This is a genomic window from Bradyrhizobium sp. 62B, from assembly GCF_030272265.2.
Lineage (GTDB): Bacteria > Pseudomonadota > Alphaproteobacteria > Rhizobiales > Xanthobacteraceae > Bradyrhizobium.
The window spans coordinates 173,014-403,699 of the sequence record NZ_CP092842.1 but is presented as its reverse complement, the minus strand read 5'-3'; the positions used below and the strand labels follow the sequence as shown (position 1 = coordinate 403,699).

The following is a 230,686-nucleotide window of genomic DNA, read 5'->3' as shown; positions in this document are numbered from 1 at the left end:
AGGGCCTGTCGCGAACGTCTGCCTCGCGTTCGTCCGCGCTTACTTGAAGGATATAGCGCTTATTTGCAAAACTGGGTGCTGACGGGCTCGATTGATGTTGCATTGGTCAATGGCCTTCAGCCCGATAGCCCTCGCCTCGTCAGTGAGTGCCTTGCCGTCGAGCGGCTGTTCGCCATCGGGCCCCCAGGGATGTTCGCTGGCGATCCGGTCGGCCTTGCGAGCCTCCTTGAACATGCTCTGCTGCTTCCATCGGCTCAAAATCCGATCCGAAGTTTGCTGGATACGGGCGCCGCTGGCCTCAATCTGTCCGTATCCACGGTGCTGGAGATCGACTCCGTTACCCTTCTGAAGGACCTCGTGCGACAGGGCCTTGCTCCCGCTGTCCTGCCCTTCGGCGCTGTCAAATACGAGCTCGAGACTGGGGTCTTGAGCGCCAGCCCTATTGTCAGCCCCGAAATCAGAAGCGATCTGGATCTCATTTACCTTGCCGATCGTCCGCCAACGCGAGTGGCATCCGAGGTGATCGACATGCTGCTGGAAATCCTACGCCAGATCGTTTCCGAAAAGGAGCCGAATGGTTTCGTCGAGATCCGGCATCGTGCCAACGCCCGCCGCAAGGCAAAGACGTAGCTAAATTGCCAAAGGCCAGAAGCGCGTGCCCATATAGCTCGATAGTGTTCACTTAGCTCGTAAGGCCGGCCGAGTTGGTGCGCAACACTCGAAGTGAGGCGATGGTACCGAAGCCGAAGGGCCTCATGGTATTAAGCGCAGTCGGCCTCACCATAGGGGCGTCATCGCTTAGTCCGCCTACGTGTTCTGCGCGCTCGAGATGGGGCGTTTGATGAGGTTGACCTTCGCCAAACCGTCGAGCACGGTTTCCGGCCGAGCCGTGAACGGCAGCAAGTCCAGCCAAGGCTCCATTTCCCAGACCACTGGCCTTCGCGCGTCGGACTTGCGGGGCCTGCGGTGGGTCGATGTCGACTTCACCAAGCGCGAGATTCATGTTGTGAGCGCGCCGACGATACAATCAGCTCGGCCGCCCGATCAGGCTCGGGTGAGCAATCCATCCCATTGCCGCCGATCGCGTTCAATGCATTGCGTGAATGAAAGCTGCAATGTCCCAAGACCGATCTCGGATTGGTATTTCCTAATCCGGTGAAGGACGTCGAGATCGCCACCCGCGATCACGTCGTCAAACGGGTCTGTGGCCGGCGGAGATTAGGGGCATGGGACTCGAAGGTAGTCCAGGAGCGGCTTGGCCGACCATTGCGATGACCCTCGACATCTACGGTCACCTCCGCGTCATGACGACAGCAAGGAATTGGTCGTCGCGGAGCGGGCATTACTTGGTTAATGCCGGATTAAGCGGCTGTAGGCCGTTAAGAAGGTTAGATCCTGGTTCGGTAGATGTCGTCGATCGGCGACATTTCAAAATGTTAGCGAACGATGACATATGGTAATGTAAGCGAATCCTGACATTTGGATATTCCATGCTCACACGCACCGCAGCCGATCTTGGCGCCGTCATCCGCGACCGGCGCAAGCGCCTCAAGCTCGATCAGTCGACGCTGGCCAAACAGGTTGGTGTCAGTCGCCAATGGATCATCGAAGTCGAGCATTGACACCCGCGCGCAGAACTCGGGCTCATCCTTCGCGTCCTTGATGCTCTCGGCATCAAGCTCGATGCAGACAGCAATCTCTCCTCGGGCCACGCCGCCCCGAAGTCCGCCGTCGATCTGGATGCCATTGTGGCGAAAGCCAAGAAAGGCAAGCCATAATGGCCGAGCTCATTGCACTCCTTGAGTCGGTCGCGTCCGTAGTGGTGCACGCGGCCGGCTGACCTTTATCTATGACAACGCATGGCGTAACGCGGAGGGGGTCTATCCCCTGTCACTCTCGATGCCGCTTGCCGCCGAAGAGCATGGTCCAGCCGCCATTCACGCCTTCCTATGGGGGCTGCTTCCCGACAACGAGCAAGTGCTCGAGCGTTGGGCCAAGAAATTTCAGGTATCAGCGCGCAACGTATTTGCTCTCATCTCGAACGTCGGTGAGGACTGCGCAGGCGGCGTTCAGTTCGTCACACCCGATCGACTGGAGACTCTGAAAACGGGCTACAAGATCGAATGGCTTGACGAGCCAGAAATAGCAAACCGGCTTCAAGCCTTACGCGAGGATCACGCTGCCTGGCGTCTGCCCCGCGATACGGGTCAATTCAGCCTTGCGGGCGCCCAGCCGAAAACCGCTCTTCTGCTACAAGACAGTCGCTGGGGTATTCCATCGGGGCGAATCCCGACCCCCCATATCCTTAAGCCGCCAGGGGCGGAGGACTATTGCTCCCTTAAAGCTGGATTGCCCAAACGGTAATTCGGCTGTCCCCGCAAAGTCGCTAATCCTACCAAATCCTGAATTTGGAGGAGCGGATGCGTTTAGGCGCCGATATTGGGGGAACTTTCACAGATATCGTCCTCGTCGACGACGAGACCGGCTTATTTCGGCTCGGCAAGGTCCTGACAACTCCAGATCAGCCCGACAATGGCGTAATCAATGGAATTAAGCAGGTCATCAATGGTGATGCAGGCCAAGTTTCCCATGTTGTGCATGGGACAACGCTTTTCACCAACGCGCTGATCGAGAGAAAGGGGGCTCTGACCGCTCTCGTTACGACGCGCGGATTTCGCGATGCCGTCGAAATTGCCCGCGAGCACCGCTACGATATGTATGATCTCCGGCTGCGTCGTCCCGCCCCGATCGCCCGCCGGCGTCACCGGTTTGAGATTGCCGAGCGAATTCTGTCCGACGGAACAATCCGCCAGGCGCCCGACGAGGACGACATCACGCGCATCGCCGAGGAGATGCGCAGAATTGGCATCGAAGCAGTTGCCGTCAGTCTCATCAACGCCTACGTTTGCCCTGATCACGAGCGCGTCGTTGGCCGTATCCTACGGGAAAAGCTGCCCGGAGTTGCGATAACTCTCTCCAGCGACATCTCCCCCGAAATCAGGGAATTCGAGCGTTCGACGACGGCGCTCTGCAATGTCTACGTCAAGAGTATCGCCGAGAAATATCTGACGCGGCTCGAAGCGCGCACGCGCGAAGAGCTCAGCGATGCAGCCGGTCTTTACGTCATGCAGTCGAATGGCGGCCTGCTCACCGCCAGCCAAGCCATCGAAGCGCCGATCCGCCTTGTTGAGTCGGGACCTGCGGCCGGCGCGTTGGCGGCGGCACATTATGCCAAGTCACTCGGAATTTCAGACGTTCTCTCTTTTGACATGGGCGGCACCACCGCCAAGGCCTGCCTCATCGTCGATGGCGAGCCTCTGCTGGCCCCGGAATTCGAGGTCGATCGGCAATATCAGTTCAAGAAAGGCAGCGGCCTTCCGGTCAAGGTGCCCGTCATCGAAATGATCGAGATCGGCACGGGCGGCGGTTCGATCGCGCAGATCGATGCACTTGGCCGCCTCAAGGTCGGGCCTCATAGCGCGGGATCCGTGCCAGGACCTGCCTGCTACGGGGCGGGAGGGGAACGACCAACGGTCACTGACGCCGATCTGCTGCTCGGTTACCTCAATGCAGGCTTCTTCCTCGGCGGAGATATGAAGCTCGACAAGACCGCCGCAGAACGTGCCATTAACGACCAAGTCGGTGCCTCGCTTGATCTCGACACGATAGCCGCAGCCTGGGGAATCCATCAGCTGGCAAACGAAGCAATGGCTTCTGCTGCGCGCATTCACGCCATCGAGCGGGGGCGCACCATTTCCCAGTTTCCGATGTTTGCGTTCGGTGGCGCGGGGCCGGTTCACGCCTACGGCGTCGCGCGCGTCCTGAAGTTGCCGAAGATCATCTATCCGTTCGGTGCGGGCGTCATGTCAGCCGTCGGCTTCCTCACCGCGCCACTGGCATTTGACTTTGTGCGATCAAGCCCAGCACGGCTGGAACAACTGGATTGGGGCGCAGTCAATCGGTCTCTCAAAGAAATGGAAGAGGAGGGGCGAAGCCGTCTTGCTCATTCAATGGGTGATCGAGAGGTCTCGTTCCGCCGCTGGGCCGATATGCGCTACCGCAAGCAAGGCTTCGACATCCGTGTGCCGATTCCCGCCGGTAAACTCGGGCCAGACAGCATCGCGGAAATCACCGCTTCGTTCGAGCGGGTCTACACCGAACTCTACGGACATACCGTACCCAACACACCGATCGACGTGATGTCATGGCGAGTGGTCGCATCGGGGCCCAAGCCTGACTTCAAGCTGCCGGTCAATACGTCGAAGTCCGATGGTCCACTCAAGGGCTCCAGAAAGATCTACGTCCCTGACGCGGGTCTCATCGACGTGCCGGTCTACGACCGTTACCGCCTTGGAGCCGGTGATCGACTGCAGGGGCCAGCCATCATCGAAGAACGTGAATCGACCGTTGTTATCAACGGACCCGGCGAAATCAGCGTCGATCAAAACCGTAATCTCATTGTCGATCTCGAGGTGGCCCGATGAGCGCCAAGGAACTGGACCCCATCACGCTCGATATCATGTGGGGGCGGCTCATTGCCGCCGTGAACGAGCAGGCCGCGGCCCTGATGCGTTCGTCCTTTACGTCCATCGTCCGCGACGCCGAAGACCTTTCTGCGTGCGTGTTCGATCGCCGCGGCCGGATGGTGGCCCAATCGGTCACGGGCTCGCCGGGGCACATCAATTCCATGGCGACAGGCATGGAGCACATCCTGAAGACGTTTCCGGTGGATACGCTGCAACCCGGGGACGTCATCATCACGAATGATCCTTGGATTACGGTCTCTCAGCTTCACGACATCACGATTGCAACGCCCGTATTCCACAATGGGCGGGTCGTGGCGCTCTTTGCGAATTGCTGCCACGCACTCGACATCGGTGGCCGGGGGCTGTCATGTGATGCTCGCTCTGTCTATGAGGAGGGGCTCTTCATCCCGATCATGAAGCTGCACTCGCAGGGGAAACCGGTTGACGCCGTATATCGACTGATCGCTGCAAACGTACGCACCCCCGATGAAGTGATTGGAGACATTCACGCCCAGATCACCGCGAATGAAGTCGGAGCAAAGCAGCTCAAGTCCTTCCTTGAAGAGTTCGATCTCGCAGATATCGAAGCCGTGGCGGATGCCATCGTCGCGCGCACTGAGAGGGCGATGAGAGCCGCGATTGCGGCTCTGCCCAACGGCTCGCATCCGTTCAAGATCACCATCGACGGATTCGATAAGCCGATCGAGATTCATGCCAGGGTCACCATCAAGGACGATGAAGTCATCGTCGACTATGAAGGCTCTTCGTCAACGGTTGATCTCGGTATCAACGTCGGTTTCAACTATACTGTTGCTTACACCACCTATGGCGTAAAGTGCGCAATTGCGCCGGACGTACCCAATAACGCCGGTTCGTTCACGCCGATACGCACGATCGCCGCCGTCGGGTCGATCCTCAACGCTCAGCATCCTGCTGCCGTCGCCGGACGTCATACGGTCGGTCACTTCCTCCCTTCGGCCATCATGGGCGCGTTATCGGGTATCCTGCCGGATAAGGTGATGGCACCCGGTGCCGACAGCCTCTGGAACACGCATATCAGCGGCTTCGATAAGCGCGACAATCAATTCTTCTCATACACTTGGTTCTCGACCGGCGGAACTGGCGCCCTCAAGGGACTCGATGGCCTCTCGGCGACCTCCTATCCAAGCGGTGTCGCCGGTGTGCCCGTGGAAATCATCGAGGCTTTGACGCCTCTGGTCGTACGGCAAAGAGCGCTTCGACCTGATTCCGGCGGCGCCGGCGAACATCGTGGTGGCTTAGGCCAGACCATGGAAGTCGAAGTTCTAACCGAGAAGCCCTATCTCTTCTCGGGCATGTACGATCGATGTCACTATCCCGCGCCGGGCCTCTATGATGGTAAATCCGGCGCGACCGGTTCGATCGCCAGTTCGAATGGCGAGGAGGTCCGCCCCAAGCTGAGCCGCATGTTGCCGCCCGATACGGTTTTGACGCTCTCGCTACCCGGCGGCGGCGGGTTCGGCGACGTCACACGTCGAAGCCGAGAGGCCATCCTCGACGACGTGCTCGATGGTTACGTAACGCCCGAGGCGGCGAAGCGTGACTACGGTTTCGAATACACTCTTCCCCAGAAGTCGCAACGGAGCGTTTGATGCCAATCCAGTCCCGCTTTGTCCTGATTGCTTCAATGGACGTCGATCCCGCGCACGAAGATCTCTTCAACGAGGTCTACGATGGGGAGCACGTCCCGCATCTCCTGAAAGTACCAGGGGTTCGCAGCGTTACGCGCGTCAAGGGCGTTCCCTTCGCATTCGCCATTGCCAACGGCATCAAGGATATGCCGGCGCCCGAGCCAATATACACGGCGATTTATGAGATCGACCATCCGGACGTCCTGAAGAGCGCCGAATGGGCAAAGGCTGTCGAGGCGGGCCGATGGGCAAGTGAAGTGCGGCCGCATACGCAGAATAGGCACCACGCAGTCTATGAAAGGCAATCCACCAGCCCATAAAAGAGCGCGCGCCAACTAATCAAACGTCATGACGCTGTCGGGGTGTCAATGACGGCCACATCAAATGATAACCCGCAGGAGATAGGGATGACGACAAGCGTAGAGACGACATTGACGCCGCAGCTCGACACTTTCGGCCCGAGCAAGGCAGGAAAGATGCGGCGGCTTGCGCTCGCCAGCATGGTGGGGACGTCGCTGGAATGGTACGAGTTCGTGATCTACAACTCGATGGCAGCGCTGATCTTCAATAAACTCTTTTTTCCGTCGTTTGATCCGATTGTCGGTACAATTCTAGCGTTTTCGACTTATGCTGTAGGTTACGTCTCGCGTCCCATTGGCGGAATCATCTTCGGTCGTCTCGGCGACAAGGTCGGCCGTCGTGCCGTCCTCGTCTACACGCTCGCTTTGATGGGCATCGCGACCCTGACGATGGGCTTGCTGCCTACCTACGGGAGCATCGGAATCGCCGCGCCCCTGCTGCTCGTTGGTCTCAGGACCGTTCAAGGCATCGCGCTCGGTGGCGAGTGGGCTGGCGCCATCCTGCTTTCTGTGGAGCATGGCAAGCCACAGAATCGTGGGCTCAATGCGTCGTGGACACAGGTTGGGCCGTCTGCCGGTACTCTTCTCGCGGCAGGTGCCATCGCCATCACGACAACGCTGCTGAATGAGGCTGATTTCCTGTCCTGGGGCTGGCGTCTTCCGTTCCTGGCCAGCACCGTACTGGTGTTCTTCGGGTTCTGGATCCGCTGGAGCGTGGAGGAGACGCCTCATTTTCATCAACTGCAGGCCGGCCATGCGACCACAAAGGCGCCGATTGCCGAGGTGCTGAGGAACCATTGGCGCAACCTGTTGGTGGCCGGTAGCGTTCGAATCGGTTCGGACGTGGTGTATGGGCTGCTTGCCGTATTCACTTTGACTTATGTCACTCAGAAGCTTGGGTTGAGCCGCACATTGGCCCTGACCGCTGTTCTGATTGGCGCTGGCGTGCATGCCGTATCCGTTCCGCTGCTTGCGGCGCTCTCGGACCGGATTGGCCGACGTACTGTCTACGGGCTCGGTGCTTTGGCCTCGATCCTGGGCAGCTTCGTTCTGTTCGGGTTGTTCGACACAAAGTCCCCGGGCATCATCATTGCCGCAGTTTCAGTCGGCATGGTGTTTCAAGCCGCAATGTTCGGACCGCAAGGCGCCTTCGTGACTGAGCAATTTCCAACGCGTGTGCGATACACGGGCTCCTCGCTCGCCTATACCTTCGCCGGTGTCCTCGGCGGAGGTTTTGCGCCGCTGATCTTCGCGACCTTGTTGAGGGAGTATCCCGACACGTATGCGATTCCATTCTACGTGACGGGCGCGCTCGTTATCACGCTCATTGCCTTGTTGGCAGCAACGGAGAAGGCCGGTCGCGAGATCGATTAGCGACCTTGCGAGATGTGGTGCCGCACATCGGCGATGTGCGGCGCCAGATTGCCGAATTGACTGGATGTGAAACATGAACGTCATGACCGCGCTTGCCAGCGTGACAAAGCCACCGTCCGCCCTCATTGAAGCCTTCAAAGATGCCCCGACCTCGGTAATATCCGACAATCTCGACCGGTTGGCGGGTGCTGTTGGCTTGAGGCCGTTCCATCGTTCTGGACGAATGGTCGGGACGGCCTTTACCGTGCGGACGCGGCCCGGAGACAATCTCGCGATTCACAAGGCGCTTGAACTGGTCGGTCCCGGCGATGTCATCGTCGTGGACGGAGGCGGTGACGAGACGCGAGCGCTGGTCGGAGAGATTATGAAGAGCATTGCAGAGCAGAGGGGTGCTGCCGGCTATGTGATCGACGGCGCCATCCGAGACGTCGCGGCCTTCAGCGGGTCGGATTTCCCTTGCTTTGCCCGCGCGGTGATCCACCGCGGTCCCTACAAGAGCGGTCCAGGCTCCATCAATGTGCCCGTGTCGATCGGCGGATCGGTGATTGCGCCCGGAGATATCGTCGTTGGCGACGAGGATGGCGTTGTATCCTTTCCACTCGCGATTGCCGACTCGCTGATCGAGGCTGTTCGTGCCCAGATCTCGCGGGAAGGGGAGACCGTGAAGGCAATTCGCGAGGGGCAGTACGAGGGCTCTTACGGACGGTAGTGAACCAGACTAGAGGACGACATGACGGATCAGAAGAAGGAATTTCACAATCTTGATAAGCCGGATGACGGCTTGCTTCGCGAGCTGGCGCCCGGACTCACCACCCGAATCTTTTCGGGCGAACAGGCGATGCTCTCGGTGGTGAGCTTCGCACCGCACGCCGAAGGCGTGCTCCATCATCATCCTGAGGAGCAGTGGGGCGTGCTGCTGGAAGGCTCTGCTATCAGGGTTCAGGGCGGAGAGGAGATCCCTGTGCGCAAGGGCGACTTCTGGCGTACGCCCGGCAACGTCCCTCATACCATGCGGGCTGGCCCGGAGGGCGCCCGTGTGCTCGATATCTTCAGTCCGCCTCGGCCGGAGTACAAGAAACCCGGGTCCGGGTTCGGACAGTCGTAGGCCAACTGCTGGCTCTTGCTGAGAAGCGAGAGCCAGCGTACCCGCCGCCGCTTCAGAGGGAAGGCCGTGCAGGAAAACCGTGAACTGGCCCTAGTTCGGCTGCCGTCACAAGTGGAAGGGGTCGAATTGAGCGTGTCGGCGATTCATCGCACCGGCAAAGCTGCGCCGATCGTTTTCCTGCATGGCTTCGGATCTACCAAGGAAGACTACGCTGACATCGTCCGTCATGAAGCGCTCGCAGCGTATCCGTTTCTCGCGTACGATGCCCCGGGCTGCGGAGAGACGCATTGCGCGGATCTATCAGCGATTTCAATTCCTTTCTTGTTGAAGACTGCGCGGCGCGTGATCGAGCACTTCAAGCTCGACCGGTTTCATCTCGTTGGCCACTCGATGGGTGGACTCACGGCACTGATGTTCGCGCACCAATATCCCCAGCATGTGCTCAGTTTCGTCAATATCGAGGGAAACATTGCGCCGGAAGATTGCTTCCTCAGCAGGCAGATCGTGCAATTTCCGGAGCAGAATGTGGAGCGGTTCTTCGCCGATTTCATCGACCGGACCTGGCATATGCCAGCCTATGCCAGCGCCCTCTACGCTTCCAATCTTCATCACAAAGTGAGGGCGGCTGCGGTACCTGGAATATTCCGCTCGATGGTGGATCTGTCGGACACTGGAAAGTTGATGCAAACGTTCATCGGCCTTCGCTGCCCGAAGATGTTCATGTACGGCGAACAGAATGCGACGTTGTCCTATCTGGGCCTGCTTCGCGCAAATGGCGTACGGCTAGCCGAGATCCCGGCGTGCGGCCATTTTCCGATGTATTCCAATCCGATAGCAATGTGGACGCAGATTGCGGACTTCCTGGCCGGCGTTTAGAGGTTTCCGGCGATCGCTGAAGCGCTCATCGAGGCCGTGCTCGCCATGAGGCCCTCGGCGATTGAGGGCAAGCTGCTATTCGAGTGGACCCGCCAGCAAGAATGCTATGAGTAAAGGAAGCGTCACTGCCGACAAAAGTGTGCCTAAGGCAACCGCGGCAGACGTTGAGTTCGCCAGTAATTTGTACTGCGTGGCGAACAGGTAAGCATTGGCCCCTGCCGGCATGGCCGCAAATAGAACGATGACGTCGCCAACCAACGGCGGCAGACGGAGAATGGGAAAAGCCAGCGTCCAGGCAAAAAGAGGCATGATGATGAGTTTGAGAAGGCACATGACCGCGAGGCTCAGTGCTTCTCCGCGGAGTTCGAAACGCACAAGACCAATGCCCAGCGCGATCAGAGCTGCCGGAGACCCGGCTTGAGCGAGTTGCTCGCAAGTCCGATCTATCAGGGGATTCAGCCCCGCTCCGACCATTCGCCAAAAGAAACCAACTGCAATCGCGATTATGATGGGATTGCGCAAAAGATCGAACAATAGGCGAAGCACAAGCGTCCAGGTCGAGGTACCATCTTTCCGCTCGATCCAGGCGATCTGCAGCGTTCCACTGAGCCATAACAAGGGTGTGTTGATGGAAAGGATCAGCGCCATTGGCCCTGCTGCCTTCGGACCGAACGCCGTGAGCGCGAGCGGAATACCAAGCATCGCAATGTTGCCATAGACTGCGCTTGTGGCTGCGACAACGCCGGCCGCGGGCGCCACGCGGAGCAGGCGTGCCGACAGAGCGAGAGCAGCGATCCAGGTGAGGGCGACAGCGCCATAGTAGGCCCCCCATGCCAGCAAAGGATTTATGGCAGGGAATTGCGAGATGACGATGGTCCGGAAGAGAAGCGCTGGTATTGCAATCGAGAATGCGAACTCGGAAATGCCCTTCTGCGCACCTTCTGAAACAAGTCTGCTAACAGCTGCCGCGTAGCCCACAGCAATGAGCCCAAAGGTCGGAGCAACGATCGCAAGTACATTCATGCCGGGGTTGACGAGCAGACTAATTGTGATGCCGACGATTAGTCCAGACCGGCGCCGCGGTCCACCCGAAATTCAATAGGCCAGTCTGTTTGAATTTCGGTGAACCGCAGCGAGCGAAGAGGCGGTAAGGTGTGCACCTCGTTCTCGACCGCCTGGCATGCGGCTTCATCGGCACTGCCCAGCAGCGGACTAACTTCGATGTCGAGGCGCATGCGCATCAGCTCGCGTTGAGGCCAGTCGTGGCATCCTGGTGAACTTGGCGCGAGGATGAGCGCGCGTCAGCCACCTGGTTGCCAATGGCGAATGTCCTCTGCTTGTAAACGATCCAGTTAAGACTTGATCAAGAGTCTAAACGGGGCTGATCCGATTTAGCAGGCTGATCAAAGTGGATCGCTCCGTTTCATTGAGCGGAGCACGCATTCGGCGGTTATAGGGCGCCGTAAGCCGGACGGCGTCCCTCATCAATTTCCCGCCTTTCGACGTCAATGTGATCTCGATCGCGCGCCGGTCGATTTTGGACCGGCTTCGCTTCACCAGACCCGCGTCCTCGAGCTGGTGCAGGATTGTTGTCAGATTCGGGAGTTGAAGCCGCAACAGTGCTGCGATGCTACTCGGAACGACCCCCCGGTTGTCCCGCACGAGCATGAGGATTGCGTAGGTCGCAGGCGTCAGCCCGAGCTCGGCGAAGGTCTCATAAAAGCCGTCGAAGAACTTCAACTGGATCAATCGGATCACGAAGCCGGGGACGTTGCGAAGAGCGGCCAAATCGAGCTGCTTCTCTGCCGCTGTTGTTGTGATTGCCATAAGCTCCCCTGGGTCATCCACGTTCGCATCTATCGTTCCTGTTGCAGGCGCAGGCTTCCAGCGCCGACATCATCGGTATCGCCAACGCCGGTGACGATACGATCACTTCGATGAAGCAGGCCGCCGAGTTCGGCCTGACCAAAGATCACAAGCTGGTCGGTCTGATTCTGGGCATGAACGGCATTCCGTCTCTCGGGCTGCAAATCGCCCAAGGCGCCCAAATCATGAATCCCTTCTACTGGGACCTCAACGAGGCCACCCGGTCCTTCGCCAAGCGCTTCTCGGAGCGCATCCCATCCAAGGCCTATCCCAACGACATGCAGGCCGGGGTCTACGCTGGCGTCATTCACTACCTGAAGGCCGTCGACAAGGTCGGTAGCGCGAAAGACGGTAAGGCGGTCGTTGCCGCCATGAAGGAGCTTCCGACCGACGATCCCTTGTTCGGCAAAGGTTTCATCCGCAAGGACGGACGTAAGATCCATCCGCTCTATCTCCTCCAGGTCAAGTCGCCCGACCAGTCGAAATCCAAGTGGGACCTCCTGCAGGTCGTCGGGGTCATCAAGGGCGAAGATGCCTTCAGACCCGAGAACGAGGGCAATTGTCCTCTCAGCAAGCAATAAGTCGAGGCGGCCGCCATGAGCCAGTTTGCTTCCACCCAGATCGATCCGTTCGCTGATGAGGTGCTGATGGACCCGTATCCGGTCTACCAGGCCTTCCGCGAATTGGGGCCGTGTTCAGGATCGAACGGTACGACATCTGGGCGATGGCGCGGTATGAGCAGGTCGATTCCACGCTCAATGATTGGCAGACCTTCATCAGCGGGAGGGCGTCGGCCTGAAGGGTATGAACCCAACGCTGCCCCGGCCAATGACGCTGCAAATCGACCCGCCCGACCACGAGAAGGGACGCCGGGTACTCGCCCGGACCATGTCATCGGGCATCGCGAAGAAGCTGCGCGAGACCAGGGAGGCCGAGAGGAAAATTGGCGAGCTCGTCGAGCGCGGGACCTTCGACGCGATGACAGATCTCGCCATGGCCTATCCCCTGAAGGTTTTCCCCGACGCCATCGGCGTCTCAGAGGAGGGACGCGAGAACCTGCTCGCCTGGAGCACGTTCGTCTTCAACAACTTCGGGCCGGATAATCACATTCTCGCCAGGTCTCGTGCTCAAGGGCTGGCCGCGCAGAAGTGGATCATGGACCGTTGCGCGCGCAGCGAACTCAGGCCCAATGGCATTGGAACGATGATCTACGAAGCCGCTGATGCAGGTGAGATCACTGAACAGGAGGCCACGCATTTGGTCCGGCCGTTCCTAACTGCGGGAGTCGACACGACGATCAATGGTCTGGGGAATACCTTGCTTGCGCTCGCAAGCCATCCAGTGCAATTCGCCAAACTGCACGAGCGGCCGGCTCTCGCCCGCAATGCGTTTGAGGAAGGGCTACGCTATGATTCGCCTGCGCAGACCTTTCCTTCGCACCACCTCCCGTGAAGTGGAAATAGCCGGCGATATCATACCGTCAAGGACCAAAGTACTGATCTTCATGGCGTCCGCGAACCGTGATCCGGCTCATTGGCAAGAGCCCGAGCGCTTCGATGTGGAGCGACCCGCAACAGGGCATATGGGCTTCGGTTCCGGCATTCATGCTTGTGTGGGCCAGATGATCGCGCGCTTGGAAGGTGAGCTGGTTCTCACGGAGCTTGCGAAGCGCGTAAAAACAATTGAACCCATCGCCGAGCCCGAGCGCATGTTAAATAACACCCTTCGAGGCCTCAAACGTATGCCAGTCAGCGTGGCGCCTGCCTGAGCGAGCGATAGCCGCACTGTCTAATCTCGCGACCACTCTGGTCGACGGAGCAAATCACGTGCTGCCAAGGCAGCTCACCAGAATTTGAAGCGAGCCTTCTGACAACCCGCAGTTAGGTTGCTGCCCTGTTCGACCGCGTGAGCCCTCCGGCTTTGAAAGGTCACTACCGTTTGCAAGGAACGCCAGGTCAAGGGCCCATACCCGGCAGATTTAGAGCGCGGTGCCAAACGGCGATGAGGGAGACGGTCACGCGCTGGCCCCGATCGGGCTCGCGAATGAATGCGGCCTGAGCGGTCCAAAGGCGCAGTGTGACGTCGAAGATCGAGAGGGAGCTCCGCTATCAGACCGACTGTCTGCTGCTCCGCTGACTTGGCCGCCACAAGTTGTGGCGACCTCGTTTCAGGCAGTCGGGCTTGCGTTCGAGGAAGCCGTGCGGTTCGAAAGTCCGGTGGAGACCTTCTTCCCCACCACGACGCGCGAGGTCGAGATCGGTGGCGCGCGCGTGGGCGAAGGCGAGAAGGCCCTGATGTTCCTGGGCGCGGCGATCCGCGACCCGCGCCGTTGGGGCGAACCCGATCGCTACGACATCACCCGCAAAACCGCTGGCCATGTCGGCTTCGGATCCGGCATTCACATGAGCGTCGGTCAATTGGTGGCGCGGCGCGAAGGCGAGGTGGCGCTGTCCGCCATCGCGCGCAAGATCGCACCGATCGAGATCTCCGGTCCCGTCGAGCGCCGCTACAACAACACCCTGCGCGGGCTCGAGACCCCCCGTATCGATCACCCCAGCCTGACGAGGACCTCTGATGCCAGCCATTACTTTCGTCCATGCCAACGGCAACAGCGATCGCATAGATGCCAGCGACGGGGAGAGTGCGATGCAGGCGCCCACCCACTATGGCCTCGACGGCATTCTCGCCGAATGCGGCGGCGACGCCATGTGCGCAACCTGCCATGTCTACCTCGACGACGCCTGGCTCGCGTGGTTGCAGGCCGTCGGCGACGACGAGGACGCGCTGCTCGAGAGCACCGCCGCCGAGCGGCGACCCAACAGCCGCCTCTCCTGCCAAGTCCGGATCACGCCGGCACTCGACGGTCTCGTGCTGCGCCTGCCGGAGCGGCAGGTCTAGGTTTGCAAGAACGCTTTCGGCAATGACCGGCGGCGCGCAAACCGAGGAGGAGGACGAATGAAGCACCTGGGGTGGACGATTGCGCTTGCCGCAGGCGTTTCGGCCGGAGCGGCGAACGCGGAGATGTCGGACAATGTCGTGCGCATCGGCGTGCTCAACGACATCTCCGTCAACTTCCAGAACACCAACGGCAGGCTCTGTGGAACCGCGCGCATGGCAGCGGAAGATTTCGCCGGCGGCGGCAAGGACATGAAGGTCGACATCGTCTACGCCGATCATCAGAACAAGGCCGAAGTCGGCTCGGCCATTGCTCGAAAATGGCTCGATGTCGAGGTGTCGATGCCATCGTCGACGTGCGAAGACCTTCTGGGGCCACGACAAGCTGTTCGGCGACACACCCCTCCGCCAGGACGGTCGCGTGGTGCATCCGATGTACTTGTTCGAGGTGAACAAGCCGGAGGAGTCGAAATATCCGCACGACTATCACAAGCTGGTGTCGACCATCCCGGCGGATCAGACGTTTCGGCCCATGGTGGAGGGCGGGTGCGTGTTGGTGAAGAAGGGGCGCTGCTATCCTGCGGCCGGCCCGCGATCCAAACTATCCCATTTGACCGACCAAATAGGACATTTGCGCGTTTTCGCGATCAAGCTGAACGAGTCGGATCCGGTAATTCTCGTCGACACCGGCTCGACTTTTATGGCCGTCCAGCAGAACAAGGCGGTCGGAATGGTGGCCAGCACCACGACCGTCAGCTCACCAACGAATGAATCTAAGACCGCCGGCCAGCGGCTGAAGACGATCGAGGACCCCAAGGTGCTGCAGCCGATCGGCATCGGCATGAAGAAGGACGAGCCGACGCTGCTCGCCAAGGTCCACAAGACACTGCTCGCGCTCGATCAGGCGGGTGAGATCAACCAGCTCTGAGACAAGTGGCTCGGCCCGAACGCCGAGTTCAAGATGTCCCGCACCGACAAGGCCGTGCCGCCGGGATCGGCGCTTCCTTCCCAGCGACCTAACGATGAATACGAGGCTCGAGCGATCAAAGAGAACGGCTTCGTAATTGCCGATTTCACTCGCGATGGCATTTACTGCCCGATTTGCTTTTTGAGCAGGAAATGTCACGCGCGCTGAACAGTTCCGGTTTGGCCCGAACCTAGGGAGGTGGAGAGCAATCAACCGTTCTACCTGTGTGAGATTCCGGTCAGACAGTTGGATCTCAGTGCGATGAACCTCGGTTCTCAACGCCGAGTTGGGCCACGACCCAGTCTGCGAAAGCTCGTACCGCCGATCTCTGTCGGCTGGCCCGCGGATAGATCAGTCGGTGGCCGACGTAGCGGATGTCTGTTGCGCGGCCAGCCAACGGAGCAACCAGTCGTCCGCCGGCTAATTCGCGCTCGGCTAGAAGCGTTGATTCCAACGCCACTCCCAGTCCTTCGGCGGCGGTTGCAATCGCCAGGAAGCTACGATCGAACCTCATCCCGTGAAGCGCAGGAGCTTCCAATCCATTGGCGGCGAACCACTGATGCCATTGAACCTGCTTCACGTCTGAACGGATAAGCGTCTGATCGAGCAGATCGATTGGCTTCTTGATTGATTTTGCAAGCTTCGGGGAGCAGAGGGGAGTGACCGTTTCCTCGGACAGGCCAATAATCTCGACGCCCTCCGCCCTCGGCGGACCGTAAACGATGTCGACGTCGAAATCATCGTTGCTGAAACGCGCATAGTCTGTGCTGGCAGCCAAGCGAACTTCGAGCTTCGGATGGGCTGCAAGAAACTGCGCCAGTCGCGGCGCGAGCCATTGCGCTGCAAAGCTCGGAGCGGAATGGACCCGCACCAACTGCGGACCACGAGCGGCGACTTCCTCCAGGCCGCGGCGGAGCTGATCGAATGCAGCGCCGGTATGTCGCATCAGGTTCTCGCCGGCCGGCGTGAGCCGCACCGCACGCGCACTGCGCTCGAAGAGAACGGTTCGGAGCGTGTCCTCCAGTTTGCGGATCGCATGACTAACCGCACTTGGCGTCAGGTGAAGCTCATTCGCCGCATCGCGAAACGATCCGGTGCGGGCCGCCGCCTCAAAGGCACGAATTGCCGATATCGGGACGTTCGAGAGCATCGCATAAGTGAACCAGATTCATCGAACCATGACAACTGTGCGCTTGTCGGCGCGGTTAGCCAGGGTCATTCCTATCCTTGTCAAGGAAAAACAATTTGCGGGAGGAACTGATGCTGCTCAGCGGGAAGACGGCCATCATTTCGGGCGCGGCCTCGCCGCGGGGGATCGGGCTCGCCACCGCCCGGCGGTTCGCCTCCGAGGGCGCTCGAGTCGCCATCCTCGATATCGATGCCGGAGCCGCGGCAGGTGCAGCGGCCACTCTCGGCAAGGAACACCTCGGATTGCGCTGCGACGTCGCCGACAAGTCGTCCTGCGAGCGGGCGGTCGCAAGCGCCGTCGAAGCATTCGGTGGTATCGATATCCTGATCAACAATGCCGGCATTACCCAGCCGGTGAAGTTCCTTGAGATTTCGGCGGCCGATTGGGAACGCATTCAGGATGTCAATCTCAAGGGTGTCCTGTTCCTTTCGCAGGCCGTGATCCCGCATATGCGTGCACGGAAGTCCGGATCGATCGCATGCATGTCGTCGGTCTCGGCCCAGCGTGGCGGCGGAATCTTCGGCGGCCCGCACTATTCGGCGGCGAAAGCTGGCGTCCTTGGTCTCGCTAAGGCCATGGCTCGCGAATTCGGTCCCGACGGCATCCGCGTCAACTGTGTAACGCCCGGCCTGATCGGCACCGACATCACGGCGGGCAAGCTGACAGACGAGATGAGAGCGAAAATCCTTGAGGGCATTCCGCTCAATCGCCTTGGCACTGCGGAAGACGTCGCCGGCATCTATACCTTCCTGGCCTCCGATCTCTCCGCCTACGTCACTGGCGCTGTGATCGACGTCAATGGCGGCATGCTCATCCACTGAGCCAGAAAGATAAGGTCCAGATCGATGGAAACGCCGACCAAAACGTTGACCAATACGCCCAACCTGGCGGACCGCGCCGACAACATTCGCCGCAATGCGTTACGCATGGGCGAAGTCCAGAGCCAAGGCTATATCGCGCAGGCGCTGGATATCTCCGACGTTCTCGCCGTGGCTTACTTTCACGCAATGCGCTACCGGCCGGAAGATCCGTCCTGGGAGGGACGCGACCGCTTCCTTCTCTCCAACGGACACTACGCCATTGCACTCTATGCGGCTTTGATCGAGGCCGGAATTGTCCCTGAGGAAGAACTCGAAACCTATGGCAGCGACGAGAGCCGCCTGCCGATGTCGGGCATGGCCTCTTACACGCCCGGAATGGAAATGTCGGGCGGCTCGCTTGGCCTTGGGCTCAGCATCGCCGTGGGCATGGGCCTCGGGCTAAAACGGAAGAAATCCGAGGCGCGGGTATATACCCTCTTCTCCGATGGCGAGCTTGATGAAGGCTCTGTCTGGGAGGCAATCCAGTCGGCAGCCCACTACAAGCTCGACAATCTTATCGGCATCGTCGACGTCAACAACCAGCAGGCGGATGGTCCGACCACGCAGGTGATGGCTTTCGAGCCGCTGGTGGACAAGCTTCAGGCCTTCGGCTGGTTCGTGCAGCGTATCGACGGCAACGATCTCGAGGCCGTGCTCGCAGCATTCGATTCCGCAAAGTCGCATCCCGAGCCGAAGCCGCGGATGATTATCGCCGACACGTTAATGGGGAAGGGGGTGCCTTTCCTCGAGCAGCGCGAGAAGAACCATTTTATTCGCGTCGATCAGCACGAATGGCAACTCGCGCTTGCCGCGCTGGAAGCCGGGAGGCAGGCATGAAGACCGTCAGATCAGCACCACAGCCGGGCAAGCCGCGCCTGACCACGTCAGCAATGATCGCCTCGATCGCTGCGGAGGGCCAGAAGACGAAGCCAGCGCCTTTCGGACATGCACTCGTCCAACTCGCACGGAGCAGGCCGGAGGTGGTGGGCATGACCGCCGATCTCGGCAAATACACTGACCTGCACATCTTCGCCAACGAATTCCCCGATCGTTACTACCAGATGGGCATGGCCGAACAGTTGCTGTTTGGCGCCGCCTCCGGTCTCGCCGCAGAAGGCTTCATGCCCTACGCCACCACCTACGCCGTGTTCGCATCCCGGCGGGCTTACGACTTCATTCACCAGACCATCGCGGAGGAAGACCGCAACGTAAAGATTGTCTGCGCGCTGCCAGGCCTGACTTCGGGCTACGGGCCGAGCCATCAGGCCGCCGAGGATCTCGCGCTGTTTCGTGCGATGCCGAACATGACTGTCATCGATCCCTGCGATGCTCATGAAATCGAGCAGCTGGTGCCTGCGATCGCGGCGCATCACGGGCCGGTTTACATGCGCCTGCTGCGCGGCCAGGTGCCTGTCGTCCTGGATGAATACGACTATAAGTTCGAGCTCGGAAAGGCCAAGCTGATCCGTGACGGCAAGGACGTCCTGATCATCTCGTGCGGAATCATGACTATGCGGGCGCTCGAGGCCGTCCAAGCTTTGAAGGACGACCGCGTGGATGTAGCGGTGCTGCATGTTCCAACCATCAAGCCACTCGACGCCGAGACTATCCTGCGGGAGGCCAGCAAACCGGGACGGCTTGTCGTTGTTGCCGAAAACCACACGACCATTGGGGGCCTTGGCGAAGCAGTTGCCGCACTCCTAATGCGTTCTGGGGTGCATCCGCGTTTCCGCCAAATCGCATTGCCGGACGAATTTCTCGACGCCGGCGCGCTTCCAACACTGCACGATCGTTACGGGATTTCCACCGCAGAGGTCGCAAGGCAAATCAAACAGTGGCTTTAGCGCCCTTGGGCTGAGGCCCAACAAGCTGTACTCCGCCTGGCCCGCCGCACCTTGCGGCGGAGAACGCTGGCTTTTGCCCAAATGCCGGCGCTCAGCACCGCGGGCAAACGAATGAGCGGAACGGCTGCGTGGCCTGCACCGAGATTGCGGTCGCCAGGTAAATAACATGAGGAGGAAGACATGAGCGTATCGAAGCGCAGAAATATCAGCCGCCGTTCCCTGTTGAAAGCTGCAACGGTCATACCTCTCTGCGCAATTCTCACGCGGCCGGCATCTGCGGCCGAGTTCGTTTACAAATTCGCGACCGGCCAGGATCCGACGCATCCGGTGAACATCCGCGCGCAGGAAGCCATCAGTCGCATTCAAGAGGCTACCAGTGGCCGCCTGGAGATCAGGCTGTTTCCGGCAAACCAGCTCGGCTCCGACACCGAGCTCATGACCCAGGTTCGCAGCGGCGGCGTCGAGTTCTTCAACCAGTCCTCTTCTATCCTCGCCACTCTGGTCCCAAGTGCGGGCCTCGTGAACACCGGCTTCGCGTTTACGGACTACGATAACGTTTGGAAGGCCATGGACGGAGATCTCGGTGCCTACATCCGGGCACAAATTGCCAAAACGCCGATCATGGCGGTCTCCAAAGCATGGGACAACGGCTTTCGTCAGGTGACCTCGTCCGGCCGGGAGATCCGCACCCCGGACGACCTGAAGAATTTCCAGATCCGCGTTCCGCCCGCGCCGCTCTTGACCTCGCTTTTCAAGGCCCTCGGCGCCGGTCCGACGCCAATCAACTTCAACGAGGTTTATTCCGCGTTGCAGACCAAGGTCGTTGACGGGCAGGAGAATCCGTTGCCGATCATCGCGACCGCGCGTCTCTATGAGGTGCAGAGCACGTGCAGCCTGACCGGGCACGTCTGGGACGGCTATTGGATCCTCGGCAACAAGCGAGCCTTCGAGCGCCTGCCGAAGGATGTTCAGGAGATCGTGACCCGCGAACTAGATCGCTCCGCCGTCGACCAGCGGGCTGATATCGCAAAGCTCAGCCAGTCCTTGCGCACCGATCTGTCGGCCAAAGGTCTCAAATTTATTGAGGTTGATCGTGCCGCCTTCCGACAAGCTTTGTCCAAGACCAGCTTCTACTCCGACTGGAAGGGCAAATTCGGCGAGGAGGCGTGGTCGCAGCTCGAAAAAGCGGCGGGCCAGCTGTCATGAGCGGCGTGAGCCACGCTCCAAATGCTGATGACGGTCGGGCGACCGCCTCGACTGAACGGGGTCCTCGACATTGGGCGATAATAGCGAACACGATGTTGGGCCACCTTGTTGCGGTCCCAGCCGCGTTGCTAGTACTGGCCGAAGTCGCAATCCTGTCCGCAGGAATCGTGGGCAGGTACGTGTTCCGCTCCCCCATCGTCTGGTCCGACGAACTCGCCGGTATTCTCTTCCTCTGGCTTGCCATGCTTGGATCCGTGATTGCGTTCCAGCGTGGCGAGCACATGCGGATGACAGCCATCGTCGGCGTGCTTAGTGCGGGGGCTCGCGCGTTTTTTGATGTCGTGGCGGCCGCAGCCTCACTTGCGTTTCTCGTGCTCGTCGTTTGGCCGGCCTACGAATTTGCCGCCGACGAGGCCTTCGTCACCACGCCAGCGCTGGAGATCATCAACACTTGGCGTGCAGCGGCGCTGCCGATTGGAATTGGGCTGATGCTGGTCGCCGCGACCCTCCGGCTCTGCCGTATTGCCAGCCTGCGCAGCTTGCTCGCCTCCCTAGCGATCGTCGCCGGTCTCATTCTAGCGTTCGTTCTGCTCGCTCCGGTTTTGAAGCCGCTCGGCAATCTGAACCTTCTGATCTTCTTCGTCTTTGTTGTCGGTGCGATGGTCTTTGCGGCCGTTCCGATCGCCTTTGCATTCGGTCTCGCCACCGTGGGCTACCTCGCCCTGACGACGAGCACGCCCGACGTGGTGATGATCGGCCGGATGGATGAGGGGATGAGCCACTTGATCCTGCTCGCCGTGCCTCTCTTCGTCTTCCTCGGCCTGCTGATCGAGATGACGGGCATGGCCCGCGCAATGGTCGGCTTCCTGGCGAGCCTCCTAGGCCACGTCCGCGGCGGGCTGCACTACGTCCTGGTCGGGGCTATGTATCTAGTGTCCGGCATCTCGGGGTCCAAAGCGGCCGATATGGCGGCCGTGGCTCCCGTGCTGTTTCCCGAGATGCGGCAGCGCGGGGCGAAACCGGCGATCTCGTTGCGTTGCTGGCCGCGACGGGGGCGCAAACCGAAACGATCCCGCCGTCACTGGTCCTGATCACGATCGGCTCGGTGACCGGCGTGTCGATCTCGGCGCTGTTTACCGGCGGATTGCTACCGGGCGTGGTGCTCGCAGTCATGCTCGCGGCAGTCGTGTGGTGGCGGTATCGGCGCGAGGACCTATCTCACGTCAAAAGGGCGACGGGGCGCGAGATCGGCCGCGCCTTTGTCATTGCCATTCCTGCGATCGCCTTGCCTTTCGTGATCCGGACCGCCGTCGTCGAAGGCGTTGCAACGGCAACGGAGGTCTCGACCATCGGCATCCTGTACTCGGCCTGCGCCGGTCTCTTCATTTACCGCCAGTTCGACTGGCGACGCATCTATCCGATGCTGGTCGAGACAGCCTCCCTGTCGGGGGCGATTCTACTCATCATCGGCGCCGCGACAGGAATGGCCTGGGCGCTGACCCAGCGGGATTTTCAGCCTCGCTTGCAAAGTTCATGACTAACCTTCCCGGCGGGATCCCCGTCTTCCTGGCGGTGACGATCGTAACTTTCGTGATTCTGGGCAGCGTGCTGGAGGGGATCCCAGCCATCGTCTTGTTCGGTCCGCTCCTGTTCCCGATCGCGCGGCAGGTTGGGGTCCACGATGTCCACTATTCTCGCGATGGGCATCGGCTTGTTCGCGCCGCCGTTCGGGGTCGGCTACTACGCGGCCTGCGCCATCAGCCGCATCAACCCGGACGACGGCATGAGACCGATCGTGGGATACATGATTGCGCTGCTCATTGGTACGCTGATCGTTGCCGCCGTGCCCTGGCTATCGATCGGCTTCCTGAAATAAGACTATTCGGTTCCATGAGACGGACCGCGATGGCCTGCTGCCTTGGAAAAGACGCCTGCGGATAGAGCTTCCTGGCGTCCGCAGGAAGCTTATAGCGTTGGCGAAGCGAAACATCCCGCTCTGCGTGTGAACTGGTTCATATGCGCGTCGTGCAGCCTTGGATGACCAACACCGCAAGCAGGCTCCGGCTTGGCTCGCGCTTTGCAGGTGCCACGAGGGCTCTCCTTGTCGGAACTCGCGAGCTGGCCGCGCGAATTTGACGACAGCCGGGCACGGATCGCTGTGGTTAGGGCTGGCAATAGCTGGATAGCGTCGGCAACGATGCCCATTGCGGCAGCGCTGATGCGGCCTGACGGTTCTCCAGCTCAAGCGCGGCGAGTATCCGGGGTCGAAGAACGTGCAGGGTGCGATCCTCTATGCCGATATGCTGGAGCCGTTGATCCCCAACTTTCGTGACGACGCGCCGCTCGAGCGACATCTGATCGAACATCGCTTCTGGATGATGGACGACCATTCGCACACAGGCCTGCACTACGGCTCCAACGACTTCAACGAGGAGAAGCCTAACCGCTATACTATCATCCGCGCACAGTTCGCCAGATGGTTCTCGCAGAAGGTCCGCGAGGCCGGCGCCACCTTGCTATGCGAAACAACGGCTACCGAGCTTGTACAGGATGCCGAGGGCAAGGTGATCGGCGTGCGGACTGACCGCGCCGATGGTGAGGTCCATGCCGACGCCATTGTTCTTGCGGAAGGCGTCAAGGGCCTCCTTGGCACGCGAGCAGGCCTGCGCAAGCGGCCGGCGACGGAGACGGTCGCACTCGCTGTGAAGCAGATGCACTTTCTGCCACGCTAGACCATCGACGCCCTCTTCAACATTAAGGGCGATGAGGGCGTTGTTGTCGAAGCCGCGGGGACCATCTCCCGCGGCATGACCGACATGGGGCTTCATCTACGACAACAAGGAATGCATCTCGCTCGGCATCGGCTGTCTGGCCGCAGACTTCCAGCGCTCAGGCGAGACGCCGTATAGTCTGCTTGGTCGCTTCAAGCGGCATCCTTCCGTCGCACCGCTTATCGACGGTTCGGAGGTAAAAGAATATGCCGCTCATCTCAGCATCGCCCGCGTCAGCTCGTCGCCGCATTTGGAGATGCTGCCGATCCGGTCGGTCTGTCCAGACTGGTAGCGCCGCGGCGTCAGCCCAAAATGGGCGCCGACATTGGTCGACTTCCTGAATCGCTTTGGGTCGTCGACGGTGGCGCGGAATGTCAGCGCCACGAGCGAACCGACGCCGGCACGGTCATCATCCGCCGCACCGCGCTGTCGCTGCGCGCTGCCGTCAGGGCCAGGCGGTGCAGCTTTGCCAGCTGCAGCCGCATCGCATTGCGGGCGTCCAACAGCGGAACGACGATCGCTTCCAGTTCTCTCTTTCCGGTCAAGATCTCGCGTACCCGCGCATCAAAACGGCCGACCGAGATCTCGCCGACCTTGAGGCCGAACGGGCGCAACAGGCCCGCGGATCATGTTCTCCATGTCAACAGCTCGATCGCGTCCGGATCGGTCTCGAGCTTCGCTTCCCGGACCACCTTGCCGTCGCTATCCACCACGCAAATGTTGGTCGCCTCCAGCGACACGTCGAGCCCTGCATAGAAGTCCATCATGCGCCTCCACCGCCGACCGCCGGACCGCACCGCGCGCTCCGTTCGCGAATCGTTGTGAAGCCATTTTCGCAGCAGCACAGCCGGCGAGGGGGCACCGGTCAGTACCCCGGCTATTCATCGCGAGGGCTCCAACCTCGAAATGACATCAGGGCGGATCGCTGCCGAGGCGATTATCCGAATCAAGTGGCGCGGCGCGCCGATGACGGCGAGGAACCTATCGGTTTACGAGACGATGCTTGGCCTGTCGTTCGCCATCAAGAATCTAAGGAAGTACAAGGATATGTCTATTGCACACCCACTCGCAGAACTTCTTTCTGACTTATCCAGAGCTCGTCTCGAAATCCCTGCAAACTTTCTTGCGGGCCGACGGGATACCGAAAGCCGAGAAGGAAACGTCGTCATTAAGATCCTTCGTCAAGGCGCGCTCGTGGACTGGGCTGCTCGGCGACGCCGTCCGCCTCGCGCGCACTTGGCGCTAAGTAGTCTGTCACGTCACATTCGAGGCAAACAATGTCGACCGAGCCATCCATTCGTGTTGAGGACCGGTTAATTCACAACCCCTGCCCAATCGATCCCGGGCGGGCTCACATCAAGGTGCGGCCCCACACAACGCCATCCCTGGAACTCATGAGGATGCTGAGCGCCTGCCCGGCTCACTGCTACACGGCCAATGAGAAGCACCAGATCGAAATCACCGTCGACGGCTGCATCGAGTGCGGTACTTGCCGAGTGATCTGCGAGGCGAGTGATGACATTGAGTGGAACTATCCGCGAGGCGGCTACGGCGTGCTGTTCAAGTTCGGGTAGTCTGTTTGCTCAGCGCTAGCGGCGCGGTGCCCGTAGCAATAAGTTTGAACTGCACCTGCGAGTCATACCGTCAGCACTAACCAGAAGGCCGTCGGCGATCTTGCCCCGCAGAGTCGGTGACCGCCTTCCGGCCTATCGAGGTAATTGGGCGTCACCCGACGGGTGTGTTGGGTGCAGGCGTGTGGACGGCTCTGCCCTGCGGCAAGGCAGGATCACTACACAAGCCCCCGCCTGTACCTGCAAGCCTTGCAGGGGCATCAGCTGTTCGATCTAGTGCAGGCCACAATTGCCCCCTGGGCGAGCAGATCACCCCACACCCAGGGTGCACCATAGGGTGCCGTCGTTCGCCATGCAGCTGGCCTCTACCTCGCCGTCGAGGTCCTCGTCGCTGCGCGGCGCTGGGCGACCGAGTCAGCCAGGCACGGAAGCCCAACCGCGGTCCCCCCACGCATCGCATAGCGATGCCACCGGCCAGATCGTCCGGTGCCCCGCGATGAAGCCGAACTTCATGTCGCTCCCTTCGAGAAGTAGGCAGCGGCCTTCCTAAGAAACAGCCGGATCCCCCGAAATGGCCTGCAAGACGAAGCCTAGCGATGTGGACAGGCTATCGCCTACTTTCACTCTTCTTTGTCCAAAGCTGACCATCGCACCAGACGTTTTCAACACGCCCCCATTGGCAGGCTGCTGCAACATCTGGAAAAAAGCCGCGGCCGTGGTGGTTAGCACTCGTGTTGCAAAGCACTGGGATCCCAGTGAGCCTTTCGTATTGGATGAGAAGCTCGGCTATGGGGTGCTGAGATGACCTGGAGATGGTCTGTAAACGAGCCGATCCGTCGAGGTGGAGAACGGCTGGAATTCTGTCGCGCCATTCCGTCCGCGTCTGGTGATCAAACAGCATGTAAGCATCCGGCGTTCCGGGGCAGAATATTTCCGTCGCACGGTCCTCCAGGCATATCGGTGCCACTGGACGGAAGCGCTCGCGGAGCTTGATATCGTTCAGATGATCCTTCATTGAGGGTGATGTCGCGGCAGCGATAATGCTCCTGCCGCCCAATGCCCGTGGCCCGAGCTCAGCACGCCCAGAGAGAAAGACTACGGGCTTCTGGCGGGCAAGAATCATCGCAAGTTCGCCCGTGCTGCATGGCACGCGTTGCCAGTCTGGCGAGATCTCACCGAGCCGCAGAGCTGGCCCACTATATACCGACCACTCGAGCGCTCTAAACGCGTTTCGCTCTGCCATCGCACAGCAAGCGGCTCCAATCGCGGACCCGCTGTCGTTGGGAAACGGCGGCACCCACACAGCATCGAACAGATCAGTGGCTCGCAGTGCGCTATTCCACTTGATGTTCAGACCGCAGCCGCCGCCTATGCACAGGTTTCGAGCGCCTACGAGGTCCGAATATCGCTGCATGATGTTCGCCATTTCATCAACGAGCAACCGCTCCAAGAAGCAATGAAACGATGCAAGTACGTCCTCGGGCTCCTTAGCACTCAAGCGGAGCGCCATGATATCAAAGAAGTCATGAACAATCGCGCGCAAATTGAGGTGGTCTTGCAACGTGCCGCGGCCGGCGGCGGCCTTGTATAGGTTGGCGCGCTCGGTATCGGCTACAAACCAGTCAGCGTAACCCTCTTGAAACATTGCGACTATATCTTCCTCAACAGACCCTAGAGCGATGTAGGCCATCAGCTTACCAGCAATCCCTAGATCCCACTTGGTGCGATCCGCTCGCTTATACGGTCCAAAGTGATGGCCCGCAGATGCGTAAGCGTGTCCAGTGACCGGAAACAGGCATTCGAGGAACCGAGTACCTTCGTGCCCCACATAGTAGAGACGTGGAAAGGTGCTGCCATCCCACACCATACAGAGCGCGGGCTGCCCCGCTTCGGCAAACGGGCTGGTGCAATACGAGGAGGCCACGTGACTTGCGACGTGTGGATAGCTTGCATAGCTGTAAGTTGTGCCGTCGAGCATCAACTCAGCGCCTTCACGTCTGCTGAGTAGGCCCTCTGCATGGCGCTCCAGATACGACGCTCCTTTCAGCGTGATAGGAATTCCTCCGCTGAGGACATCGAACTGAGACTCTACGTCGCCGATCCAACCGTCAATGACGAATTGGTCAACGCTCTGCGGATCCACACCTTGCTCCACCAAAGCGGAGACGATCGCATCTAGATCGCTAATGTCTTTGTACCGCTTGTTGTTTCCGCGCTTCTCTTGCTCAATACAAAAGATGAGCCGTCCATCCTCGACAAGAGAGATCGCTCCGTCGTGCGTTAGTTTGATTCCGCAGATCCGCATACACACGACTCCTAATCTATCAGCCTCCTCAGCATCTGCATGTTTCAAGCCAGCGCAAACTTACGCTGCTATCTTGCCCCGAATTGTCACGCACCTGACCAAATGAAGGAGTGTCGACATCAGAGAGGAGTGATTTCAGACCGCAGCACCTCATAGGGTGGCGGCTATTCACCTCCACCCCTCCTAGTCTTACTGAGTCAGAGTGTCGCGGCCTTTGTCGACAGGAATCATATATTTGAGAAGACTCACTTTTCAGCAAGCGAGGGCTGAGATGAGTCTGACAAAATCGGGGGACGTCGCGTCGCGGTTTTCGGCATATGTCGAGGGCCTTGCGAGCGTGATTGGACATGCAGGACGCGCCAAACCGCTGCGCGATTACTGTACCGGGTTGATGATGCCATGCGATCGCAAGAGTGTCGAGCCGATGGCGGCGATGACGGCTCCTGAGCGGACAGCAGCGCAGCACCAGTCGTTGTTGCATTTTGTCGGTCAAGGCGACTGGTCGGACCAGCAAGTGTTGGCCAAGGTCCGTGAGTTCGTGCTGCCGAGGATCGAACGCCACGGAGCGATTGAAGCTTGGATCATCGATGATACGGGCTTTCCTAAGAAGGGACGGCATTCGGTCGGGGTTGCACGGCAATATTGCGGCCAACTGGGCAAGCAAGACAATTGTCAGGTCGCGGTGACTCTTTCGATTGCCAACCATCAGGCGAGCCTGCCGGTGGCGTATCGCCTTTATCTACCAAAGGAGTGGGCGACCGACCGTCCGCGTCGGCGCAAAACCGGTGTGCCCAAAGAGATCACCTTCAAAACCAAGCCAGCCATCGCGCTTGAGCAATTGCGCTGGGCCTGTGCGGCGGGCTTGCCGCGTGGCGTCGTGCTGATGGACGCCGGCTATGGCGCTGATACGGATCTGCGTACGAGCATCACAGATCTCGGCTTGAACTATGTGGCCGGCATCCAGCCACAAACGTCGGTATGGCGCCCCGGCACTGGGCCGCGGGTGCCGAAGAAGTGGTCCGGGAGCGGACGACCTCCGAAGTTGCTGCGACGTGATGGCAAGTATCAACCGATCTCAGTTAAGAAGCTTGCGGTCGGCCTGCCAATCGATGCTTGGCGCAAGATCACGTGGCGTGAGGGGACGGCAGAACGCTTATCCTCGCGCTTTGCTCGTGTGCGCATCCGTCCGGCACATCGAGATTACTGGCTCGCCGAAAGCCGGCCGGAGGAATGGCTGCTGATCGAGTGGCCGGAGGGCGAGGAAGCACCCACCAAATATTGGTTCTCGACGCTTCCGGCGAACATTGGATTCCGTCAGCTGGTCGACACCGCCAAGCTGCGCTGGCGCATCGAGCGCGACTACCACGAACTCAAACAGGAGATCGGCCTTGGCCACTTCGAGGGGCGAGGCTGGCGCGGCTTCCACCATCACGCAACGTTGTGCATCGCGGCCTACGGATTCCTGGTCTCCGAGCGGGAGACGATTTCCCCCTCAGCTACAGGTCCCGCCCGGCTTTTCAAAGAAACTACAATTCCCAAAACTTATCGCCCGAGGGGGTCCGCCATTGCGGCCTGAACGGCACGTTCCAAATTCGATCGCGACTGTTCGGCGAGGATTGAGCGTCGCTCTCGCGTCCACACTATCTCGATGCCCCTGTTGCGTCAGGGCAGTCTCAAGTCAAAGTAGTCATCGAAAGTTATGACGCAGTAAGACTAGCAGGCTGTTGAAGAACTCAGCCGCGTTCGCAAACGAAGCCTGACTCCTCGCCATTGTGGATGTAGAAGTGGCCGACGAGCCTGCCTGCAGTGCCGATCATGACCCATCCGCGACCGCAGACGGGATCATTCTCGTCGTGCCCTTCCCACGAGAACTCCGCGCAGGCCGATCCGTCGCGGGTGCCGTAGCGCACGTCCAGGAAGCCCTTGAGAACCCCAAAGGCGATTTCGCCATTGGATTTGCCCTGGAAGGTGAGATGCGCCTCTTCGACAAGATCAAGGAAGTCGCTGTCCCAGTTGTCCATTTCGACGATGCGCCAGCGGCCGACAAAGGCCTTGGCGAAGCCGGGCACCTTGGCCATCAGCCGGTCTCCGCGATCAGCTTGGGCAGCCGCACCAGATTGTAGGCGGTGGCAGCGAAGGTAAAGGCCCATGCGACGCGATCACGGCCACGGAAGCGGGTCTTCTCTTGCCCCGCGACCGTCTTGATCCAGCCGAAGGCCTCCTCGACCCGCTTGCGGATGCGCTGACTGACGGCATAGCGGCCGTGCCGAGTCGTTCGTCCGTCAATCGCAGAACTACGGCCGCTGGTGTTCTGTGCAACATGCGGCGTCACGTTCATCGAGCGCAGTTCGTTGACGAAGTCTTCTGCATCGTAGGCTTTGTCGGCGCCAAGCGTGATCGCTGTCGGCCGGTCGGCACGAGGTTCGATCATGTGCAGCGCGGCCACCCGCTCGGCATGCCCGTCGGCCTGCGTCAGGCAGGCGTCGACCAGCAGGCCGTGGCGGTTCTCCATCAGCCCGTGCCCGATGAAGCACAGTTTCGTCTCCTTGCCTTTCCCCTTGCGGTAGAGCCTGGCGTCCGGATCGGTGGTCGACCTATGGGTGTCGTTCGAGCGTTTCTGGCCATGGAAGTCCGCATCGGCATTGCGCCCGCCTTGCGCCGGCGGCTCGTCCGAGCCGTCCTTGGGCTTGACGCTCTTCATCGAGGCCCAGGCCTCGATCAGCGTGCCATCAACCGAGAAGTGATCGCTCGATAGAAGCTTCTTCACCTTGAGCTGTGCCAGCACCGCCGCCAGGAACTTGGCCGCGATGTCGCCTTCCAGCAGCCGGTCGCGGTTCTTCGAGAACACCGAATGATCCCAGGCGGCGTCGTCAACGCCGATTGAACGAACCCGCTACGCGGCAGTAGGGGGCAAACCTGCTGAACTGAGGTGTCCTGTCTGAGAGGATGTTGGTCTTCGCACCACCCCTCTCAAGACAGGAGACCCAGATGGCTACGATGAGCCCTCTTCGGCAGCGCATGATCGAGGACATGACGGTCCGCAATCTGTCGCCGTCGACTCAACAATCCTATATCTATGCGATCGCAAAGTTTAGCCGCCATTTCGGCTATGCCCCGGACCGGTTGAGTTTCGAGCAGGTCAGCGCCTACCAACTACATCTCATCGGCCAAAAGCGCTCGTGGTCCCACATCAATCAGGTGGCCTGCGCGCTGCGGTTCTTCTACGGCGTCACACTCGGGCAGACGGAGGCATTCGAGCGGATCATTGGTGGCCAGAAGCCCGACAAGCTCCCGCTCGTGCTTAGTGCCGAAGAGATCGAGCGCTTCCTGGACGCGGTTACAGGGGTGCGCAATCGCGTCGTGCTGGCGACGGCTTATGCGGCTGGCTTACGGGTTAGTGAAGTCGTCCGCCTGAAGGTGAGCTCGATCGACAGCAAGCGAATGTTGATCCACATCGAGAACGGCAAGGGCGGCAGGGATCGTTACGCGATGCTTTCTCCGCGACTGCTGGAGATTCTGCGTACGTACTGGATGCGAGCCCGACCGGGGCTGTGGCTATTTCCAGGCCAAGACCCAAGTGAACATGTCAGCGTCCGCTGCGTCCAGGCGGCCTGCCGCGCCGCCCGCCGCCGCGCTCGGCTTGCCAAGCCGATTACTGTCCATACGCTCCGGCACTCGTTTGCGACCCATCTCCTGGAAAGCGGGATCGACATTCGCATCATTCAAGTTCTGCTCGGACATGCCGACCTGGGATCGACCGCGCGCTACGCTCAGGTTGCGACCAACCTGCTCGCCCGCACGACCAGCCCATTCGATGGACTCTCCGTCAGGGTGATCCCACCCGACTGAGCTGCGCATATGCGCCCCGTGCTCGAGGTGGCGGACATCCTCCGCCGCCACGGCGGCGCCTTCCGTGCCGCGCAGGGTCCTCGGCTGTCCTCCGATCAGCGCCGTGTGATGGCGGCCATCGAGGCGTGTCGCACAGCGACGCTCGGCGGCCACGTCGAGCGGTGCGACGACTGCGGCCTGGTCCGCGTCGCCTATAACAGCTGTCGCGATCGGCACTGTCCAAAGTGCCAAGCGCTCGCGCGCGCCCAATGGCTCGCCGAGCGCCAGGCCGACCTGCTGCCGGTCCCCTATTTCCATGTCGTCTTCACCGTGCCGGCGCCGGTGGCCGCCATCGCGCTGCAGAACAAGACGGCGGTCTACGACATCCTGCTCAAGGCAGCAGCCGAGACGATCCGTCTCATCAGCGCCAACCCGAAGCATCTCGGTGCCTAGACCGGGATGATCGCCATTCTCCATACCTGGGGCCAGACCCTGACGCATCAGCCGCATGCCCATTGCCTCGTGCCAGGCGGCGGGATCGCCCCTGATGGAAGCTGGGTTCATTGTCGCCCCGGCTTCTTCCTTCCCGTTCGCGTCCTGTCACGATTGTATCGTCGGCTGTTCCTGGAGCGCCTGCAGGCGGCGTTCAATGGCACCAAGCTCCAGCTCTTCGGCCATCTCGCGCACCTCGTCGAGCCAGCGGCATTCGCCCGCCATCTAACCGCCCTCCGCAAGGTCGAGTGGGTCGTCTACGCCAAGCGTCCCTTCGGCGGACCAGAACAGGTTCTGGCCTATCTCGGGCGCTACACCCATCGCGTTGCAATCGCCAACGGCCGGCTCCTTACCTGTGACCAGGGCCACGTCCGCTTCCGGTGGAAGGATTATCGCGCTGGCAACAGATCCAAAGTGATGACGCTCGACACTGAGGAGTTCCTTCGTCGCTTTCTGCTCCACGTATTGCCGAAGGGGTTTCGCCGCATCCGTCATTTTGGCTTCCTGGCGAACGCCTGCCGCGTCGCCAAACTCGCGCGCATCCGAGCGGCGCTAAAGGCGCCAGAGCCGCCTCCGCCTGCCGAAGCTGTCGACTATCGTGAGCGCTGCGCCATCCTCATTGGTCACCGCCTCGACTTGTGCCCCATCTGCGGAGGCCGCATGGTCGAGATTGGGCCTGTGCCGCGTGCGCAAACGCCGCGACGCGCAGCACCTCGCTGCGATACATCATGACCGACTACCTCGACTTGTTCGCTCCCACTGCAGGCATCGCCATGCCGACGTTCTCCGTCGGAACGATCAAGCACGCTCACAACGCGCGGCGAACGGGCGATAGTCAGCCGCTTGGGCTTGACGCGCCGTTCGACGCTATCGACGCCGGCATCCTCTGCTGCCAATATCAACGGCAATCTGCGGCCACACTCGCTCGCGGGCCCGACATCGGGTCAATCGCGCCTACCGGCGCCTAGATCGAGCCCCCATAGGTCCTCGCTCACAAGACGCGGCTTCGTTCAATCCAGCTTCAAATAGGTCCCGCGCTGGACTTGCGGCGAGATCTGCGACGCGGGACCTATTTGAACCCTCCAGTATTCCGACGAACCAGCGGAACAGCAGGTCGTATTCCAGCCGCTCCATCAGAAGCCGCTCGGAGCGGATCGAATAAAACGCCTGCAACAGCATCGCCCGCAGCAGCTTCTCCGGCGGGATCGACGGCCGCCCAATCGGCGAATAGAGCGTGGCAAACTCCCGCTCCAGCGCCGACAGTGCCTCGTTCACCATCGCCCGGATCGTTCGCAGCGGATGATCACGACGCACCCGCGCCTCCAGGTCGACGTAGCTGAACAGCTCGCCCGTTCGATTGTCGCCGCCGCGCACGTACCACCTCCGAATCTCGTCGGAGCCAATGAATCACGGTCGCCGGTCGGCGGCGAGCGCCTTTTTCAACAGCCTGCTAGTCTTACTGCGTCATAACTTTCGATGACTACTTTGACTTGAGACTGCCCTGACGCAACAGGGGCATCGAGATAGTGTGGACGCGAGAGCGACGCTCAATCCTCGCCGAACAGTCGCGATCGAATTTGGAACGTGCCGTTCAGGCCGCAATGGCGGACCCCCTCGGGCGATAAGTTTTGGGAATTGTAGTTTCTTTGAAAAGCCGGGCGGGACCTGTAGCTGAGGGGGAAATCGTCTCCCGCTCGGAGACCAGGAATCCGTAGGCCGCGATGCACAACGTTGCGTGATGGTGGAAGCCGCGCCAGCCTCGCCCCTCGAAGTGGCCAAGGCCGATCTCCTGTTTGAGTTCGTGGTAGTCGCGCTCGATGCGCCAGCGCAGCTTGGCGGTGTCGACCAGCTGACGGAATCCAATGTTCGCCGGAAGCGTCGAGAACCAATATTTGGTGGGTGCTTCCTCGCCCTCCGGCCACTCGATCAGCAGCCATTCCTCCGGCCGGCTTTCGGCGAGCCAGTAATCTCGATGTGCCGGACGGATGCGCACACGAGCAAAGCGCGAGGATAAGCGTTCTGCCGTCCCCTCACGCCACGTGATCTTGCGCCAAGCATCGATTGGCAGGCCGACCGCAAGCTTCTTAACTGAGATCGGTTGATACTTGCCATCACGTCGCAGCAACTTCGGAGGTCGTCCGCTCCCGGACCACTTCTTCGGCACCCGCGGCCCAGTGCCGGGGCGCCATACCGACGTTTGTGGCTGGATGCCGGCCACATAGTTCAAGCCGAGATCTGTGATGCTCGTACGCAGATCCGTATCAGCGCCATAGCCGGCGTCCATCAGCACGACGCCACGCGGCAAGCCCGCCGCACAGGCCCAGCGCAATTGCTCAAGCGCGATGGCTGGCTTGGTTTTGAAGGTGATCTCTTTGGGCACACCGGTTTTGCGCCGACGCGGACGGTCGGTCGCCCACTCCTTTGGTAGATAAAGGCGATACGCCACCGGCAGGCTCGCCTGATGGTTGGCAATCGAAAGAGTCACCGCGACCTGACAATTGTCTTGCTTGCCCAGTTGGCCGCAATATTGCCGTGCAACCCCGACCGAATGCCGTCCCTTCTTAGGAAAGCCCGTATCATCGATGATCCAAGCTTCAATCGCTCCGTGGCGTTCGATCCTCGGCAGCACGAACTCACGGACCTTGGCCAACACTTGCTGGTCCGACCAGTCGCCTTGACCGACAAAATGCAACAACGACTGGTGCTGCGCTGCTGTCCGCTCAGGAGCCGTCATCGCCGCCATCGGCTCGACACTCTTGCGATCGCATGGCATCATCAACCCGGTACAGTAATCGCGCAGCGGTTTGGCGCGTCCTGCATGTCCAATCACGCTCGCAAGGCCCTCGACATATGCCGAAAACCGCGACGCGACGTCCCCCGATTTTGTCAGACTCATCTCAGCCCTCGCTTGCTGAAAAGTGAGTCTTCTCAAATATATGATTCCTGTCGACAAAGGCCGCGACACTCTGACTCAGTAAGACTAGAACAGTAATCGTGTAGGCGCCCCCACGTAGCGGATGATGCTCGATTGTCAGAGATGCTTGTGACTGGTTTGACGGGATCTCATGTGACCGAACATACCCGCGATACTAACGCCTTCGCAATTATAAGGGATCCTGTCCCCTAGCGTGGTGTAGGTGGCGGCGGGTCACCGCGTTCGCCGGCGAGAGCCGGGCTGGTCAGCTGGCGATAGCTGGAAGGCTGACGGTGGGATCATCGCTCAACGGCGCGATGGTTTCCAGCGTCATGTAGCGGGCACGCTGGACAGCCCATTCGTCGTTCTGCTCGAGCAGGATCGCTCCGATGAGGCGGACGATGGCGTCTTCATTGGGGAAGATGCCGACCACTTCGGTCCGCCGCTTGATTTCGCCGTTGAGGCGCTCGATCGGATTGGTAACCGGTATGAGATGTCTCGGTGCCAACGTTCCCGCTGCGGTGTTCTACATCGTGGCGTATGGTGCGACCATCGGGACAGAGGCACCGGGAGCACGAGGTGCGGGCAGGCCGATGTTATTCGATGAGCCGAGAGCTCGAGTTAGTAGCTGGCCGCGTCTGCGACTCGCCCGGTTGCGCTGGGAGCGCGAATCCGTAGTTGTCGTGTCGCCCGCAGCTCCCGTCATGGTCATGTATCTGGCAGGAGGTGCGAATGCGACGGGTGATTGGCATTGACGTCCACCGAACTTTCGGCGAGGTGGTTTTTTGGGAGGATGGCAGGCTCCGACTACGGGCCGCATCGATATGACGCGGACTGCGCTGGAGGGATTTGGCAAGACCCTGCTGCCCAGCGATGAGGTAGTGGTCGAAGCGACCGCCAACAGCATGGCGGTGTCGCGAGTTCTGGCGCCGTTCGTGGCACAGTGATTATCGTCAATCCGCTGCAGGTAAAGGAAAGGCGATCGCCCAGGCTCACGTTAAGACCGACAAGATCGATGCCGGCACGCTCGCCAGTCTGCAGGCGGCCGGGTACCTGCCGCAGATCTGGACGCCTGATGCGGAGACCGAACGCAAGCGTCGGCTGGTGGCGCGGCGCTACCAGGTCGTGCGGCATCGCACGCGGCTCAAGAACGAGGTGCATTCGATCCTGCACGCCCACCTGATCCCGAAGTGCCCGCATGCCGATCTTTTCAACGCCCGCGGCCGAACTTGGTTGGCCGCCCAACAACTGCCGGACGATGAGCGCGCGGCCATCGATCGGCACGTCCGTGAGCTTGACCGGCCGGCCGAAGATCTAGCTCAGCTCGATCGCGAGATCGCGCAGGACGCCATCGACGATCTCGCGGTCAACAGATTGATGACGATCACTGGCGTCAATCTGGCGGTCGCCGCCGGCATCGTGGCGGCGATCGGCGACATTAGCCGGTTCGACAGCCCGCAGAAGCTGGTGAGCTATTTCGGGCTGAACCCCGCGGGTGCGGCAGTCGGGACTGGGAGCCGCCCATCACGGTCGCATCAGCAAGATCGGCCGCAGTCACGCGCGCGCCATGCTGGTCGAGGCGGCCTGGGCCGCGGCCAAGGCGCCCGATCCACTGCATGCGTTTTTCGTGCGGATCCGCGCTCGGCGCGGCCATCAGGTCGCCGCGGCGGCCGTGGCTCGCAAGCTCACGGTGCTCTGCTGGCATTTGCTGACGAAGGGCGAGGATTACCTGTGGGCACGCCCGGCGCTGGTCGCCAGCAAGACCCGCGCGATGCAACTTCAAGCCGGACATCCGCAACAGAGAGGTAGCGGACGTGGACTAGCCTATGCCTACAACATCAAGGCGCTGCGCAACCGCGAGATGTTGATCGCCGCGCAGGCGGAGCGAAGCTACGAACGATTGGTTTCGCAATGGAAACCGCGGCGGCCAAAACCCGGCGCGCGGGCGCCTCAGCTCGGCAGGACAAAATAGGCGGTCCGGTGACGCTTGCAGCCGACGCGTCACGCTTCGCCACGAGGTCGCCCGCGCCCGAGAACCATAACCGCCGCTGACGGCAAGTGCCAGCCAGGAATGCAGTCCCGTTCCACGCCAGCATGCCGCCGTGCTCGGGCCGGTCAAGGCCAAGCCTCGCGGTGGCCGCCAAACGCGGCCAGCCTTGACCGACCCTGCGCGCGGCGGCTGCGAGATTGGTGGCCGGGACGGAAGAATGGCCCGCGGCCGAACAAAAGAATGGACGCACGCGATCTCCGCAATCGTCATCGCGGCGGTCACAAAAAATCACTTGTCCATCTCATCCGTGGAGTGCAGCTTGGCGCGGTGCGGAGCCGGGAAGCTCATATAGGCGAGCACGTCGGGCTCGGCTTCATCCATGAAGGCGGCGAGCCTGGGCAGCTTGGGACGGAGCTGGTCGGCGACCTTGCGCCACTGCATCCTGGCCGCTTCGGCATCGTCCTGGGCGAAGGCGGTGGCGATGAAGGCCGAGACGACGCGCCGTCCGCTTTTGCCGGCATGCGCCAGGACGTTGCGCATGAAGTGGACGCGGGGGTCGTTGAAGAAGTGGCCCATAGATTCGCGCGATGCAGCGACCGGCCTATCATGGCCCTCGCGTCAAAGCCCGCGCTACGGCGCTATCTGAAGCCGCAAACGCATTATGAGGGACAATCCAAGACAGAATAAGCGCAAGGAGAGCGGTTGCCAGCCGCTTGAGGTTGATGGCGGCGGCCGTCAGGTAGGCCTGGATCTTCATATTCGGTAGACCGCGCCGTACGGCGCGCGCCAGCCCATGCCAAGTTTTGGCTTCGCCGTGGAAGCCCTCTGAGCGCCAGCGATGGCGTTGATAGAGATGTCGATCCTGCTTACTCCATCGCTCGCGACGGCGGCGGGCGCGCAGCAGTGCCGGATAATGGTCACCGACAACGACCGCTTTGTTAACCCGCCCTTTGGATAGGCAATCCCCCTTGAGCGGACACCGGGTGCAATCCTTCGACTTCGAGTAAAAGAAACGGCCGTGCTTGATGGGCCGCGCGGGGCGCAAGATACGTCCTCGCGGGCACTTCAAGATGTCGTTCTTGGCATCGTACCGGAAGCGTCTGAGCGGTACGCGACTCTTGATTGGTTCGGCTTTAGCTGGGATGAGGGCATCAATGCCGCGCCGCTCGAGCGCGCCGTAGACTTTAGCGTAGGCATAGCCCGCATCGGCGGTGACGACCTTGATGTCGATGCCCGTAATCGCTTCGACCTCATCGACTTGCGGCTCGATCATCTCTCCTTCGTTCGTTTGTCCAGTCGTGACCGCGACATCCAGAATGACACCGACCTTGTCATCGACGGCAGTGTGCTGCTTGTAAGCGGGCTCCAGCCGCCGGTTTCGGGCATTCGTAGCCATTGTCGCATCGGGATCAGTCGTGCAGACCTTTTTGTACTTCCCGCTTTGCCGGCCCTTTCTCTCATCCTCGCTTTCATCTTCGCTTTGATTTTCGCTCAGCACATCCACCACATGCTGCTCGGTGAGGCTATCCCAACTCACGTTGGCGCGGATTAGCGACGCATCGATGTGAACCACTTCGGCTGTTGCGATCTTGGCCTTCAGACAGGCCTGGACCGTGCGTTTAAAGATCCTACGGAATCGCTCTTCGCCCCAGCGCTGGCGGATGCGCGTCAGGCTGGAATGGTGCGGTAGCTGCTCATGCAGGCCATAACCAGCAAACCAGCGAATGGCGATGTTAACCTGAGCCTCTCGGATCAGCTTGCGATCGTGCACGATGCCGGTGAGCAGACCCGCGAGCATCAGGCGGACCGCGGCCTCCGGATCGATGCCTGGCCGACCGTCGTTCGCGCTATAGCAGTCGGAGACCTCTTCCCTTAGCCAAGATAGGTCGAGCACACGATCGACCCGTGCCAGCACGTGCTCATCTGGGACGAGCTGTCTGAGCGAGCCAGTGATGAAGAGCTCCAACTGATCCCGCTCCTTGCGCCCCAGCATCTCGTTTGCTCCGCCAATCGCGAATCGCCGACGAGAACGGAATCAGCCAATTGCAGCTTTTTCAACGACCCCACGCGACAGCGCTGCCAGGTGGCATTGAGCACCTTGGCGACGGTAGCCTTGATGCCTTCGTGGGCATCCGAGATCACCAGCTTGACGCCACGCAGCCCGCGGCGGGCGAGCTGGCGCAAGAACGCGGTCCAGAACGTCTCGGCCTCGGACGGGCCGATGTCCATGCCGAGAATCTCGCGCCGGCCGTCACTGTTGACGCCGACCGCGATGATCACCGCGACTGAGACGATGCGGCCATTCTGGCGCACCTTCCGTAGGTGGCATCGATCCACAAATACGGCCAGTCGCCCTCGATCGGACGGGCGAGGAAGGCCTTCACCTTGTCGTCGATCTCACCGCAGAGCCGGCTCACCTGGCTCTTGGAGATTCCGCTCATGCCCATCGCCTGCACGAGGTCGTCCACCGAACGGGTCGAGACGGCCTGCACATAGGCTTCCTGAACCACGGCGGTCAGCGCCTTCTCGGCCATCCGGCGTGGCTCCTGGAGAGCCGGGAAAGTAACTTCCCTTGTGCAGCTTGGGAATGCGCAGCTCGACCGCGCCGGTGCGCGTCTCCCAGGTCCGGTCACGGTAGCCATTGCGCTGCGCCAGACGCTCGGGGTTCTTCTCGCCGCAGGCCGCGCCGGTCAGCCCGCCGACCTCCAGCTCCATCAATCGCTGGGCGGCAAAGCCGATCATCTCGCGCAGCAGGTCGGCGTCAGGGGCCTTCTCCACGAGCGCGCGAAGGTTCATCATCTCGTCGGTCATCGGTGGTTCCTCGAATCAGGTTGGTGGTCAGCAATCCGACCCTACCGGCGAACTGCCGGTGACCACCGCAAAGCCGTCCGCCCGCTACGGCGCTATCTGTAAGCGCGCGTGCGGACGGCTTTGCTCTACCGAGCTACACCATCAATGGGGACACGACCCGGCATCAGTCCACCGATGGTCGGCTATAGCTTCGAGGGCGGTCGCGGCGATGATTGCGTCGATCGGCATCTGGCAGGCTTTACGGGCATCCTGCAGGCCAACGGCTATCCCGCTATAATCGGGCCGCCAGGTTAGCGGGTCCCAAGAGCGCGTGATGCTGGCAGCGTGCTTTGTCCACGTCGGGAGACGGATATACAATATACGAGCTTCACGTCGACGAGAGCTCCTGCCGACCCAGACCGTCACCGGCAAGCCAGGCTGTAGAGATCATACGCAGCCAGTATTTTGGGACGCGGATGAAAGCGCGCCAAACGGGTCCGCAGCTATCGTACGTGCGCTCTTCGATCTATGGACCACGGAGCTGCCGGGTCCGTCGGGCAACTCCGCACTAGCCGAGGCGATCCGCTATGCCACATCCAGACGCACCGCCATCGAGCGCTTTCTAAGCGACGACGTATCGAGATCGGCTCCAACACCGTCCAGCCATGACGGCGGCCGCACCTGGGCAATCCATCGTGTCGCTCACGCAGGCCGCGAAGATGCACGATGTCGCTTTCCGCTCACCTGGCTGACGCAAACTCTCCAGTAGTACGCGCAGGGAAGGCCGATATCGCAAATCGATGCGCTCATGCCTGGCCCTTCAAAGCCGGAATGGCCTCAGTTTGGCGCTTACGCAGAACCCGCACGACGCAGACCTAAGAGAGATGGTCGTGTTTGGCCTTCTGGTTGTCCCTCCCAGCCCGACCAGTCCTGGGGTCGCTGGAAGGTATTGCCCGCGAACTGACTCCAGTGGTCAGGCGATCACCGAGTCGAGTGGTTTTGAATGTCAATTTATAAGCCGCCGTGCCAGGACTTCCACTACTTGCAGCGGAGGCGGGCGACACTGCCGTTCAACCAGACAGACTTTATAGGTAGGACAAATGGGGCAGTGTCAGCTCGCCCTTACCAGCAGCGGCCGAGACGCTCAACTTGTGCGCAGCAGCCGCCAAGACAGGCACCGAAACGGCGTTCTTGTCGGCCAGGCGCACTGCGCACTCAATATCCTTTGCCGAATTGGCAATAGAGACAGCCAGGACATCCGGTTTCTCTCCCAACAGAAAGGCCACGAAAGCTTGGAATATTCCGCTATTGGTGGAGCCGCGACTGACCAGAGAGCGAAGTGTTACCAGATCGATATTAAGAGCGTCCGCGAATTGGCAGACCTCCGCAGCGACGGCCGCTGTGCCCATTGTCATACTGTTATAAACAAGCTTCAGCGTATGACCTTGTCCGACATCTCCCACATGAAGAACCGTCTCGCAAAACGCAGCAAGAATGCGCTCAGCCGCGGGAAAGAGGGCTTCGTTCGACCCAACAATCGCGTTGAGAAGACCAAGCTCTGCTTGTTCGGGACTTCGTGTTACTGGGGCATCTACAAAACCTAAGCCACGTTTTTGGGCCCGCTCAGCCAGCGCAACTGTCGAAGCAGGATAAGACGTAGTGCAGTCAATTATCAACCCTCCACAAGGCATATGAAGAAACAGCCCATCCGGCCCAAGGCACACCGCCTCAACCTCGCGGCTTGAGGGCAGCGATAGTACCACGGTAGTTACGTGCTGCGACAACTCGGCGACGGACGGATGTTCATATGCACCTGCAGCAGCCAATCGGTCCGCACCGTGGCGATGAATGTTGGCTTTGATATGCAGCTCGAACTGGCGACGCAACAGGCTGATACCCATTCCGCTCCCCATCCGCCCGACGCCGATCAGGCCTATCCTCTGCTTCGCTGTATTTCGACCTGCGCCGGCCACCGACTTCTCGTCTGTCATGGTCTATACTTCCAAGAAAAATCCATGCCTTCTTAGGATGGGCAACAGCTCGTTATGATTGTGAATCGTGTAGTCAGGTTTCGCCGCCCGTAAGCGGGACTCTGAAACAAACCCTCCCGTAATTGATACGCTTGTCAATCCCAGCTTGCGGGCAATCTCCGTCTCGACAGGCATATCCCCGATGATGAACATTGACGCTGGGTCTAGCTTGTTCGTCTGCATGTACAAACCAAGTCGATCTCCTTTGCTCATCGACTTGTACTGAGTGAAGCGGTTTTCGAAGGCGAGAACGTCCTTGACGTAGTTATGGATTCCAAGCCTCCGTAATTGAGATCGAAGGGGGCCGACCACGTGATTGCTCATGATGATGGACAACGCTGCGTGTCGGTGTGCCAGTTCGAGCACTCTGCGCGCGCCATCGCGCAGATCCGCTTGATCCGCCAAAGGTTCATAGGTGTCGTGGAAGACCGCACCGCCGTCTCGATCCACAACTGCAATCTCGTCCTGCGACATTCCGAGACTGCGATAAAGACGGGATAGTGGGACCTCGCAATGTTCTCGAAACGTCTTCATATCGATCCTTGGGCGGCCAAAGTGGTTAAGAATGCTATTGGTCGTTTGGAGCAGCGCTTGCGCATCATCGAGCAGCGTTCCATTCCAATCAAAGACAAGCACTGGTTTCATGAGCGAACCTCACCGTCGATCGATCGCGCATGAAACTGGTCGCCCAGCAACCTGCGCAAGTTCCTGTCCGCGCGCCTCTGTCCCGCGGCGGTTGGCATCTCGAATGTAAAAGGCGACAAATCAAAGCTCTCCGCTCCAGGGGGCAGCAACGGCCTTAAGAGCGAAAAGGGCAGATATGTTATCGTGGCGGCACCGACGGATGCCGCAATATTGCTCTCGATGCATTTCAGAGCAGCGAGTGGCATCTTGTGAAAGCGAAGGCTCTGCGCGCGCGGCTCGGAAGGCAATCGTTCCCAACTCTGCCAGAATGCTAGTTCATCCAGGCTTTCAATGCGCATACCGTAATAATTCGGAGCCACAATCGGCGGCGACCCGATTGCCCAATGTACAGCTTTGGCGCCAGCGGCCAGGAGCATGCTCGTGACAGCTTGACTGGTATCGCCGCGAATGAGAGCCTCGTCCACAACTACTATGCTAGTGTTTGCAAGGTCGGTATCGTGCACGCAGTACTTCTGAGCGATGCGGGATTTCCGCGCGCCGGGCGTGCACAGGAGGGTGCGCTGAAGGAACGCCGTTTTGACAATCTCGCGACGCTCAACAGGCAAGCCGTGTTCCCTGAGGGCTGCATGCAGGCCATCGGCGTATGGCCCACCAGTATGCGGCATGGAGGTCACGATTGTACGTGTCGATTCTGCTTCAGCTTGAAGTCGGCGTGCAACTAGCCCCCCCACGCCGACCCCGATATTGTAGCGGGTCCTAAATAGTGACTGACCACCGATCACCGTGTTTGGATTTCCTAAATAGATCACTTCGTAGGAACAGAGGCCAGCCTTATGCCGCTTGTCGGTCACTGATTGATCAACGCTGCGCCCTGTTGTTCCGTCCACATACTTGATGTGGCCCGGCAATATTTGCCGCGTCTTACCCTCTAGATCGGCAAACGCACAATTCTCGGAAGCGAAGAGCAATAACCCATCATCTGTTTGCATATTCTCCAACGGTCGCAAGCCGCTTCGATTGCGAAACGCAACCAGATTCCCGTTGGCGTCCAAGAGGACGGCGCTAATAGCACCGTCAATGCGATCATCAATCTCGCGAAATACGCTCTCGTAGTTGACCGCCAGACCATGGCGCCAAAAGTCTCTCTCGCAACAGTGCTCGATGCACTTGACCAAGAGCTCCGCGTCTGTCTTAACACTCTCGCGCTGTTCCTGGGTAAGATATTCATCTCTGATTGCACGAGCGTTGACCATGGCTCCATCCAGAGCCAGAGCCAAACGCCGTCCAGCGGTCGCTTTGCTAACGATCGGCAGAACGTCACCACCATTACTGAGCTCGCCGCATCCGCAACGGATATGCGCAATTGCAACGTGGGGCTGAAAACGCGGGTTTTGTTCATTGTGTTCAATGCGTACTGACTCGCTTGATGACCAACGTGCTTCCCCATATGCCATTCCTTGCTTGCGCATGAAGGCCGCAACGCTGATCCCCGCCTGGCCACGACCCGCAAGTCGCGGGATCATGTGCTTAAGCCGCTCATAGACCGTCACCGGTGAGCTGCTTAAAGGGCGCACGAACGCAGCGGCTATGCCGGACATGTATTACCTTCCTTCGTGTAGACCCGCGTCTCGGCCCGCGACGAGGGGCGATCATGTTCAACCGCCGCCGTGAAGGTCGGGCTCGACCCGTTTAAGCAAGCGCCATACCACTGCTCAGACCGCTGACGCGACGACGAAACAGGGAATGGTCGCCAAGGGCCTGTGGTGGGATTCGTGCACGACTCCCGACGTTCTGTCCAAAGTACGACGAATTGGTCCGAAGTCCGTCAAACGCTGGGGCCTCTTCGCGTCTCTCGGTGTCAATCGGCCCTTTAATTGCGGGTTGTTGTCAAGCTGCCATTCATTCTCTCCGGTGGCACGCCGGTAGCGATTGCTCCGTCGGAGCTGGTCGGGGTTGCGGAGACGGAGCGATCGCGGATGGTGCGACGATCGCCCAGAGGGATTAGATAATCGATGTCGTTGGCGGCTTCGGCGTAGTTGGGTTGATGTCGTAGCTGGGGTCATGGTCCTTTCCGAGGTCGCGGGACGCGCCTCATGATGATGTCCGGATCGGGCGCCTCAACGTTTGCAGCGGAGTGCGGACGAACCGCCACCAGCCGATTGACCGAGGTCGCCACGACCACCGTCCCAGCGGGACATCGCCAGTCCGGCAGGCCGGACCAGGAACTTAAAAAATAGGGTTAGGCCTCCTTCGCCTGGCCCCAGTCGAACGATGTGCCGTCGACCCAGATACAGTGCGGATTACGGCGATCTTTCGGGCAACGGCTACCTTTGCCTTCCTCATGCCAATCCGCTTTGTGAGCTTCATGCCCCAGGCCTTGAGGCAAGACCATTTCTTTGCTCGGTACAGCAGAACGGTTGCGGCCTCGAATAGGTAAGAGCTCGACAATAGCGAGAGTACCTCCCTCCCGAACGTCGACCGCAATTACGTCATCGTGTTCAAATTTGGCTCTGACTTCACTTTTGATGCAGTTTGGGGGATGTCTGGCGCCTTGATTGGGGAAGAATCAGCGTCATGCAGCAAGCGCTCCACCGCTCCAGTCTGGTGCCGCGTGGGTTTGTTGTAGAGAGGGCGTACTATGACGGTGATAAGGCTATTGTTGTGGTCCGGGCGTCCGGAAGCATTGGTCTATGTCCCTCGTGCGGAGCGGTTTCTCGACGTGTCCATAGCCACTATCGAAGACGCGTGACCGATTTGCCGCTTTCAGGGCGGATCGTCCAGCTCCTGGTGATCGCTCGCCGTTTCCGCTGCGACGCCGTTCTGTGCGGGCGTCAAATCTTCACTGAGCGCTTCGCCGAAGAGGTTCTGGCATCCTCGGCGCGACGCACGGCTAGGCTGGATTCTATCGTTCATCACCTCGGCCTGGCGCTTGGCGGTCGACCGGCAGCAGACTTCGCGAGGCGACTGATGCTGCCGGTGAGTAAGGATACCTTCCTGCGCGTGGTCCGACGCCGTCACCGTTCCCCAGCTGACGCGCTCAAGGTTATCGGCATTGATGATTGGGCATGGCGGCGCAATCACCGATACGCCAGCATCATCTGCAACCTGGAAAGGCGACGGGTCGTTACATTGCTGCCGGATCGCGAGCCCGCGACCGCCCAAGCCTGGCTGGCTGCGCATCCCACGATCGCGATCGTCGCTCGCGACCGCGGCGGGGGATATGGAGAAGCTGCGGCAAAGGCCTTGCCGCACGCGGTTCAGGTCGCAGACGGTTGGCAGTTGATGGAGAACGCCAGTCGAGCCTTCCTTGATGCCGTCCGCAAGTCGATGCGCCAGATCCGCAGCGCAATCGGGGCGACAACCATCAATCCCAAACTGCTCAGCGCGGCCGAGCGCCTGCAGTATGAAGGATATCTTCGCCGCGAAGAGACCAATGCGACGATCTTGGCGCTGTCGAAAGGCGGAACGCCGATCAAGCAGATCGTGCGCCAGACAGGCCATAGCAGGAAGCTGGTTCGTCAAGTAATCCGTGGCGAACGCCACGATGTCTTCCGAACCCGGCAGAGTTCGCTCGATCAGCACCTGCCGTGGCTCGATGACCAGTGGGCTGCTGGCTGCCGAAACGGAGCTGAACTTTGGCGGCGCTTAAAGGCGCGCGGCTTCCGGGGCTCTCTTCGTGTCGTCGCAGAATGGGCAACACGCAGGCGGCAGGCCGAAAAGGCCGATGCACAAAGCCTTCACCGGATCCCCTCGGCCAGAACGATCGCTCGTCTCGTGACGATTGGACGTGATACGCTCTCGAAGGCAGAGACGGTCACTGTCGCGGCGATCGAAGCCGGCGTACCGACCTTCGTCGAGGCACGCGAGATCGTCGCCGAATTCCACTTGCTGATCCGGCGCAGAGCCGCCGCCGAGCTGTCACCGTGGATCGAGCGCGCTCGCGCCAGTCTCGTTGCCTCATTCGCCCGTGGCGTTACGAATGACGAAGCGGCGGTCCGATCGGCGATCACCTTACCTTGGTCCAACGGACAGACGGAGGGGCAGATCACCCGCCGCAAATTCATCAGGCGGCAAATGTACGGCCGCGGAAAATCGATCTGCTCCAAGCCAGGCTAATCGGCGCTGAATAGAATGGAGCTGCACCAAGATCGCGTCAGAGCCAATATTGCAGACGTTGACGTTATTGCGGTCGGCGCTTGCGGCTCGAAAGGTTCGCTATCTTCAAGCCTTCCCGCAATCTCGCGAATCGGAGGGGGCTATGAAGCAATATGTTGGGCTGGATGTCTCGCAAAAAGAAACGTCGGTATGTGTGGTCGACGAAGTGGGTCAGGTCTTGTTCGAGGGAAAGGCCAAGTCCGACCCGGGGGCGCTCACGGCACTGCTTCGCAAGCGGGCGCCACAGGCGGAGCGCATCGGATTTGAGAACGGGGCGATGGCGAGTTGGCTATGGCATGAACTTCGTAGGGTTGATCTTCCGGTGGTCTGTATCGACGCGCGGCATGCCCACGCGGCCTTGTCCGTACGCATGAACAAGAGCGATCAGAATGATGCCCGAGGTCTGGCCGAACTGGTGCGGGTTGGCTGGTATCGAGAAGTCAAAGTCAAGAGCGAGGAAAGTCAGAAGATCCGCGCGATACTCGTCGCGAGATCCCGGCTCGTGGCCATTCGTCGAGATATCGAGAACCAGGTCCGCAGTCTAATCAAAGAATACGGCTTGCTGTTCCCACGCGCGATCGGACTGCAGTTTCGCAATCAGGTTTGCGAGCTATTGGGCGAAGATCATCTGCTCTTCAGTGTGATCGCGCCGCTTCTGTCGATGCATGAGCAGATCTGCAAGCAGCAAAGCACGTTCGACGACGAAGTCCGCCAGTTGGCGAAGTCGGATGAGACGACGCGCCGCCTGATGACGGTTCCTGGTGTCGGCGTGGTGACCGCCTTGACCTTCCGCCATACCATCGACGACCCATCGCGCTTCCGATCGGCATCAAGCGTCGGCGCCTATCTGGGTCTTACGCCTCGACGCAACCAGTCTGGCGAAACTGACATCAATGGCAAGATATCACGATGGGGCGACCGTCTTCTCCGAACTTACCTGTACGAGGCGGCGACCGTCCTCCTTTATCGAACGAAGAAATGGTCCTCTCTCAAGGCTTGGGGCATGAAGCTCGCCAAGCGGATTGGCATGCGAAAGGCAAAGGTCGCCATCGCGCGCAAAATCGCCATCGTTCTTCACTGTATCTGGGTCGACGGCACATCGTTCGACTGGGTCCAGGCGAAGGAAGCCTGATCCGATTTGTAAAGTTCCTGGTCCGGTCTGCCGGACTGGCGATGTCCCGCTGGGACGGTGTTGTGGCGACCTCGTTCATTCGGCTGGTGGCAGCTTGACTGTACTCCGCTGCAGACGTTGAGGCGCCCGACCCGGACATCATCATGAGGCGCTGCGCGACCTCGGAAAGGACCATGACCCCAGCGAAGACATCAACCAGCCCGGGCGATCCAATGCCTGGCCGGCAAAGCACGTATCAGCCGCGCTCGCGCCGTCTCCGCAACCCAGACCAGCTCCGACGGCGCGAGCACTACCACGGTGCAGCGAGGAGTTCAGAAATGTAAGCTTGACAACAAACTGCAATTGAAGGGCCGAATGACAGGCGTCACGGTGAATTCCTCTGCCGCGCGCTTTAGAGGCGAACTGCTCGGCTCGACCTGATCGCGATGAACCGCTGAACCATCACAAAGGCGCCAATCGAGCGCAAAGGCCATTGCGACGAGAAGGGAGAGCAGAAGACCTGCTCCATAAAACAATACCAAGGATCTTGAGAGTATCACCGTCCTCTGCAGCGAGACCGAACTTTGGACCACCCGGAACTAGAGTTTTGCGCCTCTGATCACGTTGGCGGGCTGGTGTCGCCGACGTGATTTTGCAGCAAAATCGGCGGCCGATTGCCGATCGCCCCGTGGGGCCGTTCTTCGTTATAGTATCTTCGCCAAGTCTCCACCTTTTGCCGGGCATCCGCAAGGGACAGGAACCAATGGGTGTTGAGGCATTCGGCCCGGAAGCGGCCGTTGAAGGCTTCGATGAAGGCGTTGTCGGTCGGCTTGCCGGGTCGTGAGAAGTCCAGCGTGACGCCGCGCTGGTAGGCCCAGAGGTCAAGATCGCGCGACACGAACTCGCTGCCTTGATCGACCCGGATCGTCGCCGGGAGTCCCACTTCATTGCAAACCCTTTCCAGTACCTCCACGACATCGGTGCCGCGGAAGGTGAGCCGCGGCTCCAGTGCGGGCGAGAAGCGGGAGAAGATATCGACGATCGTGAGCACCCGGAGCTTGCCGCCGGTGGCCAGCTGGTCATGAACGAAGTCCATCGCCCAGATCTCGTTGACCCGCGTCGCCGGCCGCCGGTCGTCGCGCAACTTGGCCTTGACCCGGCGCTTGGGCGATTTGTTGCGCAATTGCAGGCCCAATTCGCGATAGATGCGACGGGTCTTGTTCTGGCCGTGACGCCATCCCTCGCGGCGCAACAGCACATGGACGCGGCGATAGCCGTAGCGGATGCGAACATGGCAGATCTCCTTGATCCGAGCTTCGAGGGCCGCCTGGCCGGAGCGACGAGATTTGTAGTGATAGGTCGATCGATCGAACTCGAGGGCCGCACAGGCCTTGCGGATCGAGACCTGCCACTCCCCGCAAACCTCATCGACGAGCTTGCGCTTCCGACCAGGCTTCACAGCTTTCGGCGGATCACGTCCTGCAGCATCTCCTTGTCGAGCGATAGGTCCGCCACCAGCTTCTTCAGCTTGGCGTTCTCGTCCTCGAGCTGCTTCAACCGGCGCATCTCGGTCGGCAGCAGTCCGTCGTACTTTTTCTTCCAGTTGAAATAGGTCGCCTGGCTGATCCCGGCCTTGCGGCAAATGTCTGCAACCGGGACCCCGTCGTTGCCCTGCTTCAGGATAAACGCCTTCTGGGCGTCCGAAAACTTCGAGGCCTTCATCGTCGTCCGCTCCTTCCAGCCGAGGGGATTCGGCAGCGCAAGACTCTAGCCAAAATTGGTCCAGTTTGCCGGCCTCAGATCACCTCAGCTGGTGTTCTGACCGTGCTGGAAACGACTCTTGCAATTTGTGTGATCATCCTGCGACCCCAACAGGCAATGCCAGACCGAAGCAATTGATTCTGAGGACAGCGCAATCCCGCCAGCATTGCAAGCACATGAGAGGCTACTCTGCCTAGACCAGATGTCCGGCGGTGGTCATTTTTCAGGTCGTTTTTCGGCTGCCTGCAAAAGTGTTATTGAAGCGATACGTCCGCTGTCGCTTCGCATTTAGGGTCCGCAACAGACTACGCCCAGCTTCCGTTGCCCATTGGCATTTCGAGCTTTGCCTTAGCTGCACTTTGGCCTCGCGCGAAGTCAGAGCGCGCAAGAGAGTGGCTCCTGGCGCCGGCGCAGGATGAGGCAGCCTCCGGTGGACGTATTCTGATCATCGCCTGCAAACCCGCTAGTTTCGAGCGATCTCATGGTCCTGGCCGAAGAGCTTTGATCAATTTGCGAGTTGGGCTCAGTCGCGAGGGACAAAATTTGACTAACCCGATCATTATTCTTATTCCCTATGCTGTGCCGATAGCAGAAGACGTGGAGCAAGTTGATGTTTCCCAAGTTGAAGTTGCGGATCGGCCGCCGCCCCGCAGCCGGCTTTATTGCTGTTTGCGCGAACGTCGCAGTTTTCGTGGGACATACTGTGATCGCCGTGCGCGGCGTCTCCCGCACCGTGGACGAGGCGGTGGCTGTGCGTACGTCCGTTGCGATCGCCAGCACCGAGCTGGTGGGACATGTCCATGCGACGCTGTCGGCACTGCGCGGTTACATTCTCAGCGGCAATTCACAAGGCAAGCTCGACCGCGCCGCCCTTTGGACGGAAAGCGAGACCACCTTGCTGCCATCGACGAGATGGCTGCCCACTTCTCAAGCGCCGACCAGCGAAGCTGGGCTGAAGCCAAGGCATTGCTCGTCGAATTCCGCGATCGCGTTTACACCTGAAGCTTATCCGGCCACCAAAGTGATGGTGAGTGAAGTCGTGACCGGCCGCCGATACAATTTTTGCCGAAGCGACCCGCATGATCGACGAAGGAGGAGGGCCTTGAGGCGACCAGCGGAACGCAAAAGTTGCTCAAGACAATGGCAGACAGAAGGGGACACTTTGCGGCCGCCACCTCGCTCCTGCGCATGCACCTGATATCGGGCAAGAAAGCCGACAAGATGAAGTGTTTCAAGCCCCTGGGAGCTGTTCGAAAGAGGGCTGGCTGACGTGACTTCTCAGGCACAACTTCTCATCCCTTCCCAACAGGGCTCTCTTGCCAAGATCGGAAAGGCTCACAGCATCATCCAGCCCCTTTACGAGAAGATCTTCTCTCTTCGCGATTCCCCAGGATGGAATGTACCGGCCGATATTCTTGCCACGGAAGCCGCCCCTTGTGCCTTAAGGGTGCTCGATCTGATCGAAGGTCCCAAAGGGGACACGGCCGCCCATCGCATTCAGGCGGATTTGTCGCGCCTCGCCTTGGTCCTTTGATCCTGCTCGCGACTGGCCTCGGGCTGCGCGGCAATTGCGCTGCTCACAGGCCGGGCGATCGCCCGCCCAATCCGCGGCATGACAGCGGGCATGAGAAGGCTCGCCGGCCGCGACACCTCGATCACGGTGCCTGGGCTTGGAAAGAAAGATGAGATCGGGGAAATGGCCGAAGTGTCCGGGTGTTCAAGGACAACATGCTGGAGACGGCTCGCCTGCGCACCGAACAAGCGCAGACGGAGGCGCGCGCCGCAGCTCAACACCAGGCCGAACTGCACCAGCTCGCAAGCCACTTCGAAAAAGCCGTCGGAGAGATTCGTCCTTCTCAACAGAGTTGGAGGCAGCCGCAAGCACGCTGAGCCGAACCGCAGAAAGCACCCAGGAGCGATCCACGGTGGTTTCCTTGACCGCAGGGGAAGCCTCCAGTGAACGTGCAGTCAATTGCATCTGCAACAGAGGAGATGGGTGCCTCGATGTCGGAGATCGCGCGGCAAGTTCAGGATGCCACGCGCATTGCAGGCAGCGCCGTTCAGCAGGCCCACGACACCAATCATGGCGTGAACCGGCTGTCAAATGCCGCAACACGGATCGGCGACATCGTTGCTCTCATCTACGGTACCGCAGGTCAGACCAACCTGTTGGCCCTCGCCACATTGAAGCTGCGCGTGCCGGTGAGGCCGGGCGCGGATTTGCAGTCGTCGCAGCCGAAGTCAAGGCTTTGGCCCCAACAGACCGCAAAGGCGACCGGCGAGATCACGCACCAGGTCGGCGGCATTCAGGCCGTGACCCAGGAGCTCGTGCTCGCCATGCAGAGCATTAGCGGCACCATCAGCCGCATCTCGGAATCCTCTTCGGTCATCGCGTCTGCCGTCGAACAACAGGGCGCCGCAACGCAGGAGATTTCCCAGAATATTCAGAAGGCGGCCCAAGGAACGCATCCCATCGCATCGAGCATCACAGACGTTAAGCAGGATGCATCAGAGCCCGGCTCGGCTTCGAACCAGTTGCTGGCCTCCGCGCAAACGCGGTCAGCCGATAGCGCCCGCCTCAAGAGCGAGGCGGCAAAGTTCCTGATGACCGTTCGTGCGACCTGAGAACGTGGAAGGTGCTTTGATGAACAATCCCTTCAAACCTGCGCGAGGTGAGTATTTCTGCGCCAATGTGATCGCATTCCCGCTCCATACAGCGATGCATCCAGTCGCCGAGGCACGACGCCACAGTGGGACCTTGCGGCAAAGCACCGAAGTTTTGAATGGGCATCTGAGGACATTCCAACAAGTGGTGCTCGTTCTCGAGGATCCACAGGAGCGGCAAAGGCTGAAGTGCAGGATCGATTCCCAAGCCGCTTCTGCTCTCGCAAAGGCTCGATCAATTGGCGCGTTCGACCGCCTTTTACAGATCTGTTGCGCTCAACGACGCAGATGCGCGTGAATGCCGCACGCGCCTTCGGTCTCGGACGTTACGTGCCTTTCGCTTCTTCCCCGCGCCTTAGGGCGAGGCTCGGCTGGCTCGATGCGCGCCTGCAGCGGCTCGAGATCGTTCGCTTGCCGGCACTGAGCCGTTCAGCTACTCCCCGCACCAAGCCGTAGCCTCGTAAGCGGCCAGTCGATTTTTTTAAAGAACCCGATTTCTGGCCCTTACCCAACCTTACCCAAACTCGGTTTCAAAAACCGCTTAGCCCGTTAGAATGGCGCATAGCCTTCGCGTACTGCGGCCTCTGCTAGAGGAGGGGGCGCGTGGTTTGCGGGCCAAAGAGCCCCATCGGAGGGAATCATGCCAAGGACACTAGCCGCTGTTTGCGGTCATTCGGCTCATTTTATCGAAAAAGCTCTCATTTGCTCCACCGTGCTGGCCGGGGCGGCACTGGCTGGCAGCCAGGCCAACGCAGACGACATCAACTGGCGGCAATTCGAAGGCACGTCGATCGTCTGGGCCTACGATATTCACCCCTATGCTGACGCTGTTGCGGCCCAGTTGCCGGAGTTCGAGAAACTCACCGGCATCAAGGTGACGCCGGAGCTTTATCCGGACGATGCCTATTGGAATAAGCTGACGATCCAGCTCAGCACGAAATCGCCAAGCTGGGATGTTGTCGGCACGGGCATCCAGCCCGCCTGGGACCTTGCCCCGGGCCAACTGCTCGAGCCGCTCGATCGATATCTGAACGATCCAAAACTCACCACTGCAGCCTACGACTACAAGGACTTCTTCCCGGCCTTGCGCGACGCGCTGACATGGAAGGTCAAGGAGGGCCAGATCGAGGCCGGAAGCGGGCAGGTCTGGGCGATCCCCCATGGCTTCGAGAACATCCAGTTGTTCTACCGCAAGGATGTCCTGGACAAGCATGGCATCAAAGTCCCGAGCACCCCGCCGGAGATGTCGGCCGCTTGCGAGAAGCTCAAAGCTGTCGATCCCACCATCACGCCTCTCGGCGTTCGCGGCGTAAGGTTCTGGAGCAGCATCCACACGGCTGCGATCTCGATTGCGAGGTCCTATGGCGTGCACGATTTCGTCGTCAAGGACGGCAAGCTCGACACGGGCCTGGATTCGTCCGAGTCGATCGCCTTCCACAAAGACTATGCCGACATGATCAAGAAATGCGCCGCTCCCTCCTTTGCCAATGACAATTGGTACCAGGTGGTCGAAGGGATCAATTCAGGGCGGACCGCCATGGCGATCGATTCCAACATGTTCGGTTTCTGGAACGACGTCGCCGGCAAGCCCGCCTCCGGCAAGATCGCCTTTGCGCCCCCGTTGCGCGCACCGAACGGCAAGAACTTCGAATCCAACATCTGGATCTGGTCTCTGGCCATGAATGCCGCCTCCCAGAAGAAGGGCGCAGCTTGGCTCTTCATCCAGTGGGCCACCTCCAAACAAGTCGAGCTGAACGGTGCCGTTGCAGGCAAGCTCGTCAACTCTCCCCGCGCATCGACCTGGAGCGACAAGGCCTGGCTCGAATACGCCGCAAAGCCTGAATTCAACAACTTCGTCGAGACGTTCAAGACGGTGCAGGACCGGGCGCAACTCGCCTTTACGGCCCGCGTCGGCTTCGCCGAGGCGATGAATGCCTGGGCGGTGGCGATGCAGAAGATGGTCAATGGAGCGGATGTGAAGGCAACGCTGACTGACCTTGCCTCCGAGATCCGTTCGTCGATGTGAAGTCCCAAAGGGGTGGCAGGCCTGCCTGCCGCCCCCTTGGATTTCGATGTCACTTGAAATGCATTCTTCAGGATCAGACGCAATCGTGACGCTGCAGTCTTCAGTGAGCCAACTCGCTTCGGCGCAAGACGGCGCGGCCAAGAGCGCCAGCCGGCCGCGCCTTGACTGGTGGAGCATCGCCGCGATCGCGCCGGCGGTCTTGATCCTTCTTGGCTTTCTGTTCCTGTTCTTCTACGGCGTGTTTCAGTCCCTGACGGATCTCAAGTTCGGCCGGCCACTGGTCCACTTTATTGGCCTTGCCAATTACGCCGCGTTGATCAAGTCAGACGACTTCTGGAATAGCGTCCGAGCAACAATTGTCTACGCTGGATCAGCGGTCCTTGCGGAAGCCGTGCTCGGCCTTGCCCTCGCCAAGCTGTTTGCCACCGAAGTGTTCCTGGCACGCGTAATGCGGCCCGTCATTCTGTTGCCACTCGTGCTTCCGCCCATGAGCGTTGCCTTGATGTGGACGACGATGATGGATCCGCAGAGCGGCATCCTGAACTATCTGCTGTCACTTGCAGGAATTGGCCGGTTTGCATGGATTTCTGATCCCGCGACAGCGATGATTTCCCTCGTCCTGATCGACATATGGACCTATACCCCCTTTTTCACGCTGATCATCTTCGCCGGCCTTCAGGGCATCAATGAGGAGATCAGGGAGGCCGCGCGCGTCAATGGTGCAAAGGGCTGGTCAACCTTCCTCTATATTGAGCTGCCGTTGATCGCGCCCTACATCCTGATCGCTGCGGTCTTCCGTCTGATCGAATCTCTCAATCAATTCGACATCATCTTCGGAACGACGCAAGGCGGTCCCGGCAACAGCACCTCCGTTCTTTCCGTGCGCGCCTACATCACCGCATTCCAGAACCTCGCTTTCGGCCGCGGCGCGGCCCTCATGGTCGTCAATTGGATCATCGTCCTCGCCGGAGCAGTCCTCACGGTCAAGTTGTGGCGATACGTCCGCCAACGCGTTAGCTGACGAGACGCGACATGCGCCTAAATCGCTCAAGATCGACAAATATCGCCCTCAACCTGCTGGTCGGCATCTGCGCGCTCATTCTCGCTTTCCCGCTGATCTGGATCCTACTGATGTCGTTGAAGCAGCAGGGCGAGGTCATGGCCTGGCCGCCCAAGTTCATCTTCTCGCCGACGCTTGAGAATTTCCGGGTGCTGTTCGACGCCGCGCAGGCCGGCGCGACAAGCTATGGCACCATCAAGGTCGACTTCCTCACTCCGGTGACAAATAGCGTCGCCATCGCGCTCGGATCGGTTTTCGTCTCACTGCTCCTTGGCGTGCCCGCCGGCTACGTTCTGGCAAGGCGGGACATCCCGATGAAGGAGGACATCGCCTTTTTCATTCTTGGCTTCAGGTTCGCCCCGGCCTTGCTCGTCGTCATCCCGCTCTTCAGCGTGTTCCAGACCATCGGACTCTACGACACCTATCTCGGCATGATCTGGGTCTACCAGGTCGTCACGCTGCCTATGATCGTGTGGTTGAGCCGCTCCTACATCGAGGATATTCCAAAGGACATAGAGGAGGCCGCGGCGATGGACGGGGCAAAACCCGTCAGGGTCATCCTGCATATCGTGCTGCCGCTTCTCAAGCCCGGCCTGATCGGCGCCTCCTTGCTGATCTTTCTGCTGGCCTGGCACAACTTCGCGCTCGGCTTGATCCTCAGCTCCACCAAGGCGCCGGTGACCGTCGCGCTACTCAAGCTTCTCAATCCGGGGGTGCAGTTCTATCCCGTCATGGCTGCAGGACTGGTCGTTACCATGATCATTCCGGTGATCTTGATCGTGATCGGCCAGCGCCACCTCGAACGCGGCCTCACTTTCGGGGCAGTGAAATGAATCCCAGGCCCTTGATGTTCTTTGGAACGACCAATCTCGACCTCTGCTTCAATGTCGAGCGGCTGCCAACGCCGGGTGAAAGCCTGATGGGCAAATTGAACCGCAATCCCGGGGGGAAGGGTGCCAATCAGGCCGTGGCGGCCGCACGGCTTGGGCTGAAGCCCCTCTTCTACACCCGTCTTGGCGAGGACGAGGCTGGCCAGTCCCTCTTGCAGTCGCTGCGCGAAGCCGGAGTCCGTGCCGAGGCCATCACCATTTGCGCCGGTGAGGTCTCCGGCTCGGCCCTGGTCCTGGTGGGAGACGACGGTTCGAACATGATCGTGATCGATCCCGGCGCCAATCTGAATGTGACACCGGCCATGGTTGAGAGCGCGGCCGCATTCATCGCGCCAGGCGCTGTCGTTGTTGCCGAAATGGGCCTGCCCATCTCCGCCCTCAACCGGCTCTTTGAAATGAAAAGCGAGAAGGGCTTCGAGCTCATCTTCAATCCGGCGCCGGTCAGACCCGGGCTTTCGCCGGCGGCATGGCGACAAGTCGATTACGTTATCCCCAACCAGACCGAGGCCTTCGAGCTCACCGGGGTCGAGGTGACCGATTTCGACAGCGCCGCAGCGGCGGCTTCCAAGCTTCTGCACCTCGGACCCAAAGCCGCTCTGATCACGCTGGGGGCGCAGGGCGCCTTCTATGCCGACGCAGCGCACTCGTTTGCGCTGCGCGCCTTTCCCGTCAAAGTCGTCGATACCACGGCCGCCGGGGACGCCTTTAATGGCTCTTTTGCCGCCTCGCTCGCTCAAGGCCTGCCTCTGAGGGATTCGGTCAGACGAGCATTGGCCGTTGCTGCCCTGTGCGTAACGCGCCGCGGGGCGCAGGCTTCAATGCCGCTGGCAGGAGAGGTCGACGAATTCCTCAAATCACAAACGATCTTGGAGTTGGAATGACCGAACAGTTCTCAGTCTCAGACAGAACGGTGCTCGTGACAGGGGCAGGGGGCGGCATCGGATCTGCCATTGTGAATGCGTTTCGGGCAGGAGGGGCCAACGTCGTTGCGACGGACGCCAATCTCGAAAGCCTCAGGCAGATATTGGTGGGACTTCCCCATGGCAATGGCGTGTTGCCGATGGCCATGGACGTTTCCCGCGAAGAGGACGTGGCGCGCGTGCTCGAGGAGATCGGAACACGCTTCGGGCGGCTCGACGTGCTCGTCAACAATGCCGGCATCAAATCTGCCCAGCCGCTCCTGAGCGGGGCGGCCGACAAGATCGAACGCACCATCCAGATCAACTCGGTCGCAATCCTCCGCTGCTCGAAGCTGGCGATCGGGCGCTTCATGACAACCAAGGGCGGACGCATCGTCAATGTCGGCTCCTCATTGTCTTCGCAAGGCGCCGTATTCAACTATCAGGCCGGGGGGGCGGACTATTGCCTCTCCAAGGCAATCGTTCACGACATCACAAAGCTCCTTGCCTATGAATGCGCGCCGCTCAAGATCAATGTGAATGCAATCGCGCCGGGGATCATCGACACCCCCATGCATGGCCGTCCGCGTGAGGAGACGGAAGCTCGCCACAGCGGCCGGATCCCATTGGGACGGGTTGGATTGCCCGACGACATTGCCGGCCTTGCCGTGTTTCTGGCAAGCCCTGCGGCTTCCTACATGACCGGCCAGATCGTTCACGTGAACGGCGGGATGCTGATGAATGGCTAAGTCCGGCACTCAGCTTCAATGGCCCGAGATCGCCGGTGTCATCTCCGATCTGGATGGCGTGGTCTACCGGGGGAATGCCGCGATCGCGGACGCCATCGAGGCCTTCAAGAACTGGCAAGGGGCAGAAGTGCCCTTCTGCTTCGTCACCAACAATTCGACCCACACGTCGGAAGATGTTGTGCGCAAGCTCGAAGGTTTCGGGCTTTCGATCTCCCCGAGGCAGGTCGTGACGAGCGCCATCACGGCCGCGGAGCTCATTCGGGCCCAATACCCGAAACTGACACGGGCCTTCGTCATCGGCGCGCCATCACTTGTCAAAGCGATTGCCGAGGCGGGTCTCGAAGTCACCGATGCGAAGCCTGAAGTCGTTGTGATGGGGCTCGACCGCCAGATCACGCATGAGAAGCTGCGCATTGCGGTTGCGGCTATCCTGGGCGGCGCCGTGTTCATAGGCACAAACCCTGATCTTCTTTTGCCGACTGCAGACGGCTTCGAACCGGGGGCAGGTGCCATGATCACGGCAGTTGCAGCCGCAACTCAAGTCCAGCCTCTGATCGTCGGCAAACCGGAGACGCACATGATCGAAGCCGCGCTTTCGCGGCTTGGAACGCCACGCCAATCCACATTGATGATCGGCGACCAGATACAGACAGATATCCAGGCCGGCAAGCGGGCCGGCCTTCCTGCCGTGCTCGTCACGACAGGCGTGCCACTTCGCAAGGACGCGGCGCTGCTGCCCGCCGACTTTACCGTGTCCAGCCTTTCAGAAATCGCCGTAAGGCTGGTCAAGACGCCGTGCGGCAGAGGAGAGCGTGATGGCCAATGTTCGACTGGAAGGCCTCAATAAGGCCTATGGGACCATCCAGATCCTGCGCAATATCGACCTGAGCATCGATCACGGCGAATTCGTCGTCTTCGTCGGGCCTTCAGGATCGGGGAAGTCGACCTTGCTGCGCATGATCGGGGGGCTGGAGCCGATCAGCGGAGGACGGCTTTTCATCGACAATGTGCTCGTCAATGATTTGGACGCGGCCGACCGCAATCTCGGCATGGTGTTCCAGAGCTATGCCCTCTATCCGCACATGACCGTCCGGGAGAACCTGGCTTTTCCCTTGCGGATGGCCAAGGCCACAAAGGCCGAGATCGAGAAGCGGGTTGGTGAGGCCACATCCCTGTTGCAGATCGACCATCTGCTCGATCGCAAGCCGCGGCAGCTCTCCGGCGGACAGCGCCAGCGCGTGGCGATCGGGCGGGCCATCGTCCGCGAGCCCAAGGTGTTCTTGTTTGACGAGCCGCTGTCCAACCTCGACACCGAGTTGCGAGTCCAGATGCGGGTCCAGATTGCCAAGCTCCACGAGCAGCTCGGAAACACCATGATCTATGTCACTCACGATCAGATCGAAGCCATGACCATGGCCGACAAGATCGTCGTGCTCAAGGACGGCAATATCGAGCAGGTGGGAAGCCCCCACGAGCTCTATCATTACCCGGCATCGCGCTTTGTCGCCGGCTTCATCGGCTCGCCTAAGATGAATTTTTTGGGCGGTCATATCGAGGCCGCGCACGAGACAGGTATGGAGGTCAAACTTGATGCGGGCTCGACCGTCTCGGTCCCCGTGCGCCCGGATCAATTGCTGGTCGGCAAGCCAATCACGCTCGGGATTCGTCCCGATGATTTTTCGCAGCCGGAAGGAGACAAAGAGATTGCTCTCGAGCTGGACGTCGATTTCGTCGAGCACCTTGGCAGCGTCACCTACATCTATGGCAACGCAGGCAAGGAAGCTGTGGTCGCCAAAGCGCCAAGGATCGAGCCTTCCAGGCGATCTGGCAAGGTCCGGCTTGCGGCTTCACCAGCCGACTGCCACCTGTTCATGGCCAACGGAAAGGCCCTGCAGCGGTTGCACGCACCCGCAAATTGGAGCTAATTTTCAGACCTGCCGCACAGGAGGCGCGGCCGGTATGCACAACCGGGTAGAGCAGGTCAAGAACGCAGGGATCAGGCAGTTCTTCCGCAATTCCCGTTCCTTCGTGCTCGGGGCGGGCATCGGCTCGGGCATGACCGCAAGGGCCGCCGAGCGGGCCGGTGCCGATTTTGTGCTTGCGCTCAACGCTGGCCGTTTTCGCGCCATGGGCGGCTCCTCGCCAGCCTCGATCCTGCCCATCCGCAACAGCAACGAATTCGTCGCGGGTTTCGGCCGGACCGAAATCCTGCCCAGCACCAAACTGCCGGTCTTTTTCGGCGCATGCACCTTCGATCCGAGCCTCGATCTCGATCGCTTCCTCGATCGGATCATCCGATGGGGTTTCACCGGAGTTACAAATTTCCCTTCAGTCATCCACATCGATGATTTCCGAAGGTCCTTGCTCGAGAAGTCTGGCCTCGGCTACGAGCGAGAAATCGAACTTCTGATCAAAGCCCGGCAACGCGGTCTGATGACCATCGCCTATACCCGCTCCCAGACTGAAGCGCGGCGCATGGTCGAAGCAGGCATTGAGGCGATCTGCATCAACTTCAATCTCAATCGCAGCGTCGAAAGCGGATCTGATCCATCGATCAGCCAGTCCGAGCTCGCAGCGCGGACCAGCGCCGTGACGCGCGTGGCGCACTCCACCGACAAGAACGTCATCTGTCTTCTCGGCGGCGGCCCCATCACAAAGCCCGACGAACTCCTCGATATCTGCCGCGAAACGGGCGTTCAGGGTTTTATCGGCGGCTCTTCGCTGGACCGGGTCCCGCTGGAAATGTCGGTCCTCGAGGTCACATCCGGGTTCAAGACGATTCACCTCTTGCGCGAGAAAGTCGATCTGCTCGAGCGTCAGCTCCAATTGAGTGGCTTCAGACACGGTATCATCGCGCAATCCTCCGTCATGAAGCGGGTGCTGGAGGCCGCAAAGCGCCTGGCTGCCAATCCCAATCCCGTGCTCGTGTGGGGCGAAGCAGGCTCGGGAAAGCGCAGGATAGCGAACCTCGTTCACAGCTTTAGCGACCGCAAACACACAAAGGCCGCGCTCTTCCAATGCCGCGCCGGGGCTGCAGCGGACACCGTCGGTGCATTGTTTGGCGCGGAGCGCGATGAAACCAGGAAACGCCAACTCTCGCTTCTGGAAGCTGCAAATGGCACTGCAGTCCTGCTGCTGCATCTGGATCAACTGCCGCGGGATGGCCAGGACCGTCTTGCTGATTACCTCGAGACCGGCGGTTTCACATCCCTGAACGGGGTGTCGGTCGTGCGGTCCAACGCACGGATCATTGCAACGGCAACAGTTGCTCGCGGCGCCAGCCTTCAAACCGTGCTCTGCCCTCGGCTTCTTGCCCTGTTTGCCGGGCTTGACATAGCCCTGCCGGCCTTGCCGGACAGGCTCGAAGACCTTCCCCAGCTGGTCCAGCATTTCACGGTGGAGGCGAAAGGGGATTCAAACGCGCCAACACTGGGAATAGAGAATTCTGCCTTCCTGGCGCTCGCCGGGCATGATTGGCCGGGAAACCTGCGGGAACTGCGCCAAATAGTCAACCAGCTGGTGACGCTGCAACTGTCACACATTACGGCTGATGTTCTAAGACCCCTGCTGACCGCATCATCGGCCGTGAAGCGGACAAACGTGTTCTCCGAGCGTGAGTGGATCATCGAAGGCCTGAAACGAAACAAGCTCCACCGCGGAAAGACTGCCCAGTCCCTTGGACTTTCCAGAAAGACCCTCTACAACAAAATCAAGAAGCTGCGGATCCTGGAGTAGGCTCCGTTCCTCATTTCTTTCGCGCTTGCGGCTTCGTACCGCTCAGAAGTGCGAACTTCGCCACCGGCGCGCCTCGCTTCCCGGCGCTTACCAAATCAACTCGATCGCCAATCACGAACTTGAGAGCTTCTTCCGGCACCTGGACTATGCCGGTCAGATGCGAGCCGAGGCGCCGCTCGGCCGTTGCGGTCTCAGAGATGTCATCCGTCGCGAACAAGATTCTGAAGTCCAGACTCGCAAACCATTCCAGACGTCGAAGCTCGATCTCCTGTCCGCTCTCAATGGGCATCCCTGTCGTTGACCGCTCAATGAGAGATGCGGGCGGGAAATTGATGATCCCCATGATCCCGGCCTGTTTCAACACATCAGCAAGATCCTCCCAGCAAGCGAAGGGATCAATCATGACGATCGCGGCGTAGACACCCGCAGATCTCTCCTTTGGGAACGTGCGCAGGTCCCGTAACAGACAATCGTTCCAGTCAATGATGGGCAAGGTCGCCATGACCAGCATGGAGCCTTCCGGAAGGCTCCCTAAAGCCGGCGAATAGATTGCTAGGCGATCGCGCTCGCCCGTGTCTGACCTGGCTGAAATGAGCTTGCCGACTGCTCTTTCCTTCAACGCTTCTACCCAATCTTACCCATTTAAACATCGCACTGATCTTATACGGCGTTTCAGTTCGGTCTAGAGATCTGCACGACATCTACACATCGATCCGAAAGCTCAAACCGGCACGGCAGCTTCCGACGACGTCTCACTTATCCGCTGGCAGGCCGGGCTCGTCTGCTTCCTCCCTCGACTTACGCCGCTGTTGGAGAGCTCCAGCAGCGGTCTCTTTTTAGAATTCAGTTCACGGTCCCCCAGCTTGCATGAGGAGCGCTTCGCGATCGATTTTGCTCGCTCGGTCGGGCTTCGCGATCTTTTGACTGCAACTGAGTGGGGCCCATTGTGAACAACGAACACGCTACTCCGGACGTTCGCGCCTTCCTGGAGCTCTGGGAGCGCACCTTCAACTCACACAAATGGCAGGACCTCGTTGCCCTCTACGCGGATGATGCATTGCTTTTCGGCACATCCAGTCCAGCGCTCTACATCGGCGCCGAACAGCTGCGCACCTATTTCCGTGGCACCGCCAGTGTCCGATTTGACACATGGTCCAGCATGAGCCTGGCGGCTGAGGTTGCCCTGGTAGTCGGAGAATACGTCTTTTCCGAAGACCGCGAGGGAGAGCCCCTTGTGACCCCCGCCCGCTTCACCTTCGTGCTGCGCCGGCACCTCGGCGCATGGAAAATCCGACATCATCATTCCTCGGCCAGCCCCTCAGAAAAAGGCTCGCCAACCTAATCTGCCGCGCAAAGGCGGCCGGCAACAAGCCCAGTGTAAGCCTGTCCACCTCGCGCGAGAGCAGGCCACGGCGCAACCTTACACATACGTTGAGCCTAAGCGGACCCGCTCCTTTTCCCAAAATTACCCAATCCCGTTGTCATGAGCGCAGCTTCGCGGGCCCTGCGGTCCTTAGTCTCGCTCAATCAACCACCGTCGAGTGGGTCCCGTGTAGGAACGACAGGAGAGAGCCAAGTGTCAGTTGTCCCGCCCACGCCTGCACAGCTACAAGATGTAGCAACACAATGCGGCCTTTCCCTGACGGACGAGGACATTACTTCCTTTCGCGGTCTGATTGCCCAATCCCTCGAAGGCTACAGATATGTTGACGGCATCCCCGACGAGCTGCCTGCAGTAAAATACGCACGCACGCCTGGCTATCAGCCGCCACCTGAAGAAAATCTGCGCAACGCATGGTACCGCAAGACCAGTGTCAAGGGCGCCTCGAGCGGCAAGCTCAAGGGAAAGACTGTTGCGCTGAAAGACAACATCATGCTCGCCGGCGTGCCGATGATGAACGGTTCGGCGACCCTCGAAGGATTTATCCCTGACATCGATGCGACCATCGTCAGCCGCATGCTGGACGAGGGCGCCGAAATCGCCGGCAAGGTGCACTGCGAATGCTTCTGCACATCGGGGGGCAGCCATACCGGAGCGCTTGGCCCGGTGCACAATCCCTACAAGATGGGATACTCCGCTGGGGGATCCTCTTCAGGATCCGGTGTCGTCGTCGCGCTTGGCGAAGTCGACATGGCGATCGGCGGCGATCAGGGCGGCTCGATACGCATGCCCTCTTCATTTTGTGGCATTTACGGCATGAAGCCCACCTGGGGCCTCGTCCCTTATACCGGAATTATGCCCAATGAGCTGACCCTCGATCACACAGGTCCGATGACAGCTACAGTCGCCGACAACGCGCTGCTGTTGGAAGTCATTGCCGGAGACGATGGTTACGATCCCCGCATCAAAGCTCCCAAAGTCGAAGACTATACCAAGGCGCTCGGTCAAACCGTCAGCGGCCTCAGGATCGGCGTTCTCAAGGAAGGTTTTGAGCACCCCGGGGCAGAAGCTGCTGTCAATAGAGCAGTTCATGAAGCGGCCAAGCGCTTCAAGGACCTCGGGGCTTCGGTCGAAGCGGTTTCGGTACCCATGCACAACCAGGGCGCCTTGATCTGGACACCGATCGGCACGGAGGGCGCGACGCAAACAATGATGTTCGGCGACGGCTATGGGACCAGCCGATCCGATCTCTTTTCGCTGTCGCTCATGGACTTCCATCGCGGCTGGCGGCGCAAGGCGAACTTCCTGTCTGAACAGGCGAAGCTGTTCCTGTTACTCGGCACCTACATCAACAACACGTACGGGCCGCGCTTCTACGGCAAGGCCGTCAACGTCTCTCGTCGCTTGACGGCCGCTTACGAAAGCGCGCTCAAGACTTACGATCTGCTTCTTCTACCGACGACGCCCATGAAGGCGACGGAGCTTCCTCCACTGAACGTCAGCCGAGAGGACTATATCACGCGCGCAACGGAGATGTTTACCAACACCGCTCCTTTCAACATCACTCACCATCCGGCCATGTCATTGCCCTGCGGAATGGTGGATGGACTGCCCGTTGGCATGATGCTCGTTGGCCGCCATTTCGAGGAAACCACCATCTATCGTGCCGCACATGCGTTCGAGCAGAGTGGCGACTGGAAGAAGATGTAGAACCCGGTCAGGCAGGGCGACAGGCACTTGCCGCAGCTTATCAACATCACGGGCTTTGATGCGTCAATCAACGTCACGTAAGTCGCGCCAGACCGCAACACGACATTCACAGCATTTCCGTCGTCCTAGAACTCAACCGAGAACGGCGGCGGGAAGGCTCGACCACACTTTACCGAGAGACTGCAGTTTTCATTCGAGTAAGAGGAGGGAACTGATGCGAAAATTGTACACGTACTTTCTGGCGGCGACGACCCTGCTGGGATCGATTGCCGTTGCCAGGGCCGAAGATGTCCTGTCCGAAGTGTCCACGCTCGAAAACGAGTATTTCAACAACTGGTCCCAGGGCGCCGAGCAGGCGGCCAAAGCCCTGGGATTGAACTATCGCATCCTTTCGGGAAAAGGTGACGCCGCCAAGCAGATCGAGATCTATGAGGCGCAATTCGGCGCGGGCGTCAAGATTACGTTCGGCGAAAACCTGGTTGCCTCGAACATCAAGACGATCGTCGAGATGGCGAAGAAAGTGGGCGCCGTCCACGTTGCCGTCTGGGAGTCAGTACCCGGCTTCCATCCTCTGGATGCAGGGTCCGACAACTACGCTTTCGCGACGTTCTTCACGCCTGACGATGTCGATAACAGCTATCGGATCGCGAAAGTGCTCTTTGACAAGATTGGCGGCAAGGGCAACGTCGTGCACATTACGGGCTTCCCCGGCGTCGACGCAGACATTGCCAGGACCGCGGGCTTTGAAAAGGCTCTGGCGGAATATCCCAACATCAAGGTCGTTGCCCGCCAGCCGGGCAAGTGGAACCAGGTCGACTCCCGCAAGGTGATGGAAGACCTGGTGGTGGCCCACCCCAAGATTGATGCTGTCTTCGCGCAAAACGATTCCATCGCGTTGGGTGCGATGCAAGCTCTCGAAGATGCAGGCCTGCATATTCCGATCACCGGCCTTGATGGCAATCGCGAGACGCTCAAACTTGTGAAGGAAGGCCGGATCCTTGCGACGATGGGCTTTACCCCGCAGTGGCAGGCAGGCTTTGCCCTGGTGCGAGCTTACGACGTTGCGAAGGGGTTCAAGCCAAGCCCCTGCGAGCGCATGATGTACACCGGAGCTACCCTGATTACGGCGCAGAATGTCGACAAGTATCAGGCGTTTCTCGCCGGCGAAAAGCTTCCCTTTGACTGGAAGAAAATGTCACGGGTTCTCCATCCCACTGATTGGGACTCTCAGAACGTGGTTTGGCCAATCGACGTTAAGGCTTATTGGGGTAGCCGCACGCCGGCCGGATACAAGTTCCCGAAAGCCTACCAGGACGCCTTTGATGGTGGTTGCGTCAACCAACTCAAGGCCGAATATAACGACCACTACAAGCAGCGAATCCCTGACTGATCGTCTCTGGCGCCTCCCTCCGAAGGGAGGCACCATCATCCATTCGATTTTAATGGGACCGCCAGATGTTCGACGCTTCGCTGATGCGGCACAGAGATAGCGAGCTATCGCGGCGCGCCTTGACAATTGTAATATTCGCAATTGCTTGCGTCGTCTTTGGCGTCACGGCTCCCTCCTTTTTTACCGGCTCAAACCTGAGGGCAATTGAACTCTCCAGTTCGGTCCTCCTCATTGCCTCCATCGGGGCAACCTTCGTGATCCTGATGGGCTCCATCGATCTGTCGATCGGAGCAATTGCGAGCTTCTGCGGGATGCTGGTCGCCCGGACGGCGCCCGACCTTGGTCTCTGGTCGATCGCCATCGCCTGCCTTGTGGGGGTGGTATTCGGAGCGATCAACGGTGCTGTCTACGTCTACCTCAGGATCCCTTCCATCCTGGTCACTCTTGGAACCGCAACCGCTCTTTCAGGCGCAGCGCTCTTCATTTCAGACGGGCGGTCGCTGACCGTGTCAGATCCTGCTGTCATCGATTTTGCGCAAGGAGCTCCGGTTGTTCTGGTTCCCAACGCCGTCTTGATTTCTGTGGTCATCTTCGTGGCTGCAATCTTCCTGGGGGACCGAACTCGATTTGGACGGATGACGCTAGCGATCGGAAGCGACGAGCAAACGGCAGCTCTCATCGGCGTCAAGGTCCGTCTGATCAAGGTCCAGGCCTTCGCCTTGTCTGGCCTCCTTGCCGGATTTGCGGGAGCGCTGCTGGCGGCCCGTCTCGGATCGGCCACGGTAACAATGGGCGGCTATATGACCCTGGATACGATCACTGCAGTGGTCGTTGGAGGAACTGCCATCACGGGGGGCGTGGGCAACGTCAGTCTGACGATCATCGGAGTTCTTTTCATAACCACGCTTTCCAATGGCATGAACATACTCGCTCTGCCCCCCTATCTGCAAACGATCGTGCAAGGGACCATCATTCTGCTTGCCGTCCTTCTCAACACCAAACGTGCGAGTGCGGAGGACGTAAGGTGAAACACGCGCGCAATCCGATTTTTTCGATGCGCCAAGGATCGAAGCGCTTCAACGGCATATCTGTCATCGAAGGAATCGATCTGGACATTTTTCCGAGCGAGATCGTTGGAATTGCGGGCGAAAATGGCGCTGGCAAGTCGACGACGCTCAAGATCATCGCGGGCATTTACCCACCGAGCGCGGGCAGCATGATTCTGGCCGCGCAGGCCTATAGGCCGCTGAGCTATACAGAGGCGGTTGAGGCCGGAATCTCAATGGTGTTCCAGGAGCAGGCTCTTATTCCAAACCTGGCCGTCTACGAGAATATCTTCCTCTCCTTGGAAGCCAATTTCCGCAATCGGCTGGGTATCGTCGACAGAAAGGCGATGATCGCCTTCAGCGAAAGACACCTCAAGGACCTTGATCTCGGTTACATCGATCCACGCCGTCGCACGGGTGATCACGCGTTTCACGATCGGCAGATGATCGAGATTGCAAAGGCGTTTGCGCTGGCCGAGTACTTCCATATCGATCACCCCATCATCCTGCTCGATGAACCGACGGCCGCAATCGGCGAACGAGAAGTCAAGATTCTCTTCGAATCGATTCGTCGATTCCGTCACCGGGCATCATTCGTGCTCGTTACGCACCGCCTTGCCGAATATGTCGAGCTCTGTGATCGGATTTACGTCTTCAAGGACGGCCGCAGCGTTGGCGAGTTCTCAGGAGAACAGATCTCCGAACAAAACCTTCATAAGGCGATGGTCGGACGGATCCGAGAAGACGAATACTACATGGAGAAACGTCAGCTGGGGCTCTTGGAGGCGCCGGTCGCAGTCTCGGCCAAAGGTCTGAGCGGTCAAAACATCAAGCATGTCAGCTTTGATATCCGCAAAGGCGAGATCCTTGGGATTGGCGGTCTGGTGGGATGCGGGAAGGAGGCGGTGGCCCGAGCCGTCGTCGGGTTCGATCCATTTCCCTCGACCGGTACCATCGAAGTGAACGGCGCCGTTCTGCCACTGCGTGGCCGCGCCAAAGCTGCCATTGAGCATGGGGTTGGATTCGTCCCCAAGGAACGAAAGACCGAAGGCATCGTGCCTTACATGTCGGTTGAAGCCAATATCTCATTGGCCTCGCTCCCCCTTGTCTCTCGACCGGCCGGCTTTATTTCCCGCGCCCAAGAACGAGCCCTTGCGGAACAGCACATCAATGCGTTGCGCATCCGATGCCATGCGCCAGCACAGCTCTGCCAATTTCTCTCCGGCGGCAATCAACAGAAGGTGGTGATAGCCAAATGGTTGGCGCGGGGAGTTCGGGTGCTTGTGCTCGACAATCCCACGCGCGGCGTTGACGTCGGCGCCAAGCAAGAAATCTACGCTCTGCTGAGGGACTTGATCGAACACGGCGTGTCCATTCTGCTCATAACGGACGATCTGCCTGAACTAATCGGAATGTCAAACCGCATCTTCATCATGCGGGATGGACAAGTCCAGTTCGAGTGCAATGCACCTGCTGACAACAAGCCGACGGAGCAGGAACTTGTCCAACACATGGTCTGAACCCCAAATCATTGCACCGAGATCACGTTTGAAAGCTAGATTGCGGGCCGCAGAAGTCTTCTACAGCCGACATCGCCCAATCATAAATGCGGCCGGGCCATTCTTGTTGCTGATCGCCATGGTTATCGTTTTTGCGCTCATCAATCCACGCTTTTTGAGCTGGGTGAACCTTTTCAACCTGATGCGGCAATCGTCGATCCTGCTGATCGTCTCAACAGGCATCACCTTCGTGATCCTCATGGGCTCGCTGGATCTTTCTGTTGGCGCGATCGTGACGCTTGTGGCAATTTCGTCGGCGGTTCTGATCCGCGATTTTGAGCTGGGCGCGGTCAATGTAACCTTGCTAGCAGCAGCCATCGGGTCTCTTTGTGGGTTGATCAACGCAACCCTCGTTCTCCGTCTGCGTCTGCCATCTTTTGTCGCCACGCTCGGTACGATGACGATTCTTGGCGGTGTTTCGACCTGGCTGAGTGGCGGGGTCAATGTGTTCTTTCGAAATCCCAACCTGACATGGGTTGCCTCAGGTTCAATCATCGGCCGCATTCCGAATGCGGGCATATTGGCACTCTTCATTTTTTCCCTTGCTTCATTTATCGGCGCGAGGAGCCACTTCGGAAGGTCCTTGTTTGCGATCGGCGCCGGAGGCGTCACCGCTCGGCTCTCCGGCATCAATGTCCTGCGTACCAAGGCGATCGCCTTTGTCGTATCTGGCATGCTTTGTGGAATTGCGGGCTTGCTTCTCGTTGCGCGGACCTCGACCGGAACTGCGCGCATGGGGGATGATCTGTTGCTTCAAGCCATCGCGGCTGTCGTGATGGGCGGCACGGCGCTGTCGGGCGGTTCAGGAGGTGTACACCGGACCTTGATTGGGGTGTTGGTGATCGCCGTCCTTCAGAACGGCCTCAACATCGCCGGTGTCCATACCTACGTCCAGATCATGGTGACCGGGCTCATTGTGATTTTGGCTGTCACAATCACCCTCGATCGATCGCGGCTCGCCTTCATCAAGTAGATTGAGCAATCGCGGCGACTTATCCGTGAGGAACGCCCCGAGAAGGCTGCTATTCGGGCTCGGCTAAGCAGGGGAGGTGCCCCGCGATGCCTGCGAGGACCTCTCCATCAGCTCGCCTGACTGGCGGCCATTTTGGCCTTTGCTGCGTCTGCCCAAGCTTTCCCGTGGGGTAATCGGTGCACGGCCTGGCGGAAGCCGTTTACCCGGTCACTAGCGCCGCTGGATCACTGCAGAAGGAGCTTCAAGCTCTGCGCGGGATTGGCGAGCGCTACTGCCTCGACCTGGAGTTCCCGCTTGATGATCATCTCGGCAATAGGGATTTCCTTTGCCACAGCGCCAGATCCCCAAACCCGCATGCAGCCACCAGGCGTCCGTCGCCAGCCACCCAGAATAGAAGCTGGCCCCTCGGGCCCAGACTTCTGCCGACCGGGATTTCTCCCCCCCAGCATAAGCCTGCCATTTGCAAGTCTCATCGTCCTGGCTTCGACCTCGGCATTGACCGCGCGAGCTGTCCACCCGCTCACCACTTGCTCACCACTTGGCACTTTGTGCAATGGGTAAAACAGCGTCCCAAGGGATGGCTCGCGAAGATGACCTTCGCCTGCTGCGCATCGCGCGCACCTCATGGGCCCGAAGGACGCCGGACAGAAGATGCCGGGAAGAGAGGGGAAGACACGGGCGCGGAGAGGCTATGCAACCTTGGCTAGAGCCGCTGGTGCGCTCCCGATCGCTTCGAGACATCTACCCAATATTACCCAACTCTCGCCGGCGCGGCACTTATTGAGCGTTTCGGCCGCGTTTAGACCGTTCGTATCAAGAACGATCGGAGAGGAAAGATCGTGTCGCACCATTTCACCGACGACGCGAAGTCGGCCAGGCTTGGGCGCTCGCCCAAGGTCGGAGTCGCCGGCGCCGTTGCAATCGTGGCGACGCTCGATACGAAAGGCACAGAAGCGTCTTATCTCCAAAGCATCGTCGAAGGCCTGGGCCGCACGACGGTGGTCATAGACGTCGGTACGTCGAAGGCAAGCTCGGGCAAAGAGGCGACAGATGGCGGCCGCGCCGTTTCTCCCGTCGAGCTCTTGAACGACATTGCCCAATCGGCGCGCGGAACGGTCGATGATCTCCGCCAATCAGGCGCGATCAGCGCAATTGTCGGAATTGCGGGTGGCAAGGGCAGCGCCGTCTTTGGCGAGGTCGTCCGCGATTTGCCATATGGATTCCCGAAGCTCCTTGTGAGTAGCGCCAGGCCCGCACTGCTCGCCGAACTGGCCGTCCATAACGACATCATCCTCTATCCGACCCTTGTCGACCTCTTCGGAATCAACGCCTTCACCGAACGCGTCCTGGACAATGCCGGCCGCGCCGTGGCCGCCATGCAATATGAGCCAGCCCGTCAGAGGAAAAGGAAGAAGATCGTCGCCATCACGGCCTTCGGAGTGACGACGCCGGCGGCAAATCAATGCTTGAGACGTCTTGGAGAGGCCGGCCTCGATGCGATCGTTTTCCCTGCAAACGGGGCCGGCGGGCGCAAGATGGAACAGCTGATCGCGGCCGGTGAGTTCGACGCTGTAATCGATCTGACGACAACCGAGCTTGCTGACGAAATCGTCGGGGGCACCGCCAGCGCCGGACCGGATCGGCTCAAGGCAGCGACGGATCGATCAATCCCGCAGGTCGTCGCGCCCGGCGCCGTCGACATGGTCAATTTTGGTCCACCGTCCAGCGTCCCCGATCAGTTTCGCGGCCGCCAGTTCTACTCCCATACCCGCTACACCACGCTCATGCGCACAACCCCGTCCGAGAACGCAAGCATCGGCCGGCTTACGGCCGAGCGGCTGTCGCGGGCAGAAGCGCCAGCCATCGTGCTCTGGCCGGCAAGAGGCGTCTCCGACTACGACCGCGACGGCGGCGTGTTCCGTGATTGCAACGCCGACCGCGCTTGGCTGGACGCGGTCAAGAAGAATCTGCCGCCCAAAATCGCGGTCCGCGAATTGAACTGTCACATCAACGATTCCGAATTTGCCGAGACGGCCGTGACTTGGATCCTCGAGCAATTGGCGCAGGAAGGCTGACGGCGATGCGAATGTTTGAGCGAAGCGAAATCCTTGCGAAGATCGCAAGCCAGGTGGCAGAGCGCAGAGCGGTTCTTGCCGCCGGCAGCAGCTGCGGCCTGGTGGCGAAATGCGCTGTCCTCGGGGGCGCGGACATGCTGGTGGTCTACTCTACCGGGCTGTCGCGCCTGATGGGGCTTCCGACCAGCCGGATCGGGGACTCCAACGCGCGCACGCTCGAGCTTGCCGCAGAAATCCGCAACGTTGTCTCTTCCATCCCCGTGATCGGCGGCGTTGAGGCCTGGGATCCCGTTCGGCTCGATCTCGATGCGTTGCTCGACAAGTTCTGGGCGGCCGGCTTCTCCGGCGTGATCAACTATCCCACCATCTCGACCATGGGCGACAAGTGGCGCGACCGCCGCAGCCGCGTCGGCCTCGGCTTCGAACGCGAAGTCGAGATGATCGCATCTGCGCGCAAGAAGAACATCTACTCGCTCGCCTATGTCGCAAGCCCGGACGATGCCAAGGCGATGGCAAGCGCCGGCGCCGACTGCATCATCCCTCATGTCGGCGCCACACGGGGCGGGCTCGTTGGCCATGAGGAGGGGCAGTCGGTCAAAGAGGCGATCAAGCGCATCAACGACATCAACGCCGCGGCCAGGAGCGCGCGCTCCGACGTGATCCTGCTCTGCCATGGCGGTGCGATCGCAGAGCCCGAGGATACGGCCGAGGTGTACCGGTCGACGCAATGCGTCGGATTTGTCGGCGCCTCCTCCATCGAACGAATTCCGATCGAACGGGCAGTGAAGGCGGCAGCCGAGGAGTTCAAAGCCGTTCCGCTTCCGCAACATCACTGACCTCAGTTCCAAGAAAATCGCAGAGAGGCTGGAATGGACACACCGATGGGCCAATCAGGCAAGGGCACGACCGTGGCGATCGCCCGAGGCGCAAGGCCGGATCACGAATGGGCAACCGACGTTCTCGTGGTCGGGAGTGGTGCAGCCGGGCTCTCAGCTGCGCTCTATGCGGCAAAAGCAGGACTGCGCGTCACTGTCTGCGAAAAATCCGCCCGGCTCGGCGGCACGACAGCTCTCTCCAATGGCATGATCTGGGTTCCTTGCTCACCCCAGGCGCGCTCAGCGAAGATCGACGACTCGCTTGCGAAGGCAAGGACCTACCTGCAGCATGAACTTGGCACCTATTACCAGGCAGGCTTCGTCGATGCTTATCTCGAGGACGGCCCAGCTGCACTCGCCGCCCTTGAGAACGGGACAGAGGTCAAGTTCACGCTGGCCTCGGCGCCCGATTATCATTCGAGCCAGATCGGCGGCGTCGACAAGGGCCGGGCACTGAGCCCGGCTCCCTATGATGGGCGGCTTCTCGGAGCCGATTTCGATCTGATCGGCGATCCAATCCGGGTCGTGCTTGGCGGAATGATGATCTCATCCAGCGAGGTCAGAAGCTTCCTCAATCCCTTCCAATCCTTTGCCGCCCTCAGGCACGTCTTGCGGCGTGTCGGTCGCTACGCGCGTGACCGGCTGGGCCACAGGCGCGGGACCGAGCTCAGCGGAGGGAACGCCCTGATCGCGCGCCTGCTCGTCAGTCTGCGCAAGCACGGCGTCGAGATATGGCCCGAATCCCCGCTCATAAAGCTGATCAGCGAAGATGGGCGCGTCACCGGAGCCGTGGTCAAGCGGAACGGTTCCGAGCTTCGCGTGCGCGCCTCGCATAGCGTCATCCTCGCAACGGGCGGATTTGCTCGCAGCGCAGAGTTAAGAGCCACGCTCAGTGGTCCCCACCAGCACGATGACACGCTGGCCCATCCGGACGTTGTGGGCGATGGCATTTCGCTTGCGACGAGGCTTGGAGCTGCGATCGACAACAATGTCGCCTCTGCCGGCTTCTGGACTCCCGTCTCAATTCTCAAGAGCGGCAGCTCCTCCCAAGTGGTCCCCTACGGCTGGCTCGATCGCGGCCGTCCCGGCGTCATTGCCGTGGGGCCGGATGCCAAGCGTTTCGTCAACGAATCCAATTCGTATCACGACATTTGCCTGGCGATGTTCACCAGCGGTTATCCGGCAGACAAGCGATTCTACTTCATCTGCGACCAGGAGTTCGTACGGTTGAGAGGCATGGGACATCTGCTGCCCTGGCCCTGGACCTTGAGCATCGGAAGATATGCGCGCCTTGGCTACATCAACGTCGGCCGGACGATTCCTGAACTTGCGAAACAGCTGGGACTGGATCCCGCTGCGCTTCAAAAGACCGTCGAAGAACACAACACGCATGCCGCTGAGGGGCGCGATCCGCTGTTCAAACGCGGTGAATCGGCCTTCAATCGCACGCTCGGCGATCCCGCCGTGAGCAAGAAAAACCCAAATCTCGGACCCATCAAGAAAGGCCCGTTTATCGCGCTTCCAATCGTTCCGGCAACGCTAGGCACGGCGACCGGCCTGGCAACCGATACTTGCGGCCAGGTCCTGGACGGGCAGGGAAGGTCGATTGCAGGCCTTTACGCTTGCGGCAACGACATGACATCCCCGATGCGCGGCATCTATCCGGGAGCCGGCATCACCATCGGGCCTGCGATCGTGTTCGCGTACCGGGCTGTCAACGCTATCCTCTCGGCGACGCAGCAAAAGACAAAGGCCGCCGCTTCCGGAGCTTGACATCGTTTGGATGGGCGGGCGCGTGATCGACAAAACATTGGCAGTCGCCAGGAGCGGCGTTCTCGAAGGCCGCTCATCCAAGGGGCTTGATTTTTGATGCGTCGCTCGCGCCATGCCAAGATCGTCGCAACCATCGGCCCGGCAACCGTCGAGCCAGACAAACTCCGTGCTCTCTATCTTGCAGGTGCCGATACATTCCGCCTGAACTTCAGCCATGGCACCAAAGACGATCACGCGCGCGCCTTTGCCGCCATCCGCGCGCTCGAGCGCGAATTCGGCCGAGCCATCGGCGTGCTACAGGATCTGCAAGGCCCGAAGCTGCGCATCGGCTCGCTTAAAGAGGGCGAGCTCACGCTGCAGGCCGGCGAAACGGTCCGCTTCGTTCTGGACGGAGCAAGAGGCGGAAAGCAGGCGATCCCTCTGCCACATCCGGAGATCTTTGCAGCCGCGCATCCAGGTCAAGATCTGCTCATCGACGACGGCCGTGTCCGCCTGAGCCTCGAAAAGCCAGGCGATGGCGAAATGATCGCGCGCGTCATTGTCGGCGGCGCGATCCGCGATCACAAGGGCGTAAACGTGCCGGGGGCGCTGCTTGATATCTCCCCCCTGACGAAGAAGGATCGCGCCGATCTTGTCTTCGGCCTGGAGCTGGGCGTCGACTGGGTTGCCTTGTCCTTTGTTCAGAAGCCTTCAGACCTGATTGAGGCGCGAGCTCTCATCGGTGAGGCAGCCGGCCTCGTCGCCAAAATCGAAACGCCAATGGCGCTTGATCGCATCGACGATATCATCCAATTGTCCGACGCCCTCATGGTCGCCCGCGGCGATCTTGGGGTCGAGATCCCCCCGGAAAACGTGCCTGGCCGTCAAAAAGAGCTCATCCGTGCTTGCCGCGTGGCCGCAAAGCCCGTGATCGTCGCAACCCAGATGCTTGATTCCATGGTGGCGGCGCCAACGCCGACGCGCGCGGAAGCTTCCGATGTTGCGACCGCCATCTATGATGGGGCCGATGCCGTGATGCTGTCAGCCGAAACGGCAAACGGCGCTTATCCGGCCGAAGCCGTCGCCATGATGGATCGTATCATCCGGAGTACGGAGCAACATCGTCTCTATCGCTCCTTGATCAGGGCTGCACAAGTCGACGAAGAGATTACCCCTCCACACGCCGTCGCAGCGGCAGGCGCAGATCTTGCCGCCACGATCGAGGCCAAAGCCATCATCGGCTTCACGGCGAGCGGGACGACCGCGGCCCGCATTTCGTGCAAGCGGCCACCGGTTCCCGTTCTTGCTCTGACGCCAGACGAAATCGTGGCGCGACGCATGTGCCTGTTGTGGGGCGTCCATAGTGTCGTGGCCAGCGATCCCTCCGGCCATGAAGAAATAACCCAGATCGCGGCCGTGGCAGCACAACGGGAAGGCTATGTGCAGTCGGGCGACCTGGCCGTGGTGGTCTTTGGCCTCCCATTCGGACAAATAGGCGCGACAAACAACGTCCGCGTGGCTGTCTGCTAGGACAAGGCCGTTAGCCGTGAACCGTCTGTCGAGCCGTCTTTATGTCGATCTGCACTTGAAGGTGAGTTTCGCATCATTCGTCCGAACGACACTTTGCGCTGGATCTACGGCCGGGCCCAACCGCTGCTCGATGGCGCCGGCAAGTCCAACTGCTTCTTGGGTTGGCGCTCGATGTTACCGAACGGCGCAATCTCTCAGACGCACGGAAAATAGAGACGGAGCGCTACAGCGCGCTGGCTCAGATCTGTCGAGGTTTACTATGGACAAGCATTGGCGATGGCCACCTCCCGGCAGCTGAGGCTTCCGAAACGCATGGATCTCCGGTCAACTGGATCAATCTCCTCCATGAAGACGCCCGCGAGGCAGTTCTGCGCGAATGGGCAGTGTCGGTCGAAACTGCGCAGCCTTTTAGCGTCGAATGCCGCTTGCAGCGAGCAGACGGGCTCTATCGCTGGCATGAGGGCGGCGGTGCCGCTCAAGACCGATGACGGGTGCGTTCTGGAATGGCTTGGCATGTGGAGGGAAGCGCACCATGATATACTGGCACGAGAGCGACGAGGGACCTCAAAGCTCACCGGCAGGCAACTGCGTGCCGCCCGTCGCATGCTGAACTGGTCGGTCAAGGAACTGGCCGAGCGGGGGTGCGTCTCCTCGGCGGTCATCCGGCGGCTCGAGGAGTACAACGACACGCCACCAATGTCCGATGCTCTGACGGAAAGCTTGCGAAAGACCTTTGTCGATGCAGGAATCGAATTTACCTTTCCGGTGGTAGCCAAGCCCGGTGTTCAGCCGCGATGACGCTCCGCCGGCAAAAGGAGATGGTTATCAATCGTTATCTTTTTTGCAGCGCCGGAGCGCGGCGCCGCTCTCAACAATTGAGCTTCCGGCAGCGTCTCCTCGTGTAAAAGTGCTACTCAGGTGCCCCCATGCTGGCAAGTCTCGGTCTTATCCTGCTCTGCCAATTGATCGGAGAAGCCATGACTCGCGGGTTCGCCCTGCTGCTGCCTGGTCCGATCGTCGGGCTCCTGCTGCTGTTGATTCTGCTGCTCGTCCGTGACCGTTTCGCAATCATCGCTCCGCTGCGAAACGGCTGCGTTGAGACTGCAAGCAGGGGGCTGCTCAACAATCTGTCCCTCCTGTTCGTCCCGGCCGGCGTAGGTATCGTGGACAACCTCGATCTCATTTACGCTCATGGGATGGCAATTGTGCTGATCCTTGCCCTTTCGGTCACAGTGACCCTTCTCGCGACCGTGCTGACGTTTCGCCTGGTCAGCCGTCTGTTCGGTCATGAGACGCCATGAAGGACCACGCATTCGCCCTCTGGGTCTATCTGTCGCACTCGCCTCTGCTTTGGCTGACGATCACCTTGCTGGTTTATACAGTCTCGGAGGCGCTGTCGCTTGCCCTCCACCGACATCCGCTCGCCAATCCTGTTCTCCACGCGGTCTGGATCGTTGGCGTGTTTCTGTTCGTGACCGGCACGCCATATCCGGTCTATTTTGGTGGAGCGCAGTTCGTACATTTCTTGCTCGGCCCAGCCACAGTCGCGCTCGCTATCCCGCTCTACGAGCACCGCAGGATTGTCCTCGCCTCGATCGTGCCAATGCTGGCAGCCCTCGTTGTGGGCTCGGTCACGGGGGTCGTGTCGTAAGCCTCCGAGGAGAGCCGCCTTGCCGCGGGCTGGCCTGATGGTTGAGAACTGTACGTATGGACAGCCATACGATCAGTACGCTGAATCGACTGGAAGTGGTTGATACAGGCCGGCGCCGCCGTTGGTCTGAGGAGGAGAAGGCGCGGATTGTTTTAGAGAGCCTGTCCGAGCCCCGCCTGGTTGCGGCGACAGCGCGGCGATACGGCTTGTCGCGTTCTCTGTTGGTGACTTGGCGAAGAGCCTTCGCGGCGACCCGGACTAAATCCGAGGCTGGCTTTGTCAGGGCAGTTGTGGCCGAGGGGGTGCCCGCGGCGTCGGTGGCGGTATCATCGGAGAGCGCGACCGCAGATTCGACGGAGCGTCGGATCGAGATCGAGCTGGCTGGCGGGCGGCGCGTCATTGTCGATGCGGGCGTCGACGTTGAGGCGCTTCGCCGGATCATCGAGATTTTGGATCCACGATGATTCCTGTTCCTACGGGAGTTCGGGTGTGGCTGGCGACGGGCCACACCGACATGCGCAAAGGCTTCGCTTCATTGTCGTTGCAGGTGCAAGAGGTGCTGCGCCGTGATCCGCTGAGTGGTCATTTGTTCTGCTTCCGTGGACGCAGGGGCGATCTATTGAAAGTGATCTGGCATGACGGCCGGGGAGCATGCCTATTTACGAAAAAACTCGAAAGAGGTCGTTTTGTCTGGCCGTCGCTGGCGGACGGCGTGGTGTCGATCTCGCAGGCGCAGATGAGCTACCTCCTTGAGGGCTGTTGTTGATGCCCCTACTTTTCACGGTGATCCTCCCTCAGATCAATCTGCGCGATACGATGATTTCTCAAGCTGCGAATGGCCTGCAACGCGTTTGTGTTGTCAGGAAAGAGGAAGCGGCCCGAAGCCTCTCGGGTGGTCAGGATGCTCCCTCGCTTGAGCTGAACATAAATCCATTTGACGGGTATCCTGAGGCGTTGTGCTAGTTGGGTTACTGACAAATGGTCGGCCACCGCTGACCACCGTGTTCGATGCCGCACCTTGAGGCGGTGTTTGAGACGAATGCGCCGGACCGTGATCGGCAGAACTTTGTCAGCCTCCCATGGCGAGTGATGTCCTTCCTGCGTCAGAATGCGCGCGATCTCATCGTCGTAGGCGCCATCCCGCGCCAATGCGCATATGCGTTCTATCATCTCCTTGTGACGCGGCAGCGCAGCCACAGCATTCACAGGTAGGGTGACTACAAGCTCAGTGGTCGCGCCGCCGCGCCACACAATGCGCACCTCAGCCTTGTCCCGAGCACAGCGGCGCATCACCACCTTCTCGATCAGACAGCGCAAGAGCGCCTTGCGGTGGTCCCTGCGGGTTGCGGGGTTGTCCCATAGCGCCGGAAGACGATTTCCAAGGGCGATTACCTTGGCACGCAGATCGTGAGGAACGCCCAAGGGTTCATTGGACTTGTGCATCGTGCGCTGGGCTAATGCCTCCTCGGCTCGGCGCAGCTCCGATAGAGCGGCTTCCCACCGTCGTTCCAGTTCGCCTGTCACGAGCCGGTTATCGGGATCGGCGCGATTGAACTGGCGCTCGGCGAGGGCTGCCTGATAGCGAAGCCTCTCAACCTGCTGCTCTTCAGCGTGCCGCAGGGCTCTTTCGGACTGCAGATGGGTCTTGCGCGCTTTGGACAACGCATCGATTTCCGCCGGTGCCACAGCTTCCAAGAATGCCGCCGCAACCTGTGCGTCGATCGGTGCGGCGCGCAGGTTCTGACATTCCGGTGCGCCACGCTGGATTTTCAGATGATTGCAGACATATTGACTGCCGCCCTTGTAGCGCACGGCCATCTTGTGTCCGCATTCGCCGCAATAGGTGATGCCGTGAAGCAGGGCTGCCCCGTCGCGCGGGATTCCGCGGCTCTTGATGTGCTGGTATTCCGCACGATTGTCGCGCAGCATCGCCTGGATCTTCTCGAAGGTTTCCCAGTCGATATAGGCCGGGTACTTTTCCCTCACCACGATCCTCCAGTCCGTTCCACGACGCGGAGACTTTTGTGGACGCTCTCCCGGTATTTTGGACGGCTTCTGCCAAGTCCTTCCATAGACAAAGGCGCCTGCATAGGCCGGATTCTTCAGGATCGCCGTCACGGCCGACACCGTCGCAGGCTGCCAGCGCAGATCGCCATGGCGGTCGAGGCGAGGCAGTGCCAAGCCGCGGCCAACAAAGGCCCGCATCGCTTGCGCGGCGGTCCGTACTTTCAGGAAGGTCTCGAAGAGCAGCGACAGGCGCCCCTGCACCTCGAGATTGGGATCCTTGGTGACCACCCCTGAAGGGTCGCGGACAAGGCCCGCCGGCAACTGCACGACCAAGTCACCGCGTTCGGCTTTTGCCATACGCCCAGTGGTCATCCGGCTTCTGATCGTGTGCAATTCCAGCTCTGAGATCGTACCTTTCAGGCCGAGCAGCAGGCGGCCATTGGGTGTCCCAGGATCATAAACGCCATCCCGGTCGGCGATCAAACAATGACGGTGCCCGCAGACATCAAGTAGCGGGTACCAATCCGAACAATTGCGCGCCAGGCGCGTCACGTCCATCGATAGGATAAGGCCAACCTCACCAAGAGTGACGCGGGCGACCAAGTCCTTGAAGCCTTTCCGGTGCGCTGCGCCAGCGCCGCTCTGCCCAAGATCGCTGTCAATCACATCGATGTCCGCCTCGTGCCATCCGAGTTCGCGAGCACGCTGCGAGAGGGCGTACTGAAGCTTTAGGCTTTCTTGATTGGTGATCACTTGGTGTGGCGTCGACTGCCGCACATACACCACTGCTTTGCGGTCCAGGTGATCCGGCTTGACGAGTTCCGAGCCCATCGCTCATCTCCCGCAGGACTTGGCCGAGATCCTCTGCGATCGCCTGCCGGAGCGCTTCCGGCAGACTGCGCCAGACCTCTCGAGGTTCGATGGGCATGTGCCCCCGCTCTCTTCGGCCAACGCGATTAAGTCCTGCAGCGCGTCGAGGCTCAGCTTGGTTGGCGCGGCGCGCGGCAAGCCGTTCCGCTCAAGATTCGTCGCCCCGAGCGGCAGAAGAAGCGTGAGACCGAATCGGTAATGTACACGCGCAAAGAGCTCCTTGCACGCTCCGCGTGTTGTCGTCTCCTTGCCGATCGAGATTAATCGATAGCGCCGGCCATAAAGCGGATGACGCGGATCAACGACTTCCACCTCTTCGGAGGTGGCCACGTCATCGTCACTCTTATGGGTATCTCCCGATGCCCTCGTTGTCCGGCATCGACTGGCGCAATCCCCAAGAGTCCTGGCGTCCGACCAGCGTAGGCTGAGACTTTGTCATTTGAGTTTGGCAGCGAATGTGATTCCATCTGGCCATGGACTCCAGCGCCGACCTGCCGCCCGATCTTGCCGCCGCGCATGCAATGATTTTGGCCGAACGCTCGGCCAGGCTTGCGGCGGAAGCCAGGCTTGCTGAAGCGGCCAATGCCCAGGCGAAGCAATCGAGCACCGAAGCGCTGATTGCCCATCTCAAGCTCGAGATCGAGAAGCTACGACGGACGATATATGGCACTCGCTCCGAGCGGTCGGCACGGCTGCTCGATCAGCTGGAGCTTGAGCTTGAGGAACTCGAGGCGGACGCGACCGAGGATGAGCTGGCTGCCGAGAAGACGGCCGGGAAGACGCAGACGGTGCGTTCGTTTGAGCGCAAGCGGCCGGTGCGTCAACCCTTCCCCGACGACATCGTGCGAGAACGCGTGGTCCTGCCGGCCCCGACGCAATGCCCCTGCTGCGGGTCGGCGCGGCTGTCGAAGCTCGGCGAAAGCGTGACCTCGACGCTGGAGGAGATCCCACGCCGGTTCAAGGTGATCGACACAGTCCGGGAGAAGTTCAGTTGTCGGGATTGCGAGGCGATCACGCAGCCGCCAGCGCCCTTCCATGCCACCCCCCGGGGCTATATCGGACCCCAGCTTCTGGCGACGATCCTGTTCGACAAATTTGGTCAGCATCAGCCGCTAAATCGACAGAGCCAGCGCTTCAAATGTGAGGGGATCGCCCTGTCGGTCTCGACGCTGGCGGACCAGGTGGGCGCCGGAGCCTTTGCGGTCAGACCCATCTTTGAATTGATCGAAGCCTATGTGCTCTCCGCCGATAGGCTCCATGGCGACGACACCAAGATCCCGATCCTCGCAAAAGGAAAAGCAGCTCCCGGCCGGATTTGGACCTATGTTCGCGACGATCGGCCATTCGGCGGGCGAGATCCACCGGCCGCGCTGTTCTACGCCTCACGTGATCGGCGCGGCGAGCATCCCGCGCGGCATCTTCAGAACTTCGCCGGCATCCTGCAGGCCGATGCCTATAGCGGGTTCAACGCTCTCTTCGATCCCGGACGCAAGGCGTTGCCGGCCACGCCCGCCTTCTGTTGGGCACATGGCCGGAGGGCGTTCTTCGAACTTGCCGACATCGCCCAGAACGCTCGCCGCGGAAGATCGGCGACGGCGATCTCGCCCGTTGCGCTGGAAGCGGTTCGTCGGATTGACCAATTGTTCGAGATCGAGCGCGACATCTATGGGCTGAGCGCTGAGGAGCGGCTGCAGATCCGCCGGGAAAGAAGCGCGCCACTGCTGACCGACCTTGAGACTTGGCTCCGGGCGGACTCTGCCCGGCTCTCGCGTTCGTCCAACGTGATCAAGCCGATCAACTATCTGCTCAACCGTTGGGAGGGCTTTGCCCGCCTTGTCCACGACGGAAGGATCTGCATGACGAACAATGCAGCAGAGCGGGCGTTGCGCGGTTTTGCTCTGGGAAGAAAGGCATGGTTGTTCGCCGGTTCTGATCGCGGCGCGGAGCGGGCTGCCGTGATGGCCACGCTTATCATGACGGCGAGTCTCAACGACATCGACCCGAAAGCCTGGCTTGCCGACGTCCTCGCGCGCATTGCCGACATGCCACAGAACCACCTGTACGAGTTGTTGCCCTGGAACTGGACGCCTCCTGCGTCGAGGTCCTCCGCCCAGGCGGCGTAGCCATGCACGTCAACAAGGTTCACGCCGTCTTCACCATCGCTCGCGTCGCAAAAGACCTCGGCGAAGACGAGGACTGGCTCTGGGACGTGGCGAACGGAATGGACACAGAGGATGGTGTCATCTGGGTTTACGGCATAGGTGACGACCAGGTCATGGCGTTCACCGACTTCGGCATCGAAAACCTGATGGAGCGTAAGCGTAGCGCCGAGGCCCTTTGGATTGTTTGTGCGGAGTCTTGAGAGCACCGTTAGAAGAGTCATCTTCTGGAAGGGTGCTCATAATGGACGACCATTCTGACGACATAAGACGACCGTTGTCACCGCGTATTGAAGTGTTCGCTGGCGCAGGTCGCAAGCGGTGGCCGGATGAATTGAAGGCACAGATTGCCGCGGAAAGCCTCGAGCTGGGGGCGGTTGTCACAGAGGTCGCCCGTCGCCATGGCTGCCGGCCCCAGCAGGTGCACGACTGGCGGCGCCGGGCACGTTTGGGCCAGTTGGTGCTGCCGACTTCGGAGACGCTGTCGTTCGTGCCGGTGGTATCGGAATCGGCGCTACCGGCGGCCGCAGAGCCGACCAGGTCGCCGGAAGCAGCCATTGTGACGGTTGAGCTCCAGGGAGCACGCGTGGAGGTGCGGGGGGCGCCTGGCCTTGCTGTGTTGAGCGACGTGTTCTTAGCGCTTCGACGGACACGTTCATGCTGACGCCGCCCGCGAGCCTCATGATTTACGTGGCGACGCAACCTGTAGACTTCAGAAAAGGTGCGGAGGGCTTGGCGCTGTTGGCGAAGGAGACGCTGGGCCATGACCCGATGAAGGGTGTGGCGGTGGTGTTCCGTGCGAAGCGCTCTGACCGGGTGAAGATCGTCGTCTGGGATGGCAGCGGCCTTGTGATGTACTGGAAGCGGCTCGATGGCAGCGGCTTCAAATGGCCTCCCATTGTGGCCGGCGTGATGCGGATGAATGCCGCCCAGCTGTCGGCGCTTCTGGCTGGCATGGATTGGACGCGCATGCATGCGCCTCGCGACGCATCGCCGAGCACTTGCGTAAAGATACAAATCTTCGCTGCATCGGGGCGCGAAGCATGGCAGACTCGGGGCAATGAGTGATTTGCCTGATGAACTGCCGAGCGATCCGGCCGAGTTGCGGGTCTTTGCCGCGGCTCTGCTGGATCGCTGCGCCAGGCTCGAGCGGTTGCTCAAGCTTGCAAAAGGTGCGCAGTTCGGTCGGTCCTCGGAAAAGCTGGACGCTGATCAGCTGCAGCTTGTTCTGGAGGATATCGATCAGGCCGTCGCGGCCCTCGAAGCAACTGAGGATCGCGCCAATCCCAGAGTTTGCGAGAAGAGAGCTGCCGCGCGCAGAGCCAACCGGGGTCAACTTCCGGAGCATTTGCCGCGCATCGTCGAAATCCTGATGCCAGCGGAGACCAGTTGCCCGTGTTGTAACGGCGACCTCTTCGAGATCGGTCACGATGAGAGTCAGAGGCTCGATGTCGTTCCGGCGCAGTATCGCGTTATCGTCACCCGCCGGCCCAAGCTGGCCTGCCGCGCCTGTCACGGCGTCGTCCTCCAGCAGGCTGCGCCCGAGCGACTGATCAGGGGAGGATTGCCCACCGAGCGGCTGGTCGCGCATGTGATCGACGCCAAGTATCATTGGCATTTGCCGCTTTACCGCCAGGCGCAGATGCTGGCGACCCACGGAATAGCGCTCGACCGTTCCACGCTCGCCTTCTGGGTCGGCTATGCCGCCCAGGAATTGAAGCCTTTGTGGCATCGTCTACGCCAGCTTCTGCTCGCCTCTTCGAAGCTCTGTGTCGATGAGACCCCCGCACCGGTGTTAGATCCGGGGCGCGGCAGGACCAAAACCGGCTACTTCTGGGCGCTGTCACGCGATGACAGGCCCTGGGCAGGACCTGACCCACCTGGCGTGGTTTACGCTTATGCACCGGGCCGGGGGGCCGTCCATGGCTTGAGGCTGCTCGAGGACTACCGCGGCATCATCCATTGCGACGGCTATCAGGCCTACAAGACCATGACCCGAGAGACGCGTGCGGATGCCCTGTCCGGAACGCTCGCCTTCTGCTGGTCGCATCTACGGCGCCAGTTTGTGAAGATCGAGCGCGAGGCTTCGCCGGCGCCAGCTCCGGTTGCCCGCGAGGCTCTCGAACGCATCGCCCAGCTTTACGCAGTCGAGAAGGCCCTCCGCGGCCGATCGGATGCGGAGCGCTGTGCCGGCAGGCAGGCGCATGCGCGGCCTCTCGCTACAGCCTTGAAGCAGTGGTTTGAGGCCAAGCTTGATCACCTTGCACCGAAGAGCGACACGGCGAAGGCCTTGCGTTACGCGCTCCGTCATTGGAGCGGCCTGACACTCTACCTTGATGACGGGCGCATCGAGATGGACACGAATGCTGTCGAGCGTGCGATGCGGCCGATCAAGCTCAACGCCAAGAACTCTCTTTTTGCCGGGTGCGACGAGGGCGCCGAGAATTGGGCAGTCCTGGCTTCGTTAATCGAGACTTGTAAGCTCAATGGCGTCAGTGCCGAGCACTGGCTCGCTGATGTTCTCGCGAAGCTCGTCAATGGTTGGCCTGCGGCGCGACTGGACGAACTGCTCCCTTGGGCATCGATCTACACGATGCTTGCACACGATCCGAGGCTGGCGGCATGAGCCTGAACACGACCGCGGTCCGGATCAAGGTGACCCTCAAGGACGTGAAACCGGAGGTGATGCGTCGCCTTGTCGTGCCGTTCACGCTGCGCCTTGATCGGCTGCATCTGACGCTGCAGGCGGCATTTGGCTGGACGAATAGCCACCTCTTCGAGTTCTTCGCTGGTGAGGTCCGTTGGGGCATTCCAGATCCTCACAACGATTACGGCCACCATCCCATGGATGCCAGCAAAGCGCGGCTTTGCGATGTCGTTCGCGAGACTGGCGCCAAGACGATCCATTATCTCTATGACTTCGGCGACAGCTGGGACCATGTGATCAAGCTCGAAAAATGGTTCGAGAACACCACGACGGAAGGACTTCCCTTCTTGCTCGAGGCCACCGGGCGTTGTCCTCCGGAAGACGTCGGCGGTGCGCCGGGTTATGCCGAATACCTCGAAGCCATCAGAGACCCCGCTCATCCGGACCACGAACATGTGCGCCTCTGGGGTCCGGAGCGGTTCGATTCCAACGTCATCGACCGGAAGGCGCTCGAAGCTGCCGTCAACGCGTTGTCCGACACATGGAAACCGCGGCGACGCGCGACGCGAACAAAATAGGCGTCAAGGGCCAGTCAAAAGGGCCGCAGAACTGCGCTTACGATGGAGCTCATCAGGATGCACAAGGAAGACCCCGAACTTCTCACGCGGTGGAATCGGTGAGCCCCTGTCCGCGGCCTAGCTCGGATGGATACGTCGTGTCGATCGTGCTACTTGCGAAAGCTGCTGGCTTGCCGCGCGAGGTTGTGCTGTCCCTTGCGCCTAAATCTGTGACAGCGGCGGTCGCAATGGGGATCAGCGAAACACTGCACGCCGATCCTTCTCTGACCGCCGGCGCGGTGATCCTCACCGGGGTCATGGGGGCGATCATTGTGACGCCATTGATGGATCGGAGTGGCATCACTGATTTTCGTGCGCGTGGCTTTGCCGCGGGCATCGCGGCGCACGGTATTGGCACTGCGCGAGCGTTTCAGGTGGACGAGGTTGCGGGCGTGTTCTCAGGGATTGCGATGAGCTTGAACGCGCTGGTTACGTCTTTGCTCGTACCTCTCGCTGTCACACAATTGTTGCGGTAAGCCACCGCGGATGGCCCGTTCTGACAAGGTCCATCCTCCCTTTTGCGGATAGACTTTTCAGCGGCCACCTCAGGGGTCCTTCCTTGTTTGCGAGAGCACTTGTTGATTGTCTCCCTTAGTTTGAAGATTTCATGCGAGAACATTTCCGATGAGGTCCCATGAGCGTCAAGGCCGTCATGGCGAAGGCCCTGCAGCACGAGCTCGCCTCTCGTGGCGTGAGCTCACTCACGCGTTCTGATTACGAGGCGGTTATTGAGCAACTGATCAAAAGACTGACAGAGCTCGAGTTTGATCTTCGCGAGCGATCAAGTAAGGGGACGCTATGAGTTCTGACCTAACCCGTCACTCAACTCGCGCCGTAACCGGCACGAGTAGTTTGCCTCACTTCCGTTCGCGGCGGCCCGCGAAATAGGACGTCCTGGTGGCGACGATCAGGGCACTTCAACTGGCGGCACCGCCATGCTGACCAAAACAAAACATAACATCACCTCGCGCCCTGCCGTTTACGTTAACCGCAGCCGAGATTTGCGGAGGAGCCGCCGCCGGGCTATCTCGTGCCTGTCAGCTATCGCTACTGCACCTGGGGCAGGGCAATTTCAAGTAGCTGACGCCGGGGCCGGTGGCCATAATCCTCGGCAAGCCAGCGGCCCCACTTGTCTTAGCTTCTGTTTTGAACTGTTCATGCTCGTATTTATCCGCCCCAGGCGCGTAATGCTAAGACCGCGAGCTGGCGCCAACTCGTCTGCGGCTTGCACCAGCTAGTTGCTCTGTGCCAAGTGCCGCGTGCCGACCGGAAACGAGTTTCCGACCTTAATCGAATTTAGGCAGATGTAGAGGCACCCCTTCGCAGGGCACATCGAGCTCTTCAACCTGACCCTTGCCGACCTCTGTCACGCGCAACTTCTTGCCTTCAATCGTGAAGGCGCAATTTGTCGGTTGCGGCCCATCCAACATGAGCCGATCCACGACGTTGCCGCCGCGGTCGAGCACAGTGACGTTCTTCTGATTATAGACTGTGCAATAGAGCCGGCCGTCGGTGCCAAAAGCCATCCCGTCGGGCCCCTTGAAGTCAGGATTGGGGTCGGGCTGCAGCACATTGCCGAAAACAACACGTTCAGGCATGGGCTTGCCGAGTACGTCATAGCGGTAGATTTCGCCCGTGAACGACGCGTTGGCATAGAGATGGTCGTCGGGCCCGAAAGCAATCCCGTTGGTGAAGCGGATCCCGCGATCGAGGACGCGAAGGACCTTCATGGCCGCGGGATCGATTTCGTAGACGCTGCCGTCCCAATCAAGGTCCATATAGCCCTCGACGAAGGCCTGCCCGTTGATGAAATCCTCAGCCGCCATGCCTGAATCAGTCATGTAGAGCAGTCCGTTGGGGCCGAAGCAGAGGTCATTCGGAAATAAAAAGCGATCGGCGCCTTCGCCCTGCATGCGCCGGATCTCGTTTCCGGCTTGGTCGATGCAAATCAGCACCCGCAGGCCGGCTTCTGCGATCCAGATGCGGCCGTGGCCGTCCGACGTCAGTCCGTTCGGGCGGCCGCCCGTCGCGCGAACCACTCTGCGATTGCCTCGCTGATCGAGCCGCGTGATGCACAGCGTCGATGCGGACATCTCCGTGACATACATCGATCCGTCGGGGAGGCAGATTGGCCCCTCGGGCGCTCCGATTCCGGTAGCAAAACGTCTCGATGCCATGCTTTTCCCCCTGCACCCCGTTGTTGGGTTTGCGAACTCTTGCGCTTAGGCGATGACCGAGCCGGTGGCCGGATCGATCAGCACCATCCGATTGAGGTCGATGGCGAGCTGGATTCGCTCCCCATGGCTCTGAACATCATGTGCTTGCAGCTCCGCGACTGCGTCTACTCCGCCGATCTTGATGGTCGTGAAGGTGCGAGTACCTGTAGGCTGGATGAGATCGGCAACCGCTGAATAGGGCACCACCCCATCGCGCAATGGTCCGTCGCCGGCTCGGCTGAAATGCTGGGGCCGAATGCCGACAATGAGCTCACGTCCCGCCACGCTAGAAAGGACGGTGGCCTTCGCAGGCGGCACAGTCAGGGATTCTCCGGAACCGAAAACGACAGAAAGCCCGCCATTCATCGCCGTCAGGGTTGCCGGTATGAGATTGATCGAAGGAGAGCCGAGGAAGCCCGCCACGAAGCCCGTTCGCGGCCGCTCGAACAGTTCGAGTGGAGCTCCCTGCTGCTCGATTTTTCCATCACGTAGCAGCACGATACGATCCGCCAGCGTCATCGCCTCGACCTGATCGTGTGTAACGTAGATCATCGTGGTGGTGATCTCGTGATGCAGACGCTTGATCTCGGTCCGCATCTCGTCGCGCAATTGAGCGTCCAGATTTGAGAGCGGCTCGTCAAACAAGAAAAGATCCGCCTTGCGAACGATGGCCCTTCCGATCGCGACGCGTTGACGCTGTCCACCGGAGAGCTGACGTGGATAACGCTGGAGGAGATTACCGATGCCGAGCATCTCGGCGGCTTCGCTGACCCGCTTCCTGATCTCGATTTCGGGCGTCTTGCGGGCGCGCAGACCGAACGCGATATTCTCATTGACGGTTAAATAGGGATAGAGTGCGTAGTTCTGAAATACCATCGCAATGTTGCGTTCGCGCGGGCGCAGATCGTTGACGATAGCGCCGCCAATCGCGATCGTGCCGTCGTCCGGATCTTCGAGACCGGCGATCGTCCGCAAAAGCGTGCTCTTGCCGCAGCCTGACGGACCCACGAGCACAGCGAATTCGCCATCGCTGATCGTTAAGTCTAGTCCCCGAACGGCATGCACGTTACCGTAGTATTTGTGCACTCCGGTCAACTTGACGTCGGCCACTCTAATCTCCCTAACCCTTGACTGCGCCGAGCGAGATGCCGCGCACGAGATAGCGCTGCATCACCGTAACTGCGACGAAGATCGGCAAAGTCCCCAGGGCGGACATCGCCGCGATTTTCGCCCAGAAATTTGACTGGCCACCGAAATAGTGCGTCAGCATGACCGGAAAAGTGATCACTTCGGTACGCGTGAGCACCAGCGCGAAGAGGAAGTCGTTCCAGGCGAACACAAAAGTAAAGACCGAAGTCGCCATGAGCCCCGGGCGCACCATCGGGAAGACGACCTTCCAGATGACCTGCCATCGGTTCAGTCCGTCGACGAGGGCGCTTTCCTCCAGCTCGATCGGAACATCAACGATGTAACCCCGCATCATCCAGATGACATAAGGCAGATTGAACGCGGTATAGAGCACGATCAGGCCGAAGTAGCCGTCAACCAAACCGAAATAGACGTAGATCAGGAAGATCGGGAAGACGACCGCAATCGGCGGGATCATGCGCTGGGAAATGATCCACATCGCAAGGTTCTCGCCGCCCGTGCCGAACCGGGCGAGGCTGTAGGCGCAGAGGGTACCAAGAATGATGGCAATGGCGGAGCTAACGCCGGCGACGATCAGGCTGTTCAGGATGGCCATGACGTCACCATCCTTGAATAGGACATAATAATTCGAGAACTGGATCTGCCCAGGCATCCACAATGGCGGCACGTGATAGATCTCGTCCGGCGTCTTGAACGAAATCATAAACAGCCAGTAGACCGGAAATAGAAACAGCAAAGTGACGACGCCGGCGCCGATATAGCGCAGCACCAGAACGCGTGCCTTCCTGGTGGGCAGCTTCATCAGCCTCATCGCGCAATCTCCATGCGCTTGAGGACAAGCGTGGTAACGGCAGTGAGCAGCGCAATCACCAGGAAGGAGATCGCGGCGGTGTAGCTGGTTTCGAATTGCGAGAAGCCCTGCACATAAGTGTAGAGTGAGATCGTCTCGGTCATCGAGCCCGGCCCGCCTTCGGTGAGGGCCCAGATGATGTCGAAGAGGCGCACGAGGTCGAGGCCGCGGATCAGGCATGCTACAGCTATCACAGGCGCGATCGCCGGCAGAATGATCGCCCGAAGCACGCGCAGGTACGGTGCTCCATCAATCTCAGCAGCCTCCAGTTGAGACTGATCGACATTGGACAACGCGGCAAGCAGCAGCAGAAACATGAACGGGGACCACTGCCACACTTCGCAGATGATGATCGCCGGATAGACGTAAGCAGGGTTGACGGTCCACAGGATCCGGACCGGCTCGCCGGCGAAAAAGCTGAGTATCTCACCGATGGGACCGAAGCGGACGTCGAACAGCAGGCGCCAGGTCGCACCAGCAACAATCGGAGAAATCACCGTCGGCAGCACCAGGAGCGCGACGAAGAGCTGGCGCCCGGGCATGCGGTCGATGAAGAGCTGCGCCATCAGGAAGCCGATCAGTAGCTCCAGGGGCAGGGCGATTGCTGTGATGATCGCGGTGTGGCCGAGCGATGCCCACAAACGGGTATCTCTGAACAACTCCGCATAGTTCAGCAAGCCCGCGAAAGACGTATCGTTGTCCGTCATCGTAATGCGCTGGAAGCTCACGATCAGCGAGTAGATGAGGGGAAAGAGGCCGACGAGGAGAAGGACCAATATTGCGGGCGCAACGATGAGATAGGGTAGGCGGTCCTCGAGCACGCGCCCGAGCCGGCTCGGGCGGCGATGTTCAGTGCCATTGAGGCTTGTAGAGAACGTCATCATCAATCCAGGAATCGCGCCGCACGGGAGGTGGTGCCTCCCGTTCGCCCTCCAAGCCAACTATTGCGGATAGGCGCCTGGTTTTGCTGCCCAGACCTTATAAACCGCCTTCTGGTTTTCGATGCCCACCTTCTCGGTGATGGCATCAAACTGCTGCGCCATGCGGTCGAGAATGGCCTTCGGATCTTCGCCGGCCCAGAGGCTCGAAATGGCCTTGGTCATCGCCTCGTCGTACTTGTCCTGCTGCAGCAGGGAGAGATCGAGCAGGCCCTTCTCGCCAGATGTCTTGATCGTGTCGAGATAGGCAGGAGCATCAGGCCAGAGCGCACGGTATTTCTCGCTCGCGTAGTGCGACAGGCGGAATGGATCGCGCAGCGTATAGGGGAGCTGCACGCGCTCAAGGCTGGTCTTCTTGCTGTTCAGCCATTGGATGAAGAGATAAGCGGCCTCCTTGTTCTTGCTCGTGGCCGAGACGGACAGGTCGAAACCGACGCCAAGCTCCGGGCGACCGAGGGGTGTAAGCGCATACCCGACCTTGCCGGCGACTTGCGATTTGGGCACCCACTTCAGCGCCTCCTCGCCCGAGCCGTAGCCGGCGGCCCAACGCCCATAAGGAGGCCAGGAGATCGTCATGGCGGTGGTGCCCTGGAGGAACGCGGCCAAGTTGTCGACAAAATTCCATTGCTCCACGCCTGGTGGCATGAACTTGTTCTCGGCCAACATCTGCTTGAAGACCTTCAGGCCGACCTCGCTATTCACCGTCGATTTCATAGTATCGGCATTGAAGAACTTGCCGCCCTCCATGCGGAAACGTTCCTGGAACATGTATTGCGGATAGGGCGCAGTTCGGAAGAAGCCGGCGCCGTAGACCTTGGGCGCCATCTTGTCAGTGATGAACTGTCCGATCTCGTCAAACTGCTTCCAGTCCTTGGGCGGAGCGAGCTCGTAGCCGAACTTGGCCTTGAACCCCTCCTTCATCTTCGGATCCTCGAAAATGTCTTTGCGGTAGTAGAGCAGCATCACATCGCCGTCATCCGGGAAGCCGAAGATCTTGCCGTCATACTGCATCTGGTTGTCGCGATAGGCCGCGGCAATGTCCTGCAACTCGTCGCGATAGCCGAATTTGTCGACATATTTGTCGAGAGGCTCGAGCGCTCCGGCCCGGGCCAGGTCGGGCATCCAGGATGGAATGACGTTCAGTGCGTCATAGGCCCCGGCGCCCGACTTGAAATCCTGCATGATCTTGGTGAACATCTGGTCGGTCGGCACCTCGACCACCTTCACCTTGATGCCAGTGAGCTTCTCCCATTTCGGACCCGAATAGTTGAGCGGGTCCAACGATTGAAGGCCCGCCTCCCAGACGATACTGATCGTCGTGCCTGCATATTTCTTTGCAGCTTCGACAGCAATGTCAGCGGCATCCTTATCAGCGGCAGGGGCCGATACACCTGTGAGCGCAAGGATAGCTGCCACGCCCAACAATGTCCTGAACTTCATCCCTTCCTCCTCCTCGTTTGAGCAATCCTAAGCCGCCAAGGTGGCCCCGGAGCCTTTGCCTCGGCGCGTCGAGCGGTTACCCATGCTGGACGTCGACTGCCGCACCGTCGGAGGGCTGTCGAACGAACAGATGAGTGTCTTTGGGGATGGCCATCCGAGCTCAGGCCGCGCATGCCCGATGGCCATGAATGCGATTTCGCCTTGGTAAAACACGCCTTCCCCCCAAAAACTCTCGATGTATTTGCTTTTGGCGTCAGTCTGCTGTGAGGCGGAAGCGGCCGGCAAATGAGAACTTTGCAACCACCGATGAGCCACATTCACCTGTCAGCAGTCTCTGCTTCGGCCCGCTCAAGCCTCATAGCCAAAGAAAAATCGGCCAGCGCACGGCGGAGCTTTGACCGAGCCAGTTGCGCCCTTGCCAGCCTTTGCTGAACAACGAATGCATGTCGCTCACTGTTCTGCGGGGATGAGAAGTACCTTGCCGAATATGGTTAGTTGGTTTCCGAGCGGCATCGCCTGTTTCCAGGCGCGACTCGCTATGGACAGGGATTCTTTTGCAAGCGCAAGCGTTTGGCACCCTTTTACGCCATGGTCCTACTTGGCCTGAATATTGCTGTGGGTGTGATAGTTCGACACAAAGATCATACCGGGGAGCGTCATTGGATGGGGCAGGTCACGCAAGGAGGCAGCCCACTAGGACGTCTTGAGGTGAGAACCGTCCTGCTGTTCGCAGGACTTGCGCTCGTTAACATCGCCGCCTGGAGCTGGGCCATTGCTCTGTTCGCCGGCCAGCCTTCGGTGATGGCAACGGCGTTACTCGCGTGGGTGTTCGGCCTACGCCACGCCGTAGATGCCGACCATATCGCGGCAATAGACAATGTCGTGCGCAAGCTGATGCATTCCGGCCGTGCCGCCGAAAGCGTAGGTCTCTACTTTGCGCTTGGCCATTCCACTGTCGTTCTCGCTGCAATGATCTTATTTGCCGCCGGCGTCGTGAGCCTGGGCGGAGAGGGTGTGCTCAAGAGCTTGGGCGGATTGATCGGAACGTCGGTTTCAGCTGTCTTCCTGCTCGGCCTGGCCGCGGTCAACCTTGCGATCTTTGCCAGCTTGTGGCGCACTATCCGTGTAGCGCGCGCCAGCGGCGTCTACGACACACAAGTGTCCGATCGGCTCATGGCCGGAAGTGGTCTGCTCTCGCGCTTGCTCGGCCCGATGTTCCGAATGGTGACGCAAAGCTGGCACATGTATCCACTCGGCTTCCTGTTCGGATTGAGTTTCGACACCGCAGCCGAAATTGGCCTGCTCTCCCTCTCTGCCTCTGAGACTGCGCGAGGCCTGTCGCTCTGGCAGGCCATAGTCTTTCCCGCTCTTTTCGCTGCCGGAATGTCCCTGGTTGATACCTTAGATTCAGCATTCATGGCCAGTGCTTATCGCTGGGCTTTCGTCGATCCGGCCCGAAAGCTTTGGTACAATCTGACAATCACAGGGGCCTCAGTCACGATTGCGCTGTTCATCGGTAGCGTGGAAACGCTTGGCTTGATCGGCGATCAGCTTGAACTCTCGGGTGCCCTTTGGAGGTTCGTCGATCGCATCAAGGGATCACAAGCCACCTTCGGCTTCGCCGTAATGTCATTGTTCGCTCTCGCCTGGCTAGTATCTCTCCTGCTTTATCGCGTTGCATGGAAAGGAAAAACCACTCGAACCGCCTTGCCCACATCGCGCGTGACCTAGCAGCTGCAGCTATGCGGCCAAGCCGCTCGAAGCCTGCTGGCATTGCTCGCTGGACTAGCCTTGCAGCATTAAGCATCTGCGCCCTGATGATCGACGCAGAACCCTGCTCTGGAGACGATATCCAGAGTAGCTACACATTGCCTGCAGTCATAGTCACTCGTGAGGAGATCCCACGGCGACCACGAAGAGCCCCAACGCCCCGCTCGGATCGAGTGCTCGGCATAGGGTCCAGTAGCCAGGTGGGTGGGCAAGCATCGGCAGTATCGGCCAAGAGCGGCGCAGCTTTGGCTGCGACGTCTAGCATGGCAAGCCAGATCACGGTGTCAGGCGAAGACCTCAACGCGAGGCCCGTGATGCGCCCGGGCGAAGTGCTCGAGGCCGTACCGGGGCTCATTGTGACGCAGCATTCCGGCGAGGGCAAAGCGAATCAGTACTTCTTGCGCGGCTATAATCTCGATCATGGCACGGATCTCGCGATCTATGTTGATGATGTGCCTGCCAACATGCGCACTCACGCCCACGGCCAGGGCTATGCCGACCTCAATTGGCTGATTCCTGAAACCATGGCCGCCATGGAGGTGAAGAAGGGGCCCTACTTCGCCGATGAAGGCGACTTTTCCTCGGTCGGCACCGTGCATATCGGCTTGATCGACCGCACGGTGAAGGGGTTGGCGCAGATGACGGCCGGCAGCTTTGGATATCGCCGCTTCCTCGGCATGGATTCGACGAGGCTCGGCGATGGGACATTGCTCCTCGCCGGCGAGGCGAGCACCTACAATGGCCCCTGGGACAACTCGGACAATCTCCGCAAGCTCAATGGGCTCTTGCGCTACAGCCAGGGCACGGCCACCGACGGCGTGTCCGTCACGGGCATGGCTTACGCCAACAGATGGAATGCAACCGATCAAGTGCCGCAGCGCGCCATGACGGACGGAATGATGGATCGGTTTGGATCTGAAGACCCGACTGACGGCGGCAACGCGAACCGTTTTGCCCTGACGGCGCGCGTGGCGCAGAGCGATAATTCCGGGGCCTGGAAAGCGAACGCCTATGTCGTGAAGAGCGAGCTCAATCTCTACAATAACTTCACTTATTTCCTTGCCAATCCCGTGACCGGCGACCAGTTTCACCAGCATGACGACCGCCTGATGGCCGGCGCCAATATCGCACGGACGCTGGATGGCTCGCTCGCTGGGCTGCCGATGCAGACGACCTTCGGCCTGCAGTCCCGTTACGACGCCATCGATCTCGCGCTCACCGACACGTACGGGCGCAGCTTCTTGTCCAATGTGCGCAACGACAAGGTCAGTGAAGGCAGCATCGGCGTTTACACCGAGAGTACGTTGCGCTTGACGGACTGGCTGAGGACCACGGTAGGTTGGCGCGGAGACTATTACGCGGCCGACGTGACGTCGCTATTCAATGCGAATAACTCCGGCCATGCCAACGCTGCAATCGGAAGCCCCAAGCTCCGCATCGGGGTCGGTCCCTTCAGCAAGACCGAGTTCTTTTTCGGCGCCGGCTATGGCATGCACTCGAACGACGCGCGCGGTGCGACGACGACGGAAGATCCGAGTGATCCAGGGACCAAGCTGCCGCGATCGCCGCTGCTGGTCCGCACCAGGGGCGCGGAGGTCGGCGTGCGCTCGAGGATCGTCCCGGATCTCGACACCTCGCTCAGCCTCTTCGTCCTCGACCAGGATTCCGAGATCCTGTTCTCAGGCGATGCCGGCGATACCACGACGGCGCGCGCAAGCCGCCGCTATGGATTCGAATGGACCAACCATTATCGCCCACGGTCTTGGATCGACGTCGACGCCGACCTCGCGATGACCCATGCGCGCTTTCGCGGTTACGACAGCGACCAGGCCGAGGTTTATGCCTCACTCGCCGGTTCTTCCGCCGCCCAGATCGGCAACGCGCCCGGCAACTATATCCCCAACGCACCGACGATGGTGGCGTCCGCCGGCATCTCGCTCGGCGCGAAGACGGGCTGGTTCGGCGCCCTTCGCTGGCGCTATCTCGCCTCCAGTCCGTTGACGGAAGACAACGCCTTCCGATCGCAACCTACCAGCATCTTCAACGCGCGGCTCGGCTACCGCACCGACAAGGGCTGGCGCCTCCAGCTCGATATGCTCAACCTCTTCAACAGCAAGGCGAACCAGATCACCTATGCCTATGGCTCCCTGCTGAAGACGGACAAGCTTTACAATCTCTGCGCCGCCAATGCCGCCCCTGCGCCAGTCTGTGCCATTGGTGTGATGGACTATGTGCTTCACCCGGTCGAACCCTTGACCGTCCGAGTGACCCTAGCGGGCACATTCTGATATCAGTCAGGTCGCGAGTCGCGAAACGTCCGTTCGCCCGTAATGATGGCGGATAGCATGCTCTGACGCGACATGATGTCCTCGCGCACGGCAGCATATACATGCAGGATGACGAAAGTCACAATGAACCAGAGGCCGAGATGGTGCACTGTGTGCACTTCTTGACTGTTTGGGAAGATCATGAACCACCAGCCGAACAACACATACCATAAGCTGTCGCGGCCCTCGCCCTCAGCGTAGAGCGCAAAACCGGTCAGCATCATCAGGATCATCGCAATCACGAACAGGAACATCGCAGTATTGGCCAACGGATTGTGGCCGACGTATTTTTTCGGGTAGCGCACTAGGAACAGGTACCATCGCAGCTCGTACAAAAGGCCCCAGCGCCAGATCCGGTTGTAGATCGGGAACGCGAACAACTGGCGCGAATACTGGTTGCCCACGAAGGCCCAGTAGACGCGATAAAGGAACGCGCAGGCGAGCACCTGTCCCGAAGCGAAGTGAACGAATCGGATGTAGCCCATCGTGTACCAGTTGCTAGCTTCGCCAGGCATCGAGGGCAGTGGCGAGGCGATTAGATAACCGGTTAAGGCCAGAAGAGTGATCGTTAGCGCATTCAACCAGTGCCAGATCCGTACCGGCGCCTCATAGACATAGATTGACTGTCGATCCGTGCCGACGGCGCCGACGGCGTCCAAAGTACCCGGGATCTCCGAGATCTCCGTCATCGCTTGCTCCTGCATTGAGAGTGATTCGACGCAGCGAACAAACGAATCAGCACATGCCATCGAGAATATCGCGCGCATGCCGGCGCGAAATCACCGCCCTGAATTTTTTTCTTCACGCTCCAGCGCCCCACATAACGAAGAATTGGAAACCTGCTTTATCCGCAGGCGAAAATCCTGCTTTCATATCCTGATTGAAAGTCTTTGCTATTTTTCGCTGCATCCACGTCCTTTCGCGACCTTAATCCCTGCTTGAGCAGCGAACCTCCTTACCCGGCGCACGACACTTGCTGCGCGGCAGCTCGCTGCAATTTACCGATGATTAGGAGAGACGGCACATCGTTTGCCCATTTCCAGCTCCAGCGAACCAGGTATTTGCGATATGGATTTGAGCTTCATTCGGCGCGCCGGCGCATCGGGCCGGGCAGGCATCTTCCAGACACAGGGCCGCATGAATGCAGCGGCCATGAGCCTGCCGAAAAGCGAGCCGGTCATCGCCAACCTGTCAATCCGCGTGAAGATCATGATGGGATTTGCCATCGTTCTGCTGCTGTCTGCGGGCACCATGGCGGGCGCTTGGTTAGGCTATGAGGCGATTCTCGACGGCTTCGACGTTTATCGCATCAGCATGTCGGAATCGGATTATGCACGCGAAATCGACAGCTCGCTCTCGGCATACCAGAGCAACGCGCGCTATTACGCCTTGACAGGCACGAAGGAGGCGGAAGCTGCCGCGGAAGAGGCGCGACGCTTGCTCGAGCGAACGATCACGGCAGCCAAAACCGAGACTGCAACTCTCAACTGGCAGCAGTCGATAAAGGAACTGTTCGAAGCCTACCGCGCCTATACCGATTCCTTCAACAAAGTGCTGGCGCTGCGCTCCGGGATCGATCGTTCGGCAGCCACGCTGGGCGAGCAGGCGCGCGTCATCCGGACCGCGCTTGATCAGGTGAAGGCGCCCGGCGCTCAAGCAGAAAGCATCATTGAACGTTTCGATACCATCGATCGCCTCGCAATGACAGAATTGAAGCGCCACGATGAAGTCCTCGCGAGGGACGTCTTACAGAGAATAGAACGATTTCAAAGTGCGATCGTGCGAGAGCTTCGCTCGCGGGACCTTGGCGGGCAGACGCTCGGCGAGCTCGTCGCGTCTTACCGGGATGGGTTCGCCCGAGTGGAGGCCGCAGGCCAAGAGATCGATCGTTTGATGGCGGACATGTGGAAGCTGCGTCACGGACTATCCGGGGCGGCCGCCTCTCTGAAGCGAGTGGCTTTGGCGGAGCAGGCTGATGCCGAGAAAAAGACCGCGGCGCAAATTATCAACGGTCAATCGGTAGTGGTTGCCCTTGCGCTCGCCTCGATTGCAATTGGCCTCGTGCTCTCCTTCGCGATCGGACGCGGTATCGCAAAGCCTGTCATCGCGATGTGCAGCTCGATGATCGAGCTGGCCAATGGCCGCTATGAGATCGTGCTGCCGGGGCTCGGTCGGCACGACGAGGTCGGCAAGATGGCTGGCGCGGTCGAGAGCTTCAAGCGGCAAGCCATTGAGCGCGCCGAACGCGAAGCTGCGGAGATCGAAGAGCGTAACAGGTCGGCGGCCGAGCTGCGGCGCGCTGAGCTCGCTAAATTCGCTGGCGGCTTTGAGGCCGCGGTGGGCGACATCGTCAACGGCATTTCGGATTCAGCTCAGCAGCTCGAAGCAGCAGCATCAACGCTGTCGCGCAATGCGGAGGCGACAGGGGGCCTGACCAACGCGGTGGTCGGCGCCGCGCGAGAATCGTCGAGCAGCATTGGTTTGGTCGCCTCGGCGGCCGAGGAGCTGTCGCTGTCGATCAATGATATTCGCACCCAGGTCCGCAACTCGAATGCGATCTCCGGTAATGCGGTAGCCCAGGCCAAGAGCACTGACGCCCGCATCGCGACGCTCGCGCGAGCCTCGCACCGGATTGGTGATGTCGTGAAGCTGATTACAGCGGTGGCAGAGCAGACCAATCTGCTCGCGCTGAATGCCACCATTGAGGCAGCCCGCGCCGGAGAGGCGGGCCGCGGCTTTGCAGTCGTCGCAGCCGAGGTGAAGTCGCTTGCAAGCCAAACCGCCCGTGCGACGGAGGAGATCGGCTCTCACGTCGAAGGCATGCAGCAAGCGACCGGAGATTCGATTGCCGCGATCAAGTCGATCGCCGGCATCATTGGCGATATCTCCGCCATCTCGGGTTCGATCGCGTCCGCCGTCGACCAGCAGACCGCGACGACACAGGCGATCGCACAGAGCGCGCAGCAGGCGGCCTCTGGCACCGCGCAGGTGTCATCCAATCTCGAGCAGGTCAATCGCGAAGCAAGCGAGACCGGCTCGGCGGCTTCCGCCGTGCTGCAATCAGCGCGCGGCCTAACCGAGGCGAGCCACCGCCTGCGCGCGGAGCTTGACCGTTTCATGGCCAACGTCGTCGCGGCGTAGCCGGGCTCGCGATGGCTAGGCCAACGCCACTACCATTGCGCAAGTGCCGGAGACCTGTGCTAGTCAACGGATCAGCCGGCGCGCCCGCGTCGGCAAACCGGTTTCCTAGGGATCGTCGATGGAGCATGGTCTGGATCTTGCCGGATTCACGTTGCACCCGCAACGCGGTGCGGTATTGGGGGAGGTGCATGCGCGTCCGTTCACGCGGCTCTCTGCGCCTCTCGCAGTGCTGCGGTTTGCTTTTTTGAGCCAAGGAGAAGCGGCGGCCGCCGACCGGCAGGCCTTTGTAGGCTTTTGCACCGCGCAGGGCTTGGTGGCGCCCGAGGCGTCGACTAAGCACCACCAGGTATCGATTGGAGCAGTTTCGCTACGCTGGGAACAGCATTCCGAATTCACGACATTCACCTGGATCTGGAGCAATGAGGCGTCCGCGCAGGCGTTCGCTCCCATCGGTGACGAGCTCACCGCATTGATCCGGGCACTGCCGCAAACGGGACAGCTGCTTGTGGCGGTGAGGCTCGAGGTGGAGCAGACCGAAGCGGCCGTCGCGCGCGCTGAGGAGCTGTTTGATAAGAGCAGCCTCGCAATGGCTACAGTCCGCAGCGGCCCTGCCGTCGTGGCTTCCGACTTTCGCGCGGATGCGCAGGGCTTTGTCCGCATTCTCATCTGCAACGGCAGCCTGTCGCCGGGCCGGCTCGGCGCTCTTGTGCAGCGCGTGCTGGAGATCGAGACCTATCGCACGCTGGCCCTGCTCGGCCTGCCGGCCGCGCTCGAGCTCGCGCCGTCGGTCGATCACATTGGGCGGCGGCTGGTCGAAGTGCTCGAGGAGATGCAGGGCGCCGAGGACCTCAAGCTCAATAATCACCTCCTCACGGAGCTGACCGCATTGGCCGCTTCATTGGAGCGCGGCGCAGCGGGTAGCCTGTTCCGCTTTGGCGCGAGCCGGGCTTATTACGACATCGTGCAGGCCCGCCTTGGCGTGATCGAAGGCGGCGAGATCGGAGGGCGACCGACCTGGTCGTCCTTCCTTGCGCGGCGTATGGCGCCGGCGATGCGCACCTGCGCTGCGATGAAGGATCGCCAGGCCAACTTATCGATCAAGCTAGCGCGCGCCGCCGATCTCCTGCGCACGCGAGTCGATGTGGAACTGGAGGAGCAGAACCGTGACCTGCTGCGCTCAATGAACGAGCGCACCAAGCTGCAATTGCGCCTGCAGAGCACCGTCGAAGGCCTCTCCGTGGCGGCGATCGGCTATTACGTCGTCAGCCTGTTCGGCTACCTCGCTAAGGGCGCACATGACGGCGGCCTGCATGTCGAGCCCTCACTCGCGACCGCATTGTTCGTACCATTTGCCGTTGGGCTAGTTTGGATCATCACGCACCGGATCCGCCAGCGGCACCTTAAGCATGAAGGCGCGCCGGGCGATCATGACTGAGTTCCTTCGCGCCGAGGGCTTGCCATTCGAGCCGGGGGGGCCGAAGCTGGTGGAGCGGGAGGGCAAGTGATGCGCCAATCGAACCGAATGACCAACCTGCTCTGGCTGCAAGGCGCGAGCTGCGGCGGCTGCACCATGTCGATCCTCGAAAGCGGCGCTTCCGGCTGGTTCGACGAACTGAGGCAGTTCGGCATCAACCTCCTGTGGCATCCCTCGGTCAGCGAGGAGACAGGCGAGGAAGCGGCCGAGGTGCTCAACTCCGTGCGCGAGGGCAGGGTGCCGCTCGACCTACTGCTCCTCGAAGGCTCCGTTGCGCGCGGCCCGAACGATAGCGGCCGCTTCAACATGCTCGCGGGCACGGGCCGCTCGATCTACCACTGGATGCTAGATCTCGCACCGCGGGCGGACTATGTCGTTGCGGTGGGAAGCTGTGCCGCCTATGGCGGGGTGCCAGCCGCCGGCGTCAATCCAACCGACGCGGTCGGGCTGCAATTTGAGGGCGCGGATGCGGGCGGCGCGCTCGGCGCAGGCTTCCGCTCCCGGCTCGGCTTGCCGGTGATCAATGTGGCTGGCTGTGCGCCGCATCCGGGCTGGATGATGGAAACCATTTTGGCACTGACGTCCAAGGACTTGTCAGCGACTGACCTCGACACCTATGGCCGACCGAAATTCGTTGCCAACCATCTTGCTCATCACGGCTGCTCCCGCAACGAGTTCTATGAGTTCAAAGCCAGCGCCGAAACCATGTCCGAGCGCGGCTGCCTCATGGAGCATCTCGGCTGCAAGGCGACTCAGGCTGTCGGCGATTGCAACCAGCGCTCCTGGAACGGCGGCGGTTCCTGCACCAAGGGCGGTTATGCCTGCATCGCCTGCACGTCACCTGGCTTCGAAGACGCGCAGAATTTCCTGGAGACCGCCAAGCTTGCCGGCATCCCAGTCGGCTTGCCGACCGACATGCCAAAAGCCTGGTTCGTCGCGCTCGCGGCGTTGTCGAAATCGGCGACGCCACGGCGCGTTCGCTTGAACGCGACTGCCGATCACGTCGTAGTGCCACCCAGTCGCTCCGCAACCAAGCGTACGCCATGACGAGGATTACGATCGGCCCGTTCAACCGCGTCGAGGGCGATCTTGAGGTCCGCCTCGACGTCGAAAGCGGCCGTGTCTTGCGCGCCGAGGTGACTGCACCGCTCTATCGCGGGTTCGAGCAGATTTTGGAGGGTCGGCCGCCGCTCGATGCACTCGTGCTGGCCCCGCGCATCTGCGGCATCTGCTCGGTCTCGCAGTCGGTCGCCGCCGCTGCCGCTCTTCGCCATGCGATGGGAATCGAGGCTGCCCCGAACGGGCTGCTCGCCACGAATATCGCACATGCGGCAGAGAATGCCGCTGATCATCTTACGCATTTCTACATATTCTTCATGCCTGACTTTGCGCGTGAAGCCTATGCCTCACACAATTGGTATGACGACACGCGCGAGCGCTTTGCGGCCACCCGGGGTAGTGCGGCGCGCGATGCGCTGCCGGCGCGGGCGCGGCTGCTCGAGACCATGGGAATCATTGCTGGCAAATGGCCACACAGCCTTGCCTTCCAGCCAGGCGGCACGACACGCGCGATCGAACTCGGCGAGCGCGTGCGGCTGTTGTCGATCGTGACCGCGTTTCGCGCGTTCCTTGAACGTACAGTGTTCGCCGATACTCTAGAGAGCGTGCTGTCGCTCTCGACCGCGGACGAGCTCGACCGCTGGCGCGCGGGGCGCAGCGGTGATTTCGCCCATTTCCTCAGGCTTGCCGACAGCCTCGCGCTGAGTGAGCTCGGCAAGGGGCCAGGCGTGTTGATGAGCTATGGCGCCTATCGGGGCACCGATCGAGAACTGTTTCCCCGGGGCGTTTTCAGTCCGGGCCGGGCCGTCGAGCCGCTGCCGCTGCCTCACATCAGCGAGGACGTTTCCCATGCCTGGATGCGGGATTCTTCCGCCGATCCCGCGCATAGCACCACCGTACCTGATCCAGACAAGGCAGGCGCCTATAGCTGGTGCAAGGCGCCGCGGCTTTCGGGCCGGCCGATCGAGGTTGGTGCGATGGCGCGCCAGACCGTGGCCGGGCAAGCGCTGATCGCCGATCTCGTCGCTTCAGGCGGCAGCAACGTCCGCAACCGTGTGATCGCGCGGCTAATCGAGACTGCGCGCATCGCACTTGCGATGGAGCAGTGGACCCGAGCGCTACGTCTTTCGGAACCGTTCTGTGCTCCGTCGCAGGAGATGCCCGACGGGGCATATATCGGCCTCGTCGAGGCCGCGCGCGGCAGCCTCGGGCATTGGGTGGCGGTACGCGGTGGAAAGATCGAGCGCTACCAGATCATCGCGCCGACCACCTGGAATTTTTCGCCGCGCGATTCCCTCGGCGTGGCAGGCCCTCTGGAACAGGCGCTGGTCGGGACCGATGTGGGCGAGGCTGGAGCACGTTCCGTTGCGGTTCAGCATGTCGTGCGCTCGTTCGATCCTTGCATGGTGTGCACCGCGCATTGAAAGGGATCGTCGGCGTAAACCTCGTTGCCGCCTGCAAATCGAATTGTTTCCGCTTCTTTCTTGCAGCGCCGCTCGATCTTCGCGTCTTGCACAATTCAGATCTCGCAACCTCTTGACATTCCTCTACTTTCATTTTGTGCCACGCAGTTGGCCTGCTTCTTGCTGTCCTAAGCATCATTGAAGGCCAAAGCTGACGGCGGGAGGATTCATGGGCACGGCGACGGAAACATTTTACAGCGTGATCAGGCGGCAAGGCATCACGCGTCGAAGCTTTCACAAATTCTGCAGCCTGACAGCGACTAGTCTCGGCCTTGGGCCGCTAGCTGCCAGCCGCATTGCCAATGCGCTCGAAACCAAGCCGCGCGTACCAGTGATTTGGATGCATGGTCTGGAGTGCACCTGCTGCTCCGAAAGTTTCATCCGCTCCGCGCATCCCCTGGTGAAGGATGCGGTGCTGTCGATGATCTCACTCGACTACGATGACACGATCATGGCGGCCGCGGGCCATCAGGCCGAAGCGATCCTCGAGGAGACCCGTGCCAAGCATAAAGGTCAGTACATTCTGGCCGTTGAAGGTAATCCGCCGCTCAACGAGGGCGGCATGTTCTGTATCGACGGCGGCAAACCATTCGTCGAAAAGCTGACGATGATGGCCGAGGACGCGACGGCGATCATCGCTTGGGGCGCTTGCGCGTCCTGGGGCTGCGTGCAGGCGGCAAAGCCCAACCCGACCCAGGCGACGCCGATCGACAAAGTGATCACCAACAAACCGATCATCAAGGTGCCGGGATGCCCCCCGATCGCCGAGGTGATGACCGGCGTCGTCACCTTCATCACGACGTTCGGCAAATTGCCCGAGCTCGACCGCCAGGGCCGGCCGAAGATGTTCTACTCGCAGCGCATCCACGACAAGTGCTACCGCCGCCCGCATTTCGACGCCGGTCAGTTCGTCGAGGAGTGGGACGACGAGGCGGCGCGCAAAGGCTATTGCCTCTACAAGATGGGCTGCAAGGGGCCGACTACCTATAACGCCTGCTCGACCGTGCGCTGGAACGGGGGCGTCTCATTCCCCATCCAATCGGGACACGGCTGCATCGGCTGCTCGGAGGACGGCTTCTGGGACAAGGGCTCGTTCTACGATCGCCTGACCAACATCAAGCAATTCGGCATCGAAAAGAACGCCGATCAGATCGGCATGGCGGCAGCCGGCGCCGTGGGTGCGGCGGTGGCCGCGCACGCCGCCGTCACTGCGGTGAAGCGGCTTGCCAGCAAACGCGAAGACGCCGACCACAACAGCTGATCAAAAGACACATTAGGGTAGAAACGACCATGGGTATCCAGACTCCCAACGGCTTCAATCTCGACAATTCCGGCAAACGCATCGTCGTCGATCCCGTGACCCGCATCGAGGGACACATGCGGGTCGAGGTCAATGTCGACGCCGACAACGTGATCCGCAATGCCGTATCGACCGGCACGATGTGGCGCGGGATCGAGGTAATCCTGAAGAACCGCGACCCACGCGATGCGTGGGCATTTACCGAGCGGATCTGCGGCGTCTGCACCGGCACGCACGCCCTGACCTCGGTGCGCGCGGTCGAGAACGCGCTTGGGATCACCATCCCCGAAAACGCAAACTCGATTCGCAACCTGATGCAGCTCGCACTTCAAGTGCACGACCATGTCGTCCACTTCTATCACCTGCACGCGCTCGATTGGGTCGACGTGGTCTCCGCGCTCTCAGCCGATCCGCGAGCGACTTCGACGCTAGCCCAGTCGATTTCGAGCTGGCCGCTGTCCTCCCCGGGATACTTCAAGGATTTGCAGACCCGGCTGAAGAAATTCGTCGAGTCCGGGCAGCTTGGTCCGTTCAAGAACGGCTATTGGGGCAGCAAGGCCTATAAACTGCCGCCAGAGGCCAATCTGATGGCGGTGGCCCACTATCTGGAGGCACTCGACTTCCAGAAGGAGATCGTCAAGATCCACACCATCTTCGGAGGCAAGAATCCGCATCCGAACTGGCTCGTCGGCGGCGTGCCCTGTCCGATCAATGTGGACGGCACTGGCGCGGTCGGCGCAATCAACATGGAGCGCTTGAACCTGATCTCCTCGATCATCGATCAGATCATTCAATTCAACGAGCAGGTTTATCTGCCGGACGTAGCGGCAATCGGGTCGTTCTACAAGGACTGGCTATATGGAGGCGGCCTGTCGGGCAAGAGCGTGCTCGCCTATGGCGATGTTCCTGAGCACGCCAACGACTATTCGACTAAGAGCCTGAAGCTACCGCGCGGCGCCATCATCAATGGCAATCTGTCCGAGGTGTTTCCGGTCGATCACGCCAATCCCGATGAGATCCAGGAATTCGTGGTCCATTCCTGGTACAAATATCCCGATGAAACCAAAGGTCTTCATCCCTGGGACGGCATCACCGAACCGAACTACGTGCTTGGTCCGAATGCGAAAGGCACAAAAACCGCCATCGAGCAGCTCGATGAGGGTGGTAAATATTCGTGGATCAAGGCGCCTCGGTGGAAAGGCCATGCCATGGAGGTCGGCCCGCTTGCGCGTTGGGTCGTCGGCTACGCACAGAACAAAGCGGAGTTCAAAGATCCGGTCGACAAGTTCCTGACCGACCTCAACCTGCCGCTCACCGCCTTGTTCTCGACTCTTGGACGCACCGCAGCGCGCGCATTGGAATCAGTCTGGGCCGGACGACAGATGCGCTATTTCCAGGACAAGCTCATCGCCAATATCAAAGCGGGCGACTCATCAACTGCGAACGTGGACAAGTGGAAGCCCGAGAGCTGGCCGAAGGAGGCAAAGGGCTTTGGTTTCACCGAAGCACCTCGAGGCGCGCTCGCGCATTGGATCAAGATCAAGGAGACCAAGATCGACAACTACCAATGCGTGGTGCCAACCACGTGGAATGGGTCGCCCCGTGATCCGAACGGAAATATTGGCGCATTCGAGGCATCTCTAATGAACACGCCAATGGTTAATCCGGAACAGCCGCTGGAAATCCTGCGAACGATCCATTCCTTCGACCCTTGCCTGGCCTGCTCGACCCACGTCATGAGCCCGGATGGTCAGGAGCTAGCTAAAGTCAAGGTCAGGTAGGAGGTCGCCATGATGGATGCAGTTGCACGTCCTACTGAAACAGAGGCCGACCTGACCAAGATCGCCGCCGATGGTGCCGGCGAACATGTGGTGGGGCGTCCTACCGTGTATGTCTACGAAGCGCCGGTCCGGATCTGCCATTGGGTTAACGCATTGTCGATCATCGTGCTGATGCTGACCGGCTATTTCATCGGCTCACCGCTGCCGACGGTCGCGGGCGAAGCGTCAGCGAACTTCGTAATGGGCTACATCCGCTTTGCCCATTTCGCTGCAGGGCAAGTGCTGGCGGTGTTCTTCCTCGCTCGCATTTTCTGGGCTTTCGTTGGCAATCACCATTCGCGACAGATCTTCTATCTTCCGCTGCATCGAAGGCAATTCTGGAGGGAGGTGCTCCACGAGATCCGCTGGTACGCATTCCTAGAGCGCGAGCCGAAGATGTATGTCGGACATAATCCCTTGGCGCAGACCGCGATGTTCACGGGCTTCACTTTGTTCGTCGCCTTCATGATCGTCACCGGCTTTGCGCTCTATTCGGAAGGGTTGGGCATCGACAGCTGGCAGCACAAACTGTTCGGCTGGCTGTTTGCGATTTGGCCGAACAGCCAAGACGTTCACACCTGGCACCATCTCGGCATGTGGGCGCTGGTGACGTTCATCATAGTGCATATCTATGCCGCCATCCGCGAAGACATTATGTCACGCCAGAGTATCATCTCCTCGATGATCTCGGGCGAACGGCAATTCCGTGACTGAAACTGGAACGATCTCGATGCTGGACGCCCCGAACGACGACCGCATCTTGGTGCTCGGCATCGGCAACATTCTGTGGGCCGACGAAGGCTTTGGCGTGCGCGCGGTGGAGAACTTCCACCGCCGCTACGCCGTGCCTGATAATGTCACGATCCTCGATGGCGGAACGCAGGGGCTTTATCTCGTCAATTATCTGGAGGACGCTGATCGCCTGATCGTGTTCGACGCCATCGATTATGGTCTGCCGCCAGGCAAGCTGAAGCTCGTGCGCGGCGACGAGGTGCCACGCTTCACCGGCGCGAAGAAGATGAGTCTGCATCAAACCGGCTTCCAGGAGGTGATCAGCGCAGCCGACCTGCTCGGCCGCTGCCCGAAGCACCTCGTCCTGATCGGTTGCCAACCGCTCGATCTCGAAGACTGGGGAGGTCCGTTGACGGCGCCCGTCCGCGATCAGATCGCACCGGCCATCGAGCTTGCCTGCAAAGTGCTGGCCGAGTGGGGCATCGAGGTGAAGCTACGCGATACGCCATTGGCAGACTCCGAGCGCCTGCTCGCCAACGACATCGACCATGCGAGTTACGAGATGCGGCCGGCCTGACCGCCGGAGCATGCCGGAGAAGACTGATGTGCCTTGGACTGCCAATGACTATCGTCGAGACCGACGGAATTTCGGCTTTGTGCGAGTTTCGCGGCGAGCAACGCCGCGTCTCCGTGCTTCTGCTCTCGCATCCTCCGGCCGGTGCCCACGTGCTGGTCTACATCGACACGGCGATCCGCCTACTTGAGGAAGAAGAAGCGCGCCTGATTGCGGCTGCCATCGACGGTCTCGGTGCAGCGCTCGACGGCAACGATTTCGACTGCTTCTTCGCCGATTTGATTGACCGCGAACCGCAATTGCCTGCGCACCTCCTGACTGATTAAGCGGGTTGTCATCCTGGAGTGACTTGGCCGGCTGACCTCGGCCGCTGGCCAAGGTGCTCGCCAGGTTTCTAGTCTGGAAAGAACGCTTTCGCTTTTAGTGGAAAGTCGCTTATCATTCGCATCCACTCGGCTTGAGAGCGCTGAAAATAGGGTAGTGAATTCAAGATCATACATCCTGACTGTCCCTGGCACACAGCTTGCTAACACTACCCCGATCAGAAAGATAAGTCTGTTTTGGGAGGTCTAATGGAATTCCAGGTAGGACGGCATGATCTCAGTCGGCATGGCCTGAATGAGGTCGATGCCGCGACGGTCGATCATTTTCTTAAACATGCCGACCAAGCCGGTGCTGTCGCCGTGCTGCTATCGGCGGGTAATCCCAACCGTTTTCCGGAGGCCATCGATGTCGCCGTGGTGCTGCCTGAGCTGGTTACGGCGTTCGGAGGCCGCCTGCGCGCCGCGATCATCGCACCCCATGCCGAACAGGCGCTGGGCGAACGTTTCGGGGTGCGCGTGCAGCCGACCCTTATCTTTGTGGCCAAGGGCGAGACGCTGGGGCTGATCGCCAAGATCCAGGATTGGTCGGTCTATGTCGACCGCATCAATAAGCTGATCGACCGCCCGCGCGGGCAAAGCGCACCCGTTGCCGTTACCATTATTCCCCAGCATCGCGCAAAAGGTGTCGAGCTATGAAGGTCGGATTCTGGGATGCGCCGGAAGGCGCCGAGCAACCCGTCAGCGTGTTCCCGATCGGGGAAGAGAGTCTCAATGCTTCAAGTGGCAGCCTGACGGCGGCCGGCGCACTAGCAAGACTCGCAACGTTAGACAGTGTCGAGCTCGCTAAGAACTGCCCCAAAGCCGTCACGCTGCTCTCCAACATTGCGGAGGCCATTGCAGATCAAAGGGCGGACGCACCCTCGCAACTCTTCCGGCTCGGCAATCTCAACGATCTCGAAAGCAAGCTTGTTGCCGATGTTCTCGGCGAGGGGGAGGTCGGCGGTGTCGTGGCGCTGCCGGACGGATCGCTGGCGCAGATTCAAGAATCGGTGCTCGCAGGAATCTGGCGTGTCAGGCTCGAAACTAACGCGGCTTCCGAATATATTGAAGTGGGCGCCGTTCCCGAGATCGTCAGACGCGCAGCAGCCGATTTGACGGCCGCCGATTTCGAAATCGGACAGGCCCCTGAAGGCGCCATGAACGTCCTACCGGTGCTCGCCGAGATCCGCGAGCGGGCGCTAGCCTGGCGTCCTGGCATCCGCTCGCAGATCATCAATTTCACTCTGTTGCCGATGAGCCCGGTGGATATGAGCTTTTTGCAGGAGACTATTCGGAACGGGCCGATCCAGCTTGTCTCGCGCGGCTATGGCACCTGTCGGGTGCTGTCGACTGGCATTCGCAATGTCTGGTCGGTGCAGTTTTTCAACGCCATGGACACCATCATCCTCGACACGCTGGAAGTCGGCGGGGTACCCACGGTTGCGCTTGCTGCAGACGAAGATTTCGAGGATTCCGCCGAACGGCTCCAAGAAATCATTGAGGCATATTTCAAATGAGCGCCTTTGAGAACTTTGGCGTGCGCCAAGACGTCACTGAGGCTGCGCGGCTTGAATGCGGCATCTGTTGGACCGTCTATGATCCGGCCGATGGTGATGCGGTGGCGCAGATTGCACCCGGCACACCGTTCTCACTTCTGCCGGAGGAGTGGCGATGTCCGAACTGCGACGCCCCGAAATCGAAGTTCATGGCGATCGAAACATGACTGCCAGCGCGCCGAGCTCTCCCAGCGACGCCGACGCGGTGACATGGGGCGAGCTATTGGCAGGAATGTATCGCCAGATCGGCGAGCGCGCGATGCGCGATTTGCCCATTTACAACGATGCCCTCGATGTTGAGGCCATTGGTTTCCGTCGCTTCGAGGGAACGTTTGTCGGCATCATGGTCACTCCTTGGTTCATGAACGTGGTGATGCCGGCGAGCGCCGCTGGGGATAGGTCGGGCGCGACCGTCCGTATTCGCTTTCCAGCCGGTGATATCGAATTTACCCTCAGCGAGGTGCAGATGGGCCGCATCGCAAGCTGCTCGCTGTTCTCGCCAATGTTCCAATTTGCGGACATGGCATCGGCGCGAGCAACAGCTGAAGCCGCTCTTGCCGAGCTGATGCTGCCGGCCGACAGCGAGGAGGCGGTCCGCCGGCGCGAACCACCGACGACTCCGATTGATCGCCGGAGCTTCCTGCGCGGTACCTTGACGGAGCGGCCGGGATGAGTCGCCCCTTTCGAAACGAGATTGACATAACGGTGTGGCTCACTGGTACCACAATTTCGGACGTTGCTATCCGGCCACGGAGCCGGCCTCCCCTAACGAGGTTGTTTGCCGGAAAGCCGGCAAGCGCGCTCATCCCTGTGCTGCCGCGCCTGTTCTCCTTATGCTCGGTCGCCCACCAAGTGGCCTTCCTCTCGGCAATCGAGGCGGCGCAGGGGCTGGAAATGACCAAGCCGATAGCGATGCATCGTCTCACGGCGGTTGTCGCCGAGCGCTTGACTGAATTGATACGCGGCCTGTTCGTCGCAGGCCTCGAACTCGATCAGGAGAGCGCGCCCGCAGTGCGAAGCATGATACAGGCGAGCACCACTCTCAGTGGTGCGGTTGAAACCGTGCCAGAAGCCGTGCGCCGCGATGTCATTGCACACGTCAAGGCTGCGCTCCGCGCGCTCGGAATTTCGGGTGAACACCAGCCTCCGGCGCCAGGCAGCGTACTTTCCGCCTATCTGACGCGCTGCGATCGTGAGGTGCTGTCATTGCCGGCGGCCGACCAATTCTTTCTGACCCCCGCTGACGATCTTGAGATCGTGACGCGCCTCATGGCTGAAGGGACGGCTTATTCCGAAGCGCCGGAACTCTGCGGGAGGGTTCCGGAAACGGGCGTCTGGGCGCGGCGGGCGCAGCGCGAGCAGATTTTGTCCGCAGGTGCTAGCGGCGCCGCGCGCGTGAGAGCGCGCATCGGCGAGATCGCCCGGCTCACCTGTTGGCTGGACGCCAGGCGGGACGCTCCCGATAATGGCGTCGTTGCGAGTTATCGGCTCGGCGAGCGCCGGGGCGCAGCGGCAGTGGAATGCGCCCGGGGCCGGCTCCATCACGCGGTTAAGCTCGATGAGGAGGGACGTATCGTCCGCTTCGAATATCTCGCTCCGACCGAGTGGAATTTTCACGGACGCGGACCGCTGGTGCGAAGCCTCAAGGGCGCGTTGCTCTCCGCCGGCCGGCAGGGCCAAGACGCGGTGCGGACACTTGTCGGCGCGTTCGACCCCTGCGTCGGATTCAGCCTCAGCTTCCGCGAGGCCAGCCATGCATGAGATGGCCTTGTGCGAGGGCATCATCGGTATCGTCGAGGAGGAGGCGCGCAAGCGCTCGTTCTTGCGGGTGAAGGCGGTGTGTTTGGAGATCGGTGCGCTCAGCCATGTCGCGCCGGACGCAATGAAATTCTGCTTCGAGGCCGTCGCGGCGCGGACTATCGCGCAAGGCGCAAGGCTTGAGATCATCGCGACGCCGGGCACGGCCTGGTGCATGGCCTGCTCGCAAAACGTCGAGATCAAGCAGCGCTACGAGCCGTGTCCATCCTGCGGCAGCTATCAATTGCAGGTCACCGGCGGCGAAGAGATGCGTGTGAAGGAACTGGAGGTCGACTGATGTGTACGGTCTGCGGCTGCAGCGACGGCAAAGCGTCCATCGAACATACGCATGATCATGATCATGGTCATAATCAGGATCACGACCACGCTCATGGCGGTCATCATCACCACCATGGCCCCGGTCACCATCACCACCACCATCACGACGGAAGCCACGATCATGGGCCTGGCGATACGGGCCTGCTCGACTGCAGTGCAAATGCCGCCGGCCAACAGATCGCGGGCATGAGCAGCGATCGCATCATCCAGATCGAACGCGATATTCTCGGCAAGAACGACAGGCTCGCCGCCGACAACCGCGCTCGCTTCCGTGCCGACGACGTGCTCGCCTTCAACTTGGTTTCGAGCCCCGGAGCCGGCAAAACCTCGCTGCTGGTCCGCACCGTCAGTGAGCTGAAGGACAGTTTCCCGATCGGCGTGATCGAGGGCGACCAGCAAACCTCCAACGATGCCGAGCGCATCCGCGCAACCGGCGTGCCGGCGATCCAGGTCAACACCGGAAAGGGCTGCCATCTCGACGCGGCCATGGTCGGGGAAGCCTATGACCGGCTGCCCTGGCTGAACGGTGGGGTCGTGTTCATCGAGAATGTCGGTAATCTCGTCTGTCCGGCGGCATTCGACCTCGGTGAAGCCTGCAAGATCGTGGTGTTCTCGACCACGGAAGGCGAGGACAAGCCGCTGAAATATCCGGACATGTTCGCAGCCTCCGCGCTTATGCTGATCAACAAGATCGATCTTGCGCCCGTGCTCGATTTCGACCTCGCCAGGACCATCGAATATGCGCGGCGGGTCAATCCCAGGATCGAGGTGCTGACGGTGTCGGCGCGCACCGGCGAAGGTTTCCCGGCCTTCTATGCCTGGCTCCGCAAGCGGGCTTCGAAGGCGAAGCCGGACGAGATCACGGTAGCGGAGTGAGGATGAGCGACCAGGCCACAGCGCGGGACGGACGGCGGCTGCGCCTGCATGTGCGTGGCGCCGTGCAGGGCGTCGGCTTTCGTCCCTACGTCTATGGTCTCGCCACCCGCTACCGCCTCGGCGGCTTCGTCGCCAACGATCCGAACGGCGTTCTTATCGAAGTCGAAGGCGAGCGGGCGTCCGATTTCGTCGCCGCGCTGCCACTGGAAAAGCCGCCGCTTGCCAGGATCGACGAGATCTCGGTTCAGCCGATCGGCGCCGCCGCCACCGAGGAGTTCTCGATTCGCGCCAGCGAGCAGGGTAGGGTGTCGACGCGCATCGTGGCGGACGCCGCGACTTGCCAGGAATGCCTGAGCGAGCTGTTCGATCCGGCAAGCCGATTCCACCGCTATCCCTTCATCAACTGCACGCATTGCGGTCCGCGCTACACCATCGCCGAGCGGCTGCCCTATGATCGTCCGGCCACCGCAATGAAGCCCTTTGCGATGTGCGTAGCCTGCGCCGCTGATTATGCTGACCCCGTCAGTCGCCGCTTCCATGCCGAGGCGATTGCGTGCCCGCGATGCGGGCCGCGGCTCAGCCATGGCATCGCCGAGATCGCTGCCGCCGTCGCGGGCGGCAAGATTGTCGCGATCAAGGGCCTCGGCGGTTATCAGCTCATCTGCGATGCCCGCAATGATGCGGCCGTGCGGCAACTGCGCCTGCGCAAGCAGCGCGATCAGAAACCCTTTGCTGTCATGGCCGGCACGCTGGAGGCAGCCGCGGAGTTCGCCGAGGCCGACGCTGCCGAACTTGCGCTGCTCGAGTCGCTGCCGCGGCCGATCGTGTTGCTGACATCGCGCGGTCGGCTTGCACCGTCAATCGCGCCGGAGCTGGCGCGGATAGGCGTCATGCTGCCGGTCGCACCGCTGCATCATCTGATCTTTGATGCGCTGAACTCGGCGCACCCGCAGGCAGGCGAGAGCTGGGCAATTGTCGCAACCAGCGCCAATTTCAGCGGCGAGCCGCTGCTGATCGACAATCGCGAAGCGGAGCAACGACTTGCCGGCATCGCCAATCTCATTGTCACGCATGACCGCGACATTCTCACCCGCGCCGATGATTCCGTGACGGCGGTGGTTGCCGGCCGGACCCAGTTCATTCGGCGTGCGCGAGGCTATGTCCCGGAGCCTATCCGGCTTACGCGCTCGGTGGCGCCCCTGCTCGCCGTCGGCGGAGCGCTGAAGTCGACCGTGACGGTGACGCGCGGCAACGAGGCCTTTGTCTCCCAGCACATCGGCGACCTCGACACCGCAGAAAGCGTCCGATTCTTCGAGGAAACTGTGGACCATCTGCTGTCTACCCTCGACGTCGAGCCTGTCGCCCTGATCCACGACTTGCATCCGAACATGGCCTCGACCCGTTTCGCCGAGGCACGCGGGAACAGGCTGATCGCTGTCCAGCACCATCACGCCCATGCGGCCTCGGTGATGGCGGAGCATGGCATCGCGGGTCCGGTGCTGGCCTTAGTGCTCGACGGGTTCGGCTACGGCAGCGACGGCGGCAATTGGGGAGGCGAACTGCTTGCCTGCGAAGGTGCGCGCTTCCGGCGGCTCGGGAATCTGGCGCCGCTGAAGATGCCGGGCGGCGATCGGGTCGCGCGCGAGCCGTGGCGGATGGCCGCCAGCGTGCTGCACGCGCTTCGGCGCGGCGACGCGATCGCGTCTCGCTTTGCGGCACAGCCGCCGGCCGTGCGCCTGTCGGCTCTGCTCGAGCAATCCGGTATGCCCACCACAACCAGCGCCGGCCGGCTGTTTGACGCGGCCGCAGGGCTGCTCGGGGTCTGCACCGTGCAAAGCTACGAAGGCGAGGCTGCCATGAAGCTCGAGGCGCGGGTCCGCAAGCCGCGCGTTGTGTCCGACGGCTGGGTGATCGAGAATGGCGCGCTGTCGCTGCTCCCATTGCTCGACCGTCTGGTGGTCGATGCGCCGGATCCCACCGACGGGGCCGAGCTGTTTCACGGCACCTTCGCTGCCGCTTGCGTCGATTGGATCGCCCAAGCGGCTCGTGAGACCGGACTTGCGACCGTCGCCTTGAGCGGCGGTTGCTTCCTCAACGCGAGCCTCAGCGCAGGGATATCGCGCGGGTGCATCGCTGCCGGGCTTACCCCGCTCTTGCCGCGCCAATTGCCGCCGAATGATGGCGGCCTGAGCCTGGGTCAGGCCTGGGTCGCGGCGCTGCAACTTCTCGAACACCAAGGCTTGGAAGGAACCGCCTGATGTGTCTTGCCATACCCGCCGAGGTGACAAAGCTCCTGCCTGACGACATGGCCATTGTGTCCATCGACGGCGTCAGCAAGGAGATCTCCGTCGCGCTCATCGAGGATCTCGCCATCGGCGACTACGTGATCATCCATGTTGGCTACGCGCTGACCAAGATCGATCCAGAGGAGGCGCAACGGACGGTGGAATTGCTGCGCGAGCTTAGCGCCGAGGCCTTGGGAGCCCTGCCATGAAATATGCCGACGAGTTCCGCGACAAGGAGATCGCGCTCGGGCTTGCGAAAGCGATCCAGTCCGAGGCGGACCCGCAGCGCGCCTATCGCTTCATGGAATTCTGCGGCGGCCACACGCATGCGATCTCGCGTTATGGCCTGGAGGACATGCTGCCCAAAAACGTGCGGATGATCCACGGTCCGGGTTGCCCGGTCTGCGTACTGCCGGCGGGGCGCATCGACATGGCGATCCGACTGGCCGAACGGCCCGAAATCATCTTCTGCGTCTATGGCGATCTGATGCGCGTGCCGGGCTCGCAAGGCGCGTCGTTGCTGAAGGCAAAGGCGCACGGCGCCGACATCCGCATGGTCTATTCCACCATCGATGCGCTCAGGATAGCCGAGGAGAATCCGGAGCGCCAGATCGTATTCTTCGCCATCGGCTTCGAAACGACGACGCCGCCCACCGCGGTCATGATCCGTTTGGCCGAAAAGAAGCAGCTCGCCAATTTCAGCGTCTTCTGCAACCACGTGCTGACGCCGCCGGCGATGCAGAACATCTTGGAGAGCCCGGATATTCGCAACATCGGCCGGGTCGAGATCGACGGCTTTGTCGGACCTGCGCATGTCTCGACCATTATCGGGACGGCACCTTACGAGTTCTTCGCGGAAGAATTCGGCAAGCCGGTGGTGATCTCGGGCTTCGAGCCCCTCGACATGATGCAGGCGATCCTGATGCTGGTGCGGCAGGTCAACGAGAACCGGCACGAGGTCGAGAACCAGTACAGCCGCGCAGTGAACCGCGACGGCAATCTGCGCGCCAAGGAGGAGGTCTCCGACATTTTCGAGCTGCGCAACCAGTTCGAATGGCGCGGGCTAGGGCAGGTACCCTATAGCGGCCTGAAGCAAGCGCGCTTTCGCGAAATACGATGCCGAAGCGCGCTTCGACATGAAGGAGCTCCGCGTTGCCGACAATCCGGCCTGCGAATGCGGCGCCATCCTGCGCGGGGTGAAGAAACCGGTCGATTGCAAGCTGTTCGGGACAGTCTGCACGCCGGAAACGCCGATGGGGTCTTGCATGGTCTCGTCCGAGGGCGCCTGCGCTGCGCACTGGACCTATGGCCGCTTCCGCGACCATCAGCAGAGGCGGGCATCATGAAGGCCCATCAACGCAAGCTCGACATCAAGAACGGCTGCGTAGACCTTTCCCACGGCTCCGGCGGCCGCGCGATGGCACAGCTGATCTCGGTTCTTTTCCACTCGGCCTTCGGCAACGAATGGCTGGCGCGCGGCAATGACCAATCGGCCTTCGATGTCGCAGCCGGGCGCATGGTCATGACGACCGATGGTTACGTGGTCTCGCCGCTGTTCTTCCCGGGCGGCAATATCGGCTCGCTCGCCGTGCACGGCACGGTCAACGACATCGCTATGGCCGGCGCGCGGCCGCTCTATCTCTCGGCGAGCTTCATCATCGAGGAGGGCTTTCGCTTCTCCGACCTGAAGATGATCGCGGAATCCATGGGCGAGGCGGCGCGCGCGGCCGGCGTCAATATCATCACGGGCGATACCAAGGTCGTCGAGCGTGGCAAGGCCGACGGTCTCTTCATCTCGACCGCCGGCGTCGGCGTCGTGCCCGATGGCCTCGATCTCTCTGCCGAGAAGGCCTGCGTCGGCGATCGGGTCCTGATCTCCGGCACGCTCGGCGATCACGGCGTCGCCATCATGTCGAAGCGGCAGAACCTCGCCTTCGAGACCGAGATCGTCTCGGACTCAGCCTCGCTGCATGATCTCGTGGCAAAGATGGTCGCGGCAGGCGGAAAGGGCATCCGCCTGATGCGCGATCCGACGCGCGGCGGGCTGGCCGCCGCGCTCAACGAGATCGCCCAGCAGTCTGGCCTCGGCTTCCGTGTGCAGGAGGAGGCGATCCCGGTGAAGCCGGGCGTGGCCGCGGCCTGCGAGTTGCTGGGCCTAGACCCGCTCTATGTCGCCAACGAAGGCAAGCTGGTTGCAATTGTGGCGCCCGAGGCGGCCGCTACCGTGCTCGCGACGATGCGCGCGCATCCGCTCGGCTGTGATGCGGCCGACATCGGCGAGGCCGTGGCCGACGATCACCATTTCGTGCAGATGGCGACGAGCTTTGGCGGTGGCCGGATCGTCGACTGGTTGTCGGGCGAACAACTGCCGAGGATCTGCTGAGGCCGGTCATGCGCATCCTGCTTCTCACGCACTCCTTCAACAGCCTAACGCAACGGCTTCATGTCGAGCTCAGGGAGGGTGGCCACGAGGTCTCGGTCGAGCTGGATATCCACGCCGACGTTACGCGCGAAAGCGTGGCGCTGTATCAGCCGGATCTGGTGATCGCGCCGTTCCTCAAGCGCGCAATCCCCGAGGATGTCTGGCGCAGCGTGCGCTGCCTGATCGTCCATCCCGGTCCGCCCGGCGACCACGGTCCGGCGGCGCTCGACTGGGCGATTCTGGAAGGTGTTCCCAAGTGGGGCTTGACTGTGCTTCAGGCCGACGGCGAGTTCGACGCTGGCCCGATCTGGGCTTTCAGAACCTTCCCGATGCGGCGCGCGGCAAAATCCAGCGTCTACCGCAACGAGGTGACGACGAGCGCGGTCGCGGCGGTGCTCGAAGCCATTGCAGCAATCGAAGCCGGACGGCCGACACCGTCGCCGATGCCCGCCGATGATCCCCGCATTCGCGTGCGCGGGCCCTGCCGGCAGGCCGACCGGGTAATCGACTGGCAGCACGACACGAGCGAGACCGTGCTGCGCAAGATCAACAGTGCGGACGGAATGCCGGGCCTGGTCGACAGCCTGTTCTTCAAAGATGTCAGGCTGTTCGACGCCCACGAGGCGCGCGGCATCTCCGGGGTGCCCGGCACCATTGTGGCGCATTGCGATGGAGCCTTGGCCCGGGCCACGGTCGATGGTGCCGTCTGGATCGGCCATGTGCGGCAGCTTACACCGAAAAGCCTGAAACGATCCGCAGCAAAGGTCTTTGCGGAGCAGGCGACGCGCCTGCCGTACCGACCCGATTGTGGCTATGCTCCCATACGATATCGAGAGCAAGGCGAGGTCGGCGAGTTGCAGTTTTCCTTCTACAACGGTGCCATGGCGACCTCTGACTGCGAAGCGTTGCTGAACGCCTACCGAGCCGCGCTGGCCCGCCCAACCAAGGTGCTTCTCCTGACCGGTGGGCGCGATTACTGGTCCAACGGCATTCACCTCGCCGAGATCGAGGCGGCCGACAGCGCTGCGGACGAGTCTTTGCGCAACATCAATGCGATCGACGATCTCGCGCACACGGTCATCGAGACCACTGATCGGCTCGTCGTTTCCGTCATTCGCGGCAACGCCGGCGCGGGCGGTGTATTCCTAAGTCTCGCTGCCGATGAGGTCTGGGCCAGCGATCAGGTCGTCCTGAATCCACATTATAAGGACATGGGCAATCTCTTCGGCTCGGAATACTGGACTTATCTTCTGCCGCGCCGCGCGGGTGCAGCGAACGCCACCCGGATCACGCAATGCCGCCTGCCGATGGGCGTGGCCGAGGCGGGGCGCCTTGGCATCATCGATCGTGCTCTGTCGGGCGGGGAGCTGGCGGAGGGCCGCCTCATGAGCCTTGCCGCGGCCATGGCGGCAGATGAACGCTTTGCGGCGCGTCTTGCTGACAAGCAGCGACGTCGCGCAGCGGACGACGCCTACAAGCCCTTGCAGGCCTATCGAGACGAGGAGCTGCGGCGGATGCGGCTTAATTTCTACGGATTCGATCCGAGCTACCACGTCGCCCGTTACAACTTCATCCACAAGGTGCCGAAGTCGCGCACGCCACTCACAATCGCACCCCATAGGTCGCCCCGCGCGCTCGACAAATCTACCCGCATGGGGGTGCGCACATGAGCTTCCAGGGTACCATTTTGGTAGTCGACGACGAGGTCAGGTCACAGGAGGCGCTGCGCCGCGTCCTCAACGAGGATTTTGAGGTACTCTGCGCCGGCAGCGCAGCAGACGCTGAAAAGCTGCTCGAAGGGGAGATCGTCCACGCCATCATCTGCGACCAGCGCATGCCGCACGAATCCGGCGTCAGTTTCCTCAAGCGGGTGCGCGAGCTCTGGCCGGATCCGGTGCGCATGATCATTTCCGGCTATTCGGAATCGGACGACATCATCGCAGGGCTCAATGAGGCGGGCATCTATCAATATATCACCAAGCCCTGGCAGCCGGACCGGCTGATCGACATCGTCAAGGAGGCGGTCCAGCTCTATCGGCTTCAGAAGGAGACAGAGACCGCAGGGGTCGACGTCAAAGCAACGCCCGAGCACATCAAGAGGGTCGTTTCGGTCAAGCGCGGTGCAGCCAAGCATCTCTATGACTTCAACCGAATTGTGCACGCCCCGGACAGCCCGATGCATGCGGTCATTGAACTCGGCCGGCGGGCGGCCGAATACGACATCTCCGTGCTGATCACGGGCGAGTCCGGAACCGGCAAAGAGCTGCTGGCACGCGCGATCCACTATGGCTCCGCCCGAGCCGGTAAGGCTTTCGTCGTTGAGAACTGTGGGGCGCTGCCTGACGAGCTTCTCGAAAGCGAGTTGTTCGGGTGTAAGAAGGGCGCTTTCACTGGCGCCTACCAGGATCGCATTGGTCTGTTCGAAGTTGCCGATGGCGGTACCATCTTCCTTGATGAAATCGGAGAGACCTCGCCGGCGTTTCAGGTGAAGCTGCTCCGTGTGCTGCAGGAGAGCGAGATCCGTCCGCTCGGCGCCCAACGTGTAAGGAAAGTCGACGTCCGTGTGGTGGCAGCCACCAATCGGGATCTTGAGGCCGAGGTGGAGGCGGGCCGCTTCCGCCGTGATCTCTATTATCGGTTGGCAGCGTTCCCGGTCCACATGCCAGCGCTTCGCGAGCGGCCGATGGATGTACCCTTGATCGCGGAAGGAGTACTGTCTCAAGTCAAGACTTCCTTCAACCGGCCCGGTCTGCGTTTTGCCTCGGCTGCTCTTGAGGGCTTCGTCAAATACCCCTGGCCAGGGAACGTGCGCGAACTGCAGAACGAGATCCAGCGTATGGCTGTGCTGGCTGACTCGGACGAATTGAGTGCTCCCACGCTGCTCGGCCGGCGCAACGGCAGGCGGACCGCCACGGAGGTCATTCAGAAGCTGAACGGCGCAGCGAGCCTGAAGGACAGGGTGGAGGACCTCGAGAAGTCGGTTATCATCAGCTCCCTGGAGAAATATGAGGGCAATATCAGCCGGGTTGCCAGCGAGCTCGGGCTGTCCCGGGTAGGCCTGCGGAACAAGCTGTCCAGGTATGATTTGAGAAAAAATGGCAAAGGCGACGCATTCTCCTGACGGATCCGACTCGCTGCTCAAGTTGATCAGCAACCGCGGCGCTATCGAGTTCGACCACGAGCGTGAGGGCGCTTGGATCGAGGTCATCCGCAAGATGGACGAGGTCTATTCCGACCTATTGCGTTACGAGGTCGATCTCGAACACAAGAATGCCGAGCTCGAGGAAGCTCAAGCGTTTGTCACCAACGTCATCGAATCTGTCTCTGATATCCTCATCGTTTGCGACGCGAAAGGCCAAGTCCAGCAGGTCAACTCCGCTTTACAGCGCACGCTTGACCGCGCCAATGACGAGATCGTCGGCTGGACAATGGCAGACATCATTGATGCTGCCGATGGCGCCAAGCTCATGTCGCTTCTCAAGCCTCGTAGCCCGTCCGAGGTTGTGGATGGCGAACTCCGTTTCTTGACCAAAGGCGGCAGCTCAGACCTGTTCGCAATCAACAGCTCGCCCCGACACGACCATCGGGGCCGCTTCATCGGCGTGGTTCTGACTGGAAGGCCGATCGGCGAGCTTCGCCGAGCCTATGAAGCATTACACACGGCTCATCAGGAGCTACAGCGGGTGCAGCGTCAATTGGTAGAACAGGAGAAGATGGCAAGTCTCGGCCGACTGGTGGCTGGTGTCGCTCACGAGCTTAACAATCCTATCAGCTTCGTCTATGGGAACGTGCACACCTTGATGCGCTATCGCACCGCGCTGACATCCTACCTTGATGCCGTCCACGGCGCATCGATGAGCTCCGAAGCTGCTGCCTTGAAGAAAAGCCTCCGCATTGACGCCATTCTAGAGGATCTCGGCCCGCTCCTGGACGGGACAATGGAAGGCGCGGTGCGCATTAGCGAAATTGTAAAGAACTTACGCCGGCTTTCCTTCAGCAAGCTCGGGGAGGTTGATCGCGTCAACATCGAGCCTCTGATCAACACCGCCGTGCTGTGGGCAGTCCGCACGAAGCAGGTCCGCCTCGACATTCACATGGACATCGACGCGGATCTTTGGACTTGCGGGAATGAAGGGCAGCTCCACCAGGTTATCGTAAATCTCGTCGAAAACGCAATTGACGCCACGCGCGGCACGCCGGAGCCGCGGCTAGAGATATCGGCTCGCCGCAATCAAAACGAGATCCTGATTCGTTTGTCCGATAACGGGCCGGGGATCGAACAGCAGAACATCGGTCGCATATTTGAGCCGTTCTTTACGACCAAGCGCGTTGGAGAGGGCACGGGGCTCGGCCTTTGGATCAGCTACGGAATCGTGCGCGAGCATGGTGGCGAGCTAACTGTTATCAATGCACCAGAGGGAGGGGCAACATTCTCTTTCGCTCTCCCGGCGGCCTAGAGTTGGCCTCGTAGGCCCAAATGATGTTCTCCCAATGCGGCCAGCCCTACACCCCAAGGCGCGCTTGCGCCTTCGCGAGAAGGGGTACCTCCCGGCCCCCCGGTGCCAGAGGTATTACCTCGGCGTCTGTGTGACTGGGCCTGCCTAATGGTGTTTCGCGCAGCCGAAATCGTGAGGCTTACCCCCCTGACGGCGATTGGCGAGTTCTGTGCGTCAAGTTCAGCAAAATTGATCATGGGGTCCGGCCGAGCCATCCCCTCGGAGCCGCCGTCGCTCGCTTGCCCAAAGCGGAGCGCTGGCGAGCGACGGCGGCGGAGAGGGGTGGCGTGCATCCCCTTGGTGGGCCTGAGCATCGTCAGGCCGCTTGGCGTAACGCCTCCTTCTTGTACTCCTTCAACAGATCCATGTTGAGATAGCGATGATCCTCGAGCCAGGCCTCGTGGCGCTCGACGGTCAGCGCCCGCACCAGCCTTAAACAGCTCTCGGCGTTGGGGAAGATTCGCACCACATAGGTGCGCCGCCGGATTTCCTCGTTGAGACGTTCGAGCATGTTGGTCGACTTCATGTGCTTGCGGTGCACCAGCGGCAGACGGAAGTAGGTGAGCGTCTCCTCGATGTTCTCCTCGACCCAGCCGGTGAGCTTGGGGTATTTGCCGCCCCATTTGCCGAGCCACGCCGCCAGATCGCGCCGCACCTCGCCAAGATCACGCCGGTCGTACATCCAGCGCAGCTCGAGCAGACAATCGTCGTCGACCCGGCGCGGCACGTAGTCGAGCGCATTTCTGAGGAAGTGCACGTAGGGGTCGTTGAAGAAGTGGCCCATAGATTCGCGCGATGCAGCGACCGGCCTATCATGGCCCTCGCGTCAAAGCCCGCGCTACGGCGCTATCTGAAGCCGCAAACGCATTATGAGGGACAATCCAAGACAGAATAAGCGCAAGGAGAGCGGTTGCCAGCCGCTTGAGGTTGATGGCGGCGGCCGTCAGGTAGGCCTGGATCTTCATATTCGGTAGACCGCGCCGTACGGCGCGCGCCAGCCCATGCCAAGTTTTGGCTTCGCCGTGGAGGCCCTCTGAGCGCCAGCGATGGCGTTGATAGAGATGTCGATCCTGCTTACTCCATCGCTCGCGACGGCGGCGGGGGCGCAGCAGTGCCGGATAATGGTCACCGACAACGACCGCTTTGTTAACCCGCCCTTTGGATAGGCAATCCCCCTTGAGCGGACACCGGGTGCAATCCTTCGCCTTCGAGTAAAAGAAACGGCCGTGCTTGATGGGCCGCGCGGGGCGCAAGATACGTCCTCGCGGGCACTTCAAGATGTCGTTCTTGGCATCGTACCGGAAGCGTCTGAGCGGTACGCGACTCTTGATTGGTTCGGCTTTAGCTGGGATGAGGGCATCAATGCCGCGCCGCTCGAGCGCGCCGTAGACTTTAGCGTAGGCATAGCCCGCATCGGCGGTGACGACCTTGATGTCGATGCCCGTAATCGCTTCGACCTCATCGACTTGCGGCTCGATCATCTCTCCTTCGTTCGTTTGTCCAGTCGTGACCGCGACATCCAGAATGACACCGACCTTGTCATCGACGGCAGTGTGCTGCTTGTAAGCGGGCTCCAGCCGCCGGTTTCGGGCATTCGTAGCCATTGTCGCATCGGGATCAGTCGTGCAGACCTTTTTGTACTTCCCGCTTTGCCGGCCCTTTCTCTCATCCTCGCTTTCATCTTCGCTTTGATTTTCGCTCAGCACATCCACCACATGCTGCTCGGTGAGGCTATCCCAACTCACGTTGGCGCGGATTAGCGACGCATCGATGTGAACCACTTCGGCTGTTGCGATCTTGGCCTTCAGACAGGCCTGGACCGTGCGTTTAAAGATCCTACGGAATCGCTCTTCGCCCCAGCGCTGGCGGATGCGCGTCAGGCTGGAATGGTGCGGTAGCTGCTCATGCAGGCCATAACCAGCAAACCAGCGAATGGCGATGTTAACCTGAGCCTCTCGGATCAGCTTGCGATCGTGCACGATGCCGGTGAGCAGACCCGCGAGCATCAGGCGGACCGCGGCCTCCGGATCGATGCCTGGCCGACCGTCGTTCGCGCTATAGCAGTCGGAGACCTCTTCCCTTAGCCAAGATAGGTCGAGCACACGATCGACCCGTGCCAGCACGTGCTCATCTGGGACGAGCTGTCTGAGCGAGCCAGTGATGAAGAGCTCCAACTGATCCCGCTCCTTGCGCCCCAGCATCTCGTTTGCTCCGCCAATCGCGAATCGCCGACGAGAACGGAATCAGCCAATTGCAGCTTTTTCAACGACCCCACGTAACAGCGCTGCCAGAACACGCCGGTGAGGACTTCGGCGATCGCCTTCTTCAGCCCCGGGTGATCGTCGGAGACGACGAACTCGACGCCGTGAAGGCCGCGGGCCTTCAACGCTTCCAAAAACTCCTTCCAGCTCGATCGGCTCTCCCGGTTGGCGAGCTCAACCGCACGCACCTGACGCCGACCTTCCCAGTAGACGCCGATCGCGATCAGCACCGCCTGGCTCGCGATAATCCCGTCGTCGCGCACCCGCTCATAGCGGGCGTCCAGGATCAGATAAGGGAACGGCTCTCTCAGCTTACGTTCGCAGAAGGCTTTCAGCGAGGCATCCAGCCGCTTGTTGATGGCGCTGATCGCCGAGGCCGAGAACGCATGGCCCCCCAGTTCCTCGGTGACCTGCTTCACCTTCCGGGTCGAGACGCCCTGCACGTACATCTCGGCCAGGGCCGCAACCAGCGCCTTCTCCGAGCGCTGGTAGCGCTCGAACAGCTCGGTCGAGAACCGCCCCTGGCGGTCCTGCGGCACCTTGAGCTCGATCTTGCCGACCCGGGTGATCAGCGAGCGCGTGTAGTAGCCGGAGCGATAGCCGAGCCGCGCTTCGGTGCGTTCCCCATTCTCCGCGCCCAGCGTCTCCGCCATCTCGGCTTCCCGCGTCTCCTGCACCGCGGCCTGGATCAGCGGCTTGAGGAACTCCTTGTCCGACGCCAAAAGCTGTTTGACGGCAGAGACATCCGTCTTAATCTTCGTCACGGTCATGGTGGTCCTTGCTCCTCTCCGAGCGGTGATTTTCGCAACCACCTGACTTACCATGACCGCTTCAGCCTCTCAGCTTTTGCAGAACCTCCCGCACACTACCGATTGGCGATCGATGCAGCACCCATGTCCGAAGTTCGTGGCCATGCGGCGCGCCAGCGGTGTGGTGAGGACGGGTAGGGCGGTAACAAGACGTCAACTTATCGAGCTTAGCTTTGGCATATCGCGGATCTAGTCACGCGTACCGCGAGATCATACCGGAAAGACATCGCACGCCGGATCCTGTCCGGCGGGCCAGTCCTAGCGTAGCGTCTTTCGGTCCCTGTGCTCATATTGCCGTCAGCCATCGAATTGATCGTTTCCGCTGACGTCTGATCCCGCAAAGGCCATTCAGCGGGTTGAAGAAGACATCGCGCTAGGGGCTGCACATGTCACAGAGATGACCCTAACGTTTCCGTCAGGAGGGGCTGGTTGTGCTCACGCCCTAAGTCCAGGGATCTTCCACGGAATGCGATACATCCCGGGCGCCTTATGCAACGATCTTTCCGGGACCGGGCTCCGGACGCGTACATCTTAGTGCGTACGCCTGCTCCTGGCCTCGTCTTGTTGTCACGCTCCTCTTCGATGAATCGCGGCGCCGAGTATCGATAAGCTCCAAAGGCTCGTTCTTCAGCGCATTGCCGATGAGTTTAAACTGAGGGCAGGTCTCTGACGAATTGCCGATTTGTCGAGCCAACTCGTGATCTGCTGCCACTCCGGAGCAGATGTAGCTCGGCGGCGGCGTGCTGAGATACCATCGGCTTGATCGCATCTTGCACACCGGAAGCTGGCGGCCGATCCAAGTCGGTCGATTCTTTGGCACTTGGCAAATAGGATTACTTCGGCAGATGGTCGGTTTTGCTGTGCTTTAATCGGCGATCCGATCCCACAAACTTCGGATCATGTCTTTCATCATTAATGCGTCTTTCCATCGATCAGAGAGTTCTTTACCGTCGGGTCCGGTGATCGCGTAGGGGGCCGGGCCGAGCTCGCATAGAAAGGTCAGCGTGGCGTCGGGACCGGCGCGCTTCTTCCATGAACGGATACCGTACTCCCACCATATCATGAACAGAGCGACCCAGTCCCGATGCTGGGGGAAGCCAAGCGATATCTGCACTTGCTCGCGACTCGCAATCCGTCCGTGGATGCCCCAGGCATTATCCAGAATGCGATGGATTAGCGCATGATTGGTGCCATCCACGGGCCAAGCGAACTCCCGGCCGACGAGGTAGTGTGAAAGATCGGCGGTGAGCCTCAGATCGGGAAAGCATTCGAGAAGCTTAAGCGTAAAGAATAGGTCGGTCGTCATTCGATCGCGATGGGTCTCGACATGCACCGAGACTCCAGCCTGATCGGCCAGGCGACGCCAGCCCTCCAAGACGGGAATGCAGGCTGAAAGCCGATCCGGGCGAACGTCCGGCTGTAAGTTGATGTGATCAGCGCCGAGACGCGCCACCAATTCGAGCACGGGCTTTAGATCATCGACCGTCTTCGGATAGCATTGCGCCTGCCAGATCAAATCGTGCGCGCGGAGGAAGTCTGTACATTCTGTAGCAAAAGCCGGATCGATGAAGCGGATACCGGCGCCGTCAAACCCGGCATCGCGGATCATTGCGAGCTGGGTTTGAAGCGGCCATTCCGGTTCGTCCACCAATCTTCGCTCCATCGCCCAGAGCGACTGTAGGATCTTAAACTTCTGCGTCATTCATCAGACTCGGAATGGGAGGCCAACCGGCGCAACTTCTTCGGTTGGCGTGTCGGCCGCGATGTCCTCGCGATAGGTCTCTGGACCGATCCAAATGGCGACCACCGTGCACAGAGCAAGCAGCATTGCGTAGCAGGCAACCGGCCACCAGCTTCCGTAGGCAGCGACCAGCGCGGTCGCGACGAACGGTGCTGGGCCTCCGGCCAGCAATGAGCCGAGCTCGCGCGCGAAAGCAAAGCCGGCAAATCGTCGCTGCGGCGGAAACAGCTCTGCAAAATAGGCCGCCTGCGGCCCAAACATCGCTGCAGTCACCACGGCGCGAGCCAAGATGAAAGCGAGCGCAATGAAGAGCCATTGCTTGGTGCCCACCATCCAGAAGAACGGGAAGGCGAGCGCAACGCCGGCAACAGCACCGAACATATAGACAGGCCGCCGCCCGATGCGGTCCGACAGAGCCGCAAAACCAAGGATCGCAAACAGCTCGATAGTGAAGGCGAGCATCAGGGCGCTGAGCGCGTCCGCCTTCGGCACGCCGACCGTGTTGATGACGTAGCTTAAGCCGAACACCGGGAAAAAGTAGCCAAGCCCGTTCTCGGCCATACGCGCGCCGAGCACCACAAAGAAGTTGCGCGGATGACGGCGCAGCGCTTCGAAAGCCGGGTTGCTCTCGACCTTACCTCGCGCCAGCACTGCTTCGGTGTAGACCGGGGTCTCGGTGATGCGCATGCGGACGAAAATTCCAACCAGGATCAGGACAAAGCTTGCGAGGAACGGCAGACGCCAGCCCCAGCTCAACAGATCTTCGCGCGGTAGTATCGTTACTAATGCGAAGGCACCGGCTGCGAGCAGATTGCCAACCGACACACCAAGCGGGGCAAAGCCTCCCCAGAACCCGCGATGCTTGGGGGGCGCATTCTCCACTAGATAGATCACTGCGCCACCATATTCGGCGCCCGCGCCAAGACCCTGGATGACGCGCATCGCAACCAGCAGAATCGGAGCCCAGATGCCGACCTGGGCATATGTTGGTAGAAATCCGATCGCCGTAGTGCCGATACCAATCATCAGCAGTGTTGCGACCAGCACTGGCTTACGCCCGTAGCGATCGCCGAGCACGCCGAACAAGAGGCCGCCGAGCGGGCGCACCACAAATCCAACGCCGAAGGTCAGAAAAGACAGCAGCGTGCCGACCACGGGGTCACTCTTCGGGAAGAAGAGATCGCCGAACACCAGAGCTGCGGCCGTGCCGTAGAGGAAGAAGTCGTACCATTCGAGCGCCGACCCGACGCTTGCGGCCAGGATCACACGTAGACGCGAATCGCCGGCGGCGCCGGCTTTGGCTGCTGTCATTGTTTCCGTCCCTGTTTTGTCGTTTAGGTGCGAAGCCCGCGTGCAATTGAGGCCTGCGGGCTTCCCCAGCCCTAGGCCACGCGCGTGAAGTAGGATTTCTTCGACGCAGACTGTGTTTCGTAGATCGATCCTTGCTTTTTCGCTGGCGGCAGCGGCATGCGCACTGGCACATTCGTCAGCCGTGGCGATATGACAGGGCCGCCGGCGAGCAAGCGGCTGTTGAACTCCTCAAAGTCCTTCACGCCCATCAGCGGCCACGCATCGCTGGCAGCAACTTCATAGAGCAAGAGGTTGCGCGGGCGGTTGGAGGTGTTGGTTGCCGAGCCGTGCAGCGCGCGAACGTGATGAAAAGACATGCTGCCCGCTCTACCGATGCACGCCACCGCACGCTTGATCTCATCCTGAATCAGGTCCGGATCGATTAGGCCGGCGAAATGACCATCATCGTCGTGGTGGTCCCACATCGTATCGCCGGTGTGCGAGCCGGGCGTGACGAGCATCGGCCCGTTTTCGATGTCGCAATCGTCCAGGAGAACGCCAATCGCCAGGATGTCGTCGTTGGTGTGCGGGTAAAACGCCCAGTCCTGATGCCATTCGACCGGCGAGCCGTACTGTGCGGACTTCATGTTGAGCTTAGAGCCGTGCAGGCGAAGGCCCGGACCGATCAGCTGGGTCAGGATCTCGATGACCGGCTGGCTGCGGACGATCTCGTCGAAGATTGGGTGCACTTTGTGGGGCGCCTTGATCCGGCGAACCCGCGGGCTCTCAGGGCTGTGACCAGGCTCAAGGTCATAGACGTCAGTGTGCTCCGTGACAGCTGCAGCGCCGACCACTAGGTCTGCAAGCACCGCACGAATTTGGTCCAGCATCTCCTTGTCGAGTACTTCGGGGACGACGATCACGCCGTCGCGCCGATAGGCCTGAACCAGATCATCCGAAATCATTGGCCTCTTCTCCCTTTTCGCATTGTTAGCGCTAACATAACAAATGACAGCGCTTTCATAGGAGGATGTTACCGCTAACATTTTGGTCGCGCAAGCGAGAATTGTGCGAAACTGAACCTATGAGTTCGATTCCAACTGAACCTGAGGCAAGCCCTTCTGGGCCACCGCCAACATTATCGGAAGTGGCCAAACGTGCTGGTGTTTCATCCATCACGGTCAGCCGCGTGCTCCGCACGCCTGATCTGGTGGCCCCCAAGACCCGCGTGCGCATCGAGCAGATCATGCGCGAACTCGGATATGTGCCGAACCTGGTCGCTGGAGCGCTTGCGAGCGCGCGCACCAATTCGATCGGCGTGCTGGTGCCAACCATCGCGAATTCGATCTTCGCGGATACGGTGCAGGGCCTGTCCGATGAGCTCGAACCACTCGGCTTCTCGGTTATTCTCGCTCAATCGCGCTACGATTCTGCGCGCGAGGATCGCATGCTGGCAGCACTTCTGTCGCGGCGTCCAGAGGCGATCATTATGGTCGGATCGCCCGCAACGGACGAGGGCGCTCGCCTGCTGCGGCATGCACGCATACCAGTCGTGGAAACATGGGAGTTGCCGGCGTCTCCGATCGATGCAGTGGCCGGTTTCGACAACTACCAGGCTGGTGAAACCGTCGCCAAGCACTTTGTCGCGCAAGGACGCAAGACCCTAGCATTCATCGGCGGCACTGATCCGCGCGCGACACGGCGCTGGCACGGCTTTCGCGACCATGCCCTGGCGAGCGGCCTTACTGAGCCACGTCGATTGATCCTTGAGCGCAATATCGCCAGCACGATGCTGGCGCATGCGCAGCTGCCTGGAGTAGACGCCGTGTTCACCGCCAACGATGCCTTCGCCATCGGTTACATGGCCAGCTTGCGCAAAGCCGGTCTGTTGCGCGAGGGACCTGCCGCGGGGCAGCCGGTCGCCGTGATCGGACTTGGCGACCTCGAAATTGGCCGGCTGTTCTCACCGACCTTAAGCACGATCAGCGTCCACGGTGATGCGATCGGACGGACCGCGGCAACGCTGACGCTCAAACGCGGCGGCCAACGCCGAATCGATCTCGGATTCGATCTCGTGCTCCGTGATAGCGGCTAGCATCATTCGCAGTTGACGCTCTCCAGCGAGAGAACGCTTGCGCCAAGCTCGACCACTTCACGGCAGATTTCCGGGCGGCATAACCGTCTACAGCTATTCGGCCACTACACGGGATCTTCCGTATAGCGCCTTCACTCGACATTGATGCCGGCAGATTTCGCCACAGTGGCCCACTTTTGGACTTCGGCCTGGACGAAGGTCTTGTATTCGTCCGGGCTGTTGCCGCTTGGGACGAGACCGGTCGCTTCGAGCTTGGCTTTGATCGGACCATTGATCGCCTTCGCGATCTCCTGATGCAGGCGATTGACCATCTCCTTTGGCATCCCGGGCGGGGCCGAGATGCCGCTCCATGAAACTGCAGAAAAATCAGGATACCCGCTTTCAGCGATAGTCGGGATATTGGGATAGATAGGATTGCGCTGCTCGCTCGTCACCGCAAGTATGCGTAGCAATCCCGACTGAACGTTCGACAATACCGCATCGGCGTTAGTGATCAGGATCGGCACTTGACCGCCGACCACGTCCTGCATCGCCGGCGCCCCTCCCTTATATGGAATATGTTCAATCTTGAGCCCAGTCTTCTGTTTAAACAACTCCATGGCCATATTGCCCGAGGAGCCGGTGCCCGAACTGGCATAGTTGTACTTCCCGGGATCCTTTTTCGCCATGGCCACGAGATCCTGCAGAGTTTTTGCCGGAAAATCGGGATGCACGACGATCGCGTTCGGCCCTGACGCGATCATGGTGATATGAGTGAAGTCCTTCACCGGATCATATGGCATATTCTTGTAGATGCCGGCGTTGATTGCATGTGATCCAACTCCCGACAAGAGTAGCGTGTAGCCATCCGGAGCCGCGCGCGCCACAGTCAGCGAACCAAGATTGCCGTTCGCACCGGGTCGGTTCTCCACAACCACCGGCTGGCCAAGCGACTTTGCGATCTCCTGGGCTACGAGGCGCGCATTGACATCACTCGTGCCACCCGCCGGGAATGGGACGACGACGGTGATCAATCTGCTGGGGTAGGTTTGGGCCAGAGCAGCGTCGGTTGCCGCAAGCATACAGATTGTGGCGCAAACGAAGCGCACAACGCGCGCGATGGCTTTGGCGACCATGATTTCCTCCTTTTCACTCCGCTCTGAGCTCGAGCATTTTGGTCGTTTTACCGACATCCCCTCTGTTGAAAAGCATCGCTTTGCCACCAGCAGCCAACCGTCTCATATCGTGAGACAGGCGGGCTTTGCTTCAAGGCTCGGAAGATCGGCGCCTTCGATCCGCAATTTATGGAGAGCAAGGAAGACGTTGCCACTTTTGCACGCGCGTGCGTGGATTGCTAAAGCATCAACGGCCGCGATGCCGCACCGTATCAGATAGCAAGAGCTGGTTTGAACGCACTTGACCGCTTCGCGGCCAAGCGCCAAGCGTGATCACGCTTGCTCGAATCAACGTTGGCGCTCCCATTCCTCCTGCCGCGATGAACGCCCCGCTGGTGGCAACCGAGCTCGTTGAGGTTCCGCTGGTCGAGCCGGTCCTCTATCACACAATTACGCTGGTTCGATGCCGGAATGAAACCATCGCTCCGGGAGGCCAACTCGCTCTACAGCACCATCAAGGCGCGGATCTCAACGACAAGGCGGTGCCCCTCGCCTCAAGATCCGGAAACGCGCGATCCGAGTTCGCCCGCAGCAGAAGTCGAACGCGAGGCCTCGTTTGTCGCGGGTGCAATCCTCGTCGCTATTGGCGGTAGTCGTTCGCCGATCCAATCGCGCAGTTTGATGCGAGCAAACCCAATTCACGCGTCGGGCTTCAACCGCACTCCCTCCTCGGTAGCCAACGCCTGGCATTGCTCACCGTGAGCGGCAGAGCCAGTGGCGAGGATATGACCTGAAGTGCTTGCGGTCGGACAGCCTTGTTTGCGCGTTAATGTAGTAGATTAGAGGATTGAGTTCTACCAACGCGAGGTGTGCGGGATCGTGAAGGGTTAGCGACACCATTGCAAATCGCACTATGTTAGCTTTGAGATCAGAAGACGCGGGAGGCCACACCCGTCGCTACTTGATGACTTCCCGTGCCACCATAAGCGATCAAGTGCGCCCTCATCGACCGCATAGTCCATCCCGTTGAGGTCGTGCAATCCATCTTCATACTCGTTATGTCTTCCCCCAAAGTAGCGCCGGCTGGAAGCAATGTTGTTGGCAGACGTGAAGTCGGCAAGCTGGCCAGTGAAATGTTTTGCACCCTACCGATTCCTAGCTCCGTCATTCCTCCGCACCGGCTCAATTTTGTATTGACGACGCGGCAGGCGCCCAAACCGATCGCCTTTCGGCTAGGTTCGAGCGACACTCCTCGAGGCATATCCGCGCGCCTCGGGTCTCTATCGTGGACCCGCAGTTCCGGCCGGCCGCTAGAGCATCGGCTCGAACTGGCAATGCACGAGCATTTCCGAGACCGAGGCATTGTTCGGAAGCATGAGCGCCGTTTCCACCAGGCGGGCGATGTCGCTCGGCTGGCTCATCTCTTGACGGGGAATTTCATCGTCGTTCAACGTCATGTCGGTGGCGACGTAGCCGGGGCAGATAACCGTCGCCCGAATGCCGGCTGCGCGACCTTCCCGGCGAATGCCGTGGGTGAGTGCGACCACGGCAAACTTAGTCATGGCGTATCCGACATTGCTTCCGACGCGCTTGCCTGCGAGAGATCCCAGATTGATGACCCGGCCGTGACCGCAGACCGCTAGATGGGGGAGGGTCGCCCGGACAAGGCGCAGAGGACCTTTGACGTTGACGCGCCACATCTCGTCGAGCGCGCTCTCGCCCTCGTCGGAGACGCGCACCTTAGGATTGATTCCGGCCGCGTTGACGATGGCGTCGACACCGCCCCACCGCGCCACGGTCGCGTTGACCCAGGCGATCGGGCTTGCAGCATCCTCAGCACTATAGCGATGCGTGATGAGCCCCTCCCTCTCCGGCAGCCGGCTCGGATCACGAAGTCCGGCGGAGACGCGAAAGCCCGATGCCAGCAGTCGATCCATGACGGCGCGTCCGATGCCGCGCGAAGCGCCCGAGACCATGACAATCCGATTGCCGACCTCCAACATCCGAGCCGCCTCCTTACCGCGGGCCAAGTTCATCACGAACTGTAAGAGAGCGCGGCGAAAGGCAAGTAAGAGAAATTTGCTCTACCGTCATCGGGTCCGCTTATGGCTCGCAAAACATGCGATTTCGAGCAGGATATAGCTTGTCCTTATGAGGGCAGAACAAATCCGCTGTATGCGCGCGTCGGCCTGCGCACGTAGCATTCTGCCGCTCCGGCCGACAGCAAGCGAGCCATGCGGATGGGATTTTCGGGCTACCGAACGACGTTGGTGACCGGCGCATCGTCAGGTATTGGGGCTGCGACGGTTCGGCGCCTCCGCGCCGAGGGGCTTGAGGTTTACGCGCTGGCGCGCGACGTTCGCCGGCTGGCGAGCTTGTCGGCCGAGACCGGATGCCGCACCTGCGCCGTCGACATAAGCGACCTTGACGCCTTGGAGCGCCTCGCGAGCTCGACCGAATTCGATGTTCTCGTCAACAATGCCGGTCAGTCACGGCGTGGCAACATCCTAGATACGGCGCCTGACGACGTCGACACGCTTGTCGACATCAATCTGCGCGCCGTCCTGCAGGTGACGCGGTTGATCGTGCCGGGCATGGCGAAGCGCAACCGCGGCCACGTGGTCAATGTCTCGTCGATCGCGGGGCACTACGCCTTTGGCGAGAACGCCACGACGTTCAATTCATCCGTAGCCTATCACGCGACCAAGGCCGGCGTTCATTCGCTGTCGCTGCAATTGCGCGTCGATCTCTACGGGACCTGCGTTCGCGTCACCGAGATCTCGCCCGGGCGTGTGGCTACGAGCATCTTCCAGAACCAGAATGCCGCCGATAACGCGGATGCCCGCTTCGTCGGGGCGTTCGAGACACTTCAGTCCGAGGACATCGCCGATGCCATTGCCTTTGCGCTGGGGTCTCCGGCACGAATGAACGTCGCGATGATTGAGGTCGTCCCCACGTTGCAGGTCGTCGGCGAATTGCGTTTCGCGAGCCGATCCGAGGCCGCGCAATCGAAAGACATGAGAACTGGAGCTGACAATGCCTGAACTCGCAAACCGCCTCAAGACCGTGAAGGTGTCGGCCTCCGCGGCGATGACGGACAAAGCGCGCGAACTCCGTGACGCTGGTGTCAAGATCGTGAGCCTATCCTCCGGCGAGCCGGATTTTCCAACGCCGCCGCATGCGATCGAGGCCGCGCATCGGGCGGCGCTCGCCGGCGATACCAAATATCCGGCGCAGCCGGGGACCGTCGCGCTGCGGAAAGCGGTGCAGCGCAAATTCAAGCGCGAAAACAATCTCGACTACGGCCTCGACGAGATCCTGATCGCCAATGGCGGCAAGCAGATCATCTTCAACGCGCTGTTCGCGACCTGCAATCCCGGCGACGAGGTCGTCATTCCAGCACCGGGCTGGATCACTTATGCCGATATCGTCCTCCTGGCGGAGGCGACACCCGTTGCGGTTCCGTGCCCGGAGAACAACCACTTCAAGCTGCGTCCGGCGGACCTGGCGGCCGCGATCACGCCGCGGACGAAATGGCTGATCCTGAATTTTCCGAACAATCCGACCGGCGCAGCCTGCACCCGCGCGGAGATGCGCGCGATTGCCGACGTCATGTTGAACCACCCCGACGTCTGGATCCTCACCGACGACATCTATGAACATCTAACCTATGATGGATTCGAGTTCTGCACCATCGCGGAGGTAGAGCCAAGGCTGAAGAATCGTGTCGTTACCGTCAACGGCGCGTCCAAGGCCTACGCCATGACGGGCTGGCGGGTCGGCTATTGCGGCGGTCCCAAGGACCTGATCGCGGCGATGAACAACGTCCACGGTCAGGCAACCGGCGGCATCTGCACCGTGAGCCAGGCGGCGGCCGTTGCGGTTCTGGACGGACCACAGGACTATTTGAAAAAGCGCGCCGATATCTACCGCGACCGGCGCGATCTGGTGGTCGGGCTGCTCAATCAGGTTCCGGGGATCACTTGTCACAAGCCGCAAGGGGCCTTCTACGTGTTTCCGAACATCGCCGGCTGCATCGGCAAGTCCACAAAAGGCGGACGGCGGCTTGATACCGATGCCGATTTCATCTCTGCGCTGCTGGAAGAGCAGCATGTCGCTGCCGTGCCGGGCGGCGCCTATGGAATGAGCCCATATTTCCGCATCTCGTACGCGACTGATATCGACTCGCTGCGGGAAGGCTGCCGGCGTATCGCGAGCTTCTGCGAAAGCCTGCGCTGACCGCCTTTCGCAGTGCAGCGGGACAGCTAGCGTGACGTGAAAGCCGCGGCCGTTGGCATTAGTCGATCAAGATCGGAGCACTCTGCCGAAACAGTTGTCATAATCGTTCCTGATGCCCCTAAACGAAGATGTTCTTGGTCCTGTAGAATGCCAACGCATAAGCTTCGTTCTAAAGAGGGGTGGGCTTTGGTATCGCGCAGTCGAGGACGGCCAGCGATGAGCACCAGCGACGATGCGGTGGCGGTTTTGACTGTTGAAGCGCCACCGGTCGCCCGGGAGAGATCGCGCTGGCGGCTGGCCTTGCCAGTCGGGGTTCTTGCCTTGCCGATGCTGGCCTTCCTAACCTATTTCTTCTTCTATCCGGCGCTGGGGCTGCTGCTCTCGAGCATCCAGACGCAAGACAGCCGCGGCATCATCGGCCGCCCGTTCACGCTCGCGCACTACGCCCGCCTAATCAACGTCGAGCTCTATGCGCGCGTGCTATGGACGACGTTACGGATCAGCGTCATCACCTCGGCACTGGCGACAGTACTCGCCTATCCGGTCGCGCTGGTAATGGTCAAGAGCCGGCCGACGGTCACCCGCATCATTACCCTGATCGTGATTGCGCCCCTGATCGTCAGTGTCGTCGTTCGCGGCTACGGCTGGCAGCTGGTGCTCCAGAACGGCCCGAAGGGCATGCTGAACTGGATCCTGATGACGCTGCACATCGTGGATGCCCCGATATCTGTCCTCTACACCGAGGCGGCCGTCGTGATCGGGTCGCTGCACGTGTTCTTCCCCATGATGGTTCTGCCGCTCGCATCTGCGCTCGGCAAGATCGATCCCAACCTCGAGGACGCAGCCCGCATGCTGGGGGCGCCGTGGTGGAAAGTGTTTCTCCGGGTCACGTTGCCGTTGAGCATGCCCGGCTTCGTGGCGGGTTTCACCCTGGTCTTCTCGCTCACCGCCGGCTCCTTCGTCATCCCCGCGATCCTGGGCGGGGCCTCGGCGGTTATGCTCGGCAATCTGATCGAGCAACAGATCTTCGTGGTCTACGACTGGCCGTTCGGCGCGGCAATCGCCGTTGTTCTCGTCGGTTTGGTTCTTGCCGTGAACGGCGTCTCGATGTGGCTCCTGGAAGGCCGGCGTCTCAGGAGGAGCGAGTGATGGACGAGCGCTTTTCCGGCTTCGGGGCCTGCATCCTCTACACTATCACCGCAGGCATGATGCTGTTCATTCTGGCGCCTCTCCTTCTGGTCATGGCGGCGTCGGTCTCCGATTCCTATTTCGTTACGTTTCCCCCGCAGGGCTTCACACTGAAATGGTATGCCAAGGTTCTCCAGGACCGCGACTTCCTGGAGGCGATGAGGCTGAGCATCCTGCTCGCGCTCGGCACCACGGCGGGTTCGCTCCTGCTCGGCGTGCCGGCGGCCTTTGCGCTGGTGCGCGGCAGGTTCTTCGGACTGGCGGCCATCAAGGGCTTCTTGCTCTCGCCGCTGATTTTCCCGGCGCTGGTCACCGGCCTCGCGCTGCTCCAGGTCCTGACCAAGCTCGGCTCGCAGGACGCGCGGCTCAATCTGTTGATCGGGCATGTGGTCGTGACCTCGCCCTACGTCATCCGCACGGTCGTCACCAGCCTCCAGCTCGTCGACGAGAACCTGGAGGATGCCGCGCGCACGCTCGGCGCCAACCGTCTGCGGACCTTCTGGCGCGTGACGCTGCCGCAAATTGCCTCCGGCGTCGCTGCCGGCGGGCTGTTCGCATTCATGGTGTCGTTCGACAATTATCCGGTCACGATGTGGCTCGCGAACTCCGAATATTCGCCCGTTCCGCTCGTCCTGATGCGGCAGCTGGTCAATGTCTTTGATCCTTCCGTGCCGGCGATGTCGACGATTATCATTCTGATGGCAATGGTCGGTGTGCTGGTGCTCGAGAAGCTGGTCGGACTGCGCCGCGCGCTGGCCGCCTGATGTGCATTGGTAGATGGAGATGGACTCATGAAGCTGACACGTAGGACTTTCGTAAAAGCCGGTGCATCCGCAATTGCCTTCCCGACGATCATCAGGCGGTCGTGGGCGCAGGACGCCAAGCAGCTGCATGTCGGTGTCTACAACTCCGCGCTGGGCAAGCTGATCCAGAAGGAGGTCATTCCGAAATTCGAGGCCGAGTACAAGTGCCGCGTTTTCACGATCGAGGGCGCCACGCTATCCAACATCGCAGCTCTCCGCGCGACCCGCGACACGCCGCGTTTCAGCATGATGATGATGGATGACGTCGGCATCCCCCAGGCCAAGCAGGAGGAGCTGATCGATAAGCTCGATCCGGCCAAGATTCCGAACCTCGAGAAGGTCTACAAGCGCTATCTGTTCGAGGACGGCTACGGCGTCGGCTTCTCGATCTCCAGTGCGGCCATGTTCATCAATCCACAGGTGACGAAGCCGCTCGAGAGCTACGAGCAGATTTTCGACGCGAAGTATCGCAAGCAGATCCTGCTGAACACGCCCAAAAACACCCAGAGCGTGCTGATGCTCATCGTCGCGACGGCACTGACGACGGGCAAGCCGCTGAAGGAGGCGCAATACCTGGTCGACAGTGGCTGGGACAAGCTCGCCTCTCTCAAGCCCAACGTGCTGACGATCTACGACAGCGAAGCGCAGGTGCTCCAGGTGGCGCAGGGCCAGGCGACGATCGGCGGCATCGAGTATTCGAAGGCGATCTATCCGCACACGGCTAAGGGCATGCCGATCGACATGACCTTCCCCAAAGAAGGCGCTTTCACCGGCATCAACAGCATGACGCTGGTCAAGAACGCGCCGGAGCCCGAGCTCGCCTGTGCGCTGATCAACCGCATTCTGGAGCCATCGGTCGCCAGGATGCTGTCGGAGCAGACCCTCAGCGCGCCCTCGGTGGCCGGCATCGCTTTCAAGCCGGAGACGGCCAAGTTCCTGGCCTATCCCGACACCAAGGCGACCGATCTCGGGCTGTTCACGCCGGACTGGAAGTTCATCGTTCCGCGCCGGGGTCCTTGGCTGGAACGCTATAATCAGGTGTTCACGAGCTAGGCAGGCTGCCATGAAATCTTCCGAAGTCAGGCTTGACCGCCTTAACAAGGAATACAACCGCGTCGTCGTGGTCGATGACGTGTCGCTCACGATCGAGCCGGGACACATGGTCGCGCTGCTCGGCCCGAGCGGATGCGGTAAGACCACCTGCCTGCGCATGATCGCAGGACTGATCCGCCCGACATCCGGCGACGTCTTCGTCAACGACAAGCGGATGACCGACGTTCCCGTGCACCGTCGCAACGTCGGCATGCTGTTCCAGAACTACGCGCTGTTTCCCCATCTGACGGTCGAGGAGAACATCGCATTCGGCCTGGAGATGCGTCGCATATCCAAGGTCGATGCCGCCAGGAAGGTGAGCGAAGCGCTCAGCCTCGTCCAGCTTTCCAGTTTCGGCAAGCGCTATCCGGCCCAGCTCTCCGGCGGCCAGCAGCAGCGCGTCGCATTGGGGCGCGCCCTGGTGATCGAGCCGGCCATGCTGCTGCTCGACGAGCCCCTCGGGGCGCTTGACAAGGGGCTTCGGGAGAGCATGCAGGTCGAATTGCGCGCGCTTCAGCGCCGGCTCGGCCTCACCACCATCATGGTGACGCATGATCAGGACGAAGCGCTGACCATGGCGGACAAGATCGTGGTGATGCGCGACGGCAAGCTCGAGCAGGTCGGCTCGGCGACTGAGATCTACCAGCGTCCGGCCTCGAAATTCGTCGCGCAGTTCATCGGCGCGTCCAATCTGTTCGCGGGCCCCGTCGAGCAGCGTAACGGAGCTGGAGCGGTCGTTCGCGTCGCCCCGGAGCTCAGTCTTCAGCTCGATCAGGTACCGCCGTCGGCGAGTGACGTGATGGTCTCGATCAGGCCCGAGGCGATCGTCGTCGAGCGGGTCGGCGAGAGCCCGGTGGCGCAGTGCGCAAACAGCGTGACCGCGCGGGTCGACCAAGCGATCTATCGCGGCTTCGTCAGCCACTACTATCTCAAGACGCCGAGCGGCGGGCAGATCATCGTATTCGAGCAGAACCAGTCGCACCAGGCGGGACTTCGCTACGCGGTCGGCGAGGAGGTCGTCGCGCGCTGGGACTCGCCAAGCAACCACGTCATTGCGCGTCACTGAGGTCGGGGACGAGCACATCATTGCGGGCAATCGACATCCCTTATACCCACAGACGAACATCCTCTTGGTTCGCCCATGGCTGCTTGGCTAGAGTTGGGGGTGATGGCGCCACGCGCGTGGACCAGCGAGGCCCTTTTGTCGATCAATCAGCTCAGCGCTCCCTTTGTCGGCACGATCGAGGAAAGCCCGAAGATCAGCCTGATCGGTACGCTTGCGATGCTGGTCGAGGCGCCGGGTGAGTTCGACCTGGTTCAGCAGGGACGTATCTGGGCACTTGCCGATGCAGTGTCATCCTGGCCGAACGTCCAGGAAGCCGTTGTCGGCGTCACCAACTTGATGCTCGTGTTCGACCAGCCGCCGGCAGATATCGGCATGCTCAGCGCTTCGATCGTCGAGCTGTGGCATCGCGTGCCCAGCCGCAAGGCCGACGGCAAGCTCATCGAGATTCCCGTGATCTATGGCGGCGAGCTCGGCTTCGACTTGCCGGCGGTTGCCAAGCGCGCTGGACTGTCCGAGCGCGAGGTCATCAGGATTCACAGCGAAGGCGAATACACCGTTTGCGCGGTCGCGAGCTCGCCGGGATTCGGCTATCTCTACGGTCTCGATCCGCGCATCCACATGCCGCGCAAGTCAGTTCCGTCACTGAACATGCGCGCAGGTTCGGTGACGATCGGCGGTATGCAGACCGGGGTGGCGGCGCTGACAAGCCCGAACGGATGGAACGCGATCGGATGGGCGCCAGTCGCCATGTTCGATCCGCATGGAGAGCAGCCTTCCCTGATGCTTCCGGGCGACCGTGTCAAATTTAGGATCGATAGGATCGAGCTATGATTGAGATCCTGACCAGCCCCCCCTTCAACTCCATCCAGGATCTCGGTCGCCAAGGCGCGCGTCGTTTCGGCGTGAGCACGTCGGGCGTCATGGATCCCGTCGCGCTCGCCGCCGGTAATGCGCTGCTCGGCAATGTCGAGGGCGCAGCGGGCATCGAGATCCAGACCTTTCCGTTCCGCCTGCGGTTTCGCACAGAGACTGCATTTGCGCTGACAGGTGCCGATCACGACTCGACATTGGCAGGATCAGCCATGCGGCCGTGGTGGTGCATGCAGGCCAAGGCGGGCGATGTTCTCGCGATCGCCGCGCCACGGCGAGGCGCCCGGGTCTACGCGACGTTCGGCGGCGGTATCGACGTTCCGCGCGTGCTGGGCTCCCGCAGCACGCATCTGCGCGGCGGCTTCGGCGGGCTCGAAGGTCGCACCTTGCAAGCCGGCGACGTCGTGCCCATCGGGACTCTACCACGCAGCGGCGCCGGCCGCTCCGACTTCGGCGTCGCGCCGCCGGATGTTGCGATCGCAGCCGCCGCTCCCGCGCCTGATCGTGTGCTGCGGATACGGGTCATGCGGGCCGGCGAGTATGACCTGTTCTCGAAGGTGATGCAGGCTACGTTCTGGTCGACGCGATGGAAGATCAGCGCCCAGAGCGACCGCGGTGGCTATCGTCTCACTGGCGGCAAGCTGACATTGGATGCGCCGGTCGAGATGCGTTCGCACGGCGTCGTGGCGGGCGTCGTGCAGGTGCCGCCCGGCGGCGAGCCGATCATCCAGATGAGCGACGCCAACACTGCCGGCGGCTACCCCAAGCTGGCGGCTGTGATCCAGGCCGACCTTTGGCGCCTCGGCCAGGCCACGCCGGGATCCTCCATCGCTTTCCAGGAGGTGAGCTACCAGGACGCGGTTGCGGCGATGGCGCCCATCAACGACTACCTGGCGAAATTGCGTGCGACCGCGGCTCTCTATCGGGCGCTTTGATTGAACGTGAACGTCAACGGGAACAGGAGCAGGGTGCGAATATGAAAATTGGCATCAATTCCGACATGGGTGAGGGGTTTGGCAATTATCGCATCTGCGACGACGAGGCGCTGATGGGGATCGTCTCGTCCGCCAACGTCGCGTGCGGCTTCCACGCCGGCGATCCCATCATCATGGATCGCATGGTCCGCCTAGCCAAGCAAAAGGGCGTCGAGGTCGGCGCCCATCCGGGCCTGCCCGACCTGCTCGGATTTGGCCGCCGCGTGATCCAGATGGACGCAGCCGAGTTGGAGAAGCACATGATTTACCAGATCGGCGCCTTGCAGGCGATTGCGGCTAATGCGGGCCATCGCGTCACCCATGTCAGCTTCCATGCCGCGATGGGCAACATGGTCGATGCCGACCCTGACATGGCGGATGTCGTTGCCCGGGCGATTGCGACCATCAATCGCGATTTCATCGTATTCTCGCAGCCCGACGCCGAGATCGTGCGTGCCGCCCGCAAGGTGGGCCTGCGCATCCTGACGCTGTTCTTGGCCGATCGCGCCTATGACGAGAAAGGCCATCTGGTGTCCCGCAAGCGTCCCAATTCGGTCATCACCTCGCGGCAAGCCGTCGCAGAGCGCGTCAAGCGCTTTCTGGACAGCGGCACTGTGGAGACGATCGAGGGCAAGTCGCTGAAGGTCGAGGCGCGCTCGATCCTAATCCACAGCGACACACCCGGATCGGTCGAGCTTGCCGGCACGGTGCGCCGCGTCATCGAACAGGGCGGCGGCGAGGTCGCGCCCGCAGCCGCATTAGTCAACTGAGCGGGCGGATGCGCGCGATCGGCGTGCCATAGCCGACCATGGCGCCAGTCTGCGCGACCACGGCCTCGACAGTGCCGGCGGCTGGTGCAACAACGGGCGCATACAAGAGCCCGATCCTGACCAGGCCGACGATTGCGCCGGCCTCGATGCGCTGACCGGGCGCGACGAACGGCTGGTCACGCCAGGGATGGGCTGCAAGGAACTGTCCGGCCACATCGGCTTTCGCCACGATGGACGTGTCTGTGGCCGGAACGGCCGCGGCGCCAGCGCCGGGAGGCGCAGCGACCCGCTCGCGCGTGTCCGCGACGAGCTTGAGAGACAGCCCCGGCTGCTCGATCTCGATCGCGTCGATGCCATGCCGTTCAAGGATCTGCGCGAGGCGCGCGATATCGTTCGTTTCTATCTGCAAATTCTGATCTCCTCGAGCAGGCGCAAATTGCCCCTCAGCCGGTCGAGATACGCGGACAGCTCGGCCTCGGCTGCAACTGCGTCGGTGTAGGCGGTTTGCTCGAACCGCAGCTTCTCGCCGAGCCGGGCCTGCCCGACCCGCCACAGGTCGGCCTGGATGACCGTCGCGATCTTCGGATAGCCGCCCGACGTCTGCGCGTCGCGCATCTGGATGATGGGCTGGCCGTTGGGCGGAATCTGGATGACGCCGGGGACGATGCCGTGCGAGCGTTTCTCGATCGGCGCTTTCGGCGTCACGGCGGGGCCTTGCAGGCGGTAGCCATACCGGTTGCTCTGCGGCGTGATCTTCCAGCTGCCGCACCAGAACAGCTCCTGCGTGCCGGCGTCGAATGCGTCATATTCGCCGGCGACCACGACCCTGACGATCGTCTCGCCCGCGACAGCATTCGGCCGCGCCAGCGTGATCTCGGCCGGCTCGATCCCGAGCTCACCGATAGCGGCGGCCGACGCGGCGCAGGGCAGGACGTCACCTACCTGCAGCGGCCGTCCGTGCCAGCCGCCGAATTCGCCGCGGAACTGCGTGCTGCGCGAGCCCAGCACCATGGGCACCTCGATGCCGCCGCCGACGGTCAGATAGCTTCGTGCGCCGCGGGACATCGACCTGAGGGTCAGCATATCTCCGGCGCGAGCTGGCAAGCGCCACCAGGGGGGAATGGCACGTCCTGCGATCTCCGCCTCGACGCCTGCGCCCGTGAGCGCAAAAGCCATGTCGCGGCCAAACCGTAGGCGAAATGGCAGCATCGGGATCTCGATGCCGGCTGCGTTCTCGTCGTTGCCGAGCAGCAGGTTGCCGGCGCGCAGCGCAACGTCATCCATCGCGCCCGAGGTACCGACCCCGAAGCGATATTGGTCGAACCGCCCGAGATCCTGGACGCTGGCGGGCCCCGTGACCGACAGGATCTCGATCACCGGATCACCCGCTCGATCTCGAAGCGGATGGTATCGCCCGGTGTGAGCGCGGCCGGCGTTGGCCAGGACGGATCGAAGAACGTCCAGCTCGTATGTCCGATAGCGTGCCAGCCGCTCGGCCCGGGTGAAGCGGACACGCCGGTCTGCGATCCGCCGATCGACACCGAGCCGCCCGCGGAGCGTTGCAGCGGCGTCTGCCGGCGCGGAATGCTGATGCGGGGATCCATGCCGCCGAGATAGCAATAACCGGGATGGCTGCCGAGCGCGAACACGGTGTAGAGCGGCGCAGCATGAATCGCGACCACGTCGTCGACGGACAAGCCGCAATGATCGGCGACGGATTGCAGCTGCGATCCGATCTCGCCGCCATAGGTGACCGGCAGCCTGATCTCGCGGCCGCCGATCGCAAGACCTTCCGCCGAGTCCCAGCCGTCATTGAGCGCGCCGATCAGGCTCTCTAGCTCGCGCGGCGGCGTCTCGAAGGTCAGCATCAGGTTAGTGATGCCGGGAATAGCCTCGCGGATTCCAGGCCATGTCGACGCGCTGGCGGCCAGCGCCCAGATCCGCCGCTGATGCGGCAGGTCGAACGCGCCGGGTGCCTCGAACAGCAGCGCCGACGTCCCGAGCGGGCTGATTCGCGGCCGGTCCGGCATCGTCATGGCGAGGCTCCCTTCGCGCGCATCCAGTGCTCGAGATGATGGATGTCGCAGCCGCCGCGACAGAAGGCGGGGTCGGCGAGGATCGCCTGATGCAGCGGCACATTGGTCCGGATGCCCTCGACGCGCAGTTCCGACAAGGCGACCCGCGCGCGCGCGAGCGCTTCCTCGCGGGTGCTGCCGTGGGCGATCAGCTTGCCGACCAGCGAGTCATAGTGACGGGGAATGCTGGCGCCCGCCACAATGTGGGAATCGACGCGGATGCCGATGCCGCCCGGTACGTCCCAGCGCGTCACAGTGCCGGGCGAGGGCGCAAAGGTTGCGGGATCTTCGGCATTGATGCGGAATTCGACGGCGTGGCCGACAGGCGCGATGTCGCCTTGCGCGATCCCGAGCAGCTCGCCCCGCGCGATGCGGATCTGCTCCTTGACGATGTCGATTCCCGTCGTCATCTCGGTGACGGGATGCTCGACCTGGACGCGCGTGTTCATCTCGATGAAGAAGAATCGTCCGTCCTCGTAGAGGAATTCGAACGTGCCGGCGCCGCGATAGCCGATCCGGCGGCAGGCTTCGACGCAGCTTGCGCCCACTTGTTCGATCAGCGCGCGATCGATGCCGGGCGCGGGGGCTTCCTCGACCACCTTCTGGTTCCTGCGCTGGAGCGAGCAGTCGCGGTCGCCGAGCCAGAGATGATTGTCGTGCTGGTCGCACAGCACCTGAATTTCGATATGGCGGGGCTTTTCCAGGAATTTCTCGATGTACACCGCAGCGTTCTTGAAGGCTTTGCTGGCTTCCGCGCGGGTCAGCGCCAGCGCCTCATCGAGCGCGCCTTCGCTGCGCACGATCCGCATGCCACGCCCGCCGCCGCCACCGGCCGCCTTGATGATGACGGGGTATCCGATGTCCCGGGCGATCGCGCGAACCTCGGCTGGATCATCCGGCAGGGCGCTGTCCGGCCCCGGCACGCACGGCACGCCCGCCAATCGCATCGCGCGCTTGGCGGCAACCTTGTCGCCCATGGTCCGGATACAATCCGCCGGAGGGCCGATGAAAGCGAGGCCGGCGCGTGCAACCCGATCGGCGAACTCTGCACTCTCCGAGAGGAATCCGTAGCCCGGATGAACCGCCTGGGCGCCGCTGACTTCGGCTGCAAGCAGGATTGCCGCAACGTTGAGATAGGTGCTGCTCGCCGGCGCCGGCCCGATACAGAGGGCCTCATCGGCGAGCACGACATAGCGTGCGTCGCGGTCCACTTCCGAGTGAATGACGACCGTCTTGAGACCCATCGCCCGGCAGGCGCGCTGGATACGAAGAGCGATCTCGCCGCGATTGGCGATCAGGACCTTGTCGAACATCAGGATGAACCCGCAGGACCGATCCGGAACAGGGCCTGGCCCGCTGCGATCTCGTCACCGTCCTGGGCGAGGACCGCAAGCACGACACCGGGCGCCTCGGCGGCGATGTCGATGAAGGTCTTCATCGCCTCGATGATGCATATCTTCTGCCCGGCCGCGATCCGCGCGCCGACCTCGACCAGTGGCGGCTCGTCCGGGGCCGCGGACCGGTAGAACACGCCATGCATCGGCGCGGGCACGACGACGTCGGCGGAGACGCCGGAAGGAGGGTTGTCCCGATGGTTGGGGGCAGCGGCAAGGGCCTGCGCGCCGCTTCCGTTTGCAGGCTGGGCCGGGGCCGCAGGCGCTCCAGACGCTCGCTTGAGGATGCGAATGCGGGTGCCGTCCTGCGTGAGGTCCAGCTCGGCGATGGCGGAGCGCGTAACGAGATCGACGAGTTGTTCGATTTTGGAGAGGTCCACGGTCACGCTCCGCGTTGACGGCCTTTCGAGTTCGGGGCGTTCATGCGTCACTCGGCCGGTGGCCGGCCCTTCTGTGCAAAATTGAGGCCGCCGACGACTTGCTGGGTCGGCAGGACTTCCATGAAGGCGACATTCATGCGCGCCGGCGATCCAAGGGCGAATGCGATCGAATTGGCGATGTCCTCGGGCTGAAGTGCATCGTAGTCGTCGAAGAAGCGACGCTTGGCTTCGGCCAGATCACCGAGCAGCCGGCCGAACACCTCCGTCTCGACCCGGGCCGGCGATATCTCGGTGACGCGAACCCTGGTCCCGTAGAGATCGACCCGCAACTGCTGGGACAGCGAATGAATGCCCGCTTTGGTGGCGTGATACACGGTGTTTCCGCCACCAAACGCGTAGTGGCCGGCGATGGAGGAGATGTTGACGACGTGGCCTCGATCACGATGCGCCATGCCAGGCACGATCAGTCGCGTCAGATGCAGGACTGCGCGCAGATTGACGTCGATCAGCGCGTCGACGTCTTCAGCTGTCGTGTCCAGGATGTTACCACGCCGGGACTGGCCGGCGTTGTTGACCAGGACGTCGAACTCGGCCGACTTCGTCAGTGCCGCGAGCGCGTCGAGGTCGCTGATGTCGACGGCACAGGGGCGGCACCCGGTTTCCGTGGACAGGGCGGTCAGGCGAGTGGCGTCGCGAGCCACGGCGTAGACTTCGAGCCCTTCCGCACGCAGGCGGCGAACCGTCGCAGCCCCAATTCCAGAAGATGCGCCGGTCACCAGGGCCGTCCGATAGTCCAAAAATCCCATCCGCGGGCTCCTCTGCTACCGTCCGACCCGCTGGTGGCGTCGGCTGCAACGCGAGCGGCGGACGAGTTCAGCACTAGCTATAGGCCCCCCAGGTTCCCAGTGGTAAGAACAATTCCTTCTGATCCCATAGCTTCAGCCTATTGCTGCTGCACAGCTCCCTGACTGGATATCCGGAGACGCCGTATTGGATACGAAACGTTTGGAGGCCTTCATCAAGGTCGTGGACCTCGGCAGCATGACGAGCGCGGCGAAGGTGCTGAATGTCGCGCAGCCGGCCCTGAGCCAGCACATTGCGAGCCTTGAGGCGGATTTCAAGTGCAAGCTGCTCGACCGTAGCGCCCGCGGGGTCAAGCCCACCGAGGCCGGACGAATCCTCTATCGTTATGCCAAGTCGATCCAGCGGCAGATCGAAGAGGCCAGGCGCACGATTCTGGACAACAAGCCGGAGCTCACCGGCAACGTCACGATCGGTCTGGCACCGCTCAGCTCGGCGGCATTGCTAGCGACACCGCTGCTGATTCAGGTACGCCAACGCTATCCCGGCATCGTTCCGCACATTTACGACAGCTCCGGGGTCATGCTCAGCGAGATGATGCTGAAGGGGAGCATGGATATGGCTGTCCTCTACGGCGAACGCCCGGTGACCGGTCTCGATTACAAGCCGCTGATGCGCGAGTACTTTTACCTTGTCTCGCCTCGCAGCATGTACCCGGATCAGATGCCTCCGGAGGAAGTCTCGGCGGCCGAGGTCGCGCAATTCGACCTATTGCTTCCCTATCGGGAATCCTTCCTGCGACAAACGGTCGAGCGGGTCTGCGCCGAGGTGGGACTTCGTCCGCGCATTGTCGCCGAGATCCATTCCCAATCGACCCTCTCTTTGGCGATTGCAGCCGGCGTGGGGGCGGCAGTGTTGCCCATCTCGATCGCAAAGGAGTTGCCGAACCTCGACGAACTCTGCATTCGGCGGATCAACGCGCCATCGGCTTCGCAGCAGATGTCGCTTTGCATTTCCGATAACGCTGCGTTGTCCGATGCGGCATTCGCTGTCTACAAGATCCTGCTCGAGATCATCGTCAAGACGTGGGGGCCGTTCGATCTCCCCCTCGGCTCGGCTGCCATCGTCACGGACGGCGCAACGTTGCCTCTGGATGGGCGCAAGGACGAGCCATAACGAAACACGATGCGGTAATCCTAAAATCTGAATTTGCCGCTCCAAGACGGTTGGTTATGGAGGTGTAACAGAAATCGCAACCGCAAGGAAGTTATCATGGTGCACGTGATCAGGACATTCGATCGGCCCGCCGCCGAGCTTGTCGAGCGCATCAAGAAGTTTCCTCCGTCCACCCTCCACGAAGCGCAGGGACGATTGGGCGCGCTGACGTCCCGTATCAAGCCGATCTATTCCGGGATGCGGGCCTGCGGACCGGCGCTGACGGTGAGCTGCCATCCAGCCGACAACATGATGCTGATCACGGCGATTTCGCTTGCCAAGCCCGGCGACGTGCTCGTGGTAAGCGCGGGCGATCATCCCGAGCAGGGCGGCTTCGGCGAGGTGCTGGCGACGGCCTGCGTTGCCAAGGGCATCGTCGGACTGGTCACGGATGCCGGCGTTCGCGACGGTCTTGCGGTACGTGACACAGGCTTCAACGTCTTCTCCTACGGCCTCTGCATGAAGGGCACCGTCAAGGAGACCCTCGGCTATATCAACCAGCCGATCGTCATCGGCGGCATCGCCGTCCGCCCCGGCGATATCGTCAGTGCCGATGACGACGGCGTCGTGATTGTGCCGAAGGAGAACATTGCCGACGTCTGCGTCAAGTCGGCGGCGCGTGAGGACAAGGAAGCCGGCGTGATGAAGGCGCTCAAGGCCGGCGGTGAGATCCTCGAACTCTCCGGCATAGGCAAGGTGCTGGAATCCAAGGGCTGCACGTTCGGCTAGGCCGTCCCGCGTCTCACACTTCCAATGATGGGGGATCAGGTGGCAGCCATTCTCGGCTCGGGCGAGCACCTTTACCGCGTCGTCGACAATTGGGCGAAGCTTCCGGACGGCTGGCAGCTCACCGACGTCGCATCCGTCGCGGTCGACAGCAGGGATCGCATCTACGTCTTCAACCGCGGCGCCCATCCGATGGTGGTGTTCGATCGCGACGGCAATTTCCTGCGCAGCTGGGGCGAGGGCCTATTCTCCCGTGCGCATGGCCTGCACATTGATGCCGACGACAATCTCTACTGCACCGACGACGGCGACCACACCGTGCGCAAGTGTACGACCGACGGCAAGGTGCTGCTGACAATCGGCGTGCCGGAAAAGCCCGCACCATTCATGAGCGGCGATCCCTTCCACCGCTGTACCCATACGGCGCAGTCCCCCAAGAGCGAGATCTACATCTCGGACGGCTACGGCAATGCCCGCATCCACAAATTTACGCCGGACGGCGGGCTGATCGCGAGCTGGGGCTCTCCGGGCACCGATCCGGGCCAGTTCAACATCGTGCACAATATCGTCACCGATGCTGAGGGCTGGGTCTATGTCGCCGACCGCGAGAACCATCGCGTGCAGGTATTTGACGGCAACGGCAAATACGAGACCCAGTGGAACAATTTGCACCGGCCGTGCGCACTGTGCTGTTGCGGTGGCGGAAAGAGCCCGACTTTCGTGATCGGCGAGCTCGGTCCGGCCATGCCGGTCAATCGCAAGGTGCCCAATCTCGGCCCGCGGCTGTCGATCGTGGACGCCAGCGGCAAGCGCGTTGCTCGGCTCGGCGGCGAGGACGGCCCCGGTCTTGCCAGCGGCAAATTCCTCGCGCCGCATGGGATCGCGCTGGATTCTAGGGGCGACATGTATGTCGGCGAGGTCGGCGTCACCGACTGGAAGACGAACTTTCCGGACGAGGACATGCCGGACGTGGTCCGCACCTCGCGTTGCCTGCAGAAGCTCGAGCGCGTGACGGACGTTCCCCGCTAGAGTCGACTTCCGGCGGCTGGCCGGCGGCTTCCTTACGCGCGCTTGCCATGTCGTGCTGCCCTGTGGCTATTATGGCGCATCGTCATGGCCAGGGCTTGGGGTGTGTCGGCGCGCCTTAATTTTCGTCAGATCGAGGCTTTTCGTGCGGTCATGCTCACGGGCACGACCATTGCGGCCGCTAACATGCTCAATACCACGCAGCCTTCGATCAGCCGCTCGCTCGCCCAGATCCAGGCGGCGGCGAAACTCAAGCTGTTCGAGCTCGATCGCGGCCGGCTGCGTCCGACGCCGGAAGCGGTAATGCTGTTCGAGGCGGTGCAGCGCAATTTTCTCGGACTGGAGACAATCGAAGAGACCGTTGCCCTGCTCCGGCGCTCCGGCGTCGGCCGGTTGCGTCTCGCCTGCACGCCCGCGCTGGGCATGAGCGTCATGCCCGCGGTCCTGGCGCGATTCAAGCAGCGTCACCCCGATGTGCATATCGCCTTGCGGACTATCAGCTCCTACGACGTTCGCGAAGGATTGATGAACGGGCTCTACGATCTCGGCATCACCACCAACTCACTCGATCTCGAGGGCTCGCAGCTCAAGACCAGGGTCGTCGACGAGGTCGCCGCGGTGTGCGTGATGAGCCATTCGCATCCTCTCACGGCGACCCCCCATGTCACCCCGCGTCATTTCCAGTCCGAGACGCTGCTGACGCTGGACCGGGAGGACGATCTTAGCGACGCGTGGCGACGGGCCCTTGCTCAGGCGAGGGTAACGCCGAGTTCGGTGATCGAGACGACCTATTCGGCCACCATTTGCCGGCTCGCCGAAGCCGGCGCCGGCATCGGCGTGGTGAATCCTTACGTTGCCTCGGTGTTCGCGGCGGCGCTCCGCGTGGTGCCCATCAAGCCGACGATCGGCGTCAAGGTGTTTGTCGCCTATCCCCGTCATGTGTCGATGTCCGCACTCGCCTCCGCGCTGATCACCGAGATCGGCAACCACTTCAAGCAGGACAAGGCGGCGCCCAAGGGCGGGAAGCGCTGAACCTTCGGCGTGCGGCGGGAAGCTCGTCTGCGGCCATCCTTCGATACGCCGGCCCGGGTGGGCCTACAGGATGAGGACGCGTTTCGCGGCGGGAATGTCAGAACCTCAGGGTGAGGAGCCCGCCCCCGGAGGGCGGCCTATACCAATCCTGCATAGCACGGCCAAACAAATCGATTGGTCGTCATAGCGATCCTCTGCCTAGTATCTGTCATGAGCCCGCAACAAAGCGCGGGCTTTGCCGGGATAGATGTCACTCTTGCAAGAGGAGCCTCAGCGGTGAGGTTGGTCGCGCTTCTTCTATCCTTCTCCATGGCAAATCTGTTCGTTCCATCCCTGGTTCACGCAAATCAGATGCGGATGATCGTTCCGTTCGCAGCGGGCGGCACCGCCGACGTACTCGGACGCATCGTTGCGCAGCAGCTCGCGACGCTCAACGGCAACTCGGTCATCGTCGAAAACCGCCCCGGCAGCGGCGGCAATATCGGCGCCGATGCGGTCGCGCACGGCCCCAGCGACGGCTCGGTCCTGCTGCTCGGAACGATCGGGATTCACGCCGCCAGCAAGATCTACAAGCGCCTGCCATTCGATGCCGACAAGGACCTCCAGCCCGTTACCATCCTGGCGGAAGTGCCGAACGTGCTGATCGTGCATCCCTCGGTCCCGGCAAATGACGTCAAGGAATTCCTCGCCCTGGCAAAGCAGAAGCCAGGAGCGCTCAACTTCGGATCCGCCGGCAATGGCTCGTCGACTCACATGACCGCCGAATTGTTCAAGCTGAAGGCCAATGCCGATCTAACGCACGTTCCCTACCGGGGCAGCGCGCCGGCCTTGAACGATCTCGTCGCGGGCCAGATCCAGGTGATGTTCGAGAACCTGCCGACGGCGCTGCCGTTCATCCAGAGCGGCACTGTTCGGGCACTGGGCGTGACCAGCGCGACCAGGTCTCCCAGCCTGCCGTCGCTGCCCACCATCGCCGAAGCCGGCGTACCCGGATACGAAGGCACCGCATGGTTTACCATTGCGGTTGCCGGCACTGTTCCGCCGGCGATGGTGGAAAAGCTCAACGCCGACATTTGCAAGGTTCTTGCCGAGCCCGACGTGGTCGAGCGTTTCAAGGGACTGGGTGCGGTTATCGTCGGCAACAGCGTGGCCGATGCGAAAGCGTACTTTGCCAGCGAAACTGCAAAGTGGAACAACGTCATCGAAAGCGCGCAGATCAAGATCGATTGATCGCGCGGCCAGCTCGCTGAAAGGATTTATTCGTGTCCATGCCCCTGTCGCGCCTGACCGTTCTGGATCTCACGCGGGTCCGTTCCGGCCCGCTTGCAGTCCGGCAGTTTGCCGACTGGGGCGCCAACGTCATCAAGATCGAGGCCCCGGAGGCTGTCGACGGCTCGAAGGGGACGGGGGGCGATCGCGACGGTTCCGACTTCCAGAACACGCACCGCAACAAGCGCGGCATCACGCTCAATCTCAAGCGGCCGGAAGGACGCGAGCTGTTCTACGCCATGGTCGCCAAGGCGGATGTGGTGGTCGAGAATTATCGTCCCGACGTGAAGACACGTCTCGGCATCGACTACGAAAGCCTCCGCGCCGTCAACAGGCGCATCGTGCTGGCTAGCATATCCGGCTTCGGCCAATCCGGACCCTATGCGGACCGTCCCGGCTTCGACCAGATCGCGCAGGGAATGGGCGGGCTGATGTCCGTGACCGGGTTGCAAGGGCAGGGGCCTGTGCGCGCCGGCATTCCGATCGCCGATTTGTCGACGGGTCTTTACGCCGCGATCGGCATTCTGATCGCGCTTATGGAGCGCGAGGAGTCCGGCGAAGGTCAATGGGTCCATACCTCGCTGCTAGAATCGCAGATCGCCATGATGGACTTCCAGGCCACGCGCTGGCTGATCGACGGGGAACGGCCGGGCCAGGCTGGCAACAACCATCCGACCAGCATCCCGACCGGGCTGTTTCGCGCCAGCGACGGGCTGCTCAATCTGGCCGGCGGCGGCGAGACCATGTGGCGCCGGATCTGCTCCGCGCTTGATCTCGGCGACGTGGTAAACCGCGCGGAATTTGCCTCGGAAGATCTGCGGTCGAAAAACCGCGACCCATTGAACGCAATCCTTCAGAAGCGCTTCATCGACAATACGGTCGGCCACTGGGTCGATCTGCTCAACGAGGCCGGCGTCCCCTGCGGCCCGGTCTACGGCGTCGACGCGATGTTTGCCGACCCGCATGTCGAGGCGCTCGCGATGCGACTGCCGGTTCAGCACAAGCGGCTCGGCCCGCTCGATCTGCTCCGCAGTCCCGTCTCGCTCAGCCGTGCCGCACAGCGCGCCGAGCCGACGCCCGAGCGCGGCGAGCACACCGATGCGGTGTTGCGGGAGTTCGGCGTGACGGCGGAGACAATCGCCTCCCTACGCGCCCGGAACGTGATCTAGGGGGATCCAAACGATGACCATGCAGTTCCTGCAGCTCACCACAAGCGACGGCGTATCGACGCTGACTCTGAACAATCCGGCCAAGCACAACGCAATGAATTTTGCGATGTGGCAGGCCCTGCCGGGCCTGCTGCAAGCCGTGGCCGCAGATACTGCCACGCGTGTGTTCGTGCTTGCCGGCGCCGGCGAGCGGGCGTTCTGCTCCGGCAACGACGTCTCCGAGTTCGACAAGGTGCGCAGCACGCCGGCGCAGATCGAGCACTACAACGAGCTGCAACGCACGGTCTGCACAAATCTTGCGAAGCTGGCGAAGCCGACCATCGCCATGATTGACGGCTATTGCCTCGGTGCCGGCTTCGAGTTCGCGCTGCTGTGCGATTTTCGCTACTGCACGCCCGCCTCCCGGTTCGCGGTGCCGGCCGTCAAGCTCGGATTGCCGTACCGCTATGAGGACATCGTCAAGCTGCTCGACGTGATCGGCCCGGCACGGACCAGGGAGATGGTGCTTGGCGGGCGCCAGGTCGACGGCGACAGTGCCGCCGGGATCGGCCTCGTGCATCGCCTCGCCGCCTCACGCGAGGCTCTTCATCGGGACGTCGCCGCACTTGCAGACGAGCTTGCGGCGGCCGCGCCGCTCAGCCTTGCCGCCGCGAAGATTACCATCAGCGAAGCAACGCGGCGCGACGCAGCCCCTGATCTCGCATTCTGCCAGAAGCTCGCTGACGAGGTCTATGCTAGCCGGGATTACGCTGAGGGCCGGGCCGCGTTTGCAGCCAAGCGCAAGCCGAGCTTCGAGGGACGCTAGAGAGAACACGGACGAACTCATGACCTACCGGATTGCGATCGACATCGGCGGCACATTCACCGACGGCGTCATTGAAAACGCCGCCACTGGCGAGGTGCGGCTGGCAAAGCGCCTGACGACCCAGAGCGATCCCGGCGAGGCGCTTGCTGATGTGGTCGACGATCTGCTGACGGCGGTCCGCCCGCTCAATGGCAGTGACAGCCCCGCAGGTGCGGTGTCCGAGGTCGTTCACGGCAGCACGCTCGTGACCAACGCGCTGATCGAACGCAAGGGCGCGAAGACGGCATTGATCGCCACCGAAGGCACCGCCGACGTCATCGATATCGCCCGCGAGGTCCGCTACGATCTCTATGATCTCGACATCCAGATGCCGAAGCCGCTAGTCGATCGCGAGCATCGGTTCGAGCTTCGCGAACGGATCGCTGCCGACGGTGTCGTCCTCGCTGCTCCAGATCAGGCCGACATCGACGCCGTGATCGCAAAGCTCAGCCAGTCGGGTGCTCAATCCGTAGCGGTAGCGTTCCTGCACGCCTGCGTCAATCCGGAGAACGAGATCCGCGTCGGTGAGGCGATCAAGGTCGCGCTGCCCGACATGGCGATCTCGCTGTCGTCCCGCGTTGCCCGCGAAATCCGCGAATACGAGCGGACGACGACGGCCACCGCCAATGCTTTCGTCCAGCCTATCGTCGAAAAATATCTCAACGAACTGTCGGCGCGCTTGCGTCAGGCCGGGATCGACGCGCCGCTCCGCATCATGGTGTCGAGCGGTGGCTCGACGTCGGCCGGCATCGCCGCCGAAGTTCCGATCACGACGCTGGAATCTGGGCCAGCAGGAGGCGTGCTGAGTGCTGCCAATGCCGGACGCGCGGCGGGATTCGATGACGTTCTCGCCTTCGACATGGGTGGCACCACCGCAAAGATCTGCACGGTGGTCTCGGGCGCGCCCTCGGTCGTGCACAGCTTCGAGGCCGCCCGCGTCCGCCGCTTCAAGAAGGGCAGCGGCTTGCCGCTTCTGATCGCCAGCATCGACCTGATCGAGATCGGCGCGGGCGGGGGCAGTATTGCGCGTATCAGCGATCTCGGCCTGTTGACGGTCGGACCCGACAGCGCCGCGGCCGACCCCGGACCCGCCTGCTATGGTCGCGGCGGCGAGAGTGCGACCGTGACCGATGCCGACTTGGCGCTCGGCTATCTCAATCCGGGCTTCTTCCTCGGCGGCCGCATGGCGCTCGACCTATCCGCCGCGCAAAACGCGTTGCAGCGCCTCGGCGACCGGCTGTCGTTGAGGCCGCTGGAGGTCGCAAAGGGCATTTTCAACGTCGTCAACGAGGCGATGGCGGCTGCCGCACGCGTCCATATCGCGGAGAAGGCACAGGACCCGCGGCGCTTCACCATGGTTGCGACGGGCGGAGCCGGCCCTGTTCACGCCGTGGAGATAGCACGCAAGCTGCGCGTGCCGCGCGTGCTGTTTCCGATTGCAGCCGGGACCGGCTCCTGTCTCGGTTTCCTTGCCGCCCCGCTTCGCGTGGATCGCTCCTGGTCCAAGCCGCAAAGCCTCGACATGATCAATTGGCAAGAGGTCGAAACGACGCTTGCGAAGTCGAAGCGTGAGGCCGAGAAGGAACTCCAGTCGGCGCTGACGCAGCCGGCGGACGTCGCCTGGCAGATCTCCGTCGAGATGCGCTATGTCGGACAGGGCGCCAACCTCACAGTCTCCTTTCCCTGGCAGAGCATCAGTGCGGCCTTCGCAGCCGAGCTCGATGCGTCCTTCCGCAAGGCCTATGAGATCAACTACGGCGGCGTGCTGCCCACGGGATCCCTGGAGGTCGTGACCTGGCGGATCGCCGGCGCGACGCAGCAGGATATCAAGCGCTTCGTCTGGCCCGCGGCGGGCAAACCGTTCGCGGCCAAGCCAAAGGCCCACCGCGAGATTTTCTGCACACAGGCCGACAGGATGGTGGAGGTGGCGGTCTACGACCGCTACGCGCTTGCCAGCGGGACGCGGTTGCGCGGTCCCCTCATTCTCGAAGAGTCTGAATCGACCATCGTGGTGCCGATCGCAGCCGAAGTCGAAGTGCTCGACGATCTCAGCGTTCTGATCCATCTCGGAGCCGACTCATGATTGACCCGATTTCGCTCGAGATCCTCTGGACCAGGCTGGTCAGTCTCGTCGACGAAGCCGCCGCGACCCTGGTGCGCACCTCGTTCTCGACCATTGTGCGTGAGTCCAACGACTACGCGGTGGTGCTGCTCGATCGCGACGCCCGGCTGCTGGCGCAATCGAGCCAGAGCATTCCCTCCTTCATCTGCACGCTGCCGGAGACGGTGCGGCATTTCCTCAAGGTGTTCCCGGGCGAGACGCTGAAGCCCGGCGACATCATGATCACCAATGATCCGTGGCTCGGCACGGGCCATTTGCCTGATATCAACATTGCGATGCCCGTGTTCCGCGACGGAATTCTGGTGGGCTTCGCCGGCAGTGTCGCGCATTCGCCTGATATCGGCGGTCGCCTTCGCTCGCCCGGCAATCGCGACCTCTATGAGGAAGGATTGCGGATTCCGCCGATGAAGCTGATCGCTGCTGGCACGATCAACGAGACGCTCGTCGAGATGATCAGGAACAACGTACGCATCCCCGACCAGGTCCTCGGAGATTTATGGGCGCAGGTTTCGGCAAACCGCACGCTGGCGCAACGCCTGCTCGAGATGCTCGACGAGACCGAATGCGATCTCGTCGAGGTCGGCAAGGAAATGCACACGCGATCAGAAGCCGCTATGCGCAGCGCCATCCAGGCCTTGCCGAACGGTGACTGCGAGTATGAGGCGCGGGTGGACGGCTTCATCGAGCCTGTCACAATCCGATGCCGGATCAGGGTCAGAGGCGATGCGCTGACCGTCGACTACGCCGGCTCGTCCCCGCAACTGCCGCGCGCCATCAATGTCGTGCCGATCTACACCTTTGCGTATACGGCCTATGCGCTCAAATGTGTGCTTGCACCCACGGTCCCGAACAATGACGGATCGTTCCGCCCCATCACCACCACGGCACCGTTGGGTTCGATCCTCAATCCGAAATTCCCTGCGGCGGTGAGCGCGCGTGCCATGACCGGCCATCTGCTGCCGACCGCCGTGATGGGTGCGCTTGCCAAGGTGGTTCCGGACCGTATCCGCGCCGCGGCGGGCTCTCCATTGTGGTGCGTGCAGCTCGCCGGTGCGCACGAAGGCCGGCGCTTTGCCTCGACGCTATTTCTCAATGGCGGCCAGGGCGCGGGCGCGAAGGGAGATGGACTGCCCGCCCTGAGCTTTCCCAGCAACCTCGCCAACACGCCGATCGAGGTCATCGAATCCCAGGCGCCGATCCGGGTCGTACGCCGTGCGTTGCGGCGTGGCACCGGCGGTGCAGGCAGGGCCTGCGGCGGCGACGGGCAGGTCTTCGAGCTCGATCTGCTGGCCGATGAGCCGGTGGCCATGTCATTCATGGCCGATCGCTTGCGTACCCCCGCGCCCGGCATGCTCGGCGGCGAGCCGGGTGCCGCCGGCCGCGTGTTGCTCGACGGTGTGCCGATCGACCCACGGGAGACGCTCGTGGCACAGCCCGGTTCGCGGCTGACGCTGGAAACGCCAGGCGGCGGCGGATTTGGATCTGCGATCGAACGGACCGGTTGATCCAGCGCTCGGCCGGGTTCGATTTCATGGGAGCTTCGAGCTCGGTCCTGCCGATTCCCCCAGGCCATTTGAGTGCGCGCGAACGGCGGCTTCGGGGCGTGGCTCTCACCGTTGGATTTCACGCTGTAAGCCGTTGATCTCCAATGCTTTGGTGGGGTTGGAGAAATTTCCCAGAAATTTAAACGTAGCCCTTGCCCTCCTGGTCTCCGCAAGACGGTTCGCACGGTCGATTCTTTCGGAGGACGCGACAATGTTTGGCGAACAAGCTCTGCCGCAACTGGTTGACGTTGCCATACGATCCGCATGACATCGGACTCCAGCTCCCCCAACTCCAACAGGCGATGATCCATTTCTGCTTACCTGCAGGATCGACAGGCCCGATTGGAGGCCTATCGGGCGAAGTTGGTCGCCTGAATCCGCCAGATCGGGGACGGACTGACTTTCGCGCATCTGAAATGCGCGATTGTCCTTGACAGTTCCCCCGGTTTTTGCGACTTTCGCGCATCTGAAATGCGGGCAAGTCTGTGACAATCCTCCTGGTCGGTGAAACCATTGACAGACGACGCGCCCATGCCCAGGCGGCAGCGGGCGAGCTCATTCAGCTCGTCCGTGGGGTCTACGCCCAGGCCAATGCCGACGTCGATGCGGCGGTCTTGGCCCACGCCGTGCGCATTGCACATTATCTCTACCCGACCGCTTATCTCTCGTCGGCGTCCGCCGCGCTCCTGCGACCAACTCCCGACGGCCGGCTTTTCCTAAGCGGACGACGCAACCAGCGAACCCGGATCCGCACGCTCGAGATCGTCCAAAACGAAGCGCCCGTTCATCCGTCGACGGCGCCGGCGGTCGTGGGCGACGATCAAGGAGAGATCAGGATCGAGGTGTCGTCACCGCGCCAGCGGTTCCTGGAAGCGTTCCGGCTCCGGAGCGAGCATGCCAGCGCTATTACCGACGAGCTTCGTGCCGATATGGCAGCACGGCTGATCGAGGAGTTTGGATCACCACAAGCGGCGGCGGACGCCGTCTGGGCGCTGGCTCGCGAGAATAGCTGGTATCGCGAGGGGGAAGGGGCCGAGCGCTACCTGACCACGCGTACCTCTGCCGGAAAGGCGGTGGCGAACAAGGCGGCTCTTGAGCGGATCGTCGCCTGGCATGGCGAGCCTCTCGGCCGTCTGACGCATGACGGCTTCGAATGGCGTTGGAAGGCGACGGCGAATACGGCACCGCCGCTCGTTCGCCAGACAGCGCCCGGCAAGCTCCCCGCATTTGTGGAGTCGCTGTTGCCGGAAGGCTGGCTCGCCCAGGTGCTTCACGAGCGGGACGATCGCGATGCCATTCGCCGCGGCAAGCGGTTCATGTCGAACGTCGCTGTTGTTACCAATAAGAAAGAGCTCGAAGCGCTCCCGCTCGACGTCCTGCAAGCGCCGCTTGCGAAGTTCGCGAAAGGCGGGGAATTCACTGGACGCTATGTCGGTCCATCGCGGGGTGAGCTGGAGCACAGCTTCGAGGAGAATCTCGCGCAGTTATTTGAGCGTGCGGAGACGCCCCGTCTGTCCGGCGTGCAAATCAAGGCACCGATGTGCCTGACGTCCGAGGGCGAGCTGATCCCGGCGATCGACGCGCCGTTCACCCACATCCTCAAGCCTGCGGGGCTCGCCGGCTTCGAGGCGCTGCCAGTCGTCGAATGGATCTGCCTGGAGCTCGGTCGAGCGGCGGGGTTCGTCGTGCCTGACGCCGCACTTGTCGGCATGCCCGACGGCATGGCGCCGGCACTCGTCGTCGAGCGGTTCGACATCAGGCGGGACGAGGCTGACGAGCGCCGCCTTGCGCTCGAGGATTTTTGCTCGGTGCTCGATCTGCCCGCGGCGGCAAAGTACGACGGCACTATCGAGCGCGTGGCGCGCGGGCTTCGACCGCTCTCCACCGATCCCGCCGACGATCTCGATATTCTATTCCGGCGCGCGCTCTTCGCCTGGCTGATCGCCGACGGCGACATGCACCTCAAGAACATGGCGTTGCTGAAGATCGCCGCGCCCGGCGCGCGGCAATTCGAGAGCGTCCGGTTCGCGCCGCTCTACGACGCGGTCACGACGCGGGTCTTTCCGGGCCTTGCCAGTGATCGGATGGCCCTTAAACTGAGTGGGAAGGACGAACGGCTCACGCCGCGTGATTTTCTCACGCTTGCCCGTACTATCGAGCTCCCCGTCGCGCGCGCGGAAGACGCGATGGCGACCGTAGCGGTGGCAACGCGCAAGGCCGCGGATGCCATATCGCAGCCCACAATTGCGCGTGACCGCGGAGGCGCCACGTCCGCCGAGGGGCGCGTCAAGGCGATCGTGGCTGAACGATGCGGTGCCTTCGCATGAGCTTGGAATCGGTCAAAATATATGTTCGCGTGACCGACCTCGACTGGTTCGAGTTTCTGTCCGCGCGAAGCGTCGACGAGGTCAATTTCTGACAACCAGGTGGCCGATCGCAGTTTCACGCGCTTCAGCCCGGCGAGCTGTTTCTGTTCAAGCTCCATAGCCCGAACAACTTCATCGTCGGCGGCGGTCTGTTCGGCCATGCCTCGATCGTTCCGATCTCGCTCGCATGGGAAGCGTTGGGGGACAAGAACGGTGCCGCCTCGCTCGACGAAATGCGCGGTCGGGTGGCTCGCTATCGGCGCGAGCCGGTCGACTTTCGAACTGACTATTCGATCGGTTGCCGCATCTTGGAGCAACCGTTCTTCTGGCCGCGGGATCTCTGGCTTCCAATTGCCGATCGCTGGGCGCCGAGCATTGTGGGAAAGGGGTTCGACACCGGCGAAGCGGACGGACGATTTCTATGGGACGCCGTTCGAGAGCGACTGACTGCCGCGCCTGTCGGTGCGTCGACTCCGCTTGCCGAGGTCGCGCGGTACGGCGATCCTAGGCTTGTACGGCCACGCCTTGGTCAAGGCACGTTCCGGGTTTTGCTGTCACTGACAGCTACGGTAGGCGCTGCGCAGTCACGGGCGAGCGCACGTTGCCGGTCCTCGATGCTGCACACATCCGTGCGTACGGGGCCGGCGGCCAGCATGAAGTTAGTAACACCGATATTCACAAACTGTTCGATCGCGGCTACGTGACGGTAGACGCTGATCACAGGTTTGTTGTGAGCCAACGCCTTCAAGAGGACTTCCAGAACAGTCGGCACTATTACGAGTTGGAGGGGCAACGGCTCGCATTGCCAATGCGCGTCGACGATAGGCCCGACATCGATGCGTTGCGGTGGCACCGCGAAGAAAGATACCTCGCGTGAAGACGAGCAAATCAGCGAGCACAAACGAGAGTGGAGCAGGTTCCGCTTCGCTTGCGGGCGATGAATGTCAGATCGAGGTCTCAATATGGCTGGCGCTCGATCTGGTCCTGATTCGCGCCTCACAGACGAGCTTGTCTTCGAACCCGGCTATGCCGAGATTCTGAAGCAGGTGCGTAACGCGGATTTCGCACAGCGACTCCATGAACGGCTGGAATTGGCCGAGCGCGACAAGCAGAGCGCTGTTGAATTGGCCAAGGCCGAGGTGAGCAACGATTTGCAGAAGATCGCGGCCGCTAAGGACGCAAAAATCCTGGAGTTGACGTCCAAGCTTGATGGGGGTGAGGTCGCTCAGAAGCTTGCGGTCAGCGAAGCGCTCAGTGCCGTGGAAAGGGAGCGTGACAGGCTCGCGAACGCGCTGGCCGAGTCAGAGCGCGAGAAGAAAGCGGCTTCGGAGCTTACCGAAGCGCTCCTTGCCAGCGAGCAGCACAAATTCGCTGCCGCCAAGGAAAAGGAAATCCAGGAGCTGAAGGCCAGGCTTGAGGCCGCTGAGCTTCAGAAGAAGCTAGCCGTGACCGAAGCGGTCGGCGCCATCGAGAAGGAGCGCGATGAGCTGAAGAACGGCATCAAGCAGGTTCAGCTTGAAAAGCAGCTCTCCGAGCAATCGCTCAAGGACAAGTACGAAACGCAAATTAAGGATCGCGATGACGCGATCGAGCGGCTGAAGGATATGAAAGCCCGTCTGTCGACCAAGATGGTCGGCGAAACCCTCGAACAGCACTGCGAGACCGAGTTCAACCGGGTGCGGTCGATGGCCTTTCCGCGGGCCTATTTTGAGAAGGACTACGACGCGCGGGCCGGCAGCAAGGGCGATTATATCTTCCGCGACGCGGACGAGGCAGGTACCGAGATCATCTCGATCATGTTCGAGATGAAGAACGAAAGCGACAAAAGCGCATCGAAGAGCAAGAACGAGGACTTTCTCAAGGAGCTTGACCGGGATCGGACCGAGAAGGGCTGCGAGTATGCCATCCTGGTCTCATTGCTTGAACCGGACAACGAACTCTACCATGCTGGGATTGTCGACGTCTTCCACCGCTACCCCAAAATGTATGTCATCCTGCCGCAATTCTTCCTGCCAATGATTACGCTTCTGCGGAATGCGGCGATCAACTCGCTCAAGTACAAGACCGAGCTGGCGCTCGTGAAGGCGCAGAATATCGACATCACCCAGTTTGAAAACCAGCTGGAGACCTTCAAGACCGCGTTCTCGAAGAACTTCGACCTGGCATCCAAGCACTTCCAGACCGCGATCAACGAGATCGACAAGTCCATCGATCATCTGCAGAAGACAAAGGATGCGCTGATCGGCGCGGACCGCAACTTGCGCCTCGCGAACGACAAGGCCCAGGATGTGACGATCGCGGCCCACAAATGTAGCTGCTCGTCTTCATCGATGATGCGACCAGTCGTTTGATGCACTTGCGCTTTGCAGGGACGGAATCGGCCTTTGATTATTTTGCCGCGACGCGCGCTTATTTGCAGCGCTATGGCAAGCCGATCGCATTCTACTCGGATAAGGACGCGACGTTCCGGGTGAACAAGGTCGGGGCAACCGGGGGCGATGGCATTACCCAGTTTGGCCGTGCGCTGCACGAGCTCAACATCGATATCATCTGTGCCAACGCTCCGCAGGCGGAGGGCCGCGTCGAACGTGCCAATGAAACGCTCCAAGATCGGCTGGTGAAGGAGATGCGGCTGGCCGGAATCTCGACCATCGAGGCCGGCCATGCATTTTTGCCGGCGTTTATGGAAGACTACAATCGGCGATTTGCGAAGACTCCTTTCAGTGACAAGGACGTTCATCGCCCACTGACCGAGCAGGACGTCGACGTCGATGATACCGCAGAAGTCGCCACTGACATGATCTTCGATCGGGTCATGTCGGCTCTCATCCGGATGATGTTCTCATTCACGCCGCAATATGATTTCCGGTCTTGGGTCCAAAAACCGAAATCACAAACACGACGATCAGCATCGCCGTCCTTATCGTGGCAAACACGCCGGAGACGCCCGGATTGCGGAGCACGAAGGCGACAATGAAACCCGAGAACATCGCGCCCACCCGGCTTGCCGAATAAACGAAGCCCGCCGCCTGGGCGCGATGCGCGCTGGAAAGACCTCGGTTTGGTAGGCATGGTACGCGAATGACAGCGTCGTGTTCGCGAAACGCGACCAAGGGCCGCACGAACTCGGAAAAACCGTAGCCGGCGCAGGCGATAACGAAAGCGGCGGCCACGATGATCCACTTGCGCTTCACTTTGTCCGCGTAGCTGATCGCGATGAGCGGCGCGAGCGGTACGGCAAACGCGATGATGAAGGAAAATTCGAGGCTCTTGGTGATCGTGATGCCCTTCTCGATCAGGAGCGTGGGTGCCCAACTCGAGAAGCCGTAGTAACCGAACGCTTGGCAGATGTTGAAGACGATCAGCGTCACGACGATCGAAAGGTAAGGAGTTCGCCAGAGGTCGGGCAGCGCCGCAGTGGTCGACGACCGGGGGAATGAACATCGGCTTTGCCGCCGCGAGCTTCCTGCCGATCTGCTTCTCGACCCGCGCCTCGATCGCCGAAAGGATCTGATCCGCCTCAGCCGCCCGTCCTCTTTGTGACAGCCAGAAGGGACTCTCTGGTACAGCGTGACGGATGAACCAGATGATGACCGCGCCGAATGCCGCAATGCAGATGACCCAGCGCCAACCGTCGAAACCAAGCGGCGATTGCGGTACCAGCCACCACGCCATCAACGCCATGAACGTCGCCTGCTGTGCCGGTGACCTTGCGCCTCGGTAAGACTTATCGCCGTTGAGCCTAATGGGCCTTGCGGTACCATGGGTTCTACGGAGCTGACGAACGAGAGTTCGAGGAGCCGCGCGCACTCGGGGCGACAAACCGAGATTCAGATTCCGCGATTGCCGAGCGCTCCGATCGCGCGCCGAAGATCAGGCTCTTCAACGTGGCGATCTCTGCGCGCAGATCGTCGTTCTCGCCTTCGAAAGCCAGCACCATCTCGGCGAGAGCCGCAGGGTCAGGGGGGAGATCTTCAGGGCGAATCGCAGAGCTACACGAACACACTCGCAATCGCCAGCAAAACAAGACGATTCAGGCAACTTTCGTCTTCGTCCCTCGGGACCACACGCGACCACTCCGCAAGACCTTCGATCAGTATCGCCAATTGTGCCCCCGTCACCGGCATCGTACCCTCGCGAACAGGTGGCCAGGCGAAGCCCCCATTCTCGAGCCACTTCGTCGCTAGAACCATTCCCGAGCCGTCAAACACCAAAAGCTTCAAACGATCCGATCGCTTCGATCGGAAGACATACACGTCGCCGCTATAGGGCTTGCCTACTCCCTCCGCTACCAGCGCGACCAGGCCATGAACGCCTTTGCGAAAGTCAATCGGCTGCGTCGCGACGAAGACACGGACCATTGGACCGAACGAGATCATCGCGTCGACCTCACCGCCGCCAGCACGCGCTCCAGCGTCGCGGCGTCGACGCCGACGGGCACGCGCACCGTCGCGCCCGCGATCATCACCTCGATCCGCTCGGCCGGACTCACCAGAACATGCGCCTTATCGATCGCGTTCGGCTGCGCCTCGATGGCGGCGTCGAGCCTGACTTGCACGAACTACGGCGCTTCGCTCGACGCGAGCCGCGCCTGGCGCCGCCACACACTGAGCAGTCCCCGGTTGACCCCGTTGCGTCGAGCCACCTCGGAAATGCTCGTCTCCGGATCGGCGCTCTCGGCCACGATCCGCGCTTTCTCCGCATCGCTCCAACTGCGCCGTCGCCTCTCCCCCGTGATCACCTCGATCCGCTGATAGGAGGCGGCATCATGCCTGTCTTGATGTCTGTCTTGATGCACGGAATGAGCGTCCCTCGCGTTGTCAAATCCACGCGCGAGTCTCGCTCATCCCGTCCACTTAAACGAGCTGGGGTCGTCGTACCGCTATCGTTCTACTAGGCGCCGGCGTCGTGGGTTGCGCAGCAGCCTATATGCTTGGGAGGAACGGACACGAGGTCACGGTCGTTGACCGTCGCGACAGGTCGGGAATGGAAACAAGTTTTAGCGCACTCGACTTACGAGTGGTGCAGGGCAAACATGATTGCCAACATAAAGATCGCGAGATTGAGCCTGGAGACCTTGCGCAGTATCCGCCAGTCCGCGCATCGGCCGCGGAGCGCTTTCTCGACCGCGTAAAGCTGGGCGATGCGCTCAAGAGCCTCGCGGCCAACCGGAGCTGGCGCCGGAGCGGCCTCGCGCTCGATCTTCAAAACTGGCGCCTCAGATGCGACCAGCAGAAGGCGAGCGTCTCGGACAGGGCGTCCGCACGCGTCTCTCGTGTCATGGTCTTGTAAGCCTGATAGCCGTCGCGGTGGATGATGCCGCGATAGCCCTCGAGCAAGAGCAAGCCATGAATGGCCCCACGGCCCGGTGTAGCTGGAGAAATGGCTCAACCATCAGGCTTCACATCATGCGAAACTCCGCGCGATGACCTCGGAATCGGCAGTTCATGCGCTTGACCACTGGTCCAAGGATACTTGATCTTGGTCAGCCGATGTTCGATGCCATCTTTTTGGCAGCGCATATCGAACATATGTGTCATGTATCGTGCTGTCGGGCCGTCCGCATAGCGCGGTGGGAAGGTGAACTGGATCCCATTGTCGGTGATAACCGTGTGGATCTTGTAGGGAACAGCCGCGATCAGAGCTTCGAGGCAAGCCGAGGTCGAGGTCCTTCCCGTCCTCCTGACCAGTTGCACGAAAGGCGAACTTGCTGGTGCGATCGATGGCGACGTAGAGGTAGAGCTTGCCTTCAGCGGTCCGGAGCTCCGGCAATGTCAATGTGGAAGTAGCCGATCGGGTAAGCTTTGAACGTCTTCTTCGGAGGCTTGCTGCCTTCGACCTCCGGCATTCGGCTGATGCCGTGGCGCTGGAGACAGCGATGCAGGGATGATCGCGTCAGATGCCGGATGGTCGGCTGGAGCGCATAGAGGCAATCATCGAGCGGCAATAGCGTATGCCGCCGGAAAGCGACGATGATCGCCTCCTCCTCGATGGAGAGCACTGTCGACTTGGCGTCCATGGGGCCGGTCGGGATATCGGCGACAGTCTTGCGCTCCTTCCACTTCGCGACAGTTTTCTGATTGATCCCGTAGCGCTTGGCGAGCGTCCTCAGGCTCTCTTGACTATTTTGTATTGCTCGACGGACTGCCTCCGTCGTGGTGGCGCAGCCGTGTAAAACTTGTCCCATAGCGCATCCTTCGAATCGTGCGACAAGAATGCACCATCAAAGCCTGGGACTAAACACCTAAGCTAACAGTCAGCAAAATTGACGAACTGGCCAGGACACCAATTCCGACTACGCTTCTTCTTCGTGCTCCTGGATCTCAAGATGTTTTTGCGGAATCGCACATAAGTCGCCATGACAAACCGTCTCACCCTTGTAGTTGGCCAGGGTCTGTAGCAAGGGCGAGAAGAACTCCTGGGTTACCGCCTGTTTCAGCTCGTCATCGAAATTCTCCAACCACTTTTCCAACGACGGTATTGTCAGCTCGACAAGCTTGATCGCGCGATCCCTCTCGCCGCTCTCATAATAATACTGAGCAACGGGCTTATAGCACAACTTGTCGCTCTCATCATCTTCCGGAGGATTCAGTGCTAGAATGCGGCCGGACAAGTCCTTACCGATCGCAAAGCGCTCGGCAGATGGGAAGTCGTCGTGGTCCTTCGCCGGATCGAAGAGTATGCCCAGAACGTTGGCCATCAGCACCGCGGACTTCTGCTCGATCACCTCCTGGACCAATCGGCGGATCACGGGCAAGCCAGTCTGCGTGTCGCGCACTTTATGAAGCAACAGATCCGCATGAAGCACGCGGAAGTAAAACTCGTTCGGCAGTGCTGCTATAGCCACTCTGATTGCCGAAAGTGCCGTTGCCCAATCCTCAGCCTTAATCGCTGCTTTGATCGGCTCCCTCAACGCTATTTCGCGTGCCTCTCGTTCGCTTTCGACGATCCGCTCCGCATCGGCAACTTTAGCTCCATCGCTGGTGCGCCAGATGCCCTTGAGGATCTTGGGCAACACCTCGCCGAGCTGCCGCGGAGCTCCGATAAAGGCTATGTGGCCGTCGCCGTCGACGACGAAGCAGGTGGGAATCGCGAAGGAATAGCTGGCTTTCATCCAAAACTTCTTCATGTCGCCTGTGTGGTCGAACGCGATCCGATAGTTCAAGTTCGGGAACCTTTCGATCAACCACGCTACCAGATTCGCTGCAGCCTCGACTGCTGATGAGCCTTGTTCGGAAGCCGCGACTCCGATGACTTCAACTCCGGTGGCTTTATATTTCTCTTGCAGCTCTATGAGATGGCGCATTGCCGCCACACATGGTGCGCACCAAGTTGCCCAGAATTCGACGATATACACTTTCCCCGGCTGAAATTGCGTGAGGGGTTGCCCGAGAAGCCAGCGCTCCACTTTTATTTGAGGGGCGGGCGATCCCATGCGTAGTGAATTGGTTTTTTCCGACATTGTTGTTCTCCAAACTGCCAACATTGCGCGAGTTTACGCGCGACCTTTTGCTCTGTCTTTCAAGCCGTGACACATGCGTCCAAAGTGAGAAGCGCCGTCAATACGCCTACTCACCCTCGTAGTCGACCAGGACGTAGACCAAGGGCCGCATGCGCTGCGTCTTGTAGTTCTTCGTGCATGGTTCGGATGGTGCGCCCTCAAGGCTATTGTCCTCATTCCCCTTGGCTGCAGCGAGACCCCTGCCTAGAATAGGTCGTTGCCATACTCGGATCGCAAATGACCTCTTGCACGGATCATTAGCTGTCGCGGCGCAATGTGAAAAATACTTTGTCACCATGAAGACATAGGCAGATATTATAGCGTGGGTCTCGGAGCGAGTGCGGTGGGGCCCGCTTCGGGTCCAGTCGGAGGAATGGAGTGTCCTGAGCCGTGCTTTGAGTGCTTGTGGATAACGTCCCCCTCACAAAAGCGTCCCGCGTTGCGTTGAACTGAACTCCTCCGAATGAGTCGAGATCGGTCGTAGGCTCAGAGGGCCGTAAAGGCATCGAATGTCAGAAGGTCAACGTCGATAGTTCACAGACGGCCACAAACACGGTTTAAGGGGCTGTGTCGCTTCGGCGGCTGCTTCTGGTCGGTGCGGGCTACCGATGTCCTCAGTAGGCTCATTGGCAGTCCGATGCCGCCGCAAACATCACGACATCCGCGCCGAACGGGTTGGTACGTTCCTTCAGATGGCCTAAAGTTTAGGAGTGTCGAAAAGAATGATGGGTACGAGGCCGGAAACGGGGGGGCCCGGGCAATAGGCAAGTCGGCCGCGAACGAAGCGCTCTCGCTTGCTGCCGCCTGGCTGCGCATGGGCCGCGAGTTACGCCGGCACCGGCAAGCTCATGCTTGCGAGCGTCCTGCCGAACATGCCAACGGCAAGGTCGCTTTCGCCGCGTATACCGGCAGGGCTGCCGGCGTCATGCGGCAAAAGGGCTGCAAGAACCTCCCGCACCATCCACTCACTATCTATTCCAGCGACATTGACCCTGTCACCGGTGACGTCGACAGCACGCTCCCACCCACTCGAAGCTCTTGAAAAGTACGTGCTTGATCGTCGTCGACGAGTGCACAATATGGAGGAGGCGATCGGCAACGATCTCCTCGCTTTCGGCAAGCCGATCATCATTTTCGGTGATCCCGGTCAGCGCCCACCGAGAGGATGTATCCCGCTGGAGGTACACTATATGTACGAGATCGACTATAGCATCCGTCTCTACGACAACGTCGGGCACTCGCCAGCTTGGCCGTTGACCCTCAACGCTCTCGCCGAGCTTCGCGATAAAGGGCTCGAGGCAGCTCCGCCCACATTACTGGACCCTGGAGCTCCGGTGTTGACGTACGAGCGCGACGGCAAGACCGTCGGTTTCCTTTCCTACCATTACGACGAAGAGAGGAACAGCGTGTGCGTCCTGCTCTCCTATGTGCTCCCTGAATACCGCCGGCAGCGAATCCACACCTTGCTGTTCAATGCGCTGGTTGAGCACGCCTGTAATCGCGGAGACATCCTCTCGATCGAGTCCTTCACCCACGTCGACAATAAGGTGGCGCAGGCCTCGTTCGAAGCGCAGGGGCGGCAGCCGATCGGGATCCATTACCGCTATAGCTTGCGCAATTGTGTGGACGGCAAGGACCACCTGGAATGATCGCTCTCATGAACTCCATCACTTGCCACTCACCTGGACGTGCCGGAGGCCGCCCTCGGGGCGTTGCGCCGACGAGGCGGGGAGGGGCAACGAAGAGCACTGGAGCTTGCACATCATCGCCCGAATCACCGGCTTCACGAACTCGGCGCCAGACACGGGCATGTGCCCGTCTATTCGGTGCACGTTGCACGCGAGCATTGATGAAACAAAAACTTGGCGATAAGGAATTTGCTGTCCGTTTCCGCTTGCCTCCGGTGTTAGCAGCGGCGCGTGGGCTCACGCGGATCAAGGCAACTACATCCACTGGCATGCCAGCCAGGATCGATTAAGCTACGAAAGAACAGTAGATGGCTCGGACAGCTTAGTAAGATCCTAGGTGAATGAGATAACCTGCGCTTGCCGTAGCTTCGGCAGCTTCTCGCCGGCTGAGCGCTGCTAAGTAGAAGATCAATACCCGATCAGTCAGCTGTTCGCCAGTCTGGCACTACAATTGCATTTTCTTGAGATGGGCTCTGCGCGCGTTGTCGTCGAAATTTGGACCGTTCCAATTGGAAGTTAGAGCGGCCATGCAGCGAACACCTGACGCGGTCAACGAGTCATCGTATTGCAGCGCACGTGGCGAACACTTAGCTCAGCGCCATCTGTTCTCTGAATTCGAAGTGCAGTGACCAAAGTGACGCCAATCCACCGACTGATGGACCTGATCAATAATACTGCGCCAAAACTCCACTTCATCCAGCTCTGTGAAAGCAGTTTAGCGGCGCGGCGGGCATGCACTACCCGGAAGTATCATCGATGGCTGGCTCGAGGTGCCGGAATCCTCAGTATCGGGTTGAGCTTATTGTGCCATGCCCAGTCGGCATTAGCGGAGAAGTCCGACTCCGTGTGCAACGTGCCGGAAGGATACAGCGTTCACGGCAATCTTCTCGGCGGCAACATCACTGGGCACAGCCAGCTCAATGGTCGTCTCAATGTGAATTCGCCTCTTGGCTTCGGCGACCGCCTCTCGGTCCACGGGTTGCTCTCAGAATACGCCAATTTGAAGAATGGGCGCATCGTCTATGCGGCCCCGATCGGCTATGCCGGACTGTGCGCCGAGGTCAGCGCCTCCCGCACCATCTATGTGCTGAGCGGCACCCATCAGGACCTTAACACCACCGGCACCGCCGACGACATCGCCGGCACGCTGACCTACGCGTTGCAGCGACAGCGCGACGAGAGCATCTCTTTGTCGGCCAATTACACCCACAAATCGGTCAACGCGCACCGGAGCCTCGACGAGGGCACTGCGGCGATAACTCGCGAGGCGACAGGCAATTTCGTCGGCATCCCATGGTTGACCAGCGCAATGCTGTCGATCACCGTGGGCAACATCGAGGTCAACCGTCTCGGCGTCAACACCCTCGGCGATTTCGCCAGAGTCAATCTGCAGGTGGACTCCAGGCTCGGTCTGTCCGATGTGCTCTCGCTCACCACAACCTTCCGGGGGCAAAAGTCGCTGTCAGGCAGTCTCAATTCCAGCCAGCAGTTTGGCCTCATCTCGGGCGTGCGCTCCTTCTATGAAGGTCTCGCTGACGACAACGGCTATCTGGTGACGTCCGAACTCAACTACGCGCTGCCCGGCTTCAATGGGTACAGCCATTCGGTCGGCGTGTTCACGGACATTGGCGCGATATGGAGCGCTGATCCGTCCCATACCAACACGCAGAAGCCCTGCATTCAACTTAGCGGCGTCGGCATAGGCTACGATGCCACTTACGAATACTCGCCGAATCGGAAGCTTGTGCTCAAGGCGCAACTCGCGCAGACCTATGGCAGCAGCGCGGGCGCGAGCTATGGCAAGGGGACCAAGGCATGGCTGCAGGTCGGCTTTACCTTCTGATGGCCGCGCTGCCGCCCTTAACACCCACGCTTCATAGGGCGGCGGGTGACATTGGGGGCCACAGGCGGCATGCGGTGAGGCCACTTCCTTGGGAGCTCTGGTGGCTATACTGGTCGGCGGTGCTGGCGGCACGAACAGGCGCAACAGGCGTCTCCGTACGGCTTCCTCAGGTGCCCAGCCAGGTCTTTCTCACAGCAAAAATTAAGTCTCGGGGTTGTGAGTGGGCCACGCAGGTCAATCGTGTCAAACGCCTCGATCAACGCCCAGGCATGATCCCCGAAGCCATCTATTGCACCGCGCACCGCGCAAAACGTCGTACCCGTAAGAGATGTGGGGCCATTGGCTTCGGACTCCACGATGCAACGGAGCGCAAGGACCGAGTTGCCAGCGGAAAACCCGTGTTTTATCTGACGGTACTGCGACCAAAGCAGCGACCGAACCACTTGAGGGTCGACATTCGTGAGTTCCATCGCGTCCAACAAATCCGCACGGCCTTGGCGGTGCGCGGGCAGTTCGGGACGTCGGGACCTTGGCCACGGAAGCGCGCCGCCCACTCACGGTCCGATGGGTCGAGGTTCTCGATTCGAGCCATCGGATGGGCATGCTAGCCCGTCGCCGCACATTGCGGCACGCGAAACGATGCGCCCGCGAGGAAAGTCCATTTGCTGTCGCCGCGCTTTGCAAACCCATTCGTGCCACACTCCAGTTGTTCTCCGGCGTGAACGCATGCGGGCGGTCAACCTTCATCAACGAGCTTCGGTACAGACACCTACTTCCATTGTCGAAGCTACCGCACGTACCCGACCCAGATCGACGCGTGACGTGTCGTAACATTCAAGCGTACAACCGGACGCAGCGTGCGAATCAAGCTGTTTCTTCCAGAGTGAATGTTGCAGAGCAGTTACAGCAATTTGCGTTGGCGCTGTTATGACACGCACGGCCGGGGCCACTGAAGGCAATGAAGCTCGAAATGAAGAACTTGTTGCTTATGACTGCGAGCATCGTCGCACTCACCGCTGCGGCGCCGGCATTCGCCGCGGATCTCGCTACACAGCCCGTCTACACGAAGGCGCCACCACCGGCGGTCGCGGTCGCGCTCTACGACGGGGGCGGCTTCCATGCCGGCTGGGGTTCGAGCCATAACTCGTGGGATTTTGCAGGCACGCCCCCTGAGGGCTCCCAGGACGCAAGCGGCGGTACGGTCGGTGGGCAGATCGGTTATCGCTGGCAGATCGGCCAGACAGTGCTTGGCGTCGAAGGCCAGGGCAACTGGGCCGATTTCAACGGCTCCAATGCCAGCACTGCCTTCCAACCGACAGGAACCAGACAAAGATCGACGCGTTTGGCTTGATCACCGGTCAGATCGGGTATGCCGTAAGCAACGTACTGCTTTACGCAAAAGCTGGCACGATCGTTGGCAGCAGCTATCAGGTTAACTCCGTTGCTTCAGGCACGCAGCTTGGGACCGCGGAAACGACACGTTGGGGCGGCGTCGTTGGCGGCGGATTCGAGGTCAACTTAACGCCGAACTGGTCAGCTGGCCTCGAGTACGACCATGTGTTCATGCCGACGAGCGACGTGAAGTTCACCGCTGCGGGTGGTGGCACGTTTGGGAACGATCGTATCCGCCAGGATTTTGATCTCGTGACGGCGCGTCTCAATTACAAGTCTAGCTGGTCGACCGTGAAGAACGCCGATTTCAACCTGGGACGAATTGAAGTCGGGCCGTGAGCTGGTCGAGGAATTGGCGCAACAAAGGCTCCAGCCAGCCGATGAGGCGTCGGAAGTTGTAGCCGGCTGCGGCGAGGACTGCATTGGCGGCATCGCCGTCGCGGTGCCACAGGTAGTTGCGTCCCATGCGATGCTCGGATTTGAGATGGCCGATGACCGGCTCGACGGCCGAACGGCGGCGCAGCTCGCGTTTGATCTTGGTCGTCACGCGCCGTTTCTGGCAAACACCCTGAACTTGTAATCGGGTGGCGCATTGTGGCCGCGATAGCCCTTGTCGGCGAGGATGCGCTCGATGGTGTTGCCGACCAGCATCTCCATGTCCGGGATCACGGTCTTGAAAGCTGACGGCTCAAAGATATCTCCTGTTCGTTCAGACGGGAGCCGCGCTCAGCATCCATTTTGCGCGCCAAATAGCTGTCGAACGCATTGCAAGCGCGGTCGAGTTCAGGTCGGATCAAGATGCAGCACGATCCTGGAAAGATCTTTCCATTCGGCGCCATCGGCGTCCGCATCGAGGAGTCGTCAATATGCGCTTTCTTGAAAGGGACCAGATACGCGGGCTCATTCAGGGCCCGCGGCCGCGTGCGCCGCTTTTGAGAGGCCGGACATATGGAATCACACGATCGAAACTGCATTTATCTTCCTTTTTCTTCTTCCCCCGGAGGGGCGTCCACATATGTCTCGCGAGGAATGAGGTAGCCAGGTAGCCCAGGGGAAGACAGTCTCAACCGACGGCGCGTTGCGGCTCAGACCATCGAGGCGCAGCCGGTTTTCGGCCAGATCAGTCCAACGAGGCGAGGTGCGTCCGAGCGCTGAACACAGACTTAAGCGGAAGAAGATGTCGGAGAGCTCGGTTTGCAAAACAAGAAAGCGGCCGCCTTTGAAGTAGAGGCTGCGATCGGCGCATCACCTTACGACGACTGGGTCGCATCCCGATGGCAGCCGTGGAAAAAGCGGTGCTGAACTACTAGAGTCTTTGATCTCCTTGCGGTGCCTGGCGAGTTTCCACCCTCCACGCGCTTGATGCGAAACATTCTCGCGAACGGCCCACGATAGATCACCGCTTCCAACTGCTCGCGAAGGTCAATCGAATGCTCTGCGTATTCAGCCCGAGTGTGATCGCACCATCGGCTCTCCAGCGTGCGCGTCCGCTACCTCGCCTGCTGAGAGCCCACCAGCCTCTGCTTTAGGGCGGGGGTGTTGCGCTCCGACTCCGCGGCCTGGTTGCAAAGCAGGACGCGTGTCTGCAGACCGGAAACCTCAACCCAAGGCATCTTCTATGGAATTGGAAGCCACGGTGATTCTGTTTTTCGTGATGAATCCGGGAGAATGCCGTTCGTCAGCTGATCGTCAGCCAAGCCGTCTATCTAATTAGGCTTTACGTTCTCGCCTGGATCGGAGTTAGAATATGACGGGTATTGGTCGACCTGGCAAATCGCACGTTGCGGCTCCCGGAACCGACAGCACTTGGGAATCGAGCAGTTTGCGCTCGGAATCAAGTCTCGCCGCTGGGGAAGGCGGCCAATCTTTCGATTCCGTCGTGGAGCGAATGCGCTCTGGGCCTCAAGATAGAGCGGCGTTCGTCGGCAGCCAGCCTCGAACTTCGGATATGGCAGTCCCCATTTCATCGACGGGTGACGAGATCAAGGCAACAAAGCGACAAATGGAAAGCCTGCTCTCGGAACTTTACGCTCGCCGTAACGCGGCCATGCAAGCGCGGAGCTCGTCAGAGGCACAAGAGCTGATCGACAAGGTCATCCAGGTCGGCTCAAAAGTTCTGGAGTACTACGCCAGCCTGCCCCAGCATGAGGCGCGCAGGATTCTATCTGACGATCAGGCCCGCGGTCTCCGCGACGAGGTGCTCCATGCGGCGGAGCAATGTAACGCTCTGGCCGTCCCGACCATCCACGCCTTGGAGCAGGGCAGGATAAGCGCGACCGTCGTGCTCGAACGGATGCTATCCAACACTCCCCCTGACCAACTGAACCGAGCGGTTTCCAGCGTAGCAAACCGCTATGCGGACTGCATGGAGTGGTGGGGAAAGAAGGCGTTGCGATCGGAACGGATGCAACGCGTCTGCGCCGCTACTGCTAACTTACCCAATGCAACGGCCGAAATGCGGCAGGCCGATGAGGCCGCACTGCGGCTGCACAGCGGTTGGGCACTGCACATGAAGTGCATGCATCTGCAATCGCAGGTCGCTCTCGCACAAATCATGATTGAGCCTCACGAAAGCACGTTCGACCCAGCCACGAGGGAACTCCTCATGGCCGAGAACGGACGGGCTCGCCTGCTCGGCACCTTCATCGCAGACGTTTTTCCGGCATTCGTATCGACAAAGGATGCAGTTCTACACAGCCAAGGACGCGCACTCGACGCAGCGCACTGCGCGGTCCTGGAAGGAGTTATGGAGCGGCTTTCTGAATTTGCGTTGGGCGTGCACAACCTCGTTTCAAAGCTAAGCGATCTCGGGGCAGGCGACGACCCGCCATTGAAACTGTTGCATCAGATCGTGGAAGGCGCGTGGGTCACTGCACACGACGTTATGCGGCTGCTGGATCTACAGCCCAAAACGTCGGCCATCATTTCACCGGCGGTCGAAGCTGGGGCTGCGAAGCCGGCCGACACTACGAGAGAGCCTGTAGCGGCCGCAGGCACGTCAGCGCGCAGGAAGGGTAAAGCCAAACGTACACCGAGCGCTCTCGCCGGGAGTTCGGCACGCGACCAGACGCAGCTGCAGATCTCGACGACCGACAAAGCCACGGCGGCAGCAGCCAAGGTTGTCGTGCTCTCGGATTTAGGTACGAAGAAGCTCGTGAGCGCGGAAGAGGCGCATGCGAGGGCGATATCCTCGGCGACGGCAGACTTGGCGATCTGGCAGGCCCCGCCATCAATGGAGGCGCTGACGCGCCTCCTCGAGCGCTTGGACGCACTTTTGCAGTTTGATCTGGCTGGTCAGCAAAGGGCCGTCTCGCAAGCCCGCCAAATGAAGCCCGAGGACGCCGACCACGTTGTGAATACTGTGATCGAGCGCCTGCAGACCCAGGCCGCCGAAATGCAGGCTTGTGAGGGGTCGCTGGAGGAGCCTCGTCAACGTATCCTACTCACGCCAACGCAAGTGCCCGAGGTGCACGACAAACTAGTCCGACTCAAGATGATGCGGGCCGAGGCGCAGGGGCTCGCCAAGACTTTGGATGAGCGAAGGGCGTCGACTAGGATTGAATGCCTGAAGACCTACGGCTTTCCATCGCAGAAGTACCTTGAACAGTTGCGCGCGGCCGAGGAGTTGGCGCCTGCCGATCTACCGCGCGCGTTAAAGGGCGAGCCAGGGGTGCTGTTTGAGGTTAAGCTGCAACCCAAGGCGCTGCGCAATGGTGCAATGCCGAGCCCTATGTGGGTTCACATCCATACGAAGCGACCGGTACATATGCGGCAGTTGGCGACGTTGGATGACGCCGACTTCGCCGCTTGCCACGTCAAGTCCAACGAACAACGCGGCTATAATCAGCAGTGGCAGAACGCCCGGGCGGCGACGGGCCGCGAAAACGTCGTGATTCACCGCGGCAAGCTCACGCCTGCATTCTGTAAGTCCTTGTTGGCCACAGTGCGTAGTGACGTCCCACGCTATCAGCTTGCCGAGGCGGAGCAACTGTCAACGCAGGCCGCTCGACTTGGGATCTAGTCTTACTGAGTCAGAGTGTCGCGGCCTTTGTCGACAGGAATCATATATTTGAGAAGACTCACTTTTCAGCAAGCGAGGGCTGAGATGAGTCTGACAAAATCGGGGGACGTCGCGTCGCGGTTTTCGGCATATGTCGAGGGCCTTGCGAGCGTGATTGGACATGCAGGACGCGCCAAACCGCTGCGCGATTACTGTACCGGGTTGATGATGCCATGCGATCGCAAGAGTGTCGAGCCGATGGCGGCGATGACGGCTCCTGAGCGGACAGCAGCGCAGCACCAGTCGTTGTTGCATTTTGTCGGTCAAGGCGACTGGTCGGACCAGCAAGTGTTGGCCAAGGTCCGTGAGTTCGTGCTGCCGAGGATCGAACGCCACGGAGCGATTGAAGCTTGGATCATCGATGATACGGGCTTTCCTAAGAAGGGACGGCATTCGGTCGGGGTTGCACGGCAATATTGCGGCCAACTGGGCAAGCAAGACAATTGTCAGGTCGCGGTGACTCTTTCGATTGCCAACCATCAGGCGAGCCTGCCGGTGGCGTATCGCCTTTATCTACCAAAGGAGTGGGCGACCGACCGTCCGCGTCGGCGCAAAACCGGTGTGCCCAAAGAGATCACCTTCAAAACCAAGCCAGCCATCGCGCTTGAGCAATTGCGCTGGGCCTGTGCGGCGGGCTTGCCGCGTGGCGTCGTGCTGATGGACGCCGGCTATGGCGCTGATACGGATCTGCGTACGAGCATCACAGATCTCGGCTTGAACTATGTGGCCGGCATCCAGCCACAAACGTCGGTATGGCGCCCCGGCACTGGGCCGCGGGTGCCGAAGAAGTGGTCCGGGAGCGGACGACCTCCGAAGTTGCTGCGACGTGATGGCAAGTATCAACCGATCTCAGTTAAGAAGCTTGCGGTCGGCCTGCCAATCGATGCTTGGCGCAAGATCACGTGGCGTGAGGGGACGGCAGAACGCTTATCCTCGCGCTTTGCTCGTGTGCGCATCCGTCCGGCACATCGAGATTACTGGCTCGCCGAAAGCCGGCCGGAGGAATGGCTGCTGATCGAGTGGCCGGAGGGCGAGGAAGCACCCACCAAATATTGGTTCTCGACGCTTCCGGCGAACATTGGATTCCGTCAGCTGGTCGACACCGCCAAGCTGCGCTGGCGCATCGAGCGCGACTACCACGAACTCAAACAGGAGATCGGCCTTGGCCACTTCGAGGGGCGAGGCTGGCGCGGCTTCCACCATCACGCAACGTTGTGCATCGCGGCCTACGGATTCCTGGTCTCCGAGCGGGAGACGATTTCCCCCTCAGCTACAGGTCCCGCCCGGCTTTTCAAAGAAACTACAATTCCCAAAACTTATCGCCCGAGGGGGTCCGCCATTGCGGCCTGAACGGCACGTTCCAAATTCGATCGCGACTGTTCGGCGAGGATTGAGCGTCGCTCTCGCGTCCACACTATCTCGATGCCCCTGTTGCGTCAGGGCAGTCTCAAGTCAAAGTAGTCATCGAAAGTTATGACGCAGTAAGACTAGGGGGCTTTAACGGTCGAGTACCGAGTGGCGACATCATTGGTCAGACCCGGATCCGAAGCCAGTGGGCCGTGATCAGGATCGTAGGCCTCCAGCAGCCCGTAGCTTGAAAGCGTCCGACACGAAGTACTTTCGCTCTTCGCCGATCGCTCTGATGTCCGTGCTTGTCGACGCCAGGTAAACACTAGGCTGGTCGCGACTCCGTTGCGGCGCGCAACCTCAGTCACCTTCGCGCCCGGCACCAACGTCTCCTCGACAATCCGCGCCTTGTCGTCTTGCGACCAGCGCCGCCGCCGCTCCAGCCCGCCCAAAACCTCGACCCGCATCGCCTGATGACCTTAAAGCTAGACTTAAGGTCACACGCTTCGCGAATTAACTCGCGTCACGCAAGACGGCGCCCGTCGGATGCGTACGGCTTTGCGAATGCGACCGCGCGCGCAGAGCGGGCACGGGCCAGCATGGAAGCTGCCTTTGAAGACGCGATGGTTGCGGATTTTGACAGTTTCTTGCCCGTTGCGGTGGATCTGCCCAATCCCAACGATCACCACGTTGTTGCTGCGGCGGCCAAGACGCAAGCCGCAATGATCGTAACGGAAAACCCCAAGGACTTTCCGGCGGCAGTTCTTTCCAACCTGAACATGAAGGCGAAATCCGCTGACGCTTTCATTGCGGATACTATCGCACTCGACGAAGCTCGTGCCGTTGCAGACGTATGCGCGAACGCTTCAAGAAACCGGAAATATTGAAACGGTTGACGTGCTCGGGCCACACATCGAGTCCCTCTAGCTCATGACGACGGCAACTAACTAGACTGGCTTCAGGCAGCACAATTTCGAAGCGGTTCCGATTCGGATATTCCATAATGAAGATTATGCGAATCTGCTAGACGAGAAATGAGACGCGGCTTCGTTACTGAGTTGTCATTAAGCAGAAAGATCAATCTTGCTTGGCCTTTCCTCGGCTGAGCGCAAGCGGAAGTGGCTCTTCAACTTGCCGCTTCCTTCCTCGACAATCCGTCTCCTTACCAGCTCTCGGCACGTCTCCAATACGTCCCAAGGAATTTCGCCTAGTTCATCGGCGACCTCGACGAAAGATCGCCAGGTCGATGCAGATAACCGGTTCGACACCGGACTGACGAGACTATCCAGACCAATATTCTGGCGTGCTACCTCATCATCACCAGATCCGAAAAGATAAATCCGACCTCGCCACACGATGTAGTGGCTTTGGCAGCCGCTATCGCGCCAAACCGAAGGAAACAGGCTCATTTGTCCTGTTTCAACATGGTAGATGCGCCAAGCAGGCCCGCTTCTTGGATCAAGATTTATAGGAAAGCGCTCGCCGCAACCGCATGGACACGACAAAACAAGCCATCGAGGGCCGCCTCTGCTTATCAGGGCCGCATCACCTGGCCGCGACACATACTCATCCGCTTCGCTACGTGTAGAAACGATTGCGCGGAGGTTGAGGACGCTGATACCCATTGATTTCTCTTACCGCTGGTCAAAATTACTTATCAGGACACGCTCCGCAAGTACGTAGGCGGCGATGCGGCGCTCATCCTCTGGCCCGTCTAATTTCGGATCTTTCGAGGCTTTGCTTAGAAGCGCCAGAGCCAGAGCCGCGGCATACTGGTCCGGTGACGCAACGCGCGAGGCGTAGTGGCGTACCTGACGCACCACCTCATGAAACCAACGATGAGTATCGCGGGGATCTCCATGCCCGAGGAGCATTTCGAGGGGTTTACCTCCATACAGCGGCTGCACCGAGCCCCACCATCGCTGGAAATTCCAAGCAGCGTCATTGTCAAATGCGTCGACCAGAAGGCTCGCTTCCAAAGTCGCGATGTCCCAAACCAAAGGCCCATCCTGGTTTGCGTAAAAGTCGATGATGAGTGCCTCGTGCCCCCGCACCTGAACATTTTCGACGTGCAGATCGCCGTGAATTCTTGCGAACAATACAGGCTGGCTCGAGCACCGGCCGAACAGTCGAGACAGCTGATCTCGGTTGCAACGCGCGCCCAAGGTTCGGGCCACTTGGAGGCGCCGCCGACTGAATATTTTAGGAAACCGCGAACTGATGCTTTGCGCGAGTGAAGTCTGTCGATACTCGATATTGCGATACCATGCGTGCAGCGTCCGATCGAACAAGCATGATATAGCCGGACCTGCGCGGCCTCCCCGTGCTGCAACCTTGAGGCTCTCGCACGCCTCTATGAGATCGCCGACAAGGATCCCTCGGGTGGCGCCGAGGCAACACAAATCGTAGTTCAGCCGCGGCCCCAAATTGAAGGGCACGTATTTCTCGACATTCAATTGATAATTCTGAAATTCGCGAAATATCTTGCTGCGATCGCCGAGCTTAACAAAGCGCGGCATGGTGTGGAAGGAGCCAAAAATTGGATATGCGCGGTAGACCGCCGCCCCAGACCTGCCCTCGGTCATAGGGATGAAGTGCACATCGCTATAGCCTTTAAAGGCACGCTTCAGCAGGACCCGAGCGACACCTGCATCATCGTTGTCAGGCTCGGAATTTGGAGCGAAGGTCAGCGTTACGGCTTCTTGCACTGCTTCTCCGGGACGGTGCCGTACCAGGAAATTTGCCGATTCAACCCAGTCAGCAAGTGGCGAAAGGATGGTGACATGTGGCAGCGGAGGAACAGGCATAGGATCCCCCAATGATTTTTGCCACGTGAATCGCTTTCGAAGGATGTCGTTGGGAAGATTGCTAGCGCATACCCGTATTTGCTCCAGGCATCTGTAGACCTGCCGCAAACCCGGAAGTCCAAATGGCAAAATGAAGACTCGACAATCGTAGTCGAGAAGCTGCCTCACGCAACTTCGAACGATCTTGTCGAAACGAGATGGGAAATTCTGCTCCTGAACGATGATAACAGCCGCGAGGCTAGCGAGGAGTGCAGGATCGAGAGGCTCAAAAGATGCGATCTGCCTCTCCCCGATCAAGAAGCCACGCTCCGCAAACGGGGGCCTGGCTGCGGCCGGCAGATCACCGCCGATCCACCCGACCGCCGAGCGACCTAAGGCAGTGACATCAAGGATTGCCATGTTCAGCGTATCGGCCATAGATCGGCAGACCGTCACCCCTTGCCAAGACGCCTGCCCGAGAACAGACGATGCAATCTTGAACGGGGTCGCCTTTTACTGCTCGAAGACGGCTTCTCAAACCATCGTAAAGAAGATGCCTTGCCGGCGATGGTACACCGACGATCGCTGACAAGAACATCGTAATTCCGAGTGAGGTTATCGTACTGTTGATCGACATCACGGCGGGCGCCGGCTCGCGAGCACCTATAAGATAAGGATCCTGCTTGCGCTCGGCCTCCGACATCATGTCTCGACGGACCTCATTTCCGTTCAAAAGACCGCCGCAAGTGAGACAAGCCAATCCCGGCGCAAGCATTTGAGCACGCCCAGCGATGTGACTGACCTTCCCCTCGTTGACGGCAATAACAGTCCCGATATCGATGCAGGGAATGAGATATTGATAAGCGACTTGTTGTAGAATGGCGCGACTGCCGTGCGAATCAGTGCAACAAAAGAGCACATCGACATCGCGCAGCTTCTTCGCCGTTTCGACTAAGATCACATCCTCTTTGATGGCGGTAACGATCGCGCGAGGCTGAACGGAACGAATATAGCGTTCCGCTACGGCGACTTTCGGCACTCCTACATCTGCGGCTGCGGCACCCGCCAAACGGTTCAAGTTGGTCGCCTCGATCAAATCGGGATCAACCAGCAGGAACTGGCCGACGCCGAGATGGACCAACTGTTGTGCAGCAAGCGATCCCGTGCCACCGAGACCCACAATCCCTACGCTCAACCCTTGCAGAAGGTTTTGTCCATCGCGTCCGAATGCCCGCACCTGACGGTCAAATACCTCTGATGGGTCCTCCCGTTGGCTCGGATCAAAGAGTATGTTGCGATCATCGCCCAACGAAATCAGACGGAGATACTGCCTAGCTCCGAGGTAGCGGCATGCGTAGCCTCCTTCGCTCACGACTAGAGCTAAGTGCAGCAGGCCGGGAGTTCGATGCCGAAAGAAGCGGGCAAGAATTTCCTCTCCTGTGTCGTCGATTCGAGAAAATTCAGGCGCAGCAGTACCCGGATGGCTATGCACGAAAACTAATGAACTCTGGGTCTGTGCAGCGATCTTTGCCAACTTAGCTACAAACGCGGGCCGCAGCTCAGCTTCAACCTCAGTACGTCGTGCGTAATCCTCATTTGCCGGTACAACGACTTCGCGGACCAACACTTTTGCGCGACCGTCGCCCCGCAAAGTCTGACTGCAAACCAATACGACACAAAGTTCGGTCGACTCGCCCAGCACTGATCGTCGAACGAGATCAAGGTCTGCAGAGGTGATGACGAGATCGTCCACTATCTTGCCGGGCTTAGACGTTGCGCAATGACGTTGAAGTACGTCAGGATATCGTCTCGATTTGGATTCCAGGACTGCAAATGCCAGGAAAACCAAGTCCCTCGAGGCCCCGCACCAGGGACCGGGTTAGCATCGTTCGCAGCATTTGGAACGCTACCGTCGGCCAATCGCACAGGCCCCGGCTCCAGCCAGAAGCAATCCGGTTGCGCCGATGGATACCCCGGCGGCAGCATAAAAATCACGGTGCCTCTCGCGATATTCCACCCTGCCGGTAGATCGAATTCCGGGATCTCGACCAGGATGGCACCATTCGACATCCGGGTCCGACGTGCCAAAGGGAAACGCCCTTGAAGCACTGCGAACTGCTTATCAATAAGTTCCATGTCCGAAAGTCGCCGGCGGGACTGCAAAAAAATGTTTGATCCGATCGTTCAACGGAACGGTGTCGGGATCCGCGATAGGACGGTCTGGGGTATTCCCCTGCTCCTCCAGGAAAAGCTGATAGTTTGCTTCGATGTTGGCTATCCGCTTAATGTCCGCCCCGGACAGGTAGGAATGCTCGGTCTCATATTTCGTACCATCGACAAAAAAGTGAAATTCCTTTTCCTTTTTCTCGTTCATCCATCCCTCATGCATTCCGACGCGAACCGCGGAACCCCCGCGTGAAGCAGCGATCGTTGACTAGAACAAATAAAGAACAATGTCAAGCCTTTAGCCTTGTTGCGCGCGTTCTCCTCAAATCGTGCTTCACGACGTTGACGACCGCGGCTCTCAAGTCTTCAGGGCCGCACTACCCCCGGGGGCGACGTGGTTCATGTTGTCATCGCTCCGTCGAGCTCGCGAACGATCGAGCGAAACGCCTCACCGCCTGCACCAGCGACCCTGGCGAAAACCCACCGTCACCCTTTTCCGACCGTCCGACCGTCACCGCCAAGATGGACGGTGCTGGTCCTGCCAGTTCATCAGCAATGAGATAAGCAGCAGCGCGGATTTACCACCTGGGGTAGCTACAACGACGGAAAACTGCGCCGTGACCTCGTTCGGAGCTAAGCGAGATCAGAATAGGCGATCCAGTTGGGGGCCTAGTTCAATTTCGCTTAGTATTGATTATGGAATACTTTTGCGATTCTTGGAATGTGGTCGAAAATGACTTCGAATTACTTTGATATACTTGAATTGAGATTTTGTCCAGATCAGCCCGCTTGCGGCGCGTCGCACGCCGGCTCCAAGCCCGGAAAGTGCCGCTGGACGTAACCACGACGGGTTTTGCGCTTGAGCCAGGACTCAAGCGACTCGACCGCCTGCACGTGCCCATCGAACAGATCGAGCCGCCGTCGACCGCGCCCTCCGAGACGGCCCCATTCACGCACCAACGCCGTATCGCCGAACAGCGTCGGCTCGATCGTGAGCACATAGAACCGCGCCATGTTGCGAGCTGGATCGCGACGCTCGAGCACTAGGTATTGCACGGTGAGTTCGGACATGCGCCAGAATCGCAATTACCGAATCGGCCGTCCAATTAAATAAATGAATCGATCCGAGCCCAAGATTCAGAAATTTCATTGTGGCAACAAACGCCGAGGCCAAGCTCGCGATAGATTTGATCCACGCGTATCCGCTTTCCGCCGATGACCCCGTCAAGCTCCGCCCGATAGAGCTTATGCCGTTGCGTCGACAACTGCGCCCAATCGATTGCGAGGCCTTTAGCGGTACAGCCCGGTCATGGATGCGCCCACACCCGCCGATCGCAAGATCGGGCGCGGCATCGTCGCCTAAAACCAGGCGTGCCTCTCCAGTTTGAACTCGGCGATGCCATTTGTCGGCTGGTCCGTAAAATATTCACCGCTTAAAGTCTTCGTCCCCGACATCCCAACACTCATTATAGCCACGCCTCGATAAATCGTAGGAAGCCCAGGCTTAGTGTACTCAGCCTTCCGTCGATTCTCGAAGACGTAGTACACATGGTATTGCGTGCCGGTAGGATCGCGTGTGGCTACAACCGCCAGCGTAGTCGAGGTCGATTCCCTGGTTTCGAGGACAAGAGACATCCCGCTCAAGTGATGTCGGATCGTCAGCGTGGCATCCCTGAGCTCCTGCCTGTCGGGTGGACCATAGCGCAGCACACCGGTCCACCGGCCACCCAAATAGGGGAATGTCATACGCTGAAGTATCGGGATAGCACGCCATGCCCCGTAGATGACGACAGCAAGAGCAGCAGGTATGCCAAAGACATACCTGGAGAATATCCAGACGTCTTCGTAGGTGTTGCCGGTGAACACATCGGCAAACTTCAACCCTGCGAATATCGCTATCGCCAGACAGACGACTATCGTAAACAGAAGCCGGGTCTGAAGAAAGTTGATCATGTCGAAGACCGAAGCCGCGATGACTGGAATAGACGAAATATTCAGGATTCTGGCTGGACGTCCAGCAGCTTTCGATCCGCTGATTTGCTGTCTCTACCATCAGAATAACCTACCACGTTTCGCCGAGCCAATGCCGCGCGATCCTTCCCCCGAGGTGGGCCAATTCCTCGACCAGAATTTTGCGGAGACCGTGCGAGCAGCAATCGCTTTTAACGAGGCGATTCACGATGGAGCGATCATGGCTGCCGTAGATCATCATTCGCGCTGTACCATCACGGGGTGGTCCTACCGCCTCTTCCCTCCCCCCTCAGAGATACCCCCACCTGTCAACAAAGGATCGGCGTTCAACAGTTGCGTGGCGATGTCCCTCGTTCCCGGGATCCTGGCTCTCTACCTGGTCTCCAAGGGCACGACGTGGAGATTCGAACGCGGCAGCGTCAATAGGCTTTAGCGGCCCGACGACTTAACTCGGTATCTCGATCGACTCGATGGCGCCTCGCGCCACCCCCCAGGGTATGCCCAGATCGAACGTCAGTTGCGGCTTCTGCTCCTTGGCGACGTTCTTCACGAGATCATCGATTTCATGTGAGAGCGCCTTCATGCCTTCGTACTTCTCCTGTGTGTCGAAAATGAACCGGGAGCTGTCCGGGACGCGCAACTTCTTTGCTTCTTCAGGGTTGTGATATAGGTAATCCAAATGTCGCTGCACCTCCGCGAGGACCCGTAACTCGTAGAGATATCCGATTTTCAAGGCCGTCTGATCCGCGTGATACATGGTAGCGGCAATGTCGAAGCTGGGGAAATTGATCTTCGTACCCTCCTCGACCGCATCGGCCTTGACGTTCTTGCAGAGCCGTATGGCCTTCCTCAGGCCGCCGAGACACGAACTGCAACGATCTTCGATCAGCTTTATGTGTTTGAATGGGAAGTTCTCGATTGTCTTCGGCACTTTGCGATCGAGAATAACAACTCCTCGGTCGTGAATCTGTCTAGACTGCTGGTAGACGACGGTATCGTACCAGTGGGACGGAACAACATCCACCGGTCGCGCCAGAGACCCTCCAGAAACGGCGACCGCCTTCCCACCGGACGTATCGACGTCGGCGGCTGGAAAGCTCAATGGCAGGATCTTCTCGATCGAGGAACGTAGTTCGCCTAGCACTCCAAGCGAGTTGCGCGCCGTGGGAACATAGGTGCCTGCCGCGGGCCCCGACGAGTGGAATATGAGGAAACCGGTCTCCAGCACGAGCAGATCGACGTCGCTGACTCCCCGGATATGGACGTTAAGGGGCACCGACCCCTGAAGCCGAAATTCGACCGAATCGATGGACTTCTGGATTTGGTTGCCCACGCGCTCGGCCGTTTCGACACTGATTCTGGTGTACTCAGGTCCCACCTCCTGCATCGCGCCAAGCGCATATCGCGTGTAAGCATGCGACGGAGCCCTATTCTGCCAGCTTTCCGCAGCCAAGCTCTTCGACAACACTTCCTTGCGGGAAGCCTCGTTGAGTTTTCCAAGACGGTCGACGCCCCTGCGACGCAGGCGCAGTTTGTTCAGTCGATTATTGATGTCCCTTACCATGGTCCCTCTTCAAACTAATCGTGCCAAATGTGAAGCGGCCGTGACCGTTGAAATACTCGCCCTCTGCTGATTCCAGATCTTTCGAGAAAATAAGCATGCAGGAACCGAGATGGCTTCTTAAGTCCACCTCTCCGATAGCCGGGTCGTTCCGATAGTTGTACAGAAGCCTATATCCCTCTGCGTCGTCGCAGATCAGGGCTGCCGCAATGCTGTCGGAGCCCGATTGATCCGTCTTCAGCCTCACTCGGATCTTGTCCCAGGTCTGAAAGATCGTGAGGGTCGCCTTCCATGCGTAGCCGAGGCTCCCGTCGGGCTTGAGGCTTCGTCCTTCGCAGGACCAGCTCCCGGCGAGATCCGGGACCTTCAGCGCCGCATTCAGGAAGGGCCATCGCCACGCGTACCGATCGAGCGTCCAATAGAGCGCCGCAAAGACCATGCCCGCACCGACGAGGGAAAGGACCGATGGTGGCAGGTTGACATTGAGCCCGAAGCGGTTCGCCACGTCGACCACGGAAAGCAGCGTGAAAACGATCGCAGCCGATACCGACGCGGCGATCAACGTTAGGTAGCGTCCGACCTTGGCTCGGTTCAGTCCACCGTGCAACGAATAGTCGTGTTGTTTCACTTCAACGTTCCATTTGGCAAATCTCGATTGCGACACATTGACCGAAACTTTAACCTCGATGATCCCGCACTAGCTTTCCGGCCCCACGAGTAGCTCGCGTCTCAACCTGCTCGCGGCCTTCAGGCAATCTGCCGATGTTACGCGTTGGATCCCTCTTGCGTAGTTCACACGTGATAGAACGTCGGCTTGGTAGGCCGATGTGCCAACATATCGATGACGCGCCTATCGTTGCACAGCGCTTGATAGCAACCGTCCGCCATCCCTAGCAGGGTCTTCCGCCGGCTCTCGGTCGCGAGGTCCATCCCGAGATCGGAAATCTGCTCGGCGGAGGGCTGCTCGTCGAACCTGATGTAGCGATCGCCGAGCTGATGCTTGAGCATGAAATCGACCAGCTGTTGCTGCGAGGAAATGATGGTCGATGGAAGCCGGTTGTTCTCGAGCCAGTCCCTTTGGCCGAAATTGCGTCCCGCCGACGTCGGCAGCGAGAATTTGCTGGTGGTCGTGCCAATGCTCATCACCGATACGTCCTCGATCTTTTGATCCAGGAACTGGACAGCTTCGTGCAGCGCACAAAGGTCAGGTGCGTTCGCGACCACGCCGCCGTCAATGAAATAGCTGTTCCCGATCTCGGCCATCGGGAAGTACAGCGGCGCGGCCGCCGTCGCCATGGCGATGTCCGCGGCCTTCACCTTGTAATCGGTCATGAACCTCGGATTATGCGCGGTCTTGAACATCTGGACGCTTCCCTTGGTCATGTTGACCGTCGGAACGAGCACGCGCGTCTTCGCGTCGCCGAGCTTGGCGTCGGCGCCGAGCACGCCCTCGATCTTGCTCCGGAGCACCGTACCGTCGTACTTGGGATGTCGCCACTCGAACCACCGGGCCTGCATTTGCGCCAGCCGGCTTTTCGGCGTCTCGCCGCGGGGGAATATCTCTTCCCCGTGCTCGAGAAACATCCCCTGAATCGTCTCGGCCTTCTTTCCCATCGCCAGACCGAGGGCGATAATGCCGCCTGCCGATGTCCCCGAGATCAGGTCAAAGCATTCGTGAAGGGGGCGCTTTGCCTGCTCCTCCAGGCGCGCCAGGACCGAACTTGTGAACAGGCCTCGAAAGCCACCGCCGCTGAGAGCAAGTATCTGAAAAGTCATTGCAATCTCTAGTTTCGGAGCACGCTGTGACATCGGAGATCCACCGAGGCTCGGGAATCCCGTATGAAATGTTCATTTTCTGTTCTACAATCTAATGGACTCTCAAGATAGAGTCTGATTCGCGCGGTTGTGCGACTGGAGGGCATTGTCCACCGTCTAGATCTCCCTCGCTTTTCCAGATGGAGATCGGCCATGGCCAACGTCTCGAAAGTGCTGCACGCGTCTGGCGACGCGGCGTGTTTCCTGAAGAACCTGAACATCGCCGATACCGACCGCGCGAGCCTCATGGAAGCGCGCGAGAAGGTTCGAGATTGCCTGCGCAAGACGTTCGCGGCTTTGACCAAGCAGGAGCTCGGCGTGACAGTCCATCCCCGGTTTTTCACGCAGGGCAGCTTCGCATATCGGACCATCAACGATCCGTGCTGGACCCCGCCGCAGCAGATGGACCTCGACGACGGCGCCTACCTCCCGATGACGTTTATCCAGGGCGTACAGCGGCCTTCCGTCGCCGCTACCGCCTTCTTCAAGGTGGTTGACGCCGCGCTCGAGAAGCTCGCGAAGGAAGAAGGCTGGCAGTTCGGGAAGAAGCCGACCTGCTCGCGGCTGGTGATCTCGTCGAACTCGCACATCGACGTGCCGCTGTACGCGATTCCAGATGCGGAATTCGAGAAGCTCGAGAAGCAGATGAAGTCGTTCGACGCTATGGCCCGCGATGCGCGCGTCGACAGCGATGATCGTTGGGACGCGCTGCCGTCGGACTGCGTCCTGCTCGCCCATCGCGAGCACGACTGGATCTCGTCGGATCCGCGCAAGATCCGGGACTGGTTCGTCGAGGCCATCAAGATCTACGGTCCGGTGCTTCGCCGCGTCTGCCGGTACCTGAAGGCCTGGCGCGACCACCACCGCCCCCATCTCGACGACGTATCGTCGATCCTTCTGATGGTGTGCGCCTTCGAAGCGTGCGAGGACCTCGGCCGTCCGAACGTTCCCGGCCGTGACGACCTGGCGCTGCTGCGGATCGCCGAACGTCTTCCGCGCCTGCTGGAGGGCCCGGTCTACAATCCCACCGACCGCGACGAGCGCGTCGACGGCAGACTGAGTGCGGCCAGCCGCCGTATCGCGATCGACATGGCCAAGAAGTTCGATGCGGAGCTCACAGAGATCGTCGAGAAGTGCTTCGATCCCGAAGAAGCCATTGAAAGGCTGACCGCATTGTTCGGTGACCGCATTCCGGATCAGATCGATCTCGTCGACGTCACCAAGGCCGCGCATGCCGAGATACGCTCGCATGCTCCGAGGATCGCCGCCGCCCCCACGGTCGGCAAATCGACCAGTGCCTGAGCGGGACGACGCTTCTGTCCGGCGCATTCACGACGCCTTCAGTCAGCGCAACTTCCGGCGCGACTTTTCGCGTCGTGGCCTTCACTACATCGGCCTTCTCGACGAGACCGGACTCAAGGTCCCGGCGGTCGTATCCGTCGACGACCTCGACTTCATCAGGCCTCCGGTCATTTGCCTGACCGACCCGGAAGCGGGATCGAAGGGGCAGGTCCCGCATGTGCTCCGCTCGGACGGCACGTTCTGCTATCTCGACCGCAAGAGCGTCGTGCTCGACCGCTACAAGCCCGCCGAGACCATCATCCAGTGCCTCGAGCGTGCGGACCAGGTGCTGCGTGACGCCGTAAGGGGCCGCCTGGTCGACGACCTCGCCGAGGAGTTCGGCGGCTACTGGTCGGACGGCGAGGTCTTGGTCGATCTGCCCCCTTCTTTCGAAGGCGACGCGAAGGTCCACATCCTCAGGCTGGACCGCGATCCGGAGCACAAAACCATCGTCGTCTCCCACGACAAAACAAGTTTCGCGAAGCTGCACCGGAGGAACACCGTGAAGGATCCTGGTCCAGGTATCCTTTGCCCGATAATTCTGGTCCCGCCGCTTTCGTTCGATCCGAAGCTGCCGTGGCCGCCCAAGGATCTGGCGCAGCTCAACGGCTGGCTGAAGAAAATGGCCCCCAATGCGCTCGGATCGATCGAAGCGGCGTTCGCCAGGACGAAAGATCTCCACATCCAATGGATCTGCCTGTCCGCGCCGAACGGAAGGGTCTTCGTATCGGCGGAGATCGCCAAACCCTATCGGACGCCGGAATTCCTGAAGAACAGGCGAGCCAGCATCGCGCGAACGCTCGATCGGATACCGGCCGCTGTCGAAATTTCGGGCTATGTGGGAGTCCCCGCCGATGAAGGCTATGTCTTTTCGAGGAATCTCGGTCACATGAAGAACCTCGCAGGAAAGCGCATCCTGCTGATCGGATGCGGAACGGTCGGCGGATTTCTTGCGCAGCACCTGGCTCAAAGCGGTGCCGGCGCCGGCGGCGGAAGATTGATGCTCGTCGACGACGACGAACTCCAGGGCGCAAATCTCGGCCGGCACCTCCTCGGCGCGCCGTATCTCACGTGGAACAAGGCCGAAGCCTGCGCCGATTTTCTGGGCCAGCAGCTGCCGCACCTGGACATCGGGTTCAGCTGCGATTCGATCATGAAGCAGCTGGCAATCATGCAGCAGTACGACCTGTGCATCGATGCCACAGGCGAAGAAGCGCTGTCGATCGCGCTGAACGACTACGCCGTAAGAAAGCGTCCTGACTTCCCGCCGATCCTCTATACTTGGCTCGAAGGAAACGGTGCCGCCGCCGTCGGCTTCATGTCGCACGATCCCGATCTCGCCTGCTTCAAGTGTCTGAAGGTTGAGCTCGCAGGCGAGAAGAGATTCCGGCTGCTACGCGAGGGAGTGGAAATCGAGACCGCCCGGAATCTCGCGTGCGGAGACGCCCACTACATCCCCTTCCCCGTGTCGCGGGCGGCTAGCGCGGCCGGCCTCGCGTGCGACATGGTTCTCGATTGGGCGAACAACGACGACCGTCATCGCTGGCGGTCTCTCACGATGGATCATCGGACCGCCAACGAGGTGAAGGACGGCAATCCCAAGCGGGTCGTCAAGTGTCCCGCCTGCGGCGGAAGCGCATGATCTTTCTCGCGAAGGGCCGTCTGGTGACCCTCGCCGACGCCGTCGCGCAAGAGCTCGCGCGCTTCGCGGCTCCGCCGGAGTCGGATCGCGAGGCCGGCGGCATACTTTTGGGACGCTACCGAGGCCCGCACGTCGAAGTATTGAAGTGCACGACTCCGATGCCGGAAGACCGCCGCACCCGCTTCGGATTCGTGCGGCAGGACAAGGGCCATCAGGAAATCGCGAGCAGAGAGTGGTTCGAAAGTGGAGGGGCCGTGAACTTCGTGGGCGAGTGGCACACCCATCCCGAGCGGCATCCAACGCCGTCCTGGGTCGACCGGCGGTCGTGGCGCAAGCAGTTGCGAAGGCACAAGTCCGACCCTTTGGTATTCATCATAGTCGGTACAGCCGCGACGTACTGTGAGATCGGCTCCGACGGGCACCTCGTCGCCATGGGCAAGATCGGTTGAGCCGGCGCAAGCGCTGATCTCCCGCAAATCACAAGCCGAAGTCCCAGGTAGGCGAGCCGAAATGAATTCGGATCAGCCTAGTGAGTGCGGAAACAGATTACGCGCTTCCTGCGATCAGCTTCAAAAGCCTCTTGCCGTCATCCATTTTATCGACTGCGAAGAGCGCCAATGCGCCCTTCATGACGGAATCGCAATCCTCGTTCGAGGCGACCGATCCAGCATATTCCACCTGATTGAAACCGATCGACAACCAGGCGCTGGCCATGTCGAGGAGCCGATTCCTTCCGCTGCCATCCGGTTGCATGTGTTTGTCCAAGGCGTGGACTCCCTGCGCCAGAACGTAGGACAAAAGCTTGCCTGACGTCGTCTGAGGCGAGGGGTCTGCGATTTTCTCGAAGCAATCCGGCTTGGTTCGACAGTAATTCTGGTGATGCCGGACGAAGTCCAATCCCGAGATGTCCGACAACGGAAAATCATCCGCAACCATAAACTCTGAACAGAAATCCGGATGCCACCGCCACTTCCCGTCGACACGCCTCAATGGGCCGTCATCCTTCTCCGGATCGTACTTCGTCACCAACGGCGAAGCGATATCCTCGAACGCCATGAGAAAACGGAAGGCCGGCGGGTGGTAGTTCGGCATCGCCTCGACCCAGTAGATCTTCTTGTGTTTGACGAGTTTCTCCCAATCGAACTGAAATTCGACGGTCCCATAGAGTGACCCCAGCGACCAATTATTGGCCGACAGCCAGGTGACGCTGATGCGTGATTTGTTGAGCCGGCTCTTGTCGAAGACAAGCCCGGACTTTATCCGTCCGTCCTCGATGATCCGGCGGGCGACAGGCAGGTGCACGATATGCCGCACGGTAGTGAGTTCGGCGTACTTGTCGGCAATCTTGTATCGCTCCCATTCTGGCTGGGGCATTTCAGTCCTCGGTTGTCTTCGAGCTCCAAGTGTCGGAACCTGCCCTATCTATCGAACGAGAGGGATCGTCCTTTTCTTCCGTCAGATCGCCAAGGAACGCGGCGCAACGCGGTCTATCGGAGCATAGAGCAGACCGTCTCCGCCGATCTGAACCGGTCCGTCGCTGCGGCGCGCCCTCGCGTCGAGACGTTGGCCTGCGAGAGCTCTCCGGATGACATCCGCATCGACCCCTACGAACCGGATCGAGTTCGGCATCGCTTGGGCGAGGGTCTGAGCTTGACCGAGGGGAAACGGCAGCACGCCAAGCGGCCCAACGGGTACGCCTAGATAGGTGGCGGAGTCCTCACCGTCAGACCCGAGGAACGCTCCCTCCAGAGGCCTGTTGCCGCCGGCAACGTGCTCCGCCAAGAGCTGCGATGCCATCTCGCTGAACCCCATGCCGGCCAGAAGGTAGCCGACATGAGCCCGGGCAATGTCCTGAACCATATCGTCCCGTTCGTGGGCCGACGGGGGTTCGCCGTGCGTGTCCGGATCCAGCACGTAGAGGAAAGCACCTCGTGGTGGGATTTCGACCCCCCAACGCGACATGACCGCCCAGCCCTTTGCGCGAACCGCGGTCCAGCTATCCTTCCCGGCCACGTTCCGCAATCTCTCGACCACGACTCCCTTGAGTTGGCCGTCGGCAGTTTTTATAGGACCAGGCAACCCGGTGCCGGTGCCTTCGATGCCTGACTGGTACCCTTTGCCTCGGCGACCGCAACTCGACCCGATCCGGAGCCGCAGATCCAATCCGGAAGCTCGGTCCCCTTTCCGGCTAGTCTGGTGACACGCAGACGCTTCGAGACGTTCGTTGGATCTCCGTCGATCGGTGTGAACCAATCGAAACCGTGGTATCGGGCGAGGTAAGCCCGGGCGAAAAATCGCCCGAACAACCCCGAAAACGCGCGCCGCATCTCCTTGCCGCGGCCAGGCCCCTTGCCCTTCCAAATGAGTCCGTCTCCGCCGGGGACGAGGAGCTCTTCGAACAGCAGGGCCAATGGCCTGCTCGATCCGCCACCGGTCTGAAGGAGCTCTCCGATGGCACATGCGGCCACGAAATCGGTATCCACCTCGCATTGGCCGCCGGGACTTATGCCGGAAAGCAACTCCTTTGGGCAGGCGCTGGGCGGCCGGACTACATAGCGAATCTTGTGAACGCTCATCTGTCCCCACGCCCCTCACAAATCTCCGTTAAAATCTAATACCATGCACGAATGTCGCAGCCTTTCCTCCCGCGCGACCATGGATTCACTTAGATTGCGCCGGACTTGTCCTGCAAGCGAAAATTGAGCAAAATTCTACCGTGCGGAGACAATCGACGTGGATGCATTCGTTTTTCTGAAGGGATTGCCAGCCGTTCTCGGCATCGTGGGCTTCTTCGTCTATCTCTGGGCCGGCCAGTACCGCATCGGCGGTGACCTCATGAAGGGCGTCGTCGATAAGCTGCGCGCCGCTCCAAATGTCGACATCAAGGATTACGCATCGCTCACGCCGACGCGCATCGGTCAATTGATCGAACGGGACACGGCCGTCCGCAGTGTGGTGAACGATCAGGACGTGAAACTGATCCGCCTCATCGTCATTCTCCATAACGTCTTGACCTTGATAGTGCTTCTAGTCTGCGCCGCACTCGTCGGCCTCGGCATTTGGCTCATCGCAAGGCCTGAGCCCCTGTCAATCGTGGCCAGACCGCCCGTTGCCGCACGTGCGAACGCCGACCTCGCGCTGACCGATCTCGATCTGGTGAAGGTCGAATGGGATGCGAAGGGGCTGACCGAAAGCGTCAGCGTTTTCCTAGAGAACGTCGACACGAATGCGAGAACGAGCAAGAAGGCGGTATTGGCGGACGTCCGGAGCGTGACTTTCAGTGCCGACGATCTCCAGGACGTCGCGAGCAACCGGAATTATCGCGGTAAGAACCGGGTACGCACGGTCATCGAATGGAGTGGACAAACCGTACATTCGGACATCGCGGATATCCTCGTTGGAATCAAATACAGGCTGATGATCGGTGGGAAGCTGATCACTCCGCAGGGAAGCCGGTCGATAAATACTCTTTTGGCTACAATCGACGACAGTACGGAGCAGATGCCACGAGAATATTGCTTTTCGGTCGACTTCGCCGGCTGGAGCCACTCGAACTCGGCCTTAGTGGCTCCCCTCAAAGCCTGCAACTCCAAGGCGGAGGTGAACCTGCCCTTCCTTCAGCAGGTCGAATGGGGCCGCCCACCCGGCCTTGTTCTCAACGATCCTCTGGCCGACAGACCTATTGCTCGGCTGTGCATTGCCGCGCCGCAGCATTCCGGCAACAATTGCTGACGGACCATGTCGATGGCGGCACCTGCGCTGCCTTTCCTTGGAGAGAGATCATGACGGAAGTGAATAGTGAAAACCTCAAGAAATGGGCCCTTGCTATCGTCGCCGAGGTCGAGCCTGACGACACGTTCGTCGTGGAAGACGGCTTCGATGCGCTGGTGGAAGAATGGCATCGCGCGGACGCACAGGATGAGGGCCGCTTCATCGGCGGGGCCGAAGTCGCGACTTTCGCCGCCATGGTCGCTCCGTTTCTTCTGGCGTTCTTCGGGGACGTCGCCAAGGACGTCGTGAAGGACAGAGTAAAGACGGCCATAGGGTCCCTGCTCGATCGGGTGCTGGATCGTCGTGCCACGAAGGACGACGTGGAGAAGCTTCGCAAGGAAGTGTCGTCGGCGATCAATAAGAGCCGCTTCTCCGCGGCCGAGAAGGCTAAACTCGAGGCCGGTTTCGCCAAGCTGTTTGCCAAGGTTGGCCCGAAGAAATGAAGGGGACCCATCCCAGGAGTTTGCTGCGCCGCCTCGGCATTTCCGACGGCCCCGCCGCGGCGGCGATCATCATCTCGGTTTGTCTGCAGTATCTTTTTCTCGCAAAATTATGGGAGGGCTACCCGATACGGTACATGGGCGACGTCATCCATCAGAACGTCGTGCTTTCGATGATCGGCCTGACCGTGCTTGGCGCGATCGTCATCGCAGCTGCATCGCTGTACCGATGGCGAAACGGAACGAATGCCGCGTCGAAACTAGAACGACTTGCCGTGAACCCGTCCTTCGATCCCATCCGATCAACGCTGGAGCAGATCGCGGCACGTTCGACCCTGCGTTCGCAGCCTCGCCTCCTGTACACTCCGAAGAACGGTGACGCTTTGGAAGCGAGAGAACGCGTGACGCCGTCCGGCGATGCGGTCGTCGTCGGTCTCAATCAGCGTGCTAGGCAACGCGATCAACCACGTGCCTTCGAAGCCATGATTGGGCATGAAGTATCGCACCTCGAACTTGGCGAAACCCGGCTTGAAATTTGGGCAAGACGCGGCATCCTCCTGCATTTTCGAACGCTCGGCTGGGCGGTCGCGATATTCTGCCTGGTGCTCGGTTTCATCGATCGCAGAGGCATCGGCAGCCATCCCCCTTTCGGAGGCTTCATTCCGGTCTTCGATGGCGCTATCTTTGCCGGCCTGTCCTCCCAGTTCGCGGTTCTGATCCTCTCGAGCGCGATCGTTTTCGTCTATTCATACTTCTTCGTCGTTCGCCGCGAGCACATCCACGATTTCCGCGGCTCCCAACTTGCCGGAACGGACGCCTTGGCCGACGTCTTCGCCGCCCAGCAGCCGCCGGCGTTCCGGCCGTTCGACGCCTTCAAAGATTTCTTCAATCTGCATCCTGATCCGGCCGCACGAACCCGCGTGATCAGAAATCGTGACCTGATCCTGATTTCGGTGATCCTGTATCCGTTGGTCATGTCGGGCTTGCAGCCGTTGACATTGTTGCTGACGGCGGGCTGGCGCGACTTTTTCGGCGTGGCGAGAGAGGCTTGGAATTTCGGCCTTACTGTCGCCTCCGGCCTCTTCCTGTATGCCGTTCTGCGCGCTGATCTTGCAAGGTTGGGTTTGGGTCTGCTTTTGGACCCACGTCGGTACGCCCTGTTCGTTCCGATCTACGCTCTGGTCGCGGGTCTAGCCACACAGATCCCGCGCATCGTGCTGGAAGTCCTATACGGCTGGCGTCATGAATTTTCGCTCGACCAGATCGCCGATCGGATTTGGAGTGGAACGCTGATCGGGGGTGCTCGCATCGCGCTCATGACGGCCGCCATCCTCGGCCTGCTCGCCTTCCTGAACGGCGTCCGCATCGCCGCAACCGGCGAAACAAGGCCGGGCAAATGGAGCGCTATAGGTGACGCGGTCGCCGCCATTCTGGTGGTCGGAGCGTTCACCATCGCAAGCCTATCGAGCCTTCAGTTCATTATCGGCGTGCTGGCATTCTGCGCGCCTCTGATCTTCGCTTATGCAATGTTGTTTGCATTAGTTTGTCGATGTCTGGACTGCGGTCGCAGGCGCACTTCTGCTCTGCGGCTGTCGACACGATGCAGTTGCGGGAGGGACCATTTGTCTCTGCCAAAGCTTTGGACTCGACATCCATTCGAGGTCCAGCTGTCGGTGCCGAACCAAGTGGACATCAAGGGTCGAGAGAAGCCGGCTTAAACTGGTCGGACTCGGCGAATGTGAATTCGCTTTCCTGGAGGGCCACTCCGAATTGCCAGGCGATCTTCTGCGGCAAAGCCTTCCGCCAGTACAAGCTCTGCTCGTGCAAGGAATGCGAGTCGCCTTCCAAGTGCTTCTTCGGACAGCCGCCCCAACAGACCGGAAGGAACGAGCAGCGGCTGCAATTGGGCTGCCGCGTTGGGTCGAAGCCGGTCCACCAGTCCGCATCGCGGCCGGGCACCATGTCGCCTCCGGCACGGCGGATGGCGACGGGGCGGTCCTTCTCGCCCACCTGAAGCCCGCACCGATAGTGATTGCCGTCCGCTCCGATCACGATCGAATCGTTGGCCAGCGCTGCACAAACGGAGGTCCTTGGCAAAGGATAGAGCGAGCGGGTTGTGGTTTCGTCGAGAGTTGCCTCGTTGGGGACCATCTGCCGGGACCGTTCGCGAAGTCTCTCAAACTCTTCCTCAGAAAGTTTCGTGCGGCTAAGAAATCCGGCGCGCTCGGAAAAGTCGGATATCCGTGCGAGTTGAAAAACGCACGGAAACGCTCTGTCGAACCAGCCGCGATCCTTGCAGAACGCGATGAAGCCGTCCAAATCGCATTGGTTTCCGTGATCGGCATTGAACCTTACGTCGACGCGTACGACCTCGAGCAATCCGTCGACCACCGCGGTCGCTATTGAACGAGGAGACAGACGGATCGGGCGCCCTGCCCCTCCTATATCGGCGTCTCTTGTCGTGGTTCGGTTTGAGGCCGTCAAAGGAAATCTGCACCTGCCGGAGGCGGTGTCGCCTCACGAAGCCGGCGATGTCGTCCGGCCAGCATGTCCCGTTCGAAATTACGGACGCGGAGTAACTTACCCCGATCTCCTCGCATAAGGATTGAAGCGCAGCGGACGCCGCATCGATGAAATCGACGTTGAGGAGCGGCTCTCCGCCGTACCAATCGACGTGAAGGCTGTCCTTACCCGACGCGACAAGGCGCTGTCGGGTCCAATCGACTATTGTCGGAACATCGCCTTCTGCGAGAGCATCGCGGGATCTCTCTTCGTAGCAGTAGTAGCAGCCCAGGTTGCAGTCCTGCGTCGTCGTGAGGGTGACGACCATAGGCGTCCGTCCACGCGCTTGCCAATAGCGCTCGCGGATCATGTCTAGCTCGTCGAATTCTTGGTCGACGAGAAAGCCTCCTCGCCGTAGTGTGGCGAGGATCGTGCGCGGGATCGTCTTGGCGGCGACCCTCCGCGGAGGACCGCAAAGCAGCTGAGCAAGCTCGCGCGCGTCATGGCCCGACAGCCGAACCGAAGCGCCCGTACCCGCGTTGTACAGGACGTTGTCGTCGCCTAGCGGGACGCAGAAGTTGTAGCGCGATGATCGCAGACGATGCCGCGCTGCGGTCACTTGTCGATATCGACGATGGCGAGGCAGATATTCGTGCCGTACCCGCAAAGCCGAGCACCGACGCGCCCGGCCTTCTTCAGATCCGGAGTGATGGTTTCGACCTGAACGACGTGCAGCTTGCCGGGTCGGACCTTCAACTTTACGTCCTTGTCGTCGGAGACGATCAAGCTCACCTTCGGCTTCTTGGTCGGTTTTCGCGCCATGGCTTCCTCCCGCCCGTTTTCGTGAACAACCTATGGTCGCATATTCTTCGCAATCGTCAAGTGCAAGCCTTTGCCCGGCTGGACTTAGGAATCCATGACGGCAGCATGCGCCTGGCATCGAAGCTATATCGAGGCTAAGCGTCCAGCGAACTCGTTTTCAATCACTCCGCCCGGCTTCGCCGATGATGTGGGCACACGACTTGGCGACGGCCGCCGACGGCAGGCCCGTCGGCAAGTCCTTCGGGAGGGTCGTAGCCGGTGGAGGACCGATTGAGACTTTGCTCAGGTGGCGTTCAAGGTCGCTTCGGCTGCTCTAATCTTGCCGAGGATATCTTCGAAAGAAGGGATTCCTCCGAAGATCATGCCGGCCATCTTCTCGTAGTCCGCCTTCAAAGGTTCGAGCATGCCGTCGACCGGTACGATACCGAACGTTCCGGGAGTCGCCTGGTCGAGATCGAGAGGCTTCCGGTTGAAGTAGAGGCGGGCATGGCGGACGCAGCTTTCCGCGAGTTCCAGATCTTTCAGTGCGGCTTCGCCGTGTTCGGAGGTCAGAAGCTGGAATACGTCGTAGTAGTGGCGCGACAATCGCTGCCCGTCCTTGTATAGCTCCCCTCTGTTCTGGAACCAGTGCCGTTGTCCGTGCAGTATGATGATCTTATCCCAGAACGTCCTCTCGGGCTTAATCGTCAGCACGTTTGGCACGGTGAGGTCGAGTCCGTCGGTGTCGGTGGCGGAATACGGAGTGATCGTTTTCGTCTCATGCGGATCGAGCGCCGACTTGGCACCGGATTCGATCTTCACGACGCGTCGGACGTACCGCTCGTCGGAATCCGCGAATGCGCTCGGATAGTGGAAGAGCTGGGACTGAGCGTCGGGGTCGTCCCGATCGGGCTCGATCTTGAAGTTCAGTCCTTCGAGCTCACCAGCGGCGAAGCTCGTCAGCGCGTTCTGGAATTCGCCGTTAATGAAACCGCTGCACCGCTCCTTTATTTCGTCGAGCTTCCGCTTGCGTTCGTTCGATCCCATGGCGCGGAGATCGTCGTCTGACGGGAAGCTTTCGCCGGGCAGATCGTCGCGGAATACGGTGATGTCGATGTCTTCCGAGAACCGCTGGATCAGATCGAAGGCCTTCGAGAGTGACGTGCCGCCTTTGAAAAGCAGACGCTGCTCGATGCCCGCCTTGTTGTAGAGCGCGTCGAGAATCCAGCAGACCCAGAAGTCTTTTTCGATGTTCTCCGGGGGCACGAGAGACGCTGTCCGGTTTGTTGGAACAGTCCGCGCCGGTCTTCAGCGCTTGCTCGAATGATCTGCGGCAGGTCGGACACGGTCGCATCTCATTGGCTGCGGGTCGGCGGGAGCGGATCTGGCGCCATTGCGCCGGGCTTGAGGATATCTTTTACGATAGGAACGAGCCAGTCGGGGAGATCACCCAAGTGGTCCTGCAAATCCTTTCGCATGCGGCGCCCGTCGTCGCCGTCGTTCAGGATGGACTTGAGGCGCTTTGCAATTTTGTCGCCATCCGAAGGAAGAACGTCGCGCAGCCAAATCAGAGCTTGCACCAACTGCGCGGCCGGGCGGTCAGCCCACAAAAGTCGACTTGGCGCGACTTTCTTGAAGTCGATGACCATTTGGTCGAGTTGTATCGGCTTCACGCGGGCGTCCGTCCACACGACCACCTTCGCCGGCACGGCGTTGGTAAGTCCCAAGTTGTTGGCGGCGGTTATTCCGTCGACCAGTACTTTGGCGCCGTCCCGCCTCGCGACCGCCTGAATGACCGACTTGTAGTCCGGTGGCGAAATCTTCTTCGTCAGTTGGTTGGTGCGAGGAAGATCGTAGAGACCTTGGTCGATGCGCCTGATACGGTTGTCACTCCGGAGGCGGTGGAGGGCGACGTCGACGGCCGATCGAGTGCCGGTGTCCGCAAAATCGCGTGCGGTCCATACCTTGCTCGGCTGAGGGTCATGGCTCATCCGATCGTATATCTGGTTCGCTGTGCTGGCCATTTTTACGGCTCCCTTGTAAGAAATATGCGTCTTAAATCTTACAAAGTCAAGCCGATCGTAAGAAATATGGATCAAATTCCTTACATCCGTCTCCGCACAACATATCGGAGCTGCGAAGAACAGTGCGAGGTCTTTCTAGAAGCCATTCGCGAGACTTTTCCTGGTTTATATTTCGATGTCTTTGCTTAGTCCGACTGCGTAAAATAGACGGTTTGAAAACCTTACGTTGGTTTGGGGTTCCATTCCGGCAATGGTCATTTTACCGTTCTCCTTCTGGAATTTCTTCAAATAAATCAATCAAATAGATCCTCAGGCCAAACGGCTTAACCGCTCTCGCTGGCATCCAAAATTGGCGCTTTGATCCTGTTTTGTTCTCACATAGAATACATTCCTAGTCAGAGCGGCTCGCCCTGAGGCGTGGCCGTACGTCGACATGTCGATGAACGCCTTCCGTGGAAAAGCCCGGGCAGGTCGATATCGGCGAGGCGGATGTGGACATCGAGAGCGGCGCCATCGCAATCGCGCGCGAATGCTGTTCAATCCTGCCCTACGATGACGGGGGAGTTCATGAGTTTCAAAGCAACCGCAGCCGGCGCTTCACACGAACCTACCCTGCATTGCCCCAACTGCAATCACGAGATCCGGTTGACGGAATCGCTGGCCGCCCCCCTCATTGCTGAAACCCGTCAGCGCTTTCAACAGCAGCTGGCCAGCAAAGATGCAGAGATGGAGCGTAAGACCGAGGCGCTGCGGCTGGAACGCAGATTGCCAAGGATCGCGAGCAAATCGAGGACCACGTTGCGAAGCGATTGACCGCCGAACGTGCCCAGCTGGTCGCGGCCGAAAGCAAGAAGGCGCGAGAGGCGGCCGCAGCCGAGCTGCAGGCGAAGGAAGCGGAAGCCGCGGAGCTGCGAGCCAACCTGCTTACCAACAACGCAAAGCTTGCCGAGGCCCAAAAGCAGCAGGCCGAACTGATGCGAAAGCAGCGAGCACTCGAAGAGGAAAAGCGCGAACTCGACCTGACGATAGAGAGGCGCGTGCAGGCTTCAATCAGTGAAATCCAGATCAAGGCCAGGCAGGAAGCCGACGAGGCTGCGCGCTTGCGCGTTGCAGAGAAAGACCAGACCATCGAGTCGATGACGCGCACGATCGAGGAACTTAAGCGAAAGGCCGAACAGGGATCACAGCAATCTCAAGGGGAAGTACTCGAGCTAGAGCTCGAAGAGCTTCTGCGCGGGCGTTTTCCAACCGATTCAATTGAGCCGGTTGGAAAAGGTGAGCTTGGGGCGGACGTTATTCAACAGGTGAATGGTGCTATTGGCCAATCTGCCGGCATCATCCTTTGGGAATGGGCCAAGCGGGAAACCCAAATCCTGGCCGTCATCGATTCGACCGTCGGCATGGTCGGCGACCTGCAGGCAATTGCCGGTAAGGCCATGCCGGATATTCCCAGCCTAGATATTCCGTTGTTGGAGAACGCTGTCGAGGTCGAACGGAAAGTTGGATGATCCCTCCCCAACTCTCTTTACAGTGCTCCCGAAGGTGCGCAAAATTTCGATCAAGATTCTCGATGTGATCATGCGAAAGGCGATTGAAAGATCATAGCCGGCGATTGGACAGGGCGGCGGCGCATCAATGTCGCTCGTTGGCACGCTTCTGCAAATCTGCGCAGCGCTTCATCAGACCGGCAAACGGCATGGCGTCGCCGAGAAGCAAACCGGCATCGACCATCTTCTGATAGTCGGCCTCAAGTTCTTTGCGCATTTCACCGTCAGGGACGAGCTGGAGTTTGCCGGAAACGGCGGCATGATACTCAATGACGTTGCCGTCCCGATCTTTCGTGCGAAAGAATTTGCTTTTCCAGTCGGCGACTTCGTTTGCGAGATCCTGATCGTCGAATGCAGCCTTGGCGTAGCCAGCATCATCAAGCTTCACAAGATCGTGCCAATGGCGGGAGATGCGATCGCCTTTGATGCCTTGGGCGCAAAGGACGTGGACGGCGGTGGCTTTCTCCCAGAAGGTGCGCTGAGGCAGCATGATCTTGGGCGCCGCTGCCGAAAGCGATAGTTCAGGCAGATGGGATGCTGCGTCGCATGTCACCTGGCGTATCTCGGCCGGCTCGCCGGTTGATCGCGCACCAAATTCGAGTTTGACGGACGGCGCTACATATTCGGAGCCTTCGGAGACTTGGTGATAGTCGATATAGATCACATCCGCATCGACGCGGAATTTTACATTCACACCCGTCGCCGCGGCATGTTGCTGTAGAACCGGCAGGGCTTCATCTTTGACCCACACGACTAACTTTTCGCGCGCAGCCTTCGTCCATTTGTCGGCTTGGGCGCGTGTCTCGGGTATCGGGTGATCGCCTTTGGCGAGTTCGGGAATGTCGTAGGTGAGATCGATATCTTCGGAGAAGCGCTGGATGATGCCATAACCTTTTGAGAGCGAGGTGCCGCCCTTGAAAACGAGATGTTCGCCAAGCTTCGATTCAAACAGGCCCTGCAAGGCCCATACGACCCAACTATCTTTTTCAAGCAAATGAATAGGTCGGCCTGAGGCGGTGGCAGCAACGCCAAGCGCCTCAAGCCGATCTTCGGCAGAAAGCGTCAGAAAGGATTCAGCCATAGCTTAGCAGCGATTGGCTGATCGATTTTGACATCCACGCAGGCAGAGCGGGTCGCACGGCGATGAGGTCTTGCAGAGTTTCCGCCGACAATTTTTGCTTAAGGGCCCGCAGCGCATCGTTCGCTTGCCGTTTGCCGAGCCATTCCAAGGCGCGAATGGCTTGCCCGGCAGCCGGCTTTGTCGGAAACAGCATCCATTCTGGCGCATGCTTCACCTCGACGGTTTGTGCGCCGAGCTTAAGCTCCCGGTCAGGACCAGACGTCAGATAGACGAGTTTCGTTGGCACCTGGGTCGTAAGACCAAGTGCGTTTGCAGCTGCTGCCCCGTGCGGGACGATTGTTTCGGCACGCGTGGCAGCGAGCGCTTGGACGACTTTCTCTGCTTGCGGTGCGCGTACACCGAACCGGGTTTTGACCGGCAGGACGTAGAACCCATGAGCGAGGCGCATCAGCTCGTTGCGCTCGGAAAGCCTTTTCAGGGCTTGATCGACCGCTGCACGGCTCCCCAAATGCAAAGCATCCTTAGCACCAATCAAGGCGCCTTCGGGCAATGTTCGGGCAATGTTCGGGCATATTCCAGAATGCGCTCAGCTACGGTCTGCATGACCCTCCTCCTATCTGTCAGAAATATATAGTGATTTCTGACAGCTTGCAATACTTAGCATGCTTGCTCAGCAGAATCATTAGGTTAGCGGCTAAATTCATCAAGCAGTCAGGTCGAAACACGCTGGATTTTGCTCCCGAGCGGGCTGAGGGATCCCGCGCCCGCATCCTATGATAGTGTCATGGGGAACCCGTCACGCAAGATAATCCACTGAGGCTCCGATGACCCGAATTGATCGTTACTCGCTGGCTGTCGTGCCGCTCGAACAGCTCTTCAATGAAGAGAGCCTGGGCATTGCCACGGGTTTTATTTGGAGCCGAAACGGACGTTTCTATTTGGTCACGAATTGGCACGTCATCACATGCCGGCGATTTCCGACTGGCGAAAACTTGCATAGCCAAGGCGCGCGGCCGAACAGGTGGCGTGTCTTGTTCAATCTGGGATTTCAGCAATTTGGAAAGCAGGAGCACCTGATAACGATACGTGACGACGGCTCTCGCCCTTGTTGGCTGATCCACCCGAACCGGAATGTCGATGTCGCCGTGTTACCGCTTCCCTATGACGGCAACGATCCCATTTTTGCGCTTAACCCGATCAATGGCAGCGAAGATCCGGACCTCTTCGTCGGCGTCGGGATGGATTGCTTTGTTTTAGGCTATCCGTTCGGTATCGAGCCTCCCGGATATCCCGTCTGGAAACGCGGAAGCATCGCAAGTGAACCTGATCGCACTCGAATGACGAGCGACCATATGCTGGTTGACACCGCATCGCGGCCGGGGATGTCGGGCGCGCCGGTGATCGTGCGAACGTGGGGCTATCATCTCTTCGACGATGGGCACACGGAAGTGGACGAATATGCACACAGCAAATTCGTCGGCATCTATTCCGGGCGGTTGGCCGCACAGCCGATGGAAGCTCAAATCGGGATGGTGTGGGGTGCCTATCTGATCGACGAGATCATCGCCGGGGGCCGCCACGACGAAGACTAAGCGGCCAACCCACTACGCAAAGACGCTCGGTGTCAGCGCTTTCTTCGGGTAGACCAAAATCAATACGTTGAATGTGGTGTCGAAGGCTTCGGCCAGACATTCATGCGCCTGCCCGTTCAGATCGGTCATCGAGACCGGCGTTGCCCTCGACATTTTGCGGCCAATAGGAAGCACGCGGCCGAGCGAATGCATCCGTGTGATAACCGTGTCTGCGGGCCTACCAAACCGCTGTCCGAAGGACGGCGAAACTTCAACGCGCCGCACCTCGGCGCGCGCTCCCGTCTCCGGATGGTAAGTGATCGGCTCCAGCACGTAGACGGCGCAGGCCCGGTGATTGGTGCGGGCGAACTCGCGGCATGAAGCGTAGATGGAAGCACCGAACTTGCTCGCCAGCTTCATCGGCGTTCTGATCGAGAGCGGGTGGTCGGCGGCCGTATCCCGGTAACCGTTGCCCTGAAACATCACGAAGCCGGCGAAATTGTTGGCCTCGCGCTCGAACAGATCGGAAATGTCGGGATCGAGCATCTTTTCGCAGTCTTGAAAGATACGAAAAATCTTTCGATGCGCCGGGAGCTCGAGATGGCCGGCTTCATGAAGCTTGAGAAAGTTCTGCTTCGATTCCCGAACGGTATGATCGATATGGATCGTGTTATCCAGGGTGTCGGCGACACCGAACATCTTGGAGATGGCCGACCGGATTGCGACCGCCGTGCTTTCGGCCTTGCCAATCAAAAATTCCATAATGCGACGCGGATCGAAGATGCTCGCGGTAGCCACCTTGATATTTGCGGCTGTCAGGACATCGCCGATCGGCGTCGGATAGACGCCCCACCCCGACGCGCGATCAAGAGCGCGCCTGCAACAAGCTGCACGGCGCGCAATTCGTGGGGGTCAAGACTGCTATCGTCAGCCTGCACCATCGGGTTTTTTCCTGCTTCGCAAGTAACCAAGAAATTCGACCATCTTGGCCTCTTCTTCATCGGTCAGATTGTAGTCCGCGAAAGTTGGAATACGGCCGTGCCGCTGCTCAGCGTTGCGACGCGAGCGCGTGGGCACGACAAAGCCGGCCCGTTCCATCAGGCCCTCATACGGAATGGCATAAAGCTCAGCGAGCGCATGTAGGATGTTCGGGCTCGGTCGTTTGATCTGGTCGGTCTCGATCTGACTCAAATACGCGTTAGACACGATCTTCTCAGTCGCCCTCTCCACTTCACGCAGCGACAGGCCGCGATCGGTGCGAATTGAGGCGAGATATTGACCGAGCGTGAGCTTTACCTCCGGCTCTTCGTCGGCGTTCTTCATGACCTCCTCCACAAAAACCATTGATTCATAAAGAAATTTAGTTCCGATCGCTAGGAAAGTCAAGCGCGCTTGCAAACTGCTTGTAATTCTTAGCGCGCCATCATATCTTAGCATAAGGTTTGGCACGGTGCCACGCCGTACGACGAGATGACGGAGATCAAGTCATGGAAAATGCAGTAACCGGCGGCGAAAGCCGCGATGCCGGCGGCGCGGGCCAGATCGAGGCGCGTACGGCCGGCCCGGATGGGCAATACTTCACTACGGTCAACGGCGAGACGGTGAAGCTCGCCAATCCTGACCCCAAGGGCGGCCACATCCTGGAGAAGGCCGGCTTCAACCCCTCCGGGGACTTCGCCCTGATCCAGTTGCTGGCGCACAGCAGCCGCTTGATCGGACTCGATGACGAGGTCGATCTGCGTACGGCCGGGACGGAAGTGTTCCGCGCCTTCAAGACCGACCGGGTCTACCGCTTCACGCTCAACGGCCACGGCTTCGAGTGGGGCGCGGCCAAGCTGGAGGAAAACGAGCTGCGCGTCATCGGCCACGTTGCCGGCGACGAAGTCATCGTCCTCGAGCGCGACGGCGAAGACCGGGTTCTGGAACCCGCCGATGTTGTCGACCTCGATCACGGCGGCACCGAGCACCTGTATACCGAGAAGCGTCTGATCACGGTGTATTACGAGAACGAGCCCCGCGAGATCCCGCGCGGCACCTACACCACCGAGGAGCTGAAGAACCTCTTCGGCGTGCAGGAAGGCTACATCCTCGAATTCATCAACCACGAGGGCCAGCTGACGCCGCTGAAGCCCGGCGCCAAGCTCCGCGTGAAGGAGGGGATGAAGTTCTTCGAGCAGGTCCCGTGCGGGGGCTCCTCGTGACCGAACCGGCCAACCAGTTCGTCGGCCTCAAGGCCATGCACAACAGCGCCGTCCTCCTGTCGGAGGGCGGCCAGCCGGTCGTGTTGCTGCCCGGCTTCGGCTTCACCGCGGGCGGGCAGGCTCAGACCATGGATCTGCTGCTCGTGCCATTCGAGCATTCCGGTTACGTCACCCGGCTGTTCTTCGCCCGGCAGATCACCGGACGGGGTTCGAACTGGAAGGAATTGCGCGTCATCGAACGTAACTGGTGGGCGCCGTCGTGGAACCACGTGCCGGCGACATTGCCGTGGACGAAGATGTTGCTGGCGCATTTGAGGGCCGTCGAATGAACATCCGCTTCAAGATCACGAGCACCTTATTGAAGACGATCCGCGACGACCTGAACCGCCGGCACCCGTTTGCGCATGAGCGCGTCGGCTTCATCAGCGCCGGTCTTGCCGCCGCGCATGATGAATTGCTGATCTTGGCGCGGAGCTACGAGCCGTTGCGCGACGACGAGTACCTGCGCGACGCCCGCGTTGGCGCGATGATGGGTGATCAGGCGATCCGCCGCGCCCGGCAGGCGGCGATGGATAGCCGCGCTGCCGTCTTTCACGTGCACAGCCACGGCGGATCCGGCATCCCCAGCTTCAGCGGTGTTGACAACCGCGAGAACGCCAAGTTCGTGCCAAACTTCGTCTCGGTGGCGCCGCACAGCGTGCATGGCGCGATCGTGCTGAGCGATACGGCGGCGTTCGGGCAGGTGTGGATTGGCCGCACCGGCCCGCGCCCATTCGTCAACCGGTTTGCCGAGATCGGAATGCCGATCAAGAATTGGAGGGCCGTATGAGCCGTCTCGACCGTCAGAGCTTCCTCGGTCCCAATAGCGACGCCATTCTCGATGCCGCCACCATCGGCATCGTGGGGCTTGGCGGCGGCGGTTCGCATCTAGCGCAACAGTCCGCCCATATGGGGATCGGCGGCTACGTCAACGCCGACCCCGACATCATCGAGGACACCAACACCAACCGGCTGATCGGCGGCACCTTAGCCGACGTCGTGGTCAAGCGCCGCAAGGTCGACATCGCCGAGCGGCTGATCCGGGGCCTCGTCCCTAACGCACGGATCATCTCGGCGCCCGACACATGGCTCACGGCCGCCGATGACCTCAAGCTTTGCGACGTCATCATCGGCGCCGTCGACGGCTTCCAGGAGCGCGAACAGCTGGAACGTTTCGCGCGCCGGCATCTGATCCCCTACATCGATATCGGCATGGATGTTCACGATCTCGGCAAGGGAGGATTTCTGGTCAGCGGCCAGGTGATCCTCTCGATGCCGGGCTGCCCCTGCATGCGCTGCTGCGGCTTCATCACCGACGAACGGCTGGCGCAGGAAGCCAAGAAGTACGGCGCGGCTGGGTCGCGGCCGCAGGTGGTCTGGTCCAACGGGGTGTTGGCCTCGACGGCGATGGGCTTGCTGACGCAGATCCTGACGCCCTGGTATCCCGACCCGCCGCGCTTCGTCTATCTCGACTATGACGGCAACAAGGGCACGATCATCCCCAACAAGCGCATGACGCTGCTGAAGGACCATGTCTGCCCGCATCACCCGCCAGCGGAAGCCGGCGATCCGTTGTTCGATGTGCGCACCCAGAGTTTTACGCCGCGACCGGTAACGCCGGCGGAGCGCGCGATGTGGTGGCGGCGGTTGTGGAATCGGCTGCTCTCCGCGTTCGCGTGAGGCACTAGCGCGGCATGTCAACAATCGTCCACCAATATCATACTGATCGACATGCATAATTTATGAAAGTGGACTATTTGTGAAACAGGCTTTGAAAACTAGTCCACCCGGCTTTAGGGTCGTCCGCCAGCGTTTCTTTGCTTTGAAAGTGGACATGACCCAGCCCAACAAGAAGACTTCAATCGAGGCTGATTATCTGCAGCTCGCCCGCATCGCCCTCACCGGCCGCACGCAAGATGTCCAGGTGATCTTGCGGCGTATCGCCAAACGTTACGCCCCGACGATTCCGGAATTTTCCTGCGACTTGACGAGACTACTGCAGGAGTCGCCGACATCGGCGGCGCCGTTGCGTCAACATGCCGACGTCCCGCTACCGGTCGACCTCGATACGCGGCTTCATCTCCTTCGCGTCGAAGCGCAACCGGAACTGGATCACGAACCGATCTTCGCACCGGCGGTCAAGACCGCGCTCGCACAGATCGTCGAAGAGCGACGCCATCCGCAGAAACTGGTCCGCGCCGGACTTGATCCGACCCGCGCGGCCCTTTTCCTCGGACCTCCCGGTGTCGGCAAGACGCTTGCTGCGCGCTGGCTAGCGCGTGAATTGGGCCGCCCGCTCCTGGTCCTCGATCTCGCCGCCGTCATGAGCAGCTTGCTCGGCCGCACCGGCACCAATCTGCGCCACGTCCTCGAATATGCAAAGACGATCGACTGCGTTCTGCTTCTCGACGAAGTTGATGCCATCGCCAAGCGCCGCGACGACCGCGGCGAAATCGGCGAACTGAAGCGCCTGGTCAACGTGCTGATCCAGCAGATCGATGACTGGTCGGCCTCGGGCGTGCTGCTGGCTGCGACCAACCATCCTGATCTGCTCGATCCAGCCATCTGGCGGCGGTTCGAGCTGCACATGGAGTTCCCGCTGCCGGATCAGGCCGCGATCACGCGCTTCATCGAGGGCATGATCGCGCCGCACTTCCCCGCCGTGCAAGCATGGAGCGAACTGCTCGCCCTCACCTTCACCGGTCGCTCGTTCAGCGATGTCGAACGCGATCTCTCGGTCTGCCGCCGTACCGCCGTTCTCGAAGACATCCCGCTGGAAGATCTGTTCGCGCGACTCCTGGCGACGGCGCCGGTTGCCAAACGCAGCCGTATCCGTCTTGCGACGGCGATTGTCGAGAAAGGTCTCGTCTCGCAGCGCTTGGCGAAGACGCTGACCGGCGTATCCCGTGACACCATACGCAAGCGGACGGCTCCGAAAACGACGAAAGTGAAGCCGCAGAAGAGGAAAGCTAAGGCGCGAAAGAGAAGGAATACGTCGTGACAAAACGGAATCCCTTGATCGGTAAGGGCGAACGCCTCATCGATGACGTCGTCGTTCCGCGCGGTGGCGGCACAAAATATCATCCCTATACGTTCACGCAGGCCCGCGAACGTCTCGCCCCCATGCTGGCGCGCGCGGTGCAAGGCATCGACCATCTACCGGACTACGCCTGTCCGGCCGATCGCGCCGTCGCTACAGTTACCCTGAACCCCGAATATATCGCGAAGTCCTACTTTCCCGACAAGCTGCTGGACACCATCGGTCTGCATGTTGTCGGCAGCCGTCCTCGCCGCATCAAGCCCGAGCAACGGTCCAAGGGGCGCGATCCGGAAGAGACCATCAGTACCGAACTCTTTGTCATGGGCCCGCGGTCGGCCTTCCGAGCCTGGCGCACTACGCTGCCGCAGTGGGACGAGGATCGGCGCGGTGCCGACGAGTTGGCCACGATTGAGCAGGTTGCGGCACCGACACCGCAAGACAAGATCAAGGGGCAACTGCCCAAGGCCGGAAAGACGGTGTTCGAGGCCGTGCTGCATGGCGACGCCGGCAGCGAGGAAGCCGGCGTTGTGTCGCTGTTCGAGGATTATCTGGAAGAAATTGGTGTTCCGCAAAAGCTTGAGCGTCGGTTTTCGGCAGGCGGATTGCGTTTCGTCGCATTCGAAGCGCCCGTCGGTCGGGCAGAGGATATCGCGACCTTCGCTCCGCTGCGCGCTTTGCGCCAGATGCCCGGTTTGCGGATGATGCGGCCAAGTTTTCGGTCGTCGAGATTTGCTGTTCCCGACGTCGTCCTGCCGAAGAAGGGCCCGATCGATTCAAAACTCCGCGTCGCGATTTTCGACGGCGGCATCCCGAAAGATCATCCCTTGACCAAATGGGTCAAGGTTATTGAGCCGCCGGGAATTGGGAATGCAATTCCGGCATTCCTGGAACATGGCGTTGGCGTCACGTCGGCCTTCTTGTTCGGCCACATTGATCCGTCCAAGGCGATCGGCCAGCCTTACGCGCCCGTCGACCACTATCGGGTGCTGGACACGGCGCCCAATCAGAACCCATTCGAACTCTACGAGGTCTTGGGCCGAATCGATCATGCCTTAGTCGAGAACGATTATGATCTGATCAATCTGAGTATCGGTCCTCGTCTGCCGATCGAGGACGATGACGTTCATCCATGGGCGGCCGTGATTGATGATCGGCTTTCAAAGGGAAAGACTCTGGCGACGATCTCGGTTGGCAACGGCGGCAAAGGCGCCGCTCGGGATCAGCTCAACCGCATCCAGACGCCGGCCGATTGCGTGAATGCCCTTGCGGTCGGCGCCTGTGATAGTCCGGGATCGCCGTGGCAGCGTTGCGATTACAGCTCGGTCGGTCCGGGCCGCAGTCCGGGCGTGGTCAAGCCGGACTTCGTGGAATTCGGTGGATGCTTGCAGAGACCTTTTATCGTCGTGAGCCGATCAGGCGGCCTGGAAGCGACCGACGGGACGTCGTTTTCCTCTCCTTCGGTCTTGCGTCTCGCAGCCGGTGTACGCGCGCACTTCGGCGAAAGCCTGAATATGCTGGCAATCCGCGCGTTGCTCGTTCACACGACCGAACCGAGCGGCTATCCCTGTGAGGATGTTGGAAGGGGACGCGTTGCTCGCTCCGTTCAGGATATTGTCTTCTGCGAAGACGATACCATCCGTGTCATCTATCAGAGCGATATTGCGCCGGCTCGTTATATTCGCGCGCCGATCCCGACGCCATCGGGCGTAATCCCTGGAAAAGTTACGATTACCGCAACCTTGTGTTACCCGACAGGTGTCGACCCTCATCATCCCGACAACTACACGCGGGCGGGTTTGGAGCCGATCTTTCGACCACACGACCAAAAGCGCAAAGATCCGGAGCAAATCCATGCCAACAGTAGGCCGTTCTTCGGCAAAGGTCAGAGTGGCCTTCTGGAGGATGAACTGAGACGCGATGCGTGGAAGTGGGAGAATTGCCTGCACACCAGCGTTACCTTCAATGGCAGCTCACTGCGCAATCCGGTTTTGGATATCCACTACAACGCGCGCCTCGGCGGGAAGAATTTCGCACCGACCGAAAAACTGCCTTACGCCCTGGTGATCAGCGTCCACGCCAAGAATCTCGGCGACCTTTACGATCAGATCATTCGCAAATACGCAGGTCAGCTTGAGGCGTTTCAGCCCGTGGTCGATATCCCGGTCATTGTGTAATTGGGCTGCGCTTTTAGCCCCCTCACAGGGAGGTATGGAAAAAACCCATGTCGCGCCATGTCGCGTCCATGTCGCGTGGAATTTCCGGCAACGTTTGGGAGCCCTTGAAAACACTTGGAAATTCTTGCGACAGGACGCGGCTCGGAATGGATGAGAATGCGCCGTAGATCGCGAGATAGCGTTTTAATTTCGCTTAAGGATTTTTCGAAACGAGAAGGGCCGCTGGTTCAGCACGAGGGAATCAAAATCCGTTGCCTTATTGTTTGGCTACCCCCAAAGCGTGATCGCGGGAAATCCAAAAAGATCAGCCTCCTTAGTGAATTATGCGCACAATCGCTACGCGACCGAATCGCAAATAGCGGAGAGTCTCGTCAACCAAGACAGCAGCACCAGGGCCTCACTGCCAAGATCATTTCCCACCAAGGGGTACCCCCTCCTCTTGCCGGCTCATCGCGTTCGACCGCCGTCGCCACCACGATCACGGACGCCGTTGCGATCGCGTGGCGACACAAGTGCATCTGACTTGCGTTTCGTGAGCTGGTTGCCGGATCCGACGTGACTCAAAGAATATCTGATGCTCCGGGTCCAATTATCTTGTCCGCTCATCGTCTCGTTTGTGACCACGCTGGGCATCGACCCCCCTGCTCCGAACTGCGGCTCTGGCTATTGGTGAGCTCCGAAAGCCCTTTCTTCAGCGCATGCCGTCGCGTTTCGACGTCAGGCATATCGCTGACGAATTGTCGAATCTGGCGCGCGAGCAGGTAATCGGCCGCCGGCCCAGAGCGCTCGAGTTCGGCGGCATAATCGAGATATCGCCGCCGGATCGCGCCCTGACGTGACTTAATCTGTTCGTCCCAAGGAGGTTTGGCTGCCCTACCACCCCTCACCTCCGAAAGCACCTCCTTACGGGCAAGCCGATCGACATCGGGCGTGATCTTTCGCTTGCGCAAAGCGAGAACCGCTGCCCGATCGCCCTTTCGAACTCGTCCGCGGGTTCGCCGCGGCGTTGCCTCGGCCGCGATCCCGCGAAGCCGGAGTTCGCCAGCAAACCGTTCCCGCCAAGCCTGGAGATCTGCCTTGCGGGGATTGAGGCGCTTCCCGTCATGCCCGAGGGACCGAACGGTCAAGTGCACGTGGGGATGCTTGTCGTCGAGGTGCTGGACGAAGACGTAGTCGTGATTGTAGCCGAACGTCTCGATGGCAAATGCCCGGGCTGAATCCTTGACTGCGATGGCATCAGTACCGGCCGGCATCGACAGAATGATGTTGATCGAAAGCGATCCATCACGGCGGCGCTTGCGGTCGAGACTGGCATCATCTTCCCAGCGTTGCTGCAGATCTTTCAATCCGGAACGACCCGCTAGCGTCGCGCCCTGCTCTGTTTCCGCATCGAGCTCGCCGTTTCGCGTGATGTATGCAAGGTGTGACTTGAGATGCGCCACGTCCTTGGTGCGACCGGTGATCTTGACCATCACCTCTGGTGCTCGGCGTACGATACGTTCGAGCTTTGCACGCATCGCCGGCGTAAGGCGGCCCGGAGCGGCCGGGTCGGGGATATCCCACTCGGCCCGCCGCGGGCGCCGATTAGGCGTTTCCCAGACATACGAGATCGGCGGTAGTTCTGAGGCCAGGTCGGTAGGCCGCGGCGAATTGCGCCGACTCATCGCCGCCCGTCCCAGTAGTCCATGTTGCCATTCAGCGCATTGCGTAGTTGTGCCAGCTCTTTTTCGATGACCAGCTTGGCCTCTTGAATTGCGGACAGATCGGGCTCAACCGCCCTGCCCTGCAGCACACTGACGTTCGCCGCGCGCGCGATCTGGTTGATGTTGCCGCCGATCCGATTGAGCTCGCGAACAATCGCGCGGAGCGCCTCGTGCTCACCTGGAGAAGGCTGCACAGGCGATGCCAACCGCGAGCGCACCAATGCGACGATCCAGCCGGTTCGGGTCATGCCGCGCTGATGTGACACTTCCGCGAGCTGCCGCATCTCGCTCTCGCGAAATCGCACCGTCACCTTCTCCGGTCGTCCAACAGGACACTCCAAGATGCGCGGGGCTGGTGCAGCTAGTGCCTCAGCAATGAGACGCCGCAACAACGCGGATTTGCCGCGCTGGGTAGCTGCTAAGGCCGAGAACTCCGCCGCGACTTCGTCGGAGACGCGAAGAGAGATCAGAGCCATGCACTCCAATCCCAAACGCGATGTAATACATCGCTGGCGCGACGCCTATCCTGCACTAGAAAGTGCGAATCTCTCCAACCCCTCGATGTTAGTTCAAACCAACGGGCTCGGCATTCAAAGCTGGGAATTGCGGCAGGTGAGATCCAACGCAGACGACGATCGATGCGGAGTATTCGTCCGAGAATGACGCAGACGTCCCCCGTAATGCTTGCACGCTACGAACGCCACGCGCGCAGATCGGCATCATTGGCAGCATGTGGGCCGCGGCTTTCCAGCAGCCTCCGGCTGCTGCGCTAACGCGCCATCCTTCGGATCGGAAATCCGCTCCGCCGGCGTGCCAAGCACAGCTGTCTTTCTGAGGGGACAGTCCAAGGCCGGCCTCATGCGAAAATGATCTCTTCGATCGTGATCGTCGATGCCGGGACCTCTTCCGCTTCTTCTGCGCCATCGACGAATAGCACGGCATGGAGTGATCCTTAAGACGCGAGTCGATCGACGAGAAGACAGCCAGCGCGACCTTGGTGGCGCACTCTGACCGTCACTGATGAACTTATTCGTCCATTTCGATGGACCGAAGACTTGGAGCGCTTCTCCGCGGCCGCTGCTGCACGGCCTCTCTCTATGGGTCGCAATGCTACTTGCGGTGCGATCGGACCTTGTGCCGATTGAGATCCAGCGCACCTTCGCCATCAGCATGGGAGCCGCCGACTTCGCTGCGAATTTTGCGAGCCTGCTGGCGGCGTGGGCGTCGGTGAAGCTCTCCTGTGCTGCACATATGGTCTCGACGGCGTTGGGCTGCTCACGCCAAGTCTGGTAGAGTTCATAAGCTTCGACCCAAGAAATTCCGGCATGCTTTGGACCGATGCGTAGCGAGACACCCAGTCCCTTGGCTTGCCGAGCTTGCGCGAGATGTCCGCTTGGCTATCACCTGCTCCAAGCGGTCCGCGATGAAGGCCGCAATTTCGGGGGCATCGAGGTCATCGCGCTGGATGTTCTCAATCATCTGAACATAACCGTAGCCAGCAATCCTGCGTCATAGGGTCCGGGAGGTTCTGCAAAACGTGAGCGGCTGTGGGCGCAGGCTAACCGGCGTTGGTCGGTTGCCCGTGCGAGAGATATGCAAGCCCGCTGAGGGGTGAGGGCGGAGAGCATGACCAGAAAATGAGCTGCATACTCGGTCCTATGCAGGTTGTTCGAATTGCGGCTGCCATCGCAGCAGGTAGGATTGCAGCGAGCGCACCGCGATGGCCAGCAGGATGCCGACGAACATCATCACGAAGATGGCCACCATCATCTCGCTGGCATTGGCCCGTGCCTCCGCTTCGATGATAAGCTTGCCGAGGCCGCGTTCGGCGCCGATGAACTCGCCGACGATGACGCCGATCAGCGCAAAGGACACGGCCGGCAGCAGTGAGGCGAACACCCAGGCGAGCGCGGAAGGGATCACGACGGTGCGCAGCACCGTGAATTCGCTGGCGCCGAGCAGGCGGGCGGCGGCGATCTGATCGCGGTCGACCGCACGCGTTCCCTCGAAGGTGTTGAAGAACACCACGAAGAACACGACGAGCCAGGCGGTCGCGATCTTGGAGAGGTCACCGAGGCCGAAGATCAGGATGACGAGCGGCACCAGCGCGATGCGCGGGATCGACTTGAGCGCCACGATGTAGAGTCCGAACACGCGGGCGAGGAAATCGAAACGGCCGAGAACGAGGCCAGCCGCGATCCCGCTCGCCGAGCCGAACAGAAAGCCCCAACAGGTGTTCTTCAACGTGACGAGCGTCGCGAGCCACAGATTGTTGTCGCTGCCCTTGATGCAGGCGGCAAAGCCGCCCGTGTCGGCAAAGCAGCCCAGCCGCAGGAAGCTCTGCCAGATCAGCGATGGCTTGGCGACGAAATAGGGATCGAGGATCTTCGGCACATAGGCCTTCGGCAGCAGCGCCTTGCTCCATTCGAAACCCCACTGCCAGACGACGAAAATGACTGCGAGGATGGCCAGTTGCCAGAACAGGATGACAGTGCGGCTGTTGGACATGGTCAATCGGCCCTGGTGCGGCGGAATTCTTCGCCGAGGGAATGCCAGATGTGGGAATAGAGCCGGCCGAACTCGGCGGTCTCGCGCACGGCCACGGGATCGCGCGGACGCGGAATGGCGACGTCGAAATCTTCCTTGAGACGACCGGGCCGCGCCGAGAGCAGGATGATGCGGCTCGCCAGCGTCAAGGCTTCGCCGAGATCGTGCGTCACGAACAGCACGGTCTGCCGCTCGCGTTCCCAGATCTCCAGCAGCGTCTTGTGCATCTCGAGCTTGGTGTGGGTGTCGAGCGCGCCGAACGGCTCGTCCATCAGCAGGATCTCGGGCTCCAGGATCAGCGTGCGCATCAAGGCGACACGCTGGCGCATGCCACCGGACAGCATGCGCGGAAAGCTCTGCGCAAAGCCCAAGAGCCCGGCCTTCTCGACCGCCGAAGCGACGCGCCCGGCGCGCTCGGTCTTCGGCACTCCCGCGATCTCCAGCCCATAGCCGATGTTCTGCTCCACCGTGCGCCAGGGGAACAGCGTATCGCGCTGGAAGACATAACCGACCCTGGGATTGACCTTGCCGGTCTCGACCGTGTCCCCGTCGATCAGGATGCGTCCGCTAGAGCGCGGCAACAGCCCCGCGACCATGTTGAGGATGGTGCTTTTGCCGCAGCCGGACGGACCGAGCAGCGCGACGAACTCGCCCTGCTTGACCTCGAAGGAAACGTCATCCACAGCCATGAACTCACGGCCGGACGCGTTGAAGCGCTTGGAGAGCCCCTGCACGGCAATGCGCGTGCGCGCAGCCGCTGTTTGCTCCTCGTCACGTGCGAACGCGAGGCCCTGGCTTGGCGCGGCGATCATTTGTATTTCGCCCTCGCCGCCTGGAGGAAGCTCATGTCAACGACATCCTCGTATCTGGTCTCGGGGATGTCGGTACCCTTGCGGTACCAGGGCTTGGCGCCGCGCTCGAACGCGGCCTTGTCGATGAAGCCGTCATAGGCCCAGGTCGATTTGTCGAAGCCGAGCTCGGCGCTGACCGCATCGGGATCTATCCCTGAAAAATATTTCGGCGTGACCAGCGCCTGCACCTCAGCGAGCGGCGTCGCCTTCACGAAGGCCATCGCGCGGTAGATCGCGTTGACATAGGCCTGCACCATCGCCTTGTCCTGCTCGACCGTGTCCTGGAGCGTGTAGATCACGAGCACGGGCAGCGTGCCGCCGAAATCCTTCTCGAACACGCCCGGCTTCGACGTGTCGTAGATCGTCAGGCCAAAGCCCTTCTTCTCGACCTCCACCATCCAGCTCGGCGGCGCCATGATGGCGTCGAACTGCTTGGTCTGCAGCGAAGGGAACATCGTGTTTGGCCCGCCGCCCGCAACCCAGTTCACCTTGCTGCCGAGCCCGCGCGCTTCGAACACATAGGTGCCGAACACCCAGGTGCCCGATCCGATCGCGGTCGCGGCGGCGATCGGCTTGGCGCCGTCGGGGCGCTTGTAGTCCGCGAGCTTCTCGACCGAATTGATGCCGCTGTCGTAGAGGTCCTGCCGGACCATGATGTTGGCATAGGAGCACACCATCTCGGTCGCGAGCAGGATCTTGCAGGGCTTGCCGCGCGCTCCGACAGCGGATGGCTGGCATCACCATGCGCGAACAGCACCTGCCCCGCCGCCAATGTCTGCCGACCGAACGTGCCGGCATTGCCAGTAACGAGCTTGGAATCGAGCCCTTCGTCCTTGAAGTACCCCTTCAGCTCCGCGATCATGCCGATGGCGTAGACCGGCGACACCGGCCCGAACGCGAGCGAAACCTGCTTGGCCTCCGCACGCAATTGCCCCGGCAGCAGCCATGCGCCAGCCCATGCGGAGCCCGCGATCAGCGCCTGGCGCCTGGAAATGCTCATGTGCTCCTCCCCTGGTTCTTGTTCAATCGCGCGGTCGCTCAGGATGGCGCGATCTTGATCGTCCCAGCTTGTCGCAGGTGTTCGATCTCATTCGGCGACATGCCGATCTCGCTCAGGATCTCGCCGCTATGCTGACCGATCCCGGGAGGATCGTAGCGATTGGGCAGACGCATTCCGTCCATGGAGATCGGCAACAGCGGCGTCTTGGCCTCGCGACCATCGGGCAGCCGGATGTCGGTCAGGCACCCGACCGGTTGAGATGCGGATCATCGAAGAGATCGCCGGGCTTGTTCACCGGCGCATAGGGCAGATCAAGCTGCTCGAGCCGCGCGGCGAGATCGGCTTTGTCCCACTGCTTGAATATCTCAGCGATTTGCGGGATCAGCCAGCTGCGATGATCGACCCGGTCGTTGCTGCTCGCAAAGCGGGGATCGGAGAGCCAGGCTTCGCGATCGAAGGCGCGGCAGAACGCCTGCCATTGTTCTTCGCCGACGATGGTGACGAACAGTTTTGAGCCGTCCCTGGTATCGAAGAGATCGTAGACCGGCCACGGGCTGTCCTTGATCGAATACGGGATCGAAGGCTGGCCGCTGACCACCTCGCACATCATGGCCTGCGCCATCAGGAACACGTTGTTCTCATAAAGCGCGCTCTGGATGTAGCGGCCCCGGCCGGTGCGCTGCCGCTCGGCGAGCGCGGCCTGGATCGCGATCACGCCGAACATGCCGCCCATGACATCGTTGACGGAAGCGCCCGCGCGCATCGGCCTGTCGGGCAAGCCGGTCATGTAGGCAAGGCCGCCCATCATCTGCACGACCTCGTCGAGCGCGAGGCGGTTCTCGTAAGGGCCAGGCAGATAGCCCTTGAGCGAGCAATAGATCAGGCGCGGTGCAAAGGCCGCGACGCTCTCGTAGTCGAGGCCGATCCGCTTCAACAGGCCCGGCCGGAAGTTCTCGATCAGGACGTCGCTGTGCTCGATCAGCCTGCGTGCGATGTCCTGGCCCTGTGCGGTCGACGTGTCCAGCGCGATGCTGCGCTTGTTGCGGCTGTAGGTCGCAAAGAAGCCGGCCGCAGGTCCCTTAAAGGTGCGGGTGCGGTCGCCCTTGAGCGGTTCGACCTTGATCACGTCGGCACCGAGATCGGCCAGGATCAGGCCGCAGCTCGGCCCCATCACCATCTGGCTGAACTCGATCACCCGAACGCCCGCCAACGGATGCAGCTCAGATGCCGTCTCGTGCGCGGCCATGGTCATGCCGCCTTCCGCAAGACCTTGGGGATTCCGGCCTCGTGCAGATGCCCGGTCAGATGGTTCGCCGGGATGTGGCGGGCGAGAATCTCGCGCGTCCGCATCAGGCGGTCGAGGTCGATGCCGGTGGAGAGCCCCATGCGCTCCAGCATGAACACCAGATCCTCGGTGACGATGTTGCCGCGCGCGCCGGGAGCGAACGGGCAGCCGCCGAGGCCGGACACTGCGGCATCGAAACGGCGGATGCCCGCTTCGAGGCCGGCGACGGCATTGGCCATGCCGGCGCCGAGCGTATCGTGCACATGCAGCCGCAGCGTGATTTGCGACCCAACCTCACGCTGCACAGCGGCGACGATCTGCCGATGTGGGCGTCGCATAACCGACCGTGTCGGCAAGCCCGATCTCGTCGGCCCGCGCTTCGGCAAAGGCGCGTGCGACCCGGCATACCGCCGCTTCGCTCACCTCGCCTTCCAGCGAGCAGCCGAACGAGGTGGAGATCGCGCCCATCAATTGCGGCCGCTGCCCCCACCGGCCGGGCGTCGATCGCGGCGCGGACCGCGCGGAACCCCTCGACCTGCTCGTCGACCGAGCGGCGCACATTGGCGCGGCGTCTCGCTCGCCGAGATGACGAAATAGACGGCGTTGACGCCTGCCGCGATGGCGCGCTCGGCGCCCTTCGGGTTCGGCACCAGCGCGCCGATGGTCGCAGACTTGTGTGTGAGCGCATGCGCGATCACCGCATCGACGTCGGCGAATTGCGGCACGACCTTTGGCGGGACGAACGATCCCGCATCGATCTCAGTTACGCCGGCGGCGGCGATCGTGTCGATCAGCGCGCATTTGGCTTCGGTCGGAACGAAGATGTCCAGATTCTGGAGACCATCGCGGGAGGCAACCTCGCAGATGTGGACGTCGGGCGCGCGCGCCATCGGGGCTCTCCCTGGATCGATTGTATATTGTTGCATAAAAGCACAATCCATGGGACAATCTGTCAAGCCCTAAAACTCGCGTGCACTGCAATGATCGCATCCGACAGTTCCCGACAGCGCAGCGTCAAAAACGGTTCCGAACGCGCCGAACATCTCGCCGGCCTGATCATGGCGCTGGCCCGACGCGAAGGCATGAAGGCCGGAGACCGCTTGATCGAACAAAGGCTTGCGGACGCACTGGACCTTTCCCGCGTGCCGATCCGGCTCGGTCTTAAGGCGCTGGAGGCGGCAGGGCTGGCGCGCGGCGAGCCACATCGAGGCTTTGTGCTGGCGAAGAATCCCACCAGCGGCGCGGTCCAGCCCGCGCTTGCGGCGGTTAAGCGCGGCGAACAGGTCTATGCGAGCGTCGCCGGTGATGTGCTTGCGGGCAGGCTATCGGTTGATGTGACCGAGGCCGAGTTGATGCGGCGTTATGATCTGAGCCGGGCGGAGCTGCAGCGTCTACTCGATCGCATCGCGGTGGAGGGCTGGGTCGCGCGCCTGCCGGGCTATGGCTGGCGTTTTACGGAGGCCCTGTCGAGCCCCGCCGCGCAGGCGCAGGCCACGGCATTCCGCCTGGTAATCGAACCAGCGGCGATGGTGCAGCCCGGCTATGAGTTATCGCAGGAGGTGATCGAAAGGTTGCAGGAACGGCAACAGCGCATCCTGGACGGAGAGTTTGAGAAGATGACAATCGGCGAGATATATCATTCCGGTTGTGAGTTTCATGAAGCGATCATTCGCGGGGCCGGAAATCCCTTTTTCGTGGAGGCGTTGAGGCGTGTGAACTCGATAAGACGCCTCTTTGCTTATCGCAGTTTCACCGATCGAGACGGCATGCGGCGGCACATGCGCGAACATTTACGTTTGCTAGAGGTCTTGAAGGCACGACGATATGGCGAAGCGGCCGAGTTGATGGCCAAGCACCTCAAGCGACCGCTAGTGCAGGGCCTATCGTAACGTTGGACGATGCGTTTCCCCGTTACGATTAGACAGATTGGCTGCCCACAGAGCACGCATTGGCGAACTTGGGCGTAGTGCGGTTGATCTGCGGATCGTAGAGGCAGGCAGTGACCACCGCGACCTTGGTGTGTCCGGCACCGGCAGCGCCGGCACGCCGTCGATCGCCTCGAAGGCGACGTGCCCGCTGATACAGTCGGCGAGGCTCTGCGTTCAGGTCGCCTGCGCGTGGGTGAAGCTCGATGCGCCGAGCACCGTGACGAATACCTGCGCGGGACGCCGTTCGCCGGCGAGTCGGTCGATCACCACCGGCACGCTGGCGCCGGCGCGGTCGACGAACAGCTTGTCGCTGAAACCAGGTGAGAAGCGCCCAACCCTTATTTGCTGCCAAGGCTACACCGGAATGAAGGATGTTTACCTGTTTCTCGTTCCTGAGCGCTTAGCAAAGCATGGATATGTGGCCCTTGCATACAAGTGGAAGATCCTCCGCGTGATCACCGATGCGAGGGGTCGGCTCGATGCTCGTATCGTGTGCTGACCGTGCTGAAGGCCTTGCTAACGTGTCTACGGTAGACGGCTCTCACCCTAGCAAACTCGGTGTGCTGATCCCGCTCGATGTCGCTCACCATTCCGAGACGATTTGCGGCCGCTCAGGGCGTGACAGTACGAGGAAACCGCAAGCTTTGCATCGTGGTCGGTCCGTTCAAAACAAGACCGAGTTCTTCTTCGATGGTGGCTATTGCATGCACGCAACCGGCCCCGGGTCGTGCGACGACGACGAAGGATTCGAGCGAACCGGCGAAGAAGCCGACGCTATCGCCGCCCCTACCAAGAGCGCGGAGGTCGGCATCGCCCGAAGACTGTCCCGATCTCGATACATCGCTCAGCTCTTCATCCTCGAGAAGGATTCCGAGACCCTTCTCAGGCGACGCCGGCAATACCACGGCGGACGCGCGTCATCAGCCGCTACGCTCGCGCGCCCCTCCGCCGACACGGAAATCGACTTTCTACCGTTGACGACCTCATGCAATCTGTGCTCAAATCCGTACATATGTACGCTGATCGTACGATAGGAGGCAGCATGATTACGCGGCGCTTTTTTCACGTCGGCGTTATTGGGACGGCGGTCATGGCCAATGCGCCTTTTGCCCGGTCTGCCAGTTATCCGACGAGAACGATAAGGCTAGTCTGTCCATTCCCTGCCGGCGGCGTTGTCGACGTCCTGACTCGGTCGCTAGGACAAACCCTTTCGACCGAGCTTGGCCAGACGGTGGTCGTGGATAACCGCGCGGGAGCGGGAGGCATGATCGGCTCTGTAGAGGTCGCGCGCGCTACCCCTGATGGCCACACCTTGCTCTTCAATTCGTCGAGCCTTGTACAGGCACCGGCCGTTGCCGCGCAGAAACTCTATGATGCGGCGAACGATTTCACGACGATCGGCTCGCTCGGCCGGACCGTGATGCCACTCGTGGTCCCCGCTCTGTCTCCCGCCAACACGATGGAAGAATTCGTCGCCTACGCTCGCGGTAAAAGTCTTGCATACGGCACTTTTGGCGCCGGCACCACGAGCCATGCCTTTCAGCAACTGTTTTCCGACTATAACAAGCTCGAGATGGTTCACGTGCCCTACAAGGGCGAAGCGCCGATGCTCAACGATCTGTTGAGTAACCAAGTGGCCTGCGCAATGGGCACGATGAGCACGCTGGCGCCTCAGATCGAAGCCAGGACGGTCAAAGCCTTGGCGATGCTGTCGCCAGATGAAGTCGACGGCTTTGCAAACATTCCGACATTTAAGAAGCTGGGCTATCCTGCCGAATTCGATTGGCGAGGGGGCTTCATTGGCCTGTTTGGTCCGACAAAGCTTCCCGCGGAGATAACGGATATTCTCGAGAAGGCTTTTACCAAGATCGTTTCAACCAGCGCGATGAAAGAAATCATGAAGCAGAATTTCGTCGTCGGCAAGCCAAGCGTTGGTCGTGATGCAGCCGCCGAAGTCGCCGCGACGCAAGAAGCATGGACAAGTCTGGTCGCGCGGCTTGGCCTGGCTATCAACTGAAACTCGACAACACGCCCGGTGCCAACTTCGTAATTTCGTAGCACGCAACGAGCGCACAATGGACTTTGGCTGGTTGTCAGGCGTCAGCATCGACCCTTGCAGGCATCTTACGAATCACTGCACGCCGCGGATCGTCGAAGTCGACGCGGCAGCCGACATCCGCGTCCGTCCAGCCGCGGAGAATGCAATATGACGAAGTTGCGAGCCGAAGATTCCGAAAGACGTCAGGCGGCGGGCCACGGGCCCGACTTCCTCGAAGTGCTGTCTCGCAGCCTGAGCGTTATCGAGACGCTCGGCGATCATCGTGAGCCTCCGACCATCAGCGATCTGGCACGTGCGACAGGTCTCCCCAAACCGAGCGTTCGCAGGATACTGCACACCCTGACCGCACTCGGCTATGCAGAGACCTCGGGCCGTACGTTCAGGCTGACGCCGAAGGTCGTCCGTTTTGCAACGTCCTACCTTGCCAGCGGCGGTCAGGCCCAGGTGCTGCAGCCTGCCTGCGAGGAGCTCTCAAGTATCACTGGGCAATCCTGCCTGGTCGGCGTTCTCGACGGCGCAGAGGTGCTCGTCGTCGCCTACACGATGCCACAGCAACTTATGTCGCGATCGCTCGGGGTGGGCACGCGGTTTCCTGCCTACTGCACCGCGGCCGGCCGCGTGCTGCTGGGTCAGAAGTCCGACATCGAACTGGAGTCCTACCTGGCGAAACTGAAGCCGGTCGCACAGACGGAAGCGACGCAGACCGATAAAACGGTCATCAAGTCCGAGATCATGGCCGCGCGCAAACGCGGCTACAGCGTGATGGAAGACGAGTTCGTCATGGGATGGCGCACGGTTGCGTTTCCTTTGCATCGGCACGACGGCTCGATCTTCGGAACGCTCAATCTTAACTGCAAGAAATCGCCGACGCTGACTGAGGCCGAATTCGACCGTTTCGTCGGATTATGCGGACGGAAAGCGGAATCATTAAAGTCACTCCTTATCTGAACAACGGACTCGTTGGAGACCTGCCTTGATCAAAAAGATCCAAACCCGCCTCGCCATCGACATCGGCGGTACGTTCACCGATGTCGTGCTCGACGGTCCCTTCGGCAGGGTCACCCGCAAGGTCCTCACGACGGTGGCGCAGCCCGAGCTCGGGTTGATGAACGGCGCGAAGCAGCTTCTGGCAACCGTCGACCTCGATTTTTCCAACGTCGACGTCTTCATCCATGGCACGACGCTCGCGACAAACGCGGTGCTCGAGCGCAAGGGCGCGAAGACGGCGTTGATCGCCACCGCTGGCTTCCGAGACGTGTTGGAACTCGGCAGTGAGGGGCGATACGACCAGTACGATCTGCAGCTATCCAAGCCTCTACCGCTGATACCCAGAGAGCGCCGCTACACCGTGACCGAGCGCATCGACGCGAAGGGCGACGTCAAGCTCGAACTGGATCTTGCGGAGCTCGCCGAGATCGTCAACAAACTCAGGGAAAGCCGCGTCGAGAGCGTGGCGATCGCTTTCCTGCATTCATATGCGAATCCGGAGCATGAACGTAAGGCCGCGCGCTTCCTCGTCGAGCAGATGCCCGACCTGTCGATCACGATGTCGTCCGACATCTGCCCGGAAATCCGGGAGTACGAACGCACGTCAACGGCGGCCGCCAACGCCTACGTGAAGCCGCTCATCAACGGCTATCTCGAAAGGATGGAGGCGGCGCTCACAGCTGCGAATTTCACCGGCCGGCTCTTCCTCGTGACGTCCGGAGGGGGTCTCACTTCCATCGAGACCGCCAAGCGCTATCCGATCCGTCTGGTCGAGTCCGGTCCCGCGGGCGGAGCGATCTACGCCGCACAGCGCGCCCGCAGCCTTGGCGACAAGCGGGTCGTCTCGTTCGATATGGGCGGCACGACCGCGAAGGTCTGCCTGATCCGGGACGGCGAGCCGATCACTGCCAACTCGTTCGAGGTCGACCGGACGCACCGCTTTATGAAGGGCAGCGGACTGCCGCTACGGATCCCGGCCGTCGAGCTCGTCGAGATCGGAGCGGGCGGCGGATCAATCGCCGGCGTCGACCGGCTCCGCAGGGTCACCGTGGGTCCGGAGAGCGCGGGCTCGCAGCCGGGGCCGGCCTGTTACCCGGGTGGCGGGTCCGGGGCGACGGTGACCGACGCCAACCTCGCGCTGGGCCTCTTGGACCCCGGGGCGTTCGCGGGCGGACGAGTCCAACTCGATCCGCAGGCGGCCTCGCGTGCGCTCGACGCCGCCATCGGCAAGAAGCTCGGCCTTTCGAGCAAAACGGCGGCCTTCGCCATCACCGAGACCGTGTGCGAAAGCATGGCGAGCGCGGTCCGCGTGCACGCGGCCGAACGCGGCGAACCCATCGCCGACTATACGATGATCGCATTCGGCGGTGCGGCCCCACTGCACGCCGCTTGGGTTGCCGAGAAGGTCGGCATCCGCAAGGTGGTCGTGCCGCGCAACGCGGGCGTCGGCTCGGCGGTCGGGTTCCTAGAAGCGCCGATCTCCTTTGAACTAGTCCGGAGCAAGCACGTCAATCTCGCTTCCGTCGATCCGGCCGAGATCGGCGCCTTTCTCGACGGGTTGGCGGCCGACACCACGGCGCTGGTGAAGACCGAGGGCGCAGAGCTCGTCGAGCGTTGCGTGGCGCACATGCGCTACTTGGGCCAGGGTCATGAAATTTCGGTCGTCCTGCCGGACCGGTCCAAGCCTCTGACGGGCGCCGTGCTGCGCGAATTGTTCGAGGATCTCTACGGACGCCTCTTCACCCGGTTCATTCCGGGCGCGGCCATCGAGGTCCTGAGCTGGTCGGTGACTGTCTCGACGACGCGAAAATCCGTCGAACCGACAGCTCCCGTTAGGAACATCGGCGAGCCTTCGGATGCAAGCGTGCGCGAAGTCTTTGACGGTACGGCGTTGAAGTCGATCGTCGTTCCCACCTATAAGCGTTCGCAGATGGCAAATGGATCGACCATCCGCGGTCCGGCTCTCATCGTGGAGGACGAGACCACGACCTTCGTCACATCACGCTTCTCCGCCTCAATCGACGGGGACGGCAGCATCGTCATGCAGCGGATCGCCGCCTCGGAACAGGCGATCGACACCCGAACTCTAGATTCCGCGATCCGCCACCAAGTCCTCTGGAATCGTCTACTGGCCCTCGTTGAGGAGCAGGCGCAGGTTCTGATCCGCACCGCCTTCAGTCCATTGGTCCGCGCCTGCGGCGACGTCTCGGTCGGCGTGTTCGACCTTTCCGGCCGGATGCTGACGCAGGCCGTGACCGGCACGCCGGGGCACGTGAACACGATGGCGGAGTCCGTGAAACACTTTCTTGGTCGCTTCCCGACCACAACGATGAAGCCGGGCGACGCCTATATCACCAACGACCCGTGGCTCGGAACCGGACACCTCAACGACTTCGTCGTTGTCACGCCTTGCTTCCACGAAGGCAAGTGTGTCGCTCTGTTCGCCTGCACCAGCCATCTCATGGACATTGGCGGGCTGGGCGCGGGAACTGAAGCTCCGGACGTATTTGCGGAAGGTCTCTACATTCCGTTGATCAAGCTAATCGACGCCGGCACGGTCAACGAGACGCTCATGGCGGTGATCGAAGCTAACACGCGGCTTCCGGTCGACACCGTCGGGGATACCTACTCGCTCGCGGCCTGCAACGATGTCGGCGTCAGGCGGCTTCAGGAGACGATGACAGAGTTTGGCCTCGGTGATCTTTCGGAGCTCGCCGACTTCATTCTCGAGCGCTCTCGCCAAGCGGTGCTCAAGGAGATCGCGTCGCTTCCGAAGGGAACCTGGAGCAACGAGATGATCGTCGACGGCTACAACGAGCCGCTGACTCTGCGGGCCGCACTGACGATTAACGAGGACGGTATCGTTGTCGACTTTGCCGGCAGCGCCCCCGAGGTGATCAAGGGCATCAACGTTCCCTTGACTTACGCGACCGCCTACACGTCGTTCGCCATCAGTTGCGCCATCGCTAGCGACATTCCCAACAATGCCGGATCTTTGTCCCTGTTGAAGGTCGTCGCGCCGGACGGTTGCATCGTCAACGCCAGGAAGCCCTCGCCCGTCGGAGCGCGGCACGTGATCGGCCAGATGCTGCCGGATCTGGTGTTTGGCTGCCTCTTGCAAATCCTGCCGGAGCGCATCCCCGCCGAGGGCAGTTCGTGCATGTGGAATATCGCGCTGCGCGGGACCTTCACAGCCGGAGAGCGCAAGGGGCGCAACTACTCGTTCGCGGTCACCACCAGCGGCGGCATGGGAGCCCGCTTTACAAAGGACGGCTTGTCGGCGACAGCGTTCCCAACGGGCATCCACTGCATGCCAATCGAGATCGCGGAGACGCAGATCCCCTTCGTCTTCTGGCGCAAGGAGCTCCGTATAGACAGCGGCGGTCCGGGGCGCACGCGCGGCGGTCTCGGCCAAATCATCGAAGTCGAGAACGTCGAAGGCACCGCGTTCCGGCTCAGCGCCGCCTTCGAGCGCATCAAGAATCCGGCGCGAGGACGCCTGGGCGGCGAGAACGGCGGGGCAGGCTATGTCGGCCTCGCGTCCGGACGGCCGATCGCCGGCAAGGGGCTTCAGACGATCGAGGCGGGCGACCGGCTGGTGATCCATACGCCCGGCGGTGGTGGTCTCGGCAACCCGAAGGAACGACCGGCGGCCTTGATCGAGAGGGACGTCTTCGAAGGACGTCTGTCGAAGGAAGCGGCCGCTCGTCTCTACGGCCACCGCGACCGCGAAGCTTCATGATCGAAAGAGAGCAGCGATGACGAATATTTCGAAGGAGGCCCTGCTAACCCTCGAGAAGACGGCGGTCGCGACCGTCTCGACCGTCCTTCGGCAGAAGGGCTTCACTCGTGTCTCGCTGCGCGGACCGCGGGCGCTGGTGGAAGGGCAGAAGCGCATCGCGGGGCCGGCCTACACGATGCGTTTCGTGCCGGCGCGCGAAGATATCACGACGACCATGGCCGTAACCGGTCCCACGTCGCCGCGCGCGGTCATGGAGAAGATTCCCGCCGGCGCCGTGGTGGTCGTGGATGCGATGGGGCTGCGGTCGGCCGGCGTGTTCGGCGACATCATCTGCGCTCGGATGCAGACGCGGGGCATCGCAGGTCTTGTCACCGACGGAGCGATACGCGACCTCGTCGGCATGAAGAAACTCAATTGGCCGATCTGGGCGGATGGCACCACCGCGCCGCCCTCGCCGTCCGAGTTCTTCTGTGCCGACACGCAGGTCGCGGTGGCGTGCGGCGGCGTGACGATATTTCCCGGCGACATCGTGGTTGCAGACGACGACGGTGCAGTCGTCGTGCCGGCCGCGATCGCCGAAGCCGTTGCGGTCGAAGCCTTCGAGAAAGATCGCTTCGAGGAGTGGGTCTACGATCAGGTGAAGGCGGGAGCATTGCTCGACGGTCTATATCCACCGAACGATGCGACCAAGGAACGCTACTCGAAAGAGAGGCGCTGATTCTTTTGTCAGCGTCCTAATCAAAGGATTTTCCAGGATAGCAAGATGTCATTCGTGTCCGAAGCGCTCGAGCGCATTCAACCCTCCGCCACTATCTTCGTCACGCGCAAGGCGCGCGAACTGAAGAAATCCGGCCGTGACGTCGTCTTCCTCTCTGTCGGGGAGCCCGACTTCGATACGCCGGACAACATCAAGGAGGCCGCCAAGGCGGCGATCGACAGGGGCGAGACCAAGTACCCAGGTACGCCCGGCGTGCCGGCGCTGCGGGAGGCAGTTGCCGCGAAGTTCAAACGCGAGAACGGGATCGATTACAAGCCAAGCGAAACCATCGTCGGGACGGGCGGCAAGAACGTGATCTTCAACGCGCTCCTTGCGACGCTCAACAAGGGCGACGAGGTCATCATCCCCGCGCCGTATTGGGTCAGCTATCCGGATCTCGTCCTGTTTGCTGGCGGGAGGCCAGTTTTTGTGCCAACGTGCCTGCCCGGCGGTTACAAGGTGACCGCGGCGGCGCTCGAGGCGGCCATTACACCGCGCACGAAATGGCTGATTCTGAACTCGCCGTCGAACCCGACCGGTGCCGCCTACAGCAGCGATGAATTGAAGGCTCTTTCCGAGGTGCTGGTCCGGCATCCGCACGTATGGACGCTGTCGGACGACATCTATGAGCATCTCACCTACGGCAATTTTGTCTTTACCACGATGGCGCAGGTCGAGCCGGCTCTCCGCGATCGAGTCCTCACGGTCAATGGCGTCTCGAAATCCTACGCGATGACCGGTTGGCGCATCGGTTACGCGGGTGGGCCCGAGAGGCTGATCAAGGAGCTCGAAAAGCTGCTGAGCCAGCAGACGTCGGGCGCCTGCTCGATCGCGCAATGGGCGGCCGTCGAAGCGCTAAACGGCCCGCAGGATTACATCGCCAAGAGTCGTTCTGTCTTCAAGGAGAGGCGCGATCTCGTCGTGTCGCTGCTGAACGAGGCGGATCATCTCGATTGCCCGGTTCCGGACGGGGCCTTCTACGTCTACCCGTCCTGTGCAGACGCGATCGGAAAGAGCACCCGCTCCGGTCAGTTCCTCCGGAACGACGAGGATTTTGCCGCGGCACTCCTCGAGGAGGAAGGCGCCGCGGTCGTGCATGGCGCCGCGTTCGGCCAGGGGCCGAATTTCCGATTGTCTTATGCGACCTCGAACGAGGTTCTCCTTGATGCCTGTGCACGCATTCAGCGGTTCTGCTCAGGGCTCAAGTAGGTCGGAGAACATTTCGTTGATCTTTGGCATCTCCGGTCGTCGCGTACTCACCTCTAGGGGCGCGCCAGATAAAAAAACCAGTTCGTCGCACACGTATCCGCTGCACGTCGGTTGTTGCGGGCGCCCAGGGTACGCACCTCAAGCCGCTACTCGCGCGGTTCGTCGCAAAAGTGAAGAATAATGTGATTGCGACCCTCGCGCCGGCCGACGTTGCGGCAATCGTCGCCTTGTTTGGTCATATCTTCGGCTAACCGCCCGCCTTCTTCCGTCAGACCGTGACATCGTGAATTCGACAACACGATTTTGCG

Annotated in this window: 201 protein-coding genes and 32 pseudogenes (1 of these 233 cut by a window edge); 147 read left to right on the top strand and 86 right to left on the bottom strand. The window is 60.7% G+C overall.

Going from position 1 to position 230,686, the window contains the following annotated elements; genetic code table 11:
- From ML401_RS36885 to ML401_RS36840, 10 genes are all read left to right on the top strand, one after another.
- Positions 1-630, top strand: partial view of a LysR substrate-binding domain-containing protein gene (locus ML401_RS36885; RefSeq protein ID WP_285813340.1) — the 3' portion only. The gene continues 168 nt to the left of window position 1, outside the view; only the last 630 of its 798 coding nucleotides appear in the window; its start codon lies off the left edge, out of view; it ends in the stop codon at positions 628-630.
- 860 nt (positions 631-1,490) lie between these two features.
- Positions 1,491-1,622, top strand: a complete 132-nt coding sequence (locus ML401_RS36880) for a helix-turn-helix domain-containing protein (protein WP_285813339.1) — start codon at positions 1,491-1,493, stop codon at positions 1,620-1,622.
- 214 nt (positions 1,623-1,836) lie between these two features.
- The gene (locus ML401_RS36875) at positions 1,837-2,364 is read left to right on the top strand and encodes a HipA N-terminal domain-containing protein (protein WP_376717459.1); all 528 of its coding nucleotides are present in this window, start codon (positions 1,837-1,839) and stop codon (positions 2,362-2,364) included.
- Between the two features lie 56 nt (positions 2,365-2,420).
- The gene (locus tag ML401_RS36870) at positions 2,421-4,484 is read left to right on the top strand and encodes a hydantoinase/oxoprolinase family protein (protein ID WP_285813338.1); all 2,064 of its coding nucleotides are present in this window, start codon (positions 2,421-2,423) and stop codon (positions 4,482-4,484) included.
- Positions 4,481-6,157 carry a hydantoinase B/oxoprolinase family protein gene (locus ML401_RS36865; RefSeq protein WP_285813337.1) on the top strand — a complete coding sequence of 559 codons (1,677 nt, stop codon included), beginning with the start codon at positions 4,481-4,483 and terminating at the stop codon, positions 6,155-6,157. Before ML401_RS36870 ends, ML401_RS36865 begins: the two co-directional genes overlap by 4 nt.
- On the top strand, positions 6,157-6,516 hold the full coding sequence (locus tag ML401_RS36860; protein WP_285813336.1) for a DUF4286 family protein: 360 nt from the start codon (positions 6,157-6,159) through the stop codon (positions 6,514-6,516). Before ML401_RS36865 ends, ML401_RS36860 begins: the two co-directional genes overlap by 1 nt.
- Before the next feature lie 156 nt (positions 6,517-6,672).
- On the top strand, positions 6,673-7,929 hold the full coding sequence (locus ML401_RS36855; protein ID WP_285813378.1) for an MFS transporter: 1,257 nt from the start codon (positions 6,673-6,675) through the stop codon (positions 7,927-7,929).
- 82 nt (positions 7,930-8,011) lie between these two features.
- The gene (locus ML401_RS36850) at positions 8,012-8,638 is read left to right on the top strand and encodes an RraA family protein (RefSeq protein ID WP_285813377.1); all 627 of its coding nucleotides are present in this window, start codon (positions 8,012-8,014) and stop codon (positions 8,636-8,638) included.
- A 21-nt stretch (positions 8,639-8,659) separates the two neighbouring features.
- Complete coding sequence (locus ML401_RS36845) at positions 8,660-9,034, top strand: cupin domain-containing protein (protein WP_285813335.1); 375 nt, start codon at positions 8,660-8,662, stop codon at positions 9,032-9,034.
- A gap of 66 nt (positions 9,035-9,100) precedes the next feature.
- Positions 9,101-9,910, top strand: coding sequence for an alpha/beta fold hydrolase (locus ML401_RS36840; RefSeq protein ID WP_285813334.1), 810 nt, complete (start codon positions 9,101-9,103; stop codon positions 9,908-9,910).
- A gap of 75 nt (positions 9,911-9,985) precedes the next feature.
- Here the strand turns inward: ML401_RS36840 and ML401_RS36835 are convergent, their stop codons facing one another.
- The 3 genes from ML401_RS36835 to ML401_RS36825 all read right to left on the bottom strand — a co-directional run bounded on the left by ML401_RS36835 (position 9,986) and on the right by ML401_RS36825 (position 11,737).
- On the bottom strand, positions 9,986-10,933 hold the full coding sequence (locus ML401_RS36835) for an AEC family transporter (protein ID WP_285813333.1): 948 nt from the start codon (positions 10,931-10,933) through the stop codon (positions 9,986-9,988).
- Positions 10,934-10,971: 38 nt separating this feature from the next.
- Positions 10,972-11,145: a hypothetical protein gene (locus ML401_RS36830; RefSeq protein ID WP_285813332.1), complete on the bottom strand. Its 174-nt coding sequence runs from the start codon at positions 11,143-11,145 to the stop codon at positions 10,972-10,974.
- A gap of 136 nt (positions 11,146-11,281) precedes the next feature.
- Positions 11,282-11,737, bottom strand: a complete 456-nt coding sequence (locus ML401_RS36825) for a MarR family winged helix-turn-helix transcriptional regulator (protein WP_285813331.1) — start codon at positions 11,735-11,737, stop codon at positions 11,282-11,284.
- A gap of 41 nt (positions 11,738-11,778) precedes the next feature.
- Here ML401_RS36825 and ML401_RS36820 point away from each other — a divergent pair, with 41 nt between their 5' ends.
- From ML401_RS36820 to ML401_RS36785, 8 genes and pseudogenes are all read left to right on the top strand, one after another.
- Positions 11,779-12,357: an ABC transporter substrate-binding protein gene (locus ML401_RS36820; protein WP_285813330.1), complete on the top strand. Its 579-nt coding sequence runs from the start codon at positions 11,779-11,781 to the stop codon at positions 12,355-12,357.
- A 247-nt stretch (positions 12,358-12,604) separates the two neighbouring features.
- Entirely contained in the window at positions 12,605-13,228 is a 624-nt protein-coding gene (locus tag ML401_RS36815; protein ID WP_285813329.1) for a cytochrome P450, read from the top strand.
- Positions 13,185-13,544: a cytochrome P450 gene (locus ML401_RS36810; RefSeq protein WP_285813328.1), complete on the top strand. Its 360-nt coding sequence runs from the start codon at positions 13,185-13,187 to the stop codon at positions 13,542-13,544. Before ML401_RS36815 ends, ML401_RS36810 begins: the two co-directional genes overlap by 44 nt.
- A 415-nt stretch (positions 13,545-13,959) precedes the next feature.
- Positions 13,960-14,338 (top strand): annotated as a pseudogene (locus ML401_RS36805) (cytochrome P450); the annotation flags it as partial.
- Between the two features lie 12 nt (positions 14,339-14,350).
- Positions 14,351-14,674 (top strand): 2Fe-2S iron-sulfur cluster-binding protein, encoded by a 324-nt coding sequence (locus tag ML401_RS36800; protein ID WP_285813327.1) that lies wholly within the window; start codon positions 14,351-14,353, stop codon positions 14,672-14,674.
- A 57-nt stretch (positions 14,675-14,731) separates the two neighbouring features.
- Positions 14,732-15,233: pseudogene (locus ML401_RS36795) on the top strand (ABC transporter substrate-binding protein); the annotation flags it as partial.
- A 168-nt stretch (positions 15,234-15,401) separates the two neighbouring features.
- Complete coding sequence (locus ML401_RS36790; protein WP_285813415.1) at positions 15,402-15,599, top strand: hypothetical protein; 198 nt, start codon at positions 15,402-15,404, stop codon at positions 15,597-15,599.
- 33 nt (positions 15,600-15,632) lie between these two features.
- Positions 15,633-15,806, top strand: a complete 174-nt coding sequence (locus tag ML401_RS36785) for a hypothetical protein (protein WP_285813326.1) — start codon at positions 15,633-15,635, stop codon at positions 15,804-15,806.
- An 85-nt stretch (positions 15,807-15,891) separates the two neighbouring features.
- On the opposite strand, the gene ML401_RS36780 is transcribed toward ML401_RS36785, so the two are convergent.
- Positions 15,892-16,788 carry a LysR substrate-binding domain-containing protein gene (locus ML401_RS36780; protein ID WP_285813325.1) on the bottom strand — a complete coding sequence of 299 codons (897 nt, stop codon included), beginning with the start codon at positions 16,786-16,788 and terminating at the stop codon, positions 15,892-15,894.
- Between the two features lie 110 nt (positions 16,789-16,898).
- On the opposite strand from ML401_RS36780, the gene ML401_RS36775 reads away from it, so the two are divergent.
- The 7 genes and pseudogenes from ML401_RS36775 to ML401_RS36745 all read left to right on the top strand — a co-directional run.
- Positions 16,899-17,648, top strand: a complete 750-nt coding sequence (locus ML401_RS36775) for an SDR family NAD(P)-dependent oxidoreductase (protein ID WP_285813324.1) — start codon at positions 16,899-16,901, stop codon at positions 17,646-17,648.
- A gap of 24 nt (positions 17,649-17,672) precedes the next feature.
- Entirely contained in the window at positions 17,673-18,524 is an 852-nt protein-coding gene (locus ML401_RS36770) for a transketolase (RefSeq protein WP_285813323.1), read from the top strand.
- Complete coding sequence (locus tag ML401_RS36765) at positions 18,521-19,531, top strand: transketolase family protein (protein ID WP_285813322.1); 1,011 nt, start codon at positions 18,521-18,523, stop codon at positions 19,529-19,531. Before ML401_RS36770 ends, ML401_RS36765 begins: the two co-directional genes overlap by 4 nt.
- Before the next feature lie 180 nt (positions 19,532-19,711).
- Positions 19,712-20,737: a TRAP transporter substrate-binding protein gene (locus tag ML401_RS36760; protein ID WP_285813321.1), complete on the top strand. Its 1,026-nt coding sequence runs from the start codon at positions 19,712-19,714 to the stop codon at positions 20,735-20,737.
- The gene (locus ML401_RS36755) at positions 20,734-21,828 is read left to right on the top strand and encodes a TRAP transporter large permease subunit (protein ID WP_376717455.1); all 1,095 of its coding nucleotides are present in this window, start codon (positions 20,734-20,736) and stop codon (positions 21,826-21,828) included. The genes ML401_RS36760 and ML401_RS36755 overlap by 4 nt, the downstream gene beginning before the upstream one ends.
- A pseudogene (locus ML401_RS36750) lies at positions 21,774-22,613 on the top strand (TRAP transporter large permease subunit). Before ML401_RS36755 ends, ML401_RS36750 begins: the two are co-directional and overlap by 55 nt.
- A 346-nt stretch (positions 22,614-22,959) precedes the next feature.
- Positions 22,960-23,728, top strand: a pseudogene (locus ML401_RS36745) (FAD-dependent oxidoreductase); the annotation flags it as partial.
- On the opposite strand, the gene ML401_RS36740 reads toward ML401_RS36745, so the two are convergent.
- The 3 genes from ML401_RS36740 to ML401_RS36730 are packed head-to-tail and all read right to left on the bottom strand — an operon-like array spanning position 23,722 to position 24,275.
- The gene (locus ML401_RS36740) at positions 23,722-23,892 is read right to left on the bottom strand and encodes a transposase (RefSeq protein WP_376717454.1); all 171 of its coding nucleotides are present in this window, start codon (positions 23,890-23,892) and stop codon (positions 23,722-23,724) included. The pseudogene ML401_RS36745 and the gene ML401_RS36740 sit on opposite strands and share 7 nt — an antisense overlap.
- Positions 23,883-24,122, bottom strand: a complete 240-nt coding sequence (locus tag ML401_RS36735) for a hypothetical protein (protein WP_376717453.1) — start codon at positions 24,120-24,122, stop codon at positions 23,883-23,885. The genes ML401_RS36740 and ML401_RS36735 overlap by 10 nt, the downstream gene beginning before the upstream one ends.
- 12 nt (positions 24,123-24,134) lie before the next feature.
- Positions 24,135-24,275 carry a hypothetical protein gene (locus ML401_RS36730; RefSeq protein ID WP_285813320.1) on the bottom strand — a complete coding sequence of 47 codons (141 nt, stop codon included), beginning with the start codon at positions 24,273-24,275 and terminating at the stop codon, positions 24,135-24,137.
- 109 nt (positions 24,276-24,384) lie between these two features.
- On the opposite strand from ML401_RS36730, the pseudogene ML401_RS36725 reads away from it, so the two are divergent.
- Together ML401_RS36725 and ML401_RS36720 are read left to right on the top strand one after the other, a co-directional pair.
- Positions 24,385-24,754: pseudogene (locus ML401_RS36725) on the top strand (FAD-dependent oxidoreductase); the annotation flags it as partial.
- Positions 24,755-24,785: 31 nt separating this feature from the next.
- On the top strand, positions 24,786-25,082 hold the full coding sequence (locus tag ML401_RS36720) for a ferredoxin family protein (RefSeq protein ID WP_285813319.1): 297 nt from the start codon (positions 24,786-24,788) through the stop codon (positions 25,080-25,082).
- Positions 25,083-25,686: 604 nt separating this feature from the next.
- Here ML401_RS36720 and nodU read toward each other — a convergent pair.
- Positions 25,687-27,384, bottom strand: a complete 1,698-nt coding sequence (gene nodU / locus ML401_RS36715; RefSeq protein ID WP_285813318.1) for a nodulation protein NodU — start codon at positions 27,382-27,384, stop codon at positions 25,687-25,689.
- Between the two features lie 271 nt (positions 27,385-27,655).
- Between nodU and ML401_RS36710 the strand changes: the two genes are divergently transcribed.
- Positions 27,656-28,960, top strand: coding sequence for an IS701 family transposase (locus ML401_RS36710; protein WP_285813217.1), 1,305 nt, complete (start codon positions 27,656-27,658; stop codon positions 28,958-28,960).
- Between the two features lie 157 nt (positions 28,961-29,117).
- Here ML401_RS36710 and ML401_RS36705 read toward each other — a convergent pair whose 3' ends face one another.
- Together ML401_RS36705 and ML401_RS36700 are read right to left on the bottom strand one after the other, a co-directional pair.
- Positions 29,118-29,462 (bottom strand): hypothetical protein, encoded by a 345-nt coding sequence (locus ML401_RS36705; protein ID WP_285813317.1) that lies wholly within the window; start codon positions 29,460-29,462, stop codon positions 29,118-29,120.
- Positions 29,462-30,265: pseudogene (locus ML401_RS36700) on the bottom strand (IS5 family transposase); the annotation flags it as partial. The pseudogene ML401_RS36700 and the gene ML401_RS36705, both read right to left, overlap by 1 nt.
- A 107-nt stretch (positions 30,266-30,372) precedes the next feature.
- Here ML401_RS36700 and ML401_RS36695 point away from each other — a divergent pair.
- The 3 genes and pseudogenes from ML401_RS36695 (at position 30,373) to ML401_RS36685 (ending at position 32,672) form a co-directional block, all read left to right on the top strand.
- Entirely contained in the window at positions 30,373-31,233 is an 861-nt protein-coding gene (locus tag ML401_RS36695; RefSeq protein WP_285813316.1) for a site-specific integrase, read from the top strand.
- A 9-nt stretch (positions 31,234-31,242) separates the two neighbouring features.
- Positions 31,243-32,436: pseudogene (locus tag ML401_RS36690) on the top strand (IS91 family transposase).
- Positions 32,433-32,672 (top strand): hypothetical protein, encoded by a 240-nt coding sequence (locus tag ML401_RS36685; RefSeq protein WP_128929832.1) that lies wholly within the window; start codon positions 32,433-32,435, stop codon positions 32,670-32,672. The pseudogene ML401_RS36690 and the gene ML401_RS36685 overlap by 4 nt, the downstream one beginning before the upstream one ends.
- A gap of 118 nt (positions 32,673-32,790) precedes the next feature.
- Here ML401_RS36685 and ML401_RS36680 read toward each other — a convergent pair.
- From ML401_RS36680 to ML401_RS36670, 3 genes and pseudogenes are all read right to left on the bottom strand, one after another.
- Positions 32,791-33,078 (bottom strand): annotated as a pseudogene (locus ML401_RS36680) (transposase); the annotation flags it as partial.
- A gap of 217 nt (positions 33,079-33,295) precedes the next feature.
- On the bottom strand, positions 33,296-34,600 hold the full coding sequence (locus ML401_RS36675; RefSeq protein WP_285813217.1) for an IS701 family transposase: 1,305 nt from the start codon (positions 34,598-34,600) through the stop codon (positions 33,296-33,298).
- Between the two features lie 283 nt (positions 34,601-34,883).
- Positions 34,884-35,099: pseudogene (locus ML401_RS36670) on the bottom strand (transposase); the annotation flags it as partial.
- Positions 35,100-35,368: 269 nt separating this feature from the next.
- Between ML401_RS36670 and ML401_RS36665 the strand changes: the two are divergent.
- Positions 35,369-36,590 (top strand): annotated as a pseudogene (locus ML401_RS36665) (IS110 family transposase).
- Between the two features lie 309 nt (positions 36,591-36,899).
- Here the strand turns inward: ML401_RS36665 and ML401_RS36660 are convergent.
- From ML401_RS36660 to ML401_RS36625, 8 genes and pseudogenes are all read right to left on the bottom strand, one after another.
- A pseudogene (locus ML401_RS36660) lies at positions 36,900-37,160 on the bottom strand (transposase); the annotation flags it as partial.
- Positions 37,161-37,212: 52 nt separating this feature from the next.
- Entirely contained in the window at positions 37,213-38,601 is a 1,389-nt protein-coding gene (locus ML401_RS36655) for an IS1182 family transposase (protein WP_285813315.1), read from the bottom strand.
- Positions 38,602-38,720: 119 nt separating this feature from the next.
- Positions 38,721-39,118 (bottom strand): annotated as a pseudogene (locus tag ML401_RS36650) (transposase); the annotation flags it as partial.
- The gene (locus ML401_RS36645; RefSeq protein WP_285813376.1) at positions 39,006-39,404 is read right to left on the bottom strand and encodes a transposase; all 399 of its coding nucleotides are present in this window, start codon (positions 39,402-39,404) and stop codon (positions 39,006-39,008) included. The pseudogene ML401_RS36650 and the gene ML401_RS36645, both read right to left, overlap by 113 nt.
- A 1,079-nt stretch (positions 39,405-40,483) precedes the next feature.
- Positions 40,484-41,389, bottom strand: coding sequence for an NAD(P)-dependent oxidoreductase (locus tag ML401_RS36640; protein ID WP_285813314.1), 906 nt, complete (start codon positions 41,387-41,389; stop codon positions 40,484-40,486).
- A gap of 3 nt (positions 41,390-41,392) precedes the next feature.
- Complete coding sequence (locus tag ML401_RS36635; RefSeq protein WP_285813313.1) at positions 41,393-42,073, bottom strand: HAD family hydrolase; 681 nt, start codon at positions 42,071-42,073, stop codon at positions 41,393-41,395.
- Positions 42,070-43,671 carry a hypothetical protein gene (locus ML401_RS36630; protein WP_285813312.1) on the bottom strand — a complete coding sequence of 534 codons (1,602 nt, stop codon included), beginning with the start codon at positions 43,669-43,671 and terminating at the stop codon, positions 42,070-42,072. Before ML401_RS36630 ends, ML401_RS36635 begins: the two co-directional genes overlap by 4 nt.
- A 641-nt stretch (positions 43,672-44,312) precedes the next feature.
- Positions 44,313-44,506: pseudogene (locus tag ML401_RS36625) on the bottom strand (IS110 family transposase); the annotation flags it as partial.
- Positions 44,507-44,647: 141 nt separating this feature from the next.
- Here ML401_RS36625 and ML401_RS36620 point away from each other — a divergent pair.
- Positions 44,648-46,203 (top strand): annotated as a pseudogene (locus ML401_RS36620) (ISL3 family transposase).
- Between the two features lie 128 nt (positions 46,204-46,331).
- Positions 46,332-47,360: an IS110 family transposase gene (locus tag ML401_RS36615; RefSeq protein WP_285813311.1), complete on the top strand. Its 1,029-nt coding sequence runs from the start codon at positions 46,332-46,334 to the stop codon at positions 47,358-47,360.
- Positions 47,361-47,958: 598 nt separating this feature from the next.
- On the opposite strand, the gene ML401_RS36610 is transcribed toward ML401_RS36615, so the two are convergent.
- Positions 47,959-49,061 (bottom strand): IS3 family transposase gene (locus tag ML401_RS36610; RefSeq protein ID WP_285813310.1). Its coding sequence is split into 2 segments (ribosomal slippage): positions 47,959-48,800 and positions 48,800-49,061, totalling 1,104 coding nucleotides; the frame shifts between segments, so codons are not numbered across the junction.
- A gap of 649 nt (positions 49,062-49,710) precedes the next feature.
- Between ML401_RS36610 and ML401_RS36605 the strand changes: the two genes are divergently transcribed.
- The 11 genes and pseudogenes from ML401_RS36605 to ML401_RS36555 all read left to right on the top strand — a co-directional run bounded on the left by ML401_RS36605 (position 49,711) and on the right by ML401_RS36555 (position 61,123).
- Positions 49,711-50,298 carry a hypothetical protein gene (locus ML401_RS36605; RefSeq protein ID WP_285813309.1) on the top strand — a complete coding sequence of 196 codons (588 nt, stop codon included), beginning with the start codon at positions 49,711-49,713 and terminating at the stop codon, positions 50,296-50,298.
- 72 nt (positions 50,299-50,370) lie between these two features.
- Positions 50,371-50,634: a hypothetical protein gene (locus ML401_RS36600; RefSeq protein ID WP_285813308.1), complete on the top strand. Its 264-nt coding sequence runs from the start codon at positions 50,371-50,373 to the stop codon at positions 50,632-50,634.
- A 24-nt stretch (positions 50,635-50,658) separates the two neighbouring features.
- Positions 50,659-51,725: pseudogene (locus tag ML401_RS36595) on the top strand (methyl-accepting chemotaxis protein); the annotation flags it as partial.
- Between the two features lie 679 nt (positions 51,726-52,404).
- Complete coding sequence (locus ML401_RS36590; RefSeq protein WP_285813307.1) at positions 52,405-53,790, top strand: ABC transporter substrate-binding protein; 1,386 nt, start codon at positions 52,405-52,407, stop codon at positions 53,788-53,790.
- Positions 53,791-53,875: 85 nt separating this feature from the next.
- Positions 53,876-54,811, top strand: a complete 936-nt coding sequence (locus ML401_RS36585) for a carbohydrate ABC transporter permease (protein ID WP_285813306.1) — start codon at positions 53,876-53,878, stop codon at positions 54,809-54,811.
- Positions 54,812-54,822: 11 nt separating this feature from the next.
- Positions 54,823-55,683: a carbohydrate ABC transporter permease gene (locus ML401_RS36580; protein ID WP_285813305.1), complete on the top strand. Its 861-nt coding sequence runs from the start codon at positions 54,823-54,825 to the stop codon at positions 55,681-55,683.
- Positions 55,680-56,621, top strand: a complete 942-nt coding sequence (locus ML401_RS36575; protein ID WP_285813304.1) for a ribokinase — start codon at positions 55,680-55,682, stop codon at positions 56,619-56,621. The genes ML401_RS36580 and ML401_RS36575 overlap by 4 nt, the downstream gene beginning before the upstream one ends.
- Entirely contained in the window at positions 56,618-57,388 is a 771-nt protein-coding gene (locus ML401_RS36570) for an SDR family NAD(P)-dependent oxidoreductase (RefSeq protein WP_285813303.1), read from the top strand. Before ML401_RS36575 ends, ML401_RS36570 begins: the two co-directional genes overlap by 4 nt.
- Complete coding sequence (locus tag ML401_RS36565; RefSeq protein ID WP_285813302.1) at positions 57,381-58,235, top strand: HAD-IIA family hydrolase; 855 nt, start codon at positions 57,381-57,383, stop codon at positions 58,233-58,235. Before ML401_RS36570 ends, ML401_RS36565 begins: the two co-directional genes overlap by 8 nt.
- Positions 58,204-59,313, top strand: coding sequence for an ABC transporter ATP-binding protein (locus ML401_RS36560; RefSeq protein WP_285813301.1), 1,110 nt, complete (start codon positions 58,204-58,206; stop codon positions 59,311-59,313). Before ML401_RS36565 ends, ML401_RS36560 begins: the two co-directional genes overlap by 32 nt.
- 34 nt (positions 59,314-59,347) lie before the next feature.
- Complete coding sequence (locus ML401_RS36555; protein ID WP_285813300.1) at positions 59,348-61,123, top strand: phosphoenolpyruvate hydrolase family protein; 1,776 nt, start codon at positions 59,348-59,350, stop codon at positions 61,121-61,123.
- 10 nt (positions 61,124-61,133) lie between these two features.
- On the opposite strand, the gene ML401_RS36550 is transcribed toward ML401_RS36555, so the two are convergent.
- The gene (locus ML401_RS36550; RefSeq protein ID WP_285813299.1) at positions 61,134-61,634 is read right to left on the bottom strand and encodes a hypothetical protein; all 501 of its coding nucleotides are present in this window, start codon (positions 61,632-61,634) and stop codon (positions 61,134-61,136) included.
- 435 nt (positions 61,635-62,069) lie between these two features.
- Here ML401_RS36550 and ML401_RS36545 point away from each other — a divergent pair, with 435 nt between their 5' ends.
- The 16 genes and pseudogenes from ML401_RS36545 (at position 62,070) to tnpB (ML401_RS36470) (ending at position 77,831) form a co-directional block, all read left to right on the top strand.
- The gene (locus ML401_RS36545) at positions 62,070-62,465 is read left to right on the top strand and encodes a nuclear transport factor 2 family protein (protein ID WP_285813298.1); all 396 of its coding nucleotides are present in this window, start codon (positions 62,070-62,072) and stop codon (positions 62,463-62,465) included.
- A gap of 234 nt (positions 62,466-62,699) precedes the next feature.
- Positions 62,700-64,214 (top strand): amidase, encoded by a 1,515-nt coding sequence (locus tag ML401_RS36540; protein WP_285813297.1) that lies wholly within the window; start codon positions 62,700-62,702, stop codon positions 64,212-64,214.
- Between the two features lie 214 nt (positions 64,215-64,428).
- Complete coding sequence (locus ML401_RS36535) at positions 64,429-65,604, top strand: sugar ABC transporter substrate-binding protein (protein WP_285813296.1); 1,176 nt, start codon at positions 64,429-64,431, stop codon at positions 65,602-65,604.
- A 65-nt stretch (positions 65,605-65,669) separates the two neighbouring features.
- Positions 65,670-66,632: an ABC transporter permease gene (locus ML401_RS36530; protein WP_285813295.1), complete on the top strand. Its 963-nt coding sequence runs from the start codon at positions 65,670-65,672 to the stop codon at positions 66,630-66,632.
- Complete coding sequence (locus tag ML401_RS36525; RefSeq protein WP_285813294.1) at positions 66,629-68,170, top strand: sugar ABC transporter ATP-binding protein; 1,542 nt, start codon at positions 66,629-66,631, stop codon at positions 68,168-68,170. The genes ML401_RS36530 and ML401_RS36525 overlap by 4 nt, the downstream gene beginning before the upstream one ends.
- A 106-nt stretch (positions 68,171-68,276) precedes the next feature.
- On the top strand, positions 68,277-69,182 hold the full coding sequence (locus ML401_RS36520; protein WP_285813293.1) for an ABC transporter permease: 906 nt from the start codon (positions 68,277-68,279) through the stop codon (positions 69,180-69,182).
- An 839-nt stretch (positions 69,183-70,021) separates the two neighbouring features.
- Positions 70,022-71,257, top strand: coding sequence for a Tm-1-like ATP-binding domain-containing protein (locus ML401_RS36515; RefSeq protein ID WP_285813292.1), 1,236 nt, complete (start codon positions 70,022-70,024; stop codon positions 71,255-71,257).
- An 11-nt stretch (positions 71,258-71,268) separates the two neighbouring features.
- Positions 71,269-72,093, top strand: coding sequence for a phosphoenolpyruvate hydrolase family protein (locus ML401_RS36510; RefSeq protein WP_285813291.1), 825 nt, complete (start codon positions 71,269-71,271; stop codon positions 72,091-72,093).
- A 45-nt stretch (positions 72,094-72,138) separates the two neighbouring features.
- A complete protein-coding gene (locus tag ML401_RS36505; RefSeq protein WP_376717452.1) occupies positions 72,139-73,905 on the top strand; it encodes an FAD-dependent oxidoreductase in 1,767 nt (588 codons plus the stop codon).
- Between the two features lie 96 nt (positions 73,906-74,001).
- Positions 74,002-75,414: a pyruvate kinase gene (gene pyk, locus ML401_RS36500; RefSeq protein WP_285813289.1), complete on the top strand. Its 1,413-nt coding sequence runs from the start codon at positions 74,002-74,004 to the stop codon at positions 75,412-75,414.
- A gap of 161 nt (positions 75,415-75,575) precedes the next feature.
- A complete protein-coding gene (locus tag ML401_RS36495) occupies positions 75,576-75,902 on the top strand; it encodes a PAS domain-containing protein (protein ID WP_376717451.1) in 327 nt (108 codons plus the stop codon).
- Entirely contained in the window at positions 75,883-76,212 is a 330-nt protein-coding gene (locus tag ML401_RS36490) for a multiprotein-bridging factor 1 family protein (RefSeq protein WP_376717450.1), read from the top strand. The genes ML401_RS36495 and ML401_RS36490 overlap by 20 nt, the downstream gene beginning before the upstream one ends.
- Before the next feature lie 128 nt (positions 76,213-76,340).
- Positions 76,341-76,715: a CidA/LrgA family protein gene (locus tag ML401_RS36485; RefSeq protein ID WP_285813287.1), complete on the top strand. Its 375-nt coding sequence runs from the start codon at positions 76,341-76,343 to the stop codon at positions 76,713-76,715.
- Positions 76,712-77,062 (top strand): annotated as a pseudogene (locus ML401_RS36480) (LrgB family protein); the annotation flags it as partial. The gene ML401_RS36485 and the pseudogene ML401_RS36480, both read left to right, overlap by 4 nt.
- A gap of 59 nt (positions 77,063-77,121) precedes the next feature.
- A complete protein-coding gene (locus ML401_RS36475; protein WP_050426610.1) occupies positions 77,122-77,529 on the top strand; it encodes a transposase in 408 nt (135 codons plus the stop codon).
- Positions 77,526-77,831, top strand: coding sequence for an IS66 family insertion sequence element accessory protein TnpB (gene tnpB / locus ML401_RS36470; protein WP_285813286.1), 306 nt, complete (start codon positions 77,526-77,528; stop codon positions 77,829-77,831). Before ML401_RS36475 ends, tnpB (ML401_RS36470) begins: the two co-directional genes overlap by 4 nt.
- Before the next feature lie 5 nt (positions 77,832-77,836).
- Here the strand turns inward: tnpB (ML401_RS36470) and ML401_RS36465 are convergent, their stop codons facing one another.
- On the bottom strand, positions 77,837-79,903 hold the full coding sequence (locus tag ML401_RS36465) for a recombinase family protein (RefSeq protein ID WP_285812919.1): 2,067 nt from the start codon (positions 79,901-79,903) through the stop codon (positions 77,837-77,839).
- Positions 79,904-80,415: 512 nt separating this feature from the next.
- Here ML401_RS36465 and ML401_RS36460 point away from each other — a divergent pair.
- From ML401_RS36460 to ML401_RS36425, 8 genes and pseudogenes are all read left to right on the top strand, one after another.
- Complete coding sequence (locus tag ML401_RS36460) at positions 80,416-82,065, top strand: IS66 family transposase (protein ID WP_376717449.1); 1,650 nt, start codon at positions 80,416-80,418, stop codon at positions 82,063-82,065.
- Between the two features lie 2 nt (positions 82,066-82,067).
- A complete protein-coding gene (locus tag ML401_RS36455) occupies positions 82,068-82,304 on the top strand; it encodes a hypothetical protein (protein WP_285813285.1) in 237 nt (78 codons plus the stop codon).
- 41 nt (positions 82,305-82,345) lie between these two features.
- Positions 82,346-82,765, top strand: coding sequence for a transposase (locus ML401_RS36450; RefSeq protein WP_285813284.1), 420 nt, complete (start codon positions 82,346-82,348; stop codon positions 82,763-82,765).
- A pseudogene (tnpB, locus tag ML401_RS36445) lies at positions 82,759-83,073 on the top strand (IS66 family insertion sequence element accessory protein TnpB); the annotation flags it as partial. The gene ML401_RS36450 and the pseudogene tnpB (ML401_RS36445), both read left to right, overlap by 7 nt.
- Before the next feature lie 88 nt (positions 83,074-83,161).
- The gene (locus ML401_RS36440; protein ID WP_285813283.1) at positions 83,162-84,727 is read left to right on the top strand and encodes an IS66 family transposase; all 1,566 of its coding nucleotides are present in this window, start codon (positions 83,162-83,164) and stop codon (positions 84,725-84,727) included.
- Complete coding sequence (locus ML401_RS36435; RefSeq protein WP_285813282.1) at positions 84,724-85,326, top strand: plasmid pRiA4b ORF-3 family protein; 603 nt, start codon at positions 84,724-84,726, stop codon at positions 85,324-85,326. The genes ML401_RS36440 and ML401_RS36435 overlap by 4 nt, the downstream gene beginning before the upstream one ends.
- A gap of 134 nt (positions 85,327-85,460) precedes the next feature.
- Positions 85,461-85,841 (top strand): annotated as a pseudogene (locus ML401_RS36430) (LrgB family protein); the annotation flags it as partial.
- Positions 85,842-85,999: 158 nt separating this feature from the next.
- Positions 86,000-86,167 (top strand): hypothetical protein, encoded by a 168-nt coding sequence (locus ML401_RS36425; protein ID WP_285813281.1) that lies wholly within the window; start codon positions 86,000-86,002, stop codon positions 86,165-86,167.
- A gap of 484 nt (positions 86,168-86,651) precedes the next feature.
- On the opposite strand, the gene ML401_RS36420 is transcribed toward ML401_RS36425, so the two are convergent.
- The 5 genes from ML401_RS36420 to ML401_RS36400 are packed head-to-tail and all read right to left on the bottom strand — an operon-like array spanning position 86,652 to position 91,958.
- Positions 86,652-87,542, bottom strand: coding sequence for an SMP-30/gluconolactonase/LRE family protein (locus ML401_RS36420; protein ID WP_285813280.1), 891 nt, complete (start codon positions 87,540-87,542; stop codon positions 86,652-86,654).
- Between the two features lie 45 nt (positions 87,543-87,587).
- Positions 87,588-88,691 (bottom strand): ABC transporter ATP-binding protein, encoded by a 1,104-nt coding sequence (locus ML401_RS36415; RefSeq protein ID WP_285813279.1) that lies wholly within the window; start codon positions 88,689-88,691, stop codon positions 87,588-87,590.
- 10 nt (positions 88,692-88,701) lie between these two features.
- Entirely contained in the window at positions 88,702-89,541 is an 840-nt protein-coding gene (locus ML401_RS36410) for a carbohydrate ABC transporter permease (protein ID WP_285813278.1), read from the bottom strand.
- Entirely contained in the window at positions 89,538-90,464 is a 927-nt protein-coding gene (locus ML401_RS36405) for a carbohydrate ABC transporter permease (protein ID WP_285813374.1), read from the bottom strand. Before ML401_RS36405 ends, ML401_RS36410 begins: the two co-directional genes overlap by 4 nt.
- Before the next feature lie 57 nt (positions 90,465-90,521).
- Positions 90,522-91,958, bottom strand: a complete 1,437-nt coding sequence (locus ML401_RS36400) for an ABC transporter substrate-binding protein (protein ID WP_376717448.1) — start codon at positions 91,956-91,958, stop codon at positions 90,522-90,524.
- Positions 91,959-92,621: 663 nt separating this feature from the next.
- Between ML401_RS36400 and ML401_RS36395 the strand changes: the two genes are divergently transcribed.
- On the top strand, positions 92,622-93,689 hold the full coding sequence (locus ML401_RS36395) for a HoxN/HupN/NixA family nickel/cobalt transporter (RefSeq protein ID WP_285813276.1): 1,068 nt from the start codon (positions 92,622-92,624) through the stop codon (positions 93,687-93,689).
- 302 nt (positions 93,690-93,991) lie between these two features.
- Complete coding sequence (locus ML401_RS36390; RefSeq protein ID WP_285813373.1) at positions 93,992-96,016, top strand: TonB-dependent receptor; 2,025 nt, start codon at positions 93,992-93,994, stop codon at positions 96,014-96,016.
- Between the two features lie 2 nt (positions 96,017-96,018).
- Here ML401_RS36390 and cybH (ML401_RS36385) read toward each other — a convergent pair whose 3' ends face one another.
- Positions 96,019-96,744 (bottom strand): Ni/Fe-hydrogenase, b-type cytochrome subunit, encoded by a 726-nt coding sequence (gene cybH / locus ML401_RS36385; protein WP_285813275.1) that lies wholly within the window; start codon positions 96,742-96,744, stop codon positions 96,019-96,021.
- 340 nt (positions 96,745-97,084) lie between these two features.
- On the opposite strand from cybH (ML401_RS36385), the gene ML401_RS36380 reads away from it, so the two are divergent.
- The 23 genes and pseudogenes from ML401_RS36380 to ML401_RS36270 all read left to right on the top strand — a co-directional run bounded on the left by ML401_RS36380 (position 97,085) and on the right by ML401_RS36270 (position 121,712).
- Entirely contained in the window at positions 97,085-99,196 is a 2,112-nt protein-coding gene (locus ML401_RS36380; protein WP_285813274.1) for a methyl-accepting chemotaxis protein, read from the top strand.
- Between the two features lie 118 nt (positions 99,197-99,314).
- Positions 99,315-100,631 (top strand): DUF3422 domain-containing protein, encoded by a 1,317-nt coding sequence (locus ML401_RS36375; RefSeq protein ID WP_285813273.1) that lies wholly within the window; start codon positions 99,315-99,317, stop codon positions 100,629-100,631.
- 69 nt (positions 100,632-100,700) lie between these two features.
- The gene (locus ML401_RS36370) at positions 100,701-101,717 is read left to right on the top strand and encodes a HupU protein (RefSeq protein ID WP_285813272.1); all 1,017 of its coding nucleotides are present in this window, start codon (positions 100,701-100,703) and stop codon (positions 101,715-101,717) included.
- Entirely contained in the window at positions 101,714-103,153 is a 1,440-nt protein-coding gene (locus tag ML401_RS36365; RefSeq protein WP_285813271.1) for a nickel-dependent hydrogenase large subunit, read from the top strand. Before ML401_RS36370 ends, ML401_RS36365 begins: the two co-directional genes overlap by 4 nt.
- A gap of 208 nt (positions 103,154-103,361) precedes the next feature.
- The gene (locus ML401_RS36360; protein ID WP_285813270.1) at positions 103,362-104,453 is read left to right on the top strand and encodes a hydrogenase small subunit; all 1,092 of its coding nucleotides are present in this window, start codon (positions 103,362-103,364) and stop codon (positions 104,451-104,453) included.
- Positions 104,454-104,482: 29 nt separating this feature from the next.
- Positions 104,483-106,273, top strand: coding sequence for a nickel-dependent hydrogenase large subunit (locus ML401_RS36355; RefSeq protein WP_285813269.1), 1,791 nt, complete (start codon positions 104,483-104,485; stop codon positions 106,271-106,273).
- A 9-nt stretch (positions 106,274-106,282) separates the two neighbouring features.
- On the top strand, positions 106,283-107,026 hold the full coding sequence (gene cybH / locus ML401_RS36350) for a Ni/Fe-hydrogenase, b-type cytochrome subunit (protein WP_285813268.1): 744 nt from the start codon (positions 106,283-106,285) through the stop codon (positions 107,024-107,026).
- 16 nt (positions 107,027-107,042) lie between these two features.
- On the top strand, positions 107,043-107,621 hold the full coding sequence (locus ML401_RS36345) for a HyaD/HybD family hydrogenase maturation endopeptidase (RefSeq protein WP_285813267.1): 579 nt from the start codon (positions 107,043-107,045) through the stop codon (positions 107,619-107,621).
- 26 nt (positions 107,622-107,647) lie between these two features.
- On the top strand, positions 107,648-107,944 hold the full coding sequence (locus tag ML401_RS36340; RefSeq protein ID WP_285813266.1) for a HypC/HybG/HupF family hydrogenase formation chaperone: 297 nt from the start codon (positions 107,648-107,650) through the stop codon (positions 107,942-107,944).
- Positions 107,945-108,190: 246 nt separating this feature from the next.
- A complete protein-coding gene (locus tag ML401_RS36335; protein ID WP_285813265.1) occupies positions 108,191-108,637 on the top strand; it encodes a hydrogenase accessory protein in 447 nt (148 codons plus the stop codon).
- Positions 108,634-109,497 (top strand): hydrogenase expression/formation protein, encoded by an 864-nt coding sequence (locus ML401_RS36330; protein WP_285813264.1) that lies wholly within the window; start codon positions 108,634-108,636, stop codon positions 109,495-109,497. The genes ML401_RS36335 and ML401_RS36330 overlap by 4 nt, the downstream gene beginning before the upstream one ends.
- A complete protein-coding gene (locus tag ML401_RS36325) occupies positions 109,494-109,703 on the top strand; it encodes a rubredoxin (RefSeq protein ID WP_128929519.1) in 210 nt (69 codons plus the stop codon). The genes ML401_RS36330 and ML401_RS36325 overlap by 4 nt, the downstream gene beginning before the upstream one ends.
- Entirely contained in the window at positions 109,700-110,209 is a 510-nt protein-coding gene (gene hybE / locus ML401_RS36320; RefSeq protein WP_285813372.1) for a [NiFe]-hydrogenase assembly chaperone HybE, read from the top strand. Before ML401_RS36325 ends, hybE begins: the two co-directional genes overlap by 4 nt.
- 137 nt (positions 110,210-110,346) lie before the next feature.
- Complete coding sequence (locus ML401_RS36315) at positions 110,347-111,297, top strand: nickel-dependent hydrogenase large subunit (protein WP_285813263.1); 951 nt, start codon at positions 110,347-110,349, stop codon at positions 111,295-111,297.
- Positions 111,290-111,631, top strand: a complete 342-nt coding sequence (hypA, locus tag ML401_RS36310) for a hydrogenase maturation nickel metallochaperone HypA (protein WP_285813262.1) — start codon at positions 111,290-111,292, stop codon at positions 111,629-111,631. The genes ML401_RS36315 and hypA overlap by 8 nt, the downstream gene beginning before the upstream one ends.
- Positions 111,631-112,548, top strand: coding sequence for a hydrogenase nickel incorporation protein HypB (gene hypB / locus ML401_RS36305; RefSeq protein ID WP_285813261.1), 918 nt, complete (start codon positions 111,631-111,633; stop codon positions 112,546-112,548). The genes hypA and hypB overlap by 1 nt, the downstream gene beginning before the upstream one ends.
- A 2-nt stretch (positions 112,549-112,550) precedes the next feature.
- Positions 112,551-114,806 carry a carbamoyltransferase HypF gene (hypF, locus tag ML401_RS36300; protein ID WP_285813260.1) on the top strand — a complete coding sequence of 752 codons (2,256 nt, stop codon included), beginning with the start codon at positions 112,551-112,553 and terminating at the stop codon, positions 114,804-114,806.
- A complete protein-coding gene (locus ML401_RS36295; RefSeq protein WP_285813259.1) occupies positions 114,806-115,042 on the top strand; it encodes a HypC/HybG/HupF family hydrogenase formation chaperone in 237 nt (78 codons plus the stop codon). Before hypF ends, ML401_RS36295 begins: the two co-directional genes overlap by 1 nt.
- Positions 115,039-116,179, top strand: a pseudogene (gene hypD / locus ML401_RS36290) (hydrogenase formation protein HypD). Before ML401_RS36295 ends, hypD begins: the two are co-directional and overlap by 4 nt.
- On the top strand, positions 116,176-117,216 hold the full coding sequence (hypE, locus tag ML401_RS36285; protein ID WP_285813258.1) for a hydrogenase expression/formation protein HypE: 1,041 nt from the start codon (positions 116,176-116,178) through the stop codon (positions 117,214-117,216). Before hypD ends, hypE begins: the two are co-directional and overlap by 4 nt.
- A gap of 8 nt (positions 117,217-117,224) precedes the next feature.
- Positions 117,225-118,925 carry a hydrogenase maturation protein gene (locus ML401_RS36280; protein ID WP_285813257.1) on the top strand — a complete coding sequence of 567 codons (1,701 nt, stop codon included), beginning with the start codon at positions 117,225-117,227 and terminating at the stop codon, positions 118,923-118,925.
- A complete protein-coding gene (locus ML401_RS36275; protein ID WP_285813256.1) occupies positions 118,922-120,376 on the top strand; it encodes a sigma-54 dependent transcriptional regulator in 1,455 nt (484 codons plus the stop codon). The genes ML401_RS36280 and ML401_RS36275 overlap by 4 nt, the downstream gene beginning before the upstream one ends.
- Positions 120,351-121,712 (top strand): ATP-binding protein, encoded by a 1,362-nt coding sequence (locus ML401_RS36270; RefSeq protein WP_285813255.1) that lies wholly within the window; start codon positions 120,351-120,353, stop codon positions 121,710-121,712. The genes ML401_RS36275 and ML401_RS36270 overlap by 26 nt, the downstream gene beginning before the upstream one ends.
- A gap of 355 nt (positions 121,713-122,067) precedes the next feature.
- On the opposite strand, the pseudogene ML401_RS36265 reads toward ML401_RS36270, so the two are convergent.
- From ML401_RS36265 to ML401_RS36240, 6 genes and pseudogenes are all read right to left on the bottom strand, one after another.
- A pseudogene (locus tag ML401_RS36265) lies at positions 122,068-122,511 on the bottom strand (transposase); the annotation flags it as partial.
- A gap of 52 nt (positions 122,512-122,563) precedes the next feature.
- The gene (locus tag ML401_RS36260) at positions 122,564-123,952 is read right to left on the bottom strand and encodes an IS1182 family transposase (protein ID WP_285813254.1); all 1,389 of its coding nucleotides are present in this window, start codon (positions 123,950-123,952) and stop codon (positions 122,564-122,566) included.
- A gap of 59 nt (positions 123,953-124,011) precedes the next feature.
- Positions 124,012-124,782, bottom strand: a pseudogene (locus ML401_RS36255) (IS256 family transposase); the annotation flags it as partial.
- Positions 124,783-125,686: 904 nt separating this feature from the next.
- On the bottom strand, positions 125,687-126,523 hold the full coding sequence (locus ML401_RS36250) for a sugar phosphate isomerase/epimerase (RefSeq protein ID WP_285813253.1): 837 nt from the start codon (positions 126,521-126,523) through the stop codon (positions 125,687-125,689).
- Positions 126,524-126,526: 3 nt separating this feature from the next.
- A complete protein-coding gene (locus ML401_RS36245) occupies positions 126,527-127,873 on the bottom strand; it encodes an MFS transporter (protein ID WP_285813252.1) in 1,347 nt (448 codons plus the stop codon).
- Between the two features lie 71 nt (positions 127,874-127,944).
- The gene (locus ML401_RS36240; protein WP_285813251.1) at positions 127,945-128,817 is read right to left on the bottom strand and encodes a phytanoyl-CoA dioxygenase family protein; all 873 of its coding nucleotides are present in this window, start codon (positions 128,815-128,817) and stop codon (positions 127,945-127,947) included.
- 119 nt (positions 128,818-128,936) lie between these two features.
- On the opposite strand from ML401_RS36240, the gene ML401_RS36235 reads away from it, so the two are divergent.
- Positions 128,937-129,947: a LacI family DNA-binding transcriptional regulator gene (locus tag ML401_RS36235; RefSeq protein WP_285813250.1), complete on the top strand. Its 1,011-nt coding sequence runs from the start codon at positions 128,937-128,939 to the stop codon at positions 129,945-129,947.
- Between the two features lie 131 nt (positions 129,948-130,078).
- Here ML401_RS36235 and ML401_RS36230 read toward each other — a convergent pair whose 3' ends face one another.
- The gene (locus ML401_RS36230; protein WP_285813249.1) at positions 130,079-131,062 is read right to left on the bottom strand and encodes a tripartite tricarboxylate transporter substrate binding protein; all 984 of its coding nucleotides are present in this window, start codon (positions 131,060-131,062) and stop codon (positions 130,079-130,081) included.
- 1,289 nt (positions 131,063-132,351) lie between these two features.
- On the bottom strand, positions 132,352-133,044 hold the full coding sequence (locus tag ML401_RS36225; protein WP_285813248.1) for an SDR family NAD(P)-dependent oxidoreductase: 693 nt from the start codon (positions 133,042-133,044) through the stop codon (positions 132,352-132,354).
- A gap of 237 nt (positions 133,045-133,281) precedes the next feature.
- Between ML401_RS36225 and ML401_RS36220 the strand changes: the two genes are divergently transcribed.
- From ML401_RS36220 to ML401_RS36180, 9 genes are all read left to right on the top strand, one after another.
- Entirely contained in the window at positions 133,282-134,085 is an 804-nt protein-coding gene (locus ML401_RS36220) for an SDR family oxidoreductase (protein ID WP_285813371.1), read from the top strand.
- Positions 134,078-135,280, top strand: coding sequence for a pyridoxal phosphate-dependent aminotransferase (locus ML401_RS36215; protein WP_285813247.1), 1,203 nt, complete (start codon positions 134,078-134,080; stop codon positions 135,278-135,280). Before ML401_RS36220 ends, ML401_RS36215 begins: the two co-directional genes overlap by 8 nt.
- Positions 135,281-135,496: 216 nt before the next feature.
- The gene (locus tag ML401_RS36210; RefSeq protein WP_285813246.1) at positions 135,497-136,429 is read left to right on the top strand and encodes an ABC transporter permease; all 933 of its coding nucleotides are present in this window, start codon (positions 135,497-135,499) and stop codon (positions 136,427-136,429) included.
- A complete protein-coding gene (locus tag ML401_RS36205) occupies positions 136,429-137,232 on the top strand; it encodes an ABC transporter permease (protein WP_285813245.1) in 804 nt (267 codons plus the stop codon). Before ML401_RS36210 ends, ML401_RS36205 begins: the two co-directional genes overlap by 1 nt.
- A 27-nt stretch (positions 137,233-137,259) precedes the next feature.
- On the top strand, positions 137,260-138,324 hold the full coding sequence (locus ML401_RS36200; RefSeq protein ID WP_285813244.1) for an extracellular solute-binding protein: 1,065 nt from the start codon (positions 137,260-137,262) through the stop codon (positions 138,322-138,324).
- Between the two features lie 10 nt (positions 138,325-138,334).
- Positions 138,335-139,429 carry an ABC transporter ATP-binding protein gene (locus ML401_RS36195; RefSeq protein ID WP_285813243.1) on the top strand — a complete coding sequence of 365 codons (1,095 nt, stop codon included), beginning with the start codon at positions 138,335-138,337 and terminating at the stop codon, positions 139,427-139,429.
- A 102-nt stretch (positions 139,430-139,531) separates the two neighbouring features.
- Positions 139,532-140,260 carry a 5-oxoprolinase subunit PxpB gene (gene pxpB, locus ML401_RS36190; protein ID WP_285813242.1) on the top strand — a complete coding sequence of 243 codons (729 nt, stop codon included), beginning with the start codon at positions 139,532-139,534 and terminating at the stop codon, positions 140,258-140,260.
- Positions 140,257-141,234, top strand: coding sequence for a biotin-dependent carboxyltransferase family protein (locus ML401_RS36185; RefSeq protein ID WP_285813241.1), 978 nt, complete (start codon positions 140,257-140,259; stop codon positions 141,232-141,234). Before pxpB (ML401_RS36190) ends, ML401_RS36185 begins: the two co-directional genes overlap by 4 nt.
- A 41-nt stretch (positions 141,235-141,275) precedes the next feature.
- The gene (locus ML401_RS36180; RefSeq protein ID WP_285813240.1) at positions 141,276-142,043 is read left to right on the top strand and encodes a LamB/YcsF family protein; all 768 of its coding nucleotides are present in this window, start codon (positions 141,276-141,278) and stop codon (positions 142,041-142,043) included.
- On the opposite strand, the gene ML401_RS36175 is transcribed toward ML401_RS36180, so the two are convergent.
- Genes ML401_RS36175 through ML401_RS36150 form a run of 6 tightly spaced genes read right to left on the bottom strand, consistent with a single transcriptional unit; the run spans position 142,036 to position 146,698 of the window.
- On the bottom strand, positions 142,036-142,452 hold the full coding sequence (locus ML401_RS36175) for an acetyl-CoA carboxylase biotin carboxyl carrier protein subunit (RefSeq protein ID WP_285813239.1): 417 nt from the start codon (positions 142,450-142,452) through the stop codon (positions 142,036-142,038). The genes ML401_RS36180 and ML401_RS36175 overlap by 8 nt on opposite strands.
- Complete coding sequence (locus tag ML401_RS36170) at positions 142,443-143,420, bottom strand: biotin-dependent carboxyltransferase family protein (protein ID WP_285813238.1); 978 nt, start codon at positions 143,418-143,420, stop codon at positions 142,443-142,445. Before ML401_RS36170 ends, ML401_RS36175 begins: the two co-directional genes overlap by 10 nt.
- Positions 143,417-144,079 (bottom strand): 5-oxoprolinase subunit PxpB, encoded by a 663-nt coding sequence (pxpB, locus tag ML401_RS36165; protein ID WP_285813237.1) that lies wholly within the window; start codon positions 144,077-144,079, stop codon positions 143,417-143,419. Before pxpB (ML401_RS36165) ends, ML401_RS36170 begins: the two co-directional genes overlap by 4 nt.
- Positions 144,076-145,431: an acetyl-CoA carboxylase biotin carboxylase subunit gene (gene accC, locus ML401_RS36160; RefSeq protein WP_285813236.1), complete on the bottom strand. Its 1,356-nt coding sequence runs from the start codon at positions 145,429-145,431 to the stop codon at positions 144,076-144,078. Before accC ends, pxpB (ML401_RS36165) begins: the two co-directional genes overlap by 4 nt.
- Positions 145,431-145,892 (bottom strand): acetyl-CoA carboxylase biotin carboxyl carrier protein subunit, encoded by a 462-nt coding sequence (locus ML401_RS36155; protein WP_285813235.1) that lies wholly within the window; start codon positions 145,890-145,892, stop codon positions 145,431-145,433. Before ML401_RS36155 ends, accC begins: the two co-directional genes overlap by 1 nt.
- A gap of 47 nt (positions 145,893-145,939) precedes the next feature.
- The gene (locus tag ML401_RS36150; RefSeq protein ID WP_285813234.1) at positions 145,940-146,698 is read right to left on the bottom strand and encodes an SDR family oxidoreductase; all 759 of its coding nucleotides are present in this window, start codon (positions 146,696-146,698) and stop codon (positions 145,940-145,942) included.
- Positions 146,699-146,882: 184 nt separating this feature from the next.
- On the opposite strand from ML401_RS36150, the gene ML401_RS36145 reads away from it, so the two are divergent.
- From ML401_RS36145 to ML401_RS36105, 9 genes are all read left to right on the top strand, one after another.
- Entirely contained in the window at positions 146,883-147,869 is a 987-nt protein-coding gene (locus ML401_RS36145) for a LysR substrate-binding domain-containing protein (RefSeq protein WP_285813233.1), read from the top strand.
- Between the two features lie 96 nt (positions 147,870-147,965).
- Positions 147,966-148,637, top strand: a complete 672-nt coding sequence (locus ML401_RS36140) for a 4-carboxy-4-hydroxy-2-oxoadipate aldolase/oxaloacetate decarboxylase (protein ID WP_285813232.1) — start codon at positions 147,966-147,968, stop codon at positions 148,635-148,637.
- Between the two features lie 39 nt (positions 148,638-148,676).
- Positions 148,677-149,663, top strand: a complete 987-nt coding sequence (locus tag ML401_RS36135; RefSeq protein ID WP_285813231.1) for a peptidyl-alpha-hydroxyglycine alpha-amidating lyase family protein — start codon at positions 148,677-148,679, stop codon at positions 149,661-149,663.
- A gap of 84 nt (positions 149,664-149,747) precedes the next feature.
- The gene (locus tag ML401_RS36130; protein ID WP_285813230.1) at positions 149,748-150,692 is read left to right on the top strand and encodes a LysR substrate-binding domain-containing protein; all 945 of its coding nucleotides are present in this window, start codon (positions 149,748-149,750) and stop codon (positions 150,690-150,692) included.
- A gap of 174 nt (positions 150,693-150,866) precedes the next feature.
- A complete protein-coding gene (locus ML401_RS36125; RefSeq protein ID WP_285813229.1) occupies positions 150,867-151,922 on the top strand; it encodes a tripartite tricarboxylate transporter substrate binding protein in 1,056 nt (351 codons plus the stop codon).
- Positions 151,923-151,960: 38 nt separating this feature from the next.
- Positions 151,961-153,130, top strand: a complete 1,170-nt coding sequence (locus ML401_RS36120) for a CaiB/BaiF CoA-transferase family protein (protein ID WP_285813370.1) — start codon at positions 151,961-151,963, stop codon at positions 153,128-153,130.
- Positions 153,131-153,143: 13 nt separating this feature from the next.
- Positions 153,144-153,935, top strand: a complete 792-nt coding sequence (locus ML401_RS36115; RefSeq protein ID WP_285813228.1) for an enoyl-CoA hydratase — start codon at positions 153,144-153,146, stop codon at positions 153,933-153,935.
- 19 nt (positions 153,936-153,954) lie between these two features.
- Positions 153,955-156,057: a hydantoinase/oxoprolinase family protein gene (locus ML401_RS36110; RefSeq protein WP_285813227.1), complete on the top strand. Its 2,103-nt coding sequence runs from the start codon at positions 153,955-153,957 to the stop codon at positions 156,055-156,057.
- Entirely contained in the window at positions 156,054-157,601 is a 1,548-nt protein-coding gene (locus tag ML401_RS36105; RefSeq protein ID WP_285813226.1) for a hydantoinase B/oxoprolinase family protein, read from the top strand. The genes ML401_RS36110 and ML401_RS36105 overlap by 4 nt, the downstream gene beginning before the upstream one ends.
- Before the next feature lie 215 nt (positions 157,602-157,816).
- Here the strand turns inward: ML401_RS36105 and ML401_RS36100 are convergent.
- Positions 157,817-157,951, bottom strand: a pseudogene (locus ML401_RS36100) (BlaI/MecI/CopY family transcriptional regulator); the annotation flags it as partial.
- Between the two features lie 174 nt (positions 157,952-158,125).
- On the opposite strand from ML401_RS36100, the gene ML401_RS36095 reads away from it, so the two are divergent.
- From ML401_RS36095 to ML401_RS36080, 4 genes and pseudogenes are all read left to right on the top strand, one after another.
- Positions 158,126-159,967: a HipA domain-containing protein gene (locus ML401_RS36095; RefSeq protein WP_285813225.1), complete on the top strand. Its 1,842-nt coding sequence runs from the start codon at positions 158,126-158,128 to the stop codon at positions 159,965-159,967.
- A 640-nt stretch (positions 159,968-160,607) separates the two neighbouring features.
- Positions 160,608-160,883: an HNH endonuclease gene (locus tag ML401_RS36090; protein WP_376717447.1), complete on the top strand. Its 276-nt coding sequence runs from the start codon at positions 160,608-160,610 to the stop codon at positions 160,881-160,883.
- A gap of 85 nt (positions 160,884-160,968) precedes the next feature.
- A complete protein-coding gene (locus ML401_RS36085; RefSeq protein WP_376717446.1) occupies positions 160,969-162,357 on the top strand; it encodes a DUF2130 domain-containing protein in 1,389 nt (462 codons plus the stop codon).
- Positions 162,321-162,776: pseudogene (locus ML401_RS36080) on the top strand (ISNCY family transposase); the annotation flags it as partial. The gene ML401_RS36085 and the pseudogene ML401_RS36080, both read left to right, overlap by 37 nt.
- A 76-nt stretch (positions 162,777-162,852) precedes the next feature.
- On the opposite strand, the gene ML401_RS36075 reads toward ML401_RS36080, so the two are convergent.
- The 5 genes and pseudogenes from ML401_RS36075 to ML401_RS36055 form a co-directional block, all read right to left on the bottom strand.
- The gene (locus ML401_RS36075) at positions 162,853-163,377 is read right to left on the bottom strand and encodes a hypothetical protein (protein ID WP_285813224.1); all 525 of its coding nucleotides are present in this window, start codon (positions 163,375-163,377) and stop codon (positions 162,853-162,855) included.
- Between the two features lie 130 nt (positions 163,378-163,507).
- Positions 163,508-163,681: pseudogene (locus ML401_RS36070) on the bottom strand (MFS transporter); the annotation flags it as partial.
- 317 nt (positions 163,682-163,998) lie between these two features.
- Complete coding sequence (tnpB, locus tag ML401_RS36065; RefSeq protein ID WP_285813223.1) at positions 163,999-164,385, bottom strand: IS66 family insertion sequence element accessory protein TnpB; 387 nt, start codon at positions 164,383-164,385, stop codon at positions 163,999-164,001.
- A complete protein-coding gene (locus ML401_RS36060; protein WP_285813222.1) occupies positions 164,382-164,564 on the bottom strand; it encodes a hypothetical protein in 183 nt (60 codons plus the stop codon). The genes tnpB (ML401_RS36065) and ML401_RS36060 overlap by 4 nt, the downstream gene beginning before the upstream one ends.
- 3 nt (positions 164,565-164,567) lie before the next feature.
- Positions 164,568-164,804, bottom strand: coding sequence for a transposase (locus ML401_RS36055; protein WP_376717445.1), 237 nt, complete (start codon positions 164,802-164,804; stop codon positions 164,568-164,570).
- A gap of 131 nt (positions 164,805-164,935) precedes the next feature.
- Here ML401_RS36055 and ML401_RS36050 point away from each other — a divergent pair.
- Positions 164,936-165,010 (top strand): annotated as a pseudogene (locus ML401_RS36050) (hypothetical protein); the annotation flags it as partial.
- Between the two features lie 99 nt (positions 165,011-165,109).
- On the opposite strand, the pseudogene ML401_RS36045 reads toward ML401_RS36050, so the two are convergent.
- The 3 genes and pseudogenes from ML401_RS36045 to ML401_RS36035 all read right to left on the bottom strand — a co-directional run.
- Positions 165,110-165,375 (bottom strand): annotated as a pseudogene (locus ML401_RS36045) (transposase); the annotation flags it as partial.
- Positions 165,376-165,447: 72 nt separating this feature from the next.
- A pseudogene (locus tag ML401_RS36040) lies at positions 165,448-166,193 on the bottom strand (DDE-type integrase/transposase/recombinase); the annotation flags it as partial.
- A gap of 108 nt (positions 166,194-166,301) precedes the next feature.
- Positions 166,302-167,468 (bottom strand): TlpA disulfide reductase family protein, encoded by a 1,167-nt coding sequence (locus ML401_RS36035; RefSeq protein ID WP_285813221.1) that lies wholly within the window; start codon positions 167,466-167,468, stop codon positions 166,302-166,304.
- A 1,118-nt stretch (positions 167,469-168,586) separates the two neighbouring features.
- Here ML401_RS36035 and ML401_RS36030 point away from each other — a divergent pair.
- The 3 genes and pseudogenes from ML401_RS36030 to ML401_RS36020 all read left to right on the top strand — a co-directional run bounded on the left by ML401_RS36030 (position 168,587) and on the right by ML401_RS36020 (position 172,769).
- Complete coding sequence (locus ML401_RS36030; RefSeq protein WP_285813220.1) at positions 168,587-169,156, top strand: GNAT family N-acetyltransferase; 570 nt, start codon at positions 168,587-168,589, stop codon at positions 169,154-169,156.
- Between the two features lie 664 nt (positions 169,157-169,820).
- Positions 169,821-171,038 carry a ShlB/FhaC/HecB family hemolysin secretion/activation protein gene (locus ML401_RS36025; protein WP_285813219.1) on the top strand — a complete coding sequence of 406 codons (1,218 nt, stop codon included), beginning with the start codon at positions 169,821-169,823 and terminating at the stop codon, positions 171,036-171,038.
- Between the two features lie 970 nt (positions 171,039-172,008).
- Positions 172,009-172,769, top strand: a pseudogene (locus tag ML401_RS36020) (outer membrane protein).
- Here ML401_RS36020 and ML401_RS36015 read toward each other — a convergent pair.
- Positions 172,738-173,132: pseudogene (locus ML401_RS36015) on the bottom strand (IS5/IS1182 family transposase); the annotation flags it as partial. The pseudogenes ML401_RS36020 and ML401_RS36015 overlap by 32 nt on opposite strands.
- A gap of 1,045 nt (positions 173,133-174,177) precedes the next feature.
- On the opposite strand from ML401_RS36015, the gene ML401_RS36010 reads away from it, so the two are divergent.
- Complete coding sequence (locus ML401_RS36010; protein ID WP_285813218.1) at positions 174,178-176,451, top strand: hypothetical protein; 2,274 nt, start codon at positions 174,178-174,180, stop codon at positions 176,449-176,451.
- Positions 176,452-176,535: 84 nt separating this feature from the next.
- Positions 176,536-177,840 (top strand): IS701 family transposase, encoded by a 1,305-nt coding sequence (locus tag ML401_RS36005; protein ID WP_285813217.1) that lies wholly within the window; start codon positions 176,536-176,538, stop codon positions 177,838-177,840.
- Positions 177,841-177,977: 137 nt separating this feature from the next.
- Here ML401_RS36005 and ML401_RS36000 read toward each other — a convergent pair whose 3' ends face one another.
- Entirely contained in the window at positions 177,978-178,304 is a 327-nt protein-coding gene (locus ML401_RS36000; protein WP_376717444.1) for a transposase, read from the bottom strand.
- 132 nt (positions 178,305-178,436) lie between these two features.
- Here ML401_RS36000 and ML401_RS35995 point away from each other — a divergent pair, with 132 nt between their 5' ends.
- Positions 178,437-178,724, top strand: coding sequence for a hypothetical protein (locus tag ML401_RS35995; RefSeq protein WP_285813216.1), 288 nt, complete (start codon positions 178,437-178,439; stop codon positions 178,722-178,724).
- A gap of 177 nt (positions 178,725-178,901) precedes the next feature.
- Here the strand turns inward: ML401_RS35995 and ML401_RS35990 are convergent, their stop codons facing one another.
- The 7 genes from ML401_RS35990 to ML401_RS35960 all read right to left on the bottom strand — a co-directional run bounded on the left by ML401_RS35990 (position 178,902) and on the right by ML401_RS35960 (position 184,742).
- Positions 178,902-179,462, bottom strand: coding sequence for a DUF6527 family protein (locus ML401_RS35990; protein ID WP_285813215.1), 561 nt, complete (start codon positions 179,460-179,462; stop codon positions 178,902-178,904).
- A gap of 9 nt (positions 179,463-179,471) precedes the next feature.
- Complete coding sequence (locus tag ML401_RS35985) at positions 179,472-181,061, bottom strand: phosphotransferase (protein WP_285813214.1); 1,590 nt, start codon at positions 181,059-181,061, stop codon at positions 179,472-179,474.
- Positions 181,030-182,376: a ThiF family adenylyltransferase gene (locus ML401_RS35980; RefSeq protein WP_285813213.1), complete on the bottom strand. Its 1,347-nt coding sequence runs from the start codon at positions 182,374-182,376 to the stop codon at positions 181,030-181,032. Before ML401_RS35980 ends, ML401_RS35985 begins: the two co-directional genes overlap by 32 nt.
- Entirely contained in the window at positions 182,376-182,693 is a 318-nt protein-coding gene (locus tag ML401_RS35975) for an E2/UBC family protein (protein WP_376717458.1), read from the bottom strand. Before ML401_RS35975 ends, ML401_RS35980 begins: the two co-directional genes overlap by 1 nt.
- Before the next feature lie 52 nt (positions 182,694-182,745).
- Entirely contained in the window at positions 182,746-182,997 is a 252-nt protein-coding gene (locus ML401_RS35970) for a multiubiquitin domain-containing protein (protein ID WP_285813212.1), read from the bottom strand.
- Positions 182,998-183,569: 572 nt separating this feature from the next.
- Positions 183,570-183,860 (bottom strand): WGR domain-containing protein, encoded by a 291-nt coding sequence (locus tag ML401_RS35965; RefSeq protein WP_285813211.1) that lies wholly within the window; start codon positions 183,858-183,860, stop codon positions 183,570-183,572.
- Between the two features lie 288 nt (positions 183,861-184,148).
- Positions 184,149-184,742 (bottom strand): hypothetical protein, encoded by a 594-nt coding sequence (locus ML401_RS35960; protein WP_128929565.1) that lies wholly within the window; start codon positions 184,740-184,742, stop codon positions 184,149-184,151.
- On the opposite strand from ML401_RS35960, the gene ML401_RS35955 reads away from it, so the two are divergent.
- Positions 184,741-185,193, top strand: a complete 453-nt coding sequence (locus ML401_RS35955) for a hypothetical protein (protein ID WP_128929566.1) — start codon at positions 184,741-184,743, stop codon at positions 185,191-185,193. The genes ML401_RS35960 and ML401_RS35955 overlap by 2 nt on opposite strands.
- 12 nt (positions 185,194-185,205) lie before the next feature.
- On the opposite strand, the gene ML401_RS35950 is transcribed toward ML401_RS35955, so the two are convergent.
- The 3 genes from ML401_RS35950 to ML401_RS35940 form a co-directional block, all read right to left on the bottom strand.
- Positions 185,206-186,324, bottom strand: coding sequence for a hypothetical protein (locus tag ML401_RS35950; RefSeq protein ID WP_285813210.1), 1,119 nt, complete (start codon positions 186,322-186,324; stop codon positions 185,206-185,208).
- Positions 186,305-186,949, bottom strand: coding sequence for a hypothetical protein (locus ML401_RS35945; protein ID WP_285813209.1), 645 nt, complete (start codon positions 186,947-186,949; stop codon positions 186,305-186,307). The genes ML401_RS35950 and ML401_RS35945 overlap by 20 nt, the downstream gene beginning before the upstream one ends.
- 164 nt (positions 186,950-187,113) lie before the next feature.
- Positions 187,114-188,097 carry a CBASS cGAMP-activated phospholipase gene (locus ML401_RS35940; RefSeq protein WP_285813208.1) on the bottom strand — a complete coding sequence of 328 codons (984 nt, stop codon included), beginning with the start codon at positions 188,095-188,097 and terminating at the stop codon, positions 187,114-187,116.
- A gap of 192 nt (positions 188,098-188,289) precedes the next feature.
- Between ML401_RS35940 and ML401_RS35935 the strand changes: the two genes are divergently transcribed.
- From ML401_RS35935 to ML401_RS35925, 3 genes are read left to right on the top strand one after another with little or no spacing between them, the layout of a single operon-like run.
- Positions 188,290-189,438 carry a CBASS cGAMP synthase gene (locus ML401_RS35935; protein ID WP_285813207.1) on the top strand — a complete coding sequence of 383 codons (1,149 nt, stop codon included), beginning with the start codon at positions 188,290-188,292 and terminating at the stop codon, positions 189,436-189,438.
- Entirely contained in the window at positions 189,368-191,119 is a 1,752-nt protein-coding gene (locus tag ML401_RS35930; RefSeq protein ID WP_376717443.1) for a ThiF family adenylyltransferase, read from the top strand. The genes ML401_RS35935 and ML401_RS35930 overlap by 71 nt, the downstream gene beginning before the upstream one ends.
- Positions 191,116-191,568: a Mov34/MPN/PAD-1 family protein gene (locus tag ML401_RS35925; protein WP_128929571.1), complete on the top strand. Its 453-nt coding sequence runs from the start codon at positions 191,116-191,118 to the stop codon at positions 191,566-191,568. Before ML401_RS35930 ends, ML401_RS35925 begins: the two co-directional genes overlap by 4 nt.
- 97 nt (positions 191,569-191,665) lie before the next feature.
- Here the strand turns inward: ML401_RS35925 and ML401_RS35920 are convergent, their stop codons facing one another.
- A complete protein-coding gene (locus ML401_RS35920; RefSeq protein WP_285813204.1) occupies positions 191,666-192,493 on the bottom strand; it encodes a hypothetical protein in 828 nt (275 codons plus the stop codon).
- Positions 192,494-192,574: 81 nt separating this feature from the next.
- Positions 192,575-193,132, bottom strand: a complete 558-nt coding sequence (locus ML401_RS35915) for a hypothetical protein (RefSeq protein ID WP_285813203.1) — start codon at positions 193,130-193,132, stop codon at positions 192,575-192,577.
- 720 nt (positions 193,133-193,852) lie between these two features.
- On the opposite strand from ML401_RS35915, the gene ML401_RS35910 reads away from it, so the two are divergent.
- Genes ML401_RS35910 through ML401_RS35900 form a run of 3 tightly spaced genes read left to right on the top strand, consistent with a single transcriptional unit; the run spans position 193,853 to position 197,048 of the window.
- Positions 193,853-194,851, top strand: coding sequence for a hypothetical protein (locus tag ML401_RS35910; RefSeq protein WP_285813202.1), 999 nt, complete (start codon positions 193,853-193,855; stop codon positions 194,849-194,851).
- 50 nt (positions 194,852-194,901) lie between these two features.
- Positions 194,902-195,333: a hypothetical protein gene (locus ML401_RS35905; RefSeq protein WP_285813201.1), complete on the top strand. Its 432-nt coding sequence runs from the start codon at positions 194,902-194,904 to the stop codon at positions 195,331-195,333.
- Positions 195,330-197,048, top strand: a complete 1,719-nt coding sequence (locus ML401_RS35900; protein ID WP_285813200.1) for a hypothetical protein — start codon at positions 195,330-195,332, stop codon at positions 197,046-197,048. The genes ML401_RS35905 and ML401_RS35900 overlap by 4 nt, the downstream gene beginning before the upstream one ends.
- Here ML401_RS35900 and ML401_RS35895 read toward each other — a convergent pair.
- From ML401_RS35895 to ML401_RS35875, 5 genes and pseudogenes are all read right to left on the bottom strand, one after another.
- A complete protein-coding gene (locus tag ML401_RS35895) occupies positions 197,023-197,721 on the bottom strand; it encodes an SPASM domain-containing protein (protein WP_285813199.1) in 699 nt (232 codons plus the stop codon). The two genes, ML401_RS35900 and ML401_RS35895, sit on opposite strands and share 26 nt — an antisense overlap.
- Before the next feature lie 55 nt (positions 197,722-197,776).
- A pseudogene (locus tag ML401_RS35890) lies at positions 197,777-198,160 on the bottom strand (radical SAM protein); the annotation flags it as partial.
- Positions 198,161-198,447: 287 nt separating this feature from the next.
- Entirely contained in the window at positions 198,448-198,654 is a 207-nt protein-coding gene (locus tag ML401_RS35885; protein WP_050631493.1) for a hypothetical protein, read from the bottom strand.
- Between the two features lie 282 nt (positions 198,655-198,936).
- Positions 198,937-199,899, bottom strand: a complete 963-nt coding sequence (locus tag ML401_RS35880) for a nucleotidyl transferase AbiEii/AbiGii toxin family protein (protein ID WP_285813198.1) — start codon at positions 199,897-199,899, stop codon at positions 198,937-198,939.
- An 89-nt stretch (positions 199,900-199,988) separates the two neighbouring features.
- Positions 199,989-200,657 carry a DUF6088 family protein gene (locus ML401_RS35875; RefSeq protein WP_285813197.1) on the bottom strand — a complete coding sequence of 223 codons (669 nt, stop codon included), beginning with the start codon at positions 200,655-200,657 and terminating at the stop codon, positions 199,989-199,991.
- A 567-nt stretch (positions 200,658-201,224) separates the two neighbouring features.
- On the opposite strand from ML401_RS35875, the gene ML401_RS35870 reads away from it, so the two are divergent.
- Positions 201,225-201,470, top strand: a complete 246-nt coding sequence (locus ML401_RS35870) for a hypothetical protein (protein WP_376717442.1) — start codon at positions 201,225-201,227, stop codon at positions 201,468-201,470.
- Positions 201,467-202,165: a DUF2130 domain-containing protein gene (locus ML401_RS35865; RefSeq protein WP_376717441.1), complete on the top strand. Its 699-nt coding sequence runs from the start codon at positions 201,467-201,469 to the stop codon at positions 202,163-202,165. The genes ML401_RS35870 and ML401_RS35865 overlap by 4 nt, the downstream gene beginning before the upstream one ends.
- Before the next feature lie 124 nt (positions 202,166-202,289).
- Here ML401_RS35865 and ML401_RS35860 read toward each other — a convergent pair whose 3' ends face one another.
- Both ML401_RS35860 and ML401_RS35855 read right to left on the bottom strand, forming a co-directional pair.
- On the bottom strand, positions 202,290-203,285 hold the full coding sequence (locus ML401_RS35860; protein WP_285813196.1) for a nucleotidyl transferase AbiEii/AbiGii toxin family protein: 996 nt from the start codon (positions 203,283-203,285) through the stop codon (positions 202,290-202,292).
- Positions 203,278-203,820, bottom strand: coding sequence for a DUF6088 family protein (locus tag ML401_RS35855; RefSeq protein WP_376717440.1), 543 nt, complete (start codon positions 203,818-203,820; stop codon positions 203,278-203,280). Before ML401_RS35855 ends, ML401_RS35860 begins: the two co-directional genes overlap by 8 nt.
- 289 nt (positions 203,821-204,109) lie before the next feature.
- Here ML401_RS35855 and ML401_RS35850 point away from each other — a divergent pair, with 289 nt between their 5' ends.
- Positions 204,110-204,877, top strand: a complete 768-nt coding sequence (locus ML401_RS35850; RefSeq protein WP_285813195.1) for a serine protease — start codon at positions 204,110-204,112, stop codon at positions 204,875-204,877.
- A 12-nt stretch (positions 204,878-204,889) separates the two neighbouring features.
- Here ML401_RS35850 and ML401_RS35845 read toward each other — a convergent pair whose 3' ends face one another.
- Both ML401_RS35845 and ML401_RS35840 read right to left on the bottom strand, forming a co-directional pair.
- On the bottom strand, positions 204,890-205,654 hold the full coding sequence (locus ML401_RS35845) for an ImmA/IrrE family metallo-endopeptidase (RefSeq protein WP_285813194.1): 765 nt from the start codon (positions 205,652-205,654) through the stop codon (positions 204,890-204,892).
- A gap of 129 nt (positions 205,655-205,783) precedes the next feature.
- Positions 205,784-206,179 carry a helix-turn-helix domain-containing protein gene (locus ML401_RS35840; protein WP_285813193.1) on the bottom strand — a complete coding sequence of 132 codons (396 nt, stop codon included), beginning with the start codon at positions 206,177-206,179 and terminating at the stop codon, positions 205,784-205,786.
- 164 nt (positions 206,180-206,343) lie between these two features.
- On the opposite strand from ML401_RS35840, the gene ML401_RS35835 reads away from it, so the two are divergent.
- From ML401_RS35835 to ML401_RS35810, 6 genes are all read left to right on the top strand, one after another.
- A complete protein-coding gene (locus tag ML401_RS35835) occupies positions 206,344-207,057 on the top strand; it encodes a multiubiquitin domain-containing protein (RefSeq protein ID WP_285813192.1) in 714 nt (237 codons plus the stop codon).
- Positions 207,054-207,386 carry a hypothetical protein gene (locus ML401_RS35830; RefSeq protein ID WP_285813191.1) on the top strand — a complete coding sequence of 111 codons (333 nt, stop codon included), beginning with the start codon at positions 207,054-207,056 and terminating at the stop codon, positions 207,384-207,386. The genes ML401_RS35835 and ML401_RS35830 overlap by 4 nt, the downstream gene beginning before the upstream one ends.
- Complete coding sequence (locus ML401_RS35825; protein WP_285813190.1) at positions 207,383-207,886, top strand: hypothetical protein; 504 nt, start codon at positions 207,383-207,385, stop codon at positions 207,884-207,886. The genes ML401_RS35830 and ML401_RS35825 overlap by 4 nt, the downstream gene beginning before the upstream one ends.
- Positions 207,883-208,776, top strand: a complete 894-nt coding sequence (locus ML401_RS35820) for a ThiF family adenylyltransferase (protein WP_285813189.1) — start codon at positions 207,883-207,885, stop codon at positions 208,774-208,776. Before ML401_RS35825 ends, ML401_RS35820 begins: the two co-directional genes overlap by 4 nt.
- Before the next feature lie 154 nt (positions 208,777-208,930).
- The gene (locus ML401_RS35815; RefSeq protein ID WP_285813188.1) at positions 208,931-210,097 is read left to right on the top strand and encodes an AAA family ATPase; all 1,167 of its coding nucleotides are present in this window, start codon (positions 208,931-208,933) and stop codon (positions 210,095-210,097) included.
- Positions 210,094-212,310 (top strand): S8 family peptidase, encoded by a 2,217-nt coding sequence (locus ML401_RS35810; protein WP_285813187.1) that lies wholly within the window; start codon positions 210,094-210,096, stop codon positions 212,308-212,310. Before ML401_RS35815 ends, ML401_RS35810 begins: the two co-directional genes overlap by 4 nt.
- A gap of 602 nt (positions 212,311-212,912) precedes the next feature.
- Here ML401_RS35810 and ML401_RS35805 read toward each other — a convergent pair.
- The 10 genes and pseudogenes from ML401_RS35805 to ML401_RS35760 all read right to left on the bottom strand — a co-directional run bounded on the left by ML401_RS35805 (position 212,913) and on the right by ML401_RS35760 (position 220,586).
- Entirely contained in the window at positions 212,913-213,782 is an 870-nt protein-coding gene (locus ML401_RS35805) for a relaxase/mobilization nuclease domain-containing protein (RefSeq protein ID WP_285813186.1), read from the bottom strand.
- Between the two features lie 188 nt (positions 213,783-213,970).
- Positions 213,971-214,489 carry a plasmid mobilization relaxosome protein MobC gene (gene mobC / locus ML401_RS35800; protein ID WP_285813185.1) on the bottom strand — a complete coding sequence of 173 codons (519 nt, stop codon included), beginning with the start codon at positions 214,487-214,489 and terminating at the stop codon, positions 213,971-213,973.
- A gap of 1,180 nt (positions 214,490-215,669) precedes the next feature.
- Positions 215,670-216,521: an ABC transporter permease gene (locus ML401_RS35795; protein ID WP_285813184.1), complete on the bottom strand. Its 852-nt coding sequence runs from the start codon at positions 216,519-216,521 to the stop codon at positions 215,670-215,672.
- Between the two features lie 2 nt (positions 216,522-216,523).
- Positions 216,524-217,372, bottom strand: a complete 849-nt coding sequence (locus tag ML401_RS35790) for an ABC transporter ATP-binding protein (protein ID WP_285813183.1) — start codon at positions 217,370-217,372, stop codon at positions 216,524-216,526.
- A complete protein-coding gene (locus tag ML401_RS35785) occupies positions 217,369-218,088 on the bottom strand; it encodes an ABC transporter substrate-binding protein (RefSeq protein ID WP_285813182.1) in 720 nt (239 codons plus the stop codon). The genes ML401_RS35790 and ML401_RS35785 overlap by 4 nt, the downstream gene beginning before the upstream one ends.
- Before the next feature lie 92 nt (positions 218,089-218,180).
- Positions 218,181-218,273, bottom strand: a pseudogene (locus tag ML401_RS35780) (hypothetical protein); the annotation flags it as partial.
- A gap of 176 nt (positions 218,274-218,449) precedes the next feature.
- Positions 218,450-219,663, bottom strand: a pseudogene (locus tag ML401_RS35775) (CaiB/BaiF CoA transferase family protein).
- A complete protein-coding gene (locus ML401_RS35770; RefSeq protein ID WP_285813181.1) occupies positions 219,660-220,001 on the bottom strand; it encodes a hypothetical protein in 342 nt (113 codons plus the stop codon). Before ML401_RS35770 ends, ML401_RS35775 begins: the two are co-directional and overlap by 4 nt.
- Positions 219,991-220,164, bottom strand: coding sequence for a hypothetical protein (locus ML401_RS35765; RefSeq protein WP_285813180.1), 174 nt, complete (start codon positions 220,162-220,164; stop codon positions 219,991-219,993). The genes ML401_RS35770 and ML401_RS35765 overlap by 11 nt, the downstream gene beginning before the upstream one ends.
- Positions 220,164-220,586, bottom strand: coding sequence for a hypothetical protein (locus ML401_RS35760; protein ID WP_285813179.1), 423 nt, complete (start codon positions 220,584-220,586; stop codon positions 220,164-220,166). Before ML401_RS35760 ends, ML401_RS35765 begins: the two co-directional genes overlap by 1 nt.
- 90 nt (positions 220,587-220,676) lie before the next feature.
- Between ML401_RS35760 and ML401_RS35755 the strand changes: the two genes are divergently transcribed.
- The 7 genes from ML401_RS35755 (at position 220,677) to ML401_RS35725 (ending at position 230,378) form a co-directional block, all read left to right on the top strand.
- Positions 220,677-221,585 (top strand): GntR family transcriptional regulator, encoded by a 909-nt coding sequence (locus ML401_RS35755; RefSeq protein ID WP_285813178.1) that lies wholly within the window; start codon positions 220,677-220,679, stop codon positions 221,583-221,585.
- Positions 221,586-221,622: 37 nt separating this feature from the next.
- Entirely contained in the window at positions 221,623-222,123 is a 501-nt protein-coding gene (locus ML401_RS35750) for a hypothetical protein (RefSeq protein ID WP_376717439.1), read from the top strand.
- 543 nt (positions 222,124-222,666) lie between these two features.
- The gene (locus ML401_RS35745; protein WP_285813177.1) at positions 222,667-223,641 is read left to right on the top strand and encodes a tripartite tricarboxylate transporter substrate binding protein; all 975 of its coding nucleotides are present in this window, start codon (positions 222,667-222,669) and stop codon (positions 223,639-223,641) included.
- A gap of 189 nt (positions 223,642-223,830) precedes the next feature.
- The gene (locus ML401_RS35740; protein WP_285813176.1) at positions 223,831-224,631 is read left to right on the top strand and encodes an IclR family transcriptional regulator C-terminal domain-containing protein; all 801 of its coding nucleotides are present in this window, start codon (positions 223,831-223,833) and stop codon (positions 224,629-224,631) included.
- Between the two features lie 25 nt (positions 224,632-224,656).
- A complete protein-coding gene (locus ML401_RS35735) occupies positions 224,657-228,412 on the top strand; it encodes a hydantoinase B/oxoprolinase family protein (protein WP_285813175.1) in 3,756 nt (1,251 codons plus the stop codon).
- Positions 228,413-228,428: 16 nt separating this feature from the next.
- The gene (locus tag ML401_RS35730; RefSeq protein ID WP_285813174.1) at positions 228,429-229,130 is read left to right on the top strand and encodes a ribonuclease activity regulator RraA; all 702 of its coding nucleotides are present in this window, start codon (positions 228,429-228,431) and stop codon (positions 229,128-229,130) included.
- A gap of 45 nt (positions 229,131-229,175) precedes the next feature.
- Positions 229,176-230,378 carry a pyridoxal phosphate-dependent aminotransferase gene (locus ML401_RS35725; RefSeq protein WP_285813173.1) on the top strand — a complete coding sequence of 401 codons (1,203 nt, stop codon included), beginning with the start codon at positions 229,176-229,178 and terminating at the stop codon, positions 230,376-230,378.
- Positions 230,379-230,686: the final 308 nt, after the last annotated feature.

Excerpts from the sequence above, each read along its gene's own strand:
- ML401_RS36360 (WP_285813270.1), top strand. The coding sequence starts at position 103,362 with ATGGGCACGGCGACGGAAACATTTTACAGCGTGATCAGGCGGCAAGGC.
- ML401_RS36120 (WP_285813370.1), top strand. The coding sequence starts at position 151,961 with ATGCCCCTGTCGCGCCTGACCGTTCTGGATCTCACGCGGGTCCGTTCC.
- ML401_RS35990 (WP_285813215.1), bottom strand. The coding sequence starts at position 179,462 with ATGGGTATCAGCGTCCTCAACCTCCGCGCAATCGTTTCTACACGTAGC.
- ML401_RS36005 (WP_285813217.1), top strand. The coding sequence starts at position 176,536 with ATGAGTCTGACAAAATCGGGGGACGTCGCGTCGCGGTTTTCGGCATAT.
- ML401_RS35935 (WP_285813207.1), top strand. The coding sequence starts at position 188,290 with ATGGCCAACGTCTCGAAAGTGCTGCACGCGTCTGGCGACGCGGCGTGT.
- ML401_RS36435 (WP_285813282.1), top strand. The coding sequence starts at position 84,724 with ATGAGCCTGAACACGACCGCGGTCCGGATCAAGGTGACCCTCAAGGAC.
- ML401_RS35995 (WP_285813216.1), top strand. The coding sequence starts at position 178,437 with ATGGAAGCTGCCTTTGAAGACGCGATGGTTGCGGATTTTGACAGTTTC.
- ML401_RS36375 (WP_285813273.1), top strand. The coding sequence starts at position 99,315 with ATGGAGCATGGTCTGGATCTTGCCGGATTCACGTTGCACCCGCAACGC.
- ML401_RS36440 (WP_285813283.1), top strand. The coding sequence starts at position 83,162 with ATGAGTGATTTGCCTGATGAACTGCCGAGCGATCCGGCCGAGTTGCGG.
- ML401_RS36825 (WP_285813331.1), bottom strand. The coding sequence starts at position 11,737 with ATGGCAATCACAACAACAGCGGCAGAGAAGCAGCTCGATTTGGCCGCT.
- ML401_RS35835 (WP_285813192.1), top strand. The coding sequence starts at position 206,344 with ATGGAAAATGCAGTAACCGGCGGCGAAAGCCGCGATGCCGGCGGCGCG.
- ML401_RS36695 (WP_285813316.1), top strand. The coding sequence starts at position 30,373 with ATGGCTACGATGAGCCCTCTTCGGCAGCGCATGATCGAGGACATGACG.
- ML401_RS36425 (WP_285813281.1), top strand. The coding sequence starts at position 86,000 with ATGAGCGTCAAGGCCGTCATGGCGAAGGCCCTGCAGCACGAGCTCGCC.
- ML401_RS36000 (WP_376717444.1), bottom strand. The coding sequence starts at position 178,304 with ATGCGGGTCGAGGTTTTGGGCGGGCTGGAGCGGCGGCGGCGCTGGTCG.
- ML401_RS36395 (WP_285813276.1), top strand. The coding sequence starts at position 92,622 with ATGGGGCAGGTCACGCAAGGAGGCAGCCCACTAGGACGTCTTGAGGTG.
- ML401_RS36230 (WP_285813249.1), bottom strand. The coding sequence starts at position 131,062 with ATGGTCGCCAAAGCCATCGCGCGCGTTGTGCGCTTCGTTTGCGCCACA.
- ML401_RS36790 (WP_285813415.1), top strand. The coding sequence starts at position 15,402 with ATGGTGGCCAGCACCACGACCGTCAGCTCACCAACGAATGAATCTAAG.
- ML401_RS35860 (WP_285813196.1), bottom strand. The coding sequence starts at position 203,285 with ATGGCTGAATCCTTTCTGACGCTTTCTGCCGAAGATCGGCTTGAGGCG.
- ML401_RS36530 (WP_285813295.1), top strand. The coding sequence starts at position 65,670 with ATGTTCGACGCTTCGCTGATGCGGCACAGAGATAGCGAGCTATCGCGG.
- ML401_RS36815 (WP_285813329.1), top strand. The coding sequence starts at position 12,605 with ATGACGCTGCAAATCGACCCGCCCGACCACGAGAAGGGACGCCGGGTA.
- ML401_RS36240 (WP_285813251.1), bottom strand. The coding sequence starts at position 128,817 with ATGATTTCGGATGATCTGGTTCAGGCCTATCGGCGCGACGGCGTGATC.
- ML401_RS36370 (WP_285813272.1), top strand. The coding sequence starts at position 100,701 with ATGCGCCAATCGAACCGAATGACCAACCTGCTCTGGCTGCAAGGCGCG.
- pyk (WP_285813289.1), top strand. The coding sequence starts at position 74,002 with ATGCGTCGCTCGCGCCATGCCAAGATCGTCGCAACCATCGGCCCGGCA.
- ML401_RS35970 (WP_285813212.1), bottom strand. The coding sequence starts at position 182,997 with ATGAACGAGAAAAAGGAAAAGGAATTTCACTTTTTTGTCGATGGTACG.
- ML401_RS36325 (WP_128929519.1), top strand. The coding sequence starts at position 109,494 with ATGAGCGCCTTTGAGAACTTTGGCGTGCGCCAAGACGTCACTGAGGCT.
- accC (WP_285813236.1), bottom strand. The coding sequence starts at position 145,431 with ATGTTCGACAAGGTCCTGATCGCCAATCGCGGCGAGATCGCTCTTCGT.
- ML401_RS36365 (WP_285813271.1), top strand. The coding sequence starts at position 101,714 with ATGACGAGGATTACGATCGGCCCGTTCAACCGCGTCGAGGGCGATCTT.
- ML401_RS36835 (WP_285813333.1), bottom strand. The coding sequence starts at position 10,933 with ATGAATGTACTTGCGATCGTTGCTCCGACCTTTGGGCTCATTGCTGTG.
- ML401_RS36400 (WP_376717448.1), bottom strand. The coding sequence starts at position 91,958 with ATGAAGTTCAGGACATTGTTGGGCGTGGCAGCTATCCTTGCGCTCACA.
- ML401_RS36635 (WP_285813313.1), bottom strand. The coding sequence starts at position 42,073 with ATGAAACCAGTGCTTGTCTTTGATTGGAATGGAACGCTGCTCGATGAT.
- ML401_RS36260 (WP_285813254.1), bottom strand. The coding sequence starts at position 123,952 with ATGCTGGGGCGCAAGGAGCGGGATCAGTTGGAGCTCTTCATCACTGGC.
- ML401_RS36730 (WP_285813320.1), bottom strand. The coding sequence starts at position 24,275 with ATGATGGACTTCTATGCAGGGCTCGACGTGTCGCTGGAGGCGACCAAC.
- ML401_RS36605 (WP_285813309.1), top strand. The coding sequence starts at position 49,711 with ATGTTTCCCAAGTTGAAGTTGCGGATCGGCCGCCGCCCCGCAGCCGGC.
- ML401_RS36860 (WP_285813336.1), top strand. The coding sequence starts at position 6,157 with ATGCCAATCCAGTCCCGCTTTGTCCTGATTGCTTCAATGGACGTCGAT.
- ML401_RS36295 (WP_285813259.1), top strand. The coding sequence starts at position 114,806 with ATGTGTCTTGCCATACCCGCCGAGGTGACAAAGCTCCTGCCTGACGAC.
- ML401_RS36555 (WP_285813300.1), top strand. The coding sequence starts at position 59,348 with ATGCACAACCGGGTAGAGCAGGTCAAGAACGCAGGGATCAGGCAGTTC.
- ML401_RS36560 (WP_285813301.1), top strand. The coding sequence starts at position 58,204 with ATGGCCAATGTTCGACTGGAAGGCCTCAATAAGGCCTATGGGACCATC.
- ML401_RS36550 (WP_285813299.1), bottom strand. The coding sequence starts at position 61,634 with ATGCTGGTCATGGCGACCTTGCCCATCATTGACTGGAACGATTGTCTG.
- ML401_RS35885 (WP_050631493.1), bottom strand. The coding sequence starts at position 198,654 with ATGGCGCGAAAACCGACCAAGAAGCCGAAGGTGAGCTTGATCGTCTCC.
- ML401_RS35755 (WP_285813178.1), top strand. The coding sequence starts at position 220,677 with ATGATCGCATCCGACAGTTCCCGACAGCGCAGCGTCAAAAACGGTTCC.
- ML401_RS36355 (WP_285813269.1), top strand. The coding sequence starts at position 104,483 with ATGGGTATCCAGACTCCCAACGGCTTCAATCTCGACAATTCCGGCAAA.
- ML401_RS36685 (WP_128929832.1), top strand. The coding sequence starts at position 32,433 with ATGACCGACTACCTCGACTTGTTCGCTCCCACTGCAGGCATCGCCATG.
- ML401_RS35920 (WP_285813204.1), bottom strand. The coding sequence starts at position 192,493 with ATGCCCCAGCCAGAATGGGAGCGATACAAGATTGCCGACAAGTACGCC.
- ML401_RS35760 (WP_285813179.1), bottom strand. The coding sequence starts at position 220,586 with ATGGCGCGCGCGCCCGACGTCCACATCTGCGAGGTTGCCTCCCGCGAT.
- ML401_RS35950 (WP_285813210.1), bottom strand. The coding sequence starts at position 186,324 with ATGGTAAGGGACATCAATAATCGACTGAACAAACTGCGCCTGCGTCGC.
- ML401_RS36830 (WP_285813332.1), bottom strand. The coding sequence starts at position 11,145 with ATGCGCCTCGACATCGAAGTTAGTCCGCTGCTGGGCAGTGCCGATGAA.
- ML401_RS35805 (WP_285813186.1), bottom strand. The coding sequence starts at position 213,782 with ATGGTCAAGATCACCGGTCGCACCAAGGACGTGGCGCATCTCAAGTCA.
- ML401_RS36645 (WP_285813376.1), bottom strand. The coding sequence starts at position 39,404 with ATGAACCTTCGCGCGCTCGTGGAGAAGGCCCCTGACGCCGACCTGCTG.
- tnpB (WP_285813286.1), top strand. The coding sequence starts at position 77,526 with ATGATTCCTGTTCCTACGGGAGTTCGGGTGTGGCTGGCGACGGGCCAC.
- cybH (WP_285813275.1), bottom strand. The coding sequence starts at position 96,744 with ATGACGGAGATCTCGGAGATCCCGGGTACTTTGGACGCCGTCGGCGCC.
- ML401_RS36485 (WP_285813287.1), top strand. The coding sequence starts at position 76,341 with ATGCTGGCAAGTCTCGGTCTTATCCTGCTCTGCCAATTGATCGGAGAA.
- ML401_RS36110 (WP_285813227.1), top strand. The coding sequence starts at position 153,955 with ATGACCTACCGGATTGCGATCGACATCGGCGGCACATTCACCGACGGC.
- ML401_RS36780 (WP_285813325.1), bottom strand. The coding sequence starts at position 16,788 with ATGCTCTCGAACGTCCCGATATCGGCAATTCGTGCCTTTGAGGCGGCG.
- ML401_RS36465 (WP_285812919.1), bottom strand. The coding sequence starts at position 79,903 with ATGGGCTCGGAACTCGTCAAGCCGGATCACCTGGACCGCAAAGCAGTG.
- ML401_RS35840 (WP_285813193.1), bottom strand. The coding sequence starts at position 206,179 with ATGAAGAACGCCGACGAAGAGCCGGAGGTAAAGCTCACGCTCGGTCAA.
- ML401_RS35955 (WP_128929566.1), top strand. The coding sequence starts at position 184,741 with ATGTCGAAGACCGAAGCCGCGATGACTGGAATAGACGAAATATTCAGG.
- ML401_RS36765 (WP_285813322.1), top strand. The coding sequence starts at position 18,521 with ATGAAGACCGTCAGATCAGCACCACAGCCGGGCAAGCCGCGCCTGACC.
- hybE (WP_285813372.1), top strand. The coding sequence starts at position 109,700 with ATGACTGCCAGCGCGCCGAGCTCTCCCAGCGACGCCGACGCGGTGACA.
- ML401_RS36770 (WP_285813323.1), top strand. The coding sequence starts at position 17,673 with ATGGAAACGCCGACCAAAACGTTGACCAATACGCCCAACCTGGCGGAC.
- ML401_RS36035 (WP_285813221.1), bottom strand. The coding sequence starts at position 167,468 with ATGTCGGAAAAAACCAATTCACTACGCATGGGATCGCCCGCCCCTCAA.
- ML401_RS36215 (WP_285813247.1), top strand. The coding sequence starts at position 134,078 with ATGCCTGAACTCGCAAACCGCCTCAAGACCGTGAAGGTGTCGGCCTCC.
- ML401_RS35795 (WP_285813184.1), bottom strand. The coding sequence starts at position 216,521 with ATGTCCAACAGCCGCACTGTCATCCTGTTCTGGCAACTGGCCATCCTC.
- ML401_RS35825 (WP_285813190.1), top strand. The coding sequence starts at position 207,383 with ATGAACATCCGCTTCAAGATCACGAGCACCTTATTGAAGACGATCCGC.
- ML401_RS35975 (WP_376717458.1), bottom strand. The coding sequence starts at position 182,693 with ATGTCGAATGGTGCCATCCTGGTCGAGATCCCGGAATTCGATCTACCG.
- ML401_RS36880 (WP_285813339.1), top strand. The coding sequence starts at position 1,491 with ATGCTCACACGCACCGCAGCCGATCTTGGCGCCGTCATCCGCGACCGG.
- cybH (WP_285813268.1), top strand. The coding sequence starts at position 106,283 with ATGATGGATGCAGTTGCACGTCCTACTGAAACAGAGGCCGACCTGACC.
- ML401_RS36855 (WP_285813378.1), top strand. The coding sequence starts at position 6,673 with ATGCGGCGGCTTGCGCTCGCCAGCATGGTGGGGACGTCGCTGGAATGG.
- ML401_RS36405 (WP_285813374.1), bottom strand. The coding sequence starts at position 90,464 with ATGATGACGTTCTCTACAAGCCTCAATGGCACTGAACATCGCCGCCCG.
- pxpB (WP_285813242.1), top strand. The coding sequence starts at position 139,532 with ATGGCGCCACGCGCGTGGACCAGCGAGGCCCTTTTGTCGATCAATCAG.
- ML401_RS35940 (WP_285813208.1), bottom strand. The coding sequence starts at position 188,097 with ATGACTTTTCAGATACTTGCTCTCAGCGGCGGTGGCTTTCGAGGCCTG.
- tnpB (WP_285813223.1), bottom strand. The coding sequence starts at position 164,385 with ATGATCTCGTTCGGTCCAATGGTCCGTGTCTTCGTCGCGACGCAGCCG.
- ML401_RS36245 (WP_285813252.1), bottom strand. The coding sequence starts at position 127,873 with ATGACAGCAGCCAAAGCCGGCGCCGCCGGCGATTCGCGTCTACGTGTG.
- ML401_RS36810 (WP_285813328.1), top strand. The coding sequence starts at position 13,185 with ATGATTCGCCTGCGCAGACCTTTCCTTCGCACCACCTCCCGTGAAGTG.
- hypA (WP_285813262.1), top strand. The coding sequence starts at position 111,290 with ATGCATGAGATGGCCTTGTGCGAGGGCATCATCGGTATCGTCGAGGAG.
- ML401_RS36275 (WP_285813256.1), top strand. The coding sequence starts at position 118,922 with ATGAGCTTCCAGGGTACCATTTTGGTAGTCGACGACGAGGTCAGGTCA.
- ML401_RS35725 (WP_285813173.1), top strand. The coding sequence starts at position 229,176 with ATGTCATTCGTGTCCGAAGCGCTCGAGCGCATTCAACCCTCCGCCACT.
- ML401_RS36340 (WP_285813266.1), top strand. The coding sequence starts at position 107,648 with ATGTGCCTTGGACTGCCAATGACTATCGTCGAGACCGACGGAATTTCG.
- ML401_RS36760 (WP_285813321.1), top strand. The coding sequence starts at position 19,712 with ATGAGCGTATCGAAGCGCAGAAATATCAGCCGCCGTTCCCTGTTGAAA.
- ML401_RS36130 (WP_285813230.1), top strand. The coding sequence starts at position 149,748 with ATGGCCAGGGCTTGGGGTGTGTCGGCGCGCCTTAATTTTCGTCAGATC.
- ML401_RS35925 (WP_128929571.1), top strand. The coding sequence starts at position 191,116 with ATGATCTTTCTCGCGAAGGGCCGTCTGGTGACCCTCGCCGACGCCGTC.
- ML401_RS36845 (WP_285813335.1), top strand. The coding sequence starts at position 8,660 with ATGACGGATCAGAAGAAGGAATTTCACAATCTTGATAAGCCGGATGAC.
- nodU (WP_285813318.1), bottom strand. The coding sequence starts at position 27,384 with ATGCGGATCTGCGGAATCAAACTAACGCACGACGGAGCGATCTCTCTT.
- pxpB (WP_285813237.1), bottom strand. The coding sequence starts at position 144,079 with ATGACGATGCCGGACCGGCCGCGAATCAGCCCGCTCGGGACGTCGGCG.
- ML401_RS35985 (WP_285813214.1), bottom strand. The coding sequence starts at position 181,061 with ATGGCCGATACGCTGAACATGGCAATCCTTGATGTCACTGCCTTAGGT.
- ML401_RS36450 (WP_285813284.1), top strand. The coding sequence starts at position 82,346 with ATGGACGACCATTCTGACGACATAAGACGACCGTTGTCACCGCGTATT.
- ML401_RS36655 (WP_285813315.1), bottom strand. The coding sequence starts at position 38,601 with ATGCTGGGGCGCAAGGAGCGGGATCAGTTGGAGCTCTTCATCACTGGC.
- ML401_RS36030 (WP_285813220.1), top strand. The coding sequence starts at position 168,587 with ATGGAGGAGGCGATCGGCAACGATCTCCTCGCTTTCGGCAAGCCGATC.
- ML401_RS36535 (WP_285813296.1), top strand. The coding sequence starts at position 64,429 with ATGCGAAAATTGTACACGTACTTTCTGGCGGCGACGACCCTGCTGGGA.
- ML401_RS36105 (WP_285813226.1), top strand. The coding sequence starts at position 156,054 with ATGATTGACCCGATTTCGCTCGAGATCCTCTGGACCAGGCTGGTCAGT.
- ML401_RS36870 (WP_285813338.1), top strand. The coding sequence starts at position 2,421 with ATGCGTTTAGGCGCCGATATTGGGGGAACTTTCACAGATATCGTCCTC.
- ML401_RS36475 (WP_050426610.1), top strand. The coding sequence starts at position 77,122 with ATGGACAGCCATACGATCAGTACGCTGAATCGACTGGAAGTGGTTGAT.
- mobC (WP_285813185.1), bottom strand. The coding sequence starts at position 214,489 with ATGGCTCTGATCTCTCTTCGCGTCTCCGACGAAGTCGCGGCGGAGTTC.
- ML401_RS35765 (WP_285813180.1), bottom strand. The coding sequence starts at position 220,164 with ATGGGCGCGATCTCCACCTCGTTCGGCTGCTCGCTGGAAGGCGAGGTG.
- ML401_RS36580 (WP_285813305.1), top strand. The coding sequence starts at position 54,823 with ATGCGCCTAAATCGCTCAAGATCGACAAATATCGCCCTCAACCTGCTG.
- ML401_RS36335 (WP_285813265.1), top strand. The coding sequence starts at position 108,191 with ATGGAATTCCAGGTAGGACGGCATGATCTCAGTCGGCATGGCCTGAAT.
- ML401_RS35960 (WP_128929565.1), bottom strand. The coding sequence starts at position 184,742 with ATGATCAACTTTCTTCAGACCCGGCTTCTGTTTACGATAGTCGTCTGT.
- ML401_RS36115 (WP_285813228.1), top strand. The coding sequence starts at position 153,144 with ATGACCATGCAGTTCCTGCAGCTCACCACAAGCGACGGCGTATCGACG.
- ML401_RS35875 (WP_285813197.1), bottom strand. The coding sequence starts at position 200,657 with ATGGCCAGCACAGCGAACCAGATATACGATCGGATGAGCCATGACCCT.
- ML401_RS36565 (WP_285813302.1), top strand. The coding sequence starts at position 57,381 with ATGGCTAAGTCCGGCACTCAGCTTCAATGGCCCGAGATCGCCGGTGTC.
- ML401_RS36210 (WP_285813246.1), top strand. The coding sequence starts at position 135,497 with ATGAGCACCAGCGACGATGCGGTGGCGGTTTTGACTGTTGAAGCGCCA.
- ML401_RS36785 (WP_285813326.1), top strand. The coding sequence starts at position 15,633 with ATGTCCCGCACCGACAAGGCCGTGCCGCCGGGATCGGCGCTTCCTTCC.
- ML401_RS35785 (WP_285813182.1), bottom strand. The coding sequence starts at position 218,088 with ATGGTGTGCTCCTATGCCAACATCATGGTCCGGCAGGACCTCTACGAC.
- ML401_RS35745 (WP_285813177.1), top strand. The coding sequence starts at position 222,667 with ATGATTACGCGGCGCTTTTTTCACGTCGGCGTTATTGGGACGGCGGTC.
- ML401_RS36250 (WP_285813253.1), bottom strand. The coding sequence starts at position 126,523 with ATGACGCAGAAGTTTAAGATCCTACAGTCGCTCTGGGCGATGGAGCGA.
- ML401_RS35740 (WP_285813176.1), top strand. The coding sequence starts at position 223,831 with ATGACGAAGTTGCGAGCCGAAGATTCCGAAAGACGTCAGGCGGCGGGC.
- ML401_RS36505 (WP_376717452.1), top strand. The coding sequence starts at position 72,139 with ATGGGCCAATCAGGCAAGGGCACGACCGTGGCGATCGCCCGAGGCGCA.
- ML401_RS36195 (WP_285813243.1), top strand. The coding sequence starts at position 138,335 with ATGAAATCTTCCGAAGTCAGGCTTGACCGCCTTAACAAGGAATACAAC.
- ML401_RS36270 (WP_285813255.1), top strand. The coding sequence starts at position 120,351 with ATGGCAAAGGCGACGCATTCTCCTGACGGATCCGACTCGCTGCTCAAG.
- ML401_RS36205 (WP_285813245.1), top strand. The coding sequence starts at position 136,429 with ATGGACGAGCGCTTTTCCGGCTTCGGGGCCTGCATCCTCTACACTATC.
- ML401_RS36330 (WP_285813264.1), top strand. The coding sequence starts at position 108,634 with ATGAAGGTCGGATTCTGGGATGCGCCGGAAGGCGCCGAGCAACCCGTC.
- ML401_RS35820 (WP_285813189.1), top strand. The coding sequence starts at position 207,883 with ATGAGCCGTCTCGACCGTCAGAGCTTCCTCGGTCCCAATAGCGACGCC.
- ML401_RS36675 (WP_285813217.1), bottom strand. The coding sequence starts at position 34,600 with ATGAGTCTGACAAAATCGGGGGACGTCGCGTCGCGGTTTTCGGCATAT.
- ML401_RS36150 (WP_285813234.1), bottom strand. The coding sequence starts at position 146,698 with ATGGGATTTTTGGACTATCGGACGGCCCTGGTGACCGGCGCATCTTCT.
- ML401_RS36345 (WP_285813267.1), top strand. The coding sequence starts at position 107,043 with ATGCTGGACGCCCCGAACGACGACCGCATCTTGGTGCTCGGCATCGGC.
- ML401_RS36180 (WP_285813240.1), top strand. The coding sequence starts at position 141,276 with ATGAAAATTGGCATCAATTCCGACATGGGTGAGGGGTTTGGCAATTAT.
- ML401_RS36140 (WP_285813232.1), top strand. The coding sequence starts at position 147,966 with ATGGTGCACGTGATCAGGACATTCGATCGGCCCGCCGCCGAGCTTGTC.
- ML401_RS36640 (WP_285813314.1), bottom strand. The coding sequence starts at position 41,389 with ATGACAGACGAGAAGTCGGTGGCCGGCGCAGGTCGAAATACAGCGAAG.
- ML401_RS36755 (WP_376717455.1), top strand. The coding sequence starts at position 20,734 with ATGAGCGGCGTGAGCCACGCTCCAAATGCTGATGACGGTCGGGCGACC.
- ML401_RS36455 (WP_285813285.1), top strand. The coding sequence starts at position 82,068 with ATGCACGTCAACAAGGTTCACGCCGTCTTCACCATCGCTCGCGTCGCA.
- ML401_RS35730 (WP_285813174.1), top strand. The coding sequence starts at position 228,429 with ATGACGAATATTTCGAAGGAGGCCCTGCTAACCCTCGAGAAGACGGCG.
- ML401_RS35815 (WP_285813188.1), top strand. The coding sequence starts at position 208,931 with ATGACCCAGCCCAACAAGAAGACTTCAATCGAGGCTGATTATCTGCAG.
- ML401_RS36850 (WP_285813377.1), top strand. The coding sequence starts at position 8,012 with ATGACCGCGCTTGCCAGCGTGACAAAGCCACCGTCCGCCCTCATTGAA.
- ML401_RS35870 (WP_376717442.1), top strand. The coding sequence starts at position 201,225 with ATGAGTTTCAAAGCAACCGCAGCCGGCGCTTCACACGAACCTACCCTG.
- ML401_RS36010 (WP_285813218.1), top strand. The coding sequence starts at position 174,178 with ATGACGGGTATTGGTCGACCTGGCAAATCGCACGTTGCGGCTCCCGGA.
- ML401_RS36420 (WP_285813280.1), bottom strand. The coding sequence starts at position 87,542 with ATGGCATCGAGACGTTTTGCTACCGGAATCGGAGCGCCCGAGGGGCCA.
- ML401_RS36800 (WP_285813327.1), top strand. The coding sequence starts at position 14,351 with ATGCCAGCCATTACTTTCGTCCATGCCAACGGCAACAGCGATCGCATA.
- ML401_RS36575 (WP_285813304.1), top strand. The coding sequence starts at position 55,680 with ATGAATCCCAGGCCCTTGATGTTCTTTGGAACGACCAATCTCGACCTC.
- hypB (WP_285813261.1), top strand. The coding sequence starts at position 111,631 with ATGTGTACGGTCTGCGGCTGCAGCGACGGCAAAGCGTCCATCGAACAT.
- hypF (WP_285813260.1), top strand. The coding sequence starts at position 112,551 with ATGAGCGACCAGGCCACAGCGCGGGACGGACGGCGGCTGCGCCTGCAT.
- ML401_RS35905 (WP_285813201.1), top strand. The coding sequence starts at position 194,902 with ATGACGGAAGTGAATAGTGAAAACCTCAAGAAATGGGCCCTTGCTATC.
- ML401_RS36510 (WP_285813291.1), top strand. The coding sequence starts at position 71,269 with ATGTTTGAGCGAAGCGAAATCCTTGCGAAGATCGCAAGCCAGGTGGCA.
- ML401_RS36705 (WP_285813317.1), bottom strand. The coding sequence starts at position 29,462 with ATGGCCAAGGTGCCCGGCTTCGCCAAGGCCTTTGTCGGCCGCTGGCGC.
- ML401_RS36460 (WP_376717449.1), top strand. The coding sequence starts at position 80,416 with ATGGACTCCAGCGCCGACCTGCCGCCCGATCTTGCCGCCGCGCATGCA.
- ML401_RS36200 (WP_285813244.1), top strand. The coding sequence starts at position 137,260 with ATGAAGCTGACACGTAGGACTTTCGTAAAAGCCGGTGCATCCGCAATT.
- ML401_RS36220 (WP_285813371.1), top strand. The coding sequence starts at position 133,282 with ATGGGATTTTCGGGCTACCGAACGACGTTGGTGACCGGCGCATCGTCA.
- ML401_RS35900 (WP_285813200.1), top strand. The coding sequence starts at position 195,330 with ATGAAGGGGACCCATCCCAGGAGTTTGCTGCGCCGCCTCGGCATTTCC.
- ML401_RS36865 (WP_285813337.1), top strand. The coding sequence starts at position 4,481 with ATGAGCGCCAAGGAACTGGACCCCATCACGCTCGATATCATGTGGGGG.
- ML401_RS36630 (WP_285813312.1), bottom strand. The coding sequence starts at position 43,671 with ATGTCCGGCATAGCCGCTGCGTTCGTGCGCCCTTTAAGCAGCTCACCG.
- hypE (WP_285813258.1), top strand. The coding sequence starts at position 116,176 with ATGAAGGCCCATCAACGCAAGCTCGACATCAAGAACGGCTGCGTAGAC.
- ML401_RS36225 (WP_285813248.1), bottom strand. The coding sequence starts at position 133,044 with ATGTTGGAGGTCGGCAATCGGATTGTCATGGTCTCGGGCGCTTCGCGC.
- ML401_RS35965 (WP_285813211.1), bottom strand. The coding sequence starts at position 183,860 with ATGTCCGAACTCACCGTGCAATACCTAGTGCTCGAGCGTCGCGATCCA.
- ML401_RS36570 (WP_285813303.1), top strand. The coding sequence starts at position 56,618 with ATGACCGAACAGTTCTCAGTCTCAGACAGAACGGTGCTCGTGACAGGG.
- ML401_RS36720 (WP_285813319.1), top strand. The coding sequence starts at position 24,786 with ATGTCGACCGAGCCATCCATTCGTGTTGAGGACCGGTTAATTCACAAC.
- ML401_RS35790 (WP_285813183.1), bottom strand. The coding sequence starts at position 217,372 with ATGATCGCCGCGCCAAGCCAGGGCCTCGCGTTCGCACGTGACGAGGAG.
- ML401_RS36615 (WP_285813311.1), top strand. The coding sequence starts at position 46,332 with ATGAAGCAATATGTTGGGCTGGATGTCTCGCAAAAAGAAACGTCGGTA.
- ML401_RS36410 (WP_285813278.1), bottom strand. The coding sequence starts at position 89,541 with ATGAGGCTGATGAAGCTGCCCACCAGGAAGGCACGCGTTCTGGTGCTG.
- ML401_RS36390 (WP_285813373.1), top strand. The coding sequence starts at position 93,992 with ATGGCAAGCCAGATCACGGTGTCAGGCGAAGACCTCAACGCGAGGCCC.
- ML401_RS35850 (WP_285813195.1), top strand. The coding sequence starts at position 204,110 with ATGACCCGAATTGATCGTTACTCGCTGGCTGTCGTGCCGCTCGAACAG.
- ML401_RS36710 (WP_285813217.1), top strand. The coding sequence starts at position 27,656 with ATGAGTCTGACAAAATCGGGGGACGTCGCGTCGCGGTTTTCGGCATAT.
- ML401_RS36235 (WP_285813250.1), top strand. The coding sequence starts at position 128,937 with ATGAGTTCGATTCCAACTGAACCTGAGGCAAGCCCTTCTGGGCCACCG.
- ML401_RS36775 (WP_285813324.1), top strand. The coding sequence starts at position 16,899 with ATGCTGCTCAGCGGGAAGACGGCCATCATTTCGGGCGCGGCCTCGCCG.
- ML401_RS36280 (WP_285813257.1), top strand. The coding sequence starts at position 117,225 with ATGCGCATCCTGCTTCTCACGCACTCCTTCAACAGCCTAACGCAACGG.
- ML401_RS36085 (WP_376717446.1), top strand. The coding sequence starts at position 160,969 with ATGGCTGGCGCTCGATCTGGTCCTGATTCGCGCCTCACAGACGAGCTT.
- ML401_RS35930 (WP_376717443.1), top strand. The coding sequence starts at position 189,368 with ATGCCGAGATACGCTCGCATGCTCCGAGGATCGCCGCCGCCCCCACGG.
- ML401_RS36590 (WP_285813307.1), top strand. The coding sequence starts at position 52,405 with ATGCCAAGGACACTAGCCGCTGTTTGCGGTCATTCGGCTCATTTTATC.
- ML401_RS36185 (WP_285813241.1), top strand. The coding sequence starts at position 140,257 with ATGATTGAGATCCTGACCAGCCCCCCCTTCAACTCCATCCAGGATCTC.